Below are 220291 nucleotides of genomic sequence, written 5' to 3'. Positions count from 1 at the left end.
GACGGGGTCGTACACGACCTCCGTCGTCGTCTTGGCGGCTTGCGCCGTATCCGTGTCGTACTTGTCCATGGTCTCTTGCTCGGTCTCTGCTCAGCGGCTTCAGACGTTGTCGTAGATTACTTCAAGCGACGGCTTAGAAACTGCGGTGCTTCCGCACATGTCCTCCATCGTCGCAGGCTCAAGAACCACATGGCGGCCCACGCTCTCGCCCTTGAACAGGCCAAGAAGCCCGTCCTGGGAGAGGGGGGAGGGGCGACGCGGGGGAGCGTCCGCGACGTTTCGCGCCAGCTCCTCGAACATCGGCCCCCACTGGGCGCCAGGCCTTGCGACGATCTCGTAATTCGCACTCTTGCGCCGGATATCCTCGTTCGCCGGGATCGAGGCGAGGACGGGAATGCCCGCCGCCTCGGCGAAGGCCGCCGCTTCCCCGGTACCGTCATCCTTGTTGATGACCATACCGGCGACGCCCACATTGCCACCCAGTTTGCGGAAATATTCGACAGCGGAGCAGACGTTGTTGGCGACGTAGAGAGACTGAAGGTCGTTCGATCCGACGACGATCACCTTCTGGCACATGTCCCGGGCGATCGGCAGGCCGAAGCCGCCGCACACGACGTCACCCAGGAAGTCCAGAAGGACGAAGTCGAACCCCCAGTCATGGAACCCCAGCTTCTCCAGCGTCTCGAAGCCGTGGATGATGCCCCGCCCGCCGCAGCCGCGGCCGACTTCCGGCCCGCCCAGCTCCATGGCGAAGACGCCATCCCGCTTGAAACACACATCACCGATTTCGACCTGTTCACCCGCAAGCTTCTTGCGGGTGGACGTTTCGATGATTGTAGGACAGGCCTTGCCACCGAATAAAAGCGACGTGGTGTCGCTCTTGGGGTCGCAGCCGATGAGCAGGACCTTCTTGCCCTGCTGCGCCATCATGTAGCTCAGGTTGGCGAGCGTGAAGCTCTTGCCGATACCGCCCTTGCCATAGATGGCGATGATCTGGGTCTTCTTGGTCGCAGGCTCGGTGTGAACCGGATCGGGCTCAACCTCAGCCTCCGCCCGCAGGCGGTCGCGCAGCGCCTCAACCGCCGGCTTGGCGGCAGGCGCGGTCTCCGTCGCGCGCAGCACAGCAGTCATCACTAACCCCTCCAATCCAGGATCATTTTCAGGCAGGCCGGATCTCCGAACGCCGTCCGGTAGGCAGCGTCCGCGTCCTTGGCTTCTTGCCTGTGGGTAATGAGGCCGTCGAGAGACAGCCGCCCGGAGTCGATGAGGTCCTTGACCGCCACCAGGTCCGGGTCACGCCATTCCGCTGCGACCCTGAAGCGCGCTTCGCGCATGAAGGCCGGCGGAAAGGTGAAGGAGAGGGGTTCGCTGTAGAACCCGGCGAGAACGATCTCCCCGCCACGGGCGAGGCGCCCGACCAGGGTATCCAGCAGCTTCGAATCCCCGCTGACATCATAGATCGCCTGATAGTCGCGGCGCTCGTCCGTGGCAGGATCGACGACGGTGTAGCCCTCGGCGCCGCCGCGGCGGGTGGGGTTGGTCTCCCACACCACCGGCGCACCGCCGGCCTCCACCGCCAGCCGCGCCAGCAGCCGGCCGAGCACACCGTGGCCGATGATCAGGTCCGGCCGGCCGCCGCCCACCACCGCGTGGTACGCGGTGGCCGCCAGCGCCAGCAGCACGGCCTGTTCGCCCAGCCGCTCATCCACCGGAATGACGCGGGCACCGGGCACGACGACCCGGGACGCCGCCCCGCCGAACAATCCCCGCACCTCGCCATAGCAGCGGGCGCCGGGAACGAAGACCATGTCGCCGATCTGCCGCCCCGCGGTCCGGCCGGCCGACACGACGCGGCCGACGGACTCGTACCCGGGCACCAGCGGATAGCCCATCCCCGGGAAGGGGGGCATCCGGCCTTGCCAGAGCAGTCTTTCCGTGCCCGTGCTGATCCCGCTCCAGAGGATGTCGACGGTCACGTCGTCATCCGTCTGGGGTGCGAGTTCGAGCTGGCGCAACGACAGGCGCTCCGGCTCTTCCAGCACTACCGCGAGGGTGTTCATAGGGGGCGCCAACCAAGCGAGACGGTGGGTCCGATTTGATGAATGTCAGTCTAGCTTGACAGGTTCTAATGTCAAGGCAGGCTTACTACTCAGCCGGTGCGACCAAGACGCGCGACCAGCACGCTCGCCACCAAAGGCGTGGAGGTCCTGGCCATTTCGATGTGCGCGAAGCCGGCCTGACGCAGCAGCGCCTCCAGTTCGGCCGGCGTGCGCGGCCGTCCGCTGCCCATCGCCATCAGGTACAGGCCGAAATAGGCGTCGCCCACGGGCTCGGCCCCGGCGGTGCCGGACATCGGCTCGGCGATCAGCAGCGTGCCGTCGGGGCCCAGCGCCTCGGCGATGGCCCGGAAGAGGGCCAGCACCGTGGCGTCGTCATGGTCGTGGACGATGCGGACCAGGGTGACGAGGTCGGCGCCCGTCGGCAGCGGATCGCTGCGGAAACTGCCGCCGACCACGGTCGCCCGCGCCGACAGCCCGGCGGCGGCGAAGCGCTCGCGCGCCTGCTCGGCCACGGCGGGCAGATCGAACAGCATCAGCTTCAGGTCGGGGGCGCGCTGGGCCACCTGCATCAGGAAGGTGCCGTTGCCGCCGCCGATGTCCAGGATGCAGCGGTGCCGGCGCACCGGATAGGCGCCCAGCACCTCCGCCGCGACCATCGGCTGCGAGGCGGCCATCAGCGCCGTATAGGCGGTGACGGTGCCACGATCCAGGCCGGCGGGCTGCTCGGCCGCCGCATAGGGCCAGAAACCGCCGAGTCCCGTCCGCGTCCGCCCGGCCTTCAGCAGGGCCACCGGATCGGCCAGATCGGCGTACAGCAGGCCGTGATGCTCCACCATGGCGGCCAGCCCGTCATTGCCCAGCATGGCGGCGCCCAGCGGGCCCAGCCCGTAGCGGCCGCCGCTGCGCGCCTCGGCCAGACGCAGCGCCGCCGCGGCGCGCAGCAGCGTCGTCGTCGAGTCGAGCGGCAGGTCCAGACGGGGGGCCAGCGCCTCCGGCGTCTGCGGCCCCTCGGCCAGGATGTCGAACAGCTTCAGCCGCACGCAGGCCAGAAGCACCTGCGAATAGACGAATCCGGCGCAGAGATCGAACAGCGCACGGGCACGGCGCCGCGCGACCGGGCGGGTGAGGGGAAAGCGCGCCGCCCAGTGGCGGAACCGCGGGCTGGCGACCAGCCGGTCGCGCACCGAAAGCAGCCGGTCCAGCAGGGCAGCCCCCGTGCCGGGAGCGTCCACGGGATGATCCGCTGATGCCATGTCGTTCTCTCCGTCCGCCTGCGCGGGCCTTCGGCCGCCACGCGGGTCTCCGGCAAATCAGTCCGCCCCCGGTCCCGGGGACGGGGGGCGGCAGGGAAGGACCCGCCCGCGGGACCGGGGCGCCGTCGCGGGCGCCTCACCGGCCGGCGGGCGGGGGGCCGGCATCCTTTCAGGCGGCGGCGCGCGCCAGATCCTTGGGCAGGAAGCGGCGGGACTCCATCCGGATCAGGGCCTGCAACTCGGCCTGGCCGGGGCAGGCGGGGATCGAGTCGATGGCGGATTCGGCCAGCTCGTCCAGGCGCTTCAGGCTGCCGGCGATGCCCAGCTCGCGCACGGCGCTGCTGCGGCCCAGGGCGGCGTCGCGCCCCACCGGCTTGCCGATCTCCTCCGGGTCGGCGGCCACGTCGCGCAGGTCGTCGGCGACCTGATAGGCCTCGCCCAGGCGTTCGCCCAGGAAGCGCCACGGAGTCGGATCGGCGCCCGCCGCGGCGGCACCGGCCATCGTCGCCCCGGCGAACAGGGCGCCGGTCTTGGCGCGGTGGTATTCGGACAGGTCGGCCTGCGGTTCGCACTCCCAGGCCTGGCCGGCGATGATGCCGGACGGCACGCCGACGGAGCGGCTGACCACCCCCATCAGCGGAATCAGCCGGTCCGGGCGCTGTGCCGCTGCGCGCGCCAGCAGATCGAAGGCGAGCACGATCAGTCCGTCACCCGCCAGAACGGCGAGCGGCTCCCCGAACGCCTTGTGGACCGACGGCTTGGACCGTCGGATGCTGGCATCGTCGAAGCAGGGCAGGTCGTCATGGACCAGCGAGGCGCAGTGCAGCAGCTCGATGGAGGCGGCGGCGGCGTCGGTCAGTTCCGGCGCGTCGTCGCCGCAGGCGCGGGCGACGGCCACGCACAGGCGGGGGCGCAGACGGTGCCCGCCCGGGAAGACTGAATATCGCATCGCCTCGGCGAGTCGCGGGGGCGTCCCCGGGACCTCGGTCCCTTTGATTGCCGATTCAAGCGCCAGTTCGATGCGTGCCATCACGTCCATTCCGATCCTCCAGACCGTATCGGACAGTGACCGCCTAGTGTAAACAAGCGTTGTCACGCCCGTATGTCAGGTGATATTGACAGTCCCTTGCCGTTAACGCAACGACATTCCACGGGAGTGGACCGGACGTGCCACGTTATCATGTCGCGGTCATCGGCGGCGGTGTCGCAGGGCTCGTTTCAGCGGTCCTGCTGGCCGCCCGTGGACTCCAGGTCACCGTGCTGGAGAAGGGGCCGGCCCCTGGCGGCAAGATGCGCCAGATCGCCATCGGCGATGCCCGAATCGACTCCGGTCCCACGGTCTTCACCATGCTCCCGGTGCTGGAGCAGATCTTTGCCGAGGCCGGGGCGTCGCTGAGCGACCATCTCACCCTGGAGCGCGCGGAAATCCTCGCTCGGCACGCCTGGGTCGAGGGCGGGCGGCTGGATCTGTTCGCCGATATCGACCGCTCGGCGGACGCCATCGCCGCCTTCGCCGGCCCGGCGGAGGCCGACGGCTACCGCCGGTTCTGCCGCGACGCGGCCCGCACCTTCCGCACGCTGGACCGCCCCTTCATGCGGGCCGCGAGCCCCGGCATGGTCACCATGGCGACCACCGCCGGGCCGTTCGGGATGCTGAACCTGCTGCGGGCGCGACCCTTTGCCACGCTGTGGAACGCGCTCGGCGACCACTTCCGCGATCCCCGCCTGCGCCAGTTGTTCGGCCGCTATTCAACCTACTGCGGCTCCTCCCCGTTCCAGGCGACGGCGATCCTGATGCTGGTCGCCCATGTGGAGCAGGAGGGCGTCTGGCTGGTGCGGGGCGGCATGCACCGGGTCGCCACGGCGCTGGAGGGGCTGGCCCGGTCGCACGGGGCGGAGTTCCGCTACGGGACCGAGGTCCGGCAGGTGCTGCTGCGCGACGGTCGCGCCTGCGGCGTCGAACTGGCGGACGGGGAGCGCCTGGAGGCCGATGCGGTCATCTGCAACGGCGACGTGGGCGCGGTGGCGGGCGGGCTGCTGGGCGGCGGTGTCGCCCCGGCGGTCGCGCCGGTCCCGCGGGAGCAGCGGTCGCTCTCCGCCGTCACCTGGTCCATGCTGGCGGAGACGTCGGGTTTCCCGCTGCTGCGGCACACGGTCTTCTTCTCCGACGACTATGCCGGCGAGTTCGATGACATCTTCGTCCGCCGGCGCCTGCCCCGTGTGCCCACTGTCTATATATGTGCGCAGGACCGTGGCGCCGGCCCGGACGCGGCAGCACCGCCGCCCGGCACCCGGGAGCGGTTGCTCTGCCTTGTCAACGCGCCGCCGGACGGCGACGCCAACCCCTTCGATGCCGCGGAGATCGAACGATGCACGGAGAGGACCTTCGGCCTGCTGGAACGCTGCGGCCTGACGGTGACCCGGACCGGGTCGGACACGGTGGTGACGACTCCGGCGGACTTCGGCCGGATGTTCCCGGCGACGGGGGGAGCCCTGTACGGCCGGGCGTCGCACGGCTGGAAGGCGTCGTTCCAGCGGCCGCCGGGGCGGACCAGGATTCCGCGATTCTATCTGGCGGGGGGCAGCGCCCATCCGGGACCGGGGGTGCCGATGGCGGCCCTGTCCGGCCGGATGGCGGCGGAGAGCCTGCTGCGGGATCTGCGGCCCTGAGACTCGGGTTCGACCGCAAGGTCCCGCGGGACGGCTATGCCTGGTGGTATGTCGATGCGCTCAGCGACGACGGCCGCTACGGCCTGACCCTGATCGCCTTCATCGGCAGCGTCTTCTCGCCCTACTATGCCTGGGCGCGGCGCCGCGGCGAGGGCGACCCGGAGAATTTCTGTTCCCTGAACGTCGTGCTTTCCGGGCCGGGGGCCAACCGCTGGTGCATGACCGAGCGCGGACGCTCCAGCCTCACCGCCGAGTCGCAGGGGCTGGGCATCGGCCCCAGCTCCGTGCGCTGGGACGGGGAGGGGCTGGTCTTCGAGATCGACGAGGCCACCATGCCGCTGCCCGGCCGGGTCCGCGGCAGGGTCAGGCTGCGCCCGTCCGCCGTGACCTCGCATGTGGAGACGCTGGATGCGGAGGGGCGCCATCGCTGGTGGCCGGTCGCGCCGGCCTCGCGCGTGGAGGTCGAGCTGGATCGGCCGTCGCTGCGCTGGAGCGGTGCTGGTTATTTCGACTGCAACTGGGGCGACGTGCCGCTTGAACGGGACTTCCCGGACTGGGACTGGTGCCGCGCCCCGGTCGGACCGCAGGGCCGCGACGGTGCCGCCATCATCTACGATGTGCGTCGGCGCGACCGCAGCGGCAAGGTGATCGCCATCCGCATCGACCGTGCCGGCTCGGTGGAGTCGTTCCCCGTGCCGCCGCGCGTCGCGCTGCCGGGAAGCTTCTGGTGGCGGATCGACCGCGGCGTCCGCTGCGACTCGGGCGGCACGGCCGCGGTCCGGGAAACCCTGGTGGACGCGCCTTTCTATGCGCGCTCGGTGGTGGCGACCCGGATGGCGGGGCAGGATGTGACGGCGGTCCACGAGAGCCTGTCGCTGGACCGATTCGACAGCACCTGGGTGCAGTGCCTGCTGCCCTTCCGGATGCCGCGTCTGGCCCGCTGAGGTCCGGCCCGCGGGGCCAGCGTCCGTCCTGGGACGGCCGACTCGGATGCCGGCCGTCCCCGCCCCGCGGCCCTAGGGCTGGCGGTCCGCGCCGGCCGGGCGGGTGGTCGCGCTGCCCTTTTCGCGGGCGATGGTCTCGTTCTCCATGAGGACCTGCCGCGTGCCGGCGCCGACGCCTTCGGTTTCGCCGGCATCCTTCCGCGTCTTCCGGATGCGGGCCCACTGGTAGATCGCATAGGCAAGCACGATCACCAGAGTTCCAAGGGCCAGGATGAAAATGAAATTGCCGGTCATGAGATCGCCCATGGCTGCCAGTCCTCCGTCATTGTTCCGGAGGCGGGCGTGCCGTTCTGCGGCCGCACCCGCCCAGTCCCGCGCATCAACAGGCGTGTCGGACGGGCGTTCCCGATGGATGATCCCCAAGGGAGGGGGCGATGCCAGGCAAGGGGTGGACAAAGAAGGGGCGTTTCCGGCTGGTCCGGAAACGCCCCTTGCCTGTCGTGTATCGGATGTATCCGACGCGGGTCAGGCGCCGAAGTCTCAGGCGCCGTGAAGTCTCAGGCGCCGGGGCCGGCCGGGACGGTCTCGGTCTTCGGCGCGTCCGCGCTCACGGTGTCCGCCTCCGCGGCAGCGGCGCTCACGGTGTCCGTCCCGGGCGCGGCCGGCTCCTCCGTGGAACCGGCGGCCACCGGCTCGCCAGCGGCCGTTTCGGCCGCGGTCGTTTCGCCAGCGGGCATTCCGGTATCGGGCTCGTCGGCAGGAAGCGGCTCGACGGGAGCGGAGTCGGTTGCCACCGGCTCGGCCGGCTCCGCCACGGTTTCGCCGGCGGCAGCCGTGTCCGCGGTCGCGGCCACCACGGCGGCAGCGGCCAGGGCGACCGGCGCGGCAGCCAGGGGTGCAGGCTCGGCGACCGGCGTCGCAGCCGGTGCGGCAGCGGCCTGCTCCCGCGAGCGGGCGAGTTCACGCCGGATGGACCAGAGCTGGTAGAACAGGAAGGCCAGGATCAGCCCGAAGGCGATGATCATTTCGATGAGGCCGTAGCTGAACATGGCGCGGGCTTTCCCTCTTGGGGTCGATGAAGATCAGGGGTTTTCCAGGCCCATCGCGGGCCGGCGGCGGTAACGGCGGTCGGGATGGGACTCGCGCTCCGAGCGCTCCAGCCGCTCGAACAGATCCAGCACCCAGATCAGCCGGTCTTCCAGGCGCTGCGGGCCGGGGCGGACGCCGGCGGGGGCGGGATGGTTGCGCACGGCGTCCACCAGGAAGGCGGTCTCCGCCAGGGGCGGGGCCGAGGCCGGACCGCGCGGCCGCGGGCTGGCGGCGACCGCCCGCAGCAGCAGCGCCAGCTTGCGCCGGCCGGAGACGACGGCGCGGCGGCACACCGCCTGCGGACCCAGCCGCTCCACCTCGCGGCCGATCTCGGCATAGAGGAAGCGGGCGGCGTAGATGCCCGGCCGGCAGCCGACCGGCAGCCGCACGATGCCGGATTCGGCGCGGACATAGAGATCGTCCGCCACCTTCAGCAGACGGCGCACCAGCCGGTCGATGCCAGGGGTGCCGTCGGGATCGGCCAGCCACGCCTCCGGGTCGATGCCGGCCTCGCGCAGCCAGGACAGCGGCAGATAGATACGGCCGTTGCGGGCATCCTCGCCCACGTCGCGGGCGATGTTGGAAAGCTGCATCGCCACGCCCAGGTCGGTGGCCCGTGCCAGCGCCCCCGGATCGCGCACGCCCATCAGCAGGGTCATCATGGCGCCGACGGTGCCGGCAACGCGGGCCGAATAGTCGAACAGGCCCGACAGATCCTCATAGCGCCGTCCGGCGGCATCCCAGGCGAAGCCCTCGATCAGCGCCGCCGGCAGGGCTTTGGGGATGCCGTAGCGGGCCACGACGCGGGCAAAGGCGCGGTCCACCGGATCGTCGATGGGGTTTCCCGCATAGGCACGGTCCAGCCGTTCGTTCAGCCGGTCCAGCACCTCCTGCCCGCCGTCGCCCAGGTCCACGGCATCGTCCGCCATGCGGCAGAAGGCGTAGAGGCCGGTCGCGGCCTCCCGGACCTGGGTCGGCAACAGCAGGGAGGCGGCCTGGAAGCTGCGCGAGCCGGTGCGCAGCATCTCCCGGCAGACGACGAGATCGCCCCGTTCCGGCGTGAAGCGGTTGAGGGCGGGTCGTGGAGCCGACTCAGGCCAGGGCTGCTGCATCCGGTACCACCGTATCGAGGACCCGGGCGGAGGAGAGCACGCCTGGCATGCCCGCCCCGGGATGCGTGCCGGCGCCCACGAGGTACAGGCCCTTGACCTCCTCGCTGGCATTGTGCGGACGGAACCAGGCGCTTTGCAGCAGCACCGGCTCCAGCCCGAAACCGGCCCCCTTGAGGGACAGGTAGCGGTCGCGGAAATCCAGCGGCGTCATCACCTTGGAGGTGACGACGGACTGCTCCAGCCCGGGCAGCAGCGTCGCCGAGAGGTGGCGCTGCACCCGCTGGCGGAACTGCTCGGTCGCGGGACCGGTCCAGTCCGGGCCGCCGTCCAGGTTCGGAACGGGGACCAGGGCATAGAAGGCGTCGCAGCCCTCCGGCGCCAGCGCCGGGTCGGTCGCCGTCGGCCGGTGCAGATAGATGCTGAAATCGTCCGCCAGGATCTTGCGGTTGAAGATGTCGTCCAGCAGGCCGCGGTAGCGCGGCCCCATCATGATCGTGTGATGGGTGACGTCATCGTAGCGACGGTTGGTGCCGAAGTACCAGACGAACAGGCCCATGGAGTAGCGCGACCGCTCCACCTTGCGGTCGGTCCAGCGGTGACGCTCCTCCGGCGCCAGAAGGTGCCGGTAGGTCCAGGCGGAATCGGCGTTGGAGACGACGATGTCGGCCGCCAGTTCCTCCCCCGAGGCGAGCCGGACGCCCACGGCGCGGCCGTCCTTGACCAGGATGCGGGCGACATCCGCGTTGCAGCGGACCGTGTTGCCCTGGCCCTCGATCAGCCCGACCAGCCCCTTCACCAGACTGCCGGTGCCGCCCATGGCCCAGTGGACGCCCCAGTGCCGCTCCAGATACGCGATCATGGCGTAGATGGAGCTGGCGGCGAACGGGTTCCCGCCGACCAGCAGCGGGTGGTAGCTGAAGATGGTCCGCAGCCGCTCGTTCCGCAGGTGCTTCGCCACCAGATCGTAGACGGAGCGGTAGCCGGACAGGCGCAGCAGGTCGGGCGCCACCTTCAGCATGTCCATGACGGAACCGAAGGGCGCATGCGCCAGCTCGGTGAAGCCGATGCGGAAGCGCTCCTCGCTTGCCTTGAGGAAGCCCTCGTAGCCGGCGACGTCGTCGGGGGAGATGCGCGCCACCTCGGCCCGCATGGCCTCGGGATCGCCGCTGTAGGTGAAGACCTCACCGTCGTGGAAGCGGATGCGGTAGTACGGGTTCATCTCCCGCAGTTCCACATCGTCCGCCATCCGCCGGCCGCAGAGAGTCCACAGTTCCTCGAACAGGAACGGGGCCGTCACGATGGTCGGCCCCGCGTCGAAGGTGAACCCGTCCTGCCGGAATACGGAGGCCCTGCCGCCGGGCGCGTCCAGCCGCTCCAGCACCGTGACCTTGTAGCCGCGCGCACCCAGCCTTACCGCGGCGGCCAAGCCGCCGAAGCCGCTGCCGATGACGATCGCGTGGGGCGGCGTTGAGCGCGGGCGCCGCGTGCCCTGAGAAGTCTGTCCGTCCATGGCATGAGTATTTACCAGGAAATGGACACTTGGCTAGGCCCGGCGACATAGCATCGCGGCTCCCGGACGATATCCGGAAGTTCCGTGGATTCCTTCGGGAGTCCAAAGGCTTATCCGCCTACCTCCACAGCGGTGCAGGGGGCCGGAGGGGACCCCCGCGACACCGTCGCAGGGCAGGGCTCAGGCGGCTTCGGCGCGGGCCTGGGCCAGGAAGCGGTAAAGGTCGGCCATGAACACGTCCGGCATCTCGAAATGCGGCAGGGCGCCGGTCGGATAGGGCTGGAAATGCCAGTTCGGCAGATTGCGCGCCCAGCCCGCGCCGCTGAAGTTCTGGAAGTCGCCGCGGGTCGCGTGCGGCACCCAGACCGGCAGGGCCAGCTTCTCGTAGACCAGCCGGATGTCGGCGCTGAACAGCCGGCCCGACAGGAAGGCCAGGGGCGCGAAGCGGGCGCCGGGCTGGTGCGTCGCCAGATCGTCGTAGTCGGCCAGGCCCTCGTCGAAGTGGTCGGCGCCCCAGGTGCGCTTCAGGAAGTAGCGGATGCTCCGCGGTTTCACCAGCAGATTGTAGAGTCCCTGGCTCCACAGCCGCGCGGACAGGGCGGCATAGAGCCCCGGCACCTCCCGGGTGCCGCCGGGCACGCGCATCACCCGCGACTCCGGTCGGCTGAAGCCGGTCGGCGTGACCAGGGTCAGGCTGCGGACCCGCTCGGGCCGCTCCGCCGTGGCGCGGGCCGCGAATTCGGAGGAAAGCGACAGGGCCAGCACGTCCACCGGCCGCATCCCGTGCTCGGCCGCGATGACGTCCAGCATCTCATGCACCGCATCGGTGAAGAGCCGCGGGTTGTACCGGCGGTCGCTGCGGTCGGAGCGGCCGAAGCCGGGCAGGTCCACGGCGTAGACCCGCCGCGTCCGCACGGCGCGCTCGAAGATCGGCCGCACCTCGTAGGCGGAGCCGGCGGCGTTGATGGAGTGGATCAGCAGCAGCGGGTGGTCGCCGTCGCCCGGCGCCGGCCCGCCGACATAGAAACCCAGACGGCCCGCCCGTCCCGTCGTTTCACGGAAATCGCCGGCGACGGCCGGCGGCAGGGGGGAATAGGCGCGCGTCATGGCAGGGCTCCTTCGGTCCGCGGTCTGCCTCGGCAAACACATTGGACCGCGGAAGGTGCCCCGCAAGACGCGGGGGTGAGGCACGCCGCCGCGGGCGGCGCAGGTCGGATCAGCGGATCACGCCGGTCTGCCGCGCCACGCGCAGGATGATGTCGGCCACCAGGTCGGGCCGCTCCTCATGTGCCAGATGGCCCAGCTTCGGCAGGGTCTCGAGGCTCGACTCGGGCACCCGTGCCGCGATCCGCTCGGCCTGATGCGGCGGCACGGCATGGTCGGCGCTGCCGGCGACCAGTACCAGCCGGCACTTCAGCCGGGGCAGGTCGCGGACCAGCGGCACCAGATCCCAGTTCGCCATCATGCCCAGGGCGGCGGCGACATGGCGCGGATAGCGCAGCACCCGCGTGTAATAATCCACCCCCGGCCCGCCCAGGGCGGAGCCTGTGCCCGCGATCAGCCGCTCCACCGAGTGCCGGTCGGCCGCACGCCAGGCGAACAGGCGCGGCACGAACGGGTTCAGCACCAGCAGCTTGGCCAGGGTGGAGAAGAACCGGCCCTGCTCCTCGCGGAAGGGCAGGAAGGCCCCGTTCAGGGAGATGATCGCCCGCGGCGCGATCATGCCGTCCAGCGCCATCCGTGCCAGGATGGCGGCGCCGGCGGAATGGCCCACCACCAGGGACGGGGTGACGCCCAGGGCCTTCAGCAGCCCGTCCAGCGCCCGCGCCATGCCCGGCAGCGACAGCCGGCTGACCGAGGGCGCCGCGGTGAAGCCGTGGCCGGGCAGGTCCGGCGCCACCACCGTGAACCATCTGGAGAGAAGCGGGGCGAGGTCGCGCCAGGAATGCGTCGCCGCCCCGGTGCCGTGGACCAGCAGCAGCACCGGGCCGCTGCCCATCCGCTGCACATGCCAGCGCAGCCCCGCCGCCGTGACGAAGCTGCTGAACTCACGGTTCGGCCAGTCCCGGCCTTCCTGAGACCAGTCCGGCCCGTCCATCGGGATCATGCGGGGCGACTCCGGAACATGCGTCCCCTCACCGGACCTGGGACGCCGGGCGGGGGGCCGCCGCCCGCACGACACCCGACAGGGCCGCCGCGTCGGCATAGGGCAGGGGCACGTAGAGCGCCCCCATCTCTCCCGCCACCTGCCGCGCCGCCGGGTCGGGGCGCTGCGAGGTGTCGATCACCAGCGCCGTCAGTCCCGTGATGCGGAACTGCTTCGCCGCCGCCAGCGCGTCCTGCTCGCCCTTCTGGCGGCCCTTGCCGCCGTCGCGCGCCACGTTGGCGCGGCCGTCGGTCAGCATCACCACGGTCGGCGTGACGCCCCGCCGGCGCAGCGCGTCGGCCAGGGCGCCGGCAGCGTCGATGCCTGCGGCCAGCGGCGTGCCGCCGCCGCCCGGCAGTCCGGCCAGACTGCGCTTGGCGCGCACCAGCGACCGGGTGGGCGGCAGCAGCAGCTCCGCCTCCATGCCGCGGAAGGCCAGCAGCGCCACCTGGTCGCGGCGCACATAACAGTCCGCCAGCAGCAGCTCGACCGCCCCCTTCGCCTCGGCCAGCCGCTGGAAGGCGGCGGAGCCGGAGGCATCGACGACGAAGATGGTCGCCGTCTGCGACTTCCGCTTGATGCGGTTGACCCGCATGTCGTCCTTGCGGACCTCGACCCGGGTCTGGCCCTCGCCGTCGGCGCGGCGGCGCAGCGGCTGCCAGGGGGCGGCGGCGCGCAGGGTCTCGATCACGTTCAGGCGGGTGCCGGCCTTGGGCTCGCCCCGGCGCACGCCGGCCGGACGGCCGCGGGTGCCGCCGGTCTGGGTGGCGCCGGCCCGGCCGCCCTGGGGCGAGCGGGAGCGCGACAGCCCCTCGGCCATCAGCTTCGCCAGCAGCCCGGCCGGGATGGCGGCCTTGGCCGCCTCCAGCACCACGTCCTCCAGGGGCTTGTCCTCGTCGCCCTCGTTCTGCTCAGGCGGATCGGGCGGGGTCTCGGGCTCGTCCGGCTCCTCCGGCGGCGGGGGCTCGTCCTCCTCCTGCGGCTCGTCGGACGGCGGCAGCATGGTGGCGCGCGGCGCCAGCACCAGCCGGGCGGCGATGGACGCCTCCTCCCGTCCGACGATGGTGCGGCCGGCCAGCGCGGCCGCGGCCCGGGCCACGCGCAGGGCCAGCAGGGGCGCGCGCACGCTGTCGATGCCCAGCGCCATGGCGGTGGAGCACATCGCCTCCACCGTCTCGGGGCCGAGGACGACCTGGGGCAGCAGCGCGCGCGCCTCCAGCACCTCGTCGGCCGCCACGGGCGTCAGGTCGATCTCGCGGTAGGGAAGGCCGGCCAGATCGATGTGGAAGGCCAGCCGGTCCATCAGGGCCTCGGGCGGACGCTCGTCCTCCTCGATGCCCTCGTCCAGGGCGACGATGCCCAGCTCGGCGCGGCTGTTCAGCGCGATGCCGTCGCGCTCCATCCGCACCTCGCCGGAATCGAGCACGGCCGCCAGCTTCGCCGCAGTGCCGGGCGGCAGCCGCTCGGCCATGGCGACGACGACGGCGCCGCCGTCCGCCTCGGCCAGCAGGCCACGGCCCACGACGGGGCGGCCGGCCCTGAGCGTCGCGGCCAGATCCAGCCCGCCCAGCAGGTTGCCGTCGGTGACATGCAGCGGCATCCGCCGGATCGGTGCTCCGGACGGCATCAGGGTGCGCAGCAGCTCCAGCCAGCGGTCGCGCACCGGACCCGCCAGGGCGCGGAGGGCCGCGCCCTGGGTGCCCGCGGGATCGACGGCGAACAGGGCGGCTGCCGTCGCCGCGTCCACCCAGCGCGGATCGGCACCGGGAGTCGCGCGGGCGGCCTCCGTGCTCATTCCCCGAACATCTCCTGCAACGCCCGCTCGATGCGCACGGAGGAACCGGCCTCGTCCAGCGGGTTGCGCCGCAGGCGGTGGCGCAGGGCGGCGGGGGCGACCTTGCGCAGATGCGCGTCCGTCACCTCGGCGTCGCCGTCCAGCGCGGCCAGCGCGCGCGCCGCCCGCATCAGGGTCAGCTCGCCGCGCAGCCCGTCGGCTCCCAGCGTCATACAGAGCTGGGCGGCATGTTCCAGCACCTGGTCCGGCACCCTCACGCCGGCGATGTGGTCGCGGGCGGATTCGATGCGGCGGCTCAGCGCCTTCTCTTCCTTGTGCCAGCGCTCGCAGAAGGCGACGGGATCGTGCTCGAACTCGTCGCGGCGGCGCACCACCTCGATCCGGTCCTGCAACACGGTCGGGGTCTTCACCTCCACCGACAGGCCGAAGCGGTCCAGGAGCTGCGGGCGCAGCTCGCCCTCCTCGGGATTGCCGGAACCGACCAGGACGAAGCGGGCCGGATGGCGGATGCTCAGCCCCTCGCGCTCGACGACGTTCTCTCCCGACGCGGCCACGTCCAGCAGCAGATCGACCAGGTGATCCTCCAGCAGGTTCACCTCGTCGATGTAGAGGAAGCCGCGGTGGGCGCGGGCCAGCAGGCCCGGCTCGAACGCCTTCTCCCCCTTCGCCAGGGCGCGCTCCAGGTCCAGCGCGCCGACCACGCGGTCCTCCGTGGCGCCCAGCGGCAGGTCCACCACCGGCACCGGCACGCGCCTGGCGTGCAGCGGCGCATCCGCCGCCCGGGCGCGGCATTCGGCGCAGGGCTTGGCCGGGTCGCAGTTGTAGCGGCAGCCGTCGATCGCCTGCATGGGCGGCAGCAGGGCGGCCAGGGCGCGCACGGCCGTGGACTTGCCGGTGCCGCGGTCACCGAAGACCATGACGCCGCCGACGCTCTGGTCCACGGCGGCGATCAGCAGCGCCAGCTTCATCTCCTCCTGCCCGACGATGGCGGAGAAGGGGAAGGGCAGGCGTTTGGGGGCCTCGGCCGGGGCCGCGGCCGGCGTCTCCTCGGCCCGCTTGCCGCGGGAGCCGCGCTTGGCGGCCCCCTTCGTCGCGGCGACGTCAGGGGCGCGCTCCATCACGGAGCCCGGGGAGTCGGCATCCATCTTCTTCATCACTCCCGCAGTCCCTTGGTTCCGGTCATCGTGGCGTCGGTCATCGTCGATCTCAGGGGGGCACCAGTCCGAACAGGTGCGCCAGATCCTTGAAGAAGATGCGCACATGGGCGGCGGGCCGGGCGCGCACCAGTTCCTTGTTCATGTAGGCTTCCCACGTCAGCTTCTGGACATCCTTGTCCTGGCAGATGCTGACGAAGCGTTCCCGCCGTTTGTCGCTGCTGTACCAGAATTTCTGGAGGATGCCGAGAATCCAGAACACGCGGCCATGCGCCTTCATGAAGCGCTTGCGCGCCTGCGCCAGTTCGCGCACGTCGCCGGTCTTCAGGAAGGCGTCCACCGCCTCCGCGGCGACGCGGCCGCAGGCCAGCGCATAGTAGATGCCTTCGCCCGACGCCGGGGCGACGACGCCGGCGGCATCGCCGGCCAGCAGCACGTCGCGGCCGTTGTCCCAGCGCTTGCGCGGCTTCAGCGGGATCGGCGCGCCCTCCTTGCGGATGGTCTTGCAGCCGTCCAGCTTCAGCGCCACGCGCAGGTCGGCGATGGAGCCGCGCAGGGAGAAGCCCTTGTGCATGCTGCCGGTGCCGATGCTGGTCGCCGGGCCGTGCGGGAAGACCCAGGAATAGAAGTCCGGGGAGAACTTGCCCTGGTAGTAGACGTCGCAGCGGGCGCCGTCCACGGTGCCGCCGGGGCGGGCATCCGCCGGGGTCTCGATGATCTCATGGTAGGCGAAGACCAGCGGCACCTGCTCGTCCGGCAGGGCCAGCCGCGCCACCGCGGAATTGGCGCCGTCCGCGCCGATCACGACGCGGGCGCGCACGCTCTCCAGCGTCCCGTCGGGCGAGCCCTTGGGCTGGTAGCGCACGATGGCGGTGCCGTCGGCGTCGCGGTCCAGCGCCTCGAAGGTGCCGGTGCGGCGTTCCGCGCCCGAGGTGGCGGCGCGCTTGCGCAGCCATTCGTCGAACACGTCGCGGTCCACCATGCCGACGAAGCCGCCGTCGATCGGCATGTCCACCGCCTTGCCGGACGGCGAGATCATGCGGGCCGAGGTGATCTTCGCCACCAGCAGCGCGTCGGGAATGTCGAAGTCGCGGATCGCCCGCGGCGGAATGGCCCCGCCGCAGGGCTTGATGCGGCCGGCCTTGTCCAGCAGCAGCACCTTGCGCCCGGCGCGGGCCAGATCGGTGGCGGCGGTGGCGCCGGCGGGCCCGCCGCCGACGACCACCGCGTCGAAGGTTTCCAGGTCAGACATGGCGTTCACACCCCTTCTAGCCTGACAGCATTCAGCTCGCGCCAGCGGGGACGGCACGACCGTCCGCCCCCTGGAGCCTGTCCGCGCCCAGCCGCAGGGCCATGAGCGCGGAGACGAGGAACAGGAGACCCTCCGCCACGAAGACGGCACCATAGGCCGTGGCGGGGTTCTCGAAGAAGACCCGGGCCGCGTCGGCCGCGGCAGTACCGATGAAGCCGCCCAGCCCGAAGGCCACGGCCTGCGCCGCCCCCCACAGGCCCATGCGCACGCCCTCGCGGGATTCCCGCCCGGCGCCCACGCGCTCCATCATGGACCCGATGGCGGCCACGGCGAAGACGCCGTTCGACACACCCAGGGCGAAGACGGTGGGCAGCAGCGGCCAGCCCGGGCCGACGCTCCCCCCCACCGCCAGCGCCGTCAGCGCTGCGGCCGACGCGATGCAGCCGCCCACCGTCCAGGCGCGCAGGGCGTTCTGCGAGCGGCCGCCGGTCAGCGTGCCGATCACGCCGACCAGGATCATGCCCAGCAGCACGCCGGCGTTCTGGATGCCGGCCATCTTGGTGGATTCGCCCGGCGTCATGCCGAACACGGTGCCGGCGAACGGCTCCAGGATCAGGTCCTGGGCGCTGTAGGCCAGCATGGAGACGAAGACGAAGACGGCGAAGCCGCGGGCCGCCGGCTCGTCCCAGACCTGCCGGAAGGCGACCGCGAAGGGCACCGCCGGCTCGTCGGACGCGGCCGGGGCCGGCGCGCTCGCGCGGCCCTCCACGCCCCAGACGGCCAGCACGGTGACGACCATGGCGATGGCCGAGACGGTGCAGGTCACCGCCACCAGCCGGCCGAGCGAGAAGGGGTCCAGGAAGTGGCCCGCGGTCTGCGCCGTGACGATGAAGCCGATGATCATCATCACCCAGCAGATCGTCGCCGCGGCCGGGCGGCGCTGCGCGGGCACCCGCTTGGCCAGCAGCACCAGCAGCGAGGTGCCGCAGGCGCCGACGCCCAGGCCGATGGCGAGGAAGGCGACGATGGCGACCACCGTTCCCAGCACCGGGGAGGCCACCATCAGCGCCGTCGCCACGGCCGAACCGGCGCCGCCGGCGGCCAGCACGGCCATGCCGCCGATGATCCAGGGCGTCCGCCGGCCGCCGACATCCGAGCCGTAGCCCAGGCGCGGCCGGGAGATCTGGATGATGTGGTGCATCGCCACCAGGAAGCCCGGCAGCATGGCCGGCAGGGCCAGTTCCACCACCATCACCCGGTTCATGGTCGAGGTGGTGAGCACGACGATGGCGCCCAGCGCCGTCTGCACCAGGGCCAGACGGACGATGCCCAGCCACCCCAACGGGGGCAGGGCCTGAAGGGAGGTCCCAGGGGTCATGGCGTCACCGCAGCCGCGAGGTCGGGGGCGTAGCGCAGCGCGAACGCGCTGACCATCATGCCGGAGACATAGACCGGGACGCCGAACCCGCTGTACCAGACGTCCCGCTTGATCGGGTCCTTCAGGAACCGCACCATCATCAGGGCCTGCACCGCCAGCAGCCCGGCCACGGCCAGGGCGTGCAGGGGCTGGCCCCATTGCAGCAGCAGCGCGATCACGATGACCTGCGGCGCCGCCATGAAGACGCAGGCGATCAGGGCCGCGTTGTCGGCGCCGAGCTGCACCGGCAGCGAGGCGATGCCGATCTTCGTGTCGCCCTTGATCGACTTGAAATCGTTCAGCGTCATGATGCCGTGCGCGCCGAAGCTGTAGAGCCCGGCCAGCGCGAAGATGCGCCAGTCCGGCTGCTGCATCAGCATCACCGCGGCCCCGGTCAGCCAGGGCAGGCCCTCATAGCAGGCGCCCACGGCCGCGTTGCCCCACCAGCCGTTCAGCTTCAGCCGGAACGGCGGCGCGCTGTAGGCCCAGGCCAGGGCCAGCCCGACGATGGCGGCATAGACCACCCAGGCACCCAGCATCATCGACCAGAGCAGGGAGACGGCGGTCCAGATGATGGCGACGTAGAGCCCCCAGCGGCCCGGCATCCGGCCCGACGGGATCGGCCGGTCCGGCTCGTTGATGGCATCGACATGGCGGTCGAACCAGTCGTTGACGGCCTGGCTGGTGGCGCAGACCAGCGGTCCGGCCAGGATGATGCCGGCGACCAGCAACCACCAGTGGCCCTCCAGCGGCACGCCGGAGGACACCACCCCGCACCCGAAGGCCCACATCGGCGGGAACCAGGTGATGGGTTTCAGAAGCTCGAGAACGGCGGAGGGCTTGGGGTACTGCATGGCGCCATCTTTTGCTTGACACTATACAGTGTCAACTCAAATTTACAGTTGTCACGTGGGCCCGGACCCCTCTCCGGAAAGGGGTGCGTCACTCCTTCCCGGGGGGCTCCGGGGCGCGGCGGCCCCCGTCGATTGACGGGAGGAATCCGCGCCTCTAGCTTCCGCGGCAAAGGGCCTGGGAAGGCGGCCGCCGTCAACCCCGCAGCGGTGCGACCGCTGGACGCCGGCCCCTTTTCCGGCCCCCGTTCCGGACCGACAGGGGCGGGCCCGGGCGCCCGCCCGCCGCCGGCCGACCACCCGTGGACCACCCGTGGAGAGGATGGCAAGCGTATGACCTCCCAGCACACCCCCGGACCCCTTGCTTCCGCCACCGCCTCCGGCGGGGCGTCGGCCGGCGCGCTCGTCGGCGATGCGGCGGAGCGCGTGATCCTGGTGGACGCCGACGACCGGGAGACCGGAATCGCGCCGAAGCTTCTGGCCCACCACGAAGGCCTGCGCCACCGCGCCTTCTCCGTGTTCGTGCGGGATCCGCAGGGGCGCCAGCTTCTGCAACGCCGGGCCGCGGTGAAATACCATTCCGGCGGCCTCTGGTCGAACACCTGCTGCGGCCACCCGCGGCCGGGCGAAGGGCTGGCCGAGGCCGCCGGCCGCCGTCTGTACGAAGAGCTTGGCTTCACCTGCGCGCTGCGGCCGCTGGGGCGGCTGCACTATGCGGTCGATTTCGGCAACGGCCTGCACGAGAACGAGGTCGTGACCCTGTTCGCCGGGGTCCATGCCGGGGCGGTCCGGCCCAACCCGGACGAGGTGGACGCCGTGACCTGGATGGACGAGCCGGCCCTGCTGGCCGACATCAAGGCCAACCCCGACGCCTACAGCTACTGGTTCCACCTCTACATGACGGAGCATCTCCCCGTCGTGCGCGCGGGCCTCTGACCGTAACCGACCCGGACGGGGGCGCCGCCACTCAGCGGCGGATGCCCTCGTCCGTCAGGACGATCACGGGATAGCCGCGGTACTCTTCCGGGGCGCCGTGGTCGGGTGCGCTGACGCGCAGGATGATCCGACCCTCCCCCATGCCGACGCCGACCACCGGCCGTCCGGCCTCGGTCAGCTCCTTGAACAGGGTGCGGGCGGCATCGGCCAGCGGGTGCTTCTCGGGGACGGTCTCGCTCATTCCAGGAACTCGGGCCAGAATCTCGGGGCAGGGGCTCGGGGCAGACTCCCGGGCCGGACAGGGTCCGGGCCGGAAGCGGATGCGGTCGGCGGCGGTCCTCCGCCGGCGCGGAGTGTCGGCGCCCGCCGGGGCGCGGTCAAGGGCCGCCGGAAACGGCCGGACAGGGCGGGGAACGCCCCGGCGTCCGGGCGGTTGGGAGGGGCGACGACCGCCATCGGAGGACCCTGTCCCATGAGCGTCAACAGGATGCTGCTTCTTTCCGCGGCCGCCGGCCTCGCCCTGTCCGGTGCTGCCCTGCCCGGCATTGCGGCCGCCCAGGACGGCGGCCCCGCCAGCCCGTCGGCCCGGGACACCCCGCAGAGCCAGGAGAGCGGTGCCGCCGCTGCCTCCGGCACCGACCGGCCGGGGATCGCCGACCGCGGCGGCCTCAGCGACGAAGGAATGCCGGGCCAGACCGCCCCGTCGCGCGGCGCCGGTGCCACGGCATCGGGGTCCGACAGCGCAGACACAGGTCATTCCGGCAACGCAACGAGCGGGTCCGGCCGGAGCACGGCGACGGACTGGTCAGGGGCGGCAGGCGGCGGGGGCGGCACCTCCCGCACCGACGATAACCGTTCCGGAAGCGGATCGGATGAGGTCGGCCTTGGCGGCGCCGGAGCCGTGTCACCCTCGGACCGATCCGGCGACACGGCGCCGGGCCTGCGGCGGGGGGCCGACGGCGACGCGCCCTCGGGCACGGGCACGTCCACCGGCGCCGGCGGCCAGGGGGACGGGCGGGCCGACACCCGGACGACCGACGGGCAGGCCCCCTCTGACGGGCTGAACCTGGAGCGCGACGGCTACGGGCCGGGCGGCGCTACCGGCATGTCCGGCGGCGCGGGGGCCGGCGCGACCGGCCCCGGCGGGGTCAGCGCCGGCGGGACCACGGCGGCCAGCGGTGTCGGCGGCTGACACCCCGGCAGCGGCAGCGAGGACAGCGGACGGGCCGTTCCTCCGGGGACGGCCCGTTCCGTCTGCGTGGCCCGCAGCGTCTGCGCATCGGGGGAGCGGACCCCATACGGAAGCAGGCGCGACATTACGTCCCCGGATGCCCTCCGCCCCCGGCCCGGCGCGGACGGCGCTTCCGCCGCCGGCCGCGGCGCGGCATAAGGCCGGAGGCGCCGGCTCTGCGGCTTCACAAAGAAGGTCCGATGGGGCATGGTGCCGGCGCAAAAAGAGTGTGGGCCGGCCGGCACCCGTCGGGTGACCGGGCCACCGGGCGCAGACGAAAGGGGATAGAGAGCGCATGAAAATCGCCATTCCCAAGGAACGGCGGGCGAACGAGCTGCGCGTCGCGGCATCGCCCGAGACCGTCAAGAAGTTCCTGGCGCTGGGCGCCGAAGTGGTGGTCGAGACCGGTGCCGGGCTGGGATCGGCGATCACGGACGAGGCGTTCGCCGCTGCCGGCGCAACCATCGCTCCGGACGCGGCCGCCGCCCTGCGGGACGCCGACCTCGTCCTGAAGGTGCAGCGACCGATCGGCCCGGGCGAGGGCGGTGTCAACGAGATCGCGCTGATGAAGAGGGGCGCCACCCTGGTGGCCATCCTCTCCCCCCATGCCGACGCGGCCCGCGTGAAGGCCTATGCCGATGCCGGCATCGATGCCTTCGCCATGGAGTTCATGCCGCGCATCACGCGCGCCCAGAGCATGGACGTGCTGTCCAGCCAGGCGAACCTGGCCGGCTACCGCGCCGTGCTGGAGGCCGCCAGCGAGTTCGGCCGCGCCTTCCCGATGATGATGACGGCCGCCGGCACCGTGCCGCCGGCCCGCGCCTTCATCATGGGCGTCGGCGTGGCGGGCCTCCAGGCCATCGCCACCGCCAAGCGCCTGGGCGCCGTGGTCAGCGCGACCGACGTGCGTCCGGCCACCAAGGAGCAGGTGGAGAGCCTGGGCGGCACCTTCATCGCCGTCATGGACGAGGAGTTCCAGCAGGCGCAGACGGCCGGCGGCTACGCCAAGGAGATGTCGGCCGCCTACCAGGAGAAGCAGCGCGCCCTGGTCGCCGAGACGATCCGGAAGCAGGACATCGTCATCACCACGGCCCTGATCCCCGGCCGCAAGGCGCCCGTGCTGGTCACGGACGAGATGCTGCGGACCATGAAGCCCGGCGCGGTCGTCGTGGACATGGCGGTGGAGCAGGGCGGCAACGTCGAGGGCTCGGTCCCCGGCGAGGTCGTGCGCAAGTACGGCGTCACCATCGTCGGCCGGGTCAACCTGCCCAGCCGCATCGCGGTGGACGCCTCCGCCCTCTATGCCCGCAACCTGCTGGCTTTCCTCACCCCGTTCATCGACAAGGACAGGAAGGCGCTGGCCTTCAACTGGGATGACGAGGTGGTGAAGGGCACGGCCCTGACCCGCGGCGGCCAGGTGGTGCATCCGGCCTTCGCGCCCGCGGCGCCCGCCCCGGCCGCGGTCGCGCCGGCCCCCGCCTCCGACAGCAACACCGGCGCCGAGGAGTGACCGCCATGGATCCGAAGGATATTGCGGAAAACGCGAACGAGCTGGCCACCCGGGCCAGTGAGCTGTCGGCCAAGGCGGCCGAGCTGGCCGATCAGGCGAACCAGCTCTCCGCCGCCGTGCCGGTCGAGGGCGTGCCCTTCTTCATCGTCGGGCTGACCGTCTTCGTGCTGGCCTGCTTCGTCGGCTACTACGTCGTCTGGCGGGTGACGCCGGCGCTGCACTCGCCGCTGATGGCGGTGACGAACGCCGTCTCCTCCGTGATCATCGTCGGCGCCCTGATCGCCACCGGCGCCAGCGTGTCGGGCTGGTCGGCGGGCTTCGGCTTCGCCGCCGTCATCCTGGCCTCGGTGAACATCTTCGGCGGCTTCCTGGTCACCCAGCGGATGCTGTCGATGTACAAGAAGAAGGCGCCCGCCGGCGCCGGCAGCAAGTAAGCCGGGAGGGCGACACCGATGTTCGCATTCGCTTCCTTCGCCTATCTCGTGGCGGCCGTCTGCTTCATCCTGGCCCTGCGCGGCCTGTCCAGCCCGGAAACGGCGCAGGACGGCAACCGCTTCGGCATGATCGGCATGGGCATCGCCATCGTCACGACGCTGATCGCGCAGGAGTCCCTGACCGGGGTCTCCCTGAATCCCGGCCGCAGCCTGCTGATCATCCTCGGCATCGGCATCGGCGGGTCGATCGGCTACGTCATCGCCCAGCGCATCAAGATGACGGAGCTGCCGCAGCTCGTGGCGGCCTTCCACAGCCTTGTCGGTCTGGCGGCCGTGTTCGTCGCCGCCGCGGCCTTCTACTCGCCGGAGAGCTACCGTATCGGTGAGCCGGGGGCCATCCACATCGGCTCCCTGATCGAAATGAGCCTCGGCGTGGCCATCGGCGCGGTCACCTTCACCGGCTCGGTCGTGGCCTTCCTCAAGCTGGACGGCCGCATCAGCGGCAAGCCGCTGATCTTCGAGGGGCAGCACAAGCTGAACGCCGGCCTCGGCGGCCTGCTGGTGTTCCTGGTCCTCGTCCTCTGCATCACGCAGAGCGAGACCGTGTTCTGGATGATCATCGTCGTGGCGCTGGCGCTCGGCCTGCTGCTGATCCTGCCGATCGGCGGCGCCGACATGCCGGTGGTCGTGTCCATGCTGAACAGCTACTCCGGCTGGGCGGCGGCGGGCATCGGCTTCACGCTCCAGAACAACCTGCTGATCGTCACCGGCGCCCTGGTCGGCGCCTCGGGCGCCATCCTCAGCTACATCATGTGCAAGGGGATGAACCGCTCGATCATCAACGTGATCCTGGGCGGCTTCGGCGGCGACTCCTCCGCGGCGGCGGCCGGTGCCGACGCTCTGGACCGCAGCTACAAGGCGGGCAGCGCCGAGGATGCGGCCTTCATCATGAAGAACGCCTCCAAGGTCATCATCGTCCCCGGTTACGGCATGGCGGTGGCCCAGGCCCAGCACGCCCTGCGTGAGATGGCCGACCTGCTGAAGGCCGAGGGCGTGGACGTCAAGTATGCCATCCACCCCGTGGCGGGCCGCATGCCCGGCCACATGAACGTGCTGCTGGCCGAGGCCAACGTGCCCTATGACGAGGTGTTCGAACTGGACGAGATCAACCGCGATTTCGGCCAGGCGGACGTCGCCTACGTCATCGGCGCCAACGACGTGACCAACCCGGCGGCCAAGACGGACCCGAACAGCCCGATCTTCGGCATGCCGATCCTGGACGTCGAGAAGGCCAAGACCGTGCTGTTCGTGAAGCGCTCCATGGGGGCCGGCTATGCCGGCGTGGAGAACGAGCTGTTCTTCCGCCCCAACACCATGATGCTGCTGGGCGACGCCAAGAAGATGACCGAGGAGATCGTGAAGTCGCTCTCCGGCGGCCACTGACCGGCTTCCACCGGCTCATATCCTGCGGCAAGGGCCGCCCGGGCAACCGGGCGGCCCTTCGCTTTTCCGGGCGGCGGGTTGCCAGGACGCCCGGTCCGGCCGATCCTGCCGCGTCCGTCCCGACCGTCCGCCGGAGCCGCCGATGTCCCGCCTGCCGCCGCTGCCGCCGGAGCTGCCGTCGCGCCCTGTCGTCTCCGGCCGCACCCTGGGCCCGTGCCCCCTGTGCGGGCGGGAGATGCGGGCCGGGGCGAGCGTGGAGGAGCACCATCTGGTGCCGCGGTCCCAGGGCGGGCGGGAGACGGTGACCCTGCACCGGGTCTGCCACCGCCGCATCCATGCCGAATTCAGCGAGAGGGAGCTGCGCGACCGCTACGGCACGATCGAGTCGTTGCGCGCGCATCCGGAGATCGCGGCCTTCATCCGCTGGGTCGCGGGCCGGCCGCCGGAATTCACCAAGGCGACCTTCCGGCGCAAGGAGCGGGGCCGGGACTGAGGGGCAGGAAAGGGTTGCGGCGGCCCGGATGCGCCTGGGGCCGAAAGGGCCGGCCGGGAAAAGGCGGGTGTGCGGGGCCGCTGAAAAGCACAGGACCGGGCAGGGGGGAGCGCCGGACAACGGTGGGTCCGGGCGGGGCCGATGGCCGCTCCGGGCCGGACTGCTCCGGGGCAAGGCGCTGGACTCAGAACGCCAAAAGCCGCCCCGCGGAAGCAGGGCGGCTCGACGGTCAGGCCGGGACTGTCAGGCCGGGTTTGTCACACCTGAATCGGACGGGCGCGCCGACCGGCTTCAGACCCGGACCGGTCTTAGTAGCCCTCGCGCTCCAGGCGCTTGCGGAGAAGCTTGCGGGCCCGGCGGATCGCCTCGGCCTTCTCACGCGCGCGCTTCTCCGAGGGCTTCTCGTAATTGCGGCGCAGCTTCATCTCGCGGAAAATGCCCTCGCGCTGCATCTTCTTCTTCAGCGCGCGCAGGGCCTGATCAACATTGTTGTCACGAACCAGAACTTGCACGGGTGGTCACCGCTCCAAGGTTACGGGCTTTCAATGGAATAAGGGCGAACGCAACCCCATAGGTCGCGGCGCCCGCCGATCCAGTGGCGCTCGTATAGCACGGTCGGCCGGGCTTGGGAAGGGGCCGCGGTCGGGATATAAGCGCCGCGGCGGCCCGTCGCCCCGGAAAGCGCCACCAGCCTGCGAGCCACAAGCCCACGAGGGAGAGGGAACGGCATGGCCATTCTGAAGATCGCCCGCATGGGCCACCCGGTTCTGCGCCGCCCGGCGCAGCCGGTGGAAACCCCGATTCCCGCCGTGGTGCGCCAGTTCGCCCTGGACATGATCGAGACCATGGTGGATGCGCCGGGCATCGGGCTGGCCGCCCCCCAGGTGCATGTCGGCTGGCGGATCGTCGTCTTCCGCGTCCCCGGCGACCGCGCGACCGGCGGGGCCGGCGACCTGCCGATGGAGCCGCAGGTGCTGGTCAATCCCGCCTACGAGCCCCTGTCGGAGGAGATGGTCGAGGGCTGGGAGGGGTGTCTCTCCATTCCCGGCCTGCGCGGGGTGGTGCCGCGTTTCGCCCGCATCCGCTACCGCGGGCTCTCCCTGGACGGCACGGCGGTGGAGCGGGAGGCCAGCGGCACCCATGCCCGCGTCGTCCAGCACGAGATCGACCATCTGGACGGCATTCTCTACATCGACCGCATGCCCGACCTCACGCGGCTGACCTTCACCGAGGAAATGCGCTATTTCGGGGCCGACCCGACCGTCCGGGGCCCGTCCGGGCGGGTTTGAACCGGCCGTCGCCGGCCCTATAGTCACTCCGTCACCTGTCTGAACCGCCCCCGGGGAGAATCATGACCACGACGCCCAATGCCATTCCGGAGGCTCAGGCCGCGGCCGAGTCCGTGCCCGTGTCGTCCGCGGAGTCGCTTTCCGCCGACGCCCTGGAATTCGCGGCCGCGGCCGAGGAGATCGGGGTGGGGGATGATGACGAGCTGACCGCCCGGCGTGACGCCATCCTGCTGGGCATGCTGCCGGACGTGCCGTTCGACGGCTGGACCCTCAGCGCCATGCGCCGCGGGGCCGAGGCCGCCGGCTACGAGCCGGAGGCGGCCCCGGCCAGCTTCCCCGGCGGCGTCATCCAGGTGGTGGAGCATTTCAGCACCTGGGCCGACCGGCAGATGATGGAGCGTCTGGCCGAGGCGAACCTGCCGGCCCTGAAGATCCGCGACCGCATCACCCTGGCGGTGCGGACCCGGCTGGAGCTGCTTGCCCCCTACAAGGAGGCGGTCCGACGCAGCGTCGCCGTGCTGGCCCTGCCGCAGAACGCCGGCGCGGGGCCGCGGCTGCTCTACCGCACGGTGGACGCCATGTGGGCGGCGGCCGGCGACCGCTCCACCGATCACAACTTCTATACCAAGCGGCTGCTGCTGGCCGGGGTGCAGACCTCGACCGTGCTCTACTGGCTGGAGGACCGCTCCGAGGACGATGCCGCCACCTGGGCCTTCCTCGACCGCCGCATCGCCAACGTCATGACGCTGGGCCAGGGGCTCTCCAAGGCCGGCAATCTGGGCGGGCTGGGCAAGGTGCTCGACGCCTTCCCGTCGCCCGTGAGGCTGATGCAGCATCTGCGGCGACAGGCACGGTGAGCCGTCCCGCCCTTGCGCTGACCCGGGCGGCTGCCCCTGGGGACCTGCCGGAGCACCACACCGACCGCGGCTTCCGCAACCCGCCCGGCAGCCCCACCCGCGAGCCGGGCTGGGAGCGGGAGATGGGTGCCTTCCTCAAGCGCCTGAACCGGCGGCGCAGGCAGCCCGTGCCGCTGCCCGACGGCCATGTCCTGTCCCCGGAAGCGGCGCTGGCGGGGCTCGCGGCGGCGGAGGGGCGGGACAGCGTCACCTGGCTGGGCCACGCCGCCTTCCTGATCCGGCTGGGCGGTCGCACCATCCTCTGCGACCCCTGGCTGTCCGACCATGCCAGCCCGCTCCGGGGCTTCGGTCCCCGCCGCTACGCGCCGCCCGGCATTCCGGTGGATCGGCTGCCGCCGGTGGACCTGCTGCTGCTGTCGCACTGCCATTACGACCATCTCTGCACCCGCACCCTGAAGGCGCTGCCCGGCCGGCACGGCGTGCCCGCCGCCGTGCCGCTGGGGCTGGGCCGGATGCTGCACCGGCTTGGCTACCGGACGGTGGCGGAACTGGACTGGCACGACCGGCTGGAGACGGACGAGGTGAGCGTCACGGCCCTGCCGGCCATCCACGGCTCGGCCCGCGGCCTGTTCGACCGCGACCGCACGCTCTGGTGCAGCTACCTGCTGGAAGCCGGGGGGCGGCGCCTCTGGTTCGGCGGCGACAGCGCACACGGCCCCGTCTTCGCGGAGCTGGGGGAGCGCTACGGTCCCGTCGATCTCGCCATCGTGGGCGTCGGGGCCTACCAGCCCCGCTCGATCATGCGGGCGGTCCATGCCGACCCGGAGGAAGGCATCGCCATCGCCCGCGACCTGCGCGCGGCGCGCGTGCTGGGCATGCACTGGGGCACCGTGCTGCTGACCGAGGAGGACCCGTTCGAGCCGCCGGCCCGGTTCGGCCCCGCTGCCCAGGCCGCCGGCTATGCCGAGGCGGACGCCTGGCTGCTGCGGATCGGGGAGACTCGCCTGCTCTGACCGGGATCAGACCTCGGGCAGGCTGAGCACCAGGGTAGCGACCAGGACCGTGGAGACGATGACGAAATAGGTCGCGCCCAGCAGCGCCCCCTTCACCGTCGTCTTCACCACCCCCTGGCCGTAGACCCGGCGCAGCGCCAGCCAGAGATAGGCGCCGACCAGGACGGGGAAGCCCTGCATCGCCCAGCCGACCGCCGGCGCCAGCACGGTGCCGGGCACCTGTTGCAGCCAGACCGCCAGCATCACCGTGGCGAAGACCAGGGTGTGCAGGTGCAGCGCGAAGACCAGATGCTCGACCATGTAGCGGTGCTGCCGCCGGTACAGCACGGCCAGCAGGACCGCGAAGACCGGCATCAGCACGAACATCAGCTTCGCCAGCTTGTCGCCCATGATGCGGTTCAGCGACTGCGGCTGGTCCACGCTGACCGCCATGCCGTGGAACAGCCGGCGCACCCAGTCCATCACCGCGGCCTCGGACTCCGGATCGCCGGTCTTGATCTGGAGGGACTCGTCCAGGCTCTGCTGCACCTGCGCCATGTCGATCTGCGCCGGGGGCTTCCAGGTGTCCAGATCCACCAGGAAGCGGAACCGCGCGGCCCTGTCCGTCGTCAGGACGACGGCCCCCGACCCCGTATCGGCCCCCGACCCCGCGTCGGCGGAGCCTGTCGGCCCGGCCTCCGACGCGGCGGGTGCCGTGGCCGCGGGAATGCCCGCCCTTTCCGCCGGAGCCATCTCGACGACGAACAGCGCCACGTTCGCCTGCGACAGGGTCAGGAAGAACAGCAGCGAGGTGAACAGGTAGAGCCGCAGCGGCGGCACGTAGCGCGCCCGCTTTCCGGCGTTCCAGTCCGCCGTCATCAGGCCGGGGCGCAGGAACAGGTGCCGCAGCGTCAGCAGCACCCGTCCGTCGAAATTGTAGAGCCCCTCCAGCGCCTCCCGGACCAAGCTCCAGAGCGACCGGGAATCGTCGCGCAGGGACTGGCCGCAGGTCGTGCAGAAGCGGCCGGTGACGGGCGTGCCGCAGTTCGGGCAGCGGGTGGCCCCCTCCGGTCCGGGTCCCGCCGGCCGGCCGCCGCCGCTCAGGGCCAGCTCGGCCGCGGCCAAGGTTGCGGTCGTCTCGCCGGCCGCCGCCCCGACGGCATCGTTCCCGATCATCCCCGTCCCCCTGTCGCCGCCTGCCGGCGGTTACCCCCCGGATCGCCCCCTGCGACCGCTTTTCGCGTCCGGGGTCAGCCGGCCTGCTGCGCTTCGCGGATCGCCTGACGCAGCAGCGGCAGGCGGTCGTTGCCGAACACCACCTCCCGGCCGGCGACGACGAAGCTGGGCACGCCGAAGCAGCCGGCGGCCACCGCCGTGTCGATCAGGCCCTGGTGGATCGCCGCGGTCTCCGGATCGTCCAGCATCGGCGCGAACAGGTGCGGCTCGATGCCGGCGGTATCGTTGGCGATGCCGATCAGCACGGAATCGTCGATCACGTCGGGACCGTCCACGCAGACCGCCTTCATCAGCGCGCGGGCGAACACCTGGCCCGCATCGAAGCGGCGGGCGGCGACACAGGCCAGCGCCAGCCGCACCGGGTCCGGGATGGTGATGCGGCTGTGGTCGCGGTAGGGCACGCCGTAGAGCCGGGCCCAGCGCTCCAGGTCGGTGCGGCGGTATTCCGGATTGAACTGGCCGGACCGGCCCTGGAGGCTCCCGTAGTCGTAGCCGGCCTTGGCGATCAGCATGCGGCCCGAGACGGGATACCAGTCCACCCGGCAGCGCGTCTCGATCTGGAGCTGCAACATCTGGGTGGAGGCGAGATAGGCGTAGGGGCTGGCCGGGCTGTAGTAGAAATCGACCGTGACAGGCGCGGGCATCGTGGCTCACCTTGCGGATGGAACGATCAAGCCATGCCAGCCCGTCGGGTGGCGCGCAAGAGGGACCGGAGCCGGCATTGTTGACCGGCCGGCCCGGTGGTGTACCGTGCCCCGCCGGACCGTCCAGCCGAGAGAACCCGATGAGCCACGCCGATCCCTACAGCACCCGCCGCCGGGAGGCGCTGCATAACGCCGTCCTGATCGCCTGGATCAGCTACGCCGTGGGGCTGCTGACCTCCTGGGTGACCGGGCCGATCGGTTTCATCATCGCCGTGGTGAAGCGGGGCGATGCCATCGGCACGATCTATGAAAGCCACTTCGCGGCGCTGATCCGCAGCGGCATCATCGTCTTCATCGGCTATGCCGTCGGCTGGGTGCTGACCCCCGTCCTGATCGGCTTCCCGATCCTGATCCTGACGTTCGTCTACAATCTGTATGTCGTCGTCCGCGGCCTGCTGCGCCTGTCGGAGCGCCGGCCCTACGACTGACGTCTCCTTCCGGTCGCTCCGGAGCCGCCGGCAAAAAGAGGGGGAGGCAGGACGCGCCCACCTCCCCCGGCCGTCGCGGGGCCGCCGGTCGGGGACCGGCCGCCCCTCCCCGTCGGTCATCGCTGTCCGGCGCCGCTGGCGGTGCCGGGCGATGGGGACCTGCATCCCTTGGTTCGGCGCCCTCGTGAGCAGGCGGGCGACGAAGGTGACGGCAAGAAGGTGCCGGGAGGAAGAAGAAACCCGGTCACGGCGACCGGGCTCCCGGACGCGACGGCGCCGGGACGGTCGGGGACGGGGAGAAACAGCGGCGGCTGGAAATCCCTCGCCATGGGCGCCTGCGCCCGCGTCACGGGTGTCCGCGCCCGGCCGGCCTTGAGCCGGTCGCCGCGACCTCTGCCGTCGCTGAACCCGCCCTCGCTGACTCCGCCCTCGCTGACTCCGCCGCCGCGGATTCCTCCCGCCGGTGCGCCGGTTGCCGGCGCCCGCATGGTCGCAGCCATGGGTATCCCTCCCCGTTCCGGACCCCGTGTCGATCACGCGCCCCGATCATCGGCAGCATGCGGGCCGGCGGTCGCCGTCCGATGTGCCTGACAGACCGATGTGCCTGAAAGGGCATTTCGCAATCGCAGCATGAACAGCCCCTGAAACGACTGTATCCGCAAAGCTCTGCCGGGATCGGCTCCCTTCTTTTTCCATGACGCTATCACAAGGGTTTCGTATTGCAACCGGTTTTGTCTCCGGATACACGGCCGGAGACCGCGCTTTCACTGTGATCGCGCTGGAGGCGGTCGTGGGAAAAGACCACAGTCCCGCTGGTGGATTTATCCGGGGCTGCCGGAGACTTCCGTGCCGGCCGGAGGAAGCCGCAAGCGGGGCCGGGGGAGCGGTGCCAGGGCGCCGGCCGCCCGGGCGGGGATCGCGCCTTGGGGATCGCGCCGGGGGGGTTGAATCGTGCCCGCAGCCGATGCACATTCTCGGCGCTTCCCTGGGGCACCGCCCACCGGGAAGCGCGCCGCACTGGTGGGGGCCTGTAGCTCAACGGTTAGAGCCGGCCGCTCATAACGGTCTGGTTGCAGGTTCGAATCCTGCCGGGCCCACCAGCACCCCGCGCGCTCCCCGCATGCCTTGCAAATCCCGGACGCCTTCCGACGCTCTTCCGGCCGTCAGCGGCCCCGGCGCACCGCGTTCACGACGGTGTCCAGCTCTTGCAGGAAGCGGGAGCGGTCCTGGGCGGAGAAGGGGGCGTTGCCGCGCAGGGCCGTGCCGTCGGCCCGCGCCATCTCCCGCAGGTCCTGCATCAGCGCCCGGCTCGCCAGGGCGGCACCGATGTTGGCCGGGGTGAACTGCCGCCCGTTGGGCGGCACCACGCGGGCGCCCTTGTCCAGGCAACGCTTGGCCAGCGGGATGTCGCTGGTCACGGCGATGTCGCCCTGGTCGATGCGCTCGGCGATCCAGTCGTCGGCGGCGTCGAAGCTGCCCGGCACCACCACCAGCTCGACCCGGCCCTGCGGCGGTAGCCGCAACGGGGCGTTGGCGACGAGGAAGACCCGGAGATCGTAGCGCTGCGCCACGCGGAAGGTCTCCTCCTTCACCGGGCAGGCGTCGGCGTCGATGAAGATGTCCAGCATGGGCGGTCGGTCCGGTCGGGGCGCTGCGGCGGGGATAGCAGGTCGCGCCGCGGCTGGGAACCCGGGAGCCGCAGGGAACCGGCCGGGCCGGGCGCGGTCGGCCCCTGCTGCTGTTGCCCCCTGCTGCCGTTGCGCGCTGTGCCCCGGCTGGGGTACAACCCGCCCGCCGCAGTGGCGCCCCCGCGATCACCCCGGAACCGAAGGAACGCCGTCCATGGCCAGCTATCAGTACGTCTACGTCATGAAGGGTGTGACCAAGGTCTACCCCGGTGGCAAGAAGGTCTTCGAGAACATCTGGCTGAGCTTCTATCCCGGCGCCAAGATCGGCGTCCTGGGCGTGAACGGCGCCGGTAAGTCCACCCTGCTGAAGATCATGGCGGGGATCGACAAGGACTACCATGGCGAGGCCTGGGCCGCCGACGGCGTGAAGGTCGGCTACCTGCCGCAGGAGCCCCAGCTCGATCCGACGAAGAACGTCCGCGACAACGTCATGGAGGGCGTGGCCGAGACGAAGGCGCTGCTGGACCGCTTCAACGAGGTCTCCAACCTCATGGCGGACCCCGATGCCGACTTCGACACGCTGCTGACCGAGCAGGCCGACCTTCAGGAGAAGATCGACGCCGCCAACGCCTGGGAGCTGGACCGCACGGTCGAGATCGCCATGGACGCGCTGCGCTGCCCCGATGGCGAGGCCGACGTGGCCAAGCTGTCCGGCGGCGAGAAGCGCCGCGTGGCGCTGTGCAAGCTGCTGCTGTCCCGGCCGGACATGCTGCTGCTGGACGAGCCGACCAACCATCTGGACGCCGAGAGCGTGGCGTGGCTCCAGCGCTTCCTGGCCGACTATCCGGGCACCGTCGTGATGGTCACCCACGACCGCTACTTCCTGGATGCGGTCACCGGCTGGATCCTGGAGCTGGACCGCGGCTCGGGCATCCCCTACGAGGGCAACTACTCCTCCTGGCTGGAGCAGAAGCAGAAGCGCCTGGAGCAGGAGAGCCGCGAGAACGACGCCCGCCAGAAGTTCCTGGCGAGCGAGCTGGAGTGGGTGCGCGCCAGCCCGAAGGCCCGTCAGGCCAAGTCGAAGGCCCGCATCCAGTCCTACGAGGAGATGCTGGCCCAGGCGAACCAGAAGGAAAGCGTCACCGAGACCAAGATCGTCATCCCCACGCCGCCGCGGCTGGGCAATCTGGTGATCGAGGCGGAGAACCTGAAGAAGGGCTTCGGCGACCGGCTGCTGATCGACGATCTGTCCTTCCGCCTGCCGCCCGGCGGCATCGTCGGCGTGATCGGGCCGAACGGCGCGGGCAAGACCACCCTGTTCCGCATGATCACCGGCAGCGAGAAGCCCGACGACGGCGCCTTCCGCGTCGGCGACACGGTGAGCCTGGGCTATGTCGATCAGAGCCGCGACACGCTGAACGACAAGAAGACCGTCTGGGAGGAGATCTCCGACGGGCTGGACGTGATCGAGCTGGGCAAGAAGTCCATGCCCAGCCGCGCCTATGTCAGCGCCTTCAACTTCCGCGGGCCCGACCAGCAGAAGAAGGTCGGCGTGCTGTCGGGCGGTGAGCGCAACCGCGTGCATCTGGCGAAGATGCTGAAGTCCGGCGCCAATGTCCTGCTGCTGGACGAGCCGACCAACGACCTGGACGTGGAGACGCTGCGGGCGCTGGAGGAGGCGCTGGTGGCCTTCCCCGGCTGCGCCGTCGTCATCTCGCACGACCGCTGGTTCCTCGACCGCATCGCCACCCACATCCTGGCCTTCGAGGGCGACAGCCAGGTGGTCTGGTTCGAGGGCAACTACGCCGACTACGAGGCCGACCGGCACCGTCGCCTGGGGGCGGAGGCCGACCAGCCGCACCGCATCAAGTACAAGCCGCTCGTGCGCGCCTGATCCGCGCGGCCTGACGTCTGCGCGGCCAGTCTTCCGCACGGCCGGTCTTCCGTGCCGCTGCCTTCGGAACCGCCGCCGGGTGCCCGCCCGGCGGCGGTTTCCGTTTTCCGGGCGGATTCCGCCACGATCGGGTCGCAGCTCCGCCCGATATCCACCACCACGGGGTTGTGCTATGGGGGCTGGCGGCGCGTTGCCGCTCCAGACCGGAGTCCCCAGAATGTCCGCCCCCGGCCGGCCGCGTCCGGCGTTTCCGTTCCCGGCCCTCGCCATTCCCCTGCTGCTCGCGGCCTGCGTGCCGCCTGTCCCTGGCGAGGACGTGGTCTGGGGGCCGCCCTCGCCGAGCCGCCCGCCGCCCTCCGACTACTACGATCCCCCGTCCTGGTACCGCGACGACGACCGCGTGCGCGACTACCGCTACAACGGGCGCTGCGACGACCCGCGCTACGAGACGTCCAACGGCGGCAAGGCCGAGCACGGCACCGACGAGTATGACTGCCTGCTCTACGGCAACGGGCTGCGCGGCAAGTATGTCAGCGGCAAGCGGGAAGGGGCCTTCGCCCGCAACAGTGTCTGCGACGATCCCACCTATGCCTACACCACGGGCCGGGCGCAGCCGGGCACCGACCAGTTCGACTGTACCCGCTACGGTCGCGGTCTGAAGGTGTTCTACCGGCCGGGCACGCTGCCGTCGCCCCCGCCGGTGGTGGACCACCGGCCGCCGCCGCCCCCCGTCGTCCGGCCCGACCCAAGACCCGATCCAAGACCCGACCCGCGGCCGCCGCGTCCCGATCCCGACCGCTTCGATCCCGATGACGGCCGGGACCGGCCGCCGCGGGTGGACGAGGCGATGCGCCGGGCGCGGGAGGAGGCTGCCCGGGAGGAAGCCCAGCGCCGCCGGGCGGAGGACGAGGCCCGCCGGCAGGCCGACGCCGAGCGTCGCGCCCATGAGGAGGCCCGGCGCCGCGACGAGGCCCGGGAGCACGCCGAGAGGGAACGGGCCGCGCGCGAACAGGCAGACCGGGAACGCGCCGACCGGGAACGGGCCGACTGGGAGCGCGCTGCCCAGGAACGGGCCCAGCGCGAACAGGCCGAGCGCGACCAGGCCCAGCGCGAGCAGGCCGACCGGGACAGGGCCGAGCGCGAGGCCCGGGAACAGGCGGCCCGTGATCAGGCCGCCCGCGATCAGGCCGAGCGTGAGCGCATCGCCGATCCCGACGACGGCCGCGACCGGCCGCCCCGGGTGAACGAGGCGCTGCGCCGGGCCCGCGGCCAGCCGCAGGTGCAGGACCGCTGACGGTTCTGTTCCGGAGGCCCGTCCGGGGTGCGGACCGGCCCGTCGTGGCGGTTGTCCCGACGGCCGTTCCGCTCCACCTTTCTGGTTCAGCTCCGGAACAGGGCCGTCCGTCCGGGACCGTCCGCCGGGGCGCCGAGCCGGGAACCGCCATGGCCCCCACCCGTCCGCTGCTGGTGCTGACCTGCGGGTCGCTGGCCCTGGCCCTGGCCCTGGGCATCCGCCAGGATTTCGGCCTCCTGCTCGCCCCCATGGCGGCGGACACCGGCTGGTCGCTGGCCGGGCTGGCCTTCGGGCTGGCGGTGCAGCAGCTTGTCTGGGGCGTGGCGCAGCCGCTCGTGGGGGCGCTCGCCGACGTGAAGGGACCGCGCATCGTCGTCGCCGGGGGTGGGGCGGCCTTTGTCGCGGGGCTGCTGCTGATGGGGTTCGGCGGCTCGCTGCCACTGTTCCAGCTCGGGGCCGGGCTGTTCATCGGCACCGCCCTGGCGGCCGTGGGCTTCTCCGTCGTGCTGGGGACGGTGGCGCGGGCAGCGCCGGAGGCGCGGCGCAGCCTCTATCTCGGCCTTGCCAGCGCCGGCGGCAGCTTCGGCATGTTCGCCTTCGTGCCGCTGGGCCAGGGCTTGATCGGCGGGCTGGGCTGGCAGGGGGCGCTTCTGGCGCTGGCCCTGACGGCGCTGGCGATCCCGGTCCTGGCGCTGGCGCTGGGCGGCCCGCCGCCGGCGCACCGGACCCTGCCGGGCGGCGGGCTGGGGCAGGCCCTGCGGGCGGCGTCCCGGCATGACGGGTTCTGGCTGCTGACGGCGGGTTTCTTCGTCTGCGGTTTCCACGTCGCCTTCATCAGCGTGCATCTGCCCGGCTATGTCGCCGCCTGCGGGCTGGCGCCGGAGATCGGGGCCTGGTCGCTGGCGCTGGTCGGGCTGTTCAACGTGGCGGGCAGCCTCGTGGCCGGGCAGCTCGGCGGGCGGCACCGGCCGAAGTTCCTGCTGTCGGGCATCTACTTCGCCCGCGGGCTGGTGCTGCTGGCCTTCCTGCTCTCGGCCAAGACGCCGGCCGTGACCCTGGCCTTCGCGGCGGCGATGGGGTTCCTCTGGCTCTCCACGGTGCCGCTGACGACGGGGGTGGTGGCCGGCATCTTCGGGCCGACCTATGTCTCCACCCTGTTCGGGCTGGTCTTCCTGGGCCATCAGATCGGCGCCTTCCTGGGCGCCTGGGCCGGCGGGCTGTCGGTGGAATGGCTGGGCAGCTACGACGCCGTCTGGTGGGCCTCGGTCGCGCTCGCTTTCTTCGCCGCGCTGGTCCACCTGCCGATCCGCGACGCCCGCCTGCCGCAGAGCGCGGCGGGCGCCGCCTGAACCGGCCTCAGTCCAGGGTCTGGCGGTAGCGGTTCAGCGCCAGCGTCGCCACCACGGCGAGGAACAGCAGCAGCGGCCACAGGCTGGGCCAGACCTCCGCCAGCCCGTTGCCCTTCAGCATGATGCCGCGGACGATGCGCAGGAAGTGGGTCAGCGGCAGCACCTCGCCGACCGACTGCGCCCAGTCCGGCATGCCGCGGAACGGGAACATGAAGCCCGACAGCAGGATCGATGGCAGGAAGAAGAAGAACGTCATCTGCATCGCCTGAAGCTGGTTCTTCGCCACCGTCGAGAACAGGAAGCCGACCGACAGGTTGGCAGCGATGAAGGCCAGCAGCGCCAGCAGCAGCACGGCCGGGCTGCCCACCATCGGCACCCCGAACAGCAGCCGCGCCGCCGCCATCACCAGCACCACCTGGACGAAGCCGACGCCGATGAAGGGCAGGATCTTGCCCAGCATCACCTCCGCCGGGCGGATCGGCATGGCCAGCAGGTTCTCCATGGTGCCCCGCTCCCGCTCGCGGGTGACGGCCAGCGCCGTCATCAGCACCATGGTCATGGTCAGCACCACGCCGACCAGACCGGGCACCACGTTGTACTGGGTCAGCCCCTCCGGGTTGTAGCGGCGGTGGACCGCCAGCTCGAACGGGGCGGGGGTGGGCGCCAGCCCGGCCAGCGGCCCCGTCAGGTCCGGCGCCAGCCCGATCAGCGCCACCTGCTGCAAGGCGGCCACGGCATTGCCCGTGGCGGCGGGGTCGGTCGCGTCCGCCTCCACCAGCAGGCGGGGCCGGTCGCCGCGGACCAGATCGCGGGCGAAGCCGGCCGGGATGGTGACGACGAACTGCACCTCGCCCCGCTCCAGCAGCCGGTCGGCCTCCGCCTCGTCCGCCGTCACGGCGACGATGCGGAAATAGCCCGTGGTCTCCAGGGTCGTCAGCAGCGTGCGGGTGAAGGGGCCGTTGTCCGCCACCCGGACGGCGGTCGGCAGGTGCTTGGGATCGGAGTTGATGGCGAAGCCGAACAGGGTGAGCTGAAGCACCGGGATGCCGACCATCATGGCGAAGGTCAGCCGGTCCCGCTTCATCTGGATGAACTCCTTCAGCATCATCGCCAGCAGGCGGCCGAGGGCGAAGCCGGGGCGGCTCATGGTGCGGCCCTCCGGGCGGGACCGGCGGCAGCGGCAGCCTTGCCGGCGGCGGGCGCGAACTGGTCGCGCACCCCGTTCATCAGATGGATGAAGACATCCTCCAGCCCCGGCCCGCTCTCGCGCCAGCGCAGCTCCGGCTCGTCGCGGTAGGCGGCGATGGCGGCGTCCAGGCGCGCGCGGTCGCTGCCGCTGACATGCAGGGCGGCGCCGAACGGGGCCACCATCTCCACCCCCGGCCGGCCCGCCAGCTCGCGCGCCAGGGCGGCGATGCGGGCGTCCGGCCCGGCGACGTACCAGGTGCGCAGGCCGGAGGCGCGCACCACCTCCTCCACCGTGCCGTCGGCCAGCAGCCGGCCATAGGCCAGGTAGCAGATGCGGTGGCAGCGCTCCGCCTCGTCCATGTAGTGGGTGCTGACCAGCACCGTCATGCCGTCGGCGGCCAGCGCGTGGATCTCGTCCCAGAACTCCCGCCGCGCCTTGGGATCGACGCCGGCCGTCGGCTCGTCCAGCAGCAGCAGCTCCGGCCCGTGCAGGATGCAGGCGGCCAGCGCCAGACGCTGCTTCCAGCCGCCGGACAGGGTTCCGGCCAGCTGGTCGCGGCGGTGCGCCAGCCCCAGCCGGTCCAGCGCCGCCGCAACCCGCGCCGGCCGGTCCGGCAGGCCGTAGAGGCGGGCCACGAAGTCCAGGTTCTCCTTGATGGAGAGGTCTTCGTAGAGGCTGAACCGCTGCGTCATGTAGCCGACGCGGCGCTTGATCTGCCATGCCTCCCGGACGATGTCGAAGCCCAGGCAGGTGCCGCTGCCGCCGTCCGGCAGCAGCAGGCCGCAGAGCATGCGGATGGTGGTGGTCTTGCCGCTGCCGTTGGGGCCGAGGAAGCCGTAGATCTGGCCGCGCCGCACCTGGATGGAGAAACCGTCCACGACCGTCTTCGGGCCGAAACGCTTGGTCAGCCCGGTGACGTCGATGGCCGGGGCGGCGCTCATGGCGCGCCTCCCGCCAGGCTGCCGGCGCGGACGATGGCCCGCAGCACAAGGTCCACGATGCCGACCCGCCCGGCCACGCCGGCCGCGGCGCGCTGGACCGTGACCGGCTGGCCGGGCAGCAGGTTCCGCGCCGACCCCTGCGGTTCCGCCTCGATCCGGAAGACCAGCTTGGCCCGGGTCTCCAGACTGTAGATGACGGGCGGGGTGTACTCCGCCTCCGGCGCCACGAAGCTGACCCGCGCGGTCAGCCCGTCCGGGCAGCCGGTGCAGGACAGCGCCACCGTGTCGCCGGGGTACAGCAGGGCGCGCTGCGGTTCCGGCACGAAGAAGACCAGCTTCACCTGCTCCGGCGGCAGCAGCGTGACAACGGGGCCGCCGGCCGGCACCCATTCGCCCGGGCGGCGCACCGTATCGTCCACCAGAGCCGCGGCCGGGGCCGTCACGCGGCGCTGCGCCAGCCGCCACTCGGCCTGGGCGACGGCAGCGCGGGCGGCCTCCATGGCGGCTTCGGCGGCCTGGATGGCGTCGCTGCGGGCGGGCAGGCGGGCGGTCGCCAGCTCCGCCTTCACGGCGGCTACCTCGGCCTCGGCCTGACGCGCGTCGGAGCGGGCGAGGTCCAGCCGGGCGCGGGCGGCCACGTCGCGGCTGGCCAGATCCTGCTGCCGGCGCAGCTCGGCGGCGGTATAGGTGGCCAGCGCCTCCGCCTGCCGGAGCCGCGCCTCGATCCGGGCGATCTCCTCCGGCCGCAGGCCCAGCCGCAGGTCGGCGAGCTGCGCCACGGCCTGCGCCAGCCGGCCCTTGGCCTCCGCCAGAGCGGCCTGCTGCTGGGTGTCCTCCAGGGCGAACAGGGGCTGGCCGGGGACGACCCGGTCGCCCTCCGCCACCGCCAGATCGACCAGCCAGCCGCCTTCCGGTGCGGCCATGCGCAGATACTGCCCCTCGACATAGCCCTGGAAGCCGTGGTCGCCGCCATCGCCGCAGCCGGCCGCCAGCAGGAGGAGGGGGAGCAGCAGCGCCGCGTGCGGCGGCCGGGGGCGGCGGGTCATGGCGTCTCCTCCGCGGCGAGGCCGCGCAGCAGGATGTCCAGATGCGTTTCCAGATGGCGGGTCGTGTCGATGGCGAAGGATTCGTCCAGCGGCTCGAAGGTCGTCCGCCACATCACCATCATCAGGAAGGGGGCGACGAACAGCCGGGCGACCAGCACCGGATTCTGGCGGCGGAACTCGCCCCGCGCCATGCCGCGCTCCAGGATGGACGCGATCAGGCCAAGGCCGCGGTCCACCACCGCGCGCTTGTGGAAGCGGGCCAGGTCCGGGAAGTTCGCCGCCTCCGCCAGCACCAGCTTGGGCAGCACGATCAGCCGGCGGTTCTCCAGCAGGCGGGCCAGGATGCGCAGGGTGGTCCGCAGCAGCTCGGGCGTGCTGCCCTCGTACCCGGCGACCACGGCCTCCAGCCGTTCCATGTTCGGCAGCAGGGCGGAATGCACCAGCGCCTCGAACACCGCCTGCTTGGACGGGAAGTAGAGATAGAGCGTGCCCTTCGACGCCCCGGCACGGGCGGCGATGTCCTCCATCCGGGTGGCGGCGAATCCCTTCTCCGCGAACAGGTCCAGCGCCGCCTCCAGCAGTTCGGCGGGGCGGGTCTCCTTGCGGCGGCGGGGCAGGCGGTCCGGCATGGGGGCTCATAATTACTGACCAGTCAGTCATTAATGTGCCGAGGCTGTTCCGTTGTCAAGAACATCCCCGCCGCCGCCCGTCAGGGGGAGGGGGCGTCGTCCAGCCGCAGCGCCCGCACCCGGGTCCGCAGTGTCCGTCCGTCCGGCAGTTCGCCCGCCGGCGCCAGCTCCCAGTCCCATTCCTCCGCGGCGCCGGCCGGCAGGGCCACGCCGTACAGCGGGTCCTCCCGCTCCAGGACGCGCCCGTCCCGGTCCAGGGTGGTCCGCGCGATGTCCGTCACCAGCAGGACCGGGCAGCGGAAGCTGCGCAGATGCGTCAGATGGGCGGCGACGATGGCCCGGCCGTAGGCGTCCGCCGCCGTCTCCGGCCAGCGGTGCAGCGCCGCCGCCAGCGGCAGCAGGGGAAGCTGGGAGAGCAGATTGACGGAGAGGACGAGGTCCACCGTGGGATCGTCCAGGAAGGCGGTGCAACCCGGCGCGGGCGGGGCCGTGACGGCGGGATCGGTCAGGGCCGCGGCCGTGCCGGTCAGGTCCAGCGTCGCCAACTCGACGGCAGCCGGCCCGTTCCGGCAGCGCCAGGCGGCCAGCCGCGCGGCCGGTGGGTGGGCGGCGTCGGCCAGCACCACGCGCCCGAAGCGGCCGGTCAGGTCCACCAGTGGCACGTCGGCCAGGGGACCGGAGCCGAGCACCAGCACCGTGCGGCGGGAGGCGCAGGCGGCGACGGCCGCCCGGATCGCCGCCTTCGTCCGCTCCCGGTGCGGTGCCCAGGCGCGGGCGCAGCGTCGGCCGCGGGCGGCGCAGGCCGTGGCGGCATAGGCATGGCCCAGCCGGCGCAGCGGGGCGGGGCAGTCGGTCAGCCAGGAGTCGGCCAGTTCGCGCAGCATCCCGGCAGTGTAGGGGGGCGTCCCGTCCGCGCAAGGGCCACCGGAAACGCGGACGGCCCCGCCTCGGGGAAGGCGGGGCCGTCGTCGGCGGGCCGGGGAAACGGCCCGCGGGGACAGAAGGGGCGGTTACCGGGCGGCGGTCTGCGCCCGCTTGCGCAGGGCGTCCAGCAGCGCGTCGATGTTGCCGCCGTTGCTCTCGATCACCGAGGCGAACTCCGACCGCTGGGTGACGCTCATGCTCACCCCCTCGACCACCACATCGACGATGCGGTAGCCGCCGTCGCGGGCGCGGACGCGCCAGTCCACCTTCACCGGCGGTCCGTTCGGCCGCAGCACCTGGCTGCTGACGATGGCGTCCTTGGTGCCGTCGGCGCGGGACCCGGTCACCTCGAAGGTTTCCCCGGCATACTGGTTGAACCGCTGGGCGTAGACCTCGACGATCATGCGCTCGAAGAGCTTCATGTACTCCTGGCGCTGCGCCTCGCTGGCCGTGTTCCAGTAGCGGCCGAGCACGAAGCGGCCGATCGTGGTGACGTCGAAGTTCTCGTTCAGCAGGCGGCGGAACTCCTCCACCGCCTGGGCGTCGGTGACCTTCGGGTCGGCCAGCACCGCGATGGCGCGGTCGCCCAGGGACTCGACGAAATCGCCCGCCCCCTGGGCCTGCGCCTGGGCGACAGCGGGCCGCAGGGCCGCCGTGGTCAGGGTGCCGGTCAGGACCGTCGCCGCGGCCAGCGCTGAGACGAAAACGGTCCGGAGGACAAGGCTGCGATTCATCTGCACGGGAGGAGTATTGTTGTTCATGACTCTGCCATCCTGGGAAATCTGGCGTCCGGACTCAGTGACGCGCATCACGCTCAGTCGTCATAGTCCGGAATGTCGGGATACTGGTCGGGCGCCGGCGCACCGTCGCGGATCCAGTTGTCCCGTCGTTGGCGATAAAGTGACCGCATCGCGGCATAGTAGTCGAAGCTGTTCGCCTTCAGATCGTCGATCACGTCGATGTAGCCGGCCCGGGTGTCCACGGCGACCAGACCGTACCGGACATAGGGAAACCACTCTTCACCGGTATTGTTCGCATAGTTGTTCCAGGGATCGGCCAACGTCTCGGCGAACAGGGCCGGCCCGTCGCGCAGGGAGGAGGGGCCGATCAGCGGCAGCACCAGATACGGTCCCTCCGGCACGCCCCAGACGGCCAGCGTCTGGTCGAAGCTCTCATACTCGTAGGGAAGGCCGTTCTTCGCCGCCACGTCGATCAGCCCGGCCAGCCCGACCGTGCTGTTGATGACGAACCGCTTGGTGACCGTGCCCGCCCCGTCCCAGTCGCCTTGCAGGAGCTGGTTGGTCAGATCCAGCGGCGCGCGCAGATTCTGGAGCACGTTGCGCACGCCCACCTGCACCGGGTCGGGCAGCACGGTCCTGTAGATCACCGCCAGCGGCCGGATCAGCACCGTGTCCACCGCCTCGTTGAACCAGAAGATGCCGCGGTTCACCGGCTCCAGCGGGTCGTTGACGGACCGCGTCTCGGCCTGTGCGCCGCCCTGCTGCGGGGTGGTCAGCGAGCTGGTCAGCGGGGCGGGCGCCGGTATGGACGGGGTGTTGCCCGCCGGCGCCACGCCGCCCGGCCGGTCATCCGTCCGGTTCGACGCGCACCCGCTCAGCAGCGCGCCCGTCAGAAGGGCGGCGGCGACGAGCCTGGTCGGATGCGGGATCGGCATGGCGGAACGGGACTCCCAGCGGACGGGGGCGATTTCGGCAGGGCCTCCGGCATTCCGAGGCGATATAAGGAAGCGCGGGGGCATGACAACCGCCGGGCTCGACGGTCTGGCATGCGGTGCCGTCGTCGGGCGGTACGCTAACGAACCCGGATTTCACGAAAGTGTTCCCTCGGCCGGTTCCCGCGGGCGCCGCCGGGGGGCCAAGGACGCAGAAGCGATGGTCCCGGAAGCGAGGGGTGCAAAAGCCCTTGCCCGGGGATCGGCGGGGTCATAAAGATATCTTTATGTGTTTAAGCCTCTGTGGCTCGGGGGCCGGCCAGCCTGGCGGGGGCGCCGGGTCCCGCAGGGACGTCAGGACAGGCAGGCCGGCGGTTGGTGCGGACGGGCCGGCGCGGAGGAGGTGGATGGAGTTCCTGCTGAACGCGCTGAAGGCGGCGGCCGAGCCGACCCGGCTCCGCATGCTGGCGCTGTGTGCCCATGGCGAGCTGTCCGTCAGCGAACTGACCCAGATCCTGGGCCAGAGCCAGCCGCGCGTCTCCCGCCATCTGAAGCTGCTCTGTGAAGCCGGTCTGCTCGACCGCTTCCGGGAGGGCATCTGGGCCTATTTCCGGCTGGCGGAGCGCGGTCCCTGCGCCGAGCTGGCGCACACGCTGGTGGACGCGATCCCCGCTGACGACCCGACGCTGGCCCTGGATCTGGAGCGGCTGGAGACGATCCGGCGCGCCCGGCGCGAGGCCGCGGCCCAGTATTTCCGGGAGAACGCCGCCCGCTGGCACGAGATCCGGTCGCTGCACGTCCCCGAGCGGGAGGTGGAGGAGACGCTGCTGCGCCTTGTCCCTACGGAGGGGGTGCGGGACCTGCTGGACATCGGCACCGGCACCGGCCGCATGCTGGAACTGTTCGGCCCACGTGTCGGCCGCGCCATCGGCGTGGACAGCAGCCGCGAGATGCTGGCCGTGGCGCGGGTGAACCTGGAACGGGCGGGGCTGCGCAACTGCCAGGTCCGACTGGGCGACATGTACCAGCTTCCGCTGCCCTCGCAGAGCTTCGATGCCATCATCGTGCATCAGGTGCTGCACTATGCGGAGGAGCCGTCGGACGTGCTCTACGAGGCGTCGCGCCTGCTGCGGCCCGGCGGCGTGCTGCTGGCGGTGGACTTCGCCCGCCATGAGCAGGAGGTGCTGCGCACGGAGCATGCCCACCGCCGCCTGGGCTTCGACGATGCCGAGGTGTCGGGCTGGCTGGCCCAGGCGGGGCTGCTGCCGGGCCCCGTCGTCCATCTGCCGGGCGACCCGCTGACCGTCTCCATCTGGCGCGCGGTGCGCCCCGCTGAATCCGGGATCGCCGTCGCCCCCGAAACCCCGATCGATCTCGTGTCCGGAGTCCTGTCATGAGCCTCGCAGACCTCGTGGATGCCGTGGCCCCCCCGAAGCCCCTTCTGGAACCGCCCTCCGGCCTCCGCGTCAGTTTCGAGTTCTTCCCGCCGAAGACGGAGAAGATGCAGGAGGCGCTGTGGCAGTCCATCCACCGGCTGGCGCCGCTGGACCCGGCGTTCGTCTCCGTCACCTACGGGGCCGGCGGCTCGACGCGCGAGCGCACGCACGCCACCGTCACCGCCATCCAGGCGGAGACCGGCATCCCCGCCGCCGCCCACCTGACCTGCGTCGCCGCCACGCGGGAGGAGATCGACGCCGTCGCCCGCGCCTACTGGGACGCCGGCATCCGCCACATCGTCGCCCTGCGCGGTGACCCGCCGCCGCGCCCCGACGGCACCGGTGGGCTGGGCGGCACCGGTTACCAGCCGCATCCGGGCGGCTATGCCTATGCCGCCGACCTGGTCGCCGGGCTGAAGCGGGTGGCGGACTTCGAGATTTCCGTCGCCTGCTTCCCCGAGGTGCATCCGGAGGCGCGGTCCGCCGAGGACGACCTCGACAACCTCCGGCGCAAGGTCGATGCCGGCGCCTGCCGCGCCATCAGCCAGTTCTTCTTCGATCCCGACGCCTTCCTGCGCTTCCGCGACAAGGCGGCGGCGCGCGGCATCGACATCCCGCTGGTGCCCGGCGTCATGCCGATCATGAACTTCGCCAAGGCGGTGGAGATGGGCGGCAAGTGCAACTGCGCCGTCCCCGCCTGGATGACCGACCTGTTCGAGGGACTGGACGAGACGCCGGAGACGCGCCAGCTCGTCGCCGCCACCGTGGCGGTGGAGCAGTGCCGCTATCTGGAGCGGGAGGGGGTGAAGCAGTTCCACTTCTACACCCTGAACCGGGCCGAGCTGACGGTCGCCATCTGCCACATGCTCGGGGTCCGGGCGAAGCGCCCGCCGGCGGCGTGAGCCGGGGTGGCGGGCGGATGATGGCGGGCGCCTCCTTCTCCGGCGGGACAGGGCGGACCGGCGCCCTGCCGGCCCTGGCTCTGCTGCTGACGGCGGGAGCGCTGTCGGCGGGGTTGGCCCCCGCGGCGTCGGCAACCCAGCTCACCCTGACCGTCACCAATCTCGCCACGCTGCCCGACGGCGGCCGCGGGGAGATTCTGGTGCAGGTGTTCGACAGCGCCGGGGCTTACGGCCGCGGCACCGGCCCCGTGGCGCAGGCGCGGCTGCGGCCCGAGGGCGACCGGCTGACGGCCCCGCTGGCCGATCTGCCGCCCGGCCGCTACCTGATCCGGGTGATCCAGGACCTGAACGGCAATGCGCGGCTGGACACCGGCCTGTTCGGAATCCCGCGGGAGCCGTTCGGCTTCAGCAACGATGCCATCGGCCGCATGGGCCCGCCTTCCTTCGAGGCGGCGGCCATCCCGGTCGGCGACCAGCCGGTCACGGCCGCCATTGCCCTGCGGCGATGATCCGCTCTGCCCCGGCCAGGGCCTCCGGGATGCCTCCTGGCCGCCCCCGGGGTGCCCTTGGGGTGCCATAAACCCCCGCCAGACTTCTCCCAGGCTGTCCCCCGAGGCGCCCAGGCGCCGGGGACCAGCATCGAGGTGAAGGATGATGCGCAGTCTCTTGGCCGGTGCGGCCCTGGCGATGTGGGCGGGATCGGCCGCCGCCGGTTCGATCACGCTCTTTTCCGAGGCCGACTTCCGCGGCGACCGCACGACGTTGCGCTACGATATCGGGAATCTGGCCGAGTATCCGCCCTGGAACGACCGCGCCCGGTCGCTGGTCGTCAGCTCCGGGACCTGGGAGGTCTGCCGCCACAAGAACTTCAAGGACTGCACGGTGCTGCGCCCCGGGTCGCGGGTGGCCGATCTGGGCCAGATCGGCATGTTCCGCCAGATCTCCTCCATGCGCGAGCTTGACGCCTACGGCCGGCGCGACGACCGCTGGGATGACCGCTGGAACGACGGGCCGCGCAACGGCTGGAACGACCCGCCGCCGCCCCCGCCGCCCTGGGGCTGGGGCAGCCCGCGTCACGATGACGGCATCCACTGGGACGACGACCGCTCCGGCGGTCTGAGCCGCTGTCAGGCCAAGGTGTACGAAGGCTTCGTGGACCGCTTCGGCTACCGTGCCCGGGCCAGCTTCTCCGGCCGGCCGGACGACGGCACGATCTGGTGGAACCGGGAGGCCTGGCGCTTCCGCTGCGCCAACGGCCGCGTCCACATCTGGCAGTGACGCCGGTGGCAGTAACGCCGGCGGCAGTGACGCCGGCCCGGTCCCGGCCGGTCGGGTCGAACCGGCCCAAGGTCGTATGCCCTTGGCCCGGTGCCGTTCCTCCCCACGGCTGATTGGCGGGAACGGCAAACGCTTCCACCATCCCCCACCCGGACCCGTGACCGGCGATCCGCCAAGGGGATGATGAGCGAGACCGATACCGACCCCGGTTCCACCCGGGCCCTTCTGAGGATGCTGGCGGCACAGGATGGCGACGCCCTTCCCGGTCTTCCGGAGGAGGCAGCCCTGCCGTTGCGCGCGATTCTGTCCCGGATTCCGGAGGGCATCGCCATCGCCGAGGCCCCCTCCGCCGCGATCCGCTGGGCCAGCGACGTCGCCCTGGACATGCTGGGACCCGACCTCGTGCGCGCCGGCGGCGATGCCGTGGCGACGCCGCTGCCTCTGTTCCGGGCCGGCAACGGTGGTCCCGTCCGGTTCGAGGACCAGCCGCTGACCCGCGCCGTGCGAGACGGGGAGGCGGTGACGGACGAGGAATGGCTGCTGCGCCATGCCGACGGCCGGCTGCTGCCGGTGCTCTGCAACGCCGGCCCGATCCGGGACCGGCAGGGCGCCATCACCGGCGGCATCATCGCCTGGCGCGACATCAGCGCCCTGCGTGCGGCCGAGGCCGGCGTGCGGGCCGGGGCGCAGCGGCTGCGCAGTCTGGTGGGCGCCACCAGCTCCATCATCTGGACGACGGACGCGCTCGGCCGCTTCGTGGAGCCGCAGCAGAGCTGGGAGCGCTACACCGGCCAGGGCTGGGAGGCGCACCGCGGTTTCGGCTGGGTCGAGGCCCTGCACCCCGACGACCGCGCCGCCGTGCTGGAGACCTGGACCCGGGCCTGCGCCGAGGGGGCGGTCTACCGCACGGAAGGCCGCGTCCGGCACGCGGAGAGCAACACCTATCGCCCCTTCGTCGCCCGCGGGGCGCCGGTGCGCGCGGCGGACGGGACGGTGCTGGAATGGATCGGCACCTATACCGACGTCTCCGCCCGGCGGGAGGCGGAGCGGAACCTGGAGGTGACCCTGCGCGAGAAGGACCTGCTGTTGCAGGAGATGAACCACCGGGTCTTCAACAGCTTCCAGCGCATCGCCACGATCGTCAGCCTGCAATCCGCGCGCTCCGGCGATGCCGCCGTGAAGGAGCATCTCGGCAAGATCTATCACCGCATCCAGACGATGGGGCTGGTCCACCGCCGGCTCTATTCCGGCCGCTCCGTGGACCGGATCGACCTCGGCGGCTATCTGACGGAGCTGTGCGCCGACATCCAGCAGGTGATGGCGGACAAGGACGACCAGTGGCGCATCGAGGCGGACTGCGACTCCCTGCCGGTCGCCATCGACAGCGCAGTGCCGCTGGGGCTGGTCGTCAACGAGCTGGTGACTAACGCCTGCCGCCACGCCTTCGACCGGCGCTCTCCGGGTCTCGTGCGGGTCGCGTTCCGGCAGACGCCGGACGGCTTCCTGCTGAGCGTCACGGATGACGGCTGCGGTCTGCCCGACCCGATGCCGGCACCGCCGGGGGCGCTCGGCATGCTGCTGATCCGCAGCCTCGTCGGGCAGCTCGAAGGCAGCCTGAGCGTGGAGCGCACGGGGCCGGGCACCTGTTTCAGGATCGCCCTGCCGCGCACTTCCCTGATCCGCTGACCGCCCGGTGCCACACCCCGGTCCGGCCCCGTGCCGGCGTCACTCCTCCTCGGCCGCCTCCGGCGCGGTGACGTTGGTGTAGAACGCCGCGACGGCGATCCCCGCCAGCACGGCGAAGGTCTGCGCCTCGGCCTGCGGCGCCTGGATCAGACCGTCCGCGACGTGATGGGCGGAGAGCCCGGACACGACACCCAGAATCGACGAAAGAACCGCCCGCATCCCCGTCTCCTCCCTTGCTGCCGCCAGCCATACGGCCCCTTGCAACAGGCGCCGGGGCCGCCTGTCGCGCAGGTCATGAGGGGAGGGACGGGCAGACCCTTCCGGTCTTGAAGATGCGGGAACGATGCCGATCTCGATCCAGGCACGGCGGCCTTGGCGGGTGGCCCTGGATGCCGGATCGGTCTGGTCTTGCGTCCGCCTTCTGGTTGAGTGACACTGACAGGACGGTTGTCGGAGTTCCCCGATGAAGAACGCCCACCACGTCATCCCCTCGGCGGACGGAAGCTGGAATGTCCGGCGGTCCGGGGCGGTGCGCGCCTCCCGTCGGTTCGACAGCCAGGCCGATGCGATCCGCTATGCCACCGACAAGGCCCGCAAGGCGCAGGGCGAGCTGTACATCCATCGCCGTGACGGCGTGGTCGTCGGCCGCGACAGCTTCGGTCCGGCCCGGTAGGTGGCCCCAGGAGCCGCTGGCCGCGCATGTCGTTCGAGACCAGCGTCTTCATCAACTGCCCCTTCGACGACGAGTATCTTCCGCTTCTCCGGCCGATCCTCTTCTGCGTCGTCGATCTCGGGCTGGTTCCCCGGATCGCCCTGGAGAGCCTGGATTCCGGCGAAGCCCGGATTGCGAAGATCGTCCGTCTGATCCGGGAGTCGCGGTTCGGCATCCATGACCTGTCCCGTCTCAAGGCGCGGCGGAAAGGGGAGTTCTTCCGCCTCAACATGCCGTTCGAACTGGGGCTCGACGTAGGCAGCCGCCTCTTCGGGCCGCCGGAGTTCTGCGTGAAGCGGTGCCTGATCCTGGAGGCCGAGCGCTACCGCTTCCAGGCGGCGATTTCCGACCTGTCGAATTCCGATATCGCAGTCCACCGGAACGAGCCGGAGCTGGCGCTCACGGAGGTGCGCAACTGGCTCGTCGGCGTCGCCGGACTCCGGCAGGTTCCGGGACCTGCCGCCCTGTTCGGCCGCTTCAACGAGTTCATGGGCGATACCTATGACCGGCTGCGTGGTCGCGGCTACTCCGACACCAACATCGAAGCCCTGCCGGTGCCGGAGCTGATGGACTGCATGCGCGACTGGGTCACGGGCAATCCGCGGCCACACTGACGGCACGCGGGGGGCCGCCTCACGCCGCCGCGGGGGCGGCGGCGGCGCGGGCGTCGGCGTCGGGATCGTAGTTCAGGTTCGGGGCCAGCCAGCGTTCCATGGCCGCCACCTCCATGCCCTTGCGCCGGGCATAGTCGGCCACCTGGTCGCGCTCGACCTTGCCCAGCCCGAAATACTTCGCCTCGGGGTGGGCGATGTACCAGCCGCTGACGGCGGCCGTCGGCATCATGGCGAAGGTCTCGGTCAGGCTGATGCCGGCGGCCTTCTCCGCGTCCAGCAGGCGCCAGAGCGTGGCCTTCTCCGTGTGGTCGGGGCAGGCGGGATAGCCCGGCGCGGGGCGGATGCCGCGGTAGGCCTCGGCGATCAGCTCTTCGTTGCTCAGGTCCTCGTCCGGGGCGTAGGCCCAGAACTCCCGGCGCACCCGCTCGTGCATCCGCTCGGCGAAGGCTTCGGCCAGCCGGTCGCCCAGCGCCTTCAGCAGGATGGCGTTGTAGTCGTCGTGCGCCGCCTCGAAGGCGCGGGCGCGCTCCTCCAGCCCGTGCCCGGCGGTGACGGCGAAGCTGCCGATCCAGTCGGGCACGCCGCTCTCCTTCGGCGCGATGAAATCGGCAAGGCACAGATGCGCCCGCTCGCGGCCGGGCTCGCGCGCCATCTGCTGGCGCAGGAAGTGCAGCCGGGTCAGCACGGTGGTGCGGCTCTCGTCGGTGTAGATCTCGACGTCGTCGCCCACGCTGTTGGCCGGGAACAGGCCGATCACGCCGCGCGCGGTCAGCCACTTCTCCCCGATGATCCGTTGCAGCATGACCTGCGCGTCCTTGAACAGGCCGCGCGCGGACTCGCCCACGATCTCGTCGTCCAGGATGGCGGGGAAGCTGCCGGCCAGCTCCCACGCCTCGAAGAAGAACTTCCAGTCGATCCGGGTCGCCAGCTCGGCCAGATCGTAATCCTCGAAGACGCTCACGCCGGGCGCCGCCGGCCGCACCGGCGTGTAGGCGGACCAGTCCGGGCTGAAGCGGTTGGCACGGGCATCCGCCAGGGACAGGCGGGCGCGGCCGTACTGGTTGCGCTCGTGCGCCTCGCGCATGCGGGCATAGTCGGTCTTGATCCCGCCGGCGTAGCCCTTCTTCGCATCCGCGCTCAGCAGGTTCTGCGCCACGCCCACGGCACGGCTGGCGTCCAGCACATGCACCACGGGTCCCGCATAGTGCGGGTCGATCTTCACGGCGGTGTGGACTTTGCTGGTGGTGGCGCCGCCGATCAGCAGCGGGATGTCGAAGCCCTCCCGCGCCATCTCCTTGGCGACGAACACCATCTCGTCCAGCGACGGGGTGATCAGGCCGGACAGGCCGATGATGTCCACCTTGTGCCGGCGCGCCTCCTCAAGGATCTTCGCGCAGGGCACCATCACGCCCAGGTCCACCACCTCGAAGTTGTTGCACTGGAGCACGACGCCGACGATGTTCTTGCCGATGTCGTGGACGTCGCCCTTCACGGTCGCCATCAGCACGCGCCCGGCGGAATCGCTGCCGCCCCCGCCGCCCGCGGCGGCCTTCGCCGCCTCGATGAAGGGCAGCAGGTAGGCCACGGCCTTCTTCATCACGCGGGCGGACTTCACCACCTGCGGCAGGAACATCTTGCCGGCCCCGAACAGGTCGCCGACGACGTTCATGCCGTCCATCAGCGGCCCCTCGATCACCTCCAGCGGGCGGGCCGCCTGCTGGCGGGCCTCCTCCACGTCGGTGTCGATGTACTCGTCGATGCCGTGGACCAGCGCATGGGTCAGCCGCGCCCGCACGTCCTGCTGGCGCCAGGACAGGTCGGCCTCCTTCTTCGCGGCGCCCCCCTTGTACCTGTCGGCCACCTCCAGCAGCCGGTCGGTGGCGTCCGGCCGGCGGTTCAGGATCACGTCCTCGACCCGCTCGCGCAGCTCGGCCGGGATATCGTCATAGACCGGCAGTTCGCCCGCATTGACGATGCCCATGTCCATGCCGGCCGGGATGGCGTGGTAGAGGAACACCGAATGCATCGCCGCACGCACGGCGTTGTTGCCGCGGAAGCTGAAGGACACGTTCGACAGGCCGCCGGAGATGTGGCAGCCGGGGCATGCGCGCCGGATCAGGCGGGCCGCCTCGATGAAATCGACGGCGTAGTTGTTGTGCTCCTCGATGCCCGTCGCCACGGCGAAGACGTTGGGATCGAAGATGATGTCCTCGGCCGGGAAGCCGACCCGATCGACCAGGATGTCGTAGCTGCGCTTGCAGATCTCGACCTTGCGGTCGCGGGTGTCGGCCTGTCCCTTCTCGTCGAAGGCCATGACGACGACGGCCGCGCCGTAGCGACGGATCTTCCGGGCATGCTCGATGAACGGCTCCTCCCCCTCCTTGAGGGAGATGGAGTTGACGATGGGCTTGCCCTGGACGTTCTTCAGCCCGGCCTCGATGACGCTCCACTTGGAGCTGTCGATCATCACCGGCACGCGGGCGATGTCCGGCTCGCTGGCGATCAGGCGCAGGAAGCGGACCATCGCCGCCTCGCTGTCCAGCATTGCCTCGTCCATGTTGACGTCGATGACCTGGGCGCCGTTCGCCACCTGCTCGCGCGCCACGTCCAGCGCCGCCTCGAAGTTGCCCTCCAGGATCAGCTTCTTGAACCTGGCCGAGCCGGTGACGTTGGTGCGCTCGCCGACATTGACGAAGAGGGCGGTGCGGGGGGTGGTGCTGTCGGTGGTCATGGGGCGGCTCGGGGGTTGACCTTGGGGCGCGGGCGGGGCGGTGCTAGATTGGGGACGCAACCGGCAAGGGAGGTGCCGATGGATACGCGCATCGTGCTGGAGATCGATGAAGATCTCCGCAAGCGCCTCTCCCTGAGAGCGTCGGCCCATGGGCGGACCCTGGAGGAAGAGGCGAAGGCGATCCTCCAGGCGGAGCCGGAGCTGCCCGATGACGATCCGTCGCTCCCCACGGGGACCCGGATCGTGCGTCTGTTCTCCGGCTCCGGAACTGGCTTCCGGGAGGGGGAGCTTGAAGAGCTGAGGGGCGATCCGGCGCCGGCCGCGAGGTCCGGTGAGTGATCGTCCTCGACACCAACGTCCTCTCCGCCGTGATGGCGGAGATGCCCGATGCGGCCGTGTCGGCTTGGCTGGACAGGTATCCGCCCGACGGGCTCTGCCTGACGGCGATCACCATCCTTGAAGTGCGGCATGGACTGGACCGGTTGCCGGCCGGGCGCCGCAGGACGCTTCTGGAGCGGCGGTTCGGCGAGCTCCGGGGAATGCTCGGCAGCGTCCTGCCGTTCGACGAAGCCGCCGCGGAGGAAGCGGGCCGGCTGATGGCGGTGCGCCGCTCCAGGGGGATCGCCGTCGGGCTGATGGACACGCAGATCGCGGGCATCTGCCGTGCCCAGGGGCATGCCCTGGCCACGCGCAACACGCGCGATTTCGCGGACTGCGGCATCCCCCTCCTCGATCCGTGGGCGGACTGATCCGTCATCGGCTCAGAACGCCGCCATGGTGAAGGGCTCCAGGCCGGACAGGCGCATCGCCCGGTCCGGCACCGGCGGCACCCGCGGGGTGATGTCCTTCACCGCCTCGGCGATGGCGCGGATGTGGTCCGGCGTCGTGCCGCAGCAGCCGCCGACGATGTTGACCAGCCCGTCCGCCGCCCAGGAGCGCAGGGACTGCGCCATCTGCGCCGGCGTCTCGTCGTAGCCGCCGAACTCGTTCGGCAGGCCGGCGTTGGGGTAGGCGGAGACGGGCACGTCCGCCACGCGCGCCAGTTCCTGTACGTAGGGCCGCATCAGGTCCGCGCCCAGGGCGCAGTTCAGCCCGATGCTGAACGGCCGCACATGGCGCAGGCTGTTCCAGAAGGCTTCCGTCGTCTGGCCGGAGAGGGTGCGGCCGGAACGGTCCGTGATGGTGCCGGAGATCATCACCGGCAGGTCCAGGCCGCGCTCCTCCAGCACCTCCTCCACGGCGAACAGGGCCGCCTTGGCGTTCAGCGTGTCGAACACGGTCTCGACCAGCAGGACGTCGGCCCCGCCGTCGATCAGGCCGCGGGTCTGCTCGGCATAGGCGCCGCGCAGCTCGTCGAAATCCACGTTGCGGAAGCCGGGGTCGGTCACCACCGGGCTGATGCTGGCGGTGCGGTTGGTCGGCCCCAGGGCGCCGGCGACATAGCGGGGGCGGGACGGGTCGGCGGCCTCGGCCGCGTCCGCCGCTTCCCGCGCCAGCCGGGCACCGGCCACGTTCAGCTCGTAGGCCAGCGCCTCCATGCCGTAGTCGGCGAGGCTGATGGAGGTGGAGTTGAAGGTGTTGGTCTCGATGATGTCGGCACCGGCCGCGAGGTACTGGGCGTGGATGTCCCGGATGATGTCCGGCTGCGTCACGCTCAGCAGGTCGTTGTTGCCCTTGACGTCGCGCGGCCAGTCCTTGAACCGCTCGCCGCGGTAGCCGGCCTCGTCCAGATGGTGGCGCTGGATCATCGTGCCCATCGCCCCGTCGATCACCAGGATGCGCCGGGCGGCGATGCCGCGCAGCTTGGCCAACCGTTGCTCCCGGGTCATCCACTCCTCCACCGACGGAACCGGGGCGCCGGACCGGCCGGCGCCCGCACTGGGCACTGCTGCCTTTCATACAGGTCCGTCTCGGGACATGCAAACATAAAGATGTCTTTATGTGTTCCGGGAATTTCCTGTCGCGGGCGGGTTCCGGTTGGCTTGGGCGGCCGGACACACTATCTCTTGCGTCATGGTTCCTGCCCGCCTGTCCCCCTTTCTCCGCGTTCTGGTCCCGATCCTGCTGCTGACGGCCCTGCCGGCGGCGGCGCAGGCCGCCTGCACGGACCCGGCGACGCCGGAGGTGAACTGGCGGCGCTGCTATCATGACGGCCGTGACCTGCGCGGTGTCGATCTCTCCCGCGCCATGCTGCGGGAAGCGACCTTCCAGCGCTCCGATCTGACCGGCGCCGCCCTGGCCGGCGCCGATGCCTACCGGGCGAAGTTCGTCAGCGCCCGGCTGGGCGGTGTGGCGCTGGACGGCGGCCGCTTCATCGAGGCCGACTTCACCCGTGCCGTGCTGGCGGGGGCGTCGCTGAAGGGGGCCGACCTGCGCAACGCCAAGCTGGTGAACGCCGACCTTGCGAAGGCGGACCTGACGGATGCCCGGCTCGACGGGGCGGATCTGCGCAATGCCGACCTGTCGGGGGCGCTCTGGATCGACGGCCGGCGGGTCTGCGCCACGCCCTCCGTGGGCCAGTGCAACTGATCCCCGCACCCCCGGTCCCCGGGCCGCGCAGGCCCGGTGCGGGGCCGGGGCATACGCCCTGTTACGACTCTTAAAACACAAACGTCAGATTATACTGCCGCAGGCTTGGCGGGCGTGGGGCGGCGCCGTATCCTGCGGGGGTCCGGCCATGCGGCCGGGGCGGGGGGACGCTGACGTGCTGTTCGCGGAAACGAAGGAAGTGGCGGCGCAGCTCTCTGCGGCGGCGCTTGAGCGCCTCCGGGCGAACGGCGTGGCCCCCACGCCGGAGCACTACACGGTCTGGTACGCCCATTTCAGCGGTCGCTTCCCCGCGCTCAGCCGGGCCATCGACATCCTCGAAACGAATCAGGCCCAGGTGGGGGAGGCGCACTGCGCCGACCTCTACGAACGCTTCTTCGGGATGGAGGCGGAGCACGACGCCGTCCATGTCGCCAGCGAGAAGCTGGGCTCCGCCCTCGAATCGGTGATGGCCGCCCTGCGTGAGGCCGGGGCCGATGTCGGCCGCTACCATGATGTCCTGGCGACCGCCCGCGGGCAGCTCGACCTTGCCGCGACGCTGGAGCAGCTCAAGGCGCTGGTGCGCTCCGTCGCGGACGAGACGGCGCGGATGGCCCGCAACAATCAGGCGCTGGAGGCGCAGCTCTCCGAAAGCGCCGTGCAGATCGAGTCGATGCGCCACGATCTGGCCGTGGTCCGGCAGGAGGCGCTGACGGATGCGCTGACCGGCATCGCCAACCGCAAGCGCTTCGACCAGGTGCTGCGCGCCGCCGCCGGGCAGGCGATGGAATCGGGCCGGCCGCTGGCGCTGGCGATGATCGACATCGACCGCTTCAAGCTGTTCAACGACACCCACGGCCATGTCGCCGGCGATCAGGTGCTGCGGCTGGTCGCGCGCACCCTGGCGGACAGCGTGCGCGGCAGCGACACGCCGTCCCGCTTCGGCGGGGAGGAGTTCGCGCTGGTGATGCCGGACACGCCGCTGGCCGCCGGCGTCTCCGTGGCCGAGCGCATCCGCCGCGCCACGGCCGGCCGCCAGATCGTCAAGCGCACCTCCGGCGAATCGATGGGCAGCATCACCCTGTCGGCGGGTGTCGCCATCTACCGGCCGGGAGAGACGCTGGCGGCCTTCGTGCAGCGGGCCGACGCCGCGCTCTATGCCGCCAAGGCGGGGGGGCGCAACCGCGTGATCGCGGATGCGGCGGACCTCGCCGCCCAGCCACCGGAGGATGCCGCCGTTCCGGAGACGCCGGTTCCCGCCCGGCCCGGCCCGGAGAAGGGGGCGACCTCCCAGGGCAGGGCGACCGGAACGCGCTGAGGGCCGGGGGCGCTTACGGCCCGCAGGAGTCTGTTCCGGGAGTGCCCGCTCCGGGAGTGCCCGCGCGGGGCGCGCTCACCACTTGCGTTCGGTCTTCATGCCGCCGCTGTTGATGGCGTCCAGGAAGGGGCTGCTCGGCCCCGGCGGGCGCTTGGGCATGGCGCCGGAGGCGCGGGCCTTGCGCGTCTCCTGCATCACCCGGACGGCGCTGTCCGTGGCGTCGGTCTGGATCTGGCGGCGGACCTGGGGGTCCAGCGATTCGAACGCCTGCCGGGCGAAGTTCAGGGCGGTCTCCGACTGGGTTTCCAGCACCTGGCGCAGCGCGTTCGCCGCCATCAGGCACTCCAGCTTCTCGGGACCCGCGATCTCGTCCAGCACGTCGGCAAGGATGCGGATCGCCTCCAGTGTCGCGGGGTCGGACAGCCGAACGGGCATCGGTTCACTCCTGGAGCCTGCGTGGCCGCGCATCTTTCCATTCCGGCGGGCGTTCTGCAATGTTCTCGCGCGGTGGGGGCGCCCTGCGCAAAGGGCGGGGGAGGGGGGCCGGCATCCCGCCCGACCCGACGCGACCCTGATCGGGGGAAGACGCTCCCGGCCCTGTGCTGTATATGTTCCCGGCATGACCGACCTCTTCTCCGACCCGCCCCCGACCGGCCGGCCTGCCAGCACGGCGCCGTCCGCGACGACGCCCGCCTCCGTTCCCGTGCCCGCGGCCGGTGCCGAGCCGGCCTATCTCGCCGGCCTGAACCCGGCGCAGCGTGAGGCGGTGGAGGCGCTGGACGGGCCGGTGCTGGTGCTGGCGGGGGCGGGGACCGGCAAGACCCGGGTCCTGACCACCCGGCTGGCCCATCTGCTGGTGACGCGCCGGGCCGGGCCGTGGAACATCCTGACCGTGACCTTCACCAACAAGGCCGCGCGGGAGATGCGCGAGCGTGTGGAGGCGCTGGTCGGCGTGCCGACCGAGGGCTGGTGGATGGGCACCTTCCACGCGCTGGCCGCGCGCATCCTGCGCCGCCATGCCGAGCTGGTCGGGCTGAAGCCCAGCTTCACCATCCTGGACACCGACGACCAGATCCGCCTGCTGAAGCAGCTCATGGAGGCGGAGAACATCGATTCCAAGAAGTGGCCGGCGCGGGTCCTGCTGAGCGCCATCGAGCGCTGGAAGGACAAGGCGCTGACCCCGGACCGGCTGAAGCGCGAGGATGCCGGCGACATGGCCGGCGGCCGCCTGATCGACCTCTACCGCCAGTACCAGGACCGGCTGCTGAGCCTGAACGCTTGCGACTTCGGCGACCTGCTGCTGCACAACATCGCCCTGTTCCAGAAGCACAACGACGTCCTGCGGGAGTATCAGGACCGCTTCCGTTACATCCTGGTGGACGAATACCAGGACACCAACGTCGCCCAGTATCTCTGGCTCCGCCTGCTGGCCCAGGCGCACCGGAACATCTGCTGCGTCGGGGATGACGATCAGTCGGTGTATAGTTGGAGAGGGGCAGAGGTTGCAAATATACTTCGATTTGACCAAGACTTTACTGAGGCCCGCGTGATCCGGCTGGAGCAGAACTACCGCTCCACCGCGCACATCCTGGCGGCGGCGCACGGCATCATCGCCAACAACCAGGGCCGGCTGGGCAAGCAGCTCTGGACCGAGGTGGACGGCGGCGAGAAGGTGCGGGTCCGCGGCCTCTGGGACGCGGAGGAGGAGGCACGCTGGGTCGGGGACGAGATCGAGGCGCTGCAACGCAAGGGCCTGTCGCTCGGCCAGATGGCGGTGCTGGTGCGCGCCGGCTTCCAGACCCGCGAGTTCGAGGAACGCTTCATCACCCTGGGGCTGCCCTACCGGGTGATCGGCGGCCCGCGCTTCTACGAGCGGCAGGAGATCCGCGACGCCCTGGCCTATCTGCGCATCGTCGCCCAGCCCGACGACGATCTGGCCTTCGAGCGCATCATCAACGTGCCCAAGCGCGGCATCGGCGACGCCACCCTGCGCCAGCTCTATGTCGCCGCGCGCACGCTGGGCGTCTCTCTGGCCGAGGCCACCTGGCGGCTGACGGAGACGGACGAGCTACGCGGCAAGGTCCGCAGCACCCTGCGCGCCCTGATGGAGGACATCGCGCGCTGGCGCGGCCAGATCGACCGCACGCCCCACACCGATCTGGCCCAGTCCATCCTGGACGAGAGCGGCTACACCCGCATGTGGCAGCAGGACAAGTCGCCCGAGGCGCCGGGCCGGCTGGAGAACCTGAAGGAGCTGATCAACGCCATGGGCGAGTTCGAGAACCTGACCGGGTTCCTGGAGCACGTCGCCCTGGTGATGGACAATGCCGAGGCGTCCGGGGTGGAGCAGGTCAGCCTGATGACCCTGCACGGCGCCAAGGGGCTGGAGTTCGACGTCGTCTTCCTGCCCGGCTGGGAGGAGGGGCTGTTCCCCTCGCAGCGGACGCTGGACGAGAACGGCATCGCCGGGCTGGAGGAGGAGCGGCGGCTGGCCTATGTCGGCATCACCCGCGGCCGTATCCGCGTCCATGTCAGCCATGCCGCGAACCGGCGCATCCACGGCTCCTGGGCGACCTCCCTGCCGTCGCGCTTCGTGGACGAGCTGCCGGCCGAGCATGTCGAGGTGGAGAACGCCCCCGGCATCGGCGGCGCCGGCTTCGGGGCCGGGGGATTCGGCTCCGGCGGGTTCGGCTCCGGTGGGTTCGGGGGGGCCGCGGCGGGCGGCGGCTGGTCCGGCTTCGGCGACCGCTTCAACCGCATGGGCCGGCAGGCGGCGCAGGCGCCGGCGCGCGGCCGGGTGATCGAGGGCACCGCCTATCAGGTGTCGCCGCGCTCCCGCCCCGACCGGCCCTTCAATCCCGGCTCCCGTGTCTTCCACCAGAAATTCGGCTACGGCACCGTGGTGGCGGTGGAAAACGACAAGCTGGAGATCAAGTTCGACGCCACGGGCGTCAAGAAGGTGATGGACAGCTTCGTCGTGCCCGCCGAACAGGCAGGCTGAGGGTTTATCAGGCAATCCTGAAACTTCCCCCTGGGACCCTTCGCCGCCAGGAGGTCAAGGACTTATGAATTCAAACGAATTCCCTTGAAGGATCGGCAAGTCGCCTGCGATCCTCCACCCTGATCTTACCTGGGGCGGGGGCGGCCAGGACATGCACACGATGGTGTCGGAATTCGCGGCGTCGGTCGCGGCCAGGGGGGCGGAGGCGTCGGCCGCGAGCCCGGAACGGATCATGGAGCTGGCGGCCGATGTCGGCAGCTCTGTCCGGGCCCGGACGGAGGCGATCCGGGCGATCACCGGACAGACCCGCATCCTGGCCCTGAACGCCCTGATCGAGGCGGCCCGGGCGGGCGAGGCGGGACGCGGCTTCTCCGTCGTCGCCAACGAGGTCAAGTCCGTCTCCACCCGGATCGAGCAGGTGGCCTACGAGCTGGACACCGAGCTGTCGGCCAAGGTGCGCGACCTGGAACTGCTCGGCGCCCGCATGATCGAGGAGGTGCGCGGCCAGCGCCTCGCCGACCTAGCCCTGAACGCCATCGAGATCATCGACCGGAACCTCTATGAGCGCACCTGCGACGTGCGCTGGTGGGCGACGGACAGCGCCATTGTCCGCGCCGCGGAAACCGCAGCCCCGGCCGATGCGGAGCATGCCAGCCGCCGGCTGGGCGTGATCCTGGACGCCTACACCGTCTATCTCGACCTCTGGATCGTCGGCCGCGACGGCCGGGTCATCGCCAGCGGCCGGCCCGACCGTTTCCGGGTCGCCGGGCTGGATGTCGGGCAGGAATCCTGGTTCCGCCGGGCGCTGGAGAGCCGTAGTGGCGACGATTACGCCGTCGCCGACATCACCGCGAGCCCTGCCCTGGGCGGCCGGCAGACGGCCACCTACGCCGCCCCCATCTTCCCCGACGGCGCCCGGGGCGGCACCGCGCAGGGCGTGCTGGGCATCCATTTCGACTGGGGCCCGCAGGCGGACACGGTCTGCCGCGGCGTCCGCCTCTCCGGGGAGGAAGCCGGCCGCACCCGCGTGCTGCTGCTGGACAACCGGCTGCGCATCATCGCCGCTTCCGACGGGAAGGGCATCCTGACGGCCGGTTTCCCGCTGGACACGGGCGGCCGTCCGCTGGGCCACTATCGCGACAAGGACGGCAACACCGTCGGCTTCGCCCTGACGCCGGGCTACGAGACCTACCGCGGGCTGGGCTGGTACGGCTGCATCGTCCAGGCCCCGCCCGGCTGATCCGCGCCGCCTGTCCCGCCCGGTTCTCCGGCGGGCGAAACCGACCCGTTACAATTTCGGTCCGCAACCACTGGCGCCACGCCGCTATAACCCGTCGGACGAGAACATCCGCGCGGCCCTGGTGCCGGGCGGTCCGAACAGGGAATGGCAGACAATGGCTTCACGATCCCCGCTGCGCGTCCGCCTCGCCGGCGCCGCCACCCTCGCCCTCCTCGCCGGGCTGACGCCCCTGTCCCTCGCCAGCACGGTGCAGGCCGCCACGGCCGTCGCCGGTCCCGGCCGCACCGACGCGGCCGCCGAGGCCGCGGCAGCGCCGGCGGCCACGGCGGACCCGCGCTATGTCTGGGACCTGACGACGCTGTTCCGCACGGACGCCGACTGGGACGCCGAGCGCAAGGCCGTGCTGGAGGAACTGCCGGCGATCGAGGCGCTGCGCGGCACGCTGGGCAAGGACGCCGCCACCCTGCGCGCGGCCCTGGACCGCATCTCGGCCCTTTCGCAGCGGTTCGAGCGGCTGGCGGTCTATGCTTCGACCCAGGCTTCCACGGACAGCCGTGACGCCCGCAACCAGGAGCGGGCGGGTCTGATCCGCCAGCTCGGCGGCCGGTTCGGCGCCGCCGTCTCCTGGCTGTCGCCGGAGGTGCAGGACATCGGCGCCGAGAAGATCGAAGCCTTCATCAAGGCCGAAAAGGGGCTGGCCCCGCACGCCTTCCGCCTGCGCGACATCCTGCGCACCAAGGAGCATACGCTGTCCAAGGAGGCGGAGGCCGCGCTGGCCGCCTTCGCCCCGGTGATGTACGCGCCCGGCACCACCTACAACCTGCTCGCCACGGTCGATATCGACTGGCCCAGCCTCACGGTCGAGGGGCAGGAGGTGAAGCTCAACCAGATCGGCTACCAGCGCCTGCGCGAGCATCCCGACCGGGCCGTGCGCAAGCAGGCGTTCGACACCTTCTGGACGAAGCTCGGCCAGTACACGAACACCTTCGGGTCCACCCTGGCGAGCCGGGTGGAGGCGGGCACGATCAACGCGCGCCTGCGCGGCTACAGGAGCGCCGTCGCCGCCTCCCTCGCCGACAACGACATCCCGGAGGAGGTCTACCGCACCCTGGTCGCCGAGGCGAACAAGGGTCTGCCGACGCTGCACCGCTACTTCAAGCTGCGGCAGCGGATGCTGGGCCTGCCGGACCTGAACTACTACGACATCTACCCCTCGGTCGTGCGGATCGACCGCAAGTACCCGATCGCCGAGGCGGGCACGCTGACTCTGGCGGCCGTGAAGCCGCTCGGTCCCGAGTACCAGGCGAAGCTGAAGGAAGCCCTGGACGGCCGCTGGATGCATGTCTACCCGGCCGAAGGCAAGCAGTCCGGCGCCTACCAGACGGGCGTCTACGGGGTGCATCCCTTCGTCTTCCTGAACCATCAGGACAATTTCGACGGGGTCAGCACCTTCGCCCATGAGTGGGGCCACGGCATGCACACCAAGCTGGCCAACGCCAGCCAGCCCTATGAGACGGCGGACTATTCCCTGTTCGTGGCGGAGATCGCCTCCATCACCAACGAGATCCTGCTGTCCGACTACATGCTGTCCCGGGCCGAGACGCCGCAGGAGCGGCTCTACTATCTGGGCTATGCGCTGGAGGGGATGCGCGGCACCTTCTTCCGCCAGACCATGTTCGCCGAGTTCGAACTGGCGACCCATGACGCGGTCGAGCGCGGCGAGGCCCTGAGCGGCCAGCGCATGACGGCGATCTACTGCGATCTGCTGAAGCGCTACCACGGCGATGCCGAGGGCGTGATGAAGATCGACCCGACCTACTGCGCGGAATGGGCCTACATCCCGCACTTCTACCGGCCCTTCTACGTCTACCAGTACGCCACCTCGATGGCGGCCGCGGCCTACTTCGCCGGGCAGGTGGAGCAGAAGGGGGAGCCGGCGCGCGACGCCTATCTCTCCGTGCTGCGGGCCGGGGGCTCCGAGTACCCTTACCAGCTCCTGAAGAAGGCCGGCCTCGACATGGCGTCGCCGACCCCCTACCAGGCGCTGATCAAGCGTATGGATACCATCATGGACGAGATGGAGAAGATCCTGGACCAGCAGGCCGCCAAGCCGGCCAGGCGCTGATCCGGGGGACCCGGGAACGGGTCCTGAAACGGGAAGGGGCGCCGGCCTGCCAGCCGGCGCCCCTTTTCCATTCGGGCGGACGCTTCGGGACGAAGCGGGCCGGGCCGGCCGTCACACCGGCCCGGTCGCCTGCTCCAGCCAGCCGCGCGTGGCGGGATCGAGCAGCGGCCCGATCTCCTGCCGGACGCGGGCATGGTAGCCGTTCAGCCAGTCCCGTTCCGCCGGCGTCAGCAGCGACGGTTCCACCAGCCGGCGGTCGATCGGCGCCAGGGTCAGGGTCTCGAAGCCCAGGACCGGCCGCTCCGCCCCCGGCACCTCCTGCGCCGTGACCAGCACCAGCGTCTCGATGCGGATGCCGAAGCTGCCGGTCCGGTAGTAGCCGGGCTCGTTGGACAGGATCATGCCCGGCAGCAGCGGCTGCGGATTGTGCATCTTGGCGATGCGCTGCGGCCCCTCATGCACCGACAGGAAGCTGCCGACGCCGTGGCCGGTGCCGTGGTCGTAGTCCAGCCCCTCCGCCCAGAGATACTGCCGGGCCAGGGCGTCGAGCTGCGAGCCCGTGGTGCCGCCGGGAAAGCGGACCGTGCTGATGGCGATGTGCCCCTTCAGCACCAGGGTGAACAGCCGCTTCATCTCCGCCGTCGGCTCGCCCACGGCGACCGTGCGGGTGATGTCGGTGGTGCCGTCCAGGTACTGGCCGCCGCTGTCCACCAGATAGAGGCTGTTGTTCTCGATCGGCCGGTTGGTCTTCCCGCTGACCCGGTAGTGGCAGAGCGCCGCGTTGGGTCCGGCGGCGGAGATCGTCTCGAAGCTCTGGTCCTGGAACAGCTCGCCCTCGCGGCGGAAGGCCAGCAGCCGCTGCGCGGCCGCGATCTCGTCCAGTCGGCCGGACGGCGCCTCCTGCTCCAGCCAGCAGAGGAAGCGGGCCATGGCGACGCCGTCGCGCACATGCGCGGCGCGGGCGCCGGCGATTTCGACGGGGTTCTTGCACGCCTTGGGCAGGATGCAGGGGTCCGCCTCCCGCTCGACGCGGCCGCCGGTGACGTGCAGCCGGTCGAAGATCCAGACGGCGCTGTTGCCCGGGTCCACGCGCACCTTGGCGCCGGCCTTGCCCAGGGTGTCCAGCTCGTCCCCCAGCTCCTCCGGCGGGCGGACGGCGACCTGGTTGCCCAGATGCTCCTCCAGCCCCGGCGCCAGCTTGCGCCGGTCCACGAACCAGTCCACCTCGCCGCTGTCGCGGGCCAGCGCGAAGGAGAGCGGCAGGGGCGTGCAGGGCACGTCGGAACCGCGGACGTTCAGCAGCCACGCGATGCTGTCGGGCTGCGTCAGCACGGCGGCGCGGGTGCCGGCGCGCTCCAGCTCGCGCGCCACCTCGGCGCGCTTGTCGGCGGCGCTCTTGCCGGCGTAGCGCTCGGGGTGCGCGGTGACCAGCCCCAGCGGGGCCGGCGGCTGGTCGTGCCAGACGGTGTCGATGGGGTTGTCGTCCACAGCGATCAGTTCGGCGCCGCAGCGGGCCAGCGCGTTGCGCATCCGCTCGACCCAGCCGACCGTGTGCAGCCACGGATCGAAGCCCAGCTTCTGTCCGGTGCGCAGGAGCCCGGCCGCCCAGTCGCCGTGGAACTCGTCGATCAGGTGGCGGTACTCATAGACGGCGTTGTCCACCTCCTGCCGGACCTGGAGCGTGTAGCGGCCGTCGATGAAGACGGCCGCCTTGTCGGCCAGCACCAGCGCCACGCCGGCGGAGCCGGTGAAGCCGGTCAGCCAGGCCAGCCGGTTGGCGCGCAGGGGCACGTACTCGCCCTGGTGTTCGTCGCCGCGGGGAATGACGAAGCCGTCCAGCCCGCGCCGGTGCAGCTCGGCCCGCAGCGCCGCCAGCCGGGCAGCGTGGTCGCCGGCCTCCGGCGCGGCGGGATGGGGGATGCTCCGGCGCAGCAGCCGGAGCTGGGTGGCCAGCTCCGCCGGCAGGTCCTCTCCCACCAGGGCCAGCCAGCGGTCGGGATGCTCCCCGTCCGGGGCGGCGTTGACCCCGGCGATCAGGTCGCGGATCTCCGCGACGCTGCGGTCGATCCCGGCGCCCTGCAACAGGCGCTCCAGTTCTGCATCGCCCCGATAGGCGGATCGGACGGCATCCAAGGCTGGTCACTCACGGTCGGAGGGGCGGCGGCGGCCCGGGTCCGGCGACCCGGCACGCGGCCAGACTACTAGACCCTAGTGCCGGCCGGTCGGCCCCGCAAGCGCCCTCACGGGCGCAGAACCAGCGTGGACCAGTCGCCGATGCGGTAGCGCCGGACCAGACGCAGCCCCTGCGCCCGGTGCGCGGCCAGCACCATGTTCTCCTGCCGGCGCAGCAGGCCCGACAGCACCACCGTGCCGCCCGGCGCCAGATGGCGGCGGAGCTGCGGCGCCATCCGCGCCAGCGGCTTCGCCAGGATGTTGGCGACGATCAGGTCGAAGGGCGCGCGGCGGCGCACCTCCGGCGTGGCGTAGCCGTTGCCGGCCCGCAGATCGACCAGATGGGCGACCCGGTTCAGCACGGCGTTCTCGGCCGCGATCTCCACCGAGAGGTCGTCGATGTCCACGCCCAGCACCGGCACCCGCCAGAGCTTGGCGATGGCGAAGCCCAGGATGCCCGAGCCGCAGCCCATGTCGAGCGCGTGGCCCAGCGGCAGGCTGCGGCTGAGATCGTCCAGCGCCTTCAGGCAGCCCTGGGTGGTGGCGTGCTCGCCCGAGCCGAAGGCCATCGCGGCCTCGATCTGGAGGCCGACGCAGCCGGCCGGCACGCCCGTCTTGTGATGGCTGCCATGGACGAAGAAGCGCCCGACCCGGATCGGCGGGAAGCTGAGATAGGTCTGCGTCACCCAGTCGATGGGCGCGATCGGCTCGATCGTCAGGGCCGGCTCCGACAGGCCCAGCGAGGCCGCCAGGATGGCCAGCTTGGTGGAGAGGCGGCTGCCGTCCGGCTCGGCGTGGGAGGTCCCCTCGATCAGCCAGTTGCCGCCCTCCTGCAACTCGAAGGTGGCGACCGCGTCCATGTGCGGTTCGACGATCTCGGCGAACAGCGGGGCCATCGCCTCCGGCACCTCGAACGCGACGCGCCACATGGGCTGCATGGACCACTCCTTCAGGGCAGGACGCGGCCGGGGAACCGCTCCCCGGGCCGGTCCGCCTCTATAGACCGCGCCCGGCGTCGGAAACAAGTCCGCGCCGGGCGAAGGGTTTCACCAATGTTACCCGGCAATGTTCACCCGGCGGCGCTCACTCGGCGGCGCGCTCCGCCGGCGCCGGCTGCGGCAGGGCCGCGGCCGCCCCCTCCTTGCGGAAGGCGATGGTGATGGTGGCGAGGTCGATGCCGAACTTGCTCATGGTCGCCCGGTTCAGCAGCACGCCGTCGGGTTGCAGGAACATCCAGTCGTCGAAATGCACCTTCATCCGGCGCTCGCCCATCTTCAGGTTGAAGTCGTAGTTCATGTTGTAGGCCTGACCGAACAGCCGCCCGGTGGCGACGCCGATGGCGTCGGCGGTGCGGCCTTCCCAGGTGTGCTCGTCCAGCTTCGTCAGCTCCCAGACGCGGCGCTCGGTCTCGCCGTCGTTCCAGACGAAATCCTCGGTCAGCGTCAGCACCTTGCCGTCCCAACGCCCCTCGATGTCCACGACGAACTGGCGGCGGACGTTGCCGAAGCGGTCCTCGACCAGACCGTAGGCGCGGGATCGGCCCTGGAAGAACTCCTCCAGGTGCAGGGCCGGTTCGGTGCCGGCGAACTGTTCAGGCTTCATGTTGCTGCATCCGGCAAGGGCCGCGACGGTGGCGGCGAGAAGGAGAAGTCGGCGGAGCATGGCTATCCGATGTCAGGAGGGTGGGGCGGGTGTGGGGCAGAGGGCTGGAGCTGGGGCTGGGAGCGGGCGCGCCGCGCCTCGATCCGCCGCCGGAGGTCGGCCTGGACCTCCGCCGTGACCGGCCAGTGCCAGAGAAGGGCGACGGCCCCCAGCTTGAAGAGGATGGGCAGCAGGCTGTAGATCGCCGTCAGCGCGAGAAGCGCCTCCGGCGGGTTGCCGGGCCGGTCGGCGAAACCGAACAGGCCGGCCGTGGTCAGCCCCAGGGCCGACAGGGCCAGCGCCAGCTTCCAGGCCAGCCCCCAGAGCGCGAAATAGAGCCCGGTCCGCGGCGTGCCGGTGCGGACCGTGTCGTGATCCACCACATCGGCCTGCATGGCGCCCGGCAGCACCAGATCGGCCCCCAGCACGGCCCCCGTCATCAGGCAGACCGCCAGGAAGCCCGCGAAATCGCCCGGCCCCAGGAAGGGCACCAGGGCGAACCAGCCGCAGGCCCAGAGCATGGCCCACGACCAGACCCGATGTTTGCCGAAGCGTCTGCTCAGGGCCAACCACAGCGGCACCGCCAGGAGACCGGGGACGAGATAGGCCAGCAGCAGGATGCCCGCCCGCTCCCCCTCTCCCAGCACATGCTCGGCATAGAAGAGGAAGAGCTGGCCGGGCAGGCCGTTCGCCAACCCGTTCAGGAAATAGGCCAGGAGCAACCGGCGGAAAGGCCCGTTGCGCACAAGAACGACCCAGCCGCGCCGCAGCCCTATGCTTGGTCGTGTCGGTGGCAGATCCGGTTCCGGCACGGCGAGGACTGCCAGCAGCACCGACGCGGGCAGGGCTGCCAGGATGAAGACTGCCAGGGCCAGCAGCGCCGCCCCCTCGCGGCCCGCTTCGCCCGCTCCGGCCGCGGTCACCAGCACGGGAGCGGCGATGGAGCCGGCGAGGAACAGCACGTCGCGCCATGCGGCGATGCGGGTGCGCTCGTCATAGTCGCCCGACAGCTCCGCCCCCCAGGCGGTGTAGGGCACGAACATCATGCTCCAGCCGAGATAGAGGGCGAAGCTCCAGCCGGTCAGGTGGGCGATGCCGGCACCGGCCGGCGGCTGGAACAGCATCCAGACCGACAGCAGCACCAGCGGCAGCCCGGCCACGAGCCACGGTCGGCGCCGGCCGAAGCGACCGCGCGTGCGGTCGCTCAGCCAGCCGACCAGGGGGTCCGTCACCACGTCCCACAGCCGCGCCAGCAGGATGGCCAGCCCGACCGCCCCCAGCGGCAGCCCCAGCCCGGCATAGTACTTGGGCACCAGCGCGAAGGCCGGAAGCGTCAGCGCCGCCAGCGGCAGGGCCGGCAGCCCGTAGGCCAGCAGCCGTCCTGCCGACAGGCGCGCGCCGCCCCCCGTGCTTCTGCCCGTGCTTCCGCCCGTCTTTGCTTCCCTCACCGCGGTCGCTCCCACTGGCGTCAGTGTCTCCGGAGGCGGACGGCCGCCGTCCGGCCCGGACAGGGGAGGGGGTCAGTCGCGGGCGAGCCCGACCTGGAGGACATCGATGGACCCGGCCTTGAAGCCCGCCTGGCAGTACCAGAGATACTGCTCCCACATGCGCTTGAAGCGGCCGTCGAAGCCCATGCCGGACAGTTCGGGCCAGGCGGTCTGGAAGCGCCGGTTCCACTCCGCCAGCGTGCGGGCGTAGTGCGGGCCGAAGCTGGCCGCCTCGCGCCAACGCAGGCCCGCCGTCTCCACCTCCCGCCGCAGGGCGGTGGGGGAGGGCAGCATGCCGCCGGGGAAGATGTAGCGCTGGATGTAGTCGCCGCCGCGGCGGTAGCGCTCGAAATGCCGGTCGGCGATGGTGATGATCTGGAGCGCCGCCCGGCCGCCCTCGGCCAGCCGCTCGCGTACCGTGCCGAAGAAGTCCGGCCAGTAGCGCTCGCCCACCGCCTCGAACATCTCGATGCTGGCGATGCGGTCGAAGCGGCCGCCGGTGTCACGGTAGTCCTGCAACCGGATCTCCACCCGGTCGCCCAGCCCGGCCCGCTGGATGCGCTCCGAGGCGAAGGCGAACTGGCGCGGGCTGATGGTGATGCCGGTGACGCGGGCCCCCACCTCGCCCGCCGCGAACTCGGCGAAGCCGCCCCAGCCGCAGCCGATCTCCAGCACATGGTGGCCGGGCTCCAGCCCCATGCGGCGGGCGATCTCGGCGTACTTGCGCCGCTGCGCCTCGGCCAGCGCGCTGCCGACGGCGCCTTCGGCGGTCCCGTCGGCATCCCCCTCGAACACGGCGGACGAATAGGTCATCGTCTCGTCCAGCCAGCGGCCGTAGAACTCGTTCCCCAGATCGTAGTGGTAGGCGATGTTGCGTCGGCTGCCCGTGCGGGTGTTCGGCCGCAGCGCGTGGACCAGGTGCGAGGCCAGCCTGTACCAGGGCCGGCCGTGCAGCGTCCGCCCCAGCATCTCTTCGTTCAGGAGCGCCATCTCGAACAGCGCCGGCACGTCCGGGCTGGACCAGTCGCCGTCCAGGTAGGATTCGCAGAAGCCCAGGCTGCCGCCGGTCAGCAGCCGCCGCGCCACGCGGTCGTCATGCACCGCCAGCACGCCCGACGGGCCGGGCTCCGTCCCCTCGAAACGGTGGGTCGTGCCATCGGGCAGGACCACCGTCAGGCTGCCGATGCGCAGCGCCCGCGCCGTCGCCAGCAGCAGGCGCATGGTCCGCGACGGCCGGTAGCCGCGGGCGAGGGTCCCCCCGCCGGTCAGGCTGCTCTCGGTCATCTCTCTCAACCTCCATGGGACTGGTTCTTTGTTTGTTTGCTTGTCTGTCTGTTCGCTGCCGGGGTCATCCGCCGGTCGGGCCGTCCGTCCTTCCGTCCGGTCCGCCGGCCCCGGCGGATCAGGCGGTGCGGACCGGCGGGTCGGGGCGCCGGTGGAAGACCGCCCCCTTGCGCCAGAGCCGCAGTGCCTCCCAGTGGATCGCCCCGATCACCTTCAGCGTCAGCAGCGGGTGGGTCAGGAACGCCGCCAGCAGCGCCCCGCGGCTCAGCGCCGCCCGCTGCCCGGTATAGGTCGCCAGCAGCAGGTCGCCGCCCGGATCGGTCTGGCGGATCAGGATGGACAGGCGCTCGTCGGGCACCCGCAGGCGGAAGCGGTATTCCCCGTCCATGCCGATGAAGGGGGAGACGTGGAACTCCTTCGCCTGGGCGTGCGTCACCGGCCCGCTCCCGTCGCCGTCGGCGGGGCAGACATAGACGTGCTGGTCGCCGAAGGTGTTCTTGACCTCGTACAGCAGGGCCGCCAGCCGGCCGTCCGCGCCGTGGCAGAAATAGATGGTCAGCGGATTGAAGGCGTAGCCCAGCACCCGCGGGAAGCAGAGCATCCGGACCGGCCCCCCGTCCAGGCGGATGCCGTGCCGGGCCAGCTCCTCCTCCACCCACGGGCGCAGGGGGGAGCCGTCGCGGCGGCCATGGTCGCGGTCGTCGATGGACAGCAGGCCGAAGCGGTTGTGCCGCAGGGGCCAGGGCAGCCGGTCCAGCCCGTCCAGGTCCAGCAGCAGCGAATAGACCCGGTAGTCGAACCTGTGCCGGAACGGCCGCAGCCGGCTGTGCATGACGCGGCCGAGATAGAGCGCATGCTCTCCCATGGGCGGTCTCATCCGGCGGTCGGGGCCAGTTCGGCCCCGCGCGGCCGGGCGTTGCGCCCGGCGGGGGAGGCGTCGGTCACGCTCCACGGACGCTTGGCGCCCAGCGCCTCGGCCACCGCGAGCCCGGCCGACAGCCCGTCCTCATGGAAGCCGTAGCCGAACCAGGCGCCGCAGAACCAGGTGCGGCGCGTGCCCTGGATGCGCCACAGCTCCTGCTGCGCGTTCACCGCGGCGGCGTCGAACATCGGGTGGTCGTAGATGAACTCCTTGATCTTCAGGGACTGCTGCGGCTCGACGATCGGGTTCAGGGTGACGAACAGCGGGCTGCGCCGGTCGATGTTCTGCAACAGGTTCATCCAGTAGGTGACGCTGACCTTGGCCTGCCGGTCGCGCGTCCCGTTCGCCAGATAGTTCCAGCTCGACCATGCCTTCGGCCGCCGCGGCATCAGCACCGGGTCGCGGTGCAGCACGGCCCGGTTCATCTGGAAGCGGAAGGCGCCCAGGATGCGGCGCTCGTCCTCGCTGGCGTCGGTCAGCATGGCCAGCGCCTGATCGGCGTGGGCGCCGATGATGACGTGGTCGTACAGCTCCGACAGGCCCTCGGCGTCCTGCACCTGCACCCCCGCCGGGGTCCGGCGCAGGGAGCTGATGGCGCGGCCCGTGTGGACCGGGCCGCGGAGCTGCGAGACCAGCCTGGCGACGTAGCTGCGGCTGCCGCCCCGCACCGTGCGCCACTGCGGCCGGCGCTTCAGGTTCAGCAGACCGTGGTTGTGGAAGAAGCGGATGAAGGAGTGCAGCGGAAAGGCCAGCATCTCCGCGATGGTGGACGACCAGATCGCCGCCCCCATGGGCAGCAGGTGGTCGTAGATGAAGCGGTGGCCGAACCGCTCATGCACCAGATACTCGCCCAGCGTCATGCCGGTGACCGCGGGGTCGTCCAGCAGCTTCGGCGCGGCCTTGTAGAAGCGCATGATGTCGCGCAGCATCAGGTGGTAGGACGGCGACAGCAGGTTTCGCTTCTGCGCGAACATGCCGGCCAGATTGCTGCCGGAATATTCCAGCCGGCCGCGGTCCAGGCTGACGGCGAAGGACATGTTCGAGCGGTCCGTCTCCACCCCCAGATGCTCGAACATCGCGGTCAGGTTGGGATAGGTGTGCTCGTTGTAGACGATGAATCCGGTGTCCACCGGCACCGTGCCGCCGTTGCGCGCGGGGGCGTCCATCGTGTTGGAGTGTCCGCCCGGATAGGCGTTCTGCTCGTAGACGGTGACGTCATGGCCGTGCCGGTCCAGCAGCCAGGCGGCACTCAACCCAGAAATGCCAGCCCCGATCACAGCGATCCGCATGATCTCCAGTTCCCTTCGTCAGTCGGTTCCAAGGCGTCGAATGGTGCGTTTTCTCAAGGGGCCGCAGCGTCGGGGTCCGCGGCATCGGGGGCCGCAGCGTCGCCCGCCTGCCTGAGCGTGGCAAAGGCGGCCAGCGCGCGGTCCCGGCCCCGCTTGTGGTCGATGCAGGGCAGGGGATAGTCCGTGCCCAGCCGGATGCCGGCGCGCCGCAGGGTCTCCGCGGTGGCGGTCCAGGGCTGGTGGATCAGCCTGTCGGGCAGGGCGGCCAGTTCCGGCACCCAGCGGCGGACATAGCGTCCGTCGGGGTCGAACTTCCCGCCCTGCAACACCGGGTTGAAGACCCGGAAATAGGGGGCGGCGTCGGCGCCGCAGCCGGCGATCCACTGCCAGCCCGCGGCATTGTTCGCCAGATCCGCGTCCACCAGCGTGTCCCAGAACCAGCGCTGCCCCTCCTGCCAGGGCAGCAGCAGGTGTTTCACCAGGAACGAGCCGACGATCATGCGGACGCGGTTGTGCATCCAGCCCGTGGTCCAGAGCTGGCGCATGCCCGCATCGACGATGGGATAGCCGGTGCGACCGCGCCGCCAGGAGTCCAGTGCTGCGCTGTCCGGCTGCCACGGGAAGTCCTCGAAACGGGGGTTCAGGGGCCGTTCCGGAAGTTTAGGGAAATGGTACAGAAGGTTGTAGCAGAATTCGCGCCAGCCCAGCTCGCGCAGGAAGGATTCCGCGTGCCGCCGGTGCTCGGGCCGGTTGCCGGACAGCATCGCGTCGCGCGTCGCCGCCCAGACCTGCCGCGGCGAGATCTCTCCGAAATGCAGGTGCGGCGACAGGCGGGAGGTGCCGTCGCTGCCGGGCCGGTCGCGTCCGTCGGCATAGTCGGCGGCGGCGCCGTCCAGGAAGGCGCGCAGCCGCGCCGTCGCCGCCGCTTCCCCCGGCTGCCACGCCTGCCGCAGCCCGCCGGCCCAGTCGGGCGTCGTCGGCAGCAGGCCCCAGGACTCCAGCGCATCCGACGCGGGCGCGGTCTCCGGCGGCATCAGCCGGTCGGGCGCGGCCAGCGGCTCCGGCCAGTCCGGGCTGGAAGAGACGGCGCGCCAGAACGGCGTGAACACCCGGTAGGGCTCGCCGGCCGCGGTCCGGACCGTCATCGGCTCGCGCAGCAGGGACCCGTTGAAGCTCCTCGCCTCCACGCCCGCGGCGCGCAGGTCGGCCTTCATCTGGCCGTCCCGCTCCATCGCCCAGGGTTCGTAGCAGCGGTTCCAGAGCACGGTGCCGGCCCCGGTCTCCCGCAGCAGCGACCCGATCACGATGTCGGCCCGGCCGCGGCGCAGCACCAGCGGCGAGCCTGCCGCCGCCAGCGACCGGCCCAGGGATGCCAGGCTGTGGTGCAGCCACCAGCGCGAGGCGCCGCCGGGCCGCCAGTCGCCGGGGGTGTCGTCGTCCAGGACGAACACCGGCACGACCGGGCGGCCGCTGCGGGCGGCGTCGCTCAGGGCGGGATTGTCGCCGAGACGGAGGTCCTGGCGGAACCAGACGAGGATGGGGGCGGCGCGCATGGAAGGGGTAGCCGAAGGAATGATCCCGTTAAGTGTGCCGTCAGGACGATCCGTCAACGCCTTGTCCGGCCCCTTCCGCTTTTCTGCACGGTCCCGGTCCGCAGAAAAGCGGGTCCTGCGGGTCGCTCCGGACCGGCTCGGGAACGCCGGCGGGGCCCCTTGTCAAGCTGTGCAGATTTCCAGCGGAACACCGCTTGCAGCGGCCCGATCCGTACCTAATTGACTACCCATGGGCGTCGCCGGTCGGGTGGCCCGGGCATTTTCCCGGGACACCCTCTCCTCCGCAGCGGTGGCGGCTCGTAAAGGCCCGGAGCGTTCCCCCGCGCTCCGGGCCAGTCCTTTTCAGGGCCGGTCTTCTCCAGGCCCCCCCAGCGGCGGCCTTCAGCGGCGGCCGGCCTGTCGGGCGGGAAGCGCCGCCGGGCCCGGCGCCTCGGGCGAGAGCCGCGCGGCCGGGAAGGCGTGGACCTTCTCCCGCCCCAGCAGCCAGACCCGGAAGTCCCGCCCCAGCAGCCCGGCCACGGCCGGGTCCAGCACGTTCAGCCCGCCGGCATAGGCCCCGAAGGCGGGCAGGATCAGCCGGCGCCCGTCGGATGCGAAGCAGCGCGCGCTGAGCCGCCGGCCGCGCACCAGCACGGCCGCCTTGGGGTGGTAGTGCCCCGACACCTCGCCCGCCACGGGTCCCGCCAGCGCCTCGTGCCGGAAGGCCAGTGGCCCCTCCACGATCTCCTCCAGCACCGTGCCGCCCCAGTCGCCGGGCGGCAGCGGGTCGTGGTTGCCGGCGATCCAGACCCAGTCCAGCGCCGCCGTCAGCCTTGCCAGCCGCCGCCCGTCCTCCGCCGGGACGCGGGCCGCGGCCGCGCGGTCGTGGAAACTGTCGCCCAGGCAGACGACCCGCGCCGGCCGCAGCCGCGCCACCGCCTCCTCCAGCCGGGAGAGGGTGGCGCCGGTGTCGTAGGGCGGCAGCAGCGTGCCGCGGGCGGCATAGCCGGAGCCCTTCTCCAGATGCAGGTCGGCCACCACCAGCCAGCCCCGTTCGGGCCAGAGGAGCGCCCCGGACAGATCGGCCAGCAGCCGGGCGCCGTTCAGCGGGATGGTACGGTCGGTCATGCCGGCAACAGAACATAGCCGGAACGGCCGGGCAAGCCCGACCGTCCGCGTGGGTCGCCGCGCCCGGAAAAATCCCCCTTGAGCCGGACCCTGGGTCATACCTTAACGAAGGTGGGGCCCGCGCGATGGCGGGCAGGGGAGGGCGGCCCGACGGGGCCGTCCGGGAGAGGCGGGATGAAAGCGGATCGGTTTCTCAGTGCGTCGGAATGCGCGCGGCGGACGGGCCTCACGGTCCGCGCCCTGCGGGTCTACGAGCGCGAGGGCCTGATCCGCCCCGCCCGGACGGCGAAGGGCTGGCGGGTCTACGGCCCGGCGGAGCTGGAGCGGCTGGGGGCGGTGGTGGCGCTGCGGGCGATGGGCTTCGGCCTGTCCCGCATCGCCGCCCTGCTGTCGGCCGGCGACCCGGCGCTGCCGCGGCTGCTGGAGATGCAGGCCGCGCTCTGGCGCGACCGGCTGGCCGCGGCCCAGCGCGGGCTGACGCTCACGCTCACGGCGCTGCGCCGCCTCGACGGGCCGGAACAGCCCTCCCTGGAAACCCTCTGCGATCTGGTGAGGACGATGACGACGCAGCAGACACCCAAGGCGCTCCAGGACGTGATGGACGAACTCTACAGTCCCGAGGAGCAGGCGGAATGGGCGGCCCGCAAGGGCGGCATCTCCGCGGAAGAGCAGCAGCAGGTCGGCGCCGCCTGGAACGGCCTGGTGGCCGAGGTGAAGGCGTTCATGGCGGCCGGCGGCGACCCGGCCTCGCCCGAGGCGCAGGCGCTCCTGGCCCGCTGGCGGGCGCTGACGGAGCGCTTCACCCAGGGCGACCCGGCGGAAGCCGCGAAGGCCGCCGCCGTCTGGAGCCGCTATCTGGAGCGCGATCCCGAGGGCAAGGATCTGGGCGAACTGGCCCTCAGCCGCGACGTCTGGACCTTCATGACCCGCGTGGCCGAGGCCGCCCGCGCCGCCGGCTGAGGTTCAGCGGAACAGGTGCGGCACGAAGCGGGCGCTGTCGCGGGTGACCAGTCCGTCATCCTCGCGGATGCCCATGCCCTTGGCGGCCCCGTCCACCAGCCAGACGCCCAGCACGGCGTGCCGGCCGGGGCCGGCCTCGGGCAGCTTCGTGAACTCCTGGTAGATCCAGCCCTCCTCGCCGTAGGGGCCGGCCATGCTGACCAGCGGTGCCCCCTCCGGCCGGCCGTCAGGTCCCAGCCGGGCGATGGAGACGTTGGCTCCCTCCCGCCCGAACAGCGGCTTCGCCACCACGGTGCTGCCGGCCGGGAAGCGGGTGCGCTCGCGGTAGGCCGGCAGCAGGTTCGGATGGCCGGGGAACAGCTCCCAGAGCAGCGGCAGCAGGCCCTTGCCGGACAGCAGCAGCTTCCAGGCCGGTTCGATCACCGTCAGCCGGCCGGCGGCCACCGCCTCGGCCAGGGCGGCGCCGAACGGCTCGCGCAGCAGCCACTCCCAGGGATAGAGCTTGAACAGGGCGTGGATCGGCTGCTCATGCTGGTCCACGAAGCCCAGCCGGTCGTTGAAGCCGATCTGGTCGATCGGCACGAACTTGGTGGGGCGGCCGGCGTCCAGCGCCACGCCCTCCAGATAGCGCACCGTGCCCTCGTCCTCCTGGTGCGGGACGATGCAGCTCAGGTGCAGGCCGCGGGCCAGCTCCGGGCGGGCGGCCAGCGCGTCGCGCAGCGCCTCGTGCAGCCCGTTGAACTGGTCGGTGCCGGGAAAGCGGTCTTCCAGCCACTGCCACTGCACGACCGACGCCTCGAACAGCGAGGTCGGGGTGTCGGCGTTGTATTCCAGCAGCTTCGGCTCGCCGCTGCCGTCCCAGGCCAGATCCAGGCGGCCGTAGAGCGCGCGGTCGGTGCCCTCCCGGCGCTCCCAGCTCGCCCGCAGCAGCGGCCCCCAGTGGGCGGGGATGCCCAGGGCGTCCCAGCGGCCGTGCGCCACCACATGCGCCGCGGCCTCCAGGCAGAGGCGGTGCAGCTCCACCGCCGCATCGTCCAGCCGGTCGATCTCCGCGGCGGTGAACTCCCAGGCGACGCTCTCGTCCCAGTAGGGCACGCCGCCACCGCTGTGGAAGTCGAAGCCCAGCGCCTCCAGCTTGGCCTGCCAGTCGGGGCGTGGCGCCAGGGTCAGACGGCGCACGGCCTCAACTCCCCGCGCTGAAGCTGCGCCCGGTGCTGCCGAAGCCGCCGCGGCTGGTGCCGCTGACGACGGACCGGGGCGCGCTGGTGCGGACCGGGCCGTTCAGGGTGGTGCGGCCGCCGGGCAGGCGGCCCAGCGTGCCGCCGGGCGCATGGGCGAATCCGCGGCGGTCGACATAGACCGGATTCGGGCCGCTGAGCATCCGGCCCAGCAGGAAGCCCGCCATCAGCGGCATGAACACGCTGCCCTGGCCGCTTTCGACGACGGTGCAGGCGCCGGGTCCCATCTCCGCCTCGCACTCCTCCTTGGAGGTGAAGCGCGGCGCGGTCGTCAGATGCTGGCGCTGGGCCTCCCCGAAGGCGGCTTCGCACTCGGCGGCCGGGCGCTCCTCGGCGCAGGCCTGCGGCCCCGGATAGATCTGCACCTCCTCCTGCGCCGGATCGCAGCCCGTCAGCCCCAGGCTGAGCAGGGCCCCGCCGGCCAGCAGCGTGGCGACGTTCTTCGACTTGCGCATTCCCTCTCTCCGAACCCCGTGCGACGGTGAATAGAAGGGAACGCCGCGGCCCCGGCGCAAGGTTCGGCCGGTCCGGACGGTTCCCGTTGCGTCCATCGGTCCTGTGTCAGTAGGTCAGGCTGGCGGCGTTGATCATGCCGGTGGTGATGGACAGGCCGGCCAGCAGGATGCCGTAGCTGGCCTTGTCGTGCTCGATGCCCTCGCGCAGGTCGCCCATCAGGCGCGAGGCGATCAGGAAGGCCAGGAGCTGGCCGACTAGGGCGATGGCGCTCCACATCAGCATGTCCAGCAGGCTGCCCGCCGAGGCGGCGACGCTGGAGACCGGAATGGCGAATCCGATCAGCACGCCGGAGAAGCTGAGCGCGGCGGCGGTGTTGCCCGCCCGGATCAGGCCGATCTCCTTGTAGGGCGTGATCCAGACATAGATCAGCACGAACACCGTCATCAGCACGGCCAGCGACCCCGCATAGGCGAGGTAGGCGGGGAAGTTGGACAGGCTGTAGCTCAGCAGCGGTTCCATGGTTCTGGCTCCCGGATGGGGCGGTTGCTCCGCCCGCGGTGGGGGCCAGACTGTCAGAACCCGAACATGTGGTCGAGCGCGAAGGCGCCCTCCCGCCCGTCGCGGATCAGCCCGTGATAGCCGAACAGTCGGCAGGTGGTGTCGCGGACCAGGACATGGGCGTCCGGGCCCGCCTCGCGCAGTTCCGCCGCGTCGAAGGTGTCGCCGACCTGGAAGCGGTAGCTGCCCGAGCAGGCGATGCGGACATGCCGCTGCGCCACCTCCGACCCGTCCCGGCGGGTCAGGATCAGGGAAGTGTCCGAACGCTGGCGCCAGGGCGTGCTGGCCGGATAGATCAGGTGGCAGAAGGTCTCCGTGGCGGCGTCCATGCCGGTGCGCAGGAACAGCCGGGTGGACAGGCCCGGCGGACGCCCGGCATAGCTCTGCGGCTCGCCGCGGTAGACAAGGCAGGTGTTGAACATGTGGGCGCCGAAGCTGGTCTCCGCCGCGTGGCCGCTCTCGCGGTCCTCGTAGCGGAACAGCGCGTGGAGCCAGCCGTCCGCCTCCTCCCCCAGGGCGAAGTCGTAGATCAGCTCCAGGTGGCCGTAGCCGGCGCGCAGCCGGTGCCCCTCCAGCAGTGTCTCCACGTCCAGCGCCGTGGCGTGGTCGCGCGGCAGCAGCCCCAGGGAACGGTGCGCCACCTCGGTCCCGTCGGCATCGTACAGGATGGCCCGCAGCGGCAGGCGCTCCTGGCTGCGCGCCATCGGCGTCGGCAGGGCGATGGAGCGGAAGCGCCCCGGCGGGAAGACGGGGGCCGGCAGGATGAAGCCCTTGCCCAGCAGCCCGCCCAGCTCCGGCAGGTGCGGGTCGGGCATCAGGTCGGTGCGCTCGACATTGGGGTGCGCGATGCGCCGGCGTGCCGGCCGGCCCGGCGCCTCGCGCACCACCTCGTAGCGCGGGCGGACGAAGTGGCGACCCGCCCGCACCTCGATCTGCCGCGGCCAGCGGAGCTCGGGCAGCAGCTCCGCCACGTCCAGGGCGTAGCTGCCGAAGGCGGGGACCTCGTGCCGCAGGGCCACCGCCTCCCCGTCGCGCCCCATCGGATTCAGCGCCACCTCCCCGGCGGGGATGGGGGCGGGGTGACTGTTCTGCACCCAGAGGATCACCCGCTCGCCCGGCTGCGGCGCCGGCAGGCCGGCATAGAAGTCCGCCGGCCAGGCGTTGGCGTCGTGGGTGCAGGAGAGGACGTGCGGATCGCTGCCGTAGGTGTCCAGCGCATACTTCACCACGTCGTGCCCGGCGGCGCCGACGACATGGACGAAAAGCTGGCCGACGAACTCCGGCAGGCCGAAGCGGCGGCGCACCTCGGCGCTGTCGATCACCACGGTGCCGCAGGCCTCGGGCAGGGTCTCCGTCCACTCCGCCAGCACCGTGCCCGTGTGGTCGAACAGGCAGAGCCACAGCCGCGGGGAGGCGGCGCCATAGGCGGACCAGTAGTTGGCCGTCACCAGCCGCGTGTGGTGGCCGCCCGAATCGCGGAAGAAGGCGAAGTTGGTGGCGAAGTTCAACGGCGCCAGATAGCGGACCGGATCGGTCAGCATCTCCGCCGGCAGCCTCAGGGCGTCCAGGCTCAGCACCTTCGTTCCCGGCGGGATCAGGTGGCGGATCTGTGCCACCAGCCGGTCGGCATCGAAGGCCACGACGAACAGGATGCGCGCCGTGCTCTCCGAAATGGCGGTCACCGGCATCGCCCGCTCGCCCAGCAGCGGCAGGCCGATGCGCTCCACGTCCTGCACATGAACGCCGGTCAGTTCCACCGTGTGCAGCGGCCACAGCTCCGCGAAGGGCTCGGCCAGCCCCAGCGGATCGAAGAGCGCGACCGGCCCTTCCTCCGCCAGCCGGCGCAGAAGCCCGTGCCCCTGGCGGGCCGCCAGCGGGTGCCCCAGCGCCTTGAAGGTGCTGCTGCCGCCGGTGACGTTGCTGAAGGTCTCGATGCGCAGGGCCATGGGCGGCTTCCGGGGAGGGGGGACGACAGGGGGATCGCGGATCAGCGGAAGGGGTTCAGCCGCTTCAGCCGGGCGGTCACGGCGTGGCGGAACTGCTCGCGCCGGACGACGCCCGCATCGGTCACCCAGTTGAGCTGGATGACCCGGCGCTGGCCGACGAAGCTGGAATGGCCGTGCCATGCCGTCGGCCCGTTGCGGAAGGCCAGCAGCGTGCCCTCCTCGGGGGGCACCTCCACTGCCGCATCGTCCAGCCGGTCGGGCGAGCGCAGCAGGCGCAGCCGCCCGTCGGGCGATTCCCAGGACGGGTTCATGTAGATCAGGACGGTGATGATCTTGCTGTCGCTGTCGGTGTGGATGCGGCCGTCCTTGGCACGGGCCTGGCCGCGCACCGTGACCATGGTCGGCTTTCCGGACAGATCCAGGGCGAACTTCTCCGCAAACGCGCGGGTCATCTCCGGCCCCTGGATCTCCGCCAGCAGCCGGGCGAAGACCACACCGAAGCGCAGTTCGGAGGCGGGGAAGCTGCCCGGCTGGGTGATCCGCGGAAAGTCGCGGTTCACCGCGTCGCGCGCCTCGGCCCGGATGAAACCCGGCACGATCAGATGGTCGTAGGGATCGGGGGAGAGGGGCGTCGCCCGGAACCGCTCCAGGTCGATCAGGCCGCCGGCCACAGCGCCGGCCGGGGGGTCTTTCAGGGTCGTCGCGGGTGCGCTCATGGCAGGCCCCGTCTTGGGTCGCGGACCGTTGGCAGGTGGGACGCGCGCGCCGGCCGGTCAAGGGTCGGCACGCGCAGGTGGTACATCCGCCGCGCCCTGTGACTCAGGCGGCGCTGCGGAGCCGCTGCCGCCACACCGCCATGCGCCGCTGCACCTCCGCCGCGACGCGCGCGGTATCGTCCAGCGGCGTATAGCTCCAGGACTCCAGCACCCCGGTGAAGGGCCGGGCGATGCCGTCGGCGTACATCATCTCGTGGAAGCGGCGGAACTTCGGCGAGCCGCCCTCCAGTTCGATGACGTAGACCGGCTTGCCGGTGCTCGCCGCCTCCGACACCATGGAGACGCTGTCGCAGGTGACGACCACCGCGTCCGCCAGCCCCAGGAAGCCGAAATAGGGGTTCTCGCCCGTGCCGTCCCAGACGGTGGCCGGCAGCCCCGCCAGCCGGGCGCGCAGGATGGCCTCGTTGTCGGCGCCCGTGCGGCGGGACGGCGTCACCATCAGCCCGACGCCCTCGCGCCGGGCCAGATCGGAGAGCTTCTCCGCCACGTCCCCCATCACCGTCGGGGTCAGGTGGTAGACACCGTTCGACCCGCCGATCAGCACCGCCACCCGCGGCCGCGGCAGGTGCGCCACGGCGGGCGCGAAGCGGCCGGCGGCCTCGGCCAGCCGCTCCGGCGTCACCCGGTGCAGGGCGCCGCGGGTGGTGATGAGCGTGGGGCCGCACTTCTCGTCATGCTTCGGCAGGATCACCGCGTCGAAGCGGGAGAAGGGTACGCCCGGATTCTGGATGTGGACGCAGAAGGTCCGGCCGCGGTTCAGGCGGCGGATCAGCAGCGCCAGTCCGACCGCCTGGCGGCCGGAGGTGATGAGAAGATCCGGCCAGGGCGGGGTCAGCGGATCGGACTCCGGCGCCAGGGCGAGCCCCAGACTGATCGGAAGATAGGGGGTGGTCTGCCGCCAAGGGGTCTTGAGTGCGATCCGTTTGATGATAGGGTGCGCGCCCACGGCCTCGGCAAGGCCGAGGCACTGGTTCTCCATGCCCGCCTTGCCGTCGGACATCACCCAGCAGACAGGTGCCGCCATCGGAGCCGCCGTCATCGGCGCGTCTCCCGATACCCCGAGCGAACAGACGGAAGAGCGAAGGGCAGCGGGCGTCTCTTGGCGCCCGTGGATGGCTCGTGTAATATCATTTCCCAAACACCAACCCCCGGAGCCTCAAGAAATCAACATGCGGCGGGTCAAACTCGACCGGATCGATCGGCGCATCCTCCGTGACCTTCAGGCGGATGGCCGTATGACGAACGTGGAACTGGCGCGTCGCGCCGGCATCTCCGCGCCCCCCTGCCTTCGGCGCGTCCGCGCCCTGGAGGAGGCTGGTTATATCCGTGGTTACCATGCGGACATCAATCCGGAGGCTCTGGGGTTCCACGTCACCGTGTTCGCCCAGGTCGGCCTCTCCTCCCAGGCGGAGCAGGACCTTAAGAGATTCGAGGACCTGGTCAACAGTTGGCCCGAGGTCCGCGAGTGCAACATGCTGGCCGGGGAGACGGACTTCCTGCTGAAGATCGTCGCCTCCGACTGGGATTCGTACCAGCGATTCCTTACCACGCGGCTCACGGCCGCACCCAACGTCAGCCATGTGAAGTCGGCTCTCGCCATCCGGCAGTCGAAATTCGCGCCCGGCGTGCCCGTGGACGTGGAGGTCGGGCCGGAGATCAAGGACGAGGACGACGAGGAGGAGTGAGCGCGGTGGCGTGAGCGCGGCCCCGGTTCCCTCCGGGCCGGCTCCCGGCCCTGTCCTCCCGTAGCCGCTCCCTCTACAGCCGCCGGATCACGGCAGCACCGTCACGGCAGCACCCCCGTCACCGCCGCCCGGGCCAGTCCGGCGGCGGCGCCCGCCAGCACCAGCCAGTGGACCTGCCAGGTCAGGCGCAGGAGCGCCAGCAGGCCCGCAGCCGCCAGCCCCAGGGCGAACAGGTCCGGCCGGCCCGGCTCCGGCAGGAAGACGTGGGTTCCCAGGAACACCGCCAGGTTCAGGATCACCCCCACGACTGCCGCCGTGACGGCCGCCAGCGCGGCCGCGGCCAGCCGGTTGCGGATCAGCGTCTCCACATAGGGGGCGCCAGCGAAGATGAACAGGAAGCAGGGCAGGAAGGTGACGTACAGCGTCAGCGCACTGCCCAGCACCCCGGCCCAGACGGGCGGCAGGCCGCCCGGCGTGCTCCAGCCGGCGAAGAAGCCGACATACTGCGTCACCAGGATCAGGGGGCCGGGCGTGCTCTCGGCCAGCGCAAGGCCGTTCAGCATGTCGTCGGGCGTCAGCCAGCCCCGGGCGACGCCGGCCTCGGCGATGTAGGGCAGCACGGCATAGGCGCCGCCGAAGGTGACGAAGGCGGCCTTGGTGAACAGGGCGGCGATGGCGGCATAGGGTTCCGTCCCGGCCAGGGCCAGCACGGCCCCCACCGGCACTGCCCACAGCAGCAGGAACAGTCCCGCCAGTTTCAGCAGCCGCAGGGGACCCGGCAGGGCCTCCGGCGGCAGCGGCCCGTCTTCCCCGGCCGCTCCGGGCAGGGCGAAGGGGCTGTGCCCCAGGGCCGCGGCACCGGCCCCGATGAAGGCGGCCGCCAGCACGATCAGCGGGAAGGGGGCTTCCAGCGCGTAGATGCCCAGGAATGCGGCGGCGGCCAGCGCGAGCGACGGCCAGCCGCGCAGGGTGCGGGCGCCGATGCGCCAGAGCGCGGCGGCGACGATCGCCACCACCACCGGCTTCACCCCGTTGAACAGCGCCTCGACCCAGGCAAGATCGCCATGCGCCGCCGCCAGCCAGGACAGGCCCAGCAGCAGCAGCGCCCCCGGCAGGATGAACAGCAGGCCCGCCGCCAGTCCGCCGGGGATGCCGTGCAGCCGCCAGCCGACATAGGTCGCAAGCTGCTGTGCCTCCGGACCGGGCAGCAGCATGCAGAAGTTCAGCCCGTGCAGGAAGCGGCGCTGGTCGATCCAGCCGCGCCTGTCCACCAGTTCCGTCTGCATCAGGGCGATCTGTCCGGCCGGGCCGCCGAAGCTGATGAAGCCCAGCTTCAGCCAGAAGCGCAGCGCCTCCGCGAAGGAGGGCCGGGGCGCCTCCGCGCCCCCCGTCTCCGTGTCCCCCGTCTCAACAGGGCGCGCCACCACGGTGGCCGTCGTCGTTCTGGCGGTCATGCGGCGGGCGCTCCCGGGGTCGCTGTCCGCCCAGAGATGGCGCCGGCCGCCATCGGCGCAAGGGTGCGCAAGGCCCACAGACGCGGACGCCCGCCAGGAGGCGGGCGTCGGAGCGGGCGGGCGGGCCGGAGCCGGCTACTTGAACTGGATTCCGGTGATCTCGTAGCTCTTCGAGCCGCCGGGCGTGGTCACCTCCACGCTGTCGCCGACCTGCTTGCCGATCAGGGCGCGGGCCAGCGGGCTGGTGATGGAGATGAAACCCGCCTTGATGTCGCTCTCATCCTGGCCGACGATCTGATAGGTCACCTCCTCGTCGGTGTCCTCATCGGCCAGGGTCACGGTGGCCCCGAACTTGATGGCGCTGCCGGACAGCTTCGTCGGGTCGATCACCTCGGCCCGGCTGATCTTGTCCTCCAGTTCCATGACGCGGCCTTCGATGAAGCTCTGGCGCTCACGGGCGGCATGGTATTCCGCGTTCTCCGACAGATCGCCGTGTTCGCGTGCTTCGGCGATCGCTTTGATCACGGCAGGCCGCTCGACGCTCTTGAGGTGCTTCAGCTCTTCCTGCAGCCGGTTGAAACCCCGGGCCGTCATCGGAACTTTTTCCATTTTGTCAGGCTACCCGTCTGGACAGTGTTCCTGCGGAACACGGTTGCTGCCGAACAATACGAACCGGCCGACGCGGGTTTCCCCGCGTCGCCGGCCCAAGCCCTCAGTATGACCCGCTCAGGTAGGACTGGAGCGGCGCCACTTCAAGACTGCCGGTCTTCAGCGCAGAGATGGCTTCGACCGCCGCCCGGGCCCCCGCCACCGTTGTGTAGTAAGGGATGTTATTGGTCAGCGCCGCGCGGCGCAAGCTGAAGCTGTCCGACAGTGCCTGCGCCCCTTCGGTGGTGTTGAAGATCAGGACCACATCCCCGTTGATCATCGCATCCACGATGTGGGGCTGGCCCTCCAGCACCTTGTTCACGGCCGCCACCTCGATGCCGTGGTCGGCCAGATATTTCGCCGTACCCCGTGTGGCGACGATCCGGAACCCCGTTTCCACCAGCCGCTTCGCCATCGGCACCATGGCCGGCTTGTCGCGCTCGCGCACCGAGATGAAGACGGTGCCGCTGCGGGGCAGGCTGACGCCGGCGCCGAGCTGGCTCTTGGCGAAGGCCAGCGCGAAGTCGCGGTCCAGGCCCATGACCTCGCCGGTCGAGCGCATCTCCGGCCCCAGCACGATGTCCACGCCGGGGAAGCGGTTGAACGGGAACACCGCTTCCTTCACGGCCGTGTGGCCGGGGAAGGCGCCCTTCAGATCGAAGGCGGAGAGCGTCTCGCCGGCCATGATGCGCGCCGCCACCTTGGCGATGGCGGTGCCGGTCGCCTTGGCGACGAAGGGCACCGTGCGGCTGGCGCGGGGATTGACCTCCAGGATGTAGACGTCGAAGCCGGTCGCGTCGCCCTCGCCGGGCGCGCTCTGCTTCACGGCGAACTGCACGTTCATCAGCCCGACGACGCCCAGTCCCTTGGCCAGCTTCACCGTCTGGGCCGCCAGCTCGTCCACCACCGGCTTCGGCAGCGTGTAGGGGGGCAGGGCGCAGGCGCTGTCGCCCGAATGGATGCCCGCCTCCTCGATATGCTCCATGATGCCGGCGACATAGACCGTCTCGCCGTCGGACACGGCGTCCACGTCCACCTCGATGGCGTCCTGGAGATAGCTGTCGATCAGCACCGGGTTCCGGCCCGACACCTTCACGGCGGTGTGGATGTAGCGGTGCAGCCCGGCCAGATCGTGGACGATCTCCATGGCCCGGCCGCCCAGCACGTAGCTGGGCCGGATCACCACCGGGAAGCCGATCTCGCGGGCGACCCGCTCCGCCTCCTCCAGGCTGCGCGCCAGACCGTTGGCCGGCTGGCGGAGCTGGAGCTGGTGCAGCAGCTTCTGGAAGCGTTCGCGGTCCTCCGCCAGGTCGATGGCGTCGGGCGTGGTGCCCAGGATGGGGATGCCGGCCTTCTCCAGCGCATCCGCCAGCTTCAGCGGGGTCTGGCCGCCGAACTGCACGATGCAGCCCAGCACCTTGCCGTTCGTCTGCTCGCGGCGGACCAGCTCGATCACGTCCTCCGCCGTCAGCGGCTCGAAATAGAGCCGGTCGGAGGTGTCGTAGTCGGTGGAGACGGTCTCCGGGTTGCAGTTCACCATGATCGTCTCGAACCCGGCGTCGCGCAGGGCGTAGACGGCATGGACACAGCAGTAGTCGAACTCGATGCCCTGGCCGATGCGGTTCGGCCCGCCGCCCAGGATGACGACCTTGGTGCGGCCGGACGGCTCGCTCTCGTCCTCCGCCGGCTGCAGCCCGTTGCCCTCGTAGGTCGAGTACATGTAGGGCGTGCCGCTGGGGAACTCGCCGGCGCAGGTGTCGATGCGCTTGAACACCGGCAGGATGCCGGCGGCGCGGCGCGCCTCGGACACCTGCTCCTCGCTCCAGCCGACCAGCTTCGCCAGCCGCGCGTCGGAGAAGCCCATGGCCTTGTAGCGGGCCAGCGCCTGCGCATCGCGCAGGCTGGCGCCCGCGGCGTCGCGGATCTCGGCCTCGGTCTTCACGATGGCCTCGATCTGGCGCAGGAACCAGGGGTCGTACTTGCACTCCTCGTAGATCTGCTCGACCGTCCAGCCGTGGCGCATGGCCTGGGCCACGATCAGCAGCCGCTCCGGCGTCGGCCGCGACAGCAGCGCGCGCATCCGCGCATGGTCCACGACGCCGGTGCCGTCGGTCAGGTCCACCTCGTCCAGCCCGGTCAGGCCCGTCTCCAGCGAGCGCAGGCCCTTCTGGAACGATTCGGCGAAGGTGCGGCCGATCGACATGGCCTCGCCCACCGACTTCATGCTGGTGGTCAGCGTGTTGTCGGCGCCGGCGAACTTCTCGAAGGCGAAGCGGGGGATCTTGGTGACGACATAGTCGATCGTCGGCTCGAAGCTGGCCGGCGTCGTCTTCGTGATGTCGTTGGTCAGTTCGTCCAGCGTGTAGCCGACGGCCAGCTTGGCGGCGATCTTGGCGATGGGGAAGCCCGTCGCCTTCGACGCCAGCGCCGAGCTGCGGCTGACGCGCGGGTTCATCTCGATCACGACCATGCGGCCGGTGTCCGGGCAGACCGCGAACTGCACGTTGGAGCCGCCGGTATCCACCCCGATCTCGCGCAGCACCGCGATCGAGGCGTTGCGCATGATCTGGTATTCCTTGTCCGTGAGCGTCAGCGCCGGGGCGACGGTCATGCTGTCGCCCGTATGCACGCCCATGGCGTCGATGTTCTCGATGGAGCAGACGATGATGCAGTTGTCGCGGCTGTCGCGGACAACCTCCATCTCGTACTCCTTCCAGCCCAGCACCGACTCCTCGATCAGCACCTCGCCGACCGGGCTGGCGCGCAGGCCGCCCTTCACGATCTCCTCGAACTCGACCCGGTTGAAGGCGATGCCGCCGCCGGTGCCGGCCAGGGTGAAGCTGGGGCGGATGATGGCGGGCAGGCCGACGAAGGCCAGCGCCTCCAGCGCCTCGTCATAGGTCTTCACGAGGCGCGAGCGCGGGCTCTCCAGCCCGATCTTGTCCATCGCCTCGCGGAACAGCAGGCGGTCCTCCGCCTTGGCGATGACGTCGGCCTTGGCGCCGATCATCTCCACGCCCAGCCGGTCCAGCGTACCGTCCTTGAAGAGGGCCAGCGCCGTGTTCAGCGCCGTCTGGCCGCCCATGGTGGGCAGCAGGGCGTCTGGCCGCTCGCGCTCCAGCACCTTGGCGACCATGGCCGGCGTGATCGGTTCGATGTAGGTGGCGTCCGCCATGCCCGGATCGGTCATGATCGTCGCCGGGTTGGAGTTGACCAGGATGACCCGGTAACCCTCCTCCCGCAGGGCCTTGCAGGCCTGCACGCCGGAATAGTCGAACTCGCACGCCTGTCCGATGACGATCGGCCCCGCGCCGATGATGCAGATGGACGTGATGTCTGTGCGCTTGGGCATGGGATCAGGCCGCGGTCATGGGGTCTTCGTGGTCGCGCAAAAGCATCCTCCGCCCCGGACCGAAGGCCAGGGCGCGGGGGATGCTTCGGCTGACCGACCTATATAGACGGCGCGTCCCCGGGTGGGAAGCGTCGAGGATGCCGCCCTGCGATGCAGTCGCCCTCCGGCCTGCTCCGGCGGGGACCCCGCTGCCGGAGCGGGGGCCGCCTCAGGGACCGCCTCAGGGGCCGACGAACCAGGGCCGCAGAGTCTCCTGCCGCGCCTCATAGACGGCGCAGCGGCCCGTGTCCTGGCGGTGGAAGAAATAGACCATGTCGGCCTGCCGCCGGCGCTTCGGGTCGATCAGGTTGATCGCCATGGCCCCGTAGGCGACGCCCAGCGGCTGCTCGCCGGGCCCGAAGGCGCGGTAGAGCATGTCCACCCGTTGCAGGAACTCACCGCGGCGGCAAGCGGTGCTCAGTTCCGCGGAGTAGGCGAGGCGGGAACGCGCCGGCCGGTCGAAGGCGTAGACGATGCGGTTCTTCGACTGCCAGGGCGGCCGCGGCTCCGCGACGGCGGGCGGGGGATCGGGATCGTAGGGCAGGGCGCGCACATCCCCGTCGTGCGTGCGCTGCATCTTCAACCGTTCCGACGCCATGGCGGGCGTCGGCGGCAGGACAACGGTCGGCAGGAGCAGGGCCGCCAGCAGCGCGGCGGCGCCCCGCACCGGAATGCCTGTCGTTCCCGCCCCTCGTCCCATCACCCGCGATCCGCAGAATATCCATGCCGGGGCGGCATGATAGCAGCCGGCCGGCCGGCCGGACAGGCGGCACTCCCGCCCGGTCAGGAGGCGGGACGGTTGATCAGGTAGCGGGCCAGGAAACGGGCGACCTGCTGGCGCGTCTGGTCCGGCAGGCCCTGGAACTGGATCTTCGCCTGGGCCTTGTCCACGCTGGCGACCACGCCGGTGCCGCGGATCGACAGGCTTTCCTTCGGGTCCGTCAGGGCCAGGGCGAAGGTCACCCGCTGGCCCTGCTTCAGCTTTCCGGGCGCGCCGGCCGTGACGCTGTCCATGCCGAGATTGGCGACGGGCAGGGGCTTCCCGTCCACGGTCAGGGCCGCCTTGTAGCTGGCGACGACCGTCTTCTCGACGACCGTGACCTTGAGGAAGTCGAAAACGCCCATTAATGCCTCGTTCACCTGACGCGGGACGTATGATCGTCCACAAACATTTTACCAGAACTTAACATGATCCATCGGTGCCCCGCAGATTCCTTCGGATAGCCGGCCGCGATCCGGCGCCGGGACGGAAGCCGCTTCCGGCTGTTTCCCCTGCCGACGGGGGAGGCCGCTGCCGGCCCCCCGGAAGACAGCGCCTGGAAGAAAGACTGCGGAGGAACAGCCATGACCACACGGTCCGAGGAGATCGAGCGGGAGATCGAGGAGACCCGCCGCGACATGAGCCGCACGGCGGCGGAGATCGAGCGGCGCCTGCAACCGGAAAGCCTGCTCGACGGGGCGGTGACCTGGGTGCGCACCAGCCGTCGCGGCCGCGCCATGACCGAGGATGTGCTGGACGTGGTCGCGCGCAACCCGCTGCCGCTCGCCCTCATCGGTGTCGGTGTGGCGTGGCTGGCCTGGGAGATGACCCGCCATCCGTCATCCGGGTCGGTGTCGCGCTATACGCCGATGCGCCGGCGCCTGGGACCGGACCCGCGGGCGGAAACACACCACAGCCATGTCGAGGATGACGGACGGTCGGCCCGGCCCGGCCGTTCGCCCGGTGCGGACGAGATCATCGGCCGGCAGCCCGGCACGCAGTCGGCCCGCGATGCTGCCGAGGCGTTCCGCGACAGCGACCGGAGCGGGGCGGACACCGGCCCTGCTGCTGCGGCGGCAACGGCCGGCGCGGCCGCTGGAGCGGGGGCGACGAGAGCCGGCAGCAGGCCGCCGATGGCCGAGGATGTCGTCGGCTACCGCGCCGGCGGCCACTCCACCGCGCAGGAGGCGACGGACCCGAAATACCGCGATCCCGGCCGCTCCTGATCCGGGGCGCGCACATGGAAACGGCGGGACCCGCGGGTCCCGCCGTCGTTCGTCGTGCCCTGCTGGTGGCCCTGCGGGCTCAGTAGCGACCTTCGATCGCGTCCACGAAGCGCTGGAACAGGTAGTGGCTGTCCTGCGGGCCGGGGCTGGCCTCGGGGTGGTACTGCACCGAGAAGACCGGCCGGCCCTTCAGCCGCAGCCCCTCGTTCGTGCCGTCGAACAGGGAGACATGGGTGACCTCCACCGTCTCCGGCAGGCTCTCCGGCACCACGACGAAGCCGTGGTTCTGGCTGGTGATCTCGACCCGGCCGGTGGCCAGATCCTTGACCGGGTGGTTCGCACCGCGGTGGCCGCGCTCCATCTTCGTGGTGCGGCCGCCCAGCGCCAGGGCCATGAGCTGGTGGCCCAGGCAGATGCCGAACATCGGCACGCCCGACTCCATGACGCCGCGGATCATCGGCACGGCATAGTCGCCGGTGGCCGCCGGGTCGCCCGGGCCGTTGGAGAGGAAGACGCCGTCCGGCCGGTGCCGCAGCACCTCCTCCGCGGTGGCGGTGGCTGGCACCACGGTGACCTTCACGCCGGCGCTGGCAAGGCAGCGCAGGATGTTGCGCTTGGCCCCGAAATCCACGGCGACGACATGGTGCTTCGGCGTCTCCAGGGTCCCGTAGCCCTGGCCCAGGGTCCAGCCCGTCTCCGTCCAGCCGTAGGTCTGGCGGCAGGACACCTCCTTCGCCAGATCCATGCCTTCCAGCCCCGGCCAGGCGCGGGCCTGCGCCAGCAGGGCGTCCAGGTCGAAGCGGCCGTCGGGCGCGTGGGCGATCACGCCCGTCGGCGCCCCGGCATCGCGGATGCGGCGGGTCAGCCGGCGCGTGTCGATGCCGGTGATGCCGACCAGGTCGAAGGTCTTCAGCCAGTCGTCCAGATGCCGGGTGGCGCGCCAGTTGGCGGGATCGGTGATGTCCGCCTTCAGCACCAGCCCGCGGGCCGCCGGGGTCACCGTCTCGATGTCCTCGGGGTTGGCGCCGACATTGCCGACATGCGGGAAGGTGAAGGTGATGATCTGGCCGGCGTAGCTGGGATCGGTCAGGATCTCCTGGTAGCCGGTCATCGAGGTGTTGAAGCAGACCTCGCCCACGCGGTGCCCGGCCGCCCCGATGCCGCGGCCCCAGAGCAGCGTCCCGTCGGCCAGGACCAGGACGCCCGTGGCGCCCTCGGGCCGGGGGGTGGCGGACGCGCGGGGGGAAGTGGCCGGGGAAGCGGCGTCGGTCATCGGTGGGGCCCTTACCTTCTGGGAAACCGGCGATCATATAGACCGGACGTCCCCGCGAGGGGGCATCCGTGCGGGCGCGTCCGTCGCATGGCGGCCATGCCGCCGGCCTGACGGGACCGCCCGTCCGGGCCGGCGGGCCATCGGAATGGCCGGCGTCCCGCTCGTTCCGTGAGATAGACAAGCGGCGCCGCCGGGTCAACCGGGGTGCCGGCGGAGCCGCCGTTCCGGACTGGCGGTTAACCGCAAGTTTGCGTAAAGTCCGGCATATTCCGGCAATGAGGTACTGAACGATGCTGCGCACGCGGCTCAACGAGGCCTTGAAGGAGGCCATGCGCGCCAAGGACCAACGCGCTGTCGCTACGGTGCGGCTGATCCTCGCGGCCCTGAAGGACCGGGACATCGCCGCCCGCGGCCGTGGCATCCCCGACGGCATCGACGAGACGGAGATCCTCTCGATGTTGCAGACGATGGTGAAGCAGCGCCGCGAATCCATCGAACTCTACGAGCAGGGCGGCCGGATCGAGCTGGCCCAGCAGGAGCGCGAGGAGATCACCGTGATCGAGCGCTTCATGCCGAAGCAGCTCGACGACGAGGAGATCCGAGCCGTCGTCGCCACCCTGGCGGAAGAGATCGGCGCCGCCGGGGTCAAGGACATGGGCCGGGTCATGGCCGAACTGCGCAGCCGCTATGCCGGCCAGATGGATTTCGCCCGCGCCAGCGGCATCGTGCGGGAAAAGCTCGCCTGCTGAGCCCCGCCGCGACCCCGGGCCGGTCGCGCTGCACCTGGGGATAAGTGTGTGACCTGGGGATAAGTGCGCCTGCCGGGCCGGGCCGCATGGCGCGGCACCCGGCCCGGGGCGTATGCTCATTCCTTGCCCGGCATGCGCGGCCGCATCCGCCCCCTGCCGTCGCCCCCCTTGCCCCTAGGCATCGTCATGGCCCTGCCGCCCAACTTCCTGGAAGAGCTGCGCGCGCGCCTGTCGCTGTCCGACGTGGTGATGAAGCGGATGCGGCTGATCCGCGCGGGCCACGAGTTCAAGGCGCCGTGCCCCTTCCACAAGGAGAAGACGCCCAGCTTCTACGTCAACGACGCGAAGGGCTTCTTCCACTGCTTCGGCTGCGGCGCGCACGGCGACGCCATCGCCTTCGTCATGCGCCACGACAACCTCTCCTTCATGGAGGCGGTGGAGCTGCTGGCGGGGGAGGCCGGCCTTACCGTGCCGAAGGCGTCGCCCGAGGCGGTGGCGCGGTTCGAGCGGCAGAAGTCGCTGTTCGATCTGGTCGAGCGCGCCACCCGCCATTTCGAGCAGCAGCTCGGCCTGCCGGCCGGGCGGCAGGCGCTGGAGTATCTGCGCGGCCGCGGCCTGGACGACGACACCATCGCCCGCTTCCGCCTGGGCTACGCCCCGCATGACGGGGCCGGGCTGCGGGCCGAGCTGGAGCAGGCCGGCTATGCCGAGGCCGACATGATCGAGGCCGGGCTGTTCAAGCGGCCGGAGCCCGGCCGCGGGGCCCGCGCCTTCTTCTGGAACCGGGTGATCTTCCCGGTCACCGACCGGCGCGGCCGGGTGGTCGCCTTCGGCGCCCGGCTGCTGTCCGGCGACGGGCCGAAATACATCAATTCCGGCGACACGCCCCTCTTCCACAAGGGGAACATCCTCTACAACCTCTCCCGCGCCCGGCAGGCCGCGGTGGAAGGACGCCCGGTCATCGTCACCGAAGGCTACATGGACGTGATCTCCTGCGTCACGGCCGGCTTCGACGGGGCGGTGGCGCCGCTGGGCACGGCCCTGACCGAGGCGCAGATCCTGGAACTGTGGAAGCTGGCGCCGGAGGGGCGGCGCACGCCCGTCCTCTGCTTCGACGGCGACAGCGCCGGCCGCCGCGCGGCGGCCCGGGCGGTGGAGCGCATCCTGCCGCTGCTGCTGCCGGACCATTCCGCCCGCGTCGCCTTCCTGCCGGAGAAGGAGGACCCCGACAGCCTGATCCGGGCCGGCGGGGCCGCCGCCTTCCAGGCGGTGCTGGACCGCGCCCGGCCGCTCGCCGACGTGCTCTGGGACCTGGAGGCGCAGGGCCGCGACCTCGCCCAGCCCGACGCGCGGGCCGGGCTGGAGGCGGCGCTGGCCGCCCGCTGTGCGGCCATCCAGGACGCGCGCGTCCGCCGCGCCTATGAACAGGACATGCGCGACCGCCTGTTCGCCGCTGCCCGCCAGGGCCGGGGCGGACGGGGGGGGCGGGCCGGGGCGGGGCGCCGCGGGATGCGGCCGCCGGTGGACGGGCTGCCGGTCAGCCCGCTCTACGACGCCCGTTTCCGCAGCGGTCTGATCCGCACCGAACCGCGCCAGATGGAGCGGCTGCTGCTGCTGCCGATCCTGCACCACCCCGCGCTGTTCGAGGAACTCGGCGAGCAACTGGCCGAGGCGGTCTTCGCCACGCCGGCGCTGGAGACCCTGCGTTGCGCGATGGTCGAGGTGATGACGGCGAATTCCGCCCTTGACGCCGCCGAATTACATAGCCACTTGTCTTCCCGCGGTTTGTCCGAGACGCTGGATGGTCTGCTGAGTGCAGACGCGCCCCGATTCGCGCACCCCGGAGCGTCGATCGATGCCGCAAGGACCGGCTGGCAAGGAGTTTGGCTGAATTCCCAGGAAGTGGCGCTCCAGGCCGAGTTGCGGGATGCCGAGCGGAGGCTGGCTGAACAGTTCAGCCAGGAGAACCTCGCGCGGGTCCAGGCACTCCGGCAGGAGGCGTTGCGGCGCCGTGGACATTCGGCCGGTTCCACCGATCTGGACGATTAGGTCATGAGGGCAAGGCGGGATCCGTCCGGCCCGGCCTTTCACGTTCGCCGAAGTGTGTTCTCCGGAACACAGTCGGTCGCCGCCGTGCAGGCAGTTTGAGCAAGTGCGGTCATCTCTGCGGCCGGGCTGTTGCCCGAGTCGCCTCGAAGCGTTTACGGGTTCAAGCGGAGTGAGTGCGGGGGCATCGACATAATGGCCACGAAAGCGACGCAAAGCGCCGAAGTGACGGATACCCGGGAGGACGAAGCCAACGGTCCTCTCATGGATAACATGGCGATCGCCGTCAAGAAGATGATCCAGCGCGGCAAGGAGCGCGGATACGTCACCTATGACGAGCTGAACGCTGCCCTGCCGCCGGACCAGTCGTCCTCCGAACAGATCGAGGACACGATGGCCCTGCTCAGCGAGATGGGCATCAATGTCGTCGAGGGCGAAGAGCCCGAGGACGGACAGGACGCCTCGGGCGACGGCGAAGGCCGCGTCTCCGGCAACCTGGACGACGACGATATCGGCCGCACCGATGACCCGGTGCGGATGTATCTGCGCGAGATGGGGTCGGTCGAGCTGCTGAGCCGCGAGGGCGAGATCGCCATCGCCAAGCGCATCGAGGCCGGCCGCGAGATGATGATCGGCGCGATCTGCGAATCGCCGCTGACCATCCGCGCGATCATCGAGTGGCATCAGTCCCTGATGGAAGGGAAGATGCTGCTGCGCGACATCATCGACCTGGACGCCACCTACGGCATCGACCCGGAGTCGGGCGAACCGACGGGCGAGGATCTCTCGGCCGTCGAGGCCGAGACCGAGGAGGAGGAGACGTCCGAGCGCCCCGAAGGGGCCGAGGGCGAGCCCGAGGGCGGCGACGAGGAGGGCAACATCTCCCTCTCGGCCATGGAGGCCGAGCTGAAGCCCAAGGTCATCGAGACCTTCGCCCGGATCGAAGAGACCTATGAGAAGCTGCACAAGGTGCAGGAGCAGCGACTCGCCGTTCTGCAACGGGGCGAGGATCTGCCCAAGGGCTCCGACAAGAAGTACGACAAGCTGAAGGCGGAGCTGACGGAACTCGTCAACTCGGTGCGCCTGAACAATGCCCGGATCGAACAGCTCGTCGAGCAGCTCTACGGCCTGAACCGCAAGCTCCTGGGCTATGAGGGCAAGCTGCTGCGTCTGGCGACCGACTGCAAGATCAAGCGCGAGGACTTCCTGCACCAGTACTATGGCAGCGAGCTGGACCCGAACTGGCTGGAGCGCTGCCGTGGCCTGAGCAAGAGCTGGGGTCGTTTCGCCGACAAGTCCTCGGTCGAGGTGGGCCGCGTGCGCGAGGCCATCGCCGAGGTGGCCGATCAGGTGCGTCTGCCCATCGGTGAGTTCCGCCGCATCGTCTCCACCGTCCAGAAGGGCGAGAAGGAGGCCAGCCGCGCCAAGAAGGAGATGGTGGAGGCGAACCTCCGCCTCGTCATCTCCATCGCCAAGAAGTACACGAACCGCGGCCTTCAGTTCCTGGATCTGATCCAGGAGGGCAACATCGGCCTGATGAAGGCGGTGGACAAGTTCGAGTACCGCCGCGGCTACAAGTTCAGCACCTATGCGACCTGGTGGATCCGGCAGGCGATCACCCGCTCGATCGCCGATCAGGCCCGCACCATCCGCATCCCCGTGCACATGATCGAGACGATCAACAAGCTGGTGCGCACCTCGCGCCAGATGCTGCACGAGATCGGACGCGAGCCGACGCCGGAGGAGCTGGCCGAGCGGCTGATGATGCCGCTGGAGAAGGTGCGCAAGGTCCTGAAGATCGCCAAGGAGCCGATCTCCCTCGAAACGCCGATCGGCGACGAGGAGGACAGCCATCTCGGCGACTTCATCGAGGACAAGAATGCCGTCCTGCCGCTGGACGCCGCCATCCAGGCGAACCTGCGCGAGACGACGACCCGCATCCTCGCCACGCTGACCCCGCGTGAGGAGCGCGTGCTGCGCATGCGCTTCGGCATCGGCATGAACACCGACCACACGCTGGAAGAGGTCGGCCAGCAGTTCAGCGTCACCCGCGAGCGTATCCGCCAGATCGAGGCGAAGGCCCTGCGCAAGCTGAAGCACCCCTCGCGCTCGCGCAAGCTGCGGAGCTTCCTGGATACGTGACCTGATACCGGAAGCCCCATCTCCGGCGACGGCAATGTCGCCGGCAGGATGGGGGGCACGGGACGGAAAGAGGGGCGGGGGACCGGCGGGTCGCCCGCCCCTTTCCCATATCGGGCCTTGCCGTATCGGGCCTGGTTGTATCGGGGACGGGGGCGGCGACAGGGGCGGTCAGGCCGGCGTGCGCTTCTTCGGGCGGGCGGGCTTCTTCGCTGCCCTGGCCCGCAGCGCCGCCGATACGGCCGGGCGGGCCCAGGCCATGAGTTCGTCGGCGTCGTCGAAGGCGGTCTCCGGCGGCGGATAGTAGGACATGGTCTGCTGCGGCCTGTCCTCGAACGGGGCAAAGGGCCGGCAGCCGGCCGCCTCGAAGGCGGGCCGGTTCTGCGCGTCGGCCTTGAGATAGAGTACGTCGTCGGCGATCAGCGCGAAGCTGGCACCGTCCAGGGACAGCGAGCAGCCGCCGAACATGGCGCGCGCCTTGACCGGTCCCAGCGGGCTCAGCAGCTCCAGCACATGGTCGAGATAGTCGCGCGACACCGGCATGCCGGGCTGCCGCTACTTCTTGCGGAAGGCGTCCAGCGCGACGACGGTCCCCGTGCGGGATTCCTCCGCCGGCGTGTCGTCATCCGCCGCCATCTCCTCCTCGGTCGTCTCGTCCTCCCCGGCCGCCCCGTCCTCGGTGCCCTGGAACTTCAGGCCGAAATTGACGGAGGGGTCGGCGAAGCCGGTGATGGCGGCGAAGGGGATGACCAGCCGCTCATGCACCCCGCCGAAGCTCAGCGTGACGCAGAAGCCCTGGGCCGTCACCTCCAGCCCGTAGAACTGGTATTGCAGGACGATCGTCATATCGCCCGGATACTGCTCCCGCAGATAGTCCGGGATCTTCACGCCGGCTCCGTCGGTGCGGAAGGTGACGTAGAAATGATGCTCCCCGGGCAGGCCGTCTTCCTGGACCTCGGTCAGGGCTTCGCGCACCACGCCGCGCAGGGCATTCTCGACCATCCGGTCGTATCGCAAGGGTTCCCGGGACATGCGGCGCGCGGACCTCGTCACCATCGCTCGTCGGCCCGCCGACGGGCGGGACCTGGAATCAGTGGGGGGCTTCTGTTGCCGGGTGCCCCCCGAACCCCGTCCTCAGCTAACTGCTAACAGCCCTTAAGGGGGCTATCAGGCAGCCATGCGAAGGGCAGGCGCCGTGTTGTCGTTGGCACCTATGAAATGGCCCGGTAACGGCGGAACCATGCCGAGCGAAAACCATGCCTTTACCACGCGTGTCGATCCTGTTTCGCCCCCATCGTCCCGGCCGGCCGCAAGGCCGCCCGGGGAGATTGGTGGAGGCGCCGGGTACCGCCCCCGGGTCCACAACGCTTATTCCGCATAGCGTTTATCGCCATAGTCGGGCGAACCCGACGACCCCAATATAGGCACTCGGCGCCGGGGACGAAAGGGCCTTGCGCATGCAGGGGCGCCGCAGGCCCGGAAGCGGGGCTGCGGCTATGCGTTGCCCTGGCGTTTCCGGGACCGTATCAAGGGGGCCTTCACCCCAGAGGTCCGACCCATGGCCGCTCCTTCCGACGCCCCGCCGCACCCCGAAACCCAGTATCTCGACCTGCTGCGGGACCTGCTGGAGCGGGGGACCCGGCGGGTGGACCGCACCGGCGTGGGCACGCTGGCCCTGTTCGGCCGGCAGATGCGTTTCGATCTGGCGCAGGGCTTTCCGCTGCTGACGACGAAGCGGATCTTCTACAAGGCGGCGATCCACGAGCTGCTCTGGTTCCTTTCCGGCGATACCCGGCTGCGGCCCCTGCTGGAGAAGGGGGTGCGGATCTGGACCGACTGGCCGCTGGCCCGCTACCGGCGCGAGACGGGCGAGTCGATCGACCAGGGGACGTTCGAGCGCCGGGTGCTGGAGGACGACGCCTTCGCCGCCCGCTGGGGCGATCTGGGTCCCGTCTACGGCAAGCAGTGGCGGGCCTGGGAGACGGCGGACGGCCGGGTGGTGGACCAGATCGCCCAGCTTGTGGACGGCATCCGCGGCAATCCCACCAGCCGCCGGCTGCTGTTCACCGGCTGGAACGTGGGCGAGCTGGAGCGCATGGCCCTGCCGCCCTGCCACATGACCTATCAGTACTTCGTGGCCGACGGGCGGCTGTCCGGCATCCTCTACCAGCGCAGCGCCGACACCCTGCTGGGCCTGCCCTGGAATCTCTGTGAGGCGGCACTGCTGATCCACATGCTGGCGCAGCAGTGCGACCTGGGGCCGGGCGAGCTGGTCTGGACGGGGGCCGACGTCCACCTCTACCTGAACCATCTCGACCAGGCGCGCCAGCAGCTCGGCCGCGAGCCGCGGCCGCTGCCGCGGCTGGTCATCCGGCGCCGGCCGGACAGCCTGTTCGACTACCGCTTCGAGGATTTCGCCATCGAGGGTTACGACCCGCACCCCCACATCCGGGCCGAGGTCGCGGTCTGACCCCGCCGCCGGCTGCGGGGGCCGTGTTCAGGCGATGGTGAAGCGGATCGTCAGCACGCCGCGCCGCCGCGGGGCCGCGGCCCCGTCCGGTGCCGGCGCCGCCGGCCGGACAGGCGGCGGGGGAGGCGGGGCCGACGCGGCAGCGGCCATGGCGGCCCGCGCCGCCGCCAGGGCAGCACCGGCCGAGGGGGCCGGCGCCACGGCCGGCGCGACGGGGGCAGCGGCGGCGCCGGGCACCTCAGGGCCGACGGCATCCGCTGCGGCACGGGGGGCTTCCCCGGCGGTCAGGTAACCGGTCAGTTGCGATCGCAGCGCGGCCCGGGCCAGTTGGATGCGTTTGCGTGCATTCGCAAGACTGATGTTGTAGGCGGCTGCAATCCTCTCATAAGGCTCGTCCTCCACCAGCCGCATCACGGCCGGGCCGCGCAGCGATTCCGGGAGATCGGCCAGGGCCCCGTGCAGCACGCGGCGCAGCTCCAGGTTCAGCAGCTCGTCCTCCGGCGACGCCGTCTCGCCCAGCTCGGCCGCGGCGTCCGTCTCGTCGCTGTCCTCGAAGGCGGGGGCGATCACCTGCTCCGTGGCGCGCCGCCGCCGATGTGCGTCCATGCAGGTGTTGTGCAGCAGCCGGGACAGCCACGCCCGTTCGTTGGCGATGCCGACCTGCGCCTGATCGAAGGCCCTGCTGGCCTTGCAGAAGACATCGGACAGCGCGTCCTCGACGTCGGCCGTGTTGCCGGCCAGCCAGCGATAGGCCAGTGCCCGCAGATATGCGCGATTATGCTGCCAGATGTTCAAAAAATGGTTCTGGCAAGGCGTAGGCTTGATTCGACTGATCTGGGGAAAAGTGACGCTTCGGTAAAGCCCTGGGCGGAGAGGCTCCTCTCTGACGGAACAGTTGCGGCCGTATTGCAGATCCAGGGTCGAAACCAGAGGCGGTCGTCCCCCGCGCGCTGCGTGATGAGTCACGAGCACCTCCCGTCAAGACAATATCATACGTAATCTCTTTTGAGGCGAACGGCAGCGAGAGCTACCTGCCATACCGAACGACGTTTTTGAACGAGAGTCGTGAAGCGTGAAGAGAGTGTGGTTTTTCACGCTCCGCCAAAGAACAAGGACGGATCTAGTGCGCTATAAGTGCATCTGTGCAGGCTTATGAGGGTTCGCGGCGTCCGGATCACTATTGCCCTGGGGGGCAGCAGGAGAAAAAAAACCTGCATGGGTAGAATCTGCGACCTTGATTTGTCGCTATCGCCGGGAATGTCGCCGGATCAGAGCGCCAAACTGTGGACATTGTATCCGCCGGCGAGCGACTGGAGTCCACAAAATATCCATACGGGTTAACGCCAAGTGGCGGGAAGACGAGAGCCATCGACAGTGTGAGTGTCAGAATGCGAGCGGGTTTGTCAAAACGCAGGTTGTGAACGCAAATAATGAGAAATCTACTCACCGATTACTTCATGTTGTTAAGACAAAAATGCCGTGCTAGCCAATATATACCCAAAATAACTCAAGGTTAGGGAACAGCCATGGACAACTCCGGCCCATTCGATACCAGCCCGATCTACATCAGCAACAGCACCTTCCCTTCGGCATCCTTCGGTATGGCCGACACCCAGGCTTATGCCCTCGGGACGCTTATGCTGACCAACAGCATGGGGCTGTCACAGGCGCTGCTGAACTCGGTGAACCAGCAGCAGCAGAGCTGGACGGCGCAGAGCGCGGTCACGGCACGCGCCATCGACCACATCATGGGTTCGCCCACGGTCGACCGGGCGGTGACCATGATCATGGATGGCAAGCCGGGACAGCAGCGGGGCGGCGGCTCCGGCCCGTCCGCCGGCGAGATGCTGAACGCCTTCCTCGCCCGCTTCTCCAGGCCGATCAACGGCAAGGTCGAGTTCGACTTCGATCTTCAGGGTTGAGGCGGCGAGGGAGGGCCGACCATGCCTGACGACATCACGACGTCAGTCGCCCAGGCGAACCTGAAGAACCTGGCCGACGTTCCAGCCTTCGCGTCCGGACTGGTCTACCAGTTCGCCGCGACCTCCTCCGGCATCGCCATGCTCAACGCCGCCTACAACAACAATCTGGCGCAGAAGGCGGCGCTGGTGACGACGGAGGCCTACAACAGCCAGATGCTGGCCAACACCAACGCGGTCACCAGCCTCACCACGGCGCTCGGCAACGGCATCAACTCCGTCGCCACCGCCAACAGCGAGGCGCTCGCCTCGGTCTCCTCGGCCGTCGGCGAGAGCGTCTCCCAGGTGACCGCGGCCCAGGGCAACGGCGCCAGTCAGGTCGCCGCGGCCCAGGGAACGGCGGCCAGCCAGGTGGCGACCGCCCAGGGCAATGCCACGAGCCAGGTCTCGACCGCGCTCGGCAACGGCAGCGCCCTGGTCGGAACGGTCGAGACGGCTTCGCTCAGCGCGTCCAACGCCGGGCAGTCGATCGAGACGATCGCCATCGCCATCGCAGCCGCGCTGAAGGCCTTTCTGGCGACCCTGGGCAAGTAGCCCGGGGGCCGCAGCGGGAGCCGGCCGGGGGTGACCCCGGCCGGAATCCCGCGGTCCGGCATCGGTCCGATCCTTTCCGGTCTCTCCTGCGACGCCCGCGGTCCGTCCGCCGGCGCCGCATCCGCACGTCCGCGTTTCACAAACCCCCTCCGCCCGCGTCTTCCCGGATGCGTAGCGACCCGATCCCGATCGGTCGCGGACACGCAAAGGGAACGGAAGAAGCATGGCGGATACGACGCTCGCCAACGGTCTGGTCACGGATGCGGTCACCCAGGCACAGGTGCAGGTCCTAGGGGCAGCACCTGCGCACGCGACGGGGGCACTCTACCAGGCGATGGCGCAGTCCCTCGCACTCTCCATGCAGAATGCTGTCGCCAATCAGCAGCACATGAATGCGATCGGCACGGCTCTCACCTCCCAATGCGTGGCCCTGATCGCCAGCATCCCGACCGCCGCGGACACCCGGGCCGTCAACGCGATGCTGGTGCAGCAGGAGCTCGTCTCGGCGATCCGCGATCTCCGCTCGATGGTCCAGTCGCTCACCCGCACCGATCAGGTTCCGGGGCGGTAAGTCGGTCGCGTTGAACCTCCAGGGAGTTGAGAATGGCAAACACCACCCTCGTGAACGGCCAGATCACCGATGCGGTGACCCAGGCCAACGTCAAGGTCCTGGGCGACGCGCCCGCCCAGGCCCTCTCCAGCGTGTACCAGGCCGCCGCCCAGTCCACCGGCCTGTCGATGCAGAACGCCACCAGCAACCAGCAGAACAAGAGCACGATCACGACCGCGGTCACGACCCAGGCCGTGAACCTGCTCTACAGCATGCCGGTGGCGGCCGGTGCCCGCGGCACGAACGCGATCTTCTCGGGCAATGCGACGGCCGAGATGCTCGCCCAGCTCAAGTCCGTGCTCCAGGCGACCAAGGTCCCGGCCCCGATCCCCGGTCGCGGTCCGTGATCCCTGAACCCGGCAGACCTCCGGTCGGCCGGTAGTGTCGGATGACGGCTCTCGAAAGGACCCTCTCGACGGAACCGTCATTCCACGCAGTCACGCGTAAGGGCTCTCTCTCCCGCTCTCAGAGAGCCTTCATCCAACCATGCACACACAGGAGCTGAACCATGGCTGATCCCACCCTCGTCAACGGCCAGATCACCGACGCCGTCACCCAGGCCAACGTGAAGGTCCTCGGCGACGCCCCGGCCCAGGCCATCGCGTCCGTCTACCAGGTCATGGCCCAGACCGTCGGTCTGTCCATGCAGAACGCGGTCGCCAATCAGCAGAACATGTCGACGATCGACACGGCCGTGACGACCCAGGGCGTGAACCTGCTCTACAGCCTGCCGGTCGCCGCCGGCGCCCGCGGCACGAACGAGATCTTCTCGGGCAACTCCCTGGCCGAGCTGATCGCGCAGCTCAAGTCCACCGTCCAGGCGTTCGGCTGATCGGTCGGCGCCCGCCGGGCGCCCGTCCCTGGGCTGATCGCGGACCGGGTCGGCATCCGCTGACCGGGTCCGGACACGAAAAGGCCGGCCGTCGGCACTTGCACTGCCGTCGGCCGGCCTGAAGCCAACCATCACACAGGGCGTGAACGATAATGGCATACCCAACCCTCGTCAACGGACAGATCACCGATGCCGTAAGCCAGGCGAACGTCACCATTCTGGCCGCCGCTCCGGCGCAGGCCATGGCGACCCTCTATCAGGTGATGGCCCAGTCCATCGGACTGTCGATGCAGAACGCCGTCGCGCGCCAGCGCTCCATGGCGATGATCGACACCGCCGTCACCACCCAGGGCACCAGCCTGCTCTACAGCACGCCGGTCGCGGCGGGTGCCCGCGGCACCACCGAAGTCTTCAGCGGTAACGGCCTGGCCGAGCTCATCGCCGCGCTGACGGCTGTCGCCGCCATGAAGAAGGGCTGACCGGCGGCGCGTTCCGCCATCCATCTGAAGGAGACTGGCGATGGCCGACACCACGGCACTGAATGGACAGATCACCGACGCGGTCGCGCAGGCCAACGTCGTCAATACCGGCATAGCGCCTGCGCACGCACTGGCGACCAACTACCTGACCCTGTCCCAGTCGCTGGGGCTGGGTATGCAGAACGCGGTCGCCTACCAGAAGAACGGTTCCACCATCGGCCTCGGCGTCACGGTGGATGCCATCGGCATGATCTTCGGCAGCGATCTTGCCGCGGGCGTAAGGGGCACCAACGAGGTCTTCTCCGGCAACCAGACGGCGGCGGCGACGGACGGCCTGCGCGCGCTGCTGCGGTCGCTGAAGCCGTGACCCCGGACGAAGGAGCCTGACCGCCATGGCAAACGGACCCTTGAACCCTCCCGGCTACGGTTACGGCTATGGTGCCGCCCCGGCTCCGCAGCCCCAGGCCCAGGCCCAGACACAGACCACGCTGGACGGCGCGCCGCTCAGCCCCCTGAACGCCATGGTGCTGGGGCCGGCGCCGGCGGAGGCGACCTCGGCCCTCTACACCGTCCTCGCCCAGGCCCTGGGCATGGCGATGCAGAACATCGTCGCGCAGCAGCAGACGATGCTGACGATCAACAACGCCATCGCCACCAAGGCGATGAACGTGCTGGCCGAGACGAATCCGGAGAAGGCGTTGCAGGCGGTGCAGCAGAACCAGGGCAACCTGGCGATGACCGCCGACCAGTTGCAGCGGATCTACAACGTGATCCTGAATCCCACCACCCCGCAGCCGACTCCGCCGCCTCCGCCACCGCCACCGCCACCGCCACCACCTCCGGCGCCGCCGCCCGCACCGCCACCGCCGCCACCTCCGGCGCCACCGCCGGCACCTCCTCCTCCGCCTCCGCCCCCACCGCCTCCGGGGGGAGGCTGATCCGGGCGCGGCAGGGAACGCCGCCATGAACGGCAGCAGAAAGAACAGGGCAGGGGGGGAACTTGGCCGGACCGCGGTCGACCGGCACCGCGGAACCCCGGCGCCGACAGGTCCGCGGCAGCGCCGCGGGAGCCGGCCGGCAGAGAGGTGTCCCGACAGCGTCCCTAACCTTGAGTGCCGGCTTCCGCTGCGGGCGACCAGCGCGCCGCGGGGCCGGCCGTTTTTTCCGGTGGGAGTCCCAGCCCGACCCCGGGCCGGGTCATGCTCGGGAGAGTCTTGATGGTGCGCAAACGGTACAGCGACGAACTGAGGCGCCAGGTGGTCAAGGCGGTCGAGCAGGGGTCGGCGGTCGCCGACGTCATCAAACGCTTCGGCATCGCTGAAGCCACCTATTACCGCTGGCGCGAGCGCTATGGCGACGCGCCGCCTGAGCGCGACCAGCGTCTGCGCGGGCTGGAGGAGGAGAACCGCCGCCTGCGTGCCCTGGTGGCGAAGCTGGTGCTGCGCGTGCAGGAGCTGGAGGAGCAGCAGGAGGTCCGGCGCTGACCGCGCCCGCGGGGTCGGATCCGCGCCGGCTTTCGAGAGTTTGCGATCGTTTTCAATTTTCGCGTTGATCCGACTGGATTCTCCCTATTGAGAGAACACTCAATACTATCAAATACTTCAAAGTTGCGTGACAGATATTTTCTGTTATCTTTTCTGGACTTGCGGCCGGTGATCCTGGGCAACGGACTGCCGGCCGGGAAGACCGGGGACGACCGTTCCGTGTGCGCCGCCCGCCCGCAGGCCGGCGCGCCCTTCCAGGTGATCCCGGTCTCCCTGCTGGTTTCGGAAGGAGAAGCAAGATGAGCGACAAGGCTTCTGTGCATGGTGTCATCCAGATCGGGACGCCCCAGGGCGCCACCCGGCCCGGGCCGTCCGGGCCGCCGGGGCCTCCCGGTCCTCCCGGTCCTCCCGGTCCTCCCGGTCCTCCGGGGCCGCCGGGCGATCCCGGTCCCTCCGGCCCGCCGGGCGGCGAGGGCCCCCAGGGACCCGGAGGGCCGCAGGGTCCCCAGGGGCCGGAAGGCCCGCAGGGTCCGCAGGGTCCGGAAGGTCCCCAGGGTCCCCAGGGCCTGCCCGGACCCCAGGGCCCGCAGGGTCTGCCCGGGCCGCCGGGGCCACAGGGGCCTGCCGGTCCGCCGGGACCGCCCGGTCCGATGCTGGTTGCCGGCGTGGGGGTGGATCCGTCGCCCATGCCGGGGGCCGGCAGGCCGATCACGGCGCCGGGCAGGGTGCCGGGCTCCGACCTCATCACGCCGCCCGCCCCGCACTCGCCGCACCACTACATCCAGGAGAGCCTCGTCGCCGGGGAGCCGGTGCCGCCGATCAGCAAGGGCTGGCTCTACCGCGGCGTGCGGACGGGCAACCAGACCCAGGGCTTCGTCGCGCGGCCGAAGGGAACCGATCCGGCGCCGGCCTATGCCCGGCTGATGCAGATCACCGGCGCTCCGGACCATACCGGGGTCTACAAGGGCATGGTGCTCTACCGCCAGGGGGGGACGATCCAGCAGGGGGAGAGCGTCTTCTTCCCCGACCGCTACGACGAGGGGCATCTGATGTGCGCGCTCCAGGCGGCCTATGGCCGCCGCCACCGCAGCCATGACGGCCAGTGGGAGGCGACGCTGGACGACGGAACCGTGGTCGAGTTCCGCAGCGGGTACGACGGTGCGCTCTGGCCCGTCCCGGTGTACGTGCCGCCTCTGTCCGGCGAAGCCTCGCCGTCCTGAGCCCCGGCCCGTGCGGGCGGGCCGCCGACCACGCCCCGGCGGCCCGCCTTACTCTTTTCCGCAAGCCGCCCCGCGCTGCCCGCGGTCCGGCATCCCGCAACCAGGCCTTGAGCCCTGACAGCCTGCGGGGCATTCTCCCCCGTCGATGATGCCGGCCCGGGGCCGGCCGGGTGGAGTGGACGGGAAGCATGTCTGGTGCCGGGGTCGAGTGCGCGTCGGGTGTCCGCAACGGGAACGCCCCGCTGGAGACGCCACGGCTGGTCCTGGTCGCCGCCGTCGCCCGCAACGGTGTGATCGGCCGCGGCAACACGCTGCCCTGGCGGCTGCCGGGCGATCTCCGCTTCTTCAAGCGCACGACGCTGGGCAAGCCCGTGGTGATGGGCCGCCGCACCTGGGAGAGCATCGGTGCGAAGCCGCTGCCCGGGCGCTGCAACATCGTGCTGACCCGCGACACCGGCTTCGCGCCGGAAGGCGCCATCGTCTGCCACGGCTTCCTGGGCGCCATCGCGGAGGCACGCAGCGTCGCCGCCCGCACCGCTGCTCCGGAGGTCTGCGTCATCGGCGGCGAGAGCCTGTTCGCGGAGGCGCTGCGCATGGCCGACCGCCTCTACCTCACCGAGGTCCTGGCCGAACCGGCGGGGGACGTGCTGTTCCCGCCCTTCGACCGCGGCGCCTGGACGGAGACGGAGCTGGAGCGGGCGGACGCCGCCGGCCCCGAGAGCCCCGCCTACCGCATCCTGCGCCTGGACCGGAAACGCTGACCCTCCCGACGACCGACCTCCCATGCAGCTCACTCCCATTCCCGACAGCGACCTGCCCCGGGCCATCGAGGCCGTGCGGGTGAACCTGACGCCCGGCACCCTGGCGCGCCGCGTGTTCGACCGCATCGCCGCCACGGCCGACCTGATCCCGCTCGGTGTCGATACGCCGGCGCACCGGGCCGCGGCGGTCGATCTCGCCCGCCGCTTCGGTATCGGCACCATCGACGAGGCGCCGCAGGCGGCCTGGAGCTACGACGGGCAGGCGATCCGCACCCGCTCCGAGGCGGCGGTGATCGTGCATGAGGTCGGGCACTGGATCGTCGCCCCGCCGGAGCGCCGCGGCGTGATCGACTTCGGCCTCGGCGCCGGCCCGGAATCGGGCCGCCGGGCGGAGGCGGACGCCGCCCTGGCCGTGGACCGCGAGAGCCAGATCGAGGAGGAGGCGCTGGCCAGCCTCATCGGCATCCTCTGGGAGGTGGAGCTGGGCCAGCCCGCCATCCTCGCCTTCCTGGAACAGAACTGGATGGAGGGGTGGCAGCGCCCCTTCTGCGCCGAGAATTTCGCCGACAATCTGGAGGCGCTGCACCGGCAGGGTTGGATCGATGCCGACGGGCGCCCCGTCCCGCCCGAAAATTTCCCCGGAGCGGCGCCCGCGGCAGCTTGATTCCGCGCTAGCCAAGGCGGTTGCCGCCCGGCCCCGGGATGCGTTTTCCTGGCGGCGACAAGGCGGAACGGGACCCGGCCACGGGACCGACGCCAGCCCCCGGGAGGAGAGACCCATGCCGGACACCCTGTCCGCCGCCCAAGCACCGGCGATCCTGTCCATGATCGGCGGGACGCCGGTCATCCGCGTCAGCACCTTCGATACCGGCCCCTGCGAGCTGTATCTGAAGCTGGAGAACCAGAATCCCGGTGGCTCGATCAAGGACCGCATCGGGCTGAAGATGATCGAGGCCGCCGAGGCCGAGGGCCGGCTGAAGCCCGGCGGCACGGTGATCGAGGCGACCGCCGGCAATACCGGCCTGGGGCTGGCGCTGGTCTGCGCCGCCAAGGGCTACCGGCTGATCCTGGTCATCCCCGATAAGATGGCGGTGGAGAAGATCAACCACCTGCGTGCCCTGGGGGCGGAGATCCACATCACCCGCTCCGACGTGGGCAAGGGCCATCCCGACTACTACCAGGACATCGCCGAGCGCCTCGCCGCCGAAATCCCCGGCAGCGTCTACATGAACCAGTTCGCCAACCCGGCGAACCCCCGCGCCCATGAGGAATGGACCGGGCCCGAGCTGCTGAGCCAGATGGACGGCGACGTGGACGCCGTGGTCGTCGGCGTCGGCTCCGGCGGCACCATGACGGGGCTCGGCGCCTTCTTCGCCAAGGCCAGCCCGAAGACGAAGATGGTGATCGCCGATCCGGCCGGCTCCATCATCGCCGATCTGGTGAACAAGGGCACGCACGAGGAGCCGGGGAGCTGGGTCATCGAGGGCGTGGGCGAGGACTTCGTGCCGCCCAACTGCGACCTGCGCTACGCCAAGGCCGCCTACTACGTCTCCGATGCCGAAAGCCTGACGGCGGCGCGCGACCTGCTGCGGCGGGAGGGCATCCTCGGCGGCTCCTCCAGCGGCACGCTGCTGGCCGGCGCCCTGAAATACTGCCGCGCCCAGACCACGCGCCAGCGCGTCGTCACCTTCGTCTGCGACACGGGCAACAAGTACCTGTCGAAGATGTTCAACGACGCCTGGATGGCCGACCAGGGCTTCCTGCCGCTGGAGAAGCACGGCGACCTGCGCGATCTGATGACCCGCCGCCACGACAAGGGGCAGGTGGTCACCGTGTCGCCCCAGGACACGCTGCTGACCGCCTACAAGCGCATGCGGATCAGCGATGTCTCCCAGCTTCCGGTGATGGAGGGGGAGCGCGTCATCGGCATCCTGGACGAATCCGACCTGCTGCTGCATGTCGAGAAGGACCCCGTCCGCTTCAAGGACAAGGTCTACACCGCCATGGTCAACCGGCTGGAGACGCTGCCCGCGACGGCGCCGATCGCCGCCCTGACCCCGCTGTTCGAGCGCAACCTGGTCGCCATCATCATGCAGGACGGCCGCTTCCTCGGCCTGCTGACGCGGATGGACCTGTTGAACCATCTGCGCCGGCAGATGGGCTGACAGCCCCGATCCGGCACGAGAGACACCCGAGTCCGAGGACCCACGCATGACCGACCGCCCGAACCGCCACGGCTTCTCCACCCGCGCGATCCATGCCGGGCAGGAGCCCGACCCCGCCACCGGCGCCATCATGGTGCCGATCTACCAGACCTCCACCTACGTCCAGGAGAGCCCGGGCGTCCACAAGGGGTTCGAGTACAGCCGCAGCCAGAACCCGACCCGCTTCGCCTATGAGCGCTGCGTCGCCGACCTGGAGAGCGGTCACCGCGGCTTCGCCTTCGCCTCCGGCCTCGCCGGCGAGGCGACGGTGCTGGAACTGCTCGACAGCGGCAGCCATGTCGTCGCCACCGACGACATCTATGGCGGCAGCTACCGGCTGTTCGAGCGGGTGCGCAAGCGCACGGCCGGGCTGTCCTTCAGCTTCGTGGACGTCGCCGATCTTGCCGCGGTGGAGGCGGCGATCCGGCCCGAGACGCGGATGATCTGGGTCGAGACGCCGACCAACCCGCTGCTGAAGCTGGCCGACCTGGAGGCGCTGGCCCAGCTCGGCCGGCGCCGCGGCATCATCACCGTCTGCGACAACACCTTCGCCAGCCCGTGGGTGCAGCGCCCGCTGGAACTGGGCTTCGACATCGTCACCCACTCGGCCACCAAGTACCTGAACGGCCATTCCGACATGGTCGGCGGTCTGGTCGTGGTGCGGGAGGCGGGCGAGCTGTCCGACCGGCTGGGCTTCCTCCAGAACGCGGTCGGCGCCATCCAGGGGCCGTTCGACAGCTTTCTTGCCCTGCGCGGGCTGAAGACGCTGGCCCTGCGCATGGAACGGCACTGCCAGAATGCCCTGGCCGTGGCGGAATGGCTGGAGCGCCACCCGGCCGTGGCACTGGTGCGCTACCCGTTCCTGCCCAGCCACCCGCAGTACGAGCTGGCGCGGCGGCAGATGGCGGCCGGCGGCGGCATGGTCACCATCCATCTGAAGGGCGGGCTGGAACCGGCCCGGCGCATGCTGGAGCGGACCGAGCTGTTCGCCCTGGCCGAGAGCCTGGGCGGGGTGGAGAGCCTGATCGAGCATCCGGCGATCATGACCCACGCCTCCATCCCCGCCGATCAGCGGGCGGCGCTGGGCATCGACGACGGCATGGTGCGCCTGTCCGTCGGCGTGGAGGAGGTGGACGACCTGCTGGCCGACCTGGAGCAGGCCCTGCGCTGAGGCGCGGTGAGCCGGAAAAGAGCGCCCGGACCCTCTGTCGGGTCCGGGCGTTGCGAGGTTGCTCTAACCAGGACAGTCGAAACTATCCGGCCCGACGCCCACCCCGCAGACGGGCGGGCGTCAGCCCCGGATCTCCCACGCGAACTCCACGTGGCAGGGGGCATTGGGCATGGCCGCGATGGGATTCATCTGCAACCATGTCCAGAATTCCTTGAAGGGCAGGGCGGGGCGCGCCTGGGCGGTGCGGCCCAGCGTGCCGGACACCCGTTCCGTCAGGGTGCGGGTGACCTGTTCGTAGGCGATCTCCGGCACCCCGTGCGCCACCGCGATCTCTCCCGTGCGGGGATCGTCGGTACGGAAGGAATGCGCCCCGTCACGGAACGCATAGGCGACGAGGATCGGGTTGCTCTGGGCCATGATCGGGAGCCTCGGGCGGATGGCGCATCTTTCGTACCAAAACGCGCCATCCGGAGAAAGGAATAATCTTAAAACCTGAACGCAGCGCAGCAATGCGCCGCACCTCTTCCGGGCGGGACGGCCCGCGCGGGGCAGAAGCCGTGCCGGCGCCGGCTACTCGATGACGATGCGCGGCGCCGCGCGGCGGCCGCCCTCGCCGGAGACCTTCTGCCAGACCGTCTCCGCGATGGCACGGTAGGCCCCGGCGTGGGCGCCGTCGGGTGCCACGGCGACGATCGGGGTGCCGCCGTCGCTGGTCTCCCGGATGGCGATGTCCAGCGGGATCTCGCCCAGGAAATCCACGCCCAGCCGCCCGGCCTCGGCGCGGGCGCCGCCATGACCGAAGATGTCGGAGCGGTGGCCGCAGTTCGGGCAGCAGAAATAGCTCATGTTCTCGACGATGCCGAGCACGGGCACGTCCACCCGGCGGAACATGTTCAGCCCCTTGCGGGCGTCCAGCAGGGCGATGTCCTGCGGGGTGGAGACGATCACCGCCCCCGCCAGCGGCACCTGCTGGGCGAGCGTGAGCTGGGCGTCGCCGGTGCCGGGCGGCATGTCCACCACCAGCACGTCCAGCTCGCCCCAGGCCACGTCGCGCAGCATCTGCTGGATGGCGCTCTGCACCATGGGACCGCGCCAGATCATCGGCGTGTCCTCGGCCACCAGGAAGCCCATGGACATGACCTTGACGCCGTGACCCGTCAGCGGTTCCAGCGTGCGGCCGTCGCGGGCGGGCGGGCGGCCCGACAGCCCCATCAGGCGGGGCAGCGACGGGCCGTAGATGTCCGCGTCCAGCAGCCCGATGCGCAGCCCGCGGGCGGCCAGCGCGAGTGCGAGATTGACGGCCGTGGTGGACTTGCCCACCCCGCCCTTGCCGGAGGCGACCGCGACGATGGCGCGCACCCCCGGCACCGCGGGCTTCGGCTGGGCGGGCTTCGGCGCGGCAGCGCGGGGAGCGGAGTTGGCGGCGGGTCCGGGGGCGGCCTGCGCCCCGCCCTGCATTTGCGGGGCGGGACGGTGCGCAGTCAGCACCGCGGTCACCGAAAGTACTCCCGCAAGCCTGTCCACGGCCTTTTCTGCGGCCTGTCTCAGCGGCTCAAGCGCCGGTCCGCGCCGCGGGTCGACCTCGATTGAGAAACCCACGTTGCCATCCTTGATGGCCAGACCCGAAATCATGCCGAGACTGACGATGTCCGTGCCCCGGTCCGGGTCTTTTACCGTGCCCAGCGCTGCCAGGACTTGTGCCTCGGTAACCTCGGCCATGGTTGAAAACTCCCACCCCTTCCCAATATTGGCAGGCACTCCCGACCGAGGGCCTTCCCTGCCGTCGCCCGTCTATATACGGTGGCCGCGGGGCGTGGGAAAGCGCCCGAGCCGGGAAAGCGATGGAACCGAAGGGTCTTCTGACATGCCCTGGAACAATCAAAGTGGTGGTGGCGGTGGTCCGTGGGGACCGCCTCCGGGAGGCGGCGGGAACAGCCCGTGGGGGCGTCCGGGCGGCGGGGGCGGTGGCTCCAATCCCCAGGGTCCCGATCTGGAGGACCTGCTGCGCAGGAGCCAGGACAGGTTCAAGCGCATGGTTCCGGGTGGTTTCGGCAGTGGCAAGGGCATCGCGCTGGCCATCTTCGTCGTCGCCCTGCTGTGGGTGGCGAGCGGCATCTACCGGGTGCAGCAGGACGAGCAGGGTGTGGTTCTCCGCTTCGGCGAGTTCGTCCGCACCGACCAGCCCGGCCTGCGTTGGCATTTCCCGGCGCCGATCGAGACGGCGCTGACGCCGAAGGTCACGCGCGTGAACCGCATCGAGATCGGCTACCGCTCCGTCGCGGACGGCCGCCGTGCCGGCGGCGACGTGGTCGATGAGAGCCTGATGCTCACCGGTGACGAGAACATCATCGACATCGATTTCACGGTGTTCTGGCTGATCAAGGACGCCGGGGCCTACCTGTTCAACATCCGCGACCCCGAGGCGACCGTGAAGAAGGCCGCCGAGAGCGCGATGCGCGAGGTGATCGGCCGCACCGACATCCAGCCGGCGCTGACCGAGGCGCGGCAGGAGATCGAGGTGTCCACCCGCGGCCTGCTCCAGGCCATGCTGGACGAGTATCAGGCCGGCATCGAGATCACGCAGGTGCAGCTCCAGAAGGTGGACCCGCCCTCGCCGGTGGTGGACGCCTTCAATGACGTGCAGCGCGCCCGGCAGGACCGAGAGCGCCTGCGCAACGAGGCGGAAGGTTACCGCAACGACATCATCCCGCGTGCCCGCGGTGAGGCGGAACGCCTGATCCAGGAGGCCTCGGCCTACCGTGAGCAGGTCGTCAATCTGGCCCAGGGTGACGCGCAGCGCTTCATCTCGGTGCTGGAGGCCTATGCCAAGGCGCCGGAGGTCACGGCCCGCCGCATGTATCTGGAGACGATGCAGGAGGTGATGTCCGGGACCAACAAGATCATCATCGACGGCAAGTCGGGGGGTCAGGGCGTGCTGCCCTATCTGCCGCTGAACGAGCTGCTGCAACGCCAGCCCGGTCAGACGCAGCCGGCCCAGCCGCGCCAGTAGGAGGACGCCCATGAGCAAGCGATTGGTGATTCTCGGCGTCCTCGTCCTCATCCTGGCCGTGGTCGGCAGCGCCTCCCTGTTCACCGTCCATCAGACGCAGCAGGCCCTGGTGCTCCAGTTCGGCGAATGGAAGCGGACGGTGCAGAAGCCGGGGCTGAACGTGAAGGTCCCGTTCGTGCAGAACGTGGTGATGATCGACCGCCGGGTGCTCGACATCGACCCGCCGGTGGAACAGGTCATCCTGGCCGACCAGAAGCGGCTGGAGGTGGACGCTTTCGCCCGCTACCGCATCGCCGACCCGCTGCGCTTCTACCAGTCGGTGGGGACGGAGGCGAACGCGGAAACCCGGCTCTCGGCGGTGGTGAACTCCGCCCTGCGCCGCGTGCTCGGCAACGTGACGCTGCTCGCCGTCCTCTCCGAGGAGCGCGCCCGCGTCATGACCGACATCCGCACCCAGGTGAACCAGGAGGCGCAGCGTTTCGGCATCGAGATCGTCGATGTCCGCATCCGCCGGGCCGACCTGCCGGAGGCCACCTCCCAGGCCGTGTTCGAGCGCATGCGCTCCGAACGCGAGCGTGAGGCCCGCGAGGCCCGCGCCCAGGGTCAGGAGCAGGCGCAGCAGATCCGCTCGCGGGCGGAACGCGAGCGCACCGTCATCCTCGCCGAGGCCCAGCGCGATGCGCAGGTCCTGCGCGGCGAGGGCGACAACCAGGCCATCCGCATCCTGGCCGACGCCGGTGCCCGGAACCCGGAGTTCTACCAGTTCTACCGCTCGCTGGAGGCCTACCGGCAGGCGCTGCGCCAGGACAACACCGCGCTGGTGCTGTCCCCCGACAACGACTTCTTCCGCTTCTTCGACAGCATGGGCGTGCTCGGCAACGGCGCGACCCAGCGGACCCGCGCCGAGCCCGCCCCGGCCGGCAAGGCGCAGGCCCAGTAAGTCACACGGCCGCAGGCGGCCCTGACCGCTTGACCGGCAAGGCCGGACCGGAGGAAACCGGTCCGGCCTTTCTTGTTCCGGCAGAGCCGCTTCCGTCGAGTCCCCGTCCTTCCGTCGAGGTTGCCCGTGACCGACCTGATGACAGCCCTGGCACTGGTGCTTGTGATCGAGGGGCTGCTCTATGCCTTGGCCCCCGACGGCATGAAGGAGATGGCCGCCATCGCCCTGGAGACGCCCGCGGGGTATCTGCGGCTGGCGGGACTGGTGGCGATGACGGTGGGCGTCGGGATCGTCTGGGTGATCCGCGGCTGATTTCTTTGCCCCGACGGTCAAGGAAAGCTTCGCCACAATTCCGTCGCAGCTTATATTTAGCGTTCGCGCTGCGGCGTCCGGCACGGCCGGGACAGCCGGATGCCGGGCGGCCGCGCCCGTTCGCGGGGACGGTGCGGCCATTTCGAGGTGCCAAGGAGACCCCCACGTGACCCTACCCGTGACCCAACCCGTTCGCTCCCGTTCCGGCCGGCCCGATGCCGCCGGCGCGGGCGTCCAGGCACGCCGCTGGATCGCCTGGCTGCTTCTGCTGCCGCTGGCGGCGGTGATGGTCGCCGCGCCGCCGGCCCTGGCCCAACGGGGGGCGCCCGAGAGCTTCGCCCCCCTGGCGGAGCGCATCCTGCCGGCCGTGGTCAACGTCTCGACGACGCAGACGGTGCAGAACCGGGGCCGCTCGCCGGTGCCGATGCCCGAGTTCCCGCCCGGCTCCCCCTTCGAGGAGTTCTTCCGGGACTTCTTCGACCGCCAGCAGCCGCAGCAGGACCCGAACACGCCGCCGCGCCGCGCCACCTCGCTCGGCTCCGGCTTCATCATCGACGCGGCCGGCTATGTCGTGACGAACAACCACGTCATCGACGGGGCCGACGAGATCCGCGTGATCCTGCACGATCAGGCGGGGACCGAGCTGAAGGCCGAGGTCGTCGGCGTGGACAAGGAGACGGACCTCGCGCTGCTGAAGGTGGATGCCGGCCGCAAGCTGCCCGCGCTGACCTGGGGCGACAGCGAGAAGATCCGTGTCGGTGACTGGGTCGTCGCCATCGGCAACCCGTTCGGCCTGGGCGGTTCCGTCACGGCGGGCATCATCTCGGCCCGGGCCCGCGACATCGGGGCCGGCCGCTATGACGACTTCCTCCAGACCGACGCCTCGATCAACCGCGGCAACTCCGGTGGTCCGCTGGTCAATCTGTCGGGCGACGTGATCGGCATCAACACCGCCATCTTCTCGCAGACCGGCGGCTCGATCGGCATCGGCTTCGCCATTCCGTCCGCCATGGCGAAGAACGTGATCGCGCAGCTCCGCGAGTCCGGCAAGGTCCGCCGCGGCTGGCTGGGCGTGCAGATCCAGAACATCTCGCCGGAAGAGGCGGAGGCCCTGCGCCTGCCGGAGGCCAAGGGTGCGCTGGTCGGCATGGTCAATCCCGGCGGCCCGGCGGAGAAGGCCGGCGTGCAGCCGGGCGACGTGATCCTCAGCTTCGACGGCCGGGAGGTGACGAACAGCCGGTCGCTGCCGCGCATGGTCGCGGACACGCCGGTCGGCAAGAAGGTCCCGGTCGAGCTGATCCGCCGTGGCAAGCGCGAGACGGTGCAGGTGATGCTGGGCGAGTTGCAGCCGCAGGACGTCCAGCTCGCCAACGTGCCCGGCCGTGACGAGGCGGCCCCGGGCAAGCCGGAGGCGATCGACGGCGTGGGTGTCTCCGTCACGACGATCTCGCCGGAGGTGCGCCGCCAGTTCGAACTGGACGAGGATGTGAAGGGCGTGGTCATCACCCAGGTGGTGCCGAACAGCCCCGCCGCGGCCCGCCAGCTCCGCGCCGGCGACGTCATCGTCGAGGTCAGCCAGGAGGAGGTCGGATCGCCCGCCGATGTCGCCGCCCGGGTCAAGAAGGCCCGCGATGCCGGCCAGAAGGCCCTGCTGCTGCTGATCGAGCGCCGCGGCGAGCTGCTGTTCCAGGCGGTTCCGCTGACGGAGGAGTGATCTCCTCCGTCCGCCCCTCGGGCCGGACATGGAAAAGGCCGCCGTCCCTGCCAGGACGGCGGCCTTCTTCTTTCCTGTCCGCCTTCCGTCCGGCCCTGCCGGAGGGGACGGCTCAGCGGCCCGCGATCTCCGTCGAGCGGTAGCCCTGGGCGAACAGCAGGGCCGTCAGGTCGCCGTGGTCCACCCGGGCCCGTGCCTGCGCCGCCACGGTGGGCTTGGCATGGAACGCGATCCCCAGACCCGAGGCCTGGAGCATCGGCAGGTCGTTCGCCCCGTCGCCTACCGTCAGCGTCGCGGACAGCGGCACCCGCCGGGCGGTGGCGACCCGGGTCAGGGCCTGGAGCTTGGCATCCTTGTCCAGGATCGGCTCGACCGGCCGGCCGGTCAGCTTGCCGTCCGCCACCTCCAGATCGTTCGCCTGGTCCTCGTCGAAGCCCAGCAGATCGCGGACATGGTCGGTGAAGACCTTGAACCCGCCCGACACCAGCGCGCAGTAGACGCCGTTCCGGTGCAGCGTCGCCACCAGCGCCGCCGCCCCGGGCATCAGGGTGATGCGGCCGATCATGTCCGCCATCACGCCGGCGGGCAGCCCCGCCAGCAGCGCCACCCGCTCGCGCAGGGCACCGCGGAAGTCGATCTCCCCGTTCATGGCGCGCTGGGTGATGGCGGCGATCCGGTCGCGGGCGCCGACCAGATCGCCCAGCTCGTCCAGCATCTCCTGCCGGATGATGGTGGACTCCATGTCCGCCACCAGCACGGCCTTGCGGCGGCCCTCCACGGGCTGCGCGATGACGTCCAGCGGCAGGCCGGACAGGGCCTGCGCCGCCGCTGCCTGCGCTTGGTCGGCGTCCAGCCCGTCGAAACCGATGTCGCAGGCCACGCCCGGCGCCAGCCAGTCCGGCGGCGAGGCTGAAGCTCCCAGGTCCTGCAACGCCGTGCGGGCGGCGCGGGCGGCGACGTCGTCCAGCGCCGGCTCGGTCGGGGAGGAGACCAGGGTCAGGACATGGGTCATGCGCGGCAACTCCGGAAGGAGGGGGCGCCGCCGTTATGCGGTCAGGGCCGCGCAAAGTCCATGGCCGAAAGTGCCGTCACGCCACCGCCGCCCGGCCGGTCATCCTCTGGCCGGCCGGCGTCGGGATCGCCGGTCCCGGGGCTGCCGTTCCCGGACCGGCCTCTGCCGCGCCTGCCTCCTGCCGCGCGTCCAGCTCCCGCATCAGGGCGACGGCGACCAGGATCGGCAGGCCCGACAGGGCGAAGACGACCTCCAGCCCCGGGGTGGTCGGCGTCGCCACCACCAGCACCGTCCAGACCGTGGACAGGACGATGCCGACGGAGAAGACGGGCAGCGAGTGCCGGCCCATCAGCAGGAACAGCGCCGCCGGACCGCGGCTCAGCCAGCGGGCCTGCGGCGGGATCGCCCAGGCGCAGAGATAGGCCAGGGCCAGGAAATGCAGCAGCCGCCCGATCTCCAGCATGGATTTGCCGTGCGGCGGCAGCAGGTCCGGATCGAACAGCACGAATCCGGGCGCGTATCCGAAACGCTGCCAGGGCGAGACCGCCAGGAAGGCATAGAGCACCACGGCTGCCGCCGCGGCGGCCAGCAGGGGATGCCGCGGCAGCGCCACGCCGCGGCGGGCGCGCTGGCCCAGCACGAATCCGAGCACGAACAGGAGCTGCCAGCAGAACGGGTTGAAGAACCACGCCTCGCCGTCGGGCCGGCCGGCCGGGGCCAGCCCGTAGCGTCCCGCCACCAGCCAGAGCAGCACGGACAGCAGCAGCGCCGCCGCCGGCTGGCGCACGATCAGCGGTCCCAGCAGCGCCAGCCCGCCGATGAAGACCACGTACATCGGCAGGATGTCGCCATAGGTCGGCAGGTAGCTCAGGGTCGCTACCCGCAGCCAGCCGTCCACCGGGTCGCGGGCCAGATGCTCCAGGGCCATCCAGTCCAGCACCGCCGCGTCGCCCGTCAGCCGCACGGTAAGCAGCGCCACCGCCAGCAGGGCCGCGACGATGCAGAGATGCGCCTTGTAGAGCACGAAGGCCCGGCGGGCCGCCTTCAGCGAGGCGGACAGCCCGTCCTTCAGGAACCCCTGCGACCAGGCCAGCGCGGCACTGAACCCCGCCAGGAAGACGAACAGGTCGGCCGCGTCCGAGAACCCGTAGGCCCGCCAGGTCAGGAGCGTCGCCGGGGTGGGCACATGGTTCAGGAAGATGGCGCACAGCGCGAGTCCGCGGAAGAAGTCGATCCTGAGATCCCGCATGCGTGCTCCGCCCCGATACCGTCGCCCGTCGGCGATCTGACCGGGTACAAACGCGGCCCGAAGCGGACCCATGCCACCACCGGGCTGTGATAAAGAGCGGCAGCTTGACGCTTCCACCGCCCCCGTACCGGACCCAGGATCGATCCCCGTGCCCGCGACCCGACCCGTCCTCCTGATCGGCGGCCCCACGGCCGGCGGCAAGTCCGCCCTGGCGGCGGACCTCGCCGGGCGGCTGTCCGGCACCGTCGTCAACGCCGACAGCATGCAGCTCTATGACGGGCTGCGGGTGCTGACGGCGCGCCCCTCCGTGGCCGAGGAGGCGCGGCTCCCGCACCGTCTCTACGGCGTCGTGCCGCCGTCGGAGCGGATGAGCGCGGCGCGCTGGCGCGACCTCGCCCTGGCGGAGATCGCCGCCGCCCACGCGGCCGGGCGGGTGCCCGTCGTGGTCGGCGGCACCGGCCTCTATCTCCGCGCGCTGACCGACGGGCTGGCGGACATTCCCCCGGTGCCGGAGGCCGTGCGGGCGGAGGCGCAGGCCCTGCACCGCGCGATCGGCACGCCGGCCCTGCATGCCCGGCTGGCGGCGGAGGACCCCGACGGGGCCGCCCGCCTGAACCCGGGGGACACGACCCGCGTCCTGCGCGCCTGGGAGGTGCTGCGCGCCACCGGCCGGCCGCTGGGGTACTGGCAGACGGCCGGGCGCGCGGCCCCGCCGCCGGGCCTGCGCTTCCTGACGCTGGTCTGCGAGCCGCCGCGCGACCGTCTCTATGCGGCCTGCGATGCGCGCTTCCTGCGCATGCTGGAGGCGGGGGCGCTGGAGGAGGTGCGGCGGCTTGCCGCCCTGGGCCTCGATCCCGGCCTCCCGGCGATGAAGGCGCTGGGCGTGCCGGAGCTGCTGGCGCATCTTCGCGGCGACCTGACCCTGGCCGAGGCGACGGCGAAGGCGCAGCAGGCGACGCGGAACTACGCCAAGCGCCAGCTCACCTGGTTCCGCCACCAGATCGCCGCGGCGCGGCGGCTCGATCCCGGCGATTGCGTGGAACGCAACGCGGTCATGAAATTTTGTGTCGATAACGTAGCGGGAATCTCATAGATCATTACCAAAACGGGTTGACGCCGCGCACGCTTCGAAATAGGTTCCCCGTCCCGCCGTCGTTCGCGTGCGCAGCAGGACCCGCACAGGCTCCATCCGCCCGCGCACTGTCGGCGGCCCCTGTGCAGACACCGAAGCCTGGAAGAGACCGCCATGCCTCCCGCCCAGAAGCCCGTCACCGCCCCCACCGGCAAGCTCACCGGGGCCGAGATCGTCATCAAGGCGCTGCGGGACCAGGGCGTAGATGTCATCTTCGGCTATCCCGGCGGCGCCGTCCTTCCCATCTATGACGCGCTGTTCAAGCAGAACGAGATTCGCCACATCCTGGTCCGGCACGAGCAGGCGGCCGTCCACGCGGCGGAGGGCTATGCCCGCTCCACCGGCAAGGTGGGCGTGGTGCTGGTGACCAGCGGCCCCGGCGCCACCAATGCCGTCACCGGGCTGGTGGACGCGCTGATGGACAGCATCCCCGTCGTCTGCCTGACGGGGCAGGTGCCCACCCACCTGATCGGCAACGACGCCTTCCAGGAGTGCGACACGACCGGCATCACCCGGCCGGCGTCCAAGCACAACTACCTGGTCAAGCATGTGGACAACCTGGCCCGCACCATCCATGAGGGCTTCTACGTCGCCCGCAACGGCCGGCCGGGCCCCGTCGTCATCGACATCCCCAAGGATGTGCAGTTCGCCGAAGGCCCCTACCGCACCCCCGGCGAATGCGCGCCGAAGAGCTACCGGCCGCAGATCCGCCCGGACCTGAACCGGGTGGAGGAAGCGGTCGAGCTGATCGCCAACGCCAAGCGGCCGATCTTCTATGTCGGCGGCGGCGTCATCAATTCCGGCCCGATCGCCAGCCAGCTCCTGACCCAGCTCGTGCGCATGACGGGCTATCCCTGCACGACCACGCTGATGGGCCTGGGCGCCTTCCCGGCGTCGGACCCGCAGTTCCTGGGCATGCTGGGCATGCACGGCACCTACGAGGCGAACCTCGCCATGCACGGGTGCGATGTCATGATCAACATCGGCGCCCGCTTCGACGACCGGGTGACCGGCAAGCTGTCGGAATTCTCCCCGGGCTCGAAGAAGATCCACGTCGATATCGACCCGTCCAGCATCAACAAGAACGTCCCCGTGGACGTGGCCATCGTGGGCGACGCCGCGCATGTGCTGGAGGACATGATCCGGCTGTGGAAGGCGCGCGCGAAGCAGCCCGACCGCGAGGCGCTGAAGGAGTGGTGGAAGCAGATCGAGGTCTGGCGCGCGCGCGACTGCCTGCGCTACGAGAAGACGGACAAGGTGATCAAGCCGCAGTACGCGCTGGAGCGCCTGCGCGAGCTGACCCGCGGCCGCGACGACGTCTTCATCACGACCGAGGTCGGCCAGCATCAGATGTGGGCGGCCCAGTTCCTGCCGTTCGAGAAGCCGAACCACTGGCTCACCTCCGGCGGGCTGGGCACCATGGGCTACGGCCTGCCCGCCGCCATCGGCGTGCAGATCGCGCACCCCAAGGCGCTGGTCGTGGACGTGGCCGGCGAGGCCAGCATCCTCATGAACATCCAGGAGATGTCCACGGCCCTGCAGTACCGGCTGCCGGTCAAGGTCTTCATCCTGAACAACCAGTGGATGGGCATGGTCCGGCAGTGGCAGCAGCTCCTGCACGGCGAGCGCTATTCGGAGAGCTATTCCCAGGCACTGCCCGACTTCGTGAAGCTGGCCGAGGCGTTCGGCGCCGTCGGCCTGCGCGCCACCAAGGTGTCGGAGGTGGACGACGTCATCCGCACCATGATCGAGACGCCGAAGGCGGTGATCGTGGACATGTGCGTGGACCAGAAGGAGAACTGCTTCCCCATGATCCCCGGCGGCAAGGCCCACAACGAGATGCTGCTGGGTCCGGAGGAGAAGCTGGCCGAGGCGACCCCGGAGGAGGGGATGGTGCTGGTCTGACCGGCCCGGCCGGTACGCCCCCCGGGTCCCGCCGGACCCGGCCTCCACCGCTCCACGCGATCACCGCTCCACGCGATGGCGCCAAGCAACAACGAACATCCGGACCTTCTGGCCATGTCTCCCGTCGAACAACACATCGAACGCCACACGATCAGCGTGCTCGTGGACAACGAGCCGGGCGTGCTGGCCCGCGTCATCGGCCTCTTCTCGGGCCGCGGCTACAACATCGAGAGCCTGACCGTGGCCGAGGTGAATGCGGAGCAGCAGCTCTCGCGCATCACCATCGTCACTTCCGGCACGCCCATGATCATCGAGCAGATCAAGGCGCAGCTCGACCGGCTGGTGCCCGTCCACAGGGTCCGCGACCTGACCCTCGAAGGCCCCTTCGTGGAGCGCGAGATGGCGCTGGTGAAGGTGTCCGGCACGGGCGAGAAGCGGGTCGAGGCGCTGCGCATCGCCGACATCTTCAAGGCGCGGGTGGTGGACGCCACCATCACCAGCTTCGTCTTCGAGATCACCGGCACGGCGGACGACCTGAACCGCTTCATCGACCTGATGGGCCAGTTGGGGCTGGTGGACATCAGCCGCACCGGCGCCGTCGCCATGTCCCGCGGCACGGGCGGGCTGTGACGCGGGTCGGGGAACCGTGACGGCTCCTCCCGGCGCCGCTGCGCCGGAAGGGGCTCCGCACCGGGCCGCCCGCCGCCCGGTGCGCGCAACGCATGGGCAGGGCACGAAAAATCCTGTTGCCGCACGGCCGTGCGGCCTGTAGCAAACGACCGATTCGCGGCCTTCCGGAGAAAGAATAATGCGCGTTTACTACGATCGCGACGCCGACGTGAACCTGATCAAGGGCAAGAAGGTCGCCGTCGTCGGCTATGGCAGCCAGGGTCACGCCCATGCGCAGAACCTGCGCGACAGCGGCGTCGCCGACGTGCGCGTGGCGCTGAAGCCCGGCTCGGCCAGCAAGAAGAAGGCGGAGGCCGCCGGCCTCGCCGTCGTCACCCCGGCCGAGGCGGCCGCCTGGGCGGACGTGGTGATGATCCTCACCCCCGACGAGCACCAGGCCGAGCTGTACGCGACCGAGCTGGGCCCGAACCTGCGCGAAGGGGCGGCCATCGCCTTCGGCCACGGGCTGAACGTGCATTTCAAGCTGATCGAGCCGCGCCCGGACCTGGACGTGTTCATGGTGGCGCCGAAGGGCCCCGGCCATCTGGTGCGCAGCGAATACGTCAAGGGCGGCGGCGTGCCCTGTCTGGTGGCCGTCCACCAGAACGCCTCCGGCAATGCGCTGGAGGTGGCGCTCTCCTACGCCTCGGCCATCGGCGGCGGCCGTTCCGGCATCATCGAGACGACCTTCCGCGAGGAGTGCGAGACCGACCTGTTCGGTGAGCAGACCGTCCTCTGCGGCGGCCTCTCCGCCCTGATCCAGGCCGGCTTCGAGACGCTGGTGGAAGCGGGCTACGCGCCCGAGATGGCCTATTTCGAGTGCCTGCACGAGGTGAAGCTGATCGTCGACCTCATGTACGAGGGCGGCATCGCCAACATGCGCTACTCGATCTCCAACACCGCCGAGTACGGCGACTACGTGACCGGCCCGCGCATCATCACCGCCGAGACGAAGGCGGAGATGAAGCGGGTGCTGGACGACATCCAGTCCGGCCGCTTCACCCGCGACTGGATGCTGGAGAACAAGGCCGGGCTGCCCTTCTTCAAGGCCACCCGCCGCCGTCAGGCCGAGCATCCCATCGAGGAGGTGGGGGCGAAGCTGCGCGGCATGATGCCGTGGATCACCGCCAACAAGCTGGTCGACAAGAACCGGAACTGATCCCTCGCCACCAGGCGGCATCCGTTGACGGCCCCCGTCCCCCCGGACGGGGGCCGTCCGTGTTTCCGGGGCAAGCCTTCCGGCCGCGCGCTCTCCCTCCGCGCTGCGGTGCCCCGTGCTGCTGGTTTGTAACGGATTGGTAAATCCCGCTGGACGGAATCGTGCCGCCCCGCCCTAATCCTTCGCAACAAAAGTAACGAACGGAACAGGGCGATGCGGGCGACGATGCGGGTGGGCAGGCGCGATTTCCTGGCGATGGCGGCTGCCGGGGCGGCGGCCGGGCCGTTGCTGCTGCGCGGCGGGATGGCCGCCGCGGGGAGCGCGCTCAACAGCTTCCTGGAGGCGGCGTTCGACGCCGAGGTGGCGGCCAGCCCGGAGCGGGAGACCTCGCTGGGCTACCGCTATGACCGTGGCACCTGGGACGACGACAGTGAGGACGGCCGCCGCCGCGAGCACGAGCGCCGGCAGGCCGAGCTGGCCCGCCTGCGGGCGGAATTCGATCCCGCCCGCCTGTCGGAGCAGGACCGGCTGAGCTACCGCCTGTTCGAGTACGAGGCCGAGTCCGACGCCGAAGCCTATGGCTGGCGCCAGAACAGCTATGCGGTCAGCCACATCCGCGGGCGCCATACCGGGATTCCGGGTTTCCTCATCAACGAGCACCATATCCGGACCGAGGCGGACGCCGCCGCCTATGTGGCGCGCGTCCGCGGCGTGAAGGAGCTGCTGGCCGTCACCGCCGACACCGTCCGCCGGCAGGCCGACCGCGGCGTGCTGCCGCCCCGCTTCTCGCTGGCGAAGGCGACGGCGGATGCCCGCCGGGTGCTGTCCGGTGCGCCCTTCGCGGGCGAGGGGCAGAACCTGCTGCTGCTGGACTTCCGCGGCAAGCTGGGCGAGGCCGGGCTGCCGGAAGCGCGCAGCGCCGAGCTGGTGGCGGAGCTGACGGCGGCGCTCGCAGGGCCGTTCCGTGAGGGGTACGAGACGCTTCTCGCCACGCTCGACCCGCTGGTCGCCAAGGCGGGGGAGGACGATGGCGTCTGGCGCCTGCCGGACGGGCTCGCCTACTACGACCACCGCATCCGCCGCTTCACCACCCGCTCGGCCCCGGCGGCGGAGGTGCATGCCTTCGGCCTGGAGGAGGTCCGCCGCATCCATGGCGAGGTGGAGGGAATCCGCCGCACGGTCGGCTTCGACGGCGATCTCAAGGGCTTCCTCGCCTATCTGCGCGACGACCCCCGCTTCCGCTTCCCCGACACCGACGCGGGCCGGGCCGAGTACATCGCGCTCAGCCACGGCTACATCGAGGCCATCAAGGCCAGGCTCGACCGCATGTTCATCACCCTGCCCAAGGCGGGCATGGAAATCCGCCGGGTCGAGCCCTTCCGCGAGCGCAGTTCCGCCCGCGCCTTCTATGACGGGCCGCCGACCGATGGCTCCCGCGGGGGCATCTACTTCATCAATCTGTTCAACATGGAGGAGCACCGGCGGCACGGGGTGGAGACGCTGGCCTATCACGAGGGCATCCCCGGCCATCACATGCAGATCGCCATCGCGCAGGAACTGACGGGCCTGCCGCGCTTCCGCCGCTTCGGCGGCTATTCCGCCTATGCCGAGGGCTGGGCGCTGTACACGGAGAAGATGGTCAAGGCGTTCGGCGCCTTCACCGATCCCTACAGCGACTATGGCCGGCTGGAGGGCGAGCTGTTCCGGGCCATCCGGCTGGTCGTGGATACCGGCATCCACGCCAAGCGCTGGACCCGGCGGCAGGCCATCGACTTCATGACCGCCAACAGCGCCATCCCGGAGCCGCGCGCCGTGCGCGAGATCGAGCGCTACATCGGCAATCCGGGACAGGCGCTGGCCTACAAGATGGGCATGCGCACCATCGAGGACCTGCGCGCCCGCGCGGAGTCCGACCTGGGCGACCGCTTCGACCTGCGCCGCTTCCACGACGCGGTGCTGACCGGCGGCAGCCTGCCGCTGACCGTGCTGGAGGACAGGATCGACGGCTGGATCGCGGCCGAACGGGCCTGATCCGCGGCGGCCGTCCCCGCGGACGGACATCACCAACCACGAAACAACAGGGACCGGGGAGCTTGAGCGCAATGCTGACACGTCGTGAGATGCTGAGGACGGGCATGCTGGGCGGGGCCGCCGCGGTGGCGGTCGCGTCGCTGCCATGGGCGGGGGGCACCGCCGCGGCGGCCGAGGGAGCGGCCACAGGGGCCGCGGCCGGGCCGTCGCCGGCGCTCGACCTCTTCTTCACCGAGTTCGACAAGGCCTATGTGGAGCGCCGGCCGCAGCTCGAAACCTCGCTGGGCCTGCGCTACGACCGCGGCGACTGGGACGACATCTCCGACGAGGCGGCACAGCGCGAACAGGCGCTGGAGCAGGAGGCCGTCGCCCGCCTGGGGGCGGCGTTCGACCCCGCCACCCTGTCGGAGCAGGACCGGCTGTCGGTGGAGCTGTTCCGGTTCCGCGCGCAGCAGAACGCCGAAGCCTTCCCCTGGCGGCTGCACGCCTACACCATCAACCATCTGTACGGTGCCCATACGGGGATGCCGGCCTTCCTGATCAACCAGCACCGCGTCGTGGATGCGGCGTCGGCCGCCGCCTATGTGCAGCGGCTGAAGGGCATCCCCGCCCAGTTCGCGGTGGTGGAGCGGGAGACGCTGCGGCGGGCCGACATGGGCGTGCTGCCGCCGAAATTCTCGCTGGCGAAGGCGATCGAGGATGCCCGCTCCATCATCGCCGGCGCGCCGTTCGACGGCTCCGGCGTGGACAGCGCCCTCTGGGCCGACGCCCAGGCGAAGCTGGCGCGCGCCAAACTGCCCGAGGCGGAGCACAAGGCCCTGCTGACCGAGGCGGAGAGCGCCCTGCGTGACGGCGTGAAGCCGGCCTACGAACGGCTGCTGGCCCTGCTGGCGTCGCTGGAAGCGCGCGCCGGCACGGATGACGGCGTCTGGAAGCTGCCGCAGGGCGAGGACTACTACCGCGCCTGCGTCCGCCGCCACACCACCCTGCCGATGACCCCGGACGAGGTCCACGAGTTCGGCCTGTCGGAGGTCAAGCGCCTGCACGGGGAGCTGGACGCCATCCGCAAGGCCACCGGCTTCAGCGGCGACCTGCCGGCCTTCCTGACCTATCTGCGCAGCGATCCGCGCTTCTTCTTCCCCGACACCGACGAGGGCCGGGAGGCCTATCTGGCCGAGGCGCGCGCCGCGGTGACGGCGATGCAGGGCAAGCTGCCGCTGCTGTTCCGTACCCTGCCGCAGGCCCCGGTGGAGGTGCGGCGGGTCGAGCCGTTCCGCGAGAAATCCTCGCCGCCGGCCTTCTACAACCGCCCCTCGCGCGACGGCAGCCGGCCCGGCATCTACTTCATCAACCTCGCCACCATGCGGGAGCGGCCGCGGCACGAGATCGAGGCCATCGCCTATCACGAGGCGGTGCCGGGCCATCACATGCAGAACGCCATCCAGCAGGAGGCGGACAACCTGCCGATCTTCCGCCGCATCGGCGGCTACACCGTGTTCGGGGAGGGCTGGGGCCTCTATGCCGAGAAGCTGGGCAAGGAGGTCGGGCTCTACCAGGACCCCTATTCCGACGCCGGCCGCCTGAACAACGAGCTGTGGCGGGCCATCCGGCTGGTGGTGGACAGCGGCATCCACGCCCGGCGCTGGACCCGCGAGCAGGCCGCCGACTACATGGAGTCGAATTCCATGATCCCGCGGGAGAGCGTGGAGCGGGAGATCAACCGCTACGCCGTCAATCCGGGGCAGGCGCTGGCCTACAAGGTCGGCATGCGCGCGATCGAGGATCTGCGGGCCAAGGCGGCGGCGAAGCTCGGGCCCGCCTTCGACCTGCGCGACTTCCACGAACTGATCCTGGTCGGCGGCAGCATGCCGCTGCCGATCCTGGAACAGGTGGTGGAGCGCTGGACCGACGCCCGCAAGGCGTGACGGTTCCGCCGGCCGGGGCGCCGCCGCCCCGGCCGTGCGCCTCTGCGGGAAAGCTCCTTTCGGAAGAAAGCCGTTGCGGCTAACGGCGTTGCGTCCTAGATTGACCTTCAGCAACCCGGCATCGTCGGGACCGCGTTCCGGGCAGGCCCCGGGACAGACACGGATCTGAACAGGACTGACGGCGCCATGCAGCGTCCCGTTGGAAAAGCAACCGCCCGCACCGCCGCCGCCGATACCGGCCGCGCGCTGCTGGCGCTGCACCTGTCCGGCGCGGCCACCGCCCTGCTGCTTCTCGCCCTTCGACTTATCGGCCCCTGAGCGCCGCGGCTCCGCTTGCGGAGAGGCGTTCAGGGGGAACCCCGCGCCGCAGGTCGGCGCGTCAGCCATAGTCGAGATTTCCGGCCGCCCGCCCCACCGATGATCCGCGGGAACGGCCGCCCAGGCGAGGACCCGTAGCATGACCGTCACCACCCCCGTATCCCAGCGCCCGGCCGACCGCGTCGTCATCTTCGACACGACGCTGCGCGACGGCGAGCAGTCGCCCGGCGCCTCCATGAACCTGGAGGAGAAGCTCCGCATCGCGCTGACGCTGGAGGAGATGGGCGTCGATGTGATCGAGGCCGGCTTCCCCATCGCGTCCAACGGCGATTTCGAGTGCGTGCGGGAAATCGGCCGGGTGGTGAAGACCTCCGTCGTCGCCGGCCTGTCGCGGGCCGCGCGCATGGACATCGACCGCGCGGCGGAGGCGTTGCAGTACGCCGAGCGCAAGCGCATCCACACCTTCATCTCCACCAGCCCGCTGCACATGAAGTACAAGCTCCAGATGCAGCCGGACGCCGTGGTCCAGGCCATCGCGGACAGCGTGGGCCACGCCCGCACTCTGGTGGACGACGTGGAATGGTCGGCGGAGGACGGCTCCCGCACCGAGCCCGATTTCCTCTGCCGCTGTGTGGAGACGGCGATCAAGGCCGGCGCCACCACCATCAACATCCCCGACACGGTGGGCTATGCCGTGCCGGAGGAGTACGGCGCGCTGATCCGCATGGTGATCGAGCGGGTGCCGAACAGCGACAGGGCCGTCTTCTCCGTCCACTGCCACAACGATCTGGGCCTCGCCGTCGCCAACTCGCTGGCCGGCGTCGCCAACGGGGCGCGGCAGGTGGAATGCACGATCAACGGGCTGGGCGAGCGCGCCGGCAACGCCGCCCTGGAGGAGATCGTCATGGCGCTGCGCACGCGCCATGACGCGATGCCCTACACGACCGGCATCCGGACCGAGCACATCACCCGCGCCTCGCGGCTGGTCTCCACCATCACCGGCTTCACGGTGCAGCCGAACAAGGCGATCGTCGGCACCAACGCCTTCGCCCATGAGTCCGGCATCCACCAGGACGGCATGCTCAAGCATGCCGGCACCTACGAGATCATGACGCCCGAGAGCGTCGGCCTGAACCGCTCCACCCTGGTGATGGGCAAGCATTCCGGCCGCGCCGCCTTCCGCGCCAAGCTCAAGGAGCTGGGCTACGAGGAGATGGGCGACAACGCCGTCAATGACGCCTTCAAGCGGTTCAAGGATCTGGCCGACCGCAAGAAGGACGTGTTCGACGAGGACATCGTGGCCCTGGTGGACGACGAGGTCGGCCGCCAGAACGACCGCATCCAGTTCGTCTCGCTCCAGGTCGTCGCCGGCTCCAAGGGACCGCAGCACGCCGTGCTGGAGGTGGAGGTGGACGGCCAGGCCTGCGCGCCGGTGGTCAGCTTCGGCAACGGCCCGGTGGATGCCGTCTTCAACGCCATCAAGCAGGCCTTCCCGCACGAGGCGCGGCTCCAGCTCTACCAAGTGCAGGCGGTGACCGCCGGCACCGACGCCCAGGCGGAGGTGACGGTGCGGCTGGAGGAGAACGGCAAGACCGTGAACGGGCAGGGGGCGGATGCCGATACCCTGGTCGCCAGCGCCCGCGCCTACATCCACGCCCTGAACAAGCTGCTGGTGAAGCGGGAGAAGACGGCGCCTGCGGCGCTCAGCGCCTGACCGCTCCCGCGGGGTCCATCGCCCCGACGGCCCACCCGCCCGGCTGCCTGCCGGGCGAGTCGGGTCCGGTTCTGGACCGGAGGCGCCGTCGCTCCCGCCGCTGCCCGCCGGCTCCCCCGGCCGGGGCCGGGGCCGCTTCCGACTGGCCTCCCGACCGGCCCCCGATGCTGCGGGGGCGGTCGTCTCCTGGGCAGTTCCCTGACACCGCCACGACAAATTCCAGCCGTGGGGCTTTCACCCCTTGAGGAAGGGCGCCCTGATGGTCTATGCAAACCGGGCGGCACGGCCAGTTCCGGGGTCGTCCGCGGAGCGGCCCGCTGACACCGGACTCAGAGAAAATTTCCGTCCATGTTTCCTAACCTGCTTGGGATGTTCTCGGCCGACATGGCGATCGACCTGGGGACGGCCAACACCCTGGTCTACGTGAAGGGCCGCGGCATCGTGCTGAACGAGCCCTCGGTGGTTGCCATCGCCAATGTGCGGGGCAAGAAGCAGGTGCTCGCCGTCGGCGACGAGGCGAAGCTCATGCTCGGCCGCACGCCGGGCAACATCCAGGCCATCCGCCCCCTGCGCGACGGCGTCATCGCCGACTTCGAGGTGGCGGAGGAGATGATCAAGCACTTCATCCGCAAGGTGCACAACCGGCGCGGCTTCGCCAGCCCGCAGGTGATCATCTGCGTGCCCTCGGGCTCCACCGCCGTGGAACGCCGCGCCATCCAGGAATCCGCCGAGCATGCCGGATCGCGCCGGGTGTTCCTGATCGAGGAGCCCATGGCCGCCGCGATCGGCGCCGGGCTTCCGGTGACGGAACCGACCGGCAGCATGGTCGTGGACATCGGCGGCGGCACCACCGAGGTGGCCGTCCTGTCGCTGGGCGGCATCGTCTATTCCCGCTCGGTCCGTGTCGGCGGCGACAAGATGGACGAGGCCATCATCGCCTACATCCGCCGCCACCATAACCTGCTGGTGGGCGAGGGCTCGGCCGAGCGCATCAAGAAGGAGATCGGCTCCGCCTGTCCGCCGGAGGACGGGGAGGGCCGGGTCATGGAGATAAAGGGCCGCGACCTGATGAACGGCGTGCCGAAGGAGCTGATCATCAGCGAACGGCAGATCGCCGAAAGCCTCGCGGAACCCGTCAGCCAGATCATCGAGGCGGTGAAGGTCGCGCTGGAGCATACCGCGCCCGAGCTGGCCGCCGACATCGTGGACAAGGGCATCGTGCTGACCGGCGGCGGCGCCCTCCTGAGCAACCTGGACTTCGTGCTGCGCCATGCGACCGGCCTGCCCGTTTCTATCGCCGATGACCCGCTGTCCTGCGTGGCACTGGGGACCGGCCGGGCGCTGGAGGAGATGAAGACGCTGAAGAACGTCCTCATCACCATGTACTGACGCGGCCGGATGTTATAATATTCCCGTGATCGCTCCCCTGGCGATGCCGGGGGAGTTCAAGTTTTCGGACCCTGCGGAAGCGGCCAGTGAAGACGCGCAACGGCGGAACAGTGGTTCGGATCGCGGCCCCAGTCTGGGCTCTGCTCAACCGGTTCTACTTCCTGCTGCTCATCGTGGCCGCGGTGGCGCTGATGGTCTTCGGACGGGTCGATGCGGTTGTCGTCGATCATGCCCGGGCCCGGGTCACGGACGCCTTCGCCCCCGTCCTCGACGTGCTGTCCCGTCCGGCCGCTGCCGCGGCGGAGGTGATCGAGTCCGTCCGCCAGCTCGCCCGCATCCACGGTGAGAATCAGCGCCTGCGGGAAGAGAATGCGCGCCTGCTGCAATGGCAGCAGGCGGCCTTGCGCCTGGATGCGGAGAACCGCTCGCTGCGCTCGCTGCTGGCCTACAGGCCGGACCCGGCCGTTTCCTTCATCACCGCCCGCGTCATCGCCGATCCCGGCAGCGCCTTCCTTCACACCCTGGTCGTCACGGCCGGCCGGCGCGACGGGGTGAAGCGGGGGCAGGCTGCCATGGCAGGGCAGGGGCTGGTCGGCCGGGTGGTCCAGGTGGGGGAATGGTCGTCGCGCATCCTGCTGATGACCGACATCAACGCCCGCATTCCCGTGGTGCTGGAGACCAGCCGCCGCCGCGCCATGCTGGCCGGCGACAACACCGAGCGGCCGCGTCTGATGTACATGCAGCGGGGGGCGGAGGTGATCGAGGGGGAACGGGTCTTCACCTCCGGCCATGGCGGCCTGTTTCCGCCGGGCCTGCCCATGGGCGTGGTGACGACCGGGGGCGGTGAGCCGCGGGTCGTGCCGATGGTGGACCTCACGCGGATCGAGCATGTCCAGCTCGTCGATTTCGGTATTCCCGGCGGGCTGGCGGCCGAAGCGGTGCAGCCGGGCGCCATGCAGTGAGGGCCGCGGCCATGGCCGTGGGGATCTGGCACAGGCTCGACCAGACGGGGCGCCATCTTCTGCCCTTGGGCACGACGGTGCTTTTCATGCTGGTCGGCATGACCCCGACACAGATACCAGGGCTGGTGCAGGTGGCGCCGCCGCTGATGCTGATGGCCGTCGTCTACTGGGCGGTCCATCGGCCCGACCTGTTACGGCCGACGCTGGTGTTCCTGCTGGGCGTGCTGAACGACCTGCTGGGCGGCGCGCCCCTGGGCATGACGGCGCTGGTCTTCGTGCTGGCCTACTGGCTGCTGTTGACGCAACGCCGCTTCTTCCTGGGCAACTCGTTCCTGCTGCTCTGGATCGGCTTCACCATGGTGGCGCTGGGGGCTGCGGCGGTGCAGTGGGCGGTCTATTCCCTGATGGCGGCGGAGCTTCTCACGTTCCGGGCGGCCGGCTTCCAGGTGATGCTGGCGACCGCCGTGTTTCCGCTGGCGGCCTGGGTGCTGATGCGTCTGCACCGCGCCTTCCTGATGGAAGAGGAGGGCTGAGGCCGTGCTGTCCGCTTTCGACCGTGATGCCGAACGCCAGCGCGTCCTGACCCGCCGGACCCTGGTGCTGGGCGGCTTGCAGGCCGCGGCCGTCTCGGCGCTCGTGGCGCGGCTCTACTATCTCCAGATCGTGGAGAGCGACAAATACTCCATGCTGGCGGAGGAGAACCGCATCAGCCTGCGGCTGGTGGCGCCGCCGCGCGGCCTGATCGTGGACCGCTACGGGGTGCCGCTGGCGGTCAACGAACAGAACTTCCGTCTGCTGCTGACCAGCGAGCGGGCCGGCGACGTGGATCTGATCCTGGAGCAGGTCGCCGGCCTCGTGCCGCTGGGGGACGCGGACTACCGCCGCATCCGGCGCGATATCCAGCGTTCCCGCTCCTTCATGCCGGTCACGGTGCGGGAGAACCTGACCTGGGACCAGGTCTCCGCGGTGGAGGTCAACCTGCCGGATCTGCCCGGCATCTCCATCGACGTGGGGCAGGTGCGCAGCTATCCCTTCGGCGAGGCGACGGCCCATGTGCTGGGCTATGTCGGCGCCGTGACGGAGAAGGAGCTGGAGGGGGCCGAGGACCCGCTGCTGACGCTGCCGGGTTTCCGAACCGGCAAGAGCGGCATCGAGCGGGCGCATGACCTCGCCCTGCGCGGCACCGGCGGCACGGTTCAGCTCGAAGTGAACGCCGTCGGCCGTGTCGTGCGCGAACTGTCGCGCAATGACGGCCAGCCGGGGCGGGAGGTGGCGCTGACCATCGACGCCAAGCTCCAGCACTATGTGCAGCAGCGCCTGTCCGCCGAGCAGAGCGCCGCCGCCGTGGTCATGGACGTGCATTCCGGCGGCATCCAGGCCCTGTGCTCCAGCCCCAGCTTCGATCCCAACCAGTTCGCCATGGGGATCAGCCTGGATCTCTGGAAGCGGCTGACCGCGGACGAGACCTCGCCGCTGACCAACAAGGTGATCGCGGGCCTCTACGCCCCGGGCTCCACCTTCAAGATGATCGTCGCCCTGGCGGCGCTGGAGCACGGCATCGTCGGCCCTGACTTCCGCGTCTTCTGCCCCGGACACTACGAGCTGGGCAGCCACCGCTTCCACTGCTGGAAGAAGGGCGGTCACGGCGCGATGAGCATGCACGATGCCATCAAGCATTCCTGCGACACCTATTTCTACGAGGTGTCGCGGCGCGTCGGTGTCGACCGCATCGCCGAGATGGCCCGCCGCTTCGGCCTCGGCCAGCCGACGGAGATCGACCTGCCCGGGGAGCGCGGCGGGCTGGTGCCCGACTCGCGCTGGAAGCGCGAACGCCTCAAGGCCGGCTGGTACGAGGGTGAGACGCTGATCGTCTCCATCGGTCAGGGCTACATGCTGGCGACGCCGATCCAGCTTGCCGTGATGCAGTCACGCCTCGTCAACGGCGGTTTCGCCGTGCGGCCGCACCTGACCCGCTCGGTCGAGGGGCAGGAGCAGGAGCGGACCCAGTGGCCCTCCATCGGGGTCAGGCCGGAGAATCTGGCGGTCATCGCCCGCGCCATGGCGGCCGTGACGATGGAGCCCGGCGGCACCGCCTTCGCCCAGCGCATCACCCAGCCCGACATGGCCATGGGCGGCAAGACCGGCACCAGCCAGGTCCGCCGCATCAGCATGGCCGAGCGCGCCACCGGCGTGCGCAAGAACGAGGACCTGCCCTGGCGGGAGCGCGACCACGCGCTGTTCGTCGGTTATGCCCCGGTGCAGTCGCCGCGCTACGCCGTGGCCGTGATCGTCGAGCATGGCGGCGGCGGCGGCAAGGTGGCGGCCCCGATCGGCCGTGACATCCTGCTGGAATGCCAGATGCTGGACGCCATGCGGATCGCGCCGGCGCAGGCGGCGGCGCTGCCCGTCCGCCCCGCGCCGGCCGTGGCCGCCCAGCCCGCATCCGGGGCCGAGGAGGACGAGGAATGAGCTGGGACCTCGGCGTCGACCACAACGACATGACGATCGCGGAGAAGCTGGGCCAGGTTTCCTGGAGCCTGGTCCTGCTGATCATCGTCGTCGCCTCGATCGGTTTCGCCATGCTCTATTCCGCGGCGAACGGCAGCTTCGACCCCTGGGCCTCGCGCCAGATGGTCCGCTTTGCCGCGGGGCTGGGCATGATGATGGTGGTGGCGCTGGTCGACATCCGGATCTGGATGCGGCTCGCCTATCCGCTCTACGCCCTGTCGCTGGTGCTGCTGATCGGCGTGGAGCTGGTGGGCCAGATCGGCATGGGGGCCCAGCGCTGGATCGACCTCGGCTTCATCCAGTTGCAGCCGTCGGAGCTGATGAAGGTCTGCCTCGTGCTGGCGCTGGCCCGCTATTTCCACGGCGCCAGCCTGGAGGATACGGGCCGCATCCTGTTCCTGCTGCCGCCCCTGCTGCTGGTGCTGGCGCCGGTGGCGCTGGTGCTGATGCAGCCGAACCTGGGCACCTCCTTGATGCTCCTGATGGTGACGGGGGCGATCTTCTTCCTGGTCGGGGTGCGGCTCTGGAAGTTCGCGCTGGTCATCGGCAGCGGCCTCGCGGCCATCCCCGTCGTCTGGCAGTTCATGCACGACTACCAGAGGAACCGGGTCCGCACCTTCCTGAACCCGGAGGAGGATCCGCTCGGCACCGGTTACCACATCATGCAGTCGAAGATCGCGCTGGGGTCGGGCGGGATGTTCGGCAAGGGCTTCCTGATGGGCAGCCAGAGCCACCTGAACTTCCTGCCGGAGAAGCAGACCGACTTCATCTTCACCATGCTGGGGGAGGAGTTCGGGCTGACCGGCAGCCTGGGCTTCCTGGGGCTTTACTGCCTGCTGCTGGTCTACGGGCTGGTCATCGGCCTGCGCTGCCGCCACCAGTTCGGCCGGCTGGTGGCCCTGGGGCTGACCTTCAACCTGTTCCTCTACCTCTTCATCAACTGCGCCATGAACATGGGGCTGATCCCGGTGGTCGGTATTCCGCTGCCGCTGATCTCCTATGGCGGGACCGCGACCCTGACCGTCATGATCGGGTTCGGCCTGCTCATGTCGGTGCATATCCACCGCGATGTCCGCCTGTCACGGCGGGGCCTGACGGATTTCTGACGGGATCGGTGGGAAAGGGGGCGGCGGCGCTTCCCGTCCGGTCGGGGACTTTTCCCTATCGACAAGCCCGCCGCCCTTTGCTATACCGCGCGCCTCGCAGGGAGGTTGCTTCCTCCCGCCGCGCGGCGCCTTGCGTCAGGCGGTCGAAGGTCGGGTGTATAGCTCAGTTGGTAGAGCAGCTGACTCTTAATCAGCGGGTCCAAGGTTCGAGTCCTTGTACACCCACCACCTTCCGCCCCTGTCCATTCCCGCCGTCCGGCAGCGCCGGTCCGGGTGTATAGCTCAGTTGGTAGAGCAGCTGACTCTTAATCAGCGGGTCCAAGGTTCGAGTCCTTGTACACCCACCACCGGCTTCCGTTCCCCAGGCGGAACGATCCTTTCCCAGACATCACAGTTCCGGTTCCGTAACGGTCTTTGACGCTACGGACGGCTTTCCGGCATGGCGGGCACCCTGTCCCTTGGGTCAGGCCGGGGTGCCGCTAACGGACCGGCAAGGCTTCCTGCCTAGGCTGCCCCTTCCGGACGGGGAAGGGGCTTGGCGATGGACTGGCTGAAGTTCGAGACGGACGCGGAAGCGGCGCGGGGCGACCTGACCGCCTGGGCGGGGGGCGGTCTGGTCTGGGCGGCGGTGACGCTGCTCGCCGTGGGGCAGCCCGTCGGCATGATCCTCGGGGCCACGCTCGCGGTGCTGCTGCGCCGGGTGCTGCGGTCCGTCGTCGTGTTCTGAGGCCCGATGCCGCCAGGTCCCCCGCCGCGGCCGCAGCCGCTCGATCGCCCGCACGGTAGCGGCGGCCAGGGCGCTCTTCAGCACCATGCCGGCCAGGAAGGGCAGCACGCCCGCATGCAGCGCCTTCTCCGCGCCGACGAAGCCCGACAGCCAGAGGAAGCCCGCGGCCAGGATCACGGCATGGCCTGCCAGCAGGGATGCCAGCAGGTGCGGCAGGGGGGCGGTCCAGCCGCGCCCGGCCAGCAAGCCGCAGAGTGCGGCGGCGACGGGAAAGGCGGCCAGATAGCCCCCCGTGGGACCGGCAAGCACCGCCGCGCCGGCACGGCCGCCGGCGAAGACGGGCAGGCCCAGGGCTCCTTGCAGCAGGTACAGGGCCAGGGCGGCGGCCCCCAGGCGCCAGCCGCAGAGGGTGCCGACCAGCACCACCGCCCAGGTCTGCATCGTCATCGGCACCGGGATCATCGGCACCTCGATCCAGGCCGCGGCCGCCACCGCCCAGCTCGCGGCCAGGGCGATGGCCAGCCGGCCCGCCAGCCCGGCGGGCAGAAGGCGGTCCTCGGAGCGGACGGGAAGGCCCGGGCCGGGTTTCGTCGGGGGCATGGTGTGTCCCTGCTGGCGGCGGCCCGCGGCGCGGGCGGTCGGTGCGGCGGGACGATAGGGCGCCCGCGGGGCCGGGGGCAAGCCGGGCCTGCCGGTCCGCCAGGACCGCCCTTCCGGGGTTGGTCCGCGCGGCGGTCGGTCGCTGGCGGGCTTGACCTGGGTCAAGGTTCCCCGCGGCATTTGCCCCAAATGTTAACCAACAGGCCGACACCGGAAGCGGCATCTCCCCGCTGCCGCCGGGTCCTGCTGTGAGTCTGCCATGAAGACCGAGGAAAGCCGCCTGCTCGCCGATGCCGCCACCCTGTCCCGGCCCGACCAGCCGGTACGGCATGCGGTCATCCTGGACCTGTCGGGCGTGCTCCACATCGACGAACCGGTGTTCCACCGCACCCTTGCCCGCTGGCTGACGGGGGAGGCGACGCCCGCGGCCGACGCCGCGGAGCCTGCGCCCACCGGGACCATCGACGCCTACGAGCTGGTGCGAAACCGTCTCGCCCTGGTCATCGACGATGACCGGCTGGCCGAGCGCCGCGCCGTTCTGACCCAGGTCGCGGAGCTGCTGGCCGAGCACCGGCGCGGCCTGCTGAAGGCCGCTTGGTTCGAGCTGCCGCGGGATGCGGACGGTTTCGTCCGGACCGTCCGCCTGCTGGCCGAGGAGGCGATGCCGGGTGACCGGCCGGATTCGTTGCCTGCCGACGACCGGCTCGGCCGCTTCATGGCGGTGGAGCGGTCGCTGCACGCCATGGATCTGACCGTTCTGGTGCGGCAGCAGCCCATCTACCGCTTCACCGAGCCGGAGACGCGGCAGGGTGGCGCCCCCGTGGCCGAGCCCGATCCCGTCATGCTGGAGCTGACGGTGGCGCTGCCGGAGCTGGAACGTCTGTTCGACGTACCGGTGCAGCGCGACCCCTGGCTCTACACCCGGGTGACGGAACTGCTGGACCGGCGGATGCTCTCCCACCTGCTGCACGACCGGGACAGTCACCAGCTGCCCGTGGCCGTCAAGCTGCACGCCGCTACCGTCTGCTCCCCGGAATTCTCCCGGCTGATCGCGGAGTTCCCGGCGAAACGGTACGGCCGCGTCGTGGTGGAGCTGCCCTGGCTCGAATGGGAGACGGACCGTGACCGGGTGGTGCAGGCCATCGCCGTGGCGCGCGGCAAGGCTCTGGGGGTCGCCCTGGACCATGTGCCGTTGACGGCGTTGGGAACGGGCCGGTTTCCCGAGATGGACTATTTCCGGGTGCCGTGGCTGGACGACAGCGGGCGGCCGAACCCGCTCGACGGGGCGGCGGCAATCCTGGAGACGGTCGGGGTGGACCGCTGCATCCTGGCCCGCTGCACCGAACGGCGTGCGGTGGAAGAGGGGCTGGTCGCCGGTTTCCGCCTGCTCCAGGGGGCGGCCGTGACCCGCTTCGTCACCCGGCACGAGGAGATGGAGTGGGACAGCACGCGCGACCGGGACGGCAAGGCCGAACCCGCCGGAGAGGCAACCCCGGAGGCCGTCGCGGCTCCGGCCGACAGCAGCGGCGTCAGCGGATGGCTGTCCCGCCTGCTGCGCCGTCCTTCTTCGCCGCTGCCGGCCGTGCCTGCGGATGCCGGGGACGGCAAGGCATAGGGGGCTGCCGGTTCAGTTGCCGAACAGCCAGGACGACGGGAAGTGCCAGTAGACGGTCAGGATCTCGGAGCCCGGATTGGCTTCCGTGATGCCGCCGTTGGAGATGTGGCCGTAGGCGATACCCAGGCGGCTGTCGTTCTCGAAGCGGTAGGACAGTTCGGCCTGGGAGCGGAATTCCAGCACCGAGCCGAGCTGCTTGCCGTTGCCGTCATAGTGCAGGCCAGCGCCGAAGCTGGGGGTCAGGTTCAACGGCCCGATGGGGATGTCCAGCAGCAACCCGCCGCCGCCGTAGACACCGCCATCCGACGTCACCTCCGCGCCGACCCAGGGGCGCACGGTCAGCCAGTCGCCGGCTTCCAGCAGCGCCGAGCCGAACCGGTATTCCAGGCGGAAGTCGGCGGCCTCGTTGCGCGGCTGGTTGTCGTCCACGTCGAACTTGCCGGCGCCCAGACTGAACAGGTCGGGCTGCGCGCGGTCTTCGGCCAGAGCTGTTCCGGACACGAAGGCCAGCCCGACGAGACCGAGCAGGGCTGACAAGGGACGGCGGACCAAGATTACCCCCAACGCGCAGAGCACAACGGCGGACCGGATTGATTCCGGAACGATCATCGCACCGCAAGGTCAATGCTCCCTTGAACGCGGCAGATCTGCCTTTCCCGACGGGGTGTTGCCGTCCGGTGACTCGCCCGTCCGCCCGGGGACGGGCGCGCGGTGCGGCGGACCGGGGCGGGCTACCCCGGTCACGGGCGGACAGCGCAGATGGTGCTGTCCGCATGTGCGTCCTCTTCGCGCGCTCAAGGCACTCGAAATGTCATCTGGATTCGCTATGGTCGGTGGTCATGGATGCGGCTACCCCGACCACGGCGCAGGCGGACGTGATCGCCTTTCTCGGCGATCCGGCAACCCACGGCGGCCAGCCGGTGGAGCGGATCGACACGCATGGCGCCATCGTCTTCATGGCCGGCGACCGGGCCTGGAAGCTGAAGCGCGCCGTCCGGCTGCCCTATCTCGACTTTTCCACGCTGGAGCGCCGGCGTGCCGCCTGCGCGGCGGAGCTGGCGCTGAACAGGCGCACGGCGCCGGACCTCTATCTCCGCAGCGTCCCCCTGCTGCGCAGGCCCGACGGCGGGCTGACCCTGGACCCGGCGGCGGGGCAGGGGGAGCCGGTGGACTGGGTCGTGGAGATGCGCCGCTTCCGCGACGAGGACCTGTTCGACCGCATGGCCGCGCGCCAGGCCCTGACGCCTGCGCTGATGCGGGAACTGGCCGAGACCATCGCCGGCTTCCATGAGGAGGCGGAGCCCCGCACCGACCTGGGCGGGGCGGCGACCATGGCCGATCTCGTCGCCGGCGTGCTGGCGGAACTGCGCCGCTTCCCCGATCTGTTCGCCGCCTCCCGCGTCCGCCTCCTGGACCATCTGTTCGGGCAGGAGCTGGAACGCCACGGCGCCCAGCTCGACCGCCGGCGCGACGCCGGCTATGTGCGCCACTGCCACGGCGACCTGCATCTGCGGAACATCGTTCTCTGGCAGGGTCATCCGGTGCCCTTCGACTGTCTGGAGTTCGATGAGGCCCTGGCGGTCACGGACGTTCTCTACGATCTCGCCTTCCTGCTGATGGATCTGGAGCACCGCCGGCTGCGGCCGCTGGCGAACGTGCTGTTCAACCGCTATCTGGAGCTGTCGGGCGATCTCGCCGGGCTGGCGCTGCTGCCGCTGTTCCTGGCGCTCCGGGCCGGCATCCGCGCCCATACCGGCGCCAGCGCCGCGGCGGCGCAGCGGGAGCCGGCGGAGGCCGAGGCGATGCGGGCCGACGCCGCGGCGCATCTGACCCTGGCCTTGCAGGTCCTCGCCCCCCCGGCGCCGCGGCTGGTCGCCATCGGCGGCCTCTCGGGCACCGGCAAGTCCACCCTGGCGCGCTGGCTGGCGCCGGAGATCGGGCCGGCGCCCGGCGCCGTGATCCTGCGCAGCGACGGGCTGCGCAAGCGCCTGCTGGGCGTGGACGAGCGCACCCGGCTGCCGCCGGAAAGCTACAGCGAGGCGGTGACCGGCCGCGTCTATGCCGAGATCGCCGGTCGCGCCGGGCTGGCGCTGGAAAGCCGGCACGCCGTCATCTGCGATGCCGTCTACGCCCGGGCGGAGCAGCGCGCCGCCATCGAGGCCATCGCCCGCGCCGCCGGCCAGCCCTTCGCCGGGCTCTGGCTGGTGGCGGACCAGGAGACGCAGATCGCCCGCGTGGGCGACCGATCGGGCGACGCCTCCGACGCGACCGCCGACGTGGTGCGCCGCCAGAGCGCCTACGATCTGGGGGAGATGCGCTGGGAGATCATCCCGGCCAGCGGCCCGCCGGCGGATGTCGCCGCCATCGCGCGGCGGCTAATCGTCGCCTGATACCCGCCGCGCCCCCGGCCTGTCCCGCTATTGACGCACGTCAATGAGGGGGGCGGGGGGGCATCCTACCGTCCGCTGACGGTTCCGTCCGGAACGAAGGGGTAAGGGGCCATGGCCTTCAAGAAGATCCTGTGCGTCCTGTGCGGTTGCGGCGGGGATGAGGCGGCTGTCGCCAGCGCCTTCTCCGTGGCCCGCCGGTTCGAGGCGCACGTCCAGGGGCTGTTCGTCAGCGGCGATCCCCGCGACGCGGTCCCCATGCTGGGCGAGGGCGTGTCCGGCTCGCTGGTGCAGCAGGTGATGGACATCGCCCGTAAGGAAGGGGCGGAGCACGCGACCCACGCGCGCGCCTGCTTCGAGGCCGGCCGCGTCGCGGCCGGTGCGGTGCCCGCCGCCGACGGACCCGGCCCGGGCGGCGTCACCGCCTCCTGGACCGAGCAGGTCGGCCGGCCGGAGGACACGGTGATCGCCTTCGCCCGCGTCTCCGATCTCGTGGTCTTCCCGCACATCACGACGACGGAGGAGAGCCAGGGCATCCTGATGTTCGAGGCCGCGCTGATGGCCGGCGGCAAGCCGATCCTGGTGGCGCCGCCGACGGCGCCGCACAGCATCGGCAGCCACCCGGCCGTCGCCTGGAACGGCAGCATCGAGGCGGCCCGCACCGTCGGCCTGTCGATGACCCTGCTGGCCGCGGCGGACGATGTCCACATCCTGACCGCCGGCACCGGCAAGACGGCGACGGCCCATGCCGACCGGCTGGCGGCGCTGCTGGCGTGGCACGGCATCCACAGCGCGCCCTATGCCGTCACGGTCGGGCACGAGCCGGTGGGGGCCGCGCTCCTGCGCTCCGCGGCGGAGGTCGGGTCCGACCTGCTGGTCATGGGCGGCTACGGCCATTCGCGCCTGCGCGAGATGATTCTGGGCGGCGTCACCCGGCATGTGCTGAACCAGGCGACCATTCCGGTGTTGATGGGCCACTGAGCACGGTCGGCCGAGGACGTGCCACGGCCCGGACGGAACGGTCCGGGCCGGCTTCGCAGGGCGGCCTGCCGCGCGGCGGGTCCGGGTGCGCGGCACGGCTGGCCGCGCCGGAAGCTGACCGCGCCGGAACAGGCCCAGGGTCGGAAGAAGCCCGGGCAGGAGGAACGGCGCACCGGAACGGTGCGGGAGGAGGACGCCCATGGCACTGAAGAAGATCCGGCTGGAACTGGCCCGAACCCACGAATTTCCCGAGGGTGCGGCCGACCGCGGTTACGAGTTCGTGGCCCCGCTGACGGCCGACGGGCATCTCGACAAGGACGGCTGGCATGAGGCGCGCGAGCAGTGCCTCGTCCGCCGCTTCTGGGCCGGGGACCCGGACGAGCGCGGCCGCCTCGTCCATCGCGGTTCGGCCTGGTACTTCCACTATGACGGGGTCGAGGCGGAGGACGACGAACCGATCTTCCGGTTCGACCGCCACACCTTCAACCAGGGCGACTATGTCTCCGTCACCGAGCATGACGGGGAGCAGCGGCCCTTCAAGGTGGTTTCCGTCACCGATCCGCACTGACGCTGCCGCCGGGCCGCCGCCATCCTGCCGATGCGTGGCGGCCGGGGATCACGCCAGCGCCTCTCCGGCCAGCGCGGCGCGGTGCAGCCGCGCGCTCTCCGCACCAAAGCAGCAGAAGACGACACGGTCCAGACGGCCGGCGTTCGCCGCCACGAAGCCGCGCACCGTTTCCACCGCCAGCCGGGCCGCCGGCGGCGCCGGATAGCCGTAGACCCCGGTGGAGATGGCGGGGAAGGCGATGCTGCGGAGCGTGTGCTCCACCGCCAGCTCCAGCGAGCGCCGGTAGCAGGCGGCCAGCAGGTCCGGCTCGCCCGACCCGCCGCCGCGCCAGACCGGCCCCACGGTGTGGATCACGAAGCGGGCCGGCAGGCGGAAGCCGGGGGTGATCACGGCCCCGCCCGTCGGGCAGCCGCCGAAGGGCCGCAGCGCCGCCTGCATCTCCGCCCAGCCGGCCGCCCGGTGGATGGCCCCGTCCACGCCGCCGCCGCCGGCCAGCCGGTCGTTGGCGGCGTTGACGATGGCGTCGAGGGTGAGCGTCGTGATGTCGCCCTCGACGACCTCCAGCAGTGTCGTCACCGGCTCAGCCGTCCAGGCTGCGCTCGACGATCTCGAACACGTCCCGCGACAGGCCCGGCGTCGCCTGGATGCGTTCGAGCTGGGTGCGGGCATGCGCCTGCCGCCCGGCGTCGAACTTGCGCCAGCGCGCGAAGGCCTTGACCATGCGCGAGGCGACCTGCGGGTTCAGCCCGTCCAGTTCCAGCACCCGCTCGGCCAGAAAGGCGTAGCCGGACCCGTCGGCGGCGTGGAAGCGCGCCTGGTTGGCCGTGAAGCCGCCGACCAGGGCATAGACCTTGTTCGGGTTGCGGATGGAGAAGGCGGGATGGCCCGTCAGCCGGCGCACCCGCTCCAGCGTGTCCGGCCGGCCGGACAGGGCCTGCACCGTGAACCACTTGTCCATCACCAGCGGCTCGCCCTGCCACTTGGCGGCGAAGGCCTCCAGGCACGCCTGCCGCTCCGGCAGGTCGCTGTCCGCGATCAGGGAGAGCGCGGCCAGCACGTCGGTCATGCCGGACCCGCTGCGGTACTGCTCCAGGCAGAGGGCCGCGGCCTCGGCATCGCCGGCCGCCATCAGGTAGCCCAGGCAGGCGTTCTTCAGCGCCCGCCGGCCCATCGCCTCCGGCGTGATGGCGAAGGGGCCGTCCTCCCGGCACTCCCCGTAGAGGCGCCGCAGTTCCGCCCGCAGGCTGGCGCCGACCGTCCGCCGGATCGCCTCGCGCGCCTCATGCAGCCCGTCGGGGTCCACCACCTCCATGGACTGGCCGAGATAGCCCTCGCTGGGCAGCATCAGGGCCAGGGCGGCGAAGCTGCGGTCCTCGTGCGCCCGCGCCAGCGTGGCGCCGACGGCCTGCACGAAGGCCGGCGGCACGGTCATGGCGCGGCCGGCGGCCCGCTCGGCGACCATGCCCAGGATGAGGCGGGTGGCCAGGGTCTGGCCCGCTTCCCAGCGGTTGAAGGCGTCGCCGTCCTTCGCCATCAGGAAGGTCAGCTCGGCGTCGGAGTAGGGGAAGCGCAGCCGCACCGGGGCGGAGAAGCCGCGGAACAGCGACGGCACCGGCGCCGCCGGCACGTCCACGAAGGTGAAGCTCTGGCTGGCCCCCGTCAGGTGCAGCACCCGGGTGGTGCCGCCCGCGGCGGCCTCCCCCTCCAGCCGCAGCGGCAGGTCGGCGCCGTCCGGCCCGATCAGCCCCAGCGTGACCGGGATCAGCAGGGGTGCCTTCTCCGGCTGGCCCGGCGTCGGGGCCAGCGACTGCCGCAGCGTCAGCCGGTAGGTGCGGGCCGCGGCGTCGTAGGCGCCGTCCGCCTCCACCACCGGCGTGCCGGCCTGCCGGTACCAGAGCTGGAACTGCGCCCAGTCCACGGCGGCGTCCGGGTTGGCGTCGCGCATGGCGGCCAGGAAGTCGTCGGTCGTCACCGCCTGCCCGTCATGGCGCTGGAAATAGAGGTCGATGCCCTTGCGGTAGCCCTGCGGCCCCAGCAGGGTCCGGTACATGCGCAGGACCTCGGCCCCCTTCTCGTAGACGGTGGGGGTGTAGAAGTTGTTGATCTCGATATAGCTCTCCGGCCGCACCGGATGCGCCGTGGGGCCGGCATCCTCGGCGAACTGGACCTGCCGCAGCCGCGTCACGTCCTGGATGCGCTTCACGGGGGCCGAGTTCATGTCGGCGGAGAACTGCTGGTCGCGGAAGACCGTCAGCCCTTCCTTCAGGGAAAGCTGGAACCAGTCGCGGCAGGTGACCCGGTTGCCGGTCCAGTTATGGAAGTATTCGTGCGCCACCACCGTCTCGATGCCCAGGAAGTCGGTGTCCGTCGCCGTCTCAGGGTTGGCGAGCACGTACTTGGTGTTGAAGACGTTCAGGCTCTTGTTCTCCATCGCGCCCATGTTGAAGTCGGACACGGCGACGATGTTGAAGATGTCCAGGTCGTATTCCAGGCCGTAGGCGTCCTCGTCCCACTTCATGGACTTCTTCAGGCTCTCCATGGCGTGGGCGACCTTGCCCTCATTGCCCGGCTCCACGAAGATCCGCAGCGTGACCTCGCGGCCGGAGCGGGTGACGAAGCGGTCCTCCACCTGCGCCAGCGTGCCGGCCACCATGGCGAACAGGTAGCTGGGCTTCGGCCAGGGGTCGTTCCAGCGCGCCCAGTGGCGGCCGTCCAGCCGGTCGCCCTGGTCCACCAGGTTGCCGTTGGACAGCAGCACCGGATAGCGCGCCTTCTCCGCCTCGATGGTGACGGTGTAGCGGGCCATCACGTCGGGCCGGTCCAGGAAGTAGGTGATGCGGCGGAAGCCCTCGGCCTCGCACTGGGTGCAGTAGTTGCCGGAGGACTTGTAGAGCCCCTGGAGGGCGGTGTTCTCCTGCGGCTTGATGCGGGTGACGATCTCCACCGTCGCCGCCTCGGGCAGCCGCGGCAGGGTCAGGCTCTCCGCCGTCACGGCATAGTCCGCCGGTTGCAGCAGCCGGTTGTCCACCGTGACGCTGACCAGCTCCATCGCCTCGCCGTCCAGCACCAGCGGCGCCGGCCCCTCGGCGGCGCGGGCCGGGTTCCGGCGCACGGCGAGGCGGGAGGTCACGGTCGTCACGTCCTCCCGCAGATCGACATGCAGCTCGACCGTGTCGATCAGCCACGCGGGCGGGGCGTAGTCGCTGAGATGGATGGCCTTCGGGGCGGTGGGGGTGGTGCCAACGATGTCCATGGTGCTCGGTCTTTCGTTCCGGCCTTCGGTTCCGGCCTGCGTTCCGGTGCCCGTGACGACGGGCTGTGCTCTGTCCCGAAGATAGGCCAGGGGTCGCGGCAAGTCACGGCACGCCGACGGGGAAACGGCCGGTGGAACGGTGGGGGACCGGCGCCGCGGCGGCCTCGCCCCTTTCCGGGCTCTGTCCTTTGCGCTATCCGGTTGGGCCGGAAGAACCACACGGTCGGGGAGCGGAACCCATGGCGCGCATCGTCATCGCCGGCAGCATGAACATCGACATCCTGTCCACCATGAAGCGCGCCCCGCGCGCCGGTGAGACGGTGAACGGCGACACCGTGGCCTTCATGCCCGGCGGCAAGGGCCTGAATCAGGCGGTGGCGGCGGCGCAGCTCGGCGGCGAGGTCGCCTTCGTCGGGCGGCTGGGGCGCGACGCCTTCGGCGATCAGGTGGTGGCGTTCTTCCAGGAGAAGGGCATCGACACCGGCCGCATCGTCCGCAGCGCGACGCAGCCGACGGCCAACGCCATCATCTTCGTGGACGGCACGGCGGAGAACTACATCGTCGTCATCCCCGCCGCGAACGGCGAGACCTCGCCCGAGGACGTGGCGGCGGTGGCGATCGCGCCCGGCGACGTGCTGGTCAGCCAGTTCGAGATTCCGCGCGCCACCATCGCCGCCTTCTTCCGTCGCGGCCGCGTCGCGGGCGCCCGCACGGTGCTGAACGCCGCCCCGGCCCTGGACGACGCCCCGGCCGACCTCTGGCTGGACACCGACATCCTGGTGGTGAACGAGACGGAGCTGGGCCACTTCGCCGGCACCTCGGTCGCCGCCGACGCGCCCGTGGCGCAGGTGGCGGACGCCGCCCGCCGGCTGCTCCGCCGCGATGGCCAGACCGTCGTCGCCACGCTGGGCGCCCGCGGCGCGGTGGCCGTGGCGGCGGGCGGGGAGGTGCTGGTGCCCGGCCGGCCGGTGAAGGCGGTGGACACCACCGGCGCCGGCGACTGCTTCGTCGGCGCGCTGGCCGCCCGGCTGGCGGCGGGGGACGCGCTGCCCGATGCCATGCGCTATGCCAACGTGGCGGCCAGCATCGCCGTCACCCGCGTCGGCACCGGCACCGCCATGCCGACGACGGAAGAGGTGGCGGCGGCGTTCGCCGCGGCCTGATCCCGCCGGCCTCTTCCGCCCGCCGGCTCGGCCCCGCGGGGCCTGTCGCGGGCTCCCGCGGGTAACGATGTCGCGCCGGTCCGGCAAATGGACCGGCGCGGGTCCGCCAGTCTCCGCCCATCATCCTGTGTGGAAAGGCATATCCTCCCGCGTCCGCGCGGAAGGAAAGGCCCCTCTGCCGACTGTCCCGGACCGTTCAAGCGATCTTCCGCCCTGCGCGGCGATCATGCTATAGGCGCGCCACCTTCCGGACAGGGAATGCAGGCGACAATGGCAGTGATCTCATCCGACCCCGAAACCGGGTTCTTCGGACATCCGCGGGGGCTTGCCCCGCTGTTCTTCGCCGAGATGTGGGAGCGTTTCAGCTATTACGGCATGCGTGCCCTGCTGACGCTCTATCTGGTCAAGCACTTCCTCTACAGCGACGGCACGGCAAGCCTCATCTACGCCAGCTACGCCAGCCTGAACTACGCGATGCCGGTGATCGGCGGCATGATCGCCGACCGCTATCTGGGCAACCGCAAGGCAGTGATGCTGGGGGCGATCCTGCTCGTCTGCGGCCATGTCACCATGGCGATCGAGGGCCCGGCCGCCGAGGTCGTGAACGGGGTCGTGGTCCGCGAGGCCTTCTATGACCAGGTCATGTTCCTGGCGCTGGCCTTCATCATCGTCGGTGTCGGCTTCCTGAAGTCGAACATCTCCACCATGGTCGGCAAGCTCTATGTCGACAAGGACGATCCCCGCCGCGACCCGGGCTACACGATCTTCTACATGGGCGTGAACATGGGGTCGCTCGTCTCGACCATCGCCTGCGGTTATCTGGGCGAGACGTTCGGCTGGGCCTACGGCTTCGGCCTGGCCGGCCTGGGCATGATCGCCGGCGCCATCGTCTTCGCCCGCGGCACGCCGCTCTACCGCAATGCCGAGCCGCCGATGCCCGAGGATCTGCGCCGGCCGGTCTTCGCCGGGCTCTCGAAGGAATGGCTGATCTATCTGGGCGCGCTGGTCGCCGTGGTGGTCAACTGGCAGCTCGTGCAGTTCCACGAGGCCGTGGGCCTGCTGCTGATCGCCTTCACCGCCGCGGTGGTGGTGGGCCTTGTCTGGTTCAGCCTCGCCAAATGCACGCCGACCGAGCGTGACCGCATGCTGGTCGTGCTGATCCTGACGGCCGCTTCCGTCGTGTTCTGGACCCTGTTCGAGCAGGCCGGCACCTCGCTGACCCTGTTCGCCGACCGCAACACCGACCGCGAGGTGCTGGGCTTCATCGTCCCGGCCTCGACGGTGCAGTCCTTCAACCCGCTGTTCATCGTGATGCTGGGGCCGGTCTTCTCCTGGCTCTGGGTGACGCTGGCGCGGCGCGGGCTGGAGCCGAACACCCCGGTGAAGTTCGCCCTTGCCATCATCCAGGTGGGTCTCGGCTTCGGCGCGCTGGTGCTGGGTGCCTCCCTCGCCGGTGAGGACGGGCAGACGGCGATGTTCTGGCTGGGGCTCGGCTACCTGCTGCACACGACGGGCGAGCTGTGTCTGTCGCCGGTGGGGCTGTCCATGGTCTCCCGCCTGTCCGTCGCCCGGGTCACGGCGATGATGATGGGCGTCTGGTTCCTGTCGTCCGCCATGGCGCACTATCTGGCCGGCATCGTCGCCTCGCTGATGAGCGTGCAGGAGGGCGGCGGCGTCGAGGTCGCGCCGACCGAGAGCCTCTGGATCTATGCCGGCGTGTTCCAGGACCTGTTCATCGGCGCCGGCGTGATCGGCCTTGTCCTGCTGGTCGCCTCGCCGTTCCTGAAGCGGATGATGCACACCGACGCGCCGGACATGCACACCAGCGGCAAGCCCAGGCCCGCCGCGGCGGAATAGGACGCCGCCGGGCCGGTGCCCGCGGCCGGGCCGTACCGGACGCGGGCGCAGCGTGATGCGGGATCAGGGCCGCCGGATCGTTCCGGCGGCCCTGTCCTTTTCCACCCGGTTCCGCCCGGGCCGGGTCAGCCCATGACGAAGGCGTTCAGCTTGTTGCCGTCGGGATCGCGGAAATAGGCGGCGTAGAAGCTCTCGCCGCGCAGGCCCGGGGGCCCCTCGCAGGAGCCGCCGTTCTCCAGCGCGATCCGGTAGAGCGTGTCCACCTGCTCCCGGTTCTTGGCCTCCAGCGCCACCATGACGCCGTTGCCCACCGTGGCCGGCTTGCCGTCGAAGGGCTTCATCAGCCCGACCCCGGCGCCCCCGCCGGGCACCGCCCAGGCGATGCCGCGCTCCATCTCCATCATGCGGCCCACGCCCATCGCCGCGGCGATGGCGTCGTAGAACTTCGCGCCCCGCTCCAGATCGTTGGTGCCCAGGGTGACGTAACCGATCATGCGGTCCTCCCTCGGTTTCCGCCCCGGGGATCGGGGCGGTGGCCTCCGTTCCACCCCGGACCAGGCTCGGGCTGGGGTGGTGTGCAGAACAATACATGAACATTCTTTGCCCGCCAAGCCGCTTCCCCCTGGGCTGTCGCCGGCCCGCGGCCGCTTGACACACCGGGTAGCCTTACTTACCTTTACGTAAACGTAAACCGGGCGCACCGAAGCTGTCCGGGACGCGTCGATGACCGGCAGGGAGGAGACAAGGCGTGCCGGACAGCCTGGAGACATCCCGGGCGGCGGGGCCGCGCGGTGAGCGCACCTACACGATCGGCGAGCTGGCCGAGGAATTCGGCCTGACCCTGCGCACCCTGCGCTTCTATGAGGATGAGGGGCTGCTCTCGCCCGCCCGCGAGGGGCAGAACCGCGTCTACAGCCACCGCGACCGCGCCCGGCTGATGCTGATCTGCCGCGGCAAGCGGCTCGGTTTCTCGATCGGCGAGATCAAGGATTTCATCGACCTCTACGACCAGGACGAGCGCCAGATCGAGCAGATGCGCTACGCCCGCCGGATCGGCGCCAAGCGGATCGCGCAGCTTGAGCAGCAGCTCACGGACGTGCAGCAGACCCTGCGGGAGCTGCGCGAGATCGACCGCCAGATCGTCGAACATTTCCGTCATCAAGGTGTCGCCCTGGATGAGGAATGATCGGCCACCCACATGCCAGGGAAAGCCGGGCAGAAGACCGGACACCCTCAAATACCGGACAGCCGTGACCTTCGGACTGCCGGAAACAACGTGACCCTATCCCCTCAGGACCACGAACTCATAAGGCGAGGAGCGCAGATACCATGAAGACCGTCGTGATTGCCGGATACGCCCGGTCCCCCTTCCATCTGGCCAACAAGGGTGAGCTGACCAAGGTGCGGCCCGACGATCTGGCCGCCACCGTGATCAAGGCGCTGGTGGAGCGCTCCGGCGTCCCCGCCGAGGAGATCGAGGACCTGATCCTGGGCTGCGCCTTCCCCGAGGGCGAGCAGGGCTTCAACATGGCCAAGCTGGTGGCGATGCTGGCCGGCCTGCCGCGCTCCGTCGCCGGCACCACGGTGAACCGCTTCTGCGGCTCCTCCATGCAGTCGATCCACATGGCCGCCGGCGCCATCCAGATGGGCGCGGGCGACGTCTTCATCGCCGCCGGGGTGGAGAGCATGACCCGGGTGCCCATGATGGGCTTCAACCCGATGCCGAACCCGAAGCTGGCCGAGGTCGAGCCCGGCGCCTACATGGCCATGGGCATCACCGCCGAGAATCTGGCCCGCAAGTTCCAGATCACCCGCGCCGAGCAGGAGGCCTTCGCGGTGGAGAGCCACCGCAAGGCCGCCGCCGCCCGCGAGGCCGGCCGGTTCAAGGACGAGATCGTGCCGATCCAGGCCAACGGCAAGCTGGTGGACCAGGACGGCTGCATCCGCCCCGACACCTCCGCCGAGGGTCTGGCCGGGCTGAAGCCCGCCTTCGACGCCGAGGGCTCGGTGACCGCCGGCACCTCCTCGCCGCTGACCGACGGCGCCTCGGCCACGCTGGTGTGCAGCGAGGAATATGCCCGCGCCCACGGCCTGAAGCCGCTGGCCAAGATCCGCGCCATCGCCGTCTCCGGCTGCGATCCGACGATCATGGGCTACGGGCCGGTGCCGGCCACCCGCAAGGCGCTGAAGCGCGCCGGGCTGGAGGTGAAGCACATCGACCTGTGGGAGAGCAACGAGGCGTTCGCCGTGCAGTCCATGACCGTGGCGCGCGAGCTGGGCATGGATCTCGCCCGCTGCAACCTGGACGGCGGCGCCATCGCGCTGGGCCATCCGCTGGGCGCCACCGGCGCGCGCATCACCGGCAAGGCGGCCAGCCTGCTTCAGCGGGAGGGCAAGCAGCTCGCCGTCGCCACGCAGTGCATCGGCGGCGGTCAGGGCATCGCCACCGTCCTCGAGGCGGTCTGAGACGCGACGGCCGCAGGCACCCCTGCGTCCTTCCCCCTAGGGAGGAAAGAACCATGGAAATCCGCAGCGCCGCCGTGATCGGCGCCGGCGTCATGGGCAGCGGCATCGCCGCCCACATCGCCAATGCCGGCATCCCCGTCTTCCTGCTCGACATCGTCCCGCAGGCCGTCAAGGACGGCCAGGGCAACGACCGTTCGGTCGTCGCCCGCACGGCGGTCGAGAAGATGCTGAAGACCGACCCGGCCCCCTTCATGCACCGCAAGGCCGCCGGCCTCATCACCCCCGGCAATCTTGAGGACGACCTCGACAAGCTGGCCGGGGTGGACTGGATCGTCGAGGCCATCGTCGAGAACCCGGCGATCAAGTCCGACCTCTACCGCAAGCTGGACGCCGTGCGGAAGCCCGGCTCGGTCGTCAGCTCCAACACCTCCACCATCCCGCTGCGCATCCTGCTGGACGGCCAGAGCGAGCAGTTCGCCCAGGACTTCCTGATCACCCACTTCTTCAACCCGCCGCGCTACATGCGGCTGCTGGAGATCGTGAAGGGCGAGCGCACCCGCGCCGACGCGGTGGAGGCGGTGGCCCGCTTCTGCGACGTGGCGCTGGGCAAGGGTGTGGTCACCTGCAAGGACACGCCGGGCTTCATCGCCAACCGCATCGGCACCTACTTCATGCAGGCGGCGGTGAACGAGGCGATCGACGGCGGCCTGACGGTGGAGGAGGCGGACGCCATCTCCGGTCGGCCCATGGGCCTGCCCAAGACCGGCACCTTCGGCCTGATCGACCTTGTCGGGCTGGACCTGATGCCGCTGATCGCCAAGTCGCTGCTGGCGACCCTGCCGGCGGACGACGACTACCGCCGCATCTTCCGCACCAGCCCGGTGATCGAGCGCATGATCGCCGAGGGCTATACGGGCCGGAAGGGCAAGGGCGGCTTCTACCGTCAGCAGAAGCTGCCCGGCGGCAAGCGCAGCCGCGAGGCGCTGGACCTGGGCACGGGCCAGTACCGGCCGCAGCAGCGCGCCGGGCTGGAGAGCGCCGGCGTGAAGGGCCTGCGCGCCCTGGTCGAGCATCCCGACAAGGGCGGCCGCTACGCCTGGCGGGTGCTGTCGCAGGCTCTGACCTACGCCGCCGACCTGGTGCCGCAGATCGCCGACACGGTGGTCGAGGTCGATGAGGCGATGCGCCTGGGCTACAACTGGAAGTGGGGCCCGTTCGAGATGATCGACCAGCTCGGCACGGGCTGGTTCGCGGAGAAGCTGGCGGCCGAGGGCAAGCGCGTGCCCGAGCTGCTGGCGGTCGCCGCCGGGCGTCCCTTCTACCGGGTGGAGAACGGGAAGCTCCAGTTCCTCGGCGTGGACGGCGACTACCGCGACGTGAAGCGCCCCGACGGCGTGCTGCTGCTGTCCGACGTGAAGCGGGCCTCGAAGCCCGTGGCGAAGAACGGCTCCGCCGCCCTCTGGGACATCGGCGACGGCGTGCTCTGCCTGGAGTTCACCTCCAAGATGAACGCGCTCGACCCCGACATCATGGCCATGATCCGCAAGGCCATCGAGACGATCGGCGACGGCAAGGCGGGTCCGTTCAAGGCGCTGGTCATCCACAACGAATCCGACAACTTCTCCGTCGGCGCCAATCTCGGCCTCGCCATGTTCGCCGTGAACATCGGGCTGTGGCCGCAGATCGAGGCCGGCACGGCGGAAGGGCAGGCGACCTACAAGGCGCTGAAGTACGCGCCCTTCCCGACGGTCGGTGCGCCCTCGGGCATGGCGCTGGGCGGCGGCTGCGAGATCCTGCTGCACTGCTCGGCCGTGCAGGCGCACGCCGAGAGCTACATCGGCCTCGTCGAGGTCGGCGTCGGCCTGATCCCCGGCTGGGGCGGCTGCAAGGAGCTGCTGACCCGCGCCACGGTCAACAAGAAGCGCCCCGGCGGCCCGATGCCGCCGATCGCCCAGGTGTTCGAGACCATCAGCACGGCGAAGGTGGCGAAGTCGGCCTTCGAGGCGAAGGAGCTGCTGTTCCTCCGCCCGACCGACGGCATCACCTTCAACCGCTACCGCCTGCTGGCCGACGCCAAGAAGAAGGCGCTGGAGATGGCCGCCGCCTACGAGCCGCCGCAGCCGGTGGAGATCCGCCTGCCCGGCCCGTCGGCGAAGATGGCGCTGGAGATGGCGGTGGAAGGCTTCGCCCTCCAGGGCAAGGCCACGCCGCACGACATCACCGTGTCCAAGGCGCTGGCCTTCATCCTGTCGGGCGGCAACACCGACATCACGAAGCCGGTGACGGAGGACGACCTGCTCGCCCTGGAGCGGGACGCCTTCATCGGGCTGGTGAAGACGACGCAGACGATCGACCGGATCGAGCACATGCTGGAAACCGGCAAGCCGCTGCGGAACTAGAACAACACCGGGGCCGGGGTGCTGCACCCCGACCCCGGCCCTGATCGACACCAACGGGCCTCGTCTCGCCCGCCGCCCCGAATCCGGACCGTCCAGGGGACGCCGGTGCCGGTGCGGCGGGGGAGGGGAGGCGGGATGCGAGAGAGGAAACGCCCATGCCCATCTACAAGGCCCCGCTCGAGGATATCGGCTTCGTCCTGAACGACGTGCTGGACGTCGGGCAGATCGCCAGGCTGCCCGGCTACGAGGACGCCACCCCCGACCTTGTCATGACGATCCTGGAGGAGGCGGCGAAGCTCTGCGAGAACGAGCTGCAACCGCTGAACCGCTCCGGCGACGAGGAGGGCTGCACCTACGAGAACGGCGTCGTGCGCACGCCCAAGGGCTTCAAGGAAGCCTACGACAGGTATGTCGAGGGCGGCTGGCAGGGCCTCTCGGCCGATCCCGAGTATGGCGGGCAGGGCCTGCCGCACACCGTCAGCTTCGTGATGGAAGAGCTGATGAACGCGGCGAACATGTCGTTCAGCATGTATCCCGGCCTGACCCACGGCGCCATCAACGCCATCAAGGTGCATGCCAGCGATGAGCTGAAGCGGCGCTACCTGCCGAAGATGATCGCGGGCGAGTGGTCCGGCACCATGTGCCTGACCGAGCCGCACTGCGGCACCGACCTGGGCCTGATCAAGACCAAGGCCGTGCCGGCCGACGACGGCAGCTACCGCATCACCGGCACCAAGATCTTCATCTCCGCCGGCGAGCACGACCTGACGCAGAACATCATCCATCTGGTGCTGGCGAAGCTGCCGGACGCGCCGGCGGGCACGAAGGGCATCTCCCTCTTCATCGTGCCGAAGTTCCTGCCGACGGAGGACAACCGGCCCGGCCCGCGCAACGGCGTGATGTGCGGGGCGGTCGAGCACAAGATGGGCATCAAGGCCTCGGCCACCTGCGTCATGAACTTCGACGAGGCCACCGGCTGGCTGGTGGGCGAGCCGCACAAGGGCATGCGCGCCATGTTCACCATGATGAACGCGGCGCGCCTGGGCGTGGGCATGCAGGGGCTGGGCGTCGCCACCGTCGCCTACCAGAACGCCGTCGCCTATGCCAAGGACCGGCTCCAGGGCCGCTCGCTCGGCGGCACCAAGGCACCGGAGCAGCCGGCCGACCCGATCATCGTGCATCCGGACGTGCGCAAGAACCTGATGACGGCCAAGGCCTTCATCGAGGGCGCCCGCGCGCTCGGCTACTGGGTCGGCATGATGATCGACGTCTACGAGAAGCACCCCGACCCCAAGGTCCGGCAGGAGGCCGAGGACTTCGTCGCGCTGCTGACCCCGGTGGTGAAGGCGTACTTCACCGATGCCGGGTTCGAGACGGCGGTGACCTCGCAGCAGATGTACGGCGGTCACGGCTACATCCGCGAATGGGGCATGGAGCAGTTCGTCCGCGACGCCCGCATCGCCATGATCTACGAGGGCGCGAACGGCATCCAGGCGCTCGATCTGGTCGGCCGCAAGATGCCGCAGAACATGGGCCGGCTGCTGCGCCGCTTCTTCCACCCGATGCAGGCGGAGCTTGCGGCGGCGATGGACGAGCCGGCGCTGATCGAGTTCGCCGGCCCGCTGTTCAAGGCGTTCGGCAAGCTCCAGCAGGCGACCGCCGTCGTGGCGCAGAAGGGCATGGCGAAGCCGGACGAGGCGGGGGCGGCTTCCACCGACTATCTGCGCATCTTCGGCCTCGTGGCGGTGGGCTGGATGTGGCTGAAGATGGTCAAGGTGGCGCAGCAGAAGGCCGCCAACGACGACACGGCCAACGGCGCCTTCCTGGACGGCAAGGTCAAGACCGCGCGCTTCTTCATGCAGAAGATGCTCCCGGAGGTGGACTTCCGCTTCAAGAGCCTGATGGCCGGCGGCAAGACCCTGATGGACCTGGACGCCGCCCAGTTCTGACGTCCTCCCGGCGCGACAGGACCCCGGCTCCGGCCCCTGCCCCGGCGACGTTCGCCGGGGCCGGGTGCCGCTGGAACGGCGGGCCGGTTCGCCTTAGGATGGTGGCATGAACAAGCTCCTCGACCAGGCCATCGCCGAAGTCTCCCGCCTGCCGGACGACGCGCAGGAGGCCATCGCCAGCGCGATGCTGGAGCAGGCGGCGGCCGAGCGGGCCTGGGCGGCGCGGTTCGAGGCCACCCAGGACAAGCTTGCCGCCCTGGCCGCCCGCGCACGGCAGCGGATCGCCCAAGGGGAGGTCCTCCCCTATGATCCTTCCGACGCTCCCCGGGAATGAAGTCGCAGACGACCGTCGACTTCTGGGCGTGTTACGCGGGGCTCCCGCGCGAGGTGAAGAGGACCGCGGCTCGGGCCTATCGGCTCTGGCGGGAGAATCCGCGGCATCCGGGCCTGCACTTCAAATGTGTCAACGTGGACGCGGCCGTCCATGCCGTGCGCATAGGCATCCACTGGCGGGCGCTGGGGGTCGTGGACGGCGATACGGTCACATGGTTCTGGATCGGGTCCCATGCGGACTATGACAGGCTGCTCTCCTGAGCGACCACCGGAAGCCCCGTCCGTCCCTACAGGTCCAGCGCCAGTTCGCGGCTGCGGGGGCCGCTGTGGTCGTGCCAGTGCAGGTTGCAGCGCGGCTCGTAGAGGTCGGCCTGACCCAGTTCGAGCGTGCGGTCGTTGCCATGCTTCTTGAAGCTCTTGGTCGCCTCGTGCCCGCATACGGCACAGCGGGAGCGCAGCTTGATCACCGTGTCGGCCATCCCGGCCAGGGTGGCGGTGACGGGGAAGGGATGGCCGCGCCAGTCCGTGTCCAGCCCGCTGACGCCCACGTCGATGCCCCGCTCCAGCAGCGCCCGCACCGACTGCACCAGATCGCCCTCGAAATGCGGGGCGCAGCAGAACTGAGCCTCGTCGATGAAGACGGCGCTCACGTCGTCCGGCACCTCCGGCATGCGGGTGATGGGCGTGGCGTCGAAGCCGATGCCGTCGTGGTTCACCACCCGGTCGTGGGCGTAGCGCACGTCGAAGGCGGGCTTCAGCAGCATGATCCGGGTGCCGGTCCCGTGCGTGTACCAGATGGCGCGCTTGAGGATTTCGGTCGATTTGCCCGAGAACATGGGGCCGCAGATCACCTCAAGCTTACCGTAGCGCACGCCGATCCCTCCCTGGCAGAACGGCAGCTTGGTATCAGGGCCGGGCCGTCCCTGCCAACCATCACCGTCGGCCGGCCCTGACCCTGTGCCAATCATGACCCAGCGCCGACCGAGCCCCGCGCCAACCTGACCCCGGTGCCGCCATGAACCTTCTCTTCCGCATGCTCCGGGTGGTGGTCGCCGCCCTGCTGGGCCGCCCGCTCCACCCGCTGGCGGCGTCGGTCGTCACGCTGCGGGTCTGGCCCACCGACCTGGACCCCAACCTGCACATGACCAACAGCCGCTATCTGGCGATGATGGACATCGGCCGGCTGGACCTGATCGTCCGCACCCGCATCTGGCGGGTGCTGCTGAAGCGGCGCTGGGCGCCGGTGCTGGGCAGCTCGACCATCCGCTACCGGCGCTCGCTGGCGCCGTTCCAGCGCTTCCGCGTCCGCACCCAGGTGATCTGCTGGGACGAGAAGTGGCTCTACATCGAGCATGTGTTCGAGGATCTGGCCGGGGAGGTCCACGCGGTGGCCATGACCAAGGGCCTGTTCCTGGCCGGCGGCCGCACCGTGCCCACCGCCGCCGTGCTCGACGCGCTGGGCGGCGGCCATATCGACTCGCCGCCGGTGCCGCCGGGCATTCTCGCCTGGCAACAGGCGGAACAGGAGATGTCCACCCGCGCCCACGCGACCTGACCCGGCCCCCCTCCGAGGGGCGGAACCGGAGGCGCGGTCCGCCGCCCGATCGGGCGGTCAACGGGGCAGAGGGGGCAGGCGGGAAACAAGGACGGTCTGCGGCGGGTTGCCGGGGCGGTGTCAACAACGACGAGGCCGCCCCGATGTCCACCCGTTCCGCCGTTCTGGCGCTGCTCCCCGTGCTGCTGCTCGCCTCCCCCGCCGCCGTCGCCCGCGACCGTGCGGACACGCCGACGGCGCCGGCCGGAGCGGAAGCCGGCTACGATACGGGGATGACACGGGCGATGGACGCGGCCGCGGCACAGGCATCGGCTGAGACTTCCCTGCCGCCGGAGCAGCGGGAGTGTCTGGCCAAGGCGGTCTATTTCGAGGCCCGCGGCGAGCCGGAGGAGGCGCAGGCCGCCGTGGCCGCCGTCGTCCTGAACCGGGTCGAGGACCCGCAGTTCCCTGACACGCCCTGCGATGTCGTCCGGCAGGGGGGCGAGACGCCGCCCTGCCAGTTCTCCTGGTGGTGCGACGGCCGGCCCGATGTTCCGCGCGACCGCGACTCCTGGAAGCGGGCCCTGCGCATCGCCGATCTGGTCGGGTCCGGCACCGTCGAGGATCCCACGGGGGGCGCCCTCTACTTCCACCATACCCGCGTGAGCCCGTCCTGGAGCGCTGCCTTCGAGCAGGTCGCCGAGATCGGCGGGCACGTCTATTACCGCGACGAGAACGGCTGAGGCGGGGAAGGGCCGACGCGGCGAGGCCGCGTCCGGCAGGCCGGGTCTACTCGTCCCCCTCCAGCGCCTGGGACAGTTCCTCGACCTCCTGTTCCAGGCGGGTTCCCTTGGCCTGGTCGCGGGCATGGGCGATGTAACCCCGCACTTCCGTCTCCGGCACCTCCAGGCCGCAGCGGCCGAAGCCGCCGTCCAGCACCGTGGCGGCGAAGGAGATTTCCGCCAGCAGATGGCCGGCCTGCGCCGCGTCCCGCCACAGCGATGCGGCGCGGCACGGATCGGCGGCGACCCCCTTGCCGGAGATCAGCAGCAGCCCCAGCACGAACCGGGCATGGCGGTAGCCCCCGGCCGCCGACTGCTCCAGCTTCGGCAGGGCCGCCTCCGGCTTGCCGGACAGCATCAGCGCGCGGGAGAGCTGGTAGGCCAGCCGCGGGGTTCCCGGGGCGGCGGCCAGATCGGCCGTGCAGGCGGTGATGGCGCGCGGCATGTCCATCCGCTCCTGCGGCACCCCCGGTCCCGTCCGGTCGGGATCGTCGGGGTGGGAGGCCAGCCGGTCGCAGGCCGTGACGGCCTCGCGGCCCTCGGCCGGACGGGGAAGGGCGGCCGCCAGGAGGATGGCGGCAAGAACGGACAGGACCGGGCGCATGTCGGGGGATGTTCCGGGGGACGGGTGCGGGCTTAATCTACTCCCGCTCCGGCGGCGGCGTCACGTCCGCCGGGCGCCACCGTGAAGGGAGAGAGTGAGGCATGCGCGACCCGTTCGATTTCACGGGCAGGACCGTCTTCGTCGCCGGCGGTTCCAGCGGGATCAACCTGGGCATCGCGGAAGGGTTCGCCGCGCGCGGGGCCAATGTCGGCATCCTGGCCCGCGATCCGGCGCGGATCGAGGCGGCGCTGGAGCGGCTGCGCGGCCACGGGGTGGACGCGGTCGGCGCCTCGGCCGACGTGCGCAGCTACGACCAGGTCGACTCGGCGCTGCGGCAGGCGCATGACCGCTTCGGCCCGATCGACGTGCTGGTCAGCGGGGCGGCGGGCAACTTCGTGGCGCCGGCGCTCGGCATGTCATCGAACGGCTTCAAGGCGGTGGTGGACATCGACCTGCTGGGCACCTTCAACGTCCTGCGGGCGGCGCACCCGTTCCTGCGCAGCCCCGGCGCCAGCGTCATCAGCATCTCCGCCGGCCAGTCCAGTCGGCCCTACGTCTTCCAGGCCCATGTCTGCGCCGCCAAGGCCGGCATCGACCAGCTCACCCGCGTGCTGGCGATGGAATGGGGGCCACAGGGCATCCGCGTCAACGCCGTCTCCCCCGGTCCCATCGAGGGGACGGAGGGGATGCGCCGCCTGACCCCGACGCCGGAGGCGGAGGAGCGCTCGAAGCGCGGCATCCCGCTCGGCCGCTGGGGCACGGCGCAGGAGATCGCGGACGCCTGCCTGTTCCTCTCCAGCCCGATGGCCGCCTACATCACCGGCGTCGTGCTGCCGGTGGATGGCGGCAGCAACCTGGGCGGCAGCCCCACCCTGGGCGACCCCGCCCTGGCGGAGATGTTCGGCAAGGTCTGACCTGGAGCGTCGGCCGGCCCGTCCCTGGCCGGCCGGCGCTCCCGCGGTTGCCGCCCGCGGGAGCATCCGGGGCGGCCCGTCAGCCCGGCCGCTTGCCGAACAGCACGGCGCGCTGCTCGTCCGTCATGGTCTGGCCCGGCTTCGGCTGGTGCTCCTTCAGCAGCTCCAGTCCCCGCTGCACGGCGGGGCGGGCGGCGACCGTCTCCAGCCAGCGCCGCGCGTTCGGATACTCGTCCGTGACGAGACCGTAGCGCTCATGCACCCGCAGCCAGGGGAAGGTCGCCATGTCGGCGATGCCGTAGTCGGCCCCGCCGAGATACTCGGACTCCGCCAGCCGGGTGTCCGCCACCTTCATCAGGCGCTTCGCCTCGTTGCCGTAGCGCTCGATGCCGTAGGGGACCTTCTCCGGCGCGTAGATCATGAAGTGGCCGGCCTGCCCGAACATCGGCCCGACGCCGCCCATCTGCCACATCAGCCATTGCAGGTGCGTGTACCAGACGGCCGGGTCCTGCGGCCGGAAGCGGCCGGACTTCTCCGCCAGATAGATCAGGATGGCGCCGGATTCGAACAGGCTGAGCGGCCGGCCGCCGGGGCCGTCCGGATCGACGATGGCGGGCATCCGGTTGTTCGGCGCGATCTTCAGGAACTCCGGCCGGAACTGGTCGCCCTTGCCGATGTCGATCGGGTGGACCGTGTAGGGCAGCCCCATTTCCTCCAGCGCGATGGAGACCTTGAAGCCGTTCGGGGTGGGCCAGACGTAGAGATCGATCGCCATGTCGTCCTCGATGGATGCGGAAGAGGGGCGGGACCGTGCCGGGTCGGCCGGTCGCGGTGCAGTGACGGATGCCACGGCCGCCGCCATCAGGACAACCGGCACCGGGACGATCCGTAGCGGCCGGGTCCGTACAAGCGGCCCGGATGCGGCCCGGATGCGGCCCGCTCAGCCGCCCGGCACGGCCGGCAGGGCCGTGTCCCAGGGCGGTTCCGGGCCGAAGCGGGCGGCGATGAAGTCCACGAAGGCGCGCACCTTGGGGCTCAGGTGCCGGTTGGCGGGATAGACGGCGTGCAGCGCCGAGGGCGACGTCGTCCAGTCCAGCAGGACCGTGCGCAGCCGCCCCGCCGCCAGATCGTCGCCCACGATGAAGGTCGGCAGCACGGCGATGCCGCGCCCGGCCACGGCGGCCGTGCGCAGGATGTCGCCGTTGTTGGCGCGCATGGTGATGGCGGGGCGGGCCGGGCGCAGCATCTCCGACCCCGGCGCCGCCCGGAAGCTCCAATGGTCCGCGACGGCGGCGTTGGAATAGTGCAGGCAGTCGTGCTCCGCCAGCGTGTCGGGTGTCGCCGGCTCGCCGCGGCGGTGCAGATAGGCGGGGCTGGCGACGGCGACCCGCCGGGCCGGGCAGATGCGGCGCGCGATCAGGCTGCTGTCCTTCAGCCGCCCGATGCGGACGGCCAGATCGTAGCCCTCGTCCACCAGATCCACGAAGCGGTCGGACAGGTCCACATCCACCTGCACCTCCGGAAACCGCTCCTGGAAGGCGCAGATGGCGGGCCCCAGGTGCAAGAGTCCGAAGGACATCGGCGCCGCCAGCTTCAGCACCCCGCGCGGGGCGGCATGCTGGCTGGCGACCATCCCCTCCGCCTCTTCCAGGTCGGCCAGGATCTGGCTGACCCGCTCGTGGAAGCCCTGGCCCACCTGGGTCAGGCTGATGGAGCGGGTGGTGCGGTGGAACAGCCGTGCGCCCAGCCGCGCCTCCAGCTCCGCGATGCGCCGGCTGGCCGCGGATTTCGACAGGCCCATGCGCTCGGCCGCGCGGGTGAAGCTGCGCGTCTCGGCCACGCAGCTGAACAGGCGCAGATCGTCCAGCCGGTCCATGTGCGCCCTCCGTCTGTTGCCCGGCCGGGGCCATGGCCGGTCGGCTCTTCCGCTTCTGCCGGATTGTCTTTCCTGTCGCAACAAGCCTGTGCAGGGGGCGCCGATTATCGGTCTCCCTGCAACGCCCTATCTTACCCCTGACCGAACCGCCGCCCCGGCTTGATTCTATCCGGCACGATTCCACCCGACACCAACAAGGAGACGGACGATGACCAAGGTCCTGGTGCTCTACTATTCCAGCTACGGCCATATCGAGACGATGGCGGAAGCGGTGGCCGAGGGCGCGCGCTCCGTGCCCGGCACGGAGGTCGCGGTGAAGCGCGTGCCGGAACTGGTGCCGGAAGAGGTCGCCCGCCGCTCCGGCATGAAGCTGGACCAGTCGGCCCCCGTCGCCACCGTGGCGGAACTGGCGGAGTACGACGCCATCATCGTCGGCACGCCCACGCGGTTCGGCCGCATGACCAGCCAGATGGCCAACTTCCTGGACCAGACCGGCGGGCTCTGGGCCAAGGGTGCCCTCAACGGCAAGGTCGGTGCCGCCTTCACCAGCACCGCCTCGCAGCATGGCGGGCAGGAGACGACGCTGTTCAGCATCCTCACCAACCTGCTGCACCACGGCATGGTCGTCGTCGGCCTGCCCTACGCCTATGAGGGGCTGTCCGGCGTCGAGCAGGTCAAGGGCGGCACGCCCTACGGCGCCAGCACCATCGCCGACGGCGACGGCAGCCGCAGGCCGACCGAGGTGGAACTGGGCGGCGCCCGCTACCAGGGGGCGCTGGTGGCCCGCACGGCCGCGAAGCTGCGCGGCTGAGGCTTTCCGGCCGGCATCCCGCCGGCCGGTGTCGACGCGGCCGCCTCCGGAGAGGGGCCGCGGCAAGGAGACCCGACATGATCGAGCGTCGCGCCTTCGACAGTCTGGGGTCCGCCAGCTACGGCTGGCTGGACGCCCGCTACCATTTCAGCTTCGGCCAGTACCGCGATCCCTCCCGGGTCCACTGGGGGCCGCTGCGGGTCTGGAACGACGACGCCATCGCGGCCGGCACCGGCTTCGATCCGCACCCCCACCGCGACATGGAGATCATCACCTATGTCCGGCAGGGCGCCGTCACGCACAAGGACGCCCTGGGCAACGAGGGCCGGACCGAGGCGGGCGACGTGCAGGTGATGTCCGCCGGCACCGGCATCGTGCATGCCGAGTACAACCGGGAGCCCGGTGAGACCCGGCTGTTCCAGATCTGGATCATTCCGGACCGGGCCGGCGTCGCCCCGCGCTGGGAGACCCGGCACTTCCCCAAGGCGGACCGGGCCGGGGAGCTGGTGGTGCTGGCCTCCGGCCGGGCGCAGGACGCCGGGTCCGGGGCGCTGACCATCCACCAGGACGCGGCCCTGCTGGGCGCCACCCTGGCGGCGGGCACGACCGTGACCCACCGGCTGGGCGGGCGTCTGGCCTATCTGGTCCCGGCCACGGGACGGCTCCGGGTCAACGGCGTGGAGCTGTCCGCCCGCGACGGCGCGGCCGTCCGGGACGAGCCGGAGCTGGTGATCGAGGCGCTGGAGGAGACTGAACTCCTGCTCGCCGACCTGCCGCCCACGGCCTGAGCGAGACAGGATGAAGCGGGCGGGCCTTTCCCGGGGTCCGCCCGCCGCGACCGTCTTTCCAGCCCGGCGGGAAAGACCCTAGAGTGGCGCGCCGACACCGATCCGGGACATCCGTCATGACCGACCGCGCCACCCGCCCGCTGCTCATCCTCGCCGGCCTGTTCGGGGCCGTCGCCGTGGCCTGCGGGGCCTACGCCAGCCACGGCCTGCCCGCGGTGCGGGATGCCCGCGCGGTGGAGCTGTGGCAGACCGCCAGCCAGTACCAGCTCGCCCATGCGGCGGCCCTGCTGGGGCTGGTGGCGTGGCGCCGTCACGGCGGGGCGGACCGGCTGACGGCGCTGGCCGGCGCCGCCTTCGCCCTGGGCTGCCTGCTGTTCCCCGGCGCGCTCTATCTGCTGGGCTGGTTCGGGCCCAGTGCCCTCGGCGCCGTCGCCCCGGTCGGCGGCGTCTCCTTCATCCTGGGCTGGCTGCTGCTCTCCGTCGCCGGCCTGCGCGGACTGCGGTCCTAGGGCGCACGCCCGGCAGGGTCCCGGGCGTCCTCGCATCCGCCGCTGTCGCTCTCGCCGCCGTCCCTGCGGTAGGGGCTCTCCGCGGTCAGCAGCGCCGTCTCCTCCGCCTCGGCGGCGCGCTCGCGCTCCAGGAAGTCGGCCACGGCGCGGCGGAAGCCAGGGTCCACGATGTGGTGGACGCTGTAGGTCGGGCTCGGCAGGTAGCCGCGCTGGATCTTGTGCTCGCCCTGGGCGCCGGCCTCCACCCGCTTCAGGCCGCGGGCGATGGCGAAGTCGATGGCGCGGTAGTAGCACGCCTCGAAGTGCAGGAACGGGTACTCCCCGGCGGAGCCCCAGTTGCGGCCGTAGAGCGTGTCCGTGCCGATCAGGTTCAGCGCGCCGCCGACCCAGCGGCCCCGGTCCTCCGCCAGCACCAGCAGCACCCGCTCCGGCATCGTCGTGCCCAGCCGGTGGAAGAAGTCCCGCGTCAGGTAGGTCCAGCCCCATTTGCGGTCGCTGGTCGCCATGTAGAGCCGGTGGAAGGCGTCCCAGTGCTCCGGCCGCAGGTCGTCGCCGGTCAGGCTGTGCAGGACCAGCCCGCTCTCCGCCACCTCCCGCCGTTCCCGCCGCACGGCCTTGCGCTTGCGCGCGCTCAGCGCCCCCAGGAAGTCGTCGAAGCTGCCATAGCCCCGGTTCTCCCAGTGGAACTGCCGGCCCAGCCGTTGCAGCCAGCCGGCACGGCCGGCCAGCTCGTACTCCTCCGCCGTCGGGAAGGTGACATGGACGGAGGACAGGCCGTTCGTGCGGGCGATCTGCTCCAGCCCGCGCAGCATCGCCTCCGCCGTGCCCTCGGGCGCCTGCGGGCGGACCAGCAGGCGCGGCCCCGTCACCGGGGTGAAGGGCACGGCCGACTGGAGCTTGGGATAATAGGCGCGGCCCGCCCGTTCCCAGGCGGCGGCCCAGGCATGGTCGAAGACATATTCGCCGTAGGAATGGGACTTCAGGTAGAGCGGCATCGCCCCCAGCAGCGTGCCGGCGCCATCGCGCAGGGTCAGGTGCTGCGGCGTCCAGCCGGTGCCCTTGCCGACGGACCCGCTCTCCTCCAGCAGATGCAGGAAGGCGTGGCTCACGGTGGGATTGTCGGGCCCGGCCAGGGCGTCCCACTCGGCGGCGCCCACCTCCGCGATGCGGGGGACGAGGCGCAGGGTCAGGCTGCTCGGGAGGTCGCGTCCGTCGGGCATGGGCGGGTCCGGGTTGGCGTCCACAGCATGTAGCGCCCCGCCCGGCCGGGGCAAGGGAGGCTCCGGAAGCCTCCCCGCCCGTAGCCGCTCCGGACTTCCGGCAGGGTCAGTCCGCCACTTCCAGGATCGCCTCGACCTCGACCGCCACGCCCAGGGGCAGGCTGCCGGCGCTGACGGCGGAGCGGGCATGGCGGCCGGCCTCGCCGAACACCTCCTGCATCAGCTCCGAGGCGCCATTGACGACCTTCGGCTGGTCCACGAAGTCGGGGGTGGAGTTCACGAAGCCGACCAGCTTCACCACCCGCACCACGCGGTCCAGGTCGCCACCCAGGGCGGCCTTCGCCTGGGCCAGGATGTTCAGGCCGCACAGGCGCGCCGCCTGCCGGCCGGTCTCCAGGTCGATGCCGTCGCCCAGCTTGCCCTTGTGGCGCAGCTCGCCGTTCTCCAGCGTGATCTGGCCGGAGAGGAAGAGCAGGTTGCCCGTGCGCACCGCGGGCACATAGGCGGCCACGGGGGCGGCGGCCTGCGGCAGCTCGATGCCCAGTTCCGCGAGGCGCGCGTCGATCCGTCCTGCCATGGGATGGTCTCCTTTTCTATGGCTGTTGCCGGGGTTGGTCGGGGTCCGCGGCGGCGGGCGCCAGCGTGTAGAGGCGCAGCACCACCCGCTTGCCGCGGGAATAGTTGAAGCCGGGGATCTCTTCCAGCAGGCGTGGTTCCGCACCGCCCAGCGCCTCGCGGAAGCGGCGCTCCTCCACCTCGCCGGTGACCAGCCCCAGGGCGCAGGCCGGGTTCGCCAGCAGATGCTGCGCCACCCGGTCGCCCGCGCCCAGCACGGTGCCGGTGCCGACCAGGAAGACCATGCTGGGTTCGGTATAGCCGGCCGCGGCCAGCACGCTGCCGGGGCAGGGGCGGTGCTTCTCCACCGCGGCGGCGACCTTCGGGCTCAGCCACATCGGCTCGATCCGCGGCAGCACCGCGCCGTGCGCCAGACCGTAGGTCGCGGCGGCGCCGATCAGACCGGCCGCCAGCAGCCGTTCCGCCTGCCGCCTTGCCGCGAAGACGGCGACGGCGATGCCGGTGCCCAGGATGGCGACGGCGGCGGCCACGGCCAGCGGCTCGATCCGGCCCTCCAGATCGTAGGGGAACCAGACGGCGCCCCCGGCGAAGGCGGCGGTGACCAGCAGATAGAAGCCCGCAGCCCCGCCGCGGAACCAGCGCGCCGCCTTGCCTGTGGCCGCCGCCGCGGTCCCGTCCGCTCCCGCGCGGTCCAGGAGGGAGGCGGCGGCCAGCAGGGCGATCGCCGGAAAGACGATGATGGTGTAGTGCGGCAGCTTGGTGGACACCGCCTCGAAGATGATCCAGCTCGGCAGCACCCAGGCGAGGCAGAAGCGCACCGCCGGCTCCCGCCGCTTCGCCCAGGCCCAGGGCAGGGCCAGCACCGCCGGCAGCGACCAGGGCCAGAAGCTCAGCCAGAAGGTCGCCAGATAGTAGCCGGGCGGACCGGAATGGCTTTCCTGCACGGAATGCGCCTTGCCCAGGAACTCGTGCCCGATGGCGTAGCGGAAGAACTCCCAGTCGGTGGCGATGCCGATGGCCACCAGCCAGGGCAGCACGATGGCCAGCAGCAGCGGCACGCCCAGGGCAGGCCGCAGCGGTTTCAGCCAGCGCAGGTCGCGGTCGGCCGCGCCCATCGCCAGGAGCGTGCCGCCCGTCACCATCAGGATGATCGGCCCCTTGATCAGGATGCCGACGCCCAGCGCCGCCCAGAAGGCGAGGGCGAGGCCGGTCCCGGGCGGCATCCCCGGCCGGCCGCGCGCCAGGTAGAACTGCGCCAGCACGCCCTGCGCCGCGGCCACGGTCGCCAGCAGGGCGGCGTCCGTCTTCGCCATGCGGGCCTCGACGCCCAGCACCAGCACCGCCGCCAGGGCCAGCCCGCCGGCCAGCCCCGCCGCCGGCCCGAACAGCCGCGCCCCCGCCCAGGCGGTCAGCAGCGCCGCCGCGACGGCCCCCAGCAGGGACGGCAGGCGGTACATCCAGATGGCGCCGTGCCCGTCGTCGGACAGCAGCGCGACGGCCGCGCTCTGCATCCAGTAGATGCCCACGGGCTTCTTGTGCCGCGGCTCCTCCTGGAAGCGGATGTCCACGAAGTCGCCCGTCTCCAGCATCTGGTGGCTGGCCTGGGCATAGCGGCTCTCGTCCCGGTCGAAAGGCGGGATCGTGAAGAAGCCGGGCAGCAGCAGCACCAGCGCCACCGCCGCGACCAGCAGGTAGTGCGGCAGCCGCAGCGCCGCCGGCCCGACCGTGGCAGCCGGCGTCGGGGTCATTCGGCCACCGCCTCGCGGGCGGCCTCCGCGGCCGGCTCGACCGCCCCCTTCAGGCGCTTCTCGCGCCGGATCAGGACGATGTTGCGGCTGTAGATGACCAGCGCCGGCATCTGCCCGACGATGATGACCAGGTCCGGCCGCAGCAGGCCGTAGACCACCAGCATCATCCCGCCCAGGAGGCTGAAGTACCAGAACGCCTCCGGCACCACGCTGCGCTTCGCCCGCTCCGAGGAGATCCACTGGATCACGAAGCGCATCATGAACATGGTCTGGGCGGCCAGCCCGAAGACGACCAGCCAGCCCTTGTCGGCCACGGCCGCGTGCCACCACGATTCCAGATGGGTCCACAGCATGGGTCAGATCTCGGTCGCGGCGGTGGGCAGGGTGGTGCGGCGCATCAGCCAGACAACGCCGGCCAGATCGAACAGGCCGGCCACGGCGCGGCCCCAGTTCGTGTATTTGGAGACACCGGCCCGCCGCGCCCGGTCGTTCACCGGCACCATGGCGACGGCGTGGCCGTGCCGGCGCACCAGCGCCGGGAAGAAGCGGTGCAGGCTGTCGAAGAAGGGCAGCCCCAGGAACACGTCGCGCCGGATCGCCTTCAGCCCGCAGGCGGTGTCCGGGCAGTCGTCGCGCAGCAGGGCGCGGCGGATGCCGTTGCCGATGCGCGAGGCGACGCGCTTGCGCCAGATGTCGTCGCGCTTGCGCCGCAGGCCGGCGACCAGCGCGACGGCGGGGTCGGCCTCGGCCGCCGCCAGCAGGCGGGGCACGTCGCGCGGGTCGTTCTGCCCGTCGCCGTCCATGGTGACGATCCAGGGGGCGGTGGCGGCATTGATCCCCGTGCGCAGGGCGGCACTCTTGCCGGCGCGGCCGGCGTGACGGATCAGGCGCAGGCCGGGGAAGCGCCCCTTCGCCGCCGCCAGCCGTTCGGCCGTGGCGTCGGTGGAGCCGTCATCCACGAAGATCAGCTCGAAGCCGGGGTCCAGGACGGCGTACAGCTCCTCGACCAGGGGCAGCACGTTGTCCTGTTCGTTCAGGACAGGAATGACCAGCGAATAGCGGAGCAAGGCGACCTCGCGCGTAATCCGGCCGCGCTCTTAGCCCGGGCCGCGACGGGGCGCCAGTGAAGCTTTGGCTGGGCCGCCGCGTCAACCCCGCAGGTCTGTTCCGGCACGGATCGGCGTGGGGCGGCGGGAGGGGCCTTGCCGCAGCGCCCCACGCCTTGATGCCCCACGCCTCGATGCTCTCTGCCTCTCAGGCCATGTGCCGTTCGCCGGTGCCCTGGCGCGGCGGCGGCGGTCAGTACTGCGCCAGCCGTCCGCGCAGGGGGCTGTCCGGCGTCATCAGGGCGCGGGCCCGGTCGTAGTCGGCGCGGGCGAGGTCCGTTCGGCCCAGCCGCTCATGGGCCTTGGCCCGGTTGAAGTAGGTCAGATCCGGCATGGTCGAATTGGCGAGCGCGATGGCGCTGCCGTAGGCCTGCGCCGCCTCGTCGTAGCGGCCCAGCGCGAACAGGGCGTTGCCCAGGTTGAAGTGGGCGTCGCCATAGTCGGGCGTCAGCCGGATCGCCTCGTTCATGTCCGTCAGCGCGTCCACCGTCCGGCCGCGCTTCAGGTTCAGCACGCCGCGGTGGACGGAGGCCACGGCGCGGCTGTTGATGCTGCTCTCCGCCCGTTGCAGGGTCCGGGTGCACCAGTAGTCCGCCTCGTCGAGATTGTCCCGCAGGGTCTCCCGCACGCAGAGCTGCACATCGGTCAGACCGACGACCGTGATGGTGCCGGTCGTGCTCAGGGACCGGACCTCCGCCACCGCCGGCCCGGTGCTCATGACCAGGGCCAGCATTCCGACGGCCAGGGTTCCCAGGGAGAAGGAGAGAACAGGCGCCACCGACAGCGATGCTTTACGCATACCGACCTCCCCATATCAAGCGTTGCCCGAGTATTGGAGGCTGGCACGGAAGTGTTCGGCGGCGTGGGAAAGTAGATCGGCGGGAATGCGGGTTCGGCCGCTGCCGTCATGCGCGTCGTGCAGAGGAACAACGCCTTCGGAAGTCTTAAGCCCTGTGATAGGGGTGGCCGGCCAGGATCTGTTGGGCGCGATAGATCTGTTCGGCCAGCATGCCGCGCACCAGCATGTGCGGCCAGGTCATGGGGCCGAAGGCCAGCAGAAGGTCGGCGCGCCGCCGCACCTCCTCGGCCAGCCCGTCGGCCCCGCCGATGACGAAGGCGATGTCCGGGCTGCCCTGGTCGCGCCAGGTGCCCAGACGGCGGGCGAAGGCGTCGGAGGCGAGCATCTGGCCGCGCTCGTCCAGCGCCACCAGGATGGCGCCGGGGGGAACCGCGGCCAGAAGCAGGTCCGCCTCCAGCCGCTTCAGTTCCTCGCCCTCCACCCGCTTGCGGGCCTCGACCTCCTTCAGGGTCAGGGACCAGCTCAGGCGGCCGCGGTACTCCTCGAACAGGTCGCGCACGGGACCGGGCCTGGCCCGCCCCACGGCGGCAAGCCACAGGCGCATCTCGGCATCTCCCCGCGAGGACCGGGGCGGGCGGTCAGCCCGCCCGCAGATCCGGCTGGAACCCGGTCGGGATCAGCGATGCCGGCGGTTCCACGCCCCACATCTTCTCGATGTTGTAGAAGGCGCGGACCTCCGGCCGGAACAGGTGGACGATCACGTCGCCGGCGTCGAGCAGCACCCAGTCGTTCTGGGGCATGCCCTCGGCTTCGGCGTCGATGCCCATGGCCTTCAGCTTCTCCAGCAGGTGGTCGGCCATGGCGCCGACCTGACGGGCCGAGCGACCGGAGGTGACCACCATGTAGTCGGCCAGGCTCGTCTTGCCGATCAGGTCGATCACGACCGTATCCTCCGCCTTGTCGCCGTCGAGCGACTGGAGGACGAGATCCCGGATGCGGACGGGGATGTCGGCGGAAGCGGCGCTGGCGCCGGCGACGCCGATGCTAGGTGCGGCAGGTATGGTCTTCACCTCATGTCCCATGATGGGGGGCCCGATCTGCCTTGCCGCCGCTTGCCGCGACGCCGGCCACCGGAACCCCGGTCTTCCCGGCCCAGGCACGGGAATCGCCCCGGCGCCGGATCTCCGTTGCCGAGGCCGGATGCAGGGGGCCGTCCAGGAACACCCAGGCCGGCGGCTCCCTCAGGGGAAGCTCGCGCGACCGGCCCGCATCCACCCGGTCCCGGGCGAAGCGCCGGGCGGCCTTGCCGACCAGCGCGGGAATAGCATAGGGATGGCGCGGGAAGACTGCAACCGGGACCATCCCGAAGATTCGCGTCCAGCCCCGCCAGTGGGGGATCTGCCGCAGGTTGTCCGCCCCCATCAGCCAGACGAAGCGGGTCCGCGGGAAGCGCCGGCGCAGCTCGGCCAGCGTTTCCGCCGTGTAGCGGGTGCCGAGCTGCGTCTCCAGCGCCGTCACCACGATGCGCGGGTGCCGCGCCCGGGCCTGGGCGGTCGCCACCCGCAGCTCCAGCGCCGCCGTGTCGGCGGCGGACTTCAGCGGGTTCTGCGGGGTCACCAGCCACCAGACCTGATCCAGCCCCAGCCGCTTCAGCGCCATCAGGCTGATGTGGCGGTGCCCCTCGTGCGCCGGGTTGAACGATCCGCCCAGCAGCCCGATGCGCCGTCCGGCCCAGGCCGCCCCGCCCAGGGGCCGGGGCTGTGCCGGGGACGGGAGCAGGGAAGAGGAGGGAGTGCAGGCGGCGGGGCGGGCAGCGGGGTGGGCAGCGGCCTCCGCTCCGTCGGGGTCGGGGGCCTGCGTCACGGCCGGACCTGGCCGTCGCCGCGGACGACGTACTTGTAGCTGGTGAGCTGGGCCGCCCCGACCGGGCCGCGGGCGTGCAGCTTGCCGGTGGAGATGCCGATCTCCGCCCCGAAGCCGAACTCGCCGCCGTCGGCGAACTGGGTGGAGGCGTTCCACAGCACGATGCCGCTGTCCACGCGGGACAGGAACCGCTCGGCCGTGGCCGCGTCCTCGGTGACGATGCTGTCGGTGTGGTGGCTGCCGTGGCGCTGGATGTGCTCCACCGCCGCGTCCACCCCGTCCACCGCCTTCACCGACAGGATGGCGTCCAGGTACTCGGTGTTCCAGTCCTCCTCGCTGGCGGGCCGGACCAGCGGGTCCAGCGCCTGCACCGCCGCGTCGCCGCGGATTTCGCAGCCGGCGGCCAGCAGGTCGGCCAGGATCGGGCGCAGGTGGCTGTCCAGCACGGCGCGGTCCACCAGCAGCGTCTCCATGGCCCCGCAGATGCCGGTGCGCCGCATCTTGGAGTTCATCACCACGGCCCGCGCCTTCTCCAGATCCGCGGCGCGGTCGACATAGACATGGCAGATGCCGTCCAGGTGGTAGATCACCGGCACCCGGCTCTCTGCCGCCACGCGGGCGGTCAGCGACTTGCCGCCGCGCGGGATCACCACGTCCACCAGCCCGGTCAGGCCCAGCAGGGCGCCGACGGCGGCGCGGTCGCGGGTCGGCACCGCCTGCACGGCGTCCGGCGGCAGCCCGGCCGCGCGCAGCCCGTCGTGCAGCGCCGCCAGGATGGCGCGGGAGCTGTGGAAGCTCTCCGAACCGCCGCGCAGGATGGCGGCGTTGCCCGACTTCAGGCACAGGCCCCCGGCGTCCGCCGTCACGTTGGGGCGGCTCTCGTAAATGATGCCGATGACGCCCAGCGGCACCCGCACCCGCTGGATGCGCAGCCCGTTCGGCCGGGTCCATTCCTCCGTCACGGTCCCCACCGGGTCGGGCAGGGCGGCCACGTCCTCCAGCCCCCGGGCGATGGCCTCAACCCGGCCGCCGTCCAGCCGCAGCCGGTCCAGCATGGCCGGGGGCAGGTCCTTGGCCCGCGCCGCCTGCATGTCGGCCGCGTTGGCCTCCAGGATCTCCGCCGCGCGGGCGCGCACGGCGGCGGCGGCCGCGCGCAGGGCCGCATCCTTGGTCGCCGTCGGTACGGTGGCGAGCTGCTCCGCGGCGGCGCGGGCCCGGCGGCCCAGCGTCTCCATCAGGGGGACGACGTCCTCCATCGGCGCCTCCGCGGCGGCTTCCCGTGCATCCATGACACCCTCTCCCGGCCTGGGCCGGCGACACTATCGGAACCGCACGATGATGACCATACGCCAGCCGGACCCGCAACCAGGGGCGGCGGGCAGGGGCGACGGCAGGGGCGGCGGCAGGGCTGACGGGGCTCGCCCGGTGCCGTGGAACCGGCTATGATCGGGGGCACGCGGGGTGTCCCGCGGCGGGGGAAAGGGATCGGCATGGCGGCGATCGGCGGCATCTCCGGGGGTGGACCCCTGACCGGCTCCCTCTCCGGTCTGGCCCTTTCCGGCATCGGGGACGCCCAGGCGCGCGTCGCCCGCGCGGCAGAGGCGCTGGCCGGCGGCGGGGAGGCGGCTTCCGTGCTGCCCCAGGCGGCGGCCGATCTGGCGCTCGCCCAGGTTCAGGCCGGCGCGGCGGCGGCCGTGCTGCGCAGCGACGACCGCACCACCGGAAGGCTGCTGGACCTGCTGGCCTGACGGGTCCGCCCGGGGCGGGGTCAGAGGAACCGGATCGCCAGCAGATAGGCGACCAGCGCCACCACCGGAACCGCCATTCCCGCCACGACGGCGGTGCCCGTGGCCCGCGACGCCTCGGCCAGAGCCGCGCCGTTCTCGCGCAGCCGGTCCTCGTAGAGACGGCAGATGCGGGCCTTCACGGCGCAACGGTCGGTCAGGGTCCGCATCTCCGGCGTCCAGTCGGACGGCATGACGCCGGCCGGAACCAGCGACCGGGGCTTGCCCGCCCAGTAGGCGACGGCCGCGGCCACCTGGGCCGTCAGGCTGCCGAAGCCGGCGGCGATGCTCAGGGCGGGGGCGTGCCCGTGCAGCAGCAGGGTGGCGACGCCCAGCCCCAGGGTCAGGGCGATCATCAGGCCGGCGAAGGAATTGGCCCGCTGGTCCGCGGCCAGGGCCGCCGTGTACTGGGCCGACAGCCGCGCCTCCGCCATGCGGATCATCTCGTCCAGCACCGTCTCGTCGGCCGCCGGCCCCGTTTCCGGCAGGTCGGGGGCGGGAGCGGGCGGGGCGGCTTCCACGGCGGCCGCGTCGCGGGTCAGCAGCACCACCGACACCAGCGCCACGATGCAGATCAGCAGCGCCGCCGCCAGCCGTTGCAGCGAGTCCGCCGACGGCGGCGGGTTCACGGTGAAGTACATCATCAGCGTGCCGGCCACCGCCCCGGCCAGCAGGATCGCCAAGAAGACCAGACCTGCGCGTATCATCGCCCGACCCTGATCGATCATGGGCATTCATCATGCCCGGACCGGGGCGATCCTATAGCGCCCGCCGGGGTCGATCCAGGCAGGAGGCGGCAGGGGGGCGTCCCGTCGCAGGGACGTCAGCCGTTGCGCCCGGTCGCGGGGCCGCCGGGTCCCGGGGGCTTCGCGGCCGCGGCGTCCGCGCCCGTTGCGGCACCCTTCGCCCCGTTCTTGGGGGGCTTCGGCGGCTTCGGGGGCTGGGTCAGCAGGGCGATGCGGCTGGCGTACTTCTCGGGCTCGCCGGCCACGAGCAGGGGCGCTTCCGCCACCAGGGCGTCCAGCAGCGGCTCCAGCCACTGTTCCTCCGCCTTGGCGAAGTTGGACAGCACCCAGCCGGTCACCCGCTCCTTCGAGCCGGGGTGGCCGATGCCGATGCGGATGCGCCAGTAGTCCTTGCCGACATGGTCGTCCAGCGACCGCAGGCCGTTGTGGCCGCCATGGCCGCCGCCCCGCTTGACGCGGACGCGGCCCGGCGGCAGGTCAAGCTCGTCATGGAAGACGAGGACCTGGTCGGGCGTGATCTTGTAGAAGCGCATGGCCTCGCCGGCGGCTTGGCCGGAGAGGTTCATGAAGGTGGCGGGCTTCAGGAGAAGGACTTTCTCTCCCGCCACGCTGCCTTCGGCGGTCAGCCCCTGGAAGCGGCGCTTCCAGGGACCGAAGCCGTAGCGGCGGTGGAGCAGGTCCACCGCCATGAAGCCGACATTGTGCCGCTGGCGCTCGTACTCCGGGCCGGGATTGCCCAGACCGACGACGAGGCGCATCGGACCTTACGCGCCCGCCGAGGCCGCATCCTCCGCCTCGGCAGCCTCGGACTTGAGGCCCGACGGGGCGGCGATGGTGGCGATGGTGAAATCGCGGTCGGCAATGGTCGGACGCACGCCTTCCGGCAGCGCCACCGCGCTGATGTGGATGGAGCTGTTCAGGTCCGCATCGGCCAGATCGACGGTGATGTGCTCCGGGATGTTGTCGGCCCGGCAGAACACCTCGATCTCGTGGCGCACGATGTTCAGCACGCCGCCCCGCTTGATGCCCGGGGAGGTCTCGCCGTTGGCGAACTCCACCGGAATCTTCACCACGATCTCGGTCGCGGCGGAGACGCGCAGGAAGTCCACATGCAGCGGCCGGTCGCTGACCGGGTCGAACTGCACGTCACGCGGCAGCACGCGGTGCGTGGTGCCGTCGACGGCGATGGCGAACAGGTGCGTGAAGAAGCCCGGGCGGTGCAGCTCGCGGAAGAACTGGTTGAACTCCAGCGAGATCATCACCGGCTTTTCCTTGTTGCCGTAGATCACGGCCGGAATGCGGCCCTCGCGGCGCGTCTGACGGGCGGTCCCCTTTCCGGCCCGGTCGCGCAGCTCGGCGCTCAGCGCGATGGTCTGGGTCATATGTCATCTCCTCAAAGCAAACGGACCCGGTCGGGCGGGATCGCCCCGGGTCCGCGAGCCGGACGCCAGCCTCCAGGGGTGCTGTACGCCCGGATCAAGTTGCGCGGGTCTAATGCCCGCCCCGTTTCCTGTCAAGCGCAGACCCGGAAAAGGACCGGCGCCGACGGTGGTCAGTCGAAGATCAGTCGAACAGGCTCGACACCGAGCGCTCGTGGCTGATGCGCTCCACCGCTTCGGCCATCAGGGGCGCGATGGTGAGCTGGCGGATGTTGCGGGAGACGCGCACGGCCTCCGTCGCCTGGATGCTGTCCGTCGTCACCAGTTCGTCCAGCGGCGAGTCGGCAACGCGGGCGACGGCACCGCCCGACAGCACGCCATGGGTGACATAGGCGCGGACCGAGCGGGCGCCGCGCTCACGCAGGGCCACGCCCGCGTTGCACAGGGTGCCGGCGGAATCCACGATGTCGTCGATCAGGATGCAGTCGCGGCCGTCCACGTCGCCGATGACGTTCATCACCTCCGACACGCCGGCGCGCTCGCGCCGCTTGTCGATGATGGCGAGATCGGCGTCCAGCCGCTTGGCGATGGCGCGGGCCCGCACCACGCCGCCCACGTCGGGCGACACGATGGTCAGGTTGCCCTTGTCCGGCATCTTCGCCTGGATGTCCTGGGTGAACACCGGGGCGGCGATCAGGTTGTCCGTCGGGATGTCGAAGAAGCCCTGGATCTGGCCGGCGTGCAGGTCCAGCGTCAGCACGCGGTGGGCGCCGGCCATGGTGACCAGATTGGCGACCAGCTTGGCCGAGATCGGCGTGCGCGGGCCGGTCTTGCGGTCCTGCCGGGCATAGCCGTAGTAGGGGATCACCGCCGTGATGCGGCGCGCGGAGCCGCGGCGCAGCGCATCGATGGTGACCAGCAGTTCCATCAGGTTGTCGTTCGCCGGATAGCTGGTCGACTGGATGACGAAGGTGTCCTCGCCCCGGACGTTCTCCAGGATCTCGACGAAGACCTCCATGTCCGAAAAGCGCCGGATGCTGGCCTTGGTCAGGGGCACCTTGAGGCAAACGGAAATGGCCTCGGCCAACGGCCGATTGCTGTTGCCGGCGATGAGCTTCATGGGAGCGCCGCCCGTCTCGCGATGTCGTGGTGGAAGTGCCACGCCCGCCCGGCGGCCGTAGCGAAACCTTCATGAGGCGCGCGGACCATATCAAGGCATGTCCTTGAAGTAAACGCCGCTCCTCCCCCGGCGGCGCGGCCGGGGCATCTCCTCAGGGTATGGCTGCCTCCCCCGCGCGGACAGTCATTCTGTGCCAGCCGCTGTCGGCGGATGCTGGTTCCGGGCCCGTCAGACTTCGGTCCGAGGACCCGGCCGGTCACTCCGCCAGGGCGATGGCGGACAGGCCGCGGCCGTAGTCAGGCTCGCCCTGCAAGGTGGCGCGGCGGTAGCTGAAGAAGCGGTCGGCCTCGCTCAGCGTGTCGTGCGGCGTACGCTGCACGCCCGCCACCCCGGCCGCGATCAGCCGCCCCTCGACATGGCCGCCCAGGTCGAACAGCCAGTGCCCCTCCCGGCGGGCGGGGACGAACAGGGCCGCGTGCGCCGGGTCCTGCTCCAGGAAGCGCTCGCGGAAGTCCGCCCCCACCTCGTAGGAGCGGTGGGCGATGTGCGGGCCGACGGCCGCCAGCGTGCGCTCCGGCCGGGCGCCCAGCGCGGCCATGGCGGCCAGCGTCGCCTCTAGCACGCCGCCGAACGCCCCCTTCCAGCCGGCATGGGCGGCACCGATCACCGCCGCCTCGGGATCGCAGAACAGCACCGGCGCGCAGTCGGCCGTCAGGATGCCGAGCGCGATCCCCGGCACCTGCGTCACCATCGCGTCGGCCTTCGGGGCGGTGCTGTGGTGCCAGGGGGCGGTCACCGTCACGACGGTGGGGCTGTGGATCTGGTAGACGGTGACCAGGCTTTCCGCCGGCAGGTCCAGCCGGCGCATGCAGCGGGCCCGGTTCTCCGCCACGGCGGCCGGCGCATCGCCCGACCCGAAGCCGCAGTTCAGGCTGTCGAACAGCCCGCGGGAGACGCCGCCCGCGCGGGTGAAGAAACCGTGCCGGATGGCGGGGATCGCGTTCAGCGTGCTGAGGGTGATCACGGTCGTCCTGCGGGCTTCGCGGCGGGAACGGGATGGCCGGGGTCAGACGGCGAAGCCGGCCGGTGTCGGCAGGCCGGGGCTCGTCGCCGCGACCGCCTTGAACAGCCGGCCCATGCCGGCCTCTCCCAGCAGGCGGTCGAGGGCGCTGTCAATATCCGCGGCCTGCGCCGGGGTCGCAAGCCCCTTCAGGGTGGCGGCGCGGGTCCCGATGCCCAGGGCGGAGAGCAGCGCGCCCTGCGTCACCGGCCCCCAGGCGGTGGCCCCGGCCGCCCGCAGCTCCGCCGCCAGCGCCGCGACGTCCACATGCGCCGTCAGGTCCGCCTCGCCCGGCGCCTCCAGCGGGTCGGCGAAGCGGTGCCGCCGCACGGCCTGGAGCGTGTCGCCCACGGCCGGCCCGGCATGGCCGTAATCCACGATCAGGGCGGCGCCGGGCGCCCGCGCCAGCCGGCCGCCGATCTCCCGCGCCACGGCCAGGGAGGCCGGCGACAGCTCGACGACGCTGCCGGGCGGGGCGTCGCGCAGGGCGGGCGGCACCAGCGCGTCGCCGGCGGCCGGGTCCAGCACCCAGGCCAGCCCGCCGTCCGCGTCCAGCCCCACCTTGCGCTCGGCCCAGAGCAGCCGGCCGCGGTGCTCCTGGCGCACGAACTGACGAATCGGCAGGGCATCGAAGAACTCGTTCGCCAGCAGCAGCAGCGGCCCCTCCGGCACCGTCTCCAGCCGGTCGTGCCAGACCGGCGCCAGGGGGGCGGGCAGGGCGGCCAGCGTCGCCGCCTGCCGCTGCCGCAGGGCCGGGCTCGTCTCCACCAGATGCAGGCGCAGGGCGGCGTGGAAGCCGGGCACCCGGGCGGTGGCGCGCAGCGCGTCGGCCATCAGGGTGCCGCGGCCCGGTCCCAGCTCGACCAGGGCGACGCCGGCCGGGCTGCCCATCGTCAGCCAGCAGTGCGCCGCCCAGAGGCCCAGCATCTCCCCGAACATCTGGCTGATCTCGGGGGCGGTGGTGAAGTCGCCGCCGGCCCCCAGCGGGTCGCGGGTGATATAGTAGCCGTGCCGCGGATGGCCCAGGCAGAGCGCCATGTAGGCGCTGACCGGCAGCGGCCCCGTCAGCCGGATCTGCTGTGCGATCACCGCCGCGAGCGGCGTGTCCGCCGGCGGCGGCGGGCTCATCGTCCGGTCGCGGCGGCCGCGGGCGTGCGGGCCGGTCCGAACGGCGCCCGCGTCAGGATCCAGAGGCCGATCAGCACCATCGGCACGGACAGGATCTGGCCCATGGTGACGCCGAAGGCCAGATAGCCGATCTGCACGTCGGGTTCGCGGAAGACCTCGCCCAGGATGCGGGCGATGCCGTAGCCGACCAGGAAGGTGCCCGACAGCGTGCCCGTGCGTTCCCGCACGCCCGGCTTCGACGCCAGCCAGGCCAGCACGGCGAACAGTACCAGCCCTTCCAGCGCCGCCTCGTAGAGCTGGCTCGGGTGGCGCGGCACGCCGCCCGCCCGCGGGTCGGGGAAGATCACGCCCCAGGGCAGGTCCGGCGCCGGCCGGCCCCACAGCTCACCGTTCACGAAGTTGGCGATGCGGCCCAGGAAAAGACCCACCGGCCCGGCCACCGCCACCAGGTCGCCCAGCGCGAAGGGGCTGAAACCGTGCCGCCAGCCATACAGCAGGATGGCCAGCACGATGCCCGCCAGCCCGCCGTGGAAGGACATGCCGCCCGACCAGATCGCCAGGACCTGCACCGGGTGCTGCATATAATAGTCGAGATTGTAGAACAGCACGAAGCCGAGCCGGCCGCCCAGCAGCACGCCGACGATGGCCCAGGTCAGGAACTCCGACAGGTCATCCGGGGTGGGGCGGCCCGGGATCGCCCGGGACAGCCGGGTGCAGTACCACCAGCCGAACAGGAACCCGGCCAGATAGGCCAGGGCGTACCAGCGGATGACGATGGGGCCCAGCTCGACCGCGACGGGGTCGAGGGCGGGGAAGGGGATGCCGGACATCGGACAGGGACTCTAGCGATACGGGTCGGGAGTGGCGAGGTAGTCGCGCACGTAGCGGGCGACGCCCGCCTCCAGGGACGTGAACGGTGCCGTGTAGCCCGCGGCCCGTAGCCGGTCCATGCGCGCCTGCGTGAAATATTGATAACGGCCGCGCAGGATGTCGGGCATCGGCACATATTCGATGGCGGGAGGGCGGCCGGCGGCGATGGACAGGGCAGTGGCCAGATCGTTCCAGGTGCGGGCGTGGCCCGTGCCCAGGTTGAACAGGCCGCTGACCTGCGGGTGCTCGTAGAGCCAGAGCATCACGTCCACGCAGTCGCCGACCCAGACGAAGTCGCGCATCTGTCCGCCGTCGGGATAGTCCGGCAGGTCCGAGGCGAACAGCCGGGCCGGCTCGCCCGCGGCGATGGCGGGCCACATCTTGCAGGCCAGCGAGCGCATCTCGCCCTTGTGGTACTCGTTCGGGCCGTAGACGTTGAAGAATTTCAGCCCGGCCCACTGCCGCGGGCGCCGGCTGCCGGTCAAGCCGCCTTGCAGGATCCGGCGGTCGAACAGGTGCTTGGACCAGCCGTAGGGGTTCAGCGGCCTGAGCGCCGCCAGTGCTCCCGGCGACGGATCATCGTCGAAGCCGGCCGAGCCGTCGCCGTAGGTCGCGGCGGAGGAAGCGTAGATCAGCCGGGTCGCGGTGCGGGTACACCATTCCCAGAGATCCAGGGTCAGACGGAAATTGTTGGTCACGATCAGGTCGGCGTCCGTCTCCGTCGTCTCGGAGACCGCGCCCATGTGGAACACACAGTCGATCTCGCCGGCATGGCGGTCCAGGTAGCGGAACAGCTCCTCCGGCGGGATCAGGTCCCAGAGCGCGCGCTTGCCCAGGTTGCGCCATTTCTCGCCGCGGCCCAGCCGGTCGCAGACGACGACGGGGCCCAGGCCCGCCTCTTCCAGGCCGGCGACCAGGTTCGATCCGATGAAGCCGGCACCGCCGGTGACCACGAGCATGGGCGGCCCCTCCCTGCCGATTCAACGGGCGGACGGCACGTCCGCCGGTCTTGGGTGTTATCGGAGAAGTGTTACAAGGGCGGGGTAGGGTTGTCCACAAGGCGGAGCCCCCGGTCTCCCGGGGTTTTCCCGGCCCGGGCCGGCGGGATGCTTTCCGGGGTTGCGCCGTCCGCGGCGGCACCGCATCTTGCGCCCCCGTCCGGCGGGCCCGGCGGAACCTGCATTGGACAGGCCGGAACCCGCCCGCCATACTGGCGCGCTTCCATCAAGGGGTGATGACCGATGCAGGTCGACAATAAGCTGCTGGATGATCTGGCCCGAGTCGCGAGCAGCGCGGTGGGAGCCCTGACCGGCATCCGCTCGGAGGTCGAGTCCCAGTTCCGCCAGCAGTTCGAGCGTATCCTTTCGCAGATGGACGTGGTGCCGCGCGACGATTTCGAGATGGTGCGGGAGATGGCCACCCGCGCCCGCGCGGCCCAGGAGGAGCTGGAGGACAAGGTCCGCCAGCAGGAGGGGCTGGCCGACCGGGTGACCCGGCTGGAAGCCCTGGTCGCCACGTTGACGGCCCAGCTCGAACTGCTCAGCCCGGACACGCCGCCGAAGCGGCCGCACCGCACGGCCGGCAAGGACGCCGGCCCGGACGCGCAGGCCTGATCCGGACGGCGCCGCACGGGCGGCGCCTGTCCGAACCGTCGCTGAAAGAACGGCCGAAACAGTTCCGCTCGCCGGAACGGCGTCGGGGAAAGTTCATGCACCGGAATACCCGGCCGGCCGGGAATCCGGTTGCGCGCACGGGGGCGCATCTGGCACCGTAAGCCTAGTAGCCCCACGGTCTGGAACCACAACATATCGGCGCTGTCATACATGCTGGGTCGGGCCGGGAGCACGACGCAGCGTGACGGAGCCGGGGCAGCCGGGTTTCCAGACCGGGAACGGGGGGCGGGTTCATCCTTCCCACCGCGCGCGAGAGGAGGGCGCATCATGACGGCCGTATCCGTCGATACCCAGGGCAACACCCACAATCCGCTCGACATCATCGAGGAGATCGTCGTCGCCAACGAATGGCCGTTCGATCGCGCCAGCGAGGAGGAGATGGTTGTCGAGATCGGTGGGCGCTGGTGCGACTACCGGCTCTTCTTCGTCTGGCAGACGGAGGTGAGCGCCATGCAGTTCTCCTGTCAGTTCGACATGAAGGTGCCCGCGCCGCGGCGGCCGTCCATCCACGAGCTGCTGGCCGAGGTGAACTCGAAGATGTGGCTCGGCCATTTCGACGTCTGCCCCGAGGAGCAGACCCCGATGTTCCGCCAGACCCTGCTGCTGCGCGGTGCCCGCGCCGCCAGCGTGGAACAGCTTGAGGATCTGGTGGACATCGCCCTGTCCGAGTGCGAGCGTTACTACCCCGCCTTCCAGTTCGTCATCTGGGGCGGCAAGTCGGCCCAGGAAGCGGTCACGGCCGCCATCCTGGATACGGTCGGGGAAGCCTGATCCCCGCACGGCGGCCGCCCTGGCGCGGCCGCGGCGGACATCGGGACCCGGCCGCAGCAGAACGGCCCGGGAAGACCGGGCCCCGGGAACAGGAGGCGGTTCGGGCATCGGCATGGGTGTTTCGCTGCTGCTGGTGGGATGCGGCAAGATGGGTGGGGCCCTGCTCTCCGGCTGGAGGGCGGCCTCGGTCGCGTCCCGCATCGTCGTGGTGGAGCCGTCTGGCCCCGCCGCGGCTTTTCCGTCCGGGGTGCCGGACGGTGTCGAGGTGGTGACCGGGGCGGAGGCGCTGCCCCCCGGCTTCGTGCCCGACGCGGTGGTCCTGGCGGTCAAGCCGCAGATGATGGACGCCGCGGCGCCCCCCTACGCCCGCTTCGCCGGGACGGCCGTCTACCTCTCCATAGCCGCCGGCCGGACGGTCGGCTCCTTCGAGCGGATGTTCGGCGCCGGGGCCGCCATCGTGCGGGCCATGCCCAACACGCCGGCCGCCATCGGCCGCGGCATCACGGCGGCCGTCGCCAACGCCGCCGTCACGCCGGCGCAGCGCGACCTCTGCACCCGCCTGCTGGCCGCGGCGGGGGAGGTGGCGTGGCTCTCCGACGAGGGCCAGATCGACGCCGTGACCGCCGTGTCCGGCAGCGGCCCGGCCTATGTCTTCCTGCTGGTGGAGGCGCTGGCGAAGGCGGGGGAGGCGGCGGGCCTGCCGCCCGACCTCGCCATGACGCTGGCCCGCGCCACCGTCTCCGGCTCGGGGGAGCTGCTGCACCGGGCCTGCGAACCGGCGGACCAGCTCCGCCGCAACGTCACCAGCCCCGGCGGCACCACCCAGGCCGCGCTGGACGTGCTGATGGCGCCGGACGGGTTGGGGCCGCTGCTCGACCGGGCGGTCGCCGCCGGTGCGCGCCGCTCGCGCGAGCTGGCGGGTTGAGCGGGGCCCGGCCGTGCCGCTTCCCCTCAGCCCCAGCGCCCAGCGCTTCCAGAACCTGATCAACGACCTGGGCCACCCGGTCCATGTCGTGGAGTTCTCCGCCTCCACCCGCACCGCAGCCGAGGCCGCCGCCGTCGTGGGCTGCGAGGTGGCGCAGATCGCCAAGTCGATCATGTTCCGCACCCGTGACAGCGGCCGGCCCGTGCTGGTCGTGGCCAGCGGCAGCAACCGCGTGAACGAGACGGCGGTGGCCCGCCGGCTCGGCCCGCTGATCGGCGGCGAGAAGCTGGCGAAGGCGGATGCGGAATTCGTCCGCGCCAATGCCGGCTATGCCATCGGCGGGGTGCCGCCGCTCGGCCATACGGTGCCGCCGGTGGTGCTGGTGGACCGCGACCTGCTGGCGTTCGACACGGTATGGGCCGCCGCCGGCACACCCTGCGCCGTCTTCCCCGTCGCCCCCGCCACGCTGGTCGCGCTGACCGGCGGGCAGGTGGACGAGGTGACCTGACCGTCGGGCGCGCGCCGGACTTTCCCGCGCGATCCCGCCCGTTCCGGCTGGCCGGACGGGGAGTCCGTCCCCACTTCTAGCCTGTGGCCCCGGGGTTCCGCTTCCGCTGGCGCGGCAGGGACGCAGGGAGCGAAGACGGCAAGGGCCGAAGACAGCAGGAACGGAGACGGCATGAGCAGGAAGTCGGACCCGGACAGGAAGGCCGAGGCGGAGCGGCGCCTGATCGCCGCGGCCATGACCCTGGCGGCGGAGAAGGGCTGGCGCGACCTCACGCTTGCGGAGATCGCAGGGGCGGCGGAGACGTCGCTGGCCGACCTCTACCGTCATTTCCCCGGCAAGCTGGCCCTCCTGCGGGGGATCGCGCGGCAGGCCGACGCGGCCGTGCTGGCCGGTCCTGCGCCCGACATGGGGGAACGGCCGCACGACCGGGTGTTCGACGTGCTGATGCGGCGCTTCGATGCCCTGGAGCCCTACCGGGCCGGGCTGCGCGTCGTCTGGCGGGAACTGCGCGGTGACCCGTCGGCGGCGCTCTGCGTGGCGCCGCAGCTTCCCCGTTCCATGGCCTGGATGCTGGAGGCCGCCGGGCTGCCCGGCGGTGGGCTGGCCGGCATGCTGAAGGCGCGCGGGCTCGCCGCCGTCTGGCTGGCGACCCTGCGCGTCTGGTTCGAGGATGACAGCCCCGACCTTGCCCGCACCATGGCGGCGCTCGACGCCAATCTGCGCCGGGCGGAGGAGGTCTGGAACAGCGTCTCCCGGCCGCGTCGGCGGGCTACCGCGACCGAGGCGCCAGCCCCCTGAAGTGCATGCGATTTTGTGCAGTGCAACAAAAAGATTGACTAAGAAAGCGGCAGCAGGCAGTCTTCGACGCGACTTTGTTGCAGTGCGGCGCAACCCGGACGTGGGGGAACGAATCCATGGCGGCTTCCAAGAATCCCTTCTTCGACTTCGACATGTCCAAGTTCATGGACCCGGCGAAGTTCATGGACGTGACGAAGATGATGGGCGACTTCAAGGTCCCCGGCGTCGATCTCGACCAGATGATGCAGGCCCAGCGCAAGAACATCGAGGCGCTGACCGCCGCCAACCAGCTCGCCTTCGAGGGGTTGCAGGCGGTGATGCGCCGGCAGGTGGAGATCCTGCGCCAGTCGATGGAGGAGGCGTCCTCCAGCGTCTCCGACATGATGGCCGCCGGCACGCCGGAGGAGAAGGTCGCCAAGCAGACCGAGCTGGTGAAGGCCGCCTTCGAGAAGGCGCTCACCAACATGAAGGAAATGGCCGAGATGGTCGCCAAGTCGAACACCGAGGCGGCCGAGGTCCTCTCCAACCGGGTCAAGGAAAGCCTGGAGGAGCTGAAGGTCGCCGTCAGCAAGACGCAGCCGAAGAAGTAGGCCGGCCCGCGGGTGCCGGCGCGGGGCCGACCGGCTCCGCCCGGCCCCTCCCGGCCTTCCTCCCGGACCGGCAGCCGGGTCAGACCGGCAGCCGGACGATGGCGCGCAGGCCCCCGTGCGGGCTGTCGCCCAGCACCACGTCGCCGCCGTGCCGGCGGGCCACGTCGCGGGCGATGGTCATGCCCAGCCCCACGCCCCCGGTTTCGACATTGCGCGACGGTTCCAGCCGGGTGAAGGGGCGGAACACCTCCTCGCGGCGGTCCGGCGGGATGCCGGGGCCGTCATCGTCGATGACGATCTCCACCGCCGTGGCGTCGCGGCGCAGCCCGATCCAGACGTGGCTGCCGTAGCGGCGCGCATTCCCCACCAGATTGGCAAGGCAGCGCTTGAAGGCGTTCGGGCGGATCGGAAGGATGATGCCGCCGGCCTCCCCGTCCTCGCCTCCATCCTTACCCTCGTCCTCGCCGGCCGCCTCCGCCGGCAGCTCCAGGGTGACGGTGGCGCCCTCGCGCCGGGCGTTCGCCGCCACCGCCTCCAGCAGCCGGGCGATATCCACCGGCTGCGGCGCTTCCGCCCCTTCGCCACGGGCGAAGGCCAGATAGCCCTCGATCATCGTCTCCATGTCGGCCACGTCCTGGCGCAGCTCCGCGACCTCCGGCAGGTCGGGCAGCATGGCCAGTTCCAGCTTCATCCGGGTCAGCGGCGTGCGCAGGTCGTGGCTGACCCCGGCCAGCATCTCCGTGCGCTGGCTGATCATGCGCTGGATGCGCTCGCGCATCAGCAGGAAGGCCGCCGCTGCCTGCCGCACCTCCAGCGCGCCCTCCGGCTTGAAGCCGGGCGCGTCGCGGCCCTTGCCGAAGGCGTCAGCCACCACGGCCAGCCGCCGGATCGGACGGATCTGGTTGCGCATGAAGACGATGGCGATGGCGAACAGCACCACCGAGCTGCCGATCATCCACATGATGAAGAGATAGCTGGTGAAGCTGAACAGGCGGCGCTCCGGGCTCATCACCGAGAGCACGCCCTCGTCCATCTGGATGCGGATCTCGATCCACTCGTGCGCCACGGTGGAATCGATCCGCCAGGGCCGCCGGACCCGCTCGTCCAGGGCGCGGCCCAGGGTCTTCTTCAGGATGCCGCGCACCTTCTGCCGGTCGGGGGGCAGGGTCTCCCCCGGCAGCCAGCTCACGAACAGGTCCACGGCGCCCGCGGCCCGCGCCATGGTGCTGGCGCGTTCCTCCTCGCTGCGGTCCTCGTGCAGTTCCTCCACGATCATGGCGATCTCGCCGGCGACGGCGAAGGCCAGACGGTTGGTCATGGTCTCCCAGTGCCGGTCGTAGAAGACGAAGGTGGCGATGACCTGCGCCAGCACCACCGGCGTGGTGATGATCAGCAGCGACCGGCCGAACAGGGTCCGCGGCAGGAACCGCTTCACCCAGGCGAAGGGCCGGGGCCGCCGGCGCCAGACGGCCAAGGGGCGGGACAGCAGTCCGGGGGCGGTCATCTCCGGCTCCGCTCAGTCGGGCCGCAGGACATAGCCCTCGCCGCGCACCGTCTGAAGATAGCGGGGCAGGCGGGGGTCGTCCTCCAGCTTGCGGCGCAGGCGCGTGACCTGCACGTCGATGGTGCGGGCGTTGCACTCCATGCCCACGCGGTCCACCAGTTCCTCCCGGCTGAACACCTCGCCCGGTGCCGTCGCCAGGGTCTTCAGCAGGCCCGCCTCGGCGGGGGTCAGGCGCACGGTCTCCTCGCCGGCGCGCAGTTCCTCCCGCTGCGGGTCGAACGCCCAGCGGCCCAGGCGGATCTCCGCCGGGGCGGCGGCCGGTTTCGCCAGCCGGCGCAGGATCGACTGGATGCGCAGCAGCAGCTCGCGCGGTTCGAACGGCTTGGGCAGGTAGTCGTCGGCCCCGGCCTCCAGCCCGGCGATGCGGTCGTCGGGCTGGCCGCGGGCCGTCAGCAGCAGGATCGGCACGCCGCCCGTGCGGCGCAGGCTGCGGGTCAGGTCCAGCCCGTTCTCGCCGGGCATCATCACGTCCAGCACGATCAGGTCGAAGCACAGCCCCTCCAGCCGCGCCCGTGCCTCGGCCGCGTCCGCCGCCGTGGTCACCAGGAAGCCATGCTGCGACAGGTAGCGCTTCAGCGCCTCACGCAGGCGGGTGTCGTCGTCCACCACCAGGATGTGCGGGGTTTCCTCGGTCATGGCGGGATCATACCGCGCTCCCGGCCCCGCGGCATCCCCCGCCGACCGGACTGGATCTGCGGGGAGGGAAGGGGGCCGGCGTCGGGGGTCAGCGTTTCGGGGCAGGGCCGCGGGCGGGGAACTTGGCGCGGTCGTCCTCGTCCATGATGCCCAGCATGACGGTGCGGAAACCCTCCACCGCCTCGGCCCCGGCGGCGCGGTAGGCGCGGGCGATGCGGGCGCGCTGGGCGTCGGACAGTTCGCGCTCCAACGCCTCGCCCTTGGCGGTCAGGGTCAGCAGGCGCTGGCGGCGGTCGCGGGTGCCGGTGCGCTGCTCGATGTACTCCTGCCCGATCAGGTCGTTCAGCACCCGGCTGAGGCTCTGCTTGGTGATGCGCAAAATCGATAGCAGCTCTGTGATCGTGATCTGGGGATAGCGTCCCACGAAATAGACGACCCTGTGGTGCGCCCGTCCCAGACCGATTTTCTCAAGCATCGCGTCGGGTTCGGCGGTAAAGTCGCGATAGGCGTAGAACAGCAGCTCGATCCCCTGCCGCAGTTCCTCCTCGCGGAGGAAGAGGGGGTTGGCGCCGGTTTTTATGTCAGCCATGTTGACTTTTTTCTGAAAGATCGTAACGTCCGAGCTGTCCACCCGGACACATTCTGACCCGGGCGTAAGCCATGAGGAACCGACCTGCGATGTCCATCATCCCCTTCCACGACCGCGACGGCGTTATCTGGTTCGACGGCGAGATGGTGCCGTGGCGCGATGCCAAGATCCACGTCCTGACGCACGGCCTGCATTATGCAAGTTGTGTATTCGAAGGGGAGCGGGTTTACAACGGCAAGGTCTTCAAGCTGGCCGAGCATTCGGAGCGGCTGGTCAGGTCGGCGGAAATCCTCGGTTTCCGCATTCCCTTCAGCGCGGCGGAGATCGAGAAGGCGACGAACGACGTCGTCAAGGCCGCGGGCATGGTCAACGGTTATGTCCGGCCGGTCGCCTGGCGCGGCAGCGAGATGATGGGCGTCTCCGCCCAGGCGAACAAGATCCACCTCGCCATCGCCGCGTGGGAATGGCCCAGCTATTTCTCGCCCGAATTGCGGATGAAGGGCATCTCGCTCCAGATCTCCAAGTGGCGGCGGCCGGCGCCCGACACCGCGCCCACGGCCAGCAAGGCGGCCGGCCTCTACATGATCTGCACCATGTCCAAGCATGCGGCCGAGAATGACGGCTTCCAGGACGCGCTGATGCTGGACTACCGCGGCCTCGTCGCGGAGGCGACGGGCGCCAACATCTTCCTGGTCAAGGATGGCGCGATCCATACCCCGACGCCGGACTGCTTCCTCGACGGCATCACCCGCCGCACCGTCATCGGCCTCGCCCGCCGGCGCGGCTACACGGTGGTGGAGCGGGCGATCGGCGCCGACGAGTTGAAGGACTTCACCGAGGTCTTCCTCACCGGCACCGCCGCCGAGGTCACCGCCGTCGGCCGCATCGGGGACATCACCTACACCCCGGGCGAGGTCACGAAGGCCCTGATGCTGGACTACGACGCGCTGGTGAACGGCCGCCTCGCGGACGCCGCCGCGGCCGAGTAACGCCGCCCGACCCGGTCCCGCCCGTCTCCCGCCGCCCACGGCGGGGGAGGGGCGGCGATCCGCGTCCTCCGGCCGCGCCATCCGTGTCCGTCGGCGCCTGCCGCGGGCTTGTCGCGCCGGAAACACGGATGAACACGGATTGTCCGGATGAACACGGATGAAGGGTCCGGGCGCCGCAGGCGCCGGTGACCGTCCGCCTGCCCGGCTCGCCGGGGGGCTCCGGAAAGTACCGACGGGTGCCGTTCCGATCCGTGTCATCCGTGGTGATCCGCGCCATCCGTGTCCGTCGACATCAGCCGCGGGCCGGTCGCGCCGGAAACACGGATAACGGCTGCGGGCTCCGGGGCGTCAGCCTGCGGCCAGATGTTCGGCGGGGGCCTCGGTCAGGGCGGGCAGGCGCACGGTGACGACGGTGCCGTGGCCGGGGCGGCTGTCGATCGCCATCGAACCGCCCAGCATCTCCACGAAGCGCCGGGTCAGCGGCAGCCCCAGCCCGGTGCCCTTGGGATGCGGGCGGTCGGGGCTGCGCACCTGGCCGAACGGGCGCAGGGCGGTGGCGAGGTCCTGCGGCGCGATGCCGATGCCGGTGTCGCGGATCACCAGGATGCAGGCCCCGCCGTCGCGGTCGGCGCTGACATCCACGGTCACGCTGCCGCCCTTGGGCGTGAACTTGATGGCGTTGGAGGCGAGGTTCAGGACGATCTGCCTGATCTTCTCCGGGTCGCTGCGCAGCCGCAGCGGCGCTTCCGGCACGCTCACGCAGAGGGAGACGCCGCCGATCTCGGCAAGCTGGCGCAGCAGGCGGATGCTGTCCTGCACCGTGCGGCCGATGTCGATGTCCCGCAGCTCGATCTCGTCCTGGCCGGATTCCGCCTTGGCCAGATCCATGGTGCCTTCCACCAGCGCCAGCAGGTGCTCGGCCGCGGTGTGGATGTCGTGGGCATACTCGGCATAGTGCGGGTCGCCCAGCGGGCCGTAGGCCTCCGCCACCAGCAGGTCGGAGAAGCCCAGAATGGCGTTCAGGGGCGTGCGCAGCTCATGCGTCGCGTTCGCCAGGAACTCGCTCTTGCGCCGGCTCTCCTCGCGCGAATGTTCAAGCTGTTCGGCCAGTTGCCGCTCGGCATGGCGCAGCACCTCCATCACCTCCGACAGGCGCTGGGTGCTCTCCTTGACCATGCTCTCCAGGATCACGTTCTGGTGCCGGAGCTGGCGTTGCAGGAACTGCGCCTGGGCCACGTTGGCGAGGCGGGCCAGCAGCTCGTGCGGGTCGAAGGGGCGGCCGATGAAGTCGCGGGCGCCGCGGCGCAGGGCTTCCAGCCGCAGATTCCGGTCGGAATGGCCGGTGACCAGGATGACCGCGGGCTCCACCTCCAGCCGGGCGGCCTGGAGCGCGTCCATCACCTGCAACCCGTCCAGGTGCGGCATCACATAGTCGAGCAGGATGACATCCGGCTTGTGCTCGCGGCATTCCGCAACAGCCGTGCGCGGGTCGCGGACCGCGTGGACGGCGGTATAGCCGTCCTGGCGCAGCATGTCGGAAAGCTGGGCGAGATGGGTCCGGCTGTCATCGACGACCAGGATGGTACAGGTCCGCTGTCCCTGGGTCATACTTTCTTGATCGCTCTCACAAACCGGCGGCGATCCTATCGCTATCTAAGGGTCCCTGTCTCCGGATACTTTCGCACGGCTGTGCCGCTGCCGGATGGACTACCACCTTCGGGCCGCGGCCTCATCCTCGACCCGGGCCTCCACCCAGTGGTCACCCCCCGCCGTCTCCTCCCGCTTCCAGAAGGGGGCGCGGGTCTTCAGCCAGTCCATCAGGAACTGGCAGGCGGTGAAGGCGGCATCGCGGTGGGCGCTGGCACAGGCCACCAGCACGATGCGGTCGCCCGGCTCCAGCCGGCCGTGGCGGTGGATCACCAGCACCGACTCCAGCGGCCAGCGCGCCCGTGCCTCGGCCGCGATGGCGGCGATCTGGCGCTCCGTCATGCCGGGATAGTGTTCCAGGGTCAGGGCCCGGACGGCGGCGGCGTCCGCATCATCGTCCGCGGCGCCGGGATGCAGGTCGCGCACCAGCCCGACGAAGCAGGCCAGCCCGCCGATCCGCGGATTGCCGCGGGTCAGGGCCGCCAGCTCGGCGCCGACGTCGAAATCCTCCGCCTGCACGCGCACCGTCACGGGGGGCCTCAGCCGCCGGTGACCGGCGGGAACAGCGCCACCTCGTCCCCCGGCCGGACCGGATGCTCGAAGGGGACGTATTCCTGGTTCACGGCCACCTTCACGACGGCCAGATTGGCCAGCGCATCGGCATAGCCAGGACCGCGCCCCTTCAGCCAGTCGATCAGGCCGGCCACGTCCGTCACCCCGGGCGGTGGCTCCACCGTCTCTTCGGACAGGCCGACCTTGGTGCGCAGCCAGGCGAAATAGAGCAGCTTCACAGTAATCCTCCCCGCGGTCTCGCCCCCATACATAGCGCACCCGTCCGACGACGGAAGCCCGGAAGCGGCGGCGGACCGGCGGGGAGGGCGTCAGCCCCGGCCGTCACTCGTACTCGGCCCAGGTGCTGCCGTCATTGCGGTTGTAGCGGATGCGGATCACCGAGGTCCGGCACAGGTCGAAGCCGTTCCAGACGGCCTCCTCGCCATCGTCATAGACGACTTTGAGGTCCCACTTGCACGACTTCTCCTTGTAGGGAAAGGAGATCTGGACGCGGTCGCCGTCCTCCAGGACGTCGCGGCCCATTACGTCCTCCTCCCAGTCGTCCGTCTTGGCCGAGGAGACATAGACTTCGGAGATCGTGTAGCCGGTCTTGTTGACCAGGGTGAAATCCTGCCGGCCGTCGGCCAGGGCGGCCCCGGCAAGAAGGACGGGGACCAGGACACTTGCAGCAAGCGCGCGACGGATCATGGAATCCTCATCGTCAGGCCGCCGACCGTCCGGCGGCACGACAAAAGAATTACCCATTATTGATGTCAATGTCGAGATGCAGTCCAGGCGGCGTCACCGCATACAAGAAACGCCCCTGAAATCTTCTCTTCCGATGTTCTGATGCCCCGGTGTCCTGGTTTGCTCTGGTTTTATCTTGTATGGGGGGTGCGCTTGTCGGGATCTGTGCCGCGCCGGCCCCGACGTCGGCCCGGCCTCAGGTCCGCGCCTCGGTCGCCCGCGGCGGCTTTTCCGGCAAGGGCGCCAGCATGTGGCGCAGGCCGGCGCGCAGATAGTCCCAGCCGGTGACCAGGGTCAGCAGGGCGGCGACCCACAGACCGGCCTCGCCGATCAGGGTGGTGGGCAGCCAGCCGGGACCGTCGTCGCCGACGATCAGCACGCCGATGGCCCCCATCTGGATGCCGGTCTTCCACTTCGCCAGCCGGCTGACCGGCACGCCCACCTGCAACCCGGCCAGGAATTCGCGCAGGCCCGACACCATGACCTCGCGCAGCAGGATGACGACGGCGGCGATCACGGCCCAGCCGGCCACCTTGTCCACCGCCACCAGCATCATCAGCACGGCGGCGACCAGCAGCTTGTCGGCGATCGGGTCCAGGAACTTGCCGATGACGCTCTCCTCCCGCCAGGCGCGGGCCAGGTAACCGTCGAACCAGTCGGTGATGCCGGCCGCCGCGAACAGGGCGCAGGCGGTGTAGGCGGCCGACGGCCCCGGCACGAAGAACAGCGCCACGATCACCGGAATGACGACGATCCGGGACAGGGTCAGGATGTTGGGCAGGCTGGTCAGCATCGGCGTCCAAACACTTCGCGGTCCATGGCAGACCGGGTCGCCCCGGCTGCTGGCGGAACCGGGCGCAGCCGCGTCCGGTTCCCTGGCCCGGTTCCGGGCCGGGCCCATCCTAGCCGTCCGGATGGAAGTGGTCATAGATGATTCTGGCCACCGCCTCGCTGATCCCCTCGACGCTGGCGAGGTCCTGCAATCCGGCGCGGGAGACGGCGCGGGCGGAGCCGAAATGGTGCAGCAGCGCCTTCTTGCGCCGCGGCCCGATGCCGGCGATCTCGTCCAGCGGGCTGGCGCCCAGCGCCTTCTCCCGCCGCGCCCGGTGGGTGCCGATGGCGAAGCGGTGCGCCTCGTCGCGCAGACGCTGGAGGTAGTAGAGGACGGGGCTCTTCGGATCGAGTCCGAAGGGCGGACGGCCGGGCAGGAAGAAGCGCTCGCGGCCGGCGTCGCGGTCCGGTCCCTTGGCGATGCCGGCCAGCGGCACGTCGTCGATGCCCAGCTCGGCCAGCACCTCCAGCGCCACGGCAAGCTGGCCCTCGCCGCCGTCGATCAGCAGCAGGTCGGGCCAGGTGCCGCCCGTGCGCTCCGGGTCCTCCTTCAGGGCCCGCTCGAAGCGCCGGGTCAGCACCTCCCGCATCATGGCGTAGTCGTCGCCGGCGGCGGTCGGGTCCTTGATGTTGAACTTGCGGTAGGCGGACTTCAGGAAGCCCTCGGGGCCGGCCACGATCATGCCGCCCACGGCGTTGGTGCCCTGGATATGGGAGTTGTCGTAGACCTCGATCCGCTGCGGCGGTTCCGCCAGACCGAAGACCTCGGCCACCCCGGCCAGCAGCTTCGCCTGACTGCCGCTCTCGGCCAGCCGGCGGCCGTGCGCCTCCCGCGCGTTGGTCAGGGCATGGTCCACCACGCGGCGCTTGTCGCCGCGCTTCGGGGCCACCAGCGCCACCCTGTGCCCGGCGCGCACCGACAGCGCCTCCTGCAACAGCGCGTGCTCGGGCAGGTCCTCGCTGACCAGCACCAGCTCCGGGGCGGCCTTGTTCTCATAGAACTGGGCGACGAAGGCGGAGAGCACCTCGGGCGTGTCCTGGGCCTTGTCGTGGCTGGGGAAATAGGCGCGGTTGCCGTAGTTGCGGCCGCCGCGGAAGAAGAAGACCTGGATGCAGGTGACGCCGCCGTCCTGGTGCGCGGCGATCACGTCGGCATCCTCCACGCCTTCGACATTGATGTCCTGGTGCGCCTGGATCGCGGTCAGGGCGCGGATGCGGTCGCGCAGCTTGGCCGCCGTCTCGAACTCCAGGGACTCGGCCGCGTCCTGCATGGCCTGGGCCAGCCGGGCCTGCACCTCGGAGCTGCGGCCCGACAGGAAGGATTTCGCCTCGGCCACCTGGGCGGCGTAGCCGGCCTCGCCGACGCGGCCGACGCAGGGTGCGGTGCAGCGCTTGATCTGGAACTGGAGGCAGGGCCGTGTCCGGCTGGCGAACACCGTGTCGGCGCAGGTGCGGATCTGGAAGGCGCGTTGCAGCGCCGTCATCACCCGGTTCACCGCCCCGGCGCTGGCGAAGGGCCCGTAATAGCTGCCGGCGCGGTCGCGGGCGCCGCGGTGCTTGGTGAGCTGGGGGAAGGGGTGATCGCCCGTGATCAGGATGTGCGGGAAGCTCTTGTCGTCCCGCAGCAGCACGTTGTAGCGCGGCATCAGCCGCTTGATCAGGTTCGACTCCAGCAGCAGCGCCTCCACCTCGGTGTGGGTGGTGACGAACTCCATGGTGACCGTCTCGGCCACCATCCGTTGCAGGCGCACGGGCAGCTTGGCGACCTGGGTGTAGTTGGTGACGCGCCGCTTCAGGTTCCGCGCCTTGCCGACATAGAGCACGTCACCCTCGGCGCTCAGCATGCGGTAGACGCCGGGCCGGTCGGGCAGGGTGCGCAGATAGCCCTTGATCGTCTCCACCCCCCGGGCCAGGTCCGCCACGCTGCCGCGCCGCCGCCGTCCCGGGCGCGCCTCGGCGGGGGCGGTTCCCCCGGCGCCCTCTCCTCCGCTCTCCGCGGGGCTCCCGGTTTCCGTCGGCCCTTCCTCCGGCCCGCCCTCCGGCCCACCAGGGGCGGGGCGGACAGGACTGTCCACCGCCGGGGCATTCACAGGCGGCAGGGTTTCCGCGTCCTGCGGGGGAGGCGTCTCGTCGGGGTGCATGCCGCTCATGTGGCCGATCCCGCCGCGGCGGTCAACGCGGGTGACGGGCAACCCCGGCATGCCGCCCCCGGAGTACCCACGGGGCGGCTCCCGGAACGCTTCCCGGAGCGCATCTGGGGGGCACGGGGATGCCGCCGATCCGCAGCCCGCCCGCCACGGCCGGGGCGGACGGTCGAATCGTCCGGCCCCACCCTTCGGAGAGGGGTAGTCGGGAAGTCATCCACGATTCCTGTGGATAACTCTGCGGATAAGCCCTGGTCTGTGCTGTGGGACCCTAAGCGCCCCGCGGCTTTCACGTCCCTGCCCAATTCTTGGGCAGGAAATATGACAGCCTTGATTTCATTGACAATTTTTCAAGTCAAGGGGTCACTGTCCCGTCACATGGCGGATTTTTCGGCTTGACAGGCAGGGGGGTACGGCCCAGGCGGGGGGTGTGCAAAACTTCGGCTTCCTTTATTTCAGGGACCGAACCATCCTTGGGTCAGGACCACCGCCGCCCCCCACCTCAAGAGCGGCGCCAAGGGCTTGGCCCCGCCCTTTCACGCGGATATGCAGGTTCTCCCCGCCGGGTGCCGGGACGGCACCGCAGACCGGAGTCCTCGGGCGGATGCCCGTTTCCTGCCTCCGTCGCTGCCTCCGTCCCTGCGCCCGTCCGCGACCCTGTGTCCGCTTCCCCGGACCGGGCTCACGACCCGCCCGGCAGGACCGAGGTCGGCAGCGCCCAGCCCATGTGCTCGCCGGAATCCAGCGCCAGCATCTGGCCGGTCAGGGACGGTGTCTCCAGGATGAAATGGATGGCGCGGCAGACCTCCTCCACGCCCACGCGCCGGCGCAGCGGCAGGCTGCGGGCATGTTCGTCGGGGTCCAGCGGCGGCGTTGCCGCGGCCGGGGTGGCGCCCTTGGCGTCGGCTTCCCGCGCCGGGCGGAACTCCTGCCCCGGGCCGATGCCGTTGACCCGGATGCGCGGGGCCAGCGCCAGCGCCAGCGTGCGGGTCAGGGTCCACAGCCCGGCCTTCGACACGGTGTAGCTCAGATAGTGCGGCGTCAGGTTCAGCACGCGCTGGTCCAGCACGTTGATGACACAGCCGCTCTCGCTCTCGGGAAGCTGCCGGGCGAAGTGCTGGATCAGCACGAACGGCGCCCGCAGGTTCGTCTCCATGTGCCGGTCCCAGCAGCGCCGGGTGGCGGTCATGGCCGTATCGTCCTCGAAGACGGAGGCGGCGTTGACCAGCAGGGTCAGCGCTCCCAGCGTCTGGCAGGCCTGCGGGATCAGCTCCGCCGTGTCGGCCTCGCTCGCCAGATTGGCCTGGAGCGCGTGGGCCGTGCCGCCGTTGCGGCGGATGTTGGCGACCACCTGGTCGGCCAGATCCTTCTGGGTGAAGTAGTGGACGCCCACGGTCCAGCCGTGGGTCCCCAGATCCTCTGCGATGGCGGCTCCCACGCCCTTCGCCGCCCCCGTCACCAGCACCGCCTTCTTCGCCATCACCGGCATCGTCGCTCCCCCACCTGCGATCCGTACCCCTGTCGCCCGGCAGCGTAACGCCACGGCCGGGCGCGTGGCAGCGGCGATATGGCATGCGCGGCGGAGGGGACCCCGCAAAGGTGACAGGGGACGGCAAAAGGGCTAAGCAAGCCCCATGCTCTCCGCGCTTCCGCAACAGACGGGCCTGACGCCCGGCGAACTGGTCGCAGCCGGCGCCCTGGCGCTGGTGCTGGCCGTGCTCGTCCTGGTGCTGCTGCTGGCGCTGGTCTCGCGGCGGCGCCGGATGCCGTCGGCGCGGCAGTACGACGCCGACCTCTACAAGCGCCGCATCGTGCTGGACGAGCTGCCCTTCGAGGCGATCCACGATGTCCGCATCCATGACGGGCATGGCAAGGTGCTGAAGGTGGACCATGTGCTGCGGCTGCCGGCTTCGGTGCTGCTGGTCCATTCCGGCCCGCACGACGTGGTCGGGCCGGTGAAGGCCAATGCCGGGTCCGGCCTCTGGCGCTATGTCGCGCCGGGGGGCAAGGTCGGCAGCTTCCCCAATCCGGTGGTCAGGCTGCATCCCCTGATCCAGGCGATCCGTGGCCGCTTCCCGCTGGTCCGCATCCGGGTGCTGACGGTGTTCCCGCGCAGCGCCGACCTCGGCCCCCGGCCGCCCAAGGGGACCTGCGTCATGGACGATTTCGCCAAGGCGATCCGCGACATGGCGGCGGAGGACGGGGGCGCCTCGCCGGCCCTGGACGCGGCCTGGGACACCCTGTCCAAGGCGTTCTCCCAGGCCAGCGGCCGCACCGGCGGGCGTGCCGGGGCGAACAGAACGGGATCGGGCACTGGAACGACGGGCCGCCGCGTCCTATCCTAGGGGCATGCCCCAGGACCGCCCCGACACCGCCCCCACCGCCGGCTCTGCCGCCGCCGGCTCCGATCCCGCCGGTTCCGCCGTGATGCCCTGGCGCACGCGGGTCGAGAGCCCGCCGCAGCGCGCGCCCCTGACGGTGGTCAGCGAGTTCGCCCCGGCGGGCGACCAGCCCCGCGCCATCGCCGAGCTGACGGACGGGCTGCGCCGGGGCGAGCGCGACCAGGTGCTGCTGGGCGTCACCGGCTCGGGCAAGACCTTCACCATGGCGCACGTCATCCAGGCGGTGCAGCGCCCGACCCTGATCCTGGCGCCGAACAAGACGCTGGCCGCGCAGCTCTACGGGGAGATGAAGAGCTTCTTCCCCGACAACGCGGTCGAATACTTCGTCAGCTACTACGACTATTACCAGCCGGAGGCCTACGTCCCGCGCACGGACACCTATATCGAGAAGGAATCCACGATCAACGAGCAGATCGACCGGATGCGCCATGCCGCCACCCGCGCCCTGCTGGAGCGGCGCGATGCGGTGATCGTGGCCTCGGTCTCCTGCATCTACGGCATCGGCTCGGTGGAGACCTATCAGGCGATGACGGTGGACGTCGTCGTCGGGCAGACGCTGCACCGGCAGAAGTTCCTCCAGCAGCTCGTGGAGTTGCAGTACCGCCGCAACGATGCCGGCTTCTCCCGCGGCACCTTCCGGGTGCGCGGCGACACGGTGGAGCTGTTCCCCGCGCACATGGAGGACCGGGCCTGGCGCTTCTCCCTGTTCGGGGACGAGGTGGAGGCGATCCACGAGTTCGACCCCCTGACCGGTGAGAAGCAGGGGGCGCTGAAGGAGGTGCGGATCTACGCCAACAGCCACTACGTCACGCCCAAGCCCACGCTCCAGCAGGCGGTGGAGCAGATCAAGCGCGACCTGAAGCTGCGGCTGGAGGAGTTCTACGCCGAGGGCAAGCTGCTGGAGGCGCAGCGGCTGGAGCAGCGCACCACCTTCGACATCGAGATGATGGCCGCCACCGGCTCCTGCGCCGGCATCGAGAACTATTCCCGCTATCTCTCCGGCCGCAATCCCGGCGAGCCGCCGCCGACCCTGTTCGAGTATCTGCCGGAGGACGCGCTGCTGATCGTGGACGAGAGCCACGTCATGGTGCCCCAGATCGGCGGCATGTTCCGCGGCGACTTCATGCGCAAGTCCACGCTCGCGGATTTCGGCTTCCGGCTGCCCTCCTGCAAGGACAACCGGCCGCTGAAGTTCGAGGAGTGGGACACCATGCGCCCGCCCACGGTCTTCGTCTCCGCCACCCCCGGACCCTGGGAGCTGGAGCGCACCGGCGGCGTCTTCGTCGAGCAGGTGGTGCGCCCTACCGGCCTCGTCGACCCGGAGGTGATCGTCCGCCCGACGGAGACTCAGGTGGACGACGTGATGGCCGAGGTGCGCGAGGTGGTGGCCAAGGGCCTGCGCGTGCTGGTCACCACCCTGACCAAGAAGATGGCCGAGGCGCTGACCGAATACATGATGGAGGCGGGCATCAAGGTCCGCTACATCCACTCCGACGTGGAGACGCTGGAGCGCATCGAGATCATCCGCGATCTCCGACTCGGCGTGTTCGACGTGCTGATCGGCATCAACCTGCTGCGTGAGGGGCTGGACATCCCCGAATGCGGCCTCGTCGCCATCCTGGACGCGGACAAGGAGGGCTATCTGCGCTCCCGCACCTCGCTGATCCAGACCATCGGCCGCGCCGCGCGCAACCTGGAAGGCCGCGCCATCCTCTATGCCGACAAGGAAACGGCCAGCATGAAGGCGGCGCTGGAGGAGACGGCGCGCCGCCGCGCCCGCCAGCTCGCCTACAATGCCGAGCACGGCATCACGCCGGAGAGCGTGCGCAAGAACATCGCCGACGTGCTGGGCAGCGTCTACGAACGCGGCGACCGCGTGGAGGTGGACACGGGGGCGGCCGGCAACCTCCTGGCCGGCAAGGACATCAAGGCCGTCATCGCGGACCTGGAGAAGAAGATGCGCACGGCCGCGGCGGACCTGGAGTTCGAGACGGCGGCGAAGATCCGCGACGAGATCCGCCGCCTGGAGGCCATCGACCTCGGCCTCGCCGCCCCCGGCATCCCCGGCAGCACCGCCCTGCGCGCCAGCGCCCGGGGCGACCACGCCCGGGGTGACCACGCCGCCGCGACGGGCCGCGGCCGCGGCGACGCGAAGTCCGCCAAGGGGGCTCCCGCCAAGGGGGCTCCCAAGCCCGCGCCCAAGGGTGCCCACGCCACCGACGACGGCGGCCTGGACGTCGGCGGCGTCCAGTTCGGCGGCACCCGGACCCGGAAGCGGCGATAGGCGCCCCGCCGGACCTTCTCACCGGGCCGCCCCGGTAGGAAGGCGCGAGCGTAGCGAGGGCCGACACCCCCAGGCGTAGGGCAGGGAACGCGGATGGCCACGGATGCCGGCTGCGCCGGCGCACGGATGGCACGGATAGGAACAGACATCATCCGTGTTCATCCGTGTCCTGAATGACCGCCCGCCAAGCGCCTGCCGCCGCCCCTGTGCGATTCCGCGTGACCCCGGCAGGCAGTGCCCTTCCTGCGCCCCTTCTGCGCCCTCCGTGCCCCTCCCGTGTCCTCCGTGCCTCCATGGTGCCCCGCCCCCCGCCTCCCACCGCCCGCCGCCGCATCGCACCCCTGCCGCGGCTGGCCCTTGCCCCTCCGGAGCCTGGGGCGTACCGTCGCGGCCCGTCCGCCCGGACCGATCCACCGACCACCGCCCCGGGGCCAGCCATGCCGTTCCTCGCCAGCCGTCTTTCCCGCATCAAGCCGTCGGCCACCATCGCCGTCACCTCCAAGGCCCGCGCGCTGAAGGCCGCGGGGCGCGACGTCATCGGGCTGGGGGCGGGGGAGCCGGACTTCGACACGCCGGACAGCATCAAGGACGCCGCCATCGAGGCGATCCGCCGCGGCTTCACCAAGTACACCGACGTGGACGGCACGCCCGAGCTGAAGAAGGCCGTGGCCGCCAAGTTCCGCCGCGACAACGGGCTGGAATACGACCCGGCGACGCAGATCACCGTCGGCACCGGCGGCAAGCAGGTGCTCTTCAACGCCCTGCTGGCGACGCTCGATCCGGGCGACGAGGTGATCGTGCCGGCGCCCTACTGGGTCAGCTATCCGGACATGGTGCTGCTGGCCGAGGGCACGCCGGTGCCCGTCGCCTGCCCGGCGGAGGCCGGCTTCAAACTGACGCCCGCGGCGCTGGAGGCGGCCATCACGCCGCGCACCAAGTGGCTGATCCTGAACTCGCCCTCCAACCCCACCGGCGCCGCCTATACGGCCGCCGAGCTGGCGGCCCTGGGGGAGGTGCTGCTGCGCCATCCCCAGGTCTGGGTGATGAGCGACGACATGTACGAGCACCTAGTCTATGACGGCTTCCGCTTCGCCACCATCGCCCAGGTGGTGCCCGGTCTTCTGGGCCGCACGCTCACGGTCAACGGCGTCTCCAAGGCGTACAGCATGACCGGCTGGCGCATCGGCTTTGCCGGCGGGCCGAAGGAGCTGATCAAGGCGATGGGCGTGATCCAGAGCCAGTCCACCTCCAACCCCACCTCCATCTCCCAGGCGGCGGCGACCGAGGCGCTGAACGGCCCGCAGGACTACATTCCCCGCCAGGCCGAGGTGTTCGCCCGCCGCCGCGACCTCGTGGTCAGCATGCTGAACCAGGCGAAGGGCCTGTCCTGCCCGAATCCGGAGGGGGCGTTCTACGTCTATCCCTCCTGCGCCGCCACGCTGGGGCTCTCCACCCCCGGCGGCCGGGTGATCGGCAGCGACGAGGATTTCGCCACCGAGCTGCTGGAGGCGGAGGGCGTGGCCGTCGTGCATGGCGCGGCCTTCGGCCTGTCGCCGCACTTCCGTATCAGCTACGCCACGTCGGAGACAGTGCTGGAAGAGGCCTGCCGCCGCATCCAGCGCTTCTGCGCCTCGCTGCGCTGACGCCCCGGCAGGGGCGGCGATCAGGGACCGGAAAAACGGGCGGCGGCGCAGGCGGGCCGCCGCCCTTGAGTGCCGCCGCGGGAAATGCCGCGGCGGTGGCGGAAGCTCGACCGGAGCCGATGGGGGACCGGGCCCGGCCACGGGCCGGACCCCGTCTCACGCGGCCCGGATCGCGGGGGCGGGCTTACGCAAGTCCGGGGCCAACCGCGTAATATTCTGATAATTCAGTGTTTTCCGTCGGCGCGCCGGAACGGGTTGTCAGCCAGTCCTGACAACCGGCGGGGCCGGGGCCTTCTCCCTGCGGGGCAGCGCACCTCTCCCTCCGAGGGGCCGTGCGGCCGCGCGCAGGTCCGGGAGATCGCGGCGGGGCCGGATCAGGCCGCCTCGCCCAGGGGCATGGCCTCGGCCTGGGACGGGCGCGGGGCCGGCTTCGGGTCCGTCCGGTCGGCGCTCTGCGCCTCGGCGGGCGAAAAGGCGGCGGCCAGGGCCAGGGCACAACCCAGGGCGGCAAAATTCAGGCATCCACGGCGGGCCGTCATGGCTTCCTCCCGGACGGGCCGCGTAAGTGCGGCCCTTGCCCCATTTTTAGGAAGTGCGGACAGCCCCCGCCAGCGTATCCTTGACGCAGGTCATGGTTGGCCGCGGGGTGTGCCACCACGGTAACAGGGTGGCCCGGCTGGCTGTCCGCCTGCCGCGTCCGGGCCGCCGGCTCCATGTCCGACAGAAAAGCCCGCCGGCGAAGACCGGCACCGACCGAGGAAGCACCCATGGGATTCAAGACCGTCCTCGTCCACATCGGCCCCGATCCTGACAGCCGTCGGCGGGTGGAGATCGCGGCCGAGTTCGCGGCCCGCCAGCAGGCGCGGCTGCGCGGCCTGTTCATCTGCCTGCCCATGCAGCTTCCCGGCCTGCCCTATGGCGTCTCCATGCGCGATGCCGTGCTGCGGGCGGAGGAGGTGTCGGCCGAGGCGCGGGAGCATTTCGAGGCGGTCTGCGGTCGCAACGGGCTGCGCCACGAATTCCTGATGGAGTTGGGCGACGCCGCCGAGCACCTCGCCCTGCATGGCCGCTACGCGGACGCGATCATCATCAGCCAGGACGCGCCGCGCAGCGCCTTCAACGATTTCCATGCCGACCTGACGGAGTTCCTGCCCTTCGCCGCCAGCGCGCCGGTGATCGTGCTGCCCCAGGGCCGCGACAGCGTGATCGACCCCACCCGCATCCTGATCGCCTGGAAGTCGTCGCGGGAGGCGGCGTCGGCGGTGCGCGACGCGTTGCCGCTGCTGAAGGAAGCCGAGGGCGTCACCGTCGTCTGTGCCCAGCCGCACGGTGCCAAGGACCTGCCCGGCGCCGGCCTGTCGCAGTTCCTGGCCGAGCACGGCGTCCAGGTGGAACTGCGCACCATCGGCGCCGACGACCACGATGTCGGCGACACCATCCTGGAGGAGGCGCGGATCGCCGGGGCCGGGCTGATCGTGATGGGCGTCTACGGCCACAGCCGGCTGCGCACCCGCATCCTCGGCGGCGTCAGCAAGTACGTCCTGCAGCACACCAAGGTGCCGCTGCTGGTCACGCACTGATCACCGCCTCTCCGTCCGGCCGGGCGGGAGGACGCCGCCTCCCGCCTGTTCGTCCCTGTCCGTCGCTGACGCCGCTCACGGTCCGGTGCCCGCCGTCCGGGGCGGCAGGAGGCGACGCGGACGAACACGGGAGCGCGGACCGGGACCCGGGGAACAGGCGCTGCGGGGAACAGGCGATGAAGCTCTATGTCAACGGCACCTCGCCCTATGCGCGCAAGGTGCTGGTGGTGGTCCGGGAGAAGGGGCTGGAGAACGCGGTGGAGACCGTGCTCTGCGATCCCTGGTCGGACCCGGCGGCCCTGCTGGCCGTCAATCCCCTGTCCAAGGTGCCCGCCCTCGACCTGGGGGACGGGACGACGCTGGTGGACAGCGATCTGATCGCGGAATGGCTGGACGCCTCCGGCCCGGCGCCGCGGCTGCTGGCCCCGATCGGGCCGGCGCGCTGGCGGGCGCTGCGGCTGGCGGCGCTGGCCCGCGGCGTCACCGACGCGGCCTTCGCGGCCGTGCTGGAGGGGCGGCGGCCGGCGGCGGAACGCTCCGCCGCCTGGGTGTCGCGCCAGACGGCGGCGCTGCGCCGCGCCGTGCCGATGCTGGAGAAGACCCGCTTCCCCGACGGCGAGCCCGAGGACCCGGGGCGCTTCGACCTGGGCGACATCGGCCTGGCCGTGGCGCTTGCCTATCTGGATTTCCGCCACGCCGCGCTGGGCTGGCGCAACCTCGCACCGCGGCTGGCGGACTGGTACGACGACGCCGGCCGAAGGCCGTCGATGCAGGCGACGGCCTTCGGCTGAACGGGCAGGCTGTAACCGTTGCCGGTCAGGCCGGGACGGCTATTCCAGCAGGGAACGCAGCATCCAGGCGGTCTTCTCGTGGATCTGGAGACGCTGGGTCAGCAGGTCGGCGGTCGACTCGTCGCCACCCTTCTCGGCGGCCGGGAAGACGCGCCGCGCGGTGCGGGCCACGGCCTCATGCCCGGCGACGAGCTGGCGCACCATCTCCATCGCCTCCGGCACGCCCGTCTCCTCCGTCACCGAGGTCAGGGCGGCGTACCGGGTGCTGCTGGCCGGGGCCGGGAAGCCCAGGGAGCGGATGCGCTCGGCGATGTCGTCCAGCGCGTTCCACAGCTCCGTGTACTGGGTCATGAACATGGTGTGCAGCGTGTTGAACATCGGACCCGTGACGTTCCAGTGGAAGCCATGGGTCTTCAGGTAGAGCGAGAAGGTGTCCGCCAGCAGGGCGGACAGCCCGTCCGCGATCTCCTTGCGGTCCGCTTCCGGAATGCCGATGTCGATGGTCATTGCCTTGGACATAATTGCTTCTCCTCGATGCTGTGAGCCGTAACCGGCCATCCGCTGGCGATTCTAGCGGGGCAGGGGCATCCCCTCAAGCCCAGTTTAGAATTCTTCCAAGTTTACCGGCTATGCGTCGCACACAAAGGATAAGCCCCTCAGGGCCCTTGAAGAAGCACTACCTATGGCAGGGGTATCGCCGCCTTCCTTTCGCGGCTCCGGCGGGCTCCTCACAACGGAACGGGCGGGCCGTGGGGGCCCGCCCGTCTTCAGGCCGGTCTCTGCCGGGACGGCGGCTCAGCCGATGCTGGCGCGCAGCATCCAGGCCGCCTTCTCGTGATAGGCCATGCGCTGGTTCATCAGGTCCTCGGTGACCGTGTCGCCGGCTTCCTGGGCGATGTCCACCACCTCGCGGCAGGCACGGGTGACGGTCTCGTTGTCGCGCACGAGCTGGCTCAGCATCTCCTGCGGCGCAGGCACGCCGTGCTCGTCCTCGATCTCGCTCAGCTTCAGGAACTGGCTCAGGCTGCCCGGCGCGAAATGGCCCAGGGCCCTGATGCGCTCGGCCAACTCGTCCACCGCCTCGGTCAGATCCTCGTACTGTTCCTGGAACATCTCGTGCAGGGAATGGAACTGCCGGCCGGTGACGTTCCAGTGGAAGCCGTGCGTCTTGCCCAGCAGCGTGTAGGTATCGGCCAGGACCCGCGCCAGCCCCTGCGCCAGATCCTGCCGGGCGTCCTCGGGCAGCCCGGTCTGCACGGGCAGCGCCTCGTGCGACGGGGGCGTGCGCTGGGTGTCGGTCAGTTGCTGGTCCATCGTTGCTCTCCGCGTTCAGGGGACGTGTCCCTGAAACAGCGCAAGCGGCTCCTGGTCACGGCACGGGGCTCACTTCGCCGGAGGCATGGGCAGCAGATCCGCGGGAAACGGTCAGGTCCGCGGCGTCCTGCCGCGGCTACCGCCCGGCCCCTTCGGCCGCCAGCCAGCCGCGGGTCAGCGCCTCGTTGCGGCGGACATCGGCGGGGAAGTCCATCTCGCCCCACTCCAGCCCCTCGATGCCCACGGTGCCGACCACCGGGGGCGCATCCTCCGGCGTCGCCCGGGCGATCCGGTCGATCACCGAGAGATACCAGAGCTTCAGCCCCTCCGGCGCGCGCAGGGCGCGCTCCACCTCCGTCCGGAAGCGGTGGCCGCCCTCGCGCGTGAACTTCAGGAAGCCGATCGACTCGCCGTTGACGATCTCCGCCGGCAGGGTCTTGCCGATGGCCAGCAGCCGCCCGTCCGGGGCCGTCCGCACCTTCATGTCGTCGGCGTCGTAGCCGTCCTTGCGGTCGATCGTGACCGTGATGGGCGCGTCCCCCTCCGCCAGCAGCCGCGCCGCGGCGGCGGTCGGGAACAGGGTGTCGCCGTTCAGGATCAGGAAGCCGTCCTCCATCTCCCCGCGCGCGGCCCAGCAGCTCCCCAGATTGTCTGCCAGGGCGTAGAAGGGGTTGTGCAGGGTCCGCACCCGGATGCCGGACAGGGGCATGGCCGCGATGGCCTGGTCCACCATGTCGGCGCCGAAGCCGGTGACGACGACGGCCTCGTCGACGCCGGCCTGCGCCAGATGGCGCAACTGCCATTCCAGCAGGGTGCGGCCGGACAGCGCGATCAGGCATTTCGGCCGGTCCGCGGTCAGCGGCATCAGCCGCTTGCCCTGCCCGGCGCTCAGGATGATGGCTTTCAAGAACGGCTCCCGACACTGGCCCCGCGGGCGCCGGACGGGACCGGCAGGCCGGAGGGCGTACCCACTCCAGGGAAACTGGCGATGCTCTTACTGCGGCAAGCCGGCGGCGGCTGCAAGACGCTTGCGCACGCCGCAGCAGGATGGGGACCGGCCGGGGGCGGGACAAGAGGGGCCGGGAAGCATAGGGGACGTCAGGGCAGAGGACGTCAGGGCAGGGGGCGTCAGGAAGGGCGTGCCCCGGAACGGACGGACCCCGGGGATGGCCCGGGGTCCGCTCCGCCCTGCTGCGGGATCAGCCGGCGGTTACTGGGCCGCGATGGCGGCGGCGCGGCTTTCGATCACGCGGTCGGCCAGCTTGCCGTTCAGCTCGGCCAGATGCGCCAGCTCGGCCGTGTAGGTGCCCAGCCCCTGGCTCAGGGACCGCAGCTCCACGATCAGGTCGGCCATGTCGGCCTGCGGGATATGGGCCTTGGTCTCGTCCCAGCCGGGCCAGCCCGGCTTGGCGTCGAAGCCCAGGATCTGGCCGCGGCGCTGGCTGACCATGCGCTGCACCTTGGGCGTGAACTCCGACGGCACCGACAGGGTGACCAGCAGGATCGGTTCCAGCAGCACCGGCTCGCACTTCGGCAGGGCCTCCTGCATGGCCATGCGGCCGGCGGTCTTGAAGGCCTGCTCGCTGCTGTCCACGGCATGGTACTGGCCGTTGGTCAGGGTCATGGCCACGTCCACGACGGGGAAGCCCAGCGGGCCCAGGGCCAGCGCCTCCTTCGCCCCCTCCTCCACGGCGGGGATGTAGGTGCGCGGGATGACGCCGCCGACGATCCTGTCCTCGAAGCGGAAGCCCTCGCCGCGGGCCAGCGGCCGCACCTCCACATGCACGTCGGCGAACTGGCCGTGGCCGCCGGTCTGGCGCTTGAAGCGGGCGTGCTGCTCGGTCGATTTCCGGATCGTCTCGCGGTACGGCACCGCCGGCGGGTGGGAGCGGACGGCCACGTTGTAGCGGCCGCGCAGCCGGTCGATGGCGATGGCCAGATGCACCGCCCCCTGGCCGGACAGGATCAGCTCGCCGGTGTCGCCGCCGTGCTGGAAGCACAGGCTCCCGTCCTCGTCGATCAGCTTCTGGATGGCGGCGGTCAGCTTCACTTCGTCGGTCTTCTGCTCGGCCGCGATGGCGACGGCATGGACCGGCACCGGCGGTTCCGGCCAGAAGGGGGCGCGCACGGCCGGCCCGGTGTCGGACAGCACGTCGCCGCTGCGCGCATGCTCCAGCTTGCCGATGGCGACCACCTCGCCCTGGGCGGCGGGGCCGCGCTTGGTGGCGGTCTGGCCGACGAAGTCGAACAGGCCGCTGGCCTTGTCACCGGACAGCACGGCGCCTTCGCCGACCGTGCCGCGCCAGACGCGGGCGACGGACAGCTTGCCGGCATGGCTGGCGTGGAAGGTCTTGAACACCTGCACGACCGTCTGGCCCTCGGGGATGCCCAGGCGGGCCGCGGTCTGCGTGCCGTCCGGCGTCTCGTGGCGCAGCGCCTTCAGCAGCCGGCGGACGCCGTGGTCGCGGTCGGCGCAGCCCAGGAAGACGGGCACGATCAGGTCGCGCGCCAGATCCTGCGAGAGCTGCCGGTAGACCTCGCCGCGCTCGGGCGCCATGTCCTCCAGGAGCTGCTCCATCAGGGTGTCGTCGAAGTCGGCCAGCGACTCCAGCATGGTCTGCCGGGCGTCCTGCTCGCGCTCGCGCACGGTGTCGGGCAGCGGCACCAGGTCCGACGCCTGGCCCGGGCGCCAGCGGTAGGCGCGCTCGCTGACCAGATCGACGTAGCCGGTGACCTCCTGCCCGTCGCGGATGGGGACCTGCCGCAGCACCAGCGGCCGCTGCGAGGCGCCTTGCAGCGCCTGCATCAGGTCGCGCACGCGCAGATCCGCCCCGGCAAGCTGGTCCATCTTGTTGATGAAGACCATGTGCGGGATGGCAAGATCGTCCAGGAACTTGAACAGCGGCGCCAGCGCTGCCGCCTTGTCCGGGTCGGGCTCGCAGACGACGACCGCCACGTCGGCCACGCACAGCGCCCGCTGCGCCTCGGCCGCCAGCTCGATCGAGCCGGGGCAGTCCAGGAAGTGCCAGCGCTCGCCCAGGAACTCGGCGGAGGCCAGATTCATGTCGATGGTCATGTGCCGCGCGCGGGCCTCGGGCGAGGCGTCGCCCAGGCTGCTGCCCTCGGTCGTGCTGCCCTTGCGCGCGACGGCGCCGGTGGCCGCGAGAATGCTCTCCAGCAGCGTGGTCTTGCCGCTGAGATAGGGTCCGACCAGGGCCGCGACGCGCGGCCCTGACCTCATGCCGTCATTCATGCCACACCTCCGTGTACGATCACGCCCCGGTGCGGCTCTCGCGGTCTACAGGCGGGCTTGCGCGCCGCCCGCCGACCCGACAGTCGGCCTGGTGCGCTTGTTCCTCCTGGATCAATCGAACACCCGTTGCGACGATGGTGTCGAGGGGGAAAGTGCGCGCACGTCCGCGCCAGGCTGTCGCCCTTCCGGGCCGCCGCGGCGGGTCCGGAAACGGGGGGCGGCGCGGGGCCGGAGCGCGCCCGCCGCCGTTGTCGGGGCAGGGGACGCGGCAGGACGGAAAGGGGAAGGCGGGTGCTGTTCGCGGTCGTGATGGTGCTCCTGTCGCTGCCGCTGGCCTTCATCGTCGGGCTGGCGTCGCAGAAGGGCTCGATCTGCGCCGTGGCGGCGGTGCAGGAGCTGCTGGACCATCGCCGGCCGCGGCAGGGCGTGGCGATCCTCGCCTGCTCCGCCTGGGTTCTGGCGGTGACGGTGCCGCTGGCCTGGCTGCTGCCGCGCTCCACCCTGGCGGTCAGCCTGCCGGTGGACCTGCCGCTGCGGGCGGGGGCCTTCGCCTTCGGGATGGGGGCGGCGGTCAACCGCGGCTGCGCCTTCAGCACCGTCACCCGGCTCGGGGGCGGCGACCTCTCCTATCTCGCGGCGGCGGCGGGGCTGGCCGGCGGGCTCGGGCTGCTGGCCCTCTGGCGCGGGCTGGCGCGGGAGGTCCCGGCGCCGGAACGGATCAGCGTCCTGGCCGAGCCGCAACCCTGGTCGCTGCTGCTGGTGGCGGCCCTGCTGGCGGCCGGGGCGGCGCTGCTGGTGCGGCTGGTCCGCGGCCGGGCCTGGCGCAACGCCTGGAGCCGGGCGCGCTGGAATCCCTTCGCGGCGACGGCGGTGATCGGCGTCGCCGGCGGCACGCTCTACGCCCTGCACGGTCCCTGGATGTACACCTCCCTGATTCCCCGCGCCCTGGGCCAGCCGGTGTCGCCGGACGGCATTCCCGCCTGGGAGGTGGCGTTGCTGACGGCGGCCGTGCTCGCCGGGGCGACGGTGTCGGTGCGCGCCTCCGGCCGGTTCCGCCTGCACTTCGATCCCGGCCGGGCGGCGGCGTGCTTCGCCGGCGGCCTCCTGATGGGCGGCGGGGCGGGGCTCAGCTACGGCGGCAACGACGTGCTGGTGCTGCATGCCCTGCCGTCGCTGGCGCTGCACGCGCTGCCCGCCTGGCTGGCCGTCGCCGCGGGGGCGGCCACCGTGCTGCTGTCCCGCCGCCGGCTGGCGGCCCGCACCGCCCGGTGGCGGGAGCGGCAGGAGCGCCAGTCGCCGCCAGTGCGCGAGGGGGCTTGCGCGGCGCCGGAACGCCCCGTCCAATAGCGGTCCCGCAGCGCCGCATCCCCGGACCCCGCCATGCCTGCCTTCGATCCCCAGCTCCTGGCCGTCTACACCCTTGCCGCCGTGGCCCTCTCCCTCACGCCGGGGCCGGACATGCTGCTCTGCTTCGCCAGCGGCCTGGGCGGCGGGCCGCGGGCCGGGCTGGCGGCATCGGCCGGCGTCGGCACGGCGCTGCTGCTGCACACGGTGGCGATGACCCTGGGCTTCGCCGGGCTGGTCGCGGCGTCCCCCGTGGCGCTGGACCTGCTGCGCTGGGCCGGGGCGGCGTATCTGCTGTGGGCGGCCTGGAACGCCTTCCGCGCCGGCCCGGCGGGTCTGGGCACGGTGGCGCCGACGGCGCAGCGCGCCGCCCTGCTGGCGGTCTACCGGCGTGGCCTGCTGACCTGCCTGCTGAATCCGAAGCTGCTGCTGTTCATGCTGGCCTTCCTGCCGCAGTTCGTGCGGCCGGAGGCCGGCAGCATGGCGGTTCAGTTCCTGGTGCTCAGCCTGATCCTGTTTGTGCCGGGCTTCCTGGTGAACGCGGCCGTCGGCGTCTCCGCCGGGGGGCTGGGTCGCTGGCTGCTGCGCCGGCCGCTCTGGGCGCGGGTGCAGAACTGGCTGGTGGGGACGATCTTCGTCGCGCTCGCGCTCCGGCTGGTGGCGGCCCCGCGCGGCTGACATCCGGGACCGGTCGGCGGCGCTGGTCCGACGGGGTGCCCCCAAGCGGACCGGGACAGCGGGGGCCGGGATGCCCTATAAGGGGGCCGGTCACGATGGTCGGTGGAGACCCGCGGATGGATGTCGAACGGCTTCTCGGCATGTTTCTGGACAACAGCCTGCGCGGCAGGTCGGCAGGGGGGATCGCCCGCCGGGCGGCCTTCTCGCGGGAGGGGCTGACGCTCATCGCCGGGATCGGCTTCGCCGCCTACGAGCATTTCCGCGCCCGCCAGCAGAGCCCGGCGGACGGGCCTCTCCAGCCGCCCCCGCCGCCGGGCGGACAGGCCGTGCCGCCGCCGTTCCCCGGGGCCGTGCCCGGGCCTGCGACCGCGCCCGGCGCGGCGCCCGTCCTGCCGCCGCCCCAGTCAACGCTCCAGCCACCGCCCCTGCCGGCGGGGACGCTGGCCCCGCCGGCGCCGGTGCCGGACGCCGATCTGCTGATCTACGCCGCCGTGCAGGCGGCCAAGGCCGACGGCGTGCTGGACGAGGAGGAGAAGCGCGACATCCTCGACGCGCTGGAGGAGGAGGGGGCGGAGATGGACGTGCTCGCCCGCTTCAACGAGCTGCTGGCCGGCCCCTGCGACATGGACGGGCTGGTCGCGCGGGTGACGGACCCCGCCACCGCGGCCGAGGTCTGGGCCGCGTCCCGCCTCGCCATCGAGCCGGACACGCGGGTCGAGCAGGACTATCTGGCCGAACTGGCCCGCCGCCTCGGCCTCGACGCGGCCGCCGTGGCCGAGATCGAGGCCCGCCTCGCCGAAGCCGGGGCCGGCAGCGACGACTGACGGAACCCGCCGGCCCCCCAGACCGGGGGCGGGGCAGGGCTAGCAGACAAGAACAGCGTACAAGCGCAGAAGACAAGGGCAGGGAACAAGGGGAGAGCGGACCATGCCACAGTGGTTCTTCCATACGTCGCGGGAACAGGTCGGCCCGTTGCAGGGCGAGGCCGCCCTGGACTTCGCCCGGCGCAACCCGGATGCCTTCTGCTGGCGTCAGGGGATGCCGGAATGGCTGCCGGTGAAGGCGGTCGCGGAACTGTCGGCCGATGCCAGCCCCTGGGCCGGCGGCGCCATGCCGCCGCCGCCGTCGGCCGGCATCCGCGGTGGCCGCGCCGACGAGATCGACTTCCGCATCTACGGCGAGGAGATGCAGTTCGTGGAGGTCGAACTCGACCCCGGCGAGAGCGCCGTGGCCGAGGCCGGGGCCATGGTCTACAAGGACTCCCGGGTGGAGATGACCACCATCTTCGGCGACGGCTCCGGGCCGGAGGGCGGCACCTTCCTGGACAAGCTGATCGGTGCTGGCAAGCGCGTCATCACCGGGGAGAGCCTGTTCACCACCGTCTTCACCCACCAGGGGACCGGCAAGGGCAAGGTCGCCTTCGGCGCGCCCTATCCCGGCACCATCCTGGCGCTGAAGCTGTCCGATGTCGGCGGCCGGCTGATCTGCCAGAAGGACAGCTTCCTGGCCGCGGCCAAGGGCGTCTCCATCGGCATCCATTTCCAGCGCCGCATCCTCACCGGCCTGTTCGGCGGGGAGGGCTTCATCATGCAGAACCTGGCCGGCGACGGCTGGGTCTTCGTGCATGTCGGCGGTACGGTGGTGGAGCGCCAGCTCGCGGCCGGAGAGGAGCTGCACGTCGATACCGGCTGCCTCGCGGCGATGACGCCGGAGGTGGATTTCGACCTTGTCCAGGTCGGCGGCATCAAGTCGATGGTGTTCGGCGGGGAGGGGGTGTTCTTCGCCTCCCTGCGCGGCCCCGGACGGGTCTGGATCCAGAGCCTGCCCTTCTCGCGCCTTGCCGGGCGGATGCTGGCTGCTGCCACGCCCCTGGGCAAGAAGGGGGAGGGCAGTGCGCTCGGCCCCCTGGGCGACATCGTGATGGGCAACCGCTGACGGCCGGGGGCAGCGGCAGGACGGTGGGCGTGAGGGTGGCGGCGGCTTCCGGGCCGCTGCCGCCTCAGCCGGCCAGCGCGCGCAGGGCGCTGCCGTCCCAGACGAAGTAGCGCGGCGTGCCGTCCGAATCGGCGACGAACAGCCGGCTGTCCATGGTGTAGCCGGCGCCCGCCGTGGTCGTCGGTCCCCAGACGACCCGCCCGTCCAGCGCGTCGATGAAGGCCCACTGCTGGCAGCCCGTGCCGCAGCCCCAGCGGGCCACGGCCAGATGCCCGGCGAAGGTCGCGCCCCGGGCGGCGCCCTGGCGCAGGGCGGTGGCGTAGTCGTGCGCCCGCGGATGGCTGTCCAGATCCGGCACCACGGCCTCCGGCGCCACGATCCGGTAGGGCGGGAACTGGGCGAAGGCGGGGGTGCCCAGCACCGCCCGGCGCTCCGCCTGCTCGTTCACGCCATAGCCGCCGTGCGGCACTGGGCGGTCGGGCGCACAGGCTGCCAGCACCGCCAGGGCGGCGATGGCGGCGGCGATCAGGGCGGGGGCGAGGTACAGGCGCACACCGGGGGCGGTGCCGGCGGAAAGGGACGGCGAGGCTGTCTCGATGGACATGATCGGCTGTGGGGATCGGCTGTTATTCCGGATACTTGTAACAGAGGGTTGTTAAAGCATCCTGAGAAAGCACTAAACCCACGCCGTGCCCAAGTGAAGGCAAAACTGCGACATGATGGCATTTCCGCGGGGGGTGTCTCCGCAGGTCCGGGTCGTCAGAACGGCATGACGACGCCCAGCATGACCCGGTCCACCACGTCGCCGGTGTCCAGCTCGATCCGGCTGCGCAGGCGGTAGCGGGCCGCCTCCGGCGTCAGGTCCAGGGACAGGGCGTCGCCCTCGAAGGCCCAGCCCATCCCCATCCGCATGCTGCCGACCTCGGCCAGGCCATGTCCGGAGAAGGGATCGTCCACCGGGGCGGTGCGCGGCCGGTCGGGCGCGCGGCCCGGACGCAGGGCCGGCTCGGCCAGCGCCGGCACGGCCGCAGGCGGCAGAACCAGCAGGCGCGACCGGGAGACGGCCGGCATCTCCGCGATCCGGCCGGCGACCACAGCCGGTATCCCTGTGGCCGGTATCCCTGTGGCCGGCATTTCCGCTGCGGCTGCCCGGCCGCCGTCGGCTGCGGCCGGCACGGCCCAGGGCACGAGGATCATTGCCAGCGTGGCCACCCGGCCTGCCACCGCCTTCCCCTTCCGGAGTTCCCGCAGTCCGGTCCACATCCCGCCCCCCGCCTTTCCCGGCCCTTGGGATGCCGTCCGTCCCCCTCCCCAGGGGGTGCTGCGGCGACGGGGCCGCGGCTGATGACCGGCATCCGCGGGATGACGACAGCCGGCGGTGGCGTTTGTTCCCGGGACGGTGTCGCGCTGCCGTCCGCGCGGTCACCTGTCCCTTCGCTCCGGCCGGCCCCATTGCCCGGCGGCGGCGGTGGGGCTACAACGCGGGGCGTCGTTCGACCTTCTGGAGGATCTGGCCAATGGCCGACAAGGTGCGCATCGAAACCGACAGCTTCGGTCCCGTCGAGGTGCCCGCCGACAGGTACTGGGGAGCCCAGACCCAGCGGTCTCTACAGAACTTCAAGATCGGCGGCGAGCGCATGCCGGCGCCTCTGGTGCGCGCGCTCGGCATCGTCAAGAAGGCCGCGGCCCAGACCAACATGACCCTGGGCGCGCTGGATGCGAAGATCGGCGCCGCCATCGTGGACGCGGCCGAGGAGGTGATCGACGGCACGCTGATCGACCACTTCCCCCTGGTCGTCTGGCAGACCGGCTCCGGCACCCAGACGAACATGAACGCCAACGAGGTCATCTCGAACCGCGCCATCGAGCTGCTGGGCGGGGAGATGGGCAGCAAGAAGCCGGTCCATCCGAACGACCACGTCAACATGGGCCAGTCCTCCAACGACACCTTCCCGACGGCCATGCATGTCGCCGCCGCCGAGCAGGTGCATCACGAGCTGATCCCGGCACTGGAGCAGCTCCACGCCGCGCTGGACGCCAAGGCCCGCGAGTTCGCCGACATCGTCAAGATCGGCCGCACCCATCTCCAGGACGCGACGCCGCTGACCCTGGGGCAGGAGTTCGGCGGCTACGCCCAGCAGATCGCCTACGGCATCAAGCGGGCGAAGTCCTGCCTGCCGGCGCTGTTGCGCCTCGCCCAGGGCGGCACGGCCGTCGGCACCGGGCTGAACGCCAGGAAGGGCTTCGACGCGGCCTTCGCGGCGGAGGTGGAGAAGATCACCGGCCTGCCCTTCGTCACGGCCCCGAACAAGTTCGAGGCGCTGGCCGCCCATGACTCGGTGGTCGAGGCGTCGGGCGTGATGAACACGCTGGCCTGCTCGCTGATGAAGATCGCCAACGACATCCGCCTGCTGGGCTCCGGCCCGCGCTGCGGCATCGGCGAGATCAGCCTGCCGGAGAACGAGCCCGGCAGCTCCATCATGCCCGGCAAGGTGAACCCGACCCAGAGCGAGGCCATGACCATGGTCTGCGCCCAGGTCATGGGCAACCACGTCACCATCAGCCAGGCCGGCGCCACTGGCCATTTCGAGCTGAACGTCTTCAAGCCGGTGATGATCTACAACCTGTTGCAGTCGATCCGGCTGATCGCCGACGCCTGCCGCAGCTTCACCGAGAACTGCGTCGTCGGCATCGAGGCGAACCGCGAGCGCATCGACAAGCTGATGCATGAGAGCCTGATGCTGGTCACGGCGCTGAACCCGCACATCGGCTACGACAATGCGGCGAAGATCGCCAAGAAGGCGCACAAGGAAGGCACCACGCTGATGCGGGCCGGCATCGAGCTGGGACTGCTGACTGAAGAACAGTTCCGCCAGTGGGTGCGGCCGGAGGACATGGTCGGGCCGCGCTGATGCGGCCCACCTGTCCCAAGCGGGGCGGCGGGCCACCCCACGCCGCCCCGGGCTGTGCCTTCGACGGACAGAAGGGAGGGCCCCGGCGCATGCGTTGTCCCGACTGCGAGCGGCTTCCCCCCGTCGAGTATCCCGAGAACCGGGTTCTCCTGGGGTTCGCAACCGGCTTCACCCGCACCAAGGTGGCCCGGCTGGCGCGCGAGCACGCGCTGGCGCTGGAGCCGCTGGAGGACGGGGACTGCCTGGGCTTCACCGCCAGCGCCGACCAGCTCGAACGCTTCTGTGCCGCGCTCGACCCGCTGCTCTCGCGGGAGGAGCAGATGCACACCCGTGCCCTGCTGCTGCCGGCCGACGTTGCCCCGCGCGTGGGCGACTGGCTGCACACGGTCACCCTGCGCCATCTGGTGGCCCGGGTGCGCGGGCGCTGGCTGGTGGATCTGGTGGAGCACGACCGGCTGTTCGCCATGCTCCAGCCCATCATCGGGCGCGACGGCGCGCTCTACGGCCATGAGAGCCTGCTGCGCGGGCGGGAGGCCGACGGCAGCCTGATCGGCGCCGGTTCCCTGTTCGACACGGCGAAGGACGCGGACCTCCTCTTCAACCTCGACCTCGTGGCCCGCCGCGTCGGGTTGCAGGCGGCGGGCCGGGTCCGGCCGCCGGGGGGCAAGGTCTTCATCAACTTCAACCCCTCGGCCATCTACGACCCGACCTACTGCCTGCGCACCACGGTCCGCTTCATCGAGGAGATCGGCCTCGATCCGGGCGATGTCGTCTTCGAGGTGATCGAGAGCGCCGAGGTGAAGGACCTCGACCACCTGCGCAACATCCTGGCCTTCTACCGCAAGGCCGGGTTCCGCATCGCGCTGGACGATGTCGGCGCCGGCTTCGCCGGGCTCAGCCTGATGCAGGAGCTGCGTCCCGATGTCGTGAAGATCGACATGGGGCTGATCCGCGGCGTCCATGCCGACCGCTACCGGCAGAGCATCGTCGGTCACCTGATCCCCATGATCCGCGACACGGGCGCCCTCTCGGTGGCGGAGGGGATCGAGGAGGCGGCCGACCGCGACTGGCTGCTGGACCGCGGCATCGACCTGATGCAGGGCTATCTGCTGGGCCGCCCCTTCGACCCGGTGCAGGGGGCCACGGCGTAGCGCCGCTGCCACGGTTCCGGCTGCGGGCAAGGGAGGCGGGCCGGCGGCGCTGGACAGGGCCGCCGCGAAGCTGCTACCCGGCAGGCCTGCGCGCGCTCCGGAGGGACGCGCCCGAAATCCCCGGCACCGAAGACACCGACCGATGCGTAGAACCTCCATGGCGGCCGCGGTCGCCCTGCTGCCGTCCCTGTCCGCGGTCGTCACCGCCCTGCACGCCCACCCCGCCGCTGCGGCGCCGGTGGAGGAGATCGTCATCACCGCCCGCCAGCGGGAGGAGAACCCGCAGCGCGTGCCGGTCTCCGTCACGGTGCTGGACGCGACGCTGATCGAGCGGGCGCGGGTGGACAGCATCGCCGGCATCGCGGTGCGCGCGCCCGGCCTCGTCGTCAGCGACCCCTTCGGCCGCTTCAACCCGGCCCCGGCGATCCGCGGCCTGACCCAGCCCGGCACGGGGGAGGAACCGTCGGTCGGTTTCTTCCTGGACGGCGTCTATGTCTCCGGCCGCAGCTCCATCAACCTGTTCCTCAACGACCTGGAACGGGTGGAGGTGCTGAAGGGGCCGCAGAACGCCCTGTTCGGCCGCAACACCTTCGGCGGCGCCGTCAATCTGGTGACGCGCAAGCCGGGCGACGCGCTGGAGGGCTTCGCGGAGGCGGGCTTCGGCTCCAAGCAGCAGCGGCAGGCCGCGGCAGCCGTCGGCGGCCCGCTGATCCCCGGCAAGCTGGCGGCGCGGGCCACCGTGTCCCTGCGCGACTACGGCGGCTTCTACGACAATGCGCTGGCCGGCGGGCCGGAGATCGGCTCGGAGAAGAGCGTGGCCGGGGCCCTGACCCTGCGCGCCACGCCGACGGAGCGGCTGGAGGCGCTGCTGCGCGTCTCCTACGCCGAGGACGACGACGGCCAGCCCAAGGGATACTACCTCGCCACCAACTGCGAGCCGCGCGCCGCCACCGGCGTGTTCAGCCAGTACTGCGGCGCCATCCCGGAGAGCAGCGGCCCCTTCGCCGCCAATCCCGAGCATTTCGGCTTCCGGCGCGATGCGTGGCGCACGGCGCTGACGGTGGACTACGCGCTGGACGCGGCGACGCTGACCGCCATCACCGCCTTCAACGCCGAAACCAACGAGTTCAACCGCGACAACGACTATTCGGCCACCCTCGTCTCCGCCGCCGGCCAGCTCACCGACCGCTGGGACGCGGGCCAGGAACTGCGGCTCGTCTCCGCCGACCGCGGGCAGGCGCTGACCTGGATCGTCGGTGCCAGCGTCTACCATTTCGACAACGAGACGGAGCGGCGGAACATCGAATACGCGCTGGGCCAGACCGTCAGCCCGCGGCTGCCGCGCACGAACGAGGAGACGGACAGCACCGCCCTCTACGGTTCGCTCGGCTGGCGCCTGCTGGACGGGCTGACCGCCACCGCCGATCTGCGCTGGCAGCGCGACGAGAAGGAGTTCCAGACCACCAGCCGCGACGCCGCCGGCAACCCCATCGCGCTGTCCGACCGCTGGACCATGTGGACGCCGCGTTTCGCGCTCTCCTGGCAGGCGACGGACGCGGCCATGCTCTATGCCAGCGTCGCCAAGGGGGCGAAGAGCGGCGGCTTCAACACCATGGCCAACCTGTTCGACACGGAGCGCAGCTTCGGCCCGGAGACGAACTGGACCTACGAGGTGGGGGCCAAGACGGCGTGGTTCGACGGGCTGCTGACCGCCAACGCGGCGCTGTTCTGGATCGACTGGCGCGACCAGCAGGTGGTCGCGGCCAGCGCCGCCGGCCGGTCCAACAACTTCTACACCAACAACGCCGCCCGCAGCCGCAGCCGCGGGCTGGAGCTGGAACTGGCGGCGACGCCCGCGGCGGGGCTGGACCTCAGCCTCGCCTACACGCTGGTGGACGCCGAGTTCCGCGACTACCAGGACCCCGACTACCGCGACATCCCGGCCTTCGGGCCGACGGGCGACATCTCCGGCAACGCCCTGCCGCGGCAGAGCCGGCACCAGGTCGCGGCCACCGCGCAGTATGACGGCGACCTGCCCTGGGCCGGGGATCTCGGCTGGTTCACGGGCGGCGAATGGCTCTGGCAGTCGCGCCAGTACACGGAGAATTCCAACCTCTCCTGGGTGCCGGCGGCCGGCCGGGTGGACGTCTGGACGGGTCTGGAGAGCGGGCCCTGGCGCCTGACCCTGCGGGTGGAGAACCTGTTCGACGACCGCACCCCGCCGGTGGCCGTGCGCTTCTCCGACCCGGCCCGCGGCTCCGCCCGCGCCTGGCTGGTGACGCCGGGCGACGGCCGGATCTGGAGCCTGACCGGGCGGGTGACGTTCTGAGCGGCCGGGGCTGATCCGGCAGGGAAGGGCGGCGGACCATGATCAAGAAGCGATCCGTCCTCGTGGCGGGCCACCCGACCAGCGTGACGCTGGAGGAACCGTTCTGGGAGGTGCTGAAGGAGCTGGCGGCGGCGCGCGGCGTCCCCGTCGGCACCCTGATCGAGGAGGTGGATGCCGCCCGCACGGGCAATCTCTCCAGCGCCCTGCGGGTCTATGTGCTGGAGTCCGTCCGCCGCGACCGGGCCTGACCGGCCGCGGGCGAAGAAAAGGGGGCGGCATCGCTGCCGCCCCCGAGTTGAGGAGCGATCCGGGGTCTCTCGGCCGGGCGTCAGTTGCCGCCCGGGTTGAAGCGCCAGATGGCGACGTTGCCGGCGTTCTCCAGCCCGGCATAGACGAAGCGCCGGCCGCCGAACACGGCCGAGGCGATGCCCTCCGGGTTGGCGGCCAGGCCGACCGTGCCGGTCACCGTCGTCAGGTCGCGCGGCAACAGGGCGATGGTCTCCACCCGCGGGCGCGCCGGGTCGGACAGGTTGACCAGCGCGATGCTGGCACCCCGCTCCAGCCCGACGGCGGCATAGGTGGCGCCGTTCTGCTCGAACACGGTCAGCACCTCCGGTTCGCTGCCGCCCCGGCGGGAGCGGTCATCGTTGTAGTAGCGCGGTGCCTGCGACAGCGACCCGTAGATGCCGGGGTTGGCCTCCATCGCCGCGTTGCCGGTGCTGAACAGGAGCTGGTCGAACTGGCTGCCGGTGTCGCCGACGAGCTGCCCCGTCTCCGCGTTGAAGATGGAGACGGAGCGGCCGCCGCGGAAACGCTGGCTGCTGCTCACACCCGGCTGGCTGGTATCGCCCTCGTCGGCGGTGACAAAGTAGCGAACGCCGTTCAGCGTGAAGCCGGCGACGCCGTCCGGCTCGCGCAGCGCCCCCGTCAGGGTCTGGGTAAAGCTGATCTGCGGCGGGTTGCTGGAGCTGTTGGTCAGATCGACCCCGGTCCGTGTCACCGCACCGAGGTTGAAGTAACGCGGCGCCGTGCCGCCGGTCAGGTCCAGGGCCATCACACCGTTGTTCTCCTGCAAGGAGACGTAGGCGTAGCGGCTGTCGCTGCTGAAGCCGACATATTCGGGCTGTAGCCCGTCGGGGTCGTGCGTCACGGGACCGACGCGCACGGGGTCGTCATTGTCGGTGAAACGCTGCTGCGTGCCCGCCGGGTTCGCGTAGAAGGTCCCGGTCTGGTCGGTCAGCGCGATCTGCCGTGCCACGGCCCTGCCGCTGGCAGCGTTCGCCAGATCGATCACGGTGATCGAGCCCGGGGCGTTCAGCGCCTCCGCCTCGTTGGCGACCACGGCCCAGCGGCCGTCGGGGGAGATGCCGGTGCCGTCCGGCCCGACGCCCGCGGTCACGCGCTGGATGACGCGGCCCGTGGCCTTGTCGCGGATCTCCACAAGGCCGCTCCTGGTGATGTCGGTGTGCTGCACCGCCACCAGATAGTAGCCGGCCGTCGGATGCACGGTCACCGTCGTCAGGTCGCCCGCCGCGGCGGCGCCGACCTCGCGGGCGATGTCGGCCCGCACCGTGTCGCGCCGCATCAGGATGGGCAGGCCGGCGATGTCGCCGCTGCCGATGCTGAACACGTCCACCGTGCCGGCGCCGTCGGTCGAGAGCACGCCCCAGCCGCCGTTCGCCGTGGTGACGGAGACGATCTCGGCGTTGTTGGCGCCGAAGCCCGTGTAGTAGGTGCCGTAGTAGGGGGCGCTGGTGCTGTTGGAGACGAAGTGGCGCGTCTCCGACCGGGTGCCGGCGATGCCGGCCATGTTGGTCAGGCGCACGCCCACGGACGAGGTGCCGTTGCTGCCGGTGTTCCCGGAGAAGTCGTTGTTGCGCAGGGTGTAGCCGGTGACGTTGTCCCCCAGCACGGCGGCGAACCCGTCCCGGTTCGTCGTCCCCGCGGGGGCCGTGATGCGCAGGCCGGCGACGGTGTTGCCGTTGGCCAGCGTCACCACGTTGCCGCTGGCGGCCGTCAGGCTGGGCCGTTCGCCAGCGGCGATCAGGGTGGTGCCGCCCGCGCTCAGCGCCTCGCCCTGGCCGATGAGCTGCTGGCCGTTCTTCAGCGCCACGTTACCGGTGTAGGAGCCGCTGCGGACATAGATGAGGTCGTTCGCCTGCGCCGCGGCGGCGGCGGCGGCGATGCTGCCGAACGGGCTTTCCACGGTGCCGGTGCCCGCGGCGCCCTGGCTCACGAACACCAGCCGGGTGCCCCCGCTGCCGCCGAAGGTGCCGCTCGTCAGGTTGTACTGCTCCTCGGCGACGAAACGGTCATCGGAGCGGCCGGGGCCGGCCGTGCGCACGCCGGACTCGCGCAGCACCGGCCAGTCCAGGCGGGACGCGGTGCCTTCGCGCCGGGTCGGCTCGCTGAACAGGCCCAGCCGCATGCGGAAGGTGGCGAACGCCTGGGTGTCGTCCTGGTCGTCGTCCCGCACCTCGATGCCGAAGCTGAAGCGGCCGTCCTGCGACCACGCTTCCAGGCGGCCCTTGACGCCGTCCACCGTGGGCGCCTCGTCGTCGGTGTAGCGGTAGCCGCCGGCGAAGGCACGCACGTCGTAGCCCTCGATGGCGCCCAGGCGGTAACCGACCTCGGCATCGAAGCCCTTCAGCGTCACTTCGCGCGGCTGGAAGATGCTGCGGACGATGTGGTTGCCCGACAGGCGCGGCGCCCCGGCGACGGTCGCGCCGACCTGCTCCTCGTCGTCCAGCGGCGCGTAATAGTTCGCGCGCAGGTCCAGGTCGGCGGTCATCAGGTCCAGACTGACGGTGGCTTGGCTGAAGTCGCTCTCCAGGTCGGTGCGGACCCGGTCGTAGTAGACGGCGCCGCCCAGCACCACCGCGCCCAGGCGGAAGCGATGGCCGATGCCGATGTTGGCGACGCGGCGGTCGGCATCGTCGATGCTGCCGCGCAGGTCAAGGAAGGTGCGGGCCGCGTCGCTGTCGGCCAGGGGGATCGCCACCGCGATCGAACCCTCGGCGCCGTCGGTGCCCGGGCGCAGCACGAAGTCCATCAGTGCCGGGTCGGCAGCGGCGCTCCCCGCGCCGAGCGCCGTCACCAGCGCCAGAGCCGACGTCAGAGTCCTGAAACCGTTCATCGTTTCCCCCCTCAGGAAAGAGGCGGGACCCTAGCAGCGCTCCATGAAAGTCTTATGACGTGCGAAAAAGTCTTATGACGGACGGGACGTCCCGTGACGTCCGGGGCGCTCCTCTCGGTCCGGCGGCAGCGCCGCGGCGTCCCCGCGTCAGATGCCCCGGGCCTGACGGACGCTCAGCGCTTGAAGAAGGCTTCGGCGGCGGCGGTCACGGCCTGTTTCGCCTGGATCGTCGCGCGGGCGCGGGCGATCTCGGCCTCCAGGCCGGCGATGTACTCCTCCAGGTCGCCGACCGACAGGGTGGAGAGATCCTTCGGCTTGGCCGGCCGGTTGCGCGGCTCGAAATCCTCCGGTTCCATGGCGTCATCCTCTGCTCAAGGCGGTTCCGATCTGTATAGTCTGTCCCCGCCCCGGGTCCGGGGCAACAGCGGGCGCGATCCGGTCAGGGTCGCTCAGTCGGTTCTCAGGAGGATGGTGATGGCGGTGCCCGAGCGGATGCGCGCGGTGGAGATCGGCGGGGCCGGTGGCCCGGAGGTGCTGCGCCCGGTGGAGCGGCCGGTGCC

General features: G+C 70.9%; 213 protein-coding genes, 3 tRNA genes and 1 other RNA gene (2 of these 217 cut by a window edge). 110 read left to right on the top strand and 107 right to left on the bottom strand.

Going from position 1 to position 220291, the window contains the following annotated elements; all coding sequences use genetic code 11:
• The 5 genes from bchY to ACFQPS_RS10330 all read right to left on the bottom strand — a co-directional run.
• A protein-coding gene (bchY, locus tag ACFQPS_RS10350) for a chlorophyllide a reductase subunit Y (RefSeq protein WP_377358715.1) crosses the window boundary here: on the bottom strand, positions 1-69 show its beginning. Its footprint begins 1560 nt before the window's first position; the window shows 69 of its 1629 coding nt (coding positions 1-69); it begins with the start codon at positions 67-69; its stop codon lies beyond the left edge, outside the window.
• Between the two features lie 30 nt (positions 70-99).
• A complete protein-coding gene (locus ACFQPS_RS10345; protein WP_377358714.1) occupies positions 100-1131 on the bottom strand; it encodes a chlorophyllide a reductase iron protein subunit X in 1032 nt (343 codons plus the stop codon).
• Between the two features lie 2 nt (positions 1132-1133).
• Entirely contained in the window at positions 1134-2060 is a 927-nt protein-coding gene (gene bchC, locus ACFQPS_RS10340; protein WP_377358712.1) for a chlorophyll synthesis pathway protein BchC, read from the bottom strand.
• A gap of 89 nt (positions 2061-2149) precedes the next feature.
• The gene (locus ACFQPS_RS10335) at positions 2150-3313 is read right to left on the bottom strand and encodes a methyltransferase (RefSeq protein WP_377358711.1); all 1164 of its coding nucleotides are present in this window, start codon (positions 3311-3313) and stop codon (positions 2150-2152) included.
• Between the two features lie 169 nt (positions 3314-3482).
• A complete protein-coding gene (locus tag ACFQPS_RS10330; protein ID WP_417715200.1) occupies positions 3483-4343 on the bottom strand; it encodes a polyprenyl synthetase family protein in 861 nt (286 codons plus the stop codon).
• 137 nt (positions 4344-4480) lie between these two features.
• On the opposite strand from ACFQPS_RS10330, the gene crtD reads away from it, so the two are divergent.
• Together crtD and ACFQPS_RS10320 are read left to right on the top strand one after the other, a co-directional pair.
• The gene (crtD, locus tag ACFQPS_RS10325) at positions 4481-5983 is read left to right on the top strand and encodes a 1-hydroxycarotenoid 3,4-desaturase CrtD (protein WP_377358707.1); all 1503 of its coding nucleotides are present in this window, start codon (positions 4481-4483) and stop codon (positions 5981-5983) included.
• Between the two features lie 218 nt (positions 5984-6201).
• Positions 6202-6927, top strand: a complete 726-nt coding sequence (locus ACFQPS_RS10320) for a carotenoid 1,2-hydratase (protein ID WP_377358706.1) — start codon at positions 6202-6204, stop codon at positions 6925-6927.
• Positions 6928-6999: 72 nt separating this feature from the next.
• On the opposite strand, the gene ACFQPS_RS10315 is transcribed toward ACFQPS_RS10320, so the two are convergent.
• The 11 genes from ACFQPS_RS10315 to chlG form a co-directional block, all read right to left on the bottom strand.
• Positions 7000-7233 carry a hypothetical protein gene (locus ACFQPS_RS10315; RefSeq protein WP_377358705.1) on the bottom strand — a complete coding sequence of 78 codons (234 nt, stop codon included), beginning with the start codon at positions 7231-7233 and terminating at the stop codon, positions 7000-7002.
• Positions 7234-7484: 251 nt separating this feature from the next.
• Positions 7485-7976 carry a hypothetical protein gene (locus tag ACFQPS_RS10310; protein ID WP_377358703.1) on the bottom strand — a complete coding sequence of 164 codons (492 nt, stop codon included), beginning with the start codon at positions 7974-7976 and terminating at the stop codon, positions 7485-7487.
• Between the two features lie 33 nt (positions 7977-8009).
• Positions 8010-9128 (bottom strand): phytoene/squalene synthase family protein, encoded by a 1119-nt coding sequence (locus ACFQPS_RS10305; protein WP_377358701.1) that lies wholly within the window; start codon positions 9126-9128, stop codon positions 8010-8012.
• Positions 9109-10638 (bottom strand): phytoene desaturase, encoded by a 1530-nt coding sequence (locus ACFQPS_RS10300; protein ID WP_377358699.1) that lies wholly within the window; start codon positions 10636-10638, stop codon positions 9109-9111. Before ACFQPS_RS10300 ends, ACFQPS_RS10305 begins: the two co-directional genes overlap by 20 nt.
• Positions 10639-10818: 180 nt before the next feature.
• On the bottom strand, positions 10819-11745 hold the full coding sequence (locus ACFQPS_RS10295) for an alpha/beta fold hydrolase (RefSeq protein ID WP_377358697.1): 927 nt from the start codon (positions 11743-11745) through the stop codon (positions 10819-10821).
• 109 nt (positions 11746-11854) lie between these two features.
• Positions 11855-12745, bottom strand: coding sequence for an alpha/beta fold hydrolase BchO (bchO, locus tag ACFQPS_RS10290; RefSeq protein WP_377358695.1), 891 nt, complete (start codon positions 12743-12745; stop codon positions 11855-11857).
• Positions 12746-12773: 28 nt separating this feature from the next.
• Entirely contained in the window at positions 12774-14579 is a 1806-nt protein-coding gene (locus ACFQPS_RS10285) for a magnesium chelatase subunit D (RefSeq protein ID WP_377358694.1), read from the bottom strand.
• Positions 14576-15724, bottom strand: a complete 1149-nt coding sequence (gene bchI, locus ACFQPS_RS10280) for a magnesium chelatase ATPase subunit I (protein WP_377359570.1) — start codon at positions 15722-15724, stop codon at positions 14576-14578. Before bchI ends, ACFQPS_RS10285 begins: the two co-directional genes overlap by 4 nt.
• 61 nt (positions 15725-15785) lie before the next feature.
• The gene (locus ACFQPS_RS10275; protein WP_377358693.1) at positions 15786-16985 is read right to left on the bottom strand and encodes a geranylgeranyl diphosphate reductase; all 1200 of its coding nucleotides are present in this window, start codon (positions 16983-16985) and stop codon (positions 15786-15788) included.
• A 31-nt stretch (positions 16986-17016) separates the two neighbouring features.
• Positions 17017-18363 (bottom strand): BCD family MFS transporter, encoded by a 1347-nt coding sequence (locus ACFQPS_RS10270; RefSeq protein ID WP_377358690.1) that lies wholly within the window; start codon positions 18361-18363, stop codon positions 17017-17019.
• Entirely contained in the window at positions 18360-19256 is an 897-nt protein-coding gene (chlG, locus tag ACFQPS_RS10265; RefSeq protein WP_377358688.1) for a chlorophyll synthase ChlG, read from the bottom strand. The genes ACFQPS_RS10270 and chlG overlap by 4 nt, the downstream gene beginning before the upstream one ends.
• A gap of 330 nt (positions 19257-19586) precedes the next feature.
• Here chlG and idi point away from each other — a divergent pair, with 330 nt between their 5' ends.
• A complete protein-coding gene (gene idi / locus ACFQPS_RS10260) occupies positions 19587-20189 on the top strand; it encodes an isopentenyl-diphosphate Delta-isomerase (RefSeq protein ID WP_377358687.1) in 603 nt (200 codons plus the stop codon).
• Between the two features lie 31 nt (positions 20190-20220).
• Here the strand turns inward: idi and ACFQPS_RS10255 are convergent, their stop codons facing one another.
• Positions 20221-20430, bottom strand: a complete 210-nt coding sequence (locus ACFQPS_RS10255) for a hypothetical protein (RefSeq protein WP_377358686.1) — start codon at positions 20428-20430, stop codon at positions 20221-20223.
• Between the two features lie 231 nt (positions 20431-20661).
• Here ACFQPS_RS10255 and ACFQPS_RS10250 point away from each other — a divergent pair, with 231 nt between their 5' ends.
• The 5 genes from ACFQPS_RS10250 to ACFQPS_RS10230 all read left to right on the top strand — a co-directional run bounded on the left by ACFQPS_RS10250 (position 20662) and on the right by ACFQPS_RS10230 (position 25300).
• On the top strand, positions 20662-21381 hold the full coding sequence (locus tag ACFQPS_RS10250; protein ID WP_377358684.1) for a hypothetical protein: 720 nt from the start codon (positions 20662-20664) through the stop codon (positions 21379-21381).
• A 334-nt stretch (positions 21382-21715) separates the two neighbouring features.
• Entirely contained in the window at positions 21716-22930 is a 1215-nt protein-coding gene (locus ACFQPS_RS10245; RefSeq protein WP_377358682.1) for a Re/Si-specific NAD(P)(+) transhydrogenase subunit alpha, read from the top strand.
• Between the two features lie 5 nt (positions 22931-22935).
• Positions 22936-23364 (top strand): NAD(P) transhydrogenase subunit alpha part 2, encoded by a 429-nt coding sequence (locus ACFQPS_RS10240; protein WP_377358680.1) that lies wholly within the window; start codon positions 22936-22938, stop codon positions 23362-23364.
• Between the two features lie 18 nt (positions 23365-23382).
• Positions 23383-24807 carry an NAD(P)(+) transhydrogenase (Re/Si-specific) subunit beta gene (locus ACFQPS_RS10235; RefSeq protein WP_377358678.1) on the top strand — a complete coding sequence of 475 codons (1425 nt, stop codon included), beginning with the start codon at positions 23383-23385 and terminating at the stop codon, positions 24805-24807.
• Positions 24808-24949: 142 nt separating this feature from the next.
• Positions 24950-25300, top strand: a complete 351-nt coding sequence (locus ACFQPS_RS10230) for an HNH endonuclease signature motif containing protein (RefSeq protein ID WP_377358677.1) — start codon at positions 24950-24952, stop codon at positions 25298-25300.
• A gap of 308 nt (positions 25301-25608) precedes the next feature.
• On the opposite strand, the gene rpsU is transcribed toward ACFQPS_RS10230, so the two are convergent.
• A complete protein-coding gene (gene rpsU, locus ACFQPS_RS10225) occupies positions 25609-25812 on the bottom strand; it encodes a 30S ribosomal protein S21 (RefSeq protein WP_012567245.1) in 204 nt (67 codons plus the stop codon).
• Positions 25813-26028: 216 nt separating this feature from the next.
• Between rpsU and def the strand changes: the two genes are divergently transcribed.
• The 3 genes from def (at position 26029) to ACFQPS_RS10210 (ending at position 28459) form a co-directional block, all read left to right on the top strand.
• Positions 26029-26589: a peptide deformylase gene (def, locus tag ACFQPS_RS10220; protein ID WP_012567244.1), complete on the top strand. Its 561-nt coding sequence runs from the start codon at positions 26029-26031 to the stop codon at positions 26587-26589.
• Between the two features lie 62 nt (positions 26590-26651).
• Positions 26652-27446 carry a COQ9 family protein gene (locus tag ACFQPS_RS10215; protein WP_377358674.1) on the top strand — a complete coding sequence of 265 codons (795 nt, stop codon included), beginning with the start codon at positions 26652-26654 and terminating at the stop codon, positions 27444-27446.
• The gene (locus tag ACFQPS_RS10210) at positions 27443-28459 is read left to right on the top strand and encodes an MBL fold metallo-hydrolase (protein WP_377358672.1); all 1017 of its coding nucleotides are present in this window, start codon (positions 27443-27445) and stop codon (positions 28457-28459) included. Before ACFQPS_RS10215 ends, ACFQPS_RS10210 begins: the two co-directional genes overlap by 4 nt.
• Before the next feature lie 6 nt (positions 28460-28465).
• Here the strand turns inward: ACFQPS_RS10210 and ACFQPS_RS10205 are convergent, their stop codons facing one another.
• Complete coding sequence (locus ACFQPS_RS10205; RefSeq protein WP_377358670.1) at positions 28466-29614, bottom strand: DUF3667 domain-containing protein; 1149 nt, start codon at positions 29612-29614, stop codon at positions 28466-28468.
• Positions 29615-29688: 74 nt separating this feature from the next.
• A complete protein-coding gene (locus tag ACFQPS_RS10200) occupies positions 29689-30318 on the bottom strand; it encodes a 2-hydroxychromene-2-carboxylate isomerase (protein ID WP_377358668.1) in 630 nt (209 codons plus the stop codon).
• Between the two features lie 140 nt (positions 30319-30458).
• Between ACFQPS_RS10200 and ACFQPS_RS10195 the strand changes: the two genes are divergently transcribed.
• Positions 30459-30806 (top strand): DUF4870 family protein, encoded by a 348-nt coding sequence (locus tag ACFQPS_RS10195; RefSeq protein ID WP_377358666.1) that lies wholly within the window; start codon positions 30459-30461, stop codon positions 30804-30806.
• A gap of 1024 nt (positions 30807-31830) precedes the next feature.
• Positions 31831-31906: transfer RNA gene (locus ACFQPS_RS10190), tRNA-Ile, on the top strand.
• Positions 31907-31969: 63 nt separating this feature from the next.
• On the opposite strand, the gene ACFQPS_RS10185 is transcribed toward ACFQPS_RS10190, so the two are convergent.
• Positions 31970-32431, bottom strand: a complete 462-nt coding sequence (locus ACFQPS_RS10185; RefSeq protein ID WP_377359568.1) for a YaiI/YqxD family protein — start codon at positions 32429-32431, stop codon at positions 31970-31972.
• 217 nt (positions 32432-32648) lie between these two features.
• Between ACFQPS_RS10185 and ettA the strand changes: the two genes are divergently transcribed.
• From ettA to ACFQPS_RS10170, 3 genes are all read left to right on the top strand, one after another.
• Positions 32649-34328: an energy-dependent translational throttle protein EttA gene (ettA, locus tag ACFQPS_RS10180; RefSeq protein ID WP_377358664.1), complete on the top strand. Its 1680-nt coding sequence runs from the start codon at positions 32649-32651 to the stop codon at positions 34326-34328.
• 217 nt (positions 34329-34545) lie between these two features.
• Positions 34546-35622, top strand: a complete 1077-nt coding sequence (locus tag ACFQPS_RS10175) for a hypothetical protein (RefSeq protein WP_377358662.1) — start codon at positions 34546-34548, stop codon at positions 35620-35622.
• Positions 35623-35771: 149 nt separating this feature from the next.
• Positions 35772-36971, top strand: coding sequence for an MFS transporter (locus ACFQPS_RS10170; protein WP_377358660.1), 1200 nt, complete (start codon positions 35772-35774; stop codon positions 36969-36971).
• A 7-nt stretch (positions 36972-36978) separates the two neighbouring features.
• Here the strand turns inward: ACFQPS_RS10170 and ACFQPS_RS10165 are convergent, their stop codons facing one another.
• The 7 genes from ACFQPS_RS10165 to ACFQPS_RS10135 all read right to left on the bottom strand — a co-directional run bounded on the left by ACFQPS_RS10165 (position 36979) and on the right by ACFQPS_RS10135 (position 43375).
• Positions 36979-38118: an ABC transporter permease gene (locus ACFQPS_RS10165; RefSeq protein WP_377358658.1), complete on the bottom strand. Its 1140-nt coding sequence runs from the start codon at positions 38116-38118 to the stop codon at positions 36979-36981.
• Positions 38115-39101 (bottom strand): ABC transporter ATP-binding protein, encoded by a 987-nt coding sequence (locus ACFQPS_RS10160; RefSeq protein WP_377358656.1) that lies wholly within the window; start codon positions 39099-39101, stop codon positions 38115-38117. Before ACFQPS_RS10160 ends, ACFQPS_RS10165 begins: the two co-directional genes overlap by 4 nt.
• The gene (locus tag ACFQPS_RS10155) at positions 39098-40147 is read right to left on the bottom strand and encodes an HlyD family secretion protein (RefSeq protein ID WP_377358654.1); all 1050 of its coding nucleotides are present in this window, start codon (positions 40145-40147) and stop codon (positions 39098-39100) included. Before ACFQPS_RS10155 ends, ACFQPS_RS10160 begins: the two co-directional genes overlap by 4 nt.
• Positions 40144-40776, bottom strand: a complete 633-nt coding sequence (locus tag ACFQPS_RS10150; RefSeq protein ID WP_377358652.1) for a TetR/AcrR family transcriptional regulator — start codon at positions 40774-40776, stop codon at positions 40144-40146. The genes ACFQPS_RS10155 and ACFQPS_RS10150 overlap by 4 nt, the downstream gene beginning before the upstream one ends.
• An 80-nt stretch (positions 40777-40856) precedes the next feature.
• Entirely contained in the window at positions 40857-41660 is an 804-nt protein-coding gene (locus tag ACFQPS_RS10145) for a hypothetical protein (protein ID WP_377358650.1), read from the bottom strand.
• A 126-nt stretch (positions 41661-41786) separates the two neighbouring features.
• Positions 41787-42461, bottom strand: a complete 675-nt coding sequence (locus ACFQPS_RS10140; RefSeq protein WP_377358648.1) for an MlaC/ttg2D family ABC transporter substrate-binding protein — start codon at positions 42459-42461, stop codon at positions 41787-41789.
• Positions 42462-42514: 53 nt separating this feature from the next.
• Positions 42515-43375: an MlaA family lipoprotein gene (locus ACFQPS_RS10135; RefSeq protein WP_377358646.1), complete on the bottom strand. Its 861-nt coding sequence runs from the start codon at positions 43373-43375 to the stop codon at positions 42515-42517.
• A 404-nt stretch (positions 43376-43779) separates the two neighbouring features.
• Between ACFQPS_RS10135 and ACFQPS_RS10130 the strand changes: the two genes are divergently transcribed.
• The 5 genes from ACFQPS_RS10130 to ACFQPS_RS10110 all read left to right on the top strand — a co-directional run bounded on the left by ACFQPS_RS10130 (position 43780) and on the right by ACFQPS_RS10110 (position 48674).
• Entirely contained in the window at positions 43780-44769 is a 990-nt protein-coding gene (locus tag ACFQPS_RS10130; RefSeq protein ID WP_377358645.1) for an ArsR/SmtB family transcription factor, read from the top strand.
• Positions 44766-45710: a methylenetetrahydrofolate reductase gene (metF, locus tag ACFQPS_RS10125; protein WP_377358643.1), complete on the top strand. Its 945-nt coding sequence runs from the start codon at positions 44766-44768 to the stop codon at positions 45708-45710. Before ACFQPS_RS10130 ends, metF begins: the two co-directional genes overlap by 4 nt.
• A 17-nt stretch (positions 45711-45727) precedes the next feature.
• A complete protein-coding gene (locus tag ACFQPS_RS10120; protein WP_377358642.1) occupies positions 45728-46219 on the top strand; it encodes a DUF2141 domain-containing protein in 492 nt (163 codons plus the stop codon).
• Between the two features lie 145 nt (positions 46220-46364).
• Complete coding sequence (locus tag ACFQPS_RS10115) at positions 46365-46988, top strand: beta/gamma crystallin-related protein (RefSeq protein WP_377358640.1); 624 nt, start codon at positions 46365-46367, stop codon at positions 46986-46988.
• A 183-nt stretch (positions 46989-47171) separates the two neighbouring features.
• Positions 47172-48674: a sensor histidine kinase gene (locus ACFQPS_RS10110; RefSeq protein WP_377358638.1), complete on the top strand. Its 1503-nt coding sequence runs from the start codon at positions 47172-47174 to the stop codon at positions 48672-48674.
• A 39-nt stretch (positions 48675-48713) separates the two neighbouring features.
• Here ACFQPS_RS10110 and ACFQPS_RS10105 read toward each other — a convergent pair whose 3' ends face one another.
• On the bottom strand, positions 48714-48893 hold the full coding sequence (locus ACFQPS_RS10105) for a hypothetical protein (RefSeq protein ID WP_377358637.1): 180 nt from the start codon (positions 48891-48893) through the stop codon (positions 48714-48716).
• A gap of 244 nt (positions 48894-49137) precedes the next feature.
• Between ACFQPS_RS10105 and ACFQPS_RS10100 the strand changes: the two genes are divergently transcribed.
• Together ACFQPS_RS10100 and ACFQPS_RS10095 are read left to right on the top strand one after the other, a co-directional pair.
• Positions 49138-49347 (top strand): DUF2188 domain-containing protein, encoded by a 210-nt coding sequence (locus ACFQPS_RS10100; RefSeq protein ID WP_377358636.1) that lies wholly within the window; start codon positions 49138-49140, stop codon positions 49345-49347.
• Positions 49348-49373: 26 nt separating this feature from the next.
• Positions 49374-50000, top strand: a complete 627-nt coding sequence (locus tag ACFQPS_RS10095; RefSeq protein WP_377358635.1) for a hypothetical protein — start codon at positions 49374-49376, stop codon at positions 49998-50000.
• A 19-nt stretch (positions 50001-50019) separates the two neighbouring features.
• On the opposite strand, the gene metH is transcribed toward ACFQPS_RS10095, so the two are convergent.
• Positions 50020-52731 (bottom strand): methionine synthase, encoded by a 2712-nt coding sequence (gene metH / locus ACFQPS_RS10090; RefSeq protein ID WP_377358634.1) that lies wholly within the window; start codon positions 52729-52731, stop codon positions 50020-50022.
• A 78-nt stretch (positions 52732-52809) separates the two neighbouring features.
• Here metH and ACFQPS_RS10085 point away from each other — a divergent pair, with 78 nt between their 5' ends.
• Positions 52810-53070, top strand: a complete 261-nt coding sequence (locus ACFQPS_RS10085; protein WP_377358632.1) for a FitA-like ribbon-helix-helix domain-containing protein — start codon at positions 52810-52812, stop codon at positions 53068-53070.
• A complete protein-coding gene (locus ACFQPS_RS10080) occupies positions 53067-53480 on the top strand; it encodes a type II toxin-antitoxin system VapC family toxin (protein ID WP_377358630.1) in 414 nt (137 codons plus the stop codon). The genes ACFQPS_RS10085 and ACFQPS_RS10080 overlap by 4 nt, the downstream gene beginning before the upstream one ends.
• A gap of 12 nt (positions 53481-53492) precedes the next feature.
• Here the strand turns inward: ACFQPS_RS10080 and ACFQPS_RS10075 are convergent, their stop codons facing one another.
• Positions 53493-54560, bottom strand: a complete 1068-nt coding sequence (locus ACFQPS_RS10075) for a homocysteine S-methyltransferase family protein (protein ID WP_377358628.1) — start codon at positions 54558-54560, stop codon at positions 53493-53495.
• Positions 54561-54744: 184 nt separating this feature from the next.
• On the opposite strand from ACFQPS_RS10075, the gene ACFQPS_RS10070 reads away from it, so the two are divergent.
• Together ACFQPS_RS10070 and ACFQPS_RS10065 are read left to right on the top strand one after the other, a co-directional pair.
• On the top strand, positions 54745-55260 hold the full coding sequence (locus tag ACFQPS_RS10070; protein ID WP_377358626.1) for a pentapeptide repeat-containing protein: 516 nt from the start codon (positions 54745-54747) through the stop codon (positions 55258-55260).
• Positions 55261-55435: 175 nt separating this feature from the next.
• Positions 55436-56575, top strand: a complete 1140-nt coding sequence (locus ACFQPS_RS10065; RefSeq protein WP_377358624.1) for a diguanylate cyclase — start codon at positions 55436-55438, stop codon at positions 56573-56575.
• 75 nt (positions 56576-56650) lie between these two features.
• Here the strand turns inward: ACFQPS_RS10065 and ACFQPS_RS10060 are convergent, their stop codons facing one another.
• The gene (locus ACFQPS_RS10060) at positions 56651-57010 is read right to left on the bottom strand and encodes a hypothetical protein (protein WP_012567215.1); all 360 of its coding nucleotides are present in this window, start codon (positions 57008-57010) and stop codon (positions 56651-56653) included.
• A 184-nt stretch (positions 57011-57194) separates the two neighbouring features.
• Here ACFQPS_RS10060 and ACFQPS_RS10055 point away from each other — a divergent pair, with 184 nt between their 5' ends.
• The 3 genes from ACFQPS_RS10055 to pepF all read left to right on the top strand — a co-directional run bounded on the left by ACFQPS_RS10055 (position 57195) and on the right by pepF (position 62941).
• On the top strand, positions 57195-59576 hold the full coding sequence (locus tag ACFQPS_RS10055) for an ATP-dependent helicase (RefSeq protein WP_377358623.1): 2382 nt from the start codon (positions 57195-57197) through the stop codon (positions 59574-59576).
• 160 nt (positions 59577-59736) lie between these two features.
• Positions 59737-60816: a methyl-accepting chemotaxis protein gene (locus tag ACFQPS_RS10050; RefSeq protein WP_377358622.1), complete on the top strand. Its 1080-nt coding sequence runs from the start codon at positions 59737-59739 to the stop codon at positions 60814-60816.
• Positions 60817-60970: 154 nt separating this feature from the next.
• A complete protein-coding gene (pepF, locus tag ACFQPS_RS10045; RefSeq protein ID WP_377358621.1) occupies positions 60971-62941 on the top strand; it encodes an oligoendopeptidase F in 1971 nt (656 codons plus the stop codon).
• A 111-nt stretch (positions 62942-63052) separates the two neighbouring features.
• Here the strand turns inward: pepF and ACFQPS_RS10040 are convergent, their stop codons facing one another.
• The 9 genes from ACFQPS_RS10040 to pdeM all read right to left on the bottom strand — a co-directional run bounded on the left by ACFQPS_RS10040 (position 63053) and on the right by pdeM (position 74396).
• Entirely contained in the window at positions 63053-65074 is a 2022-nt protein-coding gene (locus ACFQPS_RS10040) for an aminopeptidase P family protein (RefSeq protein ID WP_377358620.1), read from the bottom strand.
• Positions 65075-65181: 107 nt separating this feature from the next.
• Entirely contained in the window at positions 65182-66051 is an 870-nt protein-coding gene (locus tag ACFQPS_RS10035) for a 50S ribosomal protein L11 methyltransferase (protein WP_377358619.1), read from the bottom strand.
• 145 nt (positions 66052-66196) lie between these two features.
• Entirely contained in the window at positions 66197-66775 is a 579-nt protein-coding gene (locus ACFQPS_RS10030) for a DUF3833 domain-containing protein (RefSeq protein WP_377358618.1), read from the bottom strand.
• Between the two features lie 2 nt (positions 66776-66777).
• Complete coding sequence (locus tag ACFQPS_RS10025) at positions 66778-68202, bottom strand: MFS transporter (RefSeq protein WP_377358616.1); 1425 nt, start codon at positions 68200-68202, stop codon at positions 66778-66780.
• A gap of 72 nt (positions 68203-68274) precedes the next feature.
• Positions 68275-69525 carry a class I SAM-dependent methyltransferase gene (locus tag ACFQPS_RS10020; protein WP_377358615.1) on the bottom strand — a complete coding sequence of 417 codons (1251 nt, stop codon included), beginning with the start codon at positions 69523-69525 and terminating at the stop codon, positions 68275-68277.
• Between the two features lie 118 nt (positions 69526-69643).
• Entirely contained in the window at positions 69644-70390 is a 747-nt protein-coding gene (locus ACFQPS_RS10015) for a DUF1365 domain-containing protein (RefSeq protein WP_377358612.1), read from the bottom strand.
• Positions 70391-70398: 8 nt separating this feature from the next.
• Positions 70399-71736 carry an NAD(P)/FAD-dependent oxidoreductase gene (locus ACFQPS_RS10010; RefSeq protein ID WP_377358610.1) on the bottom strand — a complete coding sequence of 446 codons (1338 nt, stop codon included), beginning with the start codon at positions 71734-71736 and terminating at the stop codon, positions 70399-70401.
• 53 nt (positions 71737-71789) lie between these two features.
• On the bottom strand, positions 71790-73289 hold the full coding sequence (locus ACFQPS_RS10005; RefSeq protein WP_377358608.1) for a cryptochrome/photolyase family protein: 1500 nt from the start codon (positions 73287-73289) through the stop codon (positions 71790-71792).
• 381 nt (positions 73290-73670) lie between these two features.
• Complete coding sequence (gene pdeM / locus ACFQPS_RS10000) at positions 73671-74396, bottom strand: ligase-associated DNA damage response endonuclease PdeM (protein WP_377358606.1); 726 nt, start codon at positions 74394-74396, stop codon at positions 73671-73673.
• Between the two features lie 174 nt (positions 74397-74570).
• Here pdeM and ACFQPS_RS09995 point away from each other — a divergent pair, with 174 nt between their 5' ends.
• Positions 74571-75356, top strand: a complete 786-nt coding sequence (locus ACFQPS_RS09995; RefSeq protein ID WP_377358604.1) for a MerR family transcriptional regulator — start codon at positions 74571-74573, stop codon at positions 75354-75356.
• Positions 75357-75359: 3 nt separating this feature from the next.
• On the opposite strand, the gene ACFQPS_RS09990 is transcribed toward ACFQPS_RS09995, so the two are convergent.
• The 6 genes from ACFQPS_RS09990 to ACFQPS_RS09965 all read right to left on the bottom strand — a co-directional run bounded on the left by ACFQPS_RS09990 (position 75360) and on the right by ACFQPS_RS09965 (position 81369).
• Positions 75360-76535: a glutathionylspermidine synthase family protein gene (locus ACFQPS_RS09990; protein WP_377358602.1), complete on the bottom strand. Its 1176-nt coding sequence runs from the start codon at positions 76533-76535 to the stop codon at positions 75360-75362.
• Between the two features lie 4 nt (positions 76536-76539).
• The gene (locus ACFQPS_RS09985) at positions 76540-77049 is read right to left on the bottom strand and encodes a DUF1190 domain-containing protein (RefSeq protein ID WP_012567200.1); all 510 of its coding nucleotides are present in this window, start codon (positions 77047-77049) and stop codon (positions 76540-76542) included.
• A gap of 106 nt (positions 77050-77155) precedes the next feature.
• Positions 77156-77569 carry a DUF350 domain-containing protein gene (locus ACFQPS_RS09980; RefSeq protein ID WP_377358600.1) on the bottom strand — a complete coding sequence of 138 codons (414 nt, stop codon included), beginning with the start codon at positions 77567-77569 and terminating at the stop codon, positions 77156-77158.
• A gap of 53 nt (positions 77570-77622) precedes the next feature.
• Positions 77623-79554 carry a hypothetical protein gene (locus tag ACFQPS_RS09975; protein WP_377358598.1) on the bottom strand — a complete coding sequence of 644 codons (1932 nt, stop codon included), beginning with the start codon at positions 79552-79554 and terminating at the stop codon, positions 77623-77625.
• 41 nt (positions 79555-79595) lie between these two features.
• Positions 79596-80270 carry a 2OG-Fe(II) oxygenase family protein gene (locus ACFQPS_RS09970; protein ID WP_377358596.1) on the bottom strand — a complete coding sequence of 225 codons (675 nt, stop codon included), beginning with the start codon at positions 80268-80270 and terminating at the stop codon, positions 79596-79598.
• A 103-nt stretch (positions 80271-80373) separates the two neighbouring features.
• Complete coding sequence (locus tag ACFQPS_RS09965) at positions 80374-81369, bottom strand: mitochondrial fission ELM1 family protein (protein ID WP_377358594.1); 996 nt, start codon at positions 81367-81369, stop codon at positions 80374-80376.
• A gap of 130 nt (positions 81370-81499) precedes the next feature.
• Between ACFQPS_RS09965 and ACFQPS_RS09960 the strand changes: the two genes are divergently transcribed.
• Positions 81500-82015 (top strand): Lrp/AsnC family transcriptional regulator, encoded by a 516-nt coding sequence (locus ACFQPS_RS09960; RefSeq protein WP_377358592.1) that lies wholly within the window; start codon positions 81500-81502, stop codon positions 82013-82015.
• A gap of 101 nt (positions 82016-82116) precedes the next feature.
• On the opposite strand, the gene chrA is transcribed toward ACFQPS_RS09960, so the two are convergent.
• The 5 genes from chrA to ACFQPS_RS09935 all read right to left on the bottom strand — a co-directional run bounded on the left by chrA (position 82117) and on the right by ACFQPS_RS09935 (position 88633).
• Positions 82117-83469 carry a chromate efflux transporter gene (gene chrA, locus ACFQPS_RS09955; protein ID WP_377358590.1) on the bottom strand — a complete coding sequence of 451 codons (1353 nt, stop codon included), beginning with the start codon at positions 83467-83469 and terminating at the stop codon, positions 82117-82119.
• A 135-nt stretch (positions 83470-83604) separates the two neighbouring features.
• Positions 83605-84078 carry a transcription elongation factor GreA gene (gene greA / locus ACFQPS_RS09950; protein WP_377358588.1) on the bottom strand — a complete coding sequence of 158 codons (474 nt, stop codon included), beginning with the start codon at positions 84076-84078 and terminating at the stop codon, positions 83605-83607.
• Positions 84079-84181: 103 nt separating this feature from the next.
• Positions 84182-87469, bottom strand: coding sequence for a carbamoyl-phosphate synthase large subunit (gene carB / locus ACFQPS_RS09945; protein ID WP_377358586.1), 3288 nt, complete (start codon positions 87467-87469; stop codon positions 84182-84184).
• A 220-nt stretch (positions 87470-87689) separates the two neighbouring features.
• Positions 87690-88208, bottom strand: a complete 519-nt coding sequence (locus ACFQPS_RS09940; RefSeq protein WP_377358584.1) for a hypothetical protein — start codon at positions 88206-88208, stop codon at positions 87690-87692.
• Positions 88209-88291: 83 nt separating this feature from the next.
• Positions 88292-88633 (bottom strand): hypothetical protein, encoded by a 342-nt coding sequence (locus ACFQPS_RS09935; protein ID WP_377358582.1) that lies wholly within the window; start codon positions 88631-88633, stop codon positions 88292-88294.
• 219 nt (positions 88634-88852) lie between these two features.
• Here ACFQPS_RS09935 and ACFQPS_RS09930 point away from each other — a divergent pair, with 219 nt between their 5' ends.
• Positions 88853-89494, top strand: a complete 642-nt coding sequence (locus ACFQPS_RS09930; RefSeq protein ID WP_377358581.1) for a DUF3618 domain-containing protein — start codon at positions 88853-88855, stop codon at positions 89492-89494.
• A 79-nt stretch (positions 89495-89573) separates the two neighbouring features.
• On the opposite strand, the gene carA is transcribed toward ACFQPS_RS09930, so the two are convergent.
• Positions 89574-90767 (bottom strand): glutamine-hydrolyzing carbamoyl-phosphate synthase small subunit, encoded by a 1194-nt coding sequence (carA, locus tag ACFQPS_RS09925; protein WP_377358579.1) that lies wholly within the window; start codon positions 90765-90767, stop codon positions 89574-89576.
• A gap of 290 nt (positions 90768-91057) precedes the next feature.
• On the opposite strand from carA, the gene ACFQPS_RS09920 reads away from it, so the two are divergent.
• The 3 genes from ACFQPS_RS09920 (at position 91058) to rpoD (ending at position 95704) form a co-directional block, all read left to right on the top strand.
• Positions 91058-91516 (top strand): GatB/YqeY domain-containing protein, encoded by a 459-nt coding sequence (locus ACFQPS_RS09920; protein WP_377358577.1) that lies wholly within the window; start codon positions 91058-91060, stop codon positions 91514-91516.
• Positions 91517-91702: 186 nt separating this feature from the next.
• On the top strand, positions 91703-93565 hold the full coding sequence (gene dnaG, locus ACFQPS_RS09915) for a DNA primase (protein ID WP_377358575.1): 1863 nt from the start codon (positions 91703-91705) through the stop codon (positions 93563-93565).
• A 192-nt stretch (positions 93566-93757) separates the two neighbouring features.
• Entirely contained in the window at positions 93758-95704 is a 1947-nt protein-coding gene (gene rpoD, locus ACFQPS_RS09910) for an RNA polymerase sigma factor RpoD (protein WP_377358573.1), read from the top strand.
• Between the two features lie 168 nt (positions 95705-95872).
• Here rpoD and ACFQPS_RS09905 read toward each other — a convergent pair whose 3' ends face one another.
• The 3 genes from ACFQPS_RS09905 to ssrA all read right to left on the bottom strand — a co-directional run bounded on the left by ACFQPS_RS09905 (position 95873) and on the right by ssrA (position 97151).
• The gene (locus ACFQPS_RS09905; RefSeq protein ID WP_377358571.1) at positions 95873-96244 is read right to left on the bottom strand and encodes a TfoX/Sxy family protein; all 372 of its coding nucleotides are present in this window, start codon (positions 96242-96244) and stop codon (positions 95873-95875) included.
• A gap of 12 nt (positions 96245-96256) precedes the next feature.
• Positions 96257-96733, bottom strand: a complete 477-nt coding sequence (locus ACFQPS_RS09900; RefSeq protein WP_377358570.1) for an SspB family protein — start codon at positions 96731-96733, stop codon at positions 96257-96259.
• Positions 96734-96793: 60 nt separating this feature from the next.
• Positions 96794-97151: a transfer-messenger RNA gene (gene ssrA, locus ACFQPS_RS09895) on the bottom strand.
• Between the two features lie 108 nt (positions 97152-97259).
• Between ssrA and ACFQPS_RS09890 the strand changes: the two genes are divergently transcribed.
• Positions 97260-98171, top strand: coding sequence for a thymidylate synthase (locus ACFQPS_RS09890; RefSeq protein WP_377358568.1), 912 nt, complete (start codon positions 97260-97262; stop codon positions 98169-98171).
• Between the two features lie 27 nt (positions 98172-98198).
• On the opposite strand, the gene ACFQPS_RS09885 is transcribed toward ACFQPS_RS09890, so the two are convergent.
• Positions 98199-98966, bottom strand: coding sequence for an RNA polymerase sigma factor (locus tag ACFQPS_RS09885; RefSeq protein ID WP_377358567.1), 768 nt, complete (start codon positions 98964-98966; stop codon positions 98199-98201).
• Positions 98967-99697: 731 nt separating this feature from the next.
• Here ACFQPS_RS09885 and ACFQPS_RS09880 point away from each other — a divergent pair.
• From ACFQPS_RS09880 to ACFQPS_RS09815, 14 genes are all read left to right on the top strand, one after another.
• A complete protein-coding gene (locus ACFQPS_RS09880; protein WP_377358565.1) occupies positions 99698-100093 on the top strand; it encodes a RebB family R body protein in 396 nt (131 codons plus the stop codon).
• A 21-nt stretch (positions 100094-100114) separates the two neighbouring features.
• Complete coding sequence (locus ACFQPS_RS09875; RefSeq protein WP_012567178.1) at positions 100115-100684, top strand: RebB family R body protein; 570 nt, start codon at positions 100115-100117, stop codon at positions 100682-100684.
• Between the two features lie 223 nt (positions 100685-100907).
• Positions 100908-101255 (top strand): RebB family R body protein, encoded by a 348-nt coding sequence (locus ACFQPS_RS09870; protein ID WP_377358563.1) that lies wholly within the window; start codon positions 100908-100910, stop codon positions 101253-101255.
• Between the two features lie 32 nt (positions 101256-101287).
• Positions 101288-101641, top strand: coding sequence for a RebB family R body protein (locus ACFQPS_RS09865; RefSeq protein WP_012567176.1), 354 nt, complete (start codon positions 101288-101290; stop codon positions 101639-101641).
• Positions 101642-101802: 161 nt separating this feature from the next.
• Positions 101803-102126: a RebB family R body protein gene (locus ACFQPS_RS09860; protein ID WP_012567175.1), complete on the top strand. Its 324-nt coding sequence runs from the start codon at positions 101803-101805 to the stop codon at positions 102124-102126.
• Positions 102127-102278: 152 nt separating this feature from the next.
• A complete protein-coding gene (locus tag ACFQPS_RS09855) occupies positions 102279-102605 on the top strand; it encodes a RebB family R body protein (protein ID WP_012567174.1) in 327 nt (108 codons plus the stop codon).
• A 40-nt stretch (positions 102606-102645) separates the two neighbouring features.
• Positions 102646-102972: a RebB family R body protein gene (locus tag ACFQPS_RS09850; RefSeq protein WP_377358562.1), complete on the top strand. Its 327-nt coding sequence runs from the start codon at positions 102646-102648 to the stop codon at positions 102970-102972.
• A 25-nt stretch (positions 102973-102997) separates the two neighbouring features.
• Entirely contained in the window at positions 102998-103543 is a 546-nt protein-coding gene (locus tag ACFQPS_RS09845) for a RebB family R body protein (protein WP_377358560.1), read from the top strand.
• A gap of 279 nt (positions 103544-103822) precedes the next feature.
• Positions 103823-104089, top strand: a complete 267-nt coding sequence (locus tag ACFQPS_RS09840) for a transposase (protein WP_012567171.1) — start codon at positions 103823-103825, stop codon at positions 104087-104089.
• A gap of 650 nt (positions 104090-104739) precedes the next feature.
• Positions 104740-105309: an EndoU domain-containing protein gene (locus tag ACFQPS_RS09835; RefSeq protein WP_377358558.1), complete on the top strand. Its 570-nt coding sequence runs from the start codon at positions 104740-104742 to the stop codon at positions 105307-105309.
• A gap of 188 nt (positions 105310-105497) precedes the next feature.
• The gene (locus tag ACFQPS_RS09830) at positions 105498-106070 is read left to right on the top strand and encodes a dihydrofolate reductase (RefSeq protein ID WP_377358556.1); all 573 of its coding nucleotides are present in this window, start codon (positions 105498-105500) and stop codon (positions 106068-106070) included.
• 22 nt (positions 106071-106092) lie between these two features.
• On the top strand, positions 106093-106734 hold the full coding sequence (locus ACFQPS_RS09825; RefSeq protein ID WP_377358554.1) for a hypothetical protein: 642 nt from the start codon (positions 106093-106095) through the stop codon (positions 106732-106734).
• A gap of 115 nt (positions 106735-106849) precedes the next feature.
• The gene (locus ACFQPS_RS09820; protein ID WP_377358551.1) at positions 106850-108235 is read left to right on the top strand and encodes a pyridoxal-phosphate dependent enzyme; all 1386 of its coding nucleotides are present in this window, start codon (positions 106850-106852) and stop codon (positions 108233-108235) included.
• 46 nt (positions 108236-108281) lie between these two features.
• Positions 108282-109445: a cystathionine gamma-synthase gene (locus ACFQPS_RS09815; RefSeq protein WP_377358549.1), complete on the top strand. Its 1164-nt coding sequence runs from the start codon at positions 108282-108284 to the stop codon at positions 109443-109445.
• A gap of 120 nt (positions 109446-109565) precedes the next feature.
• Here the strand turns inward: ACFQPS_RS09815 and ACFQPS_RS09810 are convergent, their stop codons facing one another.
• Positions 109566-109862 carry a hypothetical protein gene (locus ACFQPS_RS09810; protein ID WP_377358547.1) on the bottom strand — a complete coding sequence of 99 codons (297 nt, stop codon included), beginning with the start codon at positions 109860-109862 and terminating at the stop codon, positions 109566-109568.
• Positions 109863-110015: 153 nt separating this feature from the next.
• Positions 110016-111164 (bottom strand): iron-sulfur cluster carrier protein ApbC, encoded by a 1149-nt coding sequence (gene apbC / locus ACFQPS_RS09805; RefSeq protein WP_377358545.1) that lies wholly within the window; start codon positions 111162-111164, stop codon positions 110016-110018.
• Between the two features lie 145 nt (positions 111165-111309).
• Between apbC and hflK the strand changes: the two genes are divergently transcribed.
• The 4 genes from hflK (at position 111310) to ACFQPS_RS09785 (ending at position 115421) form a co-directional block, all read left to right on the top strand.
• Positions 111310-112455, top strand: coding sequence for an FtsH protease activity modulator HflK (gene hflK, locus ACFQPS_RS09800; RefSeq protein WP_377358543.1), 1146 nt, complete (start codon positions 111310-111312; stop codon positions 112453-112455).
• A gap of 10 nt (positions 112456-112465) precedes the next feature.
• Complete coding sequence (gene hflC, locus ACFQPS_RS09795; RefSeq protein ID WP_377358541.1) at positions 112466-113395, top strand: protease modulator HflC; 930 nt, start codon at positions 112466-112468, stop codon at positions 113393-113395.
• A 126-nt stretch (positions 113396-113521) separates the two neighbouring features.
• Positions 113522-113707 carry a DUF2065 domain-containing protein gene (locus ACFQPS_RS09790; protein ID WP_377358539.1) on the top strand — a complete coding sequence of 62 codons (186 nt, stop codon included), beginning with the start codon at positions 113522-113524 and terminating at the stop codon, positions 113705-113707.
• A gap of 178 nt (positions 113708-113885) precedes the next feature.
• Positions 113886-115421 (top strand): DegQ family serine endoprotease, encoded by a 1536-nt coding sequence (locus ACFQPS_RS09785; RefSeq protein WP_417715183.1) that lies wholly within the window; start codon positions 113886-113888, stop codon positions 115419-115421.
• Between the two features lie 112 nt (positions 115422-115533).
• Here ACFQPS_RS09785 and serB read toward each other — a convergent pair whose 3' ends face one another.
• On the bottom strand, positions 115534-116433 hold the full coding sequence (gene serB, locus ACFQPS_RS09780; protein ID WP_377358537.1) for a phosphoserine phosphatase SerB: 900 nt from the start codon (positions 116431-116433) through the stop codon (positions 115534-115536).
• 76 nt (positions 116434-116509) lie between these two features.
• On the bottom strand, positions 116510-117682 hold the full coding sequence (locus tag ACFQPS_RS09775) for an OpgC family protein (protein WP_377358535.1): 1173 nt from the start codon (positions 117680-117682) through the stop codon (positions 116510-116512).
• A gap of 148 nt (positions 117683-117830) precedes the next feature.
• On the opposite strand from ACFQPS_RS09775, the gene miaA reads away from it, so the two are divergent.
• From miaA to ACFQPS_RS09700, 15 genes are all read left to right on the top strand, one after another.
• Positions 117831-118775: a tRNA (adenosine(37)-N6)-dimethylallyltransferase MiaA gene (gene miaA / locus ACFQPS_RS09770; RefSeq protein ID WP_377358533.1), complete on the top strand. Its 945-nt coding sequence runs from the start codon at positions 117831-117833 to the stop codon at positions 118773-118775.
• 153 nt (positions 118776-118928) lie between these two features.
• A complete protein-coding gene (locus tag ACFQPS_RS09765; RefSeq protein WP_377358531.1) occupies positions 118929-120719 on the top strand; it encodes an acetolactate synthase 3 large subunit in 1791 nt (596 codons plus the stop codon).
• Between the two features lie 114 nt (positions 120720-120833).
• Positions 120834-121349 (top strand): acetolactate synthase small subunit, encoded by a 516-nt coding sequence (ilvN, locus tag ACFQPS_RS09760; protein WP_377358529.1) that lies wholly within the window; start codon positions 120834-120836, stop codon positions 121347-121349.
• Between the two features lie 178 nt (positions 121350-121527).
• Positions 121528-122547: a ketol-acid reductoisomerase gene (gene ilvC, locus ACFQPS_RS09755; protein ID WP_377358526.1), complete on the top strand. Its 1020-nt coding sequence runs from the start codon at positions 121528-121530 to the stop codon at positions 122545-122547.
• A gap of 213 nt (positions 122548-122760) precedes the next feature.
• Positions 122761-124578 (top strand): DUF885 domain-containing protein, encoded by a 1818-nt coding sequence (locus tag ACFQPS_RS09750; protein WP_377358524.1) that lies wholly within the window; start codon positions 122761-122763, stop codon positions 124576-124578.
• A gap of 71 nt (positions 124579-124649) precedes the next feature.
• Positions 124650-126503 carry a DUF885 domain-containing protein gene (locus tag ACFQPS_RS09745; protein ID WP_377358522.1) on the top strand — a complete coding sequence of 618 codons (1854 nt, stop codon included), beginning with the start codon at positions 124650-124652 and terminating at the stop codon, positions 126501-126503.
• Between the two features lie 186 nt (positions 126504-126689).
• Positions 126690-126821: a hypothetical protein gene (locus ACFQPS_RS09740; protein ID WP_012567149.1), complete on the top strand. Its 132-nt coding sequence runs from the start codon at positions 126690-126692 to the stop codon at positions 126819-126821.
• A 139-nt stretch (positions 126822-126960) separates the two neighbouring features.
• Positions 126961-128535: a 2-isopropylmalate synthase gene (locus ACFQPS_RS09735; protein ID WP_377358520.1), complete on the top strand. Its 1575-nt coding sequence runs from the start codon at positions 126961-126963 to the stop codon at positions 128533-128535.
• Between the two features lie 348 nt (positions 128536-128883).
• Positions 128884-129924 carry a rod shape-determining protein gene (locus ACFQPS_RS09730; protein ID WP_012567147.1) on the top strand — a complete coding sequence of 347 codons (1041 nt, stop codon included), beginning with the start codon at positions 128884-128886 and terminating at the stop codon, positions 129922-129924.
• Positions 129925-130010: 86 nt separating this feature from the next.
• A complete protein-coding gene (gene mreC / locus ACFQPS_RS09725; RefSeq protein WP_377358517.1) occupies positions 130011-130886 on the top strand; it encodes a rod shape-determining protein MreC in 876 nt (291 codons plus the stop codon).
• Between the two features lie 11 nt (positions 130887-130897).
• Positions 130898-131419: a rod shape-determining protein MreD gene (gene mreD / locus ACFQPS_RS09720; RefSeq protein WP_377358515.1), complete on the top strand. Its 522-nt coding sequence runs from the start codon at positions 130898-130900 to the stop codon at positions 131417-131419.
• Positions 131420-131423: 4 nt separating this feature from the next.
• Positions 131424-133355 (top strand): penicillin-binding protein 2, encoded by a 1932-nt coding sequence (gene mrdA, locus ACFQPS_RS09715; RefSeq protein WP_377358513.1) that lies wholly within the window; start codon positions 131424-131426, stop codon positions 133353-133355.
• Complete coding sequence (rodA, locus tag ACFQPS_RS09710; protein ID WP_377358511.1) at positions 133352-134500, top strand: rod shape-determining protein RodA; 1149 nt, start codon at positions 133352-133354, stop codon at positions 134498-134500. Before mrdA ends, rodA begins: the two co-directional genes overlap by 4 nt.
• A 152-nt stretch (positions 134501-134652) precedes the next feature.
• Positions 134653-134728: transfer RNA gene (locus ACFQPS_RS09705), tRNA-Lys, on the top strand.
• Positions 134729-134771: 43 nt separating this feature from the next.
• Positions 134772-134847: transfer RNA gene (locus ACFQPS_RS09700), tRNA-Lys, on the top strand.
• A gap of 116 nt (positions 134848-134963) precedes the next feature.
• On the opposite strand, the gene ACFQPS_RS09695 is transcribed toward ACFQPS_RS09700, so the two are convergent.
• Positions 134964-135827: a biotin transporter BioY gene (locus tag ACFQPS_RS09695; RefSeq protein ID WP_377358509.1), complete on the bottom strand. Its 864-nt coding sequence runs from the start codon at positions 135825-135827 to the stop codon at positions 134964-134966.
• Between the two features lie 259 nt (positions 135828-136086).
• Between ACFQPS_RS09695 and ACFQPS_RS09690 the strand changes: the two genes are divergently transcribed.
• The gene (locus tag ACFQPS_RS09690) at positions 136087-137442 is read left to right on the top strand and encodes a hypothetical protein (RefSeq protein ID WP_377358507.1); all 1356 of its coding nucleotides are present in this window, start codon (positions 136087-136089) and stop codon (positions 137440-137442) included.
• Between the two features lie 12 nt (positions 137443-137454).
• Here ACFQPS_RS09690 and ACFQPS_RS09685 read toward each other — a convergent pair whose 3' ends face one another.
• The gene (locus ACFQPS_RS09685) at positions 137455-137979 is read right to left on the bottom strand and encodes an acyloxyacyl hydrolase (RefSeq protein ID WP_377358506.1); all 525 of its coding nucleotides are present in this window, start codon (positions 137977-137979) and stop codon (positions 137455-137457) included.
• Positions 137980-138281: 302 nt separating this feature from the next.
• Here ACFQPS_RS09685 and ACFQPS_RS09680 point away from each other — a divergent pair, with 302 nt between their 5' ends.
• The 3 genes from ACFQPS_RS09680 (at position 138282) to ACFQPS_RS09670 (ending at position 141378) form a co-directional block, all read left to right on the top strand.
• Entirely contained in the window at positions 138282-139832 is a 1551-nt protein-coding gene (locus tag ACFQPS_RS09680; protein ID WP_377358504.1) for a bifunctional aminoglycoside phosphotransferase/ATP-binding protein, read from the top strand.
• 111 nt (positions 139833-139943) lie between these two features.
• Positions 139944-140810: a universal stress protein gene (locus ACFQPS_RS09675; RefSeq protein ID WP_377358503.1), complete on the top strand. Its 867-nt coding sequence runs from the start codon at positions 139944-139946 to the stop codon at positions 140808-140810.
• Between the two features lie 199 nt (positions 140811-141009).
• A complete protein-coding gene (locus ACFQPS_RS09670; RefSeq protein ID WP_377358502.1) occupies positions 141010-141378 on the top strand; it encodes a hypothetical protein in 369 nt (122 codons plus the stop codon).
• A 48-nt stretch (positions 141379-141426) separates the two neighbouring features.
• Here ACFQPS_RS09670 and ACFQPS_RS09665 read toward each other — a convergent pair whose 3' ends face one another.
• Positions 141427-141954 (bottom strand): O-acetyl-ADP-ribose deacetylase, encoded by a 528-nt coding sequence (locus ACFQPS_RS09665; protein ID WP_377358501.1) that lies wholly within the window; start codon positions 141952-141954, stop codon positions 141427-141429.
• Between the two features lie 4 nt (positions 141955-141958).
• Positions 141959-144631 carry an aminopeptidase N gene (pepN, locus tag ACFQPS_RS09660; RefSeq protein WP_377358499.1) on the bottom strand — a complete coding sequence of 891 codons (2673 nt, stop codon included), beginning with the start codon at positions 144629-144631 and terminating at the stop codon, positions 141959-141961.
• Positions 144632-144870: 239 nt separating this feature from the next.
• Between pepN and ACFQPS_RS09655 the strand changes: the two genes are divergently transcribed.
• Positions 144871-145794, top strand: coding sequence for a ribokinase (locus ACFQPS_RS09655; protein ID WP_377358497.1), 924 nt, complete (start codon positions 144871-144873; stop codon positions 145792-145794).
• Between the two features lie 270 nt (positions 145795-146064).
• Positions 146065-147651: a peptide MFS transporter gene (locus ACFQPS_RS09650; RefSeq protein WP_377358495.1), complete on the top strand. Its 1587-nt coding sequence runs from the start codon at positions 146065-146067 to the stop codon at positions 147649-147651.
• Between the two features lie 125 nt (positions 147652-147776).
• On the opposite strand, the gene ACFQPS_RS09645 is transcribed toward ACFQPS_RS09650, so the two are convergent.
• Positions 147777-148145: a VOC family protein gene (locus ACFQPS_RS09645; protein WP_377358493.1), complete on the bottom strand. Its 369-nt coding sequence runs from the start codon at positions 148143-148145 to the stop codon at positions 147777-147779.
• Between the two features lie 254 nt (positions 148146-148399).
• On the opposite strand from ACFQPS_RS09645, the gene ACFQPS_RS09640 reads away from it, so the two are divergent.
• The 6 genes from ACFQPS_RS09640 (at position 148400) to ACFQPS_RS20445 (ending at position 155059) form a co-directional block, all read left to right on the top strand.
• Positions 148400-148837: a MerR family transcriptional regulator gene (locus ACFQPS_RS09640; RefSeq protein ID WP_377358491.1), complete on the top strand. Its 438-nt coding sequence runs from the start codon at positions 148400-148402 to the stop codon at positions 148835-148837.
• A 143-nt stretch (positions 148838-148980) separates the two neighbouring features.
• Positions 148981-150117 carry a thiolase family protein gene (locus tag ACFQPS_RS09635; protein WP_377358490.1) on the top strand — a complete coding sequence of 379 codons (1137 nt, stop codon included), beginning with the start codon at positions 148981-148983 and terminating at the stop codon, positions 150115-150117.
• Positions 150118-150170: 53 nt separating this feature from the next.
• Complete coding sequence (locus ACFQPS_RS09630; RefSeq protein ID WP_377358489.1) at positions 150171-152516, top strand: 3-hydroxyacyl-CoA dehydrogenase/enoyl-CoA hydratase family protein; 2346 nt, start codon at positions 150171-150173, stop codon at positions 152514-152516.
• Between the two features lie 155 nt (positions 152517-152671).
• A complete protein-coding gene (locus tag ACFQPS_RS09625) occupies positions 152672-154465 on the top strand; it encodes an acyl-CoA dehydrogenase C-terminal domain-containing protein (RefSeq protein WP_377358488.1) in 1794 nt (597 codons plus the stop codon).
• Between the two features lie 106 nt (positions 154466-154571).
• Positions 154572-154799, top strand: coding sequence for a hypothetical protein (locus ACFQPS_RS09620; protein WP_377358486.1), 228 nt, complete (start codon positions 154572-154574; stop codon positions 154797-154799).
• Entirely contained in the window at positions 154796-155059 is a 264-nt protein-coding gene (locus tag ACFQPS_RS20445) for a ParE family toxin-like protein (RefSeq protein ID WP_465269617.1), read from the top strand. The genes ACFQPS_RS09620 and ACFQPS_RS20445 overlap by 4 nt, the downstream gene beginning before the upstream one ends.
• A 26-nt stretch (positions 155060-155085) precedes the next feature.
• Here ACFQPS_RS20445 and ACFQPS_RS09615 read toward each other — a convergent pair whose 3' ends face one another.
• The gene (locus ACFQPS_RS09615) at positions 155086-155670 is read right to left on the bottom strand and encodes a thymidine kinase (protein WP_377358485.1); all 585 of its coding nucleotides are present in this window, start codon (positions 155668-155670) and stop codon (positions 155086-155088) included.
• Positions 155671-155813: 143 nt separating this feature from the next.
• Here ACFQPS_RS09615 and ACFQPS_RS09610 point away from each other — a divergent pair, with 143 nt between their 5' ends.
• Together ACFQPS_RS09610 and ACFQPS_RS09605 are read left to right on the top strand one after the other, a co-directional pair.
• A complete protein-coding gene (locus ACFQPS_RS09610) occupies positions 155814-156353 on the top strand; it encodes a thioesterase family protein (protein ID WP_377358484.1) in 540 nt (179 codons plus the stop codon).
• A 143-nt stretch (positions 156354-156496) separates the two neighbouring features.
• Positions 156497-157075 (top strand): cell wall hydrolase, encoded by a 579-nt coding sequence (locus ACFQPS_RS09605; RefSeq protein WP_377358482.1) that lies wholly within the window; start codon positions 156497-156499, stop codon positions 157073-157075.
• 46 nt (positions 157076-157121) lie between these two features.
• Here the strand turns inward: ACFQPS_RS09605 and ACFQPS_RS09600 are convergent, their stop codons facing one another.
• Positions 157122-157718, bottom strand: a complete 597-nt coding sequence (locus ACFQPS_RS09600; RefSeq protein ID WP_377358481.1) for an SEL1-like repeat protein — start codon at positions 157716-157718, stop codon at positions 157122-157124.
• 101 nt (positions 157719-157819) lie between these two features.
• On the opposite strand from ACFQPS_RS09600, the gene ACFQPS_RS09595 reads away from it, so the two are divergent.
• A complete protein-coding gene (locus tag ACFQPS_RS09595; RefSeq protein WP_377358480.1) occupies positions 157820-158632 on the top strand; it encodes an SDR family oxidoreductase in 813 nt (270 codons plus the stop codon).
• A 79-nt stretch (positions 158633-158711) separates the two neighbouring features.
• Here ACFQPS_RS09595 and ACFQPS_RS09590 read toward each other — a convergent pair whose 3' ends face one another.
• Positions 158712-159407 carry a glutathione S-transferase N-terminal domain-containing protein gene (locus tag ACFQPS_RS09590; protein ID WP_377358478.1) on the bottom strand — a complete coding sequence of 232 codons (696 nt, stop codon included), beginning with the start codon at positions 159405-159407 and terminating at the stop codon, positions 158712-158714.
• Positions 159408-159572: 165 nt separating this feature from the next.
• Positions 159573-160508 (bottom strand): LysR family transcriptional regulator, encoded by a 936-nt coding sequence (locus tag ACFQPS_RS09585; protein WP_377358476.1) that lies wholly within the window; start codon positions 160506-160508, stop codon positions 159573-159575.
• 208 nt (positions 160509-160716) lie between these two features.
• Between ACFQPS_RS09585 and wrbA the strand changes: the two genes are divergently transcribed.
• The 3 genes from wrbA to ACFQPS_RS09570 all read left to right on the top strand — a co-directional run bounded on the left by wrbA (position 160717) and on the right by ACFQPS_RS09570 (position 162616).
• On the top strand, positions 160717-161319 hold the full coding sequence (wrbA, locus tag ACFQPS_RS09580; RefSeq protein ID WP_377358474.1) for an NAD(P)H:quinone oxidoreductase: 603 nt from the start codon (positions 160717-160719) through the stop codon (positions 161317-161319).
• A 77-nt stretch (positions 161320-161396) separates the two neighbouring features.
• Positions 161397-162107: a pirin family protein gene (locus ACFQPS_RS09575; protein ID WP_377358472.1), complete on the top strand. Its 711-nt coding sequence runs from the start codon at positions 161397-161399 to the stop codon at positions 162105-162107.
• A 116-nt stretch (positions 162108-162223) separates the two neighbouring features.
• Positions 162224-162616: a DUF423 domain-containing protein gene (locus tag ACFQPS_RS09570; protein WP_377358470.1), complete on the top strand. Its 393-nt coding sequence runs from the start codon at positions 162224-162226 to the stop codon at positions 162614-162616.
• On the opposite strand, the gene ACFQPS_RS09565 is transcribed toward ACFQPS_RS09570, so the two are convergent.
• The 10 genes from ACFQPS_RS09565 to ACFQPS_RS09520 all read right to left on the bottom strand — a co-directional run bounded on the left by ACFQPS_RS09565 (position 162613) and on the right by ACFQPS_RS09520 (position 171217).
• The gene (locus ACFQPS_RS09565; protein WP_377358469.1) at positions 162613-163836 is read right to left on the bottom strand and encodes a GNAT family N-acetyltransferase; all 1224 of its coding nucleotides are present in this window, start codon (positions 163834-163836) and stop codon (positions 162613-162615) included. The two genes, ACFQPS_RS09570 and ACFQPS_RS09565, sit on opposite strands and share 4 nt — an antisense overlap.
• Positions 163837-163942: 106 nt before the next feature.
• The gene (locus ACFQPS_RS09560; RefSeq protein ID WP_012567102.1) at positions 163943-164413 is read right to left on the bottom strand and encodes a RidA family protein; all 471 of its coding nucleotides are present in this window, start codon (positions 164411-164413) and stop codon (positions 163943-163945) included.
• A gap of 16 nt (positions 164414-164429) precedes the next feature.
• Positions 164430-166160, bottom strand: a complete 1731-nt coding sequence (locus ACFQPS_RS09555; RefSeq protein WP_377358467.1) for an ArnT family glycosyltransferase — start codon at positions 166158-166160, stop codon at positions 164430-164432.
• Positions 166157-166513 carry a lipid-A-disaccharide synthase N-terminal domain-containing protein gene (locus ACFQPS_RS09550; protein ID WP_377358465.1) on the bottom strand — a complete coding sequence of 119 codons (357 nt, stop codon included), beginning with the start codon at positions 166511-166513 and terminating at the stop codon, positions 166157-166159. The genes ACFQPS_RS09555 and ACFQPS_RS09550 overlap by 4 nt, the downstream gene beginning before the upstream one ends.
• Before the next feature lie 3 nt (positions 166514-166516).
• On the bottom strand, positions 166517-167227 hold the full coding sequence (locus ACFQPS_RS09545; RefSeq protein ID WP_377358463.1) for a glycosyltransferase family 2 protein: 711 nt from the start codon (positions 167225-167227) through the stop codon (positions 166517-166519).
• A gap of 232 nt (positions 167228-167459) precedes the next feature.
• Positions 167460-168065, bottom strand: coding sequence for a tetratricopeptide repeat protein (locus ACFQPS_RS09540; RefSeq protein ID WP_377358461.1), 606 nt, complete (start codon positions 168063-168065; stop codon positions 167460-167462).
• 145 nt (positions 168066-168210) lie between these two features.
• A complete protein-coding gene (rlmH, locus tag ACFQPS_RS09535; RefSeq protein WP_377358460.1) occupies positions 168211-168669 on the bottom strand; it encodes a 23S rRNA (pseudouridine(1915)-N(3))-methyltransferase RlmH in 459 nt (152 codons plus the stop codon).
• Positions 168670-168703: 34 nt separating this feature from the next.
• Positions 168704-169147, bottom strand: a complete 444-nt coding sequence (gene rsfS / locus ACFQPS_RS09530) for a ribosome silencing factor (RefSeq protein ID WP_377358458.1) — start codon at positions 169145-169147, stop codon at positions 168704-168706.
• Positions 169137-169928, bottom strand: a complete 792-nt coding sequence (locus ACFQPS_RS09525) for a nicotinate-nucleotide adenylyltransferase (protein WP_377358456.1) — start codon at positions 169926-169928, stop codon at positions 169137-169139. Before ACFQPS_RS09525 ends, rsfS begins: the two co-directional genes overlap by 11 nt.
• Positions 169925-171217: a glutamate-5-semialdehyde dehydrogenase gene (locus tag ACFQPS_RS09520; RefSeq protein WP_377358455.1), complete on the bottom strand. Its 1293-nt coding sequence runs from the start codon at positions 171215-171217 to the stop codon at positions 169925-169927. Before ACFQPS_RS09520 ends, ACFQPS_RS09525 begins: the two co-directional genes overlap by 4 nt.
• Before the next feature lie 201 nt (positions 171218-171418).
• On the opposite strand from ACFQPS_RS09520, the gene ACFQPS_RS09515 reads away from it, so the two are divergent.
• Positions 171419-171676: a hypothetical protein gene (locus ACFQPS_RS09515; protein ID WP_377358453.1), complete on the top strand. Its 258-nt coding sequence runs from the start codon at positions 171419-171421 to the stop codon at positions 171674-171676.
• A gap of 20 nt (positions 171677-171696) precedes the next feature.
• On the opposite strand, the gene ACFQPS_RS09510 is transcribed toward ACFQPS_RS09515, so the two are convergent.
• From ACFQPS_RS09510 to rfaD, 8 genes are all read right to left on the bottom strand, one after another.
• Positions 171697-172440, bottom strand: a complete 744-nt coding sequence (locus tag ACFQPS_RS09510) for a hypothetical protein (protein WP_377358452.1) — start codon at positions 172438-172440, stop codon at positions 171697-171699.
• 95 nt (positions 172441-172535) lie between these two features.
• Entirely contained in the window at positions 172536-173216 is a 681-nt protein-coding gene (gene pth / locus ACFQPS_RS09505) for an aminoacyl-tRNA hydrolase (RefSeq protein WP_377358451.1), read from the bottom strand.
• 6 nt (positions 173217-173222) lie between these two features.
• Positions 173223-173840 (bottom strand): 50S ribosomal protein L25/general stress protein Ctc, encoded by a 618-nt coding sequence (locus ACFQPS_RS09500; RefSeq protein ID WP_377358449.1) that lies wholly within the window; start codon positions 173838-173840, stop codon positions 173223-173225.
• A gap of 181 nt (positions 173841-174021) precedes the next feature.
• Positions 174022-174957 (bottom strand): ribose-phosphate pyrophosphokinase, encoded by a 936-nt coding sequence (locus ACFQPS_RS09495; RefSeq protein ID WP_377358448.1) that lies wholly within the window; start codon positions 174955-174957, stop codon positions 174022-174024.
• Positions 174958-175213: 256 nt separating this feature from the next.
• Positions 175214-175981, bottom strand: a complete 768-nt coding sequence (gene pgeF / locus ACFQPS_RS09490; RefSeq protein WP_377358447.1) for a peptidoglycan editing factor PgeF — start codon at positions 175979-175981, stop codon at positions 175214-175216.
• 42 nt (positions 175982-176023) lie between these two features.
• Positions 176024-177145 carry a class I SAM-dependent methyltransferase gene (locus ACFQPS_RS09485; protein ID WP_377358446.1) on the bottom strand — a complete coding sequence of 374 codons (1122 nt, stop codon included), beginning with the start codon at positions 177143-177145 and terminating at the stop codon, positions 176024-176026.
• Entirely contained in the window at positions 177142-177975 is an 834-nt protein-coding gene (gene lgt / locus ACFQPS_RS09480) for a prolipoprotein diacylglyceryl transferase (RefSeq protein WP_377358445.1), read from the bottom strand. The genes ACFQPS_RS09485 and lgt overlap by 4 nt, the downstream gene beginning before the upstream one ends.
• Positions 177976-177987: 12 nt before the next feature.
• Entirely contained in the window at positions 177988-178974 is a 987-nt protein-coding gene (gene rfaD, locus ACFQPS_RS09475) for an ADP-glyceromanno-heptose 6-epimerase (protein WP_377358443.1), read from the bottom strand.
• Between the two features lie 282 nt (positions 178975-179256).
• Between rfaD and ACFQPS_RS09470 the strand changes: the two genes are divergently transcribed.
• From ACFQPS_RS09470 to ACFQPS_RS09445, 6 genes are all read left to right on the top strand, one after another.
• Positions 179257-179628: an accessory factor UbiK family protein gene (locus ACFQPS_RS09470; RefSeq protein WP_377358442.1), complete on the top strand. Its 372-nt coding sequence runs from the start codon at positions 179257-179259 to the stop codon at positions 179626-179628.
• A 327-nt stretch (positions 179629-179955) separates the two neighbouring features.
• A complete protein-coding gene (locus tag ACFQPS_RS09465; protein WP_377358440.1) occupies positions 179956-180459 on the top strand; it encodes a type III secretion system chaperone family protein in 504 nt (167 codons plus the stop codon).
• A gap of 112 nt (positions 180460-180571) precedes the next feature.
• Positions 180572-181384 carry a pyrroline-5-carboxylate reductase gene (proC, locus tag ACFQPS_RS09460; RefSeq protein ID WP_377358439.1) on the top strand — a complete coding sequence of 271 codons (813 nt, stop codon included), beginning with the start codon at positions 180572-180574 and terminating at the stop codon, positions 181382-181384.
• A 13-nt stretch (positions 181385-181397) separates the two neighbouring features.
• Positions 181398-181892, top strand: coding sequence for a YbaK/EbsC family protein (locus ACFQPS_RS09455; protein ID WP_377358437.1), 495 nt, complete (start codon positions 181398-181400; stop codon positions 181890-181892).
• A 171-nt stretch (positions 181893-182063) separates the two neighbouring features.
• Positions 182064-182690 carry a TetR family transcriptional regulator gene (locus tag ACFQPS_RS09450; RefSeq protein ID WP_377358435.1) on the top strand — a complete coding sequence of 209 codons (627 nt, stop codon included), beginning with the start codon at positions 182064-182066 and terminating at the stop codon, positions 182688-182690.
• A gap of 116 nt (positions 182691-182806) precedes the next feature.
• Entirely contained in the window at positions 182807-183280 is a 474-nt protein-coding gene (locus tag ACFQPS_RS09445) for a phasin family protein (RefSeq protein ID WP_012567076.1), read from the top strand.
• A 79-nt stretch (positions 183281-183359) separates the two neighbouring features.
• Here the strand turns inward: ACFQPS_RS09445 and ACFQPS_RS09440 are convergent, their stop codons facing one another.
• From ACFQPS_RS09440 to ACFQPS_RS09430, 3 genes are all read right to left on the bottom strand, one after another.
• Complete coding sequence (locus tag ACFQPS_RS09440) at positions 183360-184784, bottom strand: ATP-binding protein (RefSeq protein WP_377358433.1); 1425 nt, start codon at positions 184782-184784, stop codon at positions 183360-183362.
• Between the two features lie 12 nt (positions 184785-184796).
• Positions 184797-185480, bottom strand: coding sequence for a response regulator (locus ACFQPS_RS09435; RefSeq protein ID WP_377358431.1), 684 nt, complete (start codon positions 185478-185480; stop codon positions 184797-184799).
• A gap of 88 nt (positions 185481-185568) precedes the next feature.
• A complete protein-coding gene (locus ACFQPS_RS09430) occupies positions 185569-186069 on the bottom strand; it encodes a MarR family winged helix-turn-helix transcriptional regulator (protein WP_012567073.1) in 501 nt (166 codons plus the stop codon).
• 89 nt (positions 186070-186158) lie between these two features.
• On the opposite strand from ACFQPS_RS09430, the gene ACFQPS_RS09425 reads away from it, so the two are divergent.
• Positions 186159-187058 (top strand): branched-chain amino acid aminotransferase, encoded by a 900-nt coding sequence (locus ACFQPS_RS09425; RefSeq protein WP_377358428.1) that lies wholly within the window; start codon positions 186159-186161, stop codon positions 187056-187058.
• 348 nt (positions 187059-187406) lie between these two features.
• Here ACFQPS_RS09425 and ACFQPS_RS09420 read toward each other — a convergent pair whose 3' ends face one another.
• From ACFQPS_RS09420 to ACFQPS_RS09390, 7 genes are all read right to left on the bottom strand, one after another.
• Positions 187407-188666, bottom strand: coding sequence for a hybrid sensor histidine kinase/response regulator (locus ACFQPS_RS09420; protein WP_377358427.1), 1260 nt, complete (start codon positions 188664-188666; stop codon positions 187407-187409).
• Positions 188667-188765: 99 nt separating this feature from the next.
• Complete coding sequence (locus tag ACFQPS_RS09415; RefSeq protein WP_377358425.1) at positions 188766-189236, bottom strand: molybdenum cofactor biosynthesis protein MoaE; 471 nt, start codon at positions 189234-189236, stop codon at positions 188766-188768.
• An 8-nt stretch (positions 189237-189244) separates the two neighbouring features.
• Positions 189245-189496 (bottom strand): molybdopterin converting factor subunit 1, encoded by a 252-nt coding sequence (gene moaD / locus ACFQPS_RS09410; RefSeq protein ID WP_012567069.1) that lies wholly within the window; start codon positions 189494-189496, stop codon positions 189245-189247.
• A gap of 103 nt (positions 189497-189599) precedes the next feature.
• On the bottom strand, positions 189600-189965 hold the full coding sequence (locus ACFQPS_RS09405) for a hypothetical protein (RefSeq protein ID WP_041785264.1): 366 nt from the start codon (positions 189963-189965) through the stop codon (positions 189600-189602).
• 235 nt (positions 189966-190200) lie between these two features.
• Positions 190201-190797 (bottom strand): CDP-diacylglycerol--glycerol-3-phosphate 3-phosphatidyltransferase, encoded by a 597-nt coding sequence (gene pgsA / locus ACFQPS_RS09400; RefSeq protein WP_377358422.1) that lies wholly within the window; start codon positions 190795-190797, stop codon positions 190201-190203.
• 109 nt (positions 190798-190906) lie between these two features.
• Positions 190907-192985 carry an excinuclease ABC subunit UvrC gene (gene uvrC / locus ACFQPS_RS09395; protein WP_377358420.1) on the bottom strand — a complete coding sequence of 693 codons (2079 nt, stop codon included), beginning with the start codon at positions 192983-192985 and terminating at the stop codon, positions 190907-190909.
• A 676-nt stretch (positions 192986-193661) separates the two neighbouring features.
• Positions 193662-194459 carry an SDR family oxidoreductase gene (locus tag ACFQPS_RS09390; protein ID WP_377358418.1) on the bottom strand — a complete coding sequence of 266 codons (798 nt, stop codon included), beginning with the start codon at positions 194457-194459 and terminating at the stop codon, positions 193662-193664.
• Positions 194460-194613: 154 nt separating this feature from the next.
• On the opposite strand from ACFQPS_RS09390, the gene ACFQPS_RS09385 reads away from it, so the two are divergent.
• The 3 genes from ACFQPS_RS09385 (at position 194614) to ACFQPS_RS09375 (ending at position 199308) form a co-directional block, all read left to right on the top strand.
• Positions 194614-195324 carry a hypothetical protein gene (locus ACFQPS_RS09385; RefSeq protein ID WP_377358416.1) on the top strand — a complete coding sequence of 237 codons (711 nt, stop codon included), beginning with the start codon at positions 194614-194616 and terminating at the stop codon, positions 195322-195324.
• 82 nt (positions 195325-195406) lie between these two features.
• Positions 195407-197665 (top strand): excinuclease ABC subunit UvrB, encoded by a 2259-nt coding sequence (gene uvrB, locus ACFQPS_RS09380; protein ID WP_417715199.1) that lies wholly within the window; start codon positions 195407-195409, stop codon positions 197663-197665.
• A 437-nt stretch (positions 197666-198102) separates the two neighbouring features.
• Positions 198103-199308: a pyridoxal phosphate-dependent aminotransferase gene (locus ACFQPS_RS09375; RefSeq protein WP_377358413.1), complete on the top strand. Its 1206-nt coding sequence runs from the start codon at positions 198103-198105 to the stop codon at positions 199306-199308.
• A gap of 374 nt (positions 199309-199682) precedes the next feature.
• On the opposite strand, the gene ACFQPS_RS09370 is transcribed toward ACFQPS_RS09375, so the two are convergent.
• Positions 199683-199847 (bottom strand): hypothetical protein, encoded by a 165-nt coding sequence (locus tag ACFQPS_RS09370; protein ID WP_377358411.1) that lies wholly within the window; start codon positions 199845-199847, stop codon positions 199683-199685.
• 228 nt (positions 199848-200075) lie between these two features.
• On the opposite strand from ACFQPS_RS09370, the gene ACFQPS_RS09365 reads away from it, so the two are divergent.
• A complete protein-coding gene (locus tag ACFQPS_RS09365) occupies positions 200076-200888 on the top strand; it encodes a universal stress protein (protein WP_377358409.1) in 813 nt (270 codons plus the stop codon).
• A 176-nt stretch (positions 200889-201064) separates the two neighbouring features.
• Positions 201065-201679, top strand: coding sequence for a glutathione S-transferase N-terminal domain-containing protein (locus ACFQPS_RS09360; RefSeq protein ID WP_377358407.1), 615 nt, complete (start codon positions 201065-201067; stop codon positions 201677-201679).
• A 39-nt stretch (positions 201680-201718) separates the two neighbouring features.
• On the opposite strand, the gene ACFQPS_RS09355 is transcribed toward ACFQPS_RS09360, so the two are convergent.
• The 4 genes from ACFQPS_RS09355 to ACFQPS_RS09340 form a co-directional block, all read right to left on the bottom strand.
• Positions 201719-202198, bottom strand: coding sequence for a Dps family protein (locus tag ACFQPS_RS09355; protein ID WP_465269616.1), 480 nt, complete (start codon positions 202196-202198; stop codon positions 201719-201721).
• 276 nt (positions 202199-202474) lie between these two features.
• Positions 202475-202993 (bottom strand): Dps family protein, encoded by a 519-nt coding sequence (locus tag ACFQPS_RS09350; protein WP_377358405.1) that lies wholly within the window; start codon positions 202991-202993, stop codon positions 202475-202477.
• A 136-nt stretch (positions 202994-203129) separates the two neighbouring features.
• A complete protein-coding gene (locus tag ACFQPS_RS09345) occupies positions 203130-203900 on the bottom strand; it encodes a phosphocholine cytidylyltransferase family protein (RefSeq protein ID WP_377358403.1) in 771 nt (256 codons plus the stop codon).
• A gap of 303 nt (positions 203901-204203) precedes the next feature.
• The gene (locus ACFQPS_RS09340) at positions 204204-206234 is read right to left on the bottom strand and encodes an elongation factor G (RefSeq protein WP_377358402.1); all 2031 of its coding nucleotides are present in this window, start codon (positions 206232-206234) and stop codon (positions 204204-204206) included.
• A gap of 303 nt (positions 206235-206537) precedes the next feature.
• Between ACFQPS_RS09340 and ACFQPS_RS09335 the strand changes: the two genes are divergently transcribed.
• From ACFQPS_RS09335 to ACFQPS_RS09320, 4 genes are all read left to right on the top strand, one after another.
• Positions 206538-207593: a YeeE/YedE thiosulfate transporter family protein gene (locus ACFQPS_RS09335; RefSeq protein ID WP_377358401.1), complete on the top strand. Its 1056-nt coding sequence runs from the start codon at positions 206538-206540 to the stop codon at positions 207591-207593.
• A gap of 33 nt (positions 207594-207626) precedes the next feature.
• Positions 207627-208268 carry a LysE family translocator gene (locus tag ACFQPS_RS09330; protein WP_377358399.1) on the top strand — a complete coding sequence of 214 codons (642 nt, stop codon included), beginning with the start codon at positions 207627-207629 and terminating at the stop codon, positions 208266-208268.
• 116 nt (positions 208269-208384) lie between these two features.
• Positions 208385-209092, top strand: a complete 708-nt coding sequence (locus ACFQPS_RS09325; RefSeq protein ID WP_377358397.1) for a DUF533 domain-containing protein — start codon at positions 208385-208387, stop codon at positions 209090-209092.
• 103 nt (positions 209093-209195) lie between these two features.
• Positions 209196-210203 (top strand): TIGR00266 family protein, encoded by a 1008-nt coding sequence (locus tag ACFQPS_RS09320; protein ID WP_377358395.1) that lies wholly within the window; start codon positions 209196-209198, stop codon positions 210201-210203.
• Between the two features lie 64 nt (positions 210204-210267).
• Here ACFQPS_RS09320 and ACFQPS_RS09315 read toward each other — a convergent pair whose 3' ends face one another.
• Entirely contained in the window at positions 210268-210807 is a 540-nt protein-coding gene (locus tag ACFQPS_RS09315) for a hypothetical protein (protein ID WP_377358393.1), read from the bottom strand.
• Positions 210808-210962: 155 nt separating this feature from the next.
• Complete coding sequence (locus ACFQPS_RS09310) at positions 210963-211274, bottom strand: hypothetical protein (protein WP_377358391.1); 312 nt, start codon at positions 211272-211274, stop codon at positions 210963-210965.
• 446 nt (positions 211275-211720) lie between these two features.
• Between ACFQPS_RS09310 and fumC the strand changes: the two genes are divergently transcribed.
• From fumC to ACFQPS_RS09290, 4 genes are all read left to right on the top strand, one after another.
• Positions 211721-213115 (top strand): class II fumarate hydratase, encoded by a 1395-nt coding sequence (gene fumC / locus ACFQPS_RS09305; protein ID WP_377358389.1) that lies wholly within the window; start codon positions 211721-211723, stop codon positions 213113-213115.
• Positions 213116-213204: 89 nt separating this feature from the next.
• Positions 213205-214266 carry an EAL domain-containing protein gene (locus tag ACFQPS_RS09300; RefSeq protein WP_377358387.1) on the top strand — a complete coding sequence of 354 codons (1062 nt, stop codon included), beginning with the start codon at positions 213205-213207 and terminating at the stop codon, positions 214264-214266.
• Between the two features lie 142 nt (positions 214267-214408).
• Positions 214409-216595 carry a TonB-dependent receptor gene (locus ACFQPS_RS09295; protein WP_377358385.1) on the top strand — a complete coding sequence of 729 codons (2187 nt, stop codon included), beginning with the start codon at positions 214409-214411 and terminating at the stop codon, positions 216593-216595.
• Positions 216596-216633: 38 nt separating this feature from the next.
• Positions 216634-216843: a ribbon-helix-helix domain-containing protein gene (locus ACFQPS_RS09290; protein ID WP_377358383.1), complete on the top strand. Its 210-nt coding sequence runs from the start codon at positions 216634-216636 to the stop codon at positions 216841-216843.
• 80 nt (positions 216844-216923) lie between these two features.
• Here the strand turns inward: ACFQPS_RS09290 and ACFQPS_RS09285 are convergent, their stop codons facing one another.
• Positions 216924-219731: a choice-of-anchor I domain-containing protein gene (locus ACFQPS_RS09285; protein ID WP_377358382.1), complete on the bottom strand. Its 2808-nt coding sequence runs from the start codon at positions 219729-219731 to the stop codon at positions 216924-216926.
• 173 nt (positions 219732-219904) lie between these two features.
• Positions 219905-220087, bottom strand: a complete 183-nt coding sequence (locus tag ACFQPS_RS09280; RefSeq protein WP_377358380.1) for a DUF1192 domain-containing protein — start codon at positions 220085-220087, stop codon at positions 219905-219907.
• A gap of 112 nt (positions 220088-220199) precedes the next feature.
• Here ACFQPS_RS09280 and ACFQPS_RS09275 point away from each other — a divergent pair, with 112 nt between their 5' ends.
• A protein-coding gene (locus ACFQPS_RS09275) for an NAD(P)H-quinone oxidoreductase (protein ID WP_377358378.1) crosses the window boundary here: on the top strand, positions 220200-220291 show its beginning. The gene runs 916 nt beyond the window's last position; 92 of the gene's 1008 nt are visible here — the first part of the coding sequence; its start codon is at positions 220200-220202; the stop codon falls past the right edge of the window.

It is taken from the genome of Rhodocista pekingensis (genome assembly GCF_042665545.1).
Lineage (GTDB): Bacteria > Pseudomonadota > Alphaproteobacteria > Azospirillales > Azospirillaceae > Rhodocista > Rhodocista pekingensis.
This window is presented reverse-complemented; position numbering and strand designations above follow the sequence as displayed.

Bases quoted from the DNA above. Each gene is read 5' to 3' on its own strand.
- ACFQPS_RS09320 (WP_377358395.1), top strand. From the start codon at position 209,196: ATGCCACAGTGGTTCTTCCATACGTCGCGGGAACAGGTCGGCCCGTTG.
- ACFQPS_RS09360 (WP_377358407.1), top strand. From the start codon at position 201,065: ATGAAGCTCTATGTCAACGGCACCTCGCCCTATGCGCGCAAGGTGCTG.
- ACFQPS_RS09970 (WP_377358596.1), bottom strand. From the start codon at position 80,270: ATGAGCGCACCCGCGACGACCCTGAAAGACCCCCCGGCCGGCGCTGTG.
- ACFQPS_RS09680 (WP_377358504.1), top strand. From the start codon at position 138,282: ATGGATGCGGCTACCCCGACCACGGCGCAGGCGGACGTGATCGCCTTT.
- ACFQPS_RS10115 (WP_377358640.1), top strand. From the start codon at position 46,365: ATGCGCAGTCTCTTGGCCGGTGCGGCCCTGGCGATGTGGGCGGGATCG.
- ACFQPS_RS09445 (WP_012567076.1), top strand. From the start codon at position 182,807: ATGGCGGCTTCCAAGAATCCCTTCTTCGACTTCGACATGTCCAAGTTC.
- ACFQPS_RS09920 (WP_377358577.1), top strand. From the start codon at position 91,058: ATGCTGCGCACGCGGCTCAACGAGGCCTTGAAGGAGGCCATGCGCGCC.
- ACFQPS_RS10230 (WP_377358677.1), top strand. From the start codon at position 24,950: ATGTCCCGCCTGCCGCCGCTGCCGCCGGAGCTGCCGTCGCGCCCTGTC.
- ACFQPS_RS10135 (WP_377358646.1), bottom strand. From the start codon at position 43,375: ATGCCGATCCCGCATCCGACCAGGCTCGTCGCCGCCGCCCTTCTGACG.
- mreD (WP_377358515.1), top strand. From the start codon at position 130,898: ATGGCCGTGGGGATCTGGCACAGGCTCGACCAGACGGGGCGCCATCTT.
- ACFQPS_RS10055 (WP_377358623.1), top strand. From the start codon at position 57,195: ATGACCGACCTCTTCTCCGACCCGCCCCCGACCGGCCGGCCTGCCAGC.
- apbC (WP_377358545.1), bottom strand. From the start codon at position 111,164: ATGGCCGAGGTTACCGAGGCACAAGTCCTGGCAGCGCTGGGCACGGTA.
- ACFQPS_RS10150 (WP_377358652.1), bottom strand. From the start codon at position 40,776: ATGCCGGACCGCCTGCCCCGCCGCCGCAAGGAGACCCGCCCCGCCGAA.
- ACFQPS_RS09820 (WP_377358551.1), top strand. From the start codon at position 106,850: ATGCCGGACACCCTGTCCGCCGCCCAAGCACCGGCGATCCTGTCCATG.
- fumC (WP_377358389.1), top strand. From the start codon at position 211,721: ATGGCCGACAAGGTGCGCATCGAAACCGACAGCTTCGGTCCCGTCGAG.
- ACFQPS_RS09855 (WP_012567174.1), top strand. From the start codon at position 102,279: ATGGCATACCCAACCCTCGTCAACGGACAGATCACCGATGCCGTAAGC.
- ACFQPS_RS09355 (WP_465269616.1), bottom strand. From the start codon at position 202,198: ATGTCCAAGGCAATGACCATCGACATCGGCATTCCGGAAGCGGACCGC.
- ACFQPS_RS09900 (WP_377358570.1), bottom strand. From the start codon at position 96,733: ATGTCCCGGGAACCCTTGCGATACGACCGGATGGTCGAGAATGCCCTG.
- metF (WP_377358643.1), top strand. From the start codon at position 44,766: ATGAGCCTCGCAGACCTCGTGGATGCCGTGGCCCCCCCGAAGCCCCTT.
- ACFQPS_RS09840 (WP_012567171.1), top strand. From the start codon at position 103,823: ATGGTGCGCAAACGGTACAGCGACGAACTGAGGCGCCAGGTGGTCAAG.
- ACFQPS_RS09590 (WP_377358478.1), bottom strand. From the start codon at position 159,407: ATGGCGATCGATCTCTACGTCTGGCCCACCCCGAACGGCTTCAAGGTC.
- bchI (WP_377359570.1), bottom strand. From the start codon at position 15,724: ATGGATGCCGACTCCCCGGGCTCCGTGATGGAGCGCGCCCCTGACGTC.
- pdeM (WP_377358606.1), bottom strand. From the start codon at position 74,396: ATGACCGACCGTACCATCCCGCTGAACGGCGCCCGGCTGCTGGCCGAT.
- pepF (WP_377358621.1), top strand. From the start codon at position 60,971: ATGGCTTCACGATCCCCGCTGCGCGTCCGCCTCGCCGGCGCCGCCACC.
- ACFQPS_RS10100 (WP_377358636.1), top strand. From the start codon at position 49,138: ATGAAGAACGCCCACCACGTCATCCCCTCGGCGGACGGAAGCTGGAAT.
- ACFQPS_RS09370 (WP_377358411.1), bottom strand. From the start codon at position 199,847: ATGACGGCCCGCCGTGGATGCCTGAATTTTGCCGCCCTGGGTTGTGCC.
- ACFQPS_RS10010 (WP_377358610.1), bottom strand. From the start codon at position 71,736: ATGCGGATCGCTGTGATCGGGGCTGGCATTTCTGGGTTGAGTGCCGCC.
- ACFQPS_RS10120 (WP_377358642.1), top strand. From the start codon at position 45,728: ATGATGGCGGGCGCCTCCTTCTCCGGCGGGACAGGGCGGACCGGCGCC.
- ACFQPS_RS10140 (WP_377358648.1), bottom strand. From the start codon at position 42,461: ATGAACAACAATACTCCTCCCGTGCAGATGAATCGCAGCCTTGTCCTC.
- ACFQPS_RS09555 (WP_377358467.1), bottom strand. From the start codon at position 166,160: ATGACCCCGACGCCGGCTGCCACGGTCGGGCCGGCGGCGCTGCGGCTG.
- rlmH (WP_377358460.1), bottom strand. From the start codon at position 168,669: ATGCGCCTGTGGCTTGCCGCCGTGGGGCGGGCCAGGCCCGGTCCCGTG.
- ACFQPS_RS09940 (WP_377358584.1), bottom strand. From the start codon at position 88,208: ATGGGACGAGGGGCGGGAACGACAGGCATTCCGGTGCGGGGCGCCGCC.
- ACFQPS_RS09890 (WP_377358568.1), top strand. From the start codon at position 97,260: ATGGCCGCTCCTTCCGACGCCCCGCCGCACCCCGAAACCCAGTATCTC.
- ACFQPS_RS09315 (WP_377358393.1), bottom strand. From the start codon at position 210,807: ATGTCCATCGAGACAGCCTCGCCGTCCCTTTCCGCCGGCACCGCCCCC.
- greA (WP_377358588.1), bottom strand. From the start codon at position 84,078: ATGGAAAAAGTTCCGATGACGGCCCGGGGTTTCAACCGGCTGCAGGAA.
- ACFQPS_RS10030 (WP_377358618.1), bottom strand. From the start codon at position 66,775: ATGCTCCGCCGACTTCTCCTTCTCGCCGCCACCGTCGCGGCCCTTGCC.
- metH (WP_377358634.1), bottom strand. From the start codon at position 52,731: ATGACCACCGACAGCACCACCCCCCGCACCGCCCTCTTCGTCAATGTC.
- ACFQPS_RS09310 (WP_377358391.1), bottom strand. From the start codon at position 211,274: ATGCCGGCCGTCTCCCGGTCGCGCCTGCTGGTTCTGCCGCCTGCGGCC.
- rpoD (WP_377358573.1), top strand. From the start codon at position 93,758: ATGGCCACGAAAGCGACGCAAAGCGCCGAAGTGACGGATACCCGGGAG.
- ACFQPS_RS09495 (WP_377358448.1), bottom strand. From the start codon at position 174,957: ATGAAGCTCATCGCCGGCAACAGCAATCGGCCGTTGGCCGAGGCCATT.
- ACFQPS_RS10050 (WP_377358622.1), top strand. From the start codon at position 59,737: ATGGTGTCGGAATTCGCGGCGTCGGTCGCGGCCAGGGGGGCGGAGGCG.
- ACFQPS_RS09735 (WP_377358520.1), top strand. From the start codon at position 126,961: ATGACCGTCACCACCCCCGTATCCCAGCGCCCGGCCGACCGCGTCGTC.
- ACFQPS_RS09980 (WP_377358600.1), bottom strand. From the start codon at position 77,569: ATGGAACCGCTGCTGAGCTACAGCCTGTCCAACTTCCCCGCCTACCTC.
- ACFQPS_RS10145 (WP_377358650.1), bottom strand. From the start codon at position 41,660: ATGCTGCGCGAACTGGCCGACTCCTGGCTGACCGACTGCCCCGCCCCG.
- ACFQPS_RS09860 (WP_012567175.1), top strand. From the start codon at position 101,803: ATGGCTGATCCCACCCTCGTCAACGGCCAGATCACCGACGCCGTCACC.
- ACFQPS_RS10105 (WP_377358637.1), bottom strand. From the start codon at position 48,893: ATGCGGGCGGTTCTTTCGTCGATTCTGGGTGTCGTGTCCGGGCTCTCC.
- ACFQPS_RS10155 (WP_377358654.1), bottom strand. From the start codon at position 40,147: ATGACCCGCCGCCCCCGGCCGCCGCACGCGGCGCTGCTGCTCCCCCTC.
- ACFQPS_RS09750 (WP_377358524.1), top strand. From the start codon at position 122,761: ATGCGGGCGACGATGCGGGTGGGCAGGCGCGATTTCCTGGCGATGGCG.
- ACFQPS_RS09810 (WP_377358547.1), bottom strand. From the start codon at position 109,862: ATGGCCCAGAGCAACCCGATCCTCGTCGCCTATGCGTTCCGTGACGGG.
- ACFQPS_RS09630 (WP_377358489.1), top strand. From the start codon at position 150,171: ATGGAAATCCGCAGCGCCGCCGTGATCGGCGCCGGCGTCATGGGCAGC.
- ilvC (WP_377358526.1), top strand. From the start codon at position 121,528: ATGCGCGTTTACTACGATCGCGACGCCGACGTGAACCTGATCAAGGGC.
- ACFQPS_RS09325 (WP_377358397.1), top strand. From the start codon at position 208,385: ATGGATGTCGAACGGCTTCTCGGCATGTTTCTGGACAACAGCCTGCGC.
- ACFQPS_RS10060 (WP_012567215.1), bottom strand. From the start codon at position 57,010: ATGCCCGTTCGGCTGTCCGACCCCGCGACACTGGAGGCGATCCGCATC.
- uvrB (WP_417715199.1), top strand. From the start codon at position 195,407: ATGCCCTGGCGCACGCGGGTCGAGAGCCCGCCGCAGCGCGCGCCCCTG.
- ACFQPS_RS09295 (WP_377358385.1), top strand. From the start codon at position 214,409: ATGCGTAGAACCTCCATGGCGGCCGCGGTCGCCCTGCTGCCGTCCCTG.
- ACFQPS_RS10170 (WP_377358660.1), top strand. From the start codon at position 35,772: ATGGCCCCCACCCGTCCGCTGCTGGTGCTGACCTGCGGGTCGCTGGCC.
- ACFQPS_RS09485 (WP_377358446.1), bottom strand. From the start codon at position 177,145: ATGAGCCCGCCGCCGCCGGCGGACACGCCGCTCGCGGCGGTGATCGCA.
- bchC (WP_377358712.1), bottom strand. From the start codon at position 2,060: ATGAACACCCTCGCGGTAGTGCTGGAAGAGCCGGAGCGCCTGTCGTTG.
- ACFQPS_RS10295 (WP_377358697.1), bottom strand. From the start codon at position 11,745: ATGACGCGCGCCTATTCCCCCCTGCCGCCGGCCGTCGCCGGCGATTTC.
- ACFQPS_RS10330 (WP_417715200.1), bottom strand. From the start codon at position 4,343: ATGGCACGCATCGAACTGGCGCTTGAATCGGCAATCAAAGGGACCGAG.
- ACFQPS_RS09695 (WP_377358509.1), bottom strand. From the start codon at position 135,827: ATGCCCCCGACGAAACCCGGCCCGGGCCTTCCCGTCCGCTCCGAGGAC.
- ACFQPS_RS09450 (WP_377358435.1), top strand. From the start codon at position 182,064: ATGAGCAGGAAGTCGGACCCGGACAGGAAGGCCGAGGCGGAGCGGCGC.
- chrA (WP_377358590.1), bottom strand. From the start codon at position 83,469: ATGACCGCCAGAACGACGACGGCCACCGTGGTGGCGCGCCCTGTTGAG.
- ACFQPS_RS09595 (WP_377358480.1), top strand. From the start codon at position 157,820: ATGCGCGACCCGTTCGATTTCACGGGCAGGACCGTCTTCGTCGCCGGC.
- ACFQPS_RS09405 (WP_041785264.1), bottom strand. From the start codon at position 189,965: ATGATCCGTCGCGCGCTTGCTGCAAGTGTCCTGGTCCCCGTCCTTCTT.
- carA (WP_377358579.1), bottom strand. From the start codon at position 90,767: ATGACCGACGCCGCTTCCCCGGCCACTTCCCCCCGCGCGTCCGCCACC.
- ACFQPS_RS09985 (WP_012567200.1), bottom strand. From the start codon at position 77,049: ATGCGCAAGTCGAAGAACGTCGCCACGCTGCTGGCCGGCGGGGCCCTG.
- ACFQPS_RS10205 (WP_377358670.1), bottom strand. From the start codon at position 29,614: ATGATCGGGAACGATGCCGTCGGGGCGGCGGCCGGCGAGACGACCGCA.
- ACFQPS_RS10070 (WP_377358626.1), top strand. From the start codon at position 54,745: ATGGTTCCTGCCCGCCTGTCCCCCTTTCTCCGCGTTCTGGTCCCGATC.
- ilvN (WP_377358529.1), top strand. From the start codon at position 120,834: ATGTCTCCCGTCGAACAACACATCGAACGCCACACGATCAGCGTGCTC.
- ACFQPS_RS09540 (WP_377358461.1), bottom strand. From the start codon at position 168,065: ATGCGTAAAGCATCGCTGTCGGTGGCGCCTGTTCTCTCCTTCTCCCTG.
- ACFQPS_RS09585 (WP_377358476.1), bottom strand. From the start codon at position 160,508: ATGGACCGGCTGGACGATCTGCGCCTGTTCAGCTGCGTGGCCGAGACG.
- ACFQPS_RS09340 (WP_377358402.1), bottom strand. From the start codon at position 206,234: ATGAGGTCAGGGCCGCGCGTCGCGGCCCTGGTCGGACCCTATCTCAGC.
- chlG (WP_377358688.1), bottom strand. From the start codon at position 19,256: ATGCAGTACCCCAAGCCCTCCGCCGTTCTCGAGCTTCTGAAACCCATC.
- wrbA (WP_377358474.1), top strand. From the start codon at position 160,717: ATGACCAAGGTCCTGGTGCTCTACTATTCCAGCTACGGCCATATCGAG.
- ACFQPS_RS09690 (WP_377358507.1), top strand. From the start codon at position 136,087: ATGAAGACCGAGGAAAGCCGCCTGCTCGCCGATGCCGCCACCCTGTCC.
- ACFQPS_RS10255 (WP_377358686.1), bottom strand. From the start codon at position 20,430: ATGAGCGAGACCGTCCCCGAGAAGCACCCGCTGGCCGATGCCGCCCGC.
- carB (WP_377358586.1), bottom strand. From the start codon at position 87,469: ATGCCCAAGCGCACAGACATCACGTCCATCTGCATCATCGGCGCGGGG.
- ACFQPS_RS10320 (WP_377358706.1), top strand. From the start codon at position 6,202: ATGACCGAGCGCGGACGCTCCAGCCTCACCGCCGAGTCGCAGGGGCTG.
- ACFQPS_RS09845 (WP_377358560.1), top strand. From the start codon at position 102,998: ATGGCAAACGGACCCTTGAACCCTCCCGGCTACGGTTACGGCTATGGT.
- rodA (WP_377358511.1), top strand. From the start codon at position 133,352: ATGAGCTGGGACCTCGGCGTCGACCACAACGACATGACGATCGCGGAG.
- ACFQPS_RS09995 (WP_377358604.1), top strand. From the start codon at position 74,571: ATGAAAGCGGATCGGTTTCTCAGTGCGTCGGAATGCGCGCGGCGGACG.
- ACFQPS_RS09620 (WP_377358486.1), top strand. From the start codon at position 154,572: ATGAACAAGCTCCTCGACCAGGCCATCGCCGAAGTCTCCCGCCTGCCG.
- ACFQPS_RS09930 (WP_377358581.1), top strand. From the start codon at position 88,853: ATGACCACACGGTCCGAGGAGATCGAGCGGGAGATCGAGGAGACCCGC.
- lgt (WP_377358445.1), bottom strand. From the start codon at position 177,975: ATGTCCGGCATCCCCTTCCCCGCCCTCGACCCCGTCGCGGTCGAGCTG.
- ACFQPS_RS10310 (WP_377358703.1), bottom strand. From the start codon at position 7,976: ATGTTCAGCTACGGCCTCATCGAAATGATCATCGCCTTCGGGCTGATC.
- ACFQPS_RS09510 (WP_377358452.1), bottom strand. From the start codon at position 172,440: ATGATCGATCAGGGTCGGGCGATGATACGCGCAGGTCTGGTCTTCTTG.
- ACFQPS_RS09330 (WP_377358399.1), top strand. From the start codon at position 207,627: ATGCCTGCCTTCGATCCCCAGCTCCTGGCCGTCTACACCCTTGCCGCC.
- ACFQPS_RS10315 (WP_377358705.1), bottom strand. From the start codon at position 7,233: ATGGGCGATCTCATGACCGGCAATTTCATTTTCATCCTGGCCCTTGGA.
- ACFQPS_RS09745 (WP_377358522.1), top strand. From the start codon at position 124,650: ATGCTGACACGTCGTGAGATGCTGAGGACGGGCATGCTGGGCGGGGCC.
- ACFQPS_RS09575 (WP_377358472.1), top strand. From the start codon at position 161,397: ATGATCGAGCGTCGCGCCTTCGACAGTCTGGGGTCCGCCAGCTACGGC.
- ACFQPS_RS09815 (WP_377358549.1), top strand. From the start codon at position 108,282: ATGACCGACCGCCCGAACCGCCACGGCTTCTCCACCCGCGCGATCCAT.
- ACFQPS_RS09520 (WP_377358455.1), bottom strand. From the start codon at position 171,217: ATGGATGCACGGGAAGCCGCCGCGGAGGCGCCGATGGAGGACGTCGTC.
- ACFQPS_RS09610 (WP_377358484.1), top strand. From the start codon at position 155,814: ATGAACCTTCTCTTCCGCATGCTCCGGGTGGTGGTCGCCGCCCTGCTG.
- ACFQPS_RS09870 (WP_377358563.1), top strand. From the start codon at position 100,908: ATGGCGGATACGACGCTCGCCAACGGTCTGGTCACGGATGCGGTCACC.
- ACFQPS_RS09550 (WP_377358465.1), bottom strand. From the start codon at position 166,513: ATGCTGTGGACCCATCTGGAATCGTGGTGGCACGCGGCCGTGGCCGAC.
- ACFQPS_RS10195 (WP_377358666.1), top strand. From the start codon at position 30,459: ATGAGCCACGCCGATCCCTACAGCACCCGCCGCCGGGAGGCGCTGCAT.
- ACFQPS_RS09560 (WP_012567102.1), bottom strand. From the start codon at position 164,413: ATGGCAGGACGGATCGACGCGCGCCTCGCGGAACTGGGCATCGAGCTG.
- ACFQPS_RS09625 (WP_377358488.1), top strand. From the start codon at position 152,672: ATGCCCATCTACAAGGCCCCGCTCGAGGATATCGGCTTCGTCCTGAAC.
- ACFQPS_RS09375 (WP_377358413.1), top strand. From the start codon at position 198,103: ATGCCGTTCCTCGCCAGCCGTCTTTCCCGCATCAAGCCGTCGGCCACC.
- ACFQPS_RS09390 (WP_377358418.1), bottom strand. From the start codon at position 194,459: ATGGCGAAGAAGGCGGTGCTGGTGACGGGGGCGGCGAAGGGCGTGGGA.
- rsfS (WP_377358458.1), bottom strand. From the start codon at position 169,147: ATGGGACATGAGGTGAAGACCATACCTGCCGCACCTAGCATCGGCGTC.
- ACFQPS_RS10305 (WP_377358701.1), bottom strand. From the start codon at position 9,128: ATGCAGCAGCCCTGGCCTGAGTCGGCTCCACGACCCGCCCTCAACCGC.
- hflK (WP_377358543.1), top strand. From the start codon at position 111,310: ATGCCCTGGAACAATCAAAGTGGTGGTGGCGGTGGTCCGTGGGGACCG.
- ettA (WP_377358664.1), top strand. From the start codon at position 32,649: ATGGCCAGCTATCAGTACGTCTACGTCATGAAGGGTGTGACCAAGGTC.
- ACFQPS_RS10245 (WP_377358682.1), top strand. From the start codon at position 21,716: ATGAAAATCGCCATTCCCAAGGAACGGCGGGCGAACGAGCTGCGCGTC.
- ACFQPS_RS09430 (WP_012567073.1), bottom strand. From the start codon at position 186,069: ATGGCTGACATAAAAACCGGCGCCAACCCCCTCTTCCTCCGCGAGGAG.
- ACFQPS_RS09670 (WP_377358502.1), top strand. From the start codon at position 141,010: ATGGCACTGAAGAAGATCCGGCTGGAACTGGCCCGAACCCACGAATTT.
- ACFQPS_RS10110 (WP_377358638.1), top strand. From the start codon at position 47,172: ATGAGCGAGACCGATACCGACCCCGGTTCCACCCGGGCCCTTCTGAGG.
- pgsA (WP_377358422.1), bottom strand. From the start codon at position 190,797: ATGCTGACCAGCCTGCCCAACATCCTGACCCTGTCCCGGATCGTCGTC.
- serB (WP_377358537.1), bottom strand. From the start codon at position 116,433: ATGACCCATGTCCTGACCCTGGTCTCCTCCCCGACCGAGCCGGCGCTG.
- ACFQPS_RS10130 (WP_377358645.1), top strand. From the start codon at position 43,780: ATGGAGTTCCTGCTGAACGCGCTGAAGGCGGCGGCCGAGCCGACCCGG.
- ACFQPS_RS09875 (WP_012567178.1), top strand. From the start codon at position 100,115: ATGCCTGACGACATCACGACGTCAGTCGCCCAGGCGAACCTGAAGAAC.
- ACFQPS_RS09290 (WP_377358383.1), top strand. From the start codon at position 216,634: ATGATCAAGAAGCGATCCGTCCTCGTGGCGGGCCACCCGACCAGCGTG.
- ACFQPS_RS09740 (WP_012567149.1), top strand. From the start codon at position 126,690: ATGCAGCGTCCCGTTGGAAAAGCAACCGCCCGCACCGCCGCCGCCGAT.
- ACFQPS_RS10020 (WP_377358615.1), bottom strand. From the start codon at position 69,525: ATGACCGAGAGCAGCCTGACCGGCGGGGGGACCCTCGCCCGCGGCTAC.
- ACFQPS_RS09565 (WP_377358469.1), bottom strand. From the start codon at position 163,836: ATGCCCGACGGACGCGACCTCCCGAGCAGCCTGACCCTGCGCCTCGTC.
- ACFQPS_RS10035 (WP_377358619.1), bottom strand. From the start codon at position 66,051: ATGCAGCCCATGTGGCGCGTCGCGTTCGAGGTGCCGGAGGCGATGGCC.
- ACFQPS_RS10175 (WP_377358662.1), top strand. From the start codon at position 34,546: ATGTCCGCCCCCGGCCGGCCGCGTCCGGCGTTTCCGTTCCCGGCCCTC.
- ACFQPS_RS09765 (WP_377358531.1), top strand. From the start codon at position 118,929: ATGCCTCCCGCCCAGAAGCCCGTCACCGCCCCCACCGGCAAGCTCACC.
- ACFQPS_RS09825 (WP_377358554.1), top strand. From the start codon at position 106,093: ATGCAGCTCACTCCCATTCCCGACAGCGACCTGCCCCGGGCCATCGAG.
- ACFQPS_RS09675 (WP_377358503.1), top strand. From the start codon at position 139,944: ATGGCCTTCAAGAAGATCCTGTGCGTCCTGTGCGGTTGCGGCGGGGAT.
- ACFQPS_RS09635 (WP_377358490.1), top strand. From the start codon at position 148,981: ATGAAGACCGTCGTGATTGCCGGATACGCCCGGTCCCCCTTCCATCTG.
- ACFQPS_RS09835 (WP_377358558.1), top strand. From the start codon at position 104,740: ATGCTGGTTGCCGGCGTGGGGGTGGATCCGTCGCCCATGCCGGGGGCC.
- ACFQPS_RS09600 (WP_377358481.1), bottom strand. From the start codon at position 157,718: ATGCGCCCGGTCCTGTCCGTTCTTGCCGCCATCCTCCTGGCGGCCGCC.
- ACFQPS_RS10015 (WP_377358612.1), bottom strand. From the start codon at position 70,390: ATGGGAGAGCATGCGCTCTATCTCGGCCGCGTCATGCACAGCCGGCTG.
- ACFQPS_RS10300 (WP_377358699.1), bottom strand. From the start codon at position 10,638: ATGGACGGACAGACTTCTCAGGGCACGCGGCGCCCGCGCTCAACGCCG.
- rfaD (WP_377358443.1), bottom strand. From the start codon at position 178,974: ATGCTCGTGGTCACCGGCGGTGCCGGCTTCATCGGATCGAACCTGGTC.
- ACFQPS_RS09850 (WP_377358562.1), top strand. From the start codon at position 102,646: ATGGCCGACACCACGGCACTGAATGGACAGATCACCGACGCGGTCGCG.
- ACFQPS_RS09425 (WP_377358428.1), top strand. From the start codon at position 186,159: ATGTCCATCATCCCCTTCCACGACCGCGACGGCGTTATCTGGTTCGAC.
- uvrC (WP_377358420.1), bottom strand. From the start codon at position 192,985: ATGAGCGGCATGCACCCCGACGAGACGCCTCCCCCGCAGGACGCGGAA.
- def (WP_012567244.1), top strand. From the start codon at position 26,029: ATGGCCATTCTGAAGATCGCCCGCATGGGCCACCCGGTTCTGCGCCGC.
- proC (WP_377358439.1), top strand. From the start codon at position 180,572: ATGGGTGTTTCGCTGCTGCTGGTGGGATGCGGCAAGATGGGTGGGGCC.
- ACFQPS_RS09385 (WP_377358416.1), top strand. From the start codon at position 194,614: ATGCTCTCCGCGCTTCCGCAACAGACGGGCCTGACGCCCGGCGAACTG.
- ACFQPS_RS09975 (WP_377358598.1), bottom strand. From the start codon at position 79,554: ATGGCCCTGCGCATCGAGACCTTCAGCAACGTCACCGGCGGCAGCAGC.
- ACFQPS_RS09470 (WP_377358442.1), top strand. From the start codon at position 179,257: ATGCAGGTCGACAATAAGCTGCTGGATGATCTGGCCCGAGTCGCGAGC.
- ACFQPS_RS10345 (WP_377358714.1), bottom strand. From the start codon at position 1,131: ATGACTGCTGTGCTGCGCGCGACGGAGACCGCGCCTGCCGCCAAGCCG.
- ACFQPS_RS10270 (WP_377358690.1), bottom strand. From the start codon at position 18,363: ATGACCCCTGGGACCTCCCTTCAGGCCCTGCCCCCGTTGGGGTGGCTG.
- ACFQPS_RS10165 (WP_377358658.1), bottom strand. From the start codon at position 38,118: ATGAGCCGCCCCGGCTTCGCCCTCGGCCGCCTGCTGGCGATGATGCTG.
- ACFQPS_RS09965 (WP_377358594.1), bottom strand. From the start codon at position 81,369: ATGACGGCGGCTCCGATGGCGGCACCTGTCTGCTGGGTGATGTCCGAC.
- ACFQPS_RS09350 (WP_377358405.1), bottom strand. From the start codon at position 202,993: ATGGACCAGCAACTGACCGACACCCAGCGCACGCCCCCGTCGCACGAG.
- bchO (WP_377358695.1), bottom strand. From the start codon at position 12,745: ATGATCCCGATGGACGGGCCGGACTGGTCTCAGGAAGGCCGGGACTGG.
- ACFQPS_RS09865 (WP_012567176.1), top strand. From the start codon at position 101,288: ATGGCAAACACCACCCTCGTGAACGGCCAGATCACCGATGCGGTGACC.
- ACFQPS_RS10200 (WP_377358668.1), bottom strand. From the start codon at position 30,318: ATGCCCGCGCCTGTCACGGTCGATTTCTACTACAGCCCGGCCAGCCCC.
- ACFQPS_RS10085 (WP_377358632.1), top strand. From the start codon at position 52,810: ATGGATACGCGCATCGTGCTGGAGATCGATGAAGATCTCCGCAAGCGC.
- ACFQPS_RS09420 (WP_377358427.1), bottom strand. From the start codon at position 188,666: ATGACCCAGGGACAGCGGACCTGTACCATCCTGGTCGTCGATGACAGC.
- ACFQPS_RS09935 (WP_377358582.1), bottom strand. From the start codon at position 88,633: ATGGGCGTTTTCGACTTCCTCAAGGTCACGGTCGTCGAGAAGACGGTC.
- ACFQPS_RS10250 (WP_377358684.1), top strand. From the start codon at position 20,662: ATGAGCGTCAACAGGATGCTGCTTCTTTCCGCGGCCGCCGGCCTCGCC.
- ACFQPS_RS10235 (WP_377358678.1), top strand. From the start codon at position 23,383: ATGTTCGCATTCGCTTCCTTCGCCTATCTCGTGGCGGCCGTCTGCTTC.
- idi (WP_377358687.1), top strand. From the start codon at position 19,587: ATGACCTCCCAGCACACCCCCGGACCCCTTGCTTCCGCCACCGCCTCC.
- ACFQPS_RS10160 (WP_377358656.1), bottom strand. From the start codon at position 39,101: ATGAGCGCCGCCCCGGCCATCGACGTCACCGGGCTGACCAAGCGTTTC.
- ACFQPS_RS10275 (WP_377358693.1), bottom strand. From the start codon at position 16,985: ATGTCTGACCTGGAAACCTTCGACGCGGTGGTCGTCGGCGGCGGGCCC.
- ACFQPS_RS10240 (WP_377358680.1), top strand. From the start codon at position 22,936: ATGGATCCGAAGGATATTGCGGAAAACGCGAACGAGCTGGCCACCCGG.
- ACFQPS_RS09650 (WP_377358495.1), top strand. From the start codon at position 146,065: ATGGCAGTGATCTCATCCGACCCCGAAACCGGGTTCTTCGGACATCCG.
- ACFQPS_RS09605 (WP_377358482.1), top strand. From the start codon at position 156,497: ATGTCCACCCGTTCCGCCGTTCTGGCGCTGCTCCCCGTGCTGCTGCTC.
- ACFQPS_RS09285 (WP_377358382.1), bottom strand. From the start codon at position 219,731: ATGAACGGTTTCAGGACTCTGACGTCGGCTCTGGCGCTGGTGACGGCG.
- ACFQPS_RS10075 (WP_377358628.1), bottom strand. From the start codon at position 54,560: ATGACCCGGGAGCAACGGTTGGCCAAGCTGCGCGGCATCGCCGCCCGG.
- ACFQPS_RS10285 (WP_377358694.1), bottom strand. From the start codon at position 14,579: ATGAGCACGGAGGCCGCCCGCGCGACTCCCGGTGCCGATCCGCGCTGG.
- ACFQPS_RS09775 (WP_377358535.1), bottom strand. From the start codon at position 117,682: ATGCGGGATCTCAGGATCGACTTCTTCCGCGGACTCGCGCTGTGCGCC.
- ACFQPS_RS09880 (WP_377358565.1), top strand. From the start codon at position 99,698: ATGGACAACTCCGGCCCATTCGATACCAGCCCGATCTACATCAGCAAC.
- ACFQPS_RS10095 (WP_377358635.1), top strand. From the start codon at position 49,374: ATGTCGTTCGAGACCAGCGTCTTCATCAACTGCCCCTTCGACGACGAG.
- ACFQPS_RS09655 (WP_377358497.1), top strand. From the start codon at position 144,871: ATGGCGCGCATCGTCATCGCCGGCAGCATGAACATCGACATCCTGTCC.
- pepN (WP_377358499.1), bottom strand. From the start codon at position 144,631: ATGGACATCGTTGGCACCACCCCCACCGCCCCGAAGGCCATCCATCTC.
- ACFQPS_RS09465 (WP_377358440.1), top strand. From the start codon at position 179,956: ATGACGGCCGTATCCGTCGATACCCAGGGCAACACCCACAATCCGCTC.
- ACFQPS_RS10335 (WP_377358711.1), bottom strand. From the start codon at position 3,313: ATGGCATCAGCGGATCATCCCGTGGACGCTCCCGGCACGGGGGCTGCC.
- ACFQPS_RS10215 (WP_377358674.1), top strand. From the start codon at position 26,652: ATGACCACGACGCCCAATGCCATTCCGGAGGCTCAGGCCGCGGCCGAG.
- ACFQPS_RS09960 (WP_377358592.1), top strand. From the start codon at position 81,500: ATGCGGCGGGTCAAACTCGACCGGATCGATCGGCGCATCCTCCGTGAC.
- ACFQPS_RS09515 (WP_377358453.1), top strand. From the start codon at position 171,419: ATGGCGGCGATCGGCGGCATCTCCGGGGGTGGACCCCTGACCGGCTCC.
- ACFQPS_RS09300 (WP_377358387.1), top strand. From the start codon at position 213,205: ATGCGTTGTCCCGACTGCGAGCGGCTTCCCCCCGTCGAGTATCCCGAG.
- ACFQPS_RS09365 (WP_377358409.1), top strand. From the start codon at position 200,076: ATGGGATTCAAGACCGTCCTCGTCCACATCGGCCCCGATCCTGACAGC.
- ACFQPS_RS09440 (WP_377358433.1), bottom strand. From the start codon at position 184,784: ATGACCGCCCCCGGACTGCTGTCCCGCCCCTTGGCCGTCTGGCGCCGG.
- ACFQPS_RS20445 (WP_465269617.1), top strand. From the start codon at position 154,796: ATGAAGTCGCAGACGACCGTCGACTTCTGGGCGTGTTACGCGGGGCTC.
- ACFQPS_RS09830 (WP_377358556.1), top strand. From the start codon at position 105,498: ATGTCTGGTGCCGGGGTCGAGTGCGCGTCGGGTGTCCGCAACGGGAAC.
- pth (WP_377358451.1), bottom strand. From the start codon at position 173,216: ATGCGCCTCGTCGTCGGTCTGGGCAATCCCGGCCCGGAGTACGAGCGC.
- ACFQPS_RS09500 (WP_377358449.1), bottom strand. From the start codon at position 173,840: ATGACCCAGACCATCGCGCTGAGCGCCGAGCTGCGCGACCGGGCCGGA.
- ACFQPS_RS09435 (WP_377358431.1), bottom strand. From the start codon at position 185,480: ATGACCGAGGAAACCCCGCACATCCTGGTGGTGGACGACGACACCCGC.
- dnaG (WP_377358575.1), top strand. From the start codon at position 91,703: ATGGCCCTGCCGCCCAACTTCCTGGAAGAGCTGCGCGCGCGCCTGTCG.
- ACFQPS_RS09730 (WP_012567147.1), top strand. From the start codon at position 128,884: ATGTTTCCTAACCTGCTTGGGATGTTCTCGGCCGACATGGCGATCGAC.
- ACFQPS_RS09570 (WP_377358470.1), top strand. From the start codon at position 162,224: ATGACCGACCGCGCCACCCGCCCGCTGCTCATCCTCGCCGGCCTGTTC.
- hflC (WP_377358541.1), top strand. From the start codon at position 112,466: ATGAGCAAGCGATTGGTGATTCTCGGCGTCCTCGTCCTCATCCTGGCC.
- ACFQPS_RS09280 (WP_377358380.1), bottom strand. From the start codon at position 220,087: ATGGAACCGGAGGATTTCGAGCCGCGCAACCGGCCGGCCAAGCCGAAG.
- ACFQPS_RS10005 (WP_377358608.1), bottom strand. From the start codon at position 73,289: ATGCGCGCCGCCCCCATCCTCGTCTGGTTCCGCCAGGACCTCCGTCTC.
- ACFQPS_RS09645 (WP_377358493.1), bottom strand. From the start codon at position 148,145: ATGATCGGTTACGTCACCCTGGGCACCAACGATCTGGAGCGGGGCGCG.
- ACFQPS_RS09905 (WP_377358571.1), bottom strand. From the start codon at position 96,244: ATGCCGGTGTCGCGCGACTATCTCGACCATGTGCTGGAGCTGCTGAGC.